191 protein-coding genes, 9 tRNA genes and 3 pseudogenes (1 of these 203 cut by a window edge) are annotated in these 230,686 nt (G+C 40.7%); 66 read left to right on the plus strand and 137 right to left on the minus strand.

The features are described from left to right. Window positions 1–81: 81 nt before the first annotated feature. Both HXT25_RS02065 and HXT25_RS02070 read right to left on the minus strand, forming a co-directional pair. Window positions 82–168: transfer RNA gene (locus tag HXT25_RS02065), tRNA-Ser, on the minus strand. Between the two features lie 119 nt (window positions 169–287). Beyond that, entirely contained in the window at window positions 288–1,226 is a 939-nt protein-coding gene (locus HXT25_RS02070; protein WP_004114330.1) for an EamA family transporter, read from the minus strand. A 112-nt stretch (window positions 1,227–1,338) separates the two neighbouring features. Here HXT25_RS02070 and dinB point away from each other — a divergent pair, with 112 nt between their 5' ends. Next, window positions 1,339–2,673, plus strand: coding sequence for a DNA polymerase IV (dinB, locus tag HXT25_RS02075; RefSeq protein ID WP_422118625.1), 1,335 nt, complete (start codon window positions 1,339–1,341; stop codon window positions 2,671–2,673). Here dinB and fdxA read toward each other — a convergent pair. The 10 genes from fdxA to HXT25_RS02125 form a co-directional block, all read right to left on the minus strand. Further along, a complete protein-coding gene (fdxA, locus tag HXT25_RS02080) occupies window positions 2,670–2,990 on the minus strand; it encodes a ferredoxin (RefSeq protein ID WP_004114327.1) in 321 nt (106 codons plus the stop codon). The two genes, dinB and fdxA, sit on opposite strands and share 4 nt — an antisense overlap. A 181-nt stretch (window positions 2,991–3,171) precedes the next feature. Continuing rightward, on the minus strand, window positions 3,172–4,782 hold the full coding sequence (locus tag HXT25_RS02085; protein WP_004573712.1) for an APC family permease: 1,611 nt from the start codon (window positions 4,780–4,782) through the stop codon (window positions 3,172–3,174). A gap of 213 nt (window positions 4,783–4,995) precedes the next feature. Continuing rightward, window positions 4,996–6,279, minus strand: a complete 1,284-nt coding sequence (locus HXT25_RS02090) for an FAD-binding protein (RefSeq protein ID WP_101886617.1) — start codon at window positions 6,277–6,279, stop codon at window positions 4,996–4,998. Between the two features lie 88 nt (window positions 6,280–6,367). Further along, window positions 6,368–6,538 carry a 50S ribosomal protein L33 gene (rpmG, locus tag HXT25_RS02095; RefSeq protein WP_004114322.1) on the minus strand — a complete coding sequence of 57 codons (171 nt, stop codon included), beginning with the start codon at window positions 6,536–6,538 and terminating at the stop codon, window positions 6,368–6,370. A gap of 50 nt (window positions 6,539–6,588) precedes the next feature. Continuing rightward, window positions 6,589–6,662 (minus strand) — tRNA-Met (locus HXT25_RS02100). 4 nt (window positions 6,663–6,666) lie between these two features. Then, window positions 6,667–6,738, minus strand: a tRNA-Thr gene (locus HXT25_RS02105). 1 nt (window position 6,739) lies between these two features. After that, window positions 6,740–6,821, minus strand: a tRNA-Tyr gene (locus HXT25_RS02110). A gap of 128 nt (window positions 6,822–6,949) precedes the next feature. Next, window positions 6,950–8,044 carry a histidinol-phosphate transaminase gene (gene hisC, locus HXT25_RS02115; protein WP_422118626.1) on the minus strand — a complete coding sequence of 365 codons (1,095 nt, stop codon included), beginning with the start codon at window positions 8,042–8,044 and terminating at the stop codon, window positions 6,950–6,952. Window positions 8,045–8,192: 148 nt separating this feature from the next. Continuing rightward, the gene (gene groES / locus HXT25_RS02120; RefSeq protein WP_004114319.1) at window positions 8,193–8,486 is read right to left on the minus strand and encodes a co-chaperone GroES; all 294 of its coding nucleotides are present in this window, start codon (window positions 8,484–8,486) and stop codon (window positions 8,193–8,195) included. A 192-nt stretch (window positions 8,487–8,678) separates the two neighbouring features. Further along, window positions 8,679–9,722, minus strand: coding sequence for a hypothetical protein (locus HXT25_RS02125; protein WP_014554344.1), 1,044 nt, complete (start codon window positions 9,720–9,722; stop codon window positions 8,679–8,681). A 240-nt stretch (window positions 9,723–9,962) separates the two neighbouring features. On the opposite strand from HXT25_RS02125, the gene HXT25_RS02130 reads away from it, so the two are divergent. Continuing rightward, complete coding sequence (locus HXT25_RS02130; RefSeq protein WP_004114314.1) at window positions 9,963–10,139, plus strand: FmdB family zinc ribbon protein; 177 nt, start codon at window positions 9,963–9,965, stop codon at window positions 10,137–10,139. A gap of 171 nt (window positions 10,140–10,310) precedes the next feature. Further along, on the plus strand, window positions 10,311–10,982 hold the full coding sequence (locus HXT25_RS02135; RefSeq protein WP_014554343.1) for a hypothetical protein: 672 nt from the start codon (window positions 10,311–10,313) through the stop codon (window positions 10,980–10,982). Window positions 10,983–10,989: 7 nt separating this feature from the next. Here HXT25_RS02135 and HXT25_RS02140 read toward each other — a convergent pair whose 3' ends face one another. The 9 genes from HXT25_RS02140 to HXT25_RS02180 form a co-directional block, all read right to left on the minus strand. After that, entirely contained in the window at window positions 10,990–11,193 is a 204-nt protein-coding gene (locus tag HXT25_RS02140) for a hypothetical protein (RefSeq protein WP_004114310.1), read from the minus strand. Window positions 11,194–11,217: 24 nt separating this feature from the next. Continuing rightward, window positions 11,218–15,039 carry a helicase gene (locus HXT25_RS02145; protein WP_422118627.1) on the minus strand — a complete coding sequence of 1,274 codons (3,822 nt, stop codon included), beginning with the start codon at window positions 15,037–15,039 and terminating at the stop codon, window positions 11,218–11,220. 18 nt (window positions 15,040–15,057) lie between these two features. Further along, a complete protein-coding gene (locus HXT25_RS02150) occupies window positions 15,058–16,500 on the minus strand; it encodes an FHA domain-containing protein (RefSeq protein ID WP_004138728.1) in 1,443 nt (480 codons plus the stop codon). Between the two features lie 365 nt (window positions 16,501–16,865). Beyond that, a tRNA-Gln gene (locus HXT25_RS02155) sits at window positions 16,866–16,937 on the minus strand. Window positions 16,938–16,977: 40 nt separating this feature from the next. Next, window positions 16,978–17,050, minus strand: a tRNA-Glu gene (locus tag HXT25_RS02160). 186 nt (window positions 17,051–17,236) lie between these two features. Beyond that, window positions 17,237–18,799 (minus strand): glutamate--tRNA ligase, encoded by a 1,563-nt coding sequence (gene gltX, locus HXT25_RS02165; protein ID WP_422118628.1) that lies wholly within the window; start codon window positions 18,797–18,799, stop codon window positions 17,237–17,239. Between the two features lie 27 nt (window positions 18,800–18,826). Then, window positions 18,827–19,774, minus strand: a complete 948-nt coding sequence (locus tag HXT25_RS02170) for a hypothetical protein (protein ID WP_410311395.1) — start codon at window positions 19,772–19,774, stop codon at window positions 18,827–18,829. A gap of 90 nt (window positions 19,775–19,864) precedes the next feature. Then, window positions 19,865–20,497, minus strand: coding sequence for a histidine phosphatase family protein (locus HXT25_RS02175; protein WP_422118834.1), 633 nt, complete (start codon window positions 20,495–20,497; stop codon window positions 19,865–19,867). A 23-nt stretch (window positions 20,498–20,520) separates the two neighbouring features. Beyond that, window positions 20,521–21,030 carry a GtrA family protein gene (locus HXT25_RS02180; RefSeq protein ID WP_004114300.1) on the minus strand — a complete coding sequence of 170 codons (510 nt, stop codon included), beginning with the start codon at window positions 21,028–21,030 and terminating at the stop codon, window positions 20,521–20,523. A gap of 116 nt (window positions 21,031–21,146) precedes the next feature. Between HXT25_RS02180 and HXT25_RS02185 the strand changes: the two genes are divergently transcribed. Further along, a complete protein-coding gene (locus HXT25_RS02185; RefSeq protein WP_101890006.1) occupies window positions 21,147–21,494 on the plus strand; it encodes a phenylpyruvate tautomerase MIF-related protein in 348 nt (115 codons plus the stop codon). 121 nt (window positions 21,495–21,615) lie between these two features. Here the strand turns inward: HXT25_RS02185 and brnQ are convergent, their stop codons facing one another. From brnQ to HXT25_RS02215, 6 genes are all read right to left on the minus strand, one after another. After that, window positions 21,616–23,172, minus strand: a complete 1,557-nt coding sequence (brnQ, locus tag HXT25_RS02190; RefSeq protein ID WP_020760228.1) for a branched-chain amino acid transport system II carrier protein — start codon at window positions 23,170–23,172, stop codon at window positions 21,616–21,618. 215 nt (window positions 23,173–23,387) lie between these two features. After that, window positions 23,388–25,184 carry an arginine--tRNA ligase gene (gene argS, locus HXT25_RS02195; protein ID WP_004138659.1) on the minus strand — a complete coding sequence of 599 codons (1,797 nt, stop codon included), beginning with the start codon at window positions 25,182–25,184 and terminating at the stop codon, window positions 23,388–23,390. Window positions 25,185–25,351: 167 nt separating this feature from the next. Continuing rightward, entirely contained in the window at window positions 25,352–28,120 is a 2,769-nt protein-coding gene (valS, locus tag HXT25_RS02200; RefSeq protein WP_422118629.1) for a valine--tRNA ligase, read from the minus strand. Between the two features lie 132 nt (window positions 28,121–28,252). After that, window positions 28,253–29,800, minus strand: coding sequence for an ABC transporter substrate-binding protein (locus tag HXT25_RS02205; protein WP_422118630.1), 1,548 nt, complete (start codon window positions 29,798–29,800; stop codon window positions 28,253–28,255). 204 nt (window positions 29,801–30,004) lie between these two features. Next, entirely contained in the window at window positions 30,005–30,706 is a 702-nt protein-coding gene (nth, locus tag HXT25_RS02210; protein WP_415686016.1) for an endonuclease III, read from the minus strand. Window positions 30,707–30,737: 31 nt separating this feature from the next. Further along, a complete protein-coding gene (locus HXT25_RS02215; RefSeq protein ID WP_180947124.1) occupies window positions 30,738–31,511 on the minus strand; it encodes a response regulator transcription factor in 774 nt (257 codons plus the stop codon). Window positions 31,512–31,700: 189 nt separating this feature from the next. Here HXT25_RS02215 and HXT25_RS02220 point away from each other — a divergent pair, with 189 nt between their 5' ends. Next, window positions 31,701–32,426, plus strand: coding sequence for a beta-carotene 15,15'-monooxygenase (locus HXT25_RS02220; RefSeq protein ID WP_415690479.1), 726 nt, complete (start codon window positions 31,701–31,703; stop codon window positions 32,424–32,426). Window positions 32,427–32,526: 100 nt separating this feature from the next. Here the strand turns inward: HXT25_RS02220 and HXT25_RS02225 are convergent, their stop codons facing one another. After that, window positions 32,527–33,021: an inorganic diphosphatase gene (locus tag HXT25_RS02225; protein ID WP_004105658.1), complete on the minus strand. Its 495-nt coding sequence runs from the start codon at window positions 33,019–33,021 to the stop codon at window positions 32,527–32,529. A 440-nt stretch (window positions 33,022–33,461) separates the two neighbouring features. Between HXT25_RS02225 and HXT25_RS02230 the strand changes: the two genes are divergently transcribed. From HXT25_RS02230 to pgl, 4 genes are all read left to right on the plus strand, one after another. After that, window positions 33,462–35,903 carry an acyltransferase family protein gene (locus HXT25_RS02230; protein WP_422118631.1) on the plus strand — a complete coding sequence of 814 codons (2,442 nt, stop codon included), beginning with the start codon at window positions 33,462–33,464 and terminating at the stop codon, window positions 35,901–35,903. A 96-nt stretch (window positions 35,904–35,999) separates the two neighbouring features. Beyond that, window positions 36,000–37,580: a glucose-6-phosphate dehydrogenase gene (gene zwf, locus HXT25_RS02235; protein WP_032836638.1), complete on the plus strand. Its 1,581-nt coding sequence runs from the start codon at window positions 36,000–36,002 to the stop codon at window positions 37,578–37,580. Continuing rightward, a complete protein-coding gene (locus tag HXT25_RS02240) occupies window positions 37,577–38,530 on the plus strand; it encodes a glucose-6-phosphate dehydrogenase assembly protein OpcA (RefSeq protein WP_422118632.1) in 954 nt (317 codons plus the stop codon). Before zwf ends, HXT25_RS02240 begins: the two co-directional genes overlap by 4 nt. A gap of 33 nt (window positions 38,531–38,563) precedes the next feature. Then, the gene (gene pgl, locus HXT25_RS02245) at window positions 38,564–39,385 is read left to right on the plus strand and encodes a 6-phosphogluconolactonase (RefSeq protein WP_422118633.1); all 822 of its coding nucleotides are present in this window, start codon (window positions 38,564–38,566) and stop codon (window positions 39,383–39,385) included. Between the two features lie 247 nt (window positions 39,386–39,632). Here the strand turns inward: pgl and gndA are convergent, their stop codons facing one another. Continuing rightward, the gene (gndA, locus tag HXT25_RS02250) at window positions 39,633–41,087 is read right to left on the minus strand and encodes an NADP-dependent phosphogluconate dehydrogenase (RefSeq protein WP_004114276.1); all 1,455 of its coding nucleotides are present in this window, start codon (window positions 41,085–41,087) and stop codon (window positions 39,633–39,635) included. Window positions 41,088–41,520: 433 nt separating this feature from the next. On the opposite strand from gndA, the gene HXT25_RS02255 reads away from it, so the two are divergent. From HXT25_RS02255 to nrdF, 4 genes are all read left to right on the plus strand, one after another. After that, a complete protein-coding gene (locus tag HXT25_RS02255) occupies window positions 41,521–41,781 on the plus strand; it encodes a glutaredoxin family protein (RefSeq protein ID WP_004124343.1) in 261 nt (86 codons plus the stop codon). A gap of 66 nt (window positions 41,782–41,847) precedes the next feature. Continuing rightward, the gene (nrdI, locus tag HXT25_RS02260) at window positions 41,848–42,348 is read left to right on the plus strand and encodes a class Ib ribonucleoside-diphosphate reductase assembly flavoprotein NrdI (RefSeq protein WP_013399774.1); all 501 of its coding nucleotides are present in this window, start codon (window positions 41,848–41,850) and stop codon (window positions 42,346–42,348) included. 81 nt (window positions 42,349–42,429) lie between these two features. Then, window positions 42,430–44,652 carry a class 1b ribonucleoside-diphosphate reductase subunit alpha gene (nrdE, locus tag HXT25_RS02265; RefSeq protein ID WP_004138562.1) on the plus strand — a complete coding sequence of 741 codons (2,223 nt, stop codon included), beginning with the start codon at window positions 42,430–42,432 and terminating at the stop codon, window positions 44,650–44,652. Window positions 44,653–44,734: 82 nt separating this feature from the next. Then, window positions 44,735–45,829 (plus strand): class 1b ribonucleoside-diphosphate reductase subunit beta, encoded by a 1,095-nt coding sequence (nrdF, locus tag HXT25_RS02270; RefSeq protein ID WP_004114270.1) that lies wholly within the window; start codon window positions 44,735–44,737, stop codon window positions 45,827–45,829. Between the two features lie 177 nt (window positions 45,830–46,006). On the opposite strand, the gene HXT25_RS02275 is transcribed toward nrdF, so the two are convergent. Next, entirely contained in the window at window positions 46,007–46,294 is a 288-nt protein-coding gene (locus HXT25_RS02275) for an addiction module antidote protein (RefSeq protein WP_009994045.1), read from the minus strand. Between the two features lie 221 nt (window positions 46,295–46,515). Here HXT25_RS02275 and HXT25_RS02280 point away from each other — a divergent pair, with 221 nt between their 5' ends. From HXT25_RS02280 to HXT25_RS02295, 4 genes are all read left to right on the plus strand, one after another. Next, the gene (locus HXT25_RS02280; protein WP_004114266.1) at window positions 46,516–46,785 is read left to right on the plus strand and encodes a type II toxin-antitoxin system RelB/DinJ family antitoxin; all 270 of its coding nucleotides are present in this window, start codon (window positions 46,516–46,518) and stop codon (window positions 46,783–46,785) included. Window positions 46,786–47,071: 286 nt separating this feature from the next. Further along, window positions 47,072–48,523 (plus strand): ATP-binding protein, encoded by a 1,452-nt coding sequence (locus HXT25_RS02285; protein WP_246979540.1) that lies wholly within the window; start codon window positions 47,072–47,074, stop codon window positions 48,521–48,523. A gap of 285 nt (window positions 48,524–48,808) precedes the next feature. Further along, on the plus strand, window positions 48,809–49,102 hold the full coding sequence (locus HXT25_RS02290) for a DUF2089 family protein (protein WP_004116156.1): 294 nt from the start codon (window positions 48,809–48,811) through the stop codon (window positions 49,100–49,102). Next, the gene (locus HXT25_RS02295) at window positions 49,099–49,272 is read left to right on the plus strand and encodes a hypothetical protein (protein WP_004110365.1); all 174 of its coding nucleotides are present in this window, start codon (window positions 49,099–49,101) and stop codon (window positions 49,270–49,272) included. The genes HXT25_RS02290 and HXT25_RS02295 overlap by 4 nt, the downstream gene beginning before the upstream one ends. Before the next feature lie 219 nt (window positions 49,273–49,491). On the opposite strand, the gene HXT25_RS02300 is transcribed toward HXT25_RS02295, so the two are convergent. The 5 genes from HXT25_RS02300 to HXT25_RS02320 all read right to left on the minus strand — a co-directional run bounded on the left by HXT25_RS02300 (window position 49,492) and on the right by HXT25_RS02320 (window position 54,085). Next, on the minus strand, window positions 49,492–50,664 hold the full coding sequence (locus HXT25_RS02300; RefSeq protein ID WP_422118634.1) for an exodeoxyribonuclease V: 1,173 nt from the start codon (window positions 50,662–50,664) through the stop codon (window positions 49,492–49,494). Between the two features lie 34 nt (window positions 50,665–50,698). Then, the gene (locus tag HXT25_RS02305) at window positions 50,699–51,352 is read right to left on the minus strand and encodes a response regulator transcription factor (RefSeq protein WP_248912085.1); all 654 of its coding nucleotides are present in this window, start codon (window positions 51,350–51,352) and stop codon (window positions 50,699–50,701) included. Window positions 51,353–51,386: 34 nt separating this feature from the next. Continuing rightward, entirely contained in the window at window positions 51,387–51,848 is a 462-nt protein-coding gene (locus HXT25_RS02310) for a hypothetical protein (RefSeq protein WP_004114257.1), read from the minus strand. Between the two features lie 279 nt (window positions 51,849–52,127). Further along, window positions 52,128–53,351: a histidine kinase gene (locus tag HXT25_RS02315; RefSeq protein WP_116437011.1), complete on the minus strand. Its 1,224-nt coding sequence runs from the start codon at window positions 53,349–53,351 to the stop codon at window positions 52,128–52,130. Further along, window positions 53,345–54,085, minus strand: coding sequence for a response regulator transcription factor (locus HXT25_RS02320; protein WP_174190773.1), 741 nt, complete (start codon window positions 54,083–54,085; stop codon window positions 53,345–53,347). The genes HXT25_RS02315 and HXT25_RS02320 overlap by 7 nt, the downstream gene beginning before the upstream one ends. A gap of 193 nt (window positions 54,086–54,278) precedes the next feature. On the opposite strand from HXT25_RS02320, the gene HXT25_RS02325 reads away from it, so the two are divergent. Beyond that, window positions 54,279–54,782, plus strand: a complete 504-nt coding sequence (locus tag HXT25_RS02325; RefSeq protein ID WP_014554325.1) for a hypothetical protein — start codon at window positions 54,279–54,281, stop codon at window positions 54,780–54,782. A gap of 26 nt (window positions 54,783–54,808) precedes the next feature. Here HXT25_RS02325 and HXT25_RS02330 read toward each other — a convergent pair whose 3' ends face one another. Then, window positions 54,809–55,156, minus strand: a complete 348-nt coding sequence (locus tag HXT25_RS02330; RefSeq protein ID WP_004573685.1) for a hypothetical protein — start codon at window positions 55,154–55,156, stop codon at window positions 54,809–54,811. 247 nt (window positions 55,157–55,403) lie between these two features. Here HXT25_RS02330 and HXT25_RS02335 point away from each other — a divergent pair, with 247 nt between their 5' ends. Further along, entirely contained in the window at window positions 55,404–55,640 is a 237-nt protein-coding gene (locus tag HXT25_RS02335; RefSeq protein WP_180946772.1) for a hypothetical protein, read from the plus strand. 128 nt (window positions 55,641–55,768) lie between these two features. Here the strand turns inward: HXT25_RS02335 and HXT25_RS02340 are convergent, their stop codons facing one another. After that, entirely contained in the window at window positions 55,769–56,539 is a 771-nt protein-coding gene (locus tag HXT25_RS02340) for a DUF3800 domain-containing protein (RefSeq protein WP_016812092.1), read from the minus strand. A 644-nt stretch (window positions 56,540–57,183) separates the two neighbouring features. Here HXT25_RS02340 and HXT25_RS02345 point away from each other — a divergent pair. Next, window positions 57,184–60,099 carry an InlB B-repeat-containing protein gene (locus tag HXT25_RS02345; RefSeq protein ID WP_422118635.1) on the plus strand — a complete coding sequence of 972 codons (2,916 nt, stop codon included), beginning with the start codon at window positions 57,184–57,186 and terminating at the stop codon, window positions 60,097–60,099. A 151-nt stretch (window positions 60,100–60,250) separates the two neighbouring features. Here HXT25_RS02345 and HXT25_RS02350 read toward each other — a convergent pair whose 3' ends face one another. The 14 genes from HXT25_RS02350 to HXT25_RS02415 form a co-directional block, all read right to left on the minus strand. After that, complete coding sequence (locus HXT25_RS02350; protein WP_004114241.1) at window positions 60,251–60,874, minus strand: FMN-binding protein; 624 nt, start codon at window positions 60,872–60,874, stop codon at window positions 60,251–60,253. A gap of 55 nt (window positions 60,875–60,929) precedes the next feature. Then, entirely contained in the window at window positions 60,930–61,775 is an 846-nt protein-coding gene (locus tag HXT25_RS02355) for an ABC transporter ATP-binding protein (protein ID WP_004114240.1), read from the minus strand. A 65-nt stretch (window positions 61,776–61,840) separates the two neighbouring features. Continuing rightward, entirely contained in the window at window positions 61,841–63,142 is a 1,302-nt protein-coding gene (locus tag HXT25_RS02360) for an ABC transporter permease (protein WP_248911438.1), read from the minus strand. Continuing rightward, complete coding sequence (locus tag HXT25_RS02365; RefSeq protein ID WP_004573682.1) at window positions 63,132–64,502, minus strand: ABC transporter permease; 1,371 nt, start codon at window positions 64,500–64,502, stop codon at window positions 63,132–63,134. The genes HXT25_RS02360 and HXT25_RS02365 overlap by 11 nt, the downstream gene beginning before the upstream one ends. A 12-nt stretch (window positions 64,503–64,514) precedes the next feature. Continuing rightward, window positions 64,515–65,786, minus strand: coding sequence for a Fe-S-containing protein (locus HXT25_RS02370; protein ID WP_004116193.1), 1,272 nt, complete (start codon window positions 65,784–65,786; stop codon window positions 64,515–64,517). A gap of 114 nt (window positions 65,787–65,900) precedes the next feature. After that, window positions 65,901–66,533: an iron transporter gene (locus HXT25_RS02375; RefSeq protein WP_004116196.1), complete on the minus strand. Its 633-nt coding sequence runs from the start codon at window positions 66,531–66,533 to the stop codon at window positions 65,901–65,903. A 72-nt stretch (window positions 66,534–66,605) separates the two neighbouring features. Continuing rightward, window positions 66,606–68,342, minus strand: a complete 1,737-nt coding sequence (locus HXT25_RS02380; RefSeq protein WP_422118636.1) for an FTR1 family iron permease — start codon at window positions 68,340–68,342, stop codon at window positions 66,606–66,608. Between the two features lie 247 nt (window positions 68,343–68,589). Next, window positions 68,590–71,889: a type I restriction endonuclease subunit R gene (locus HXT25_RS02385; protein WP_422118637.1), complete on the minus strand. Its 3,300-nt coding sequence runs from the start codon at window positions 71,887–71,889 to the stop codon at window positions 68,590–68,592. Between the two features lie 58 nt (window positions 71,890–71,947). Then, window positions 71,948–72,901 (minus strand): Abi family protein, encoded by a 954-nt coding sequence (locus HXT25_RS02390; protein ID WP_075038442.1) that lies wholly within the window; start codon window positions 72,899–72,901, stop codon window positions 71,948–71,950. A 111-nt stretch (window positions 72,902–73,012) separates the two neighbouring features. Then, entirely contained in the window at window positions 73,013–74,302 is a 1,290-nt protein-coding gene (locus HXT25_RS02395; protein WP_422118638.1) for a restriction endonuclease subunit S, read from the minus strand. Continuing rightward, a complete protein-coding gene (locus HXT25_RS02400; RefSeq protein WP_075038444.1) occupies window positions 74,299–75,903 on the minus strand; it encodes a type I restriction-modification system subunit M in 1,605 nt (534 codons plus the stop codon). Before HXT25_RS02400 ends, HXT25_RS02395 begins: the two co-directional genes overlap by 4 nt. Window positions 75,904–76,319: 416 nt before the next feature. Then, entirely contained in the window at window positions 76,320–77,084 is a 765-nt protein-coding gene (locus HXT25_RS02405) for an ABC transporter permease (RefSeq protein ID WP_004114222.1), read from the minus strand. Window positions 77,085–77,097: 13 nt separating this feature from the next. Further along, window positions 77,098–77,823 carry an ABC transporter permease gene (locus HXT25_RS02410; RefSeq protein WP_004138748.1) on the minus strand — a complete coding sequence of 242 codons (726 nt, stop codon included), beginning with the start codon at window positions 77,821–77,823 and terminating at the stop codon, window positions 77,098–77,100. Further along, entirely contained in the window at window positions 77,820–78,584 is a 765-nt protein-coding gene (locus HXT25_RS02415) for an ABC transporter ATP-binding protein (RefSeq protein ID WP_004116219.1), read from the minus strand. Before HXT25_RS02415 ends, HXT25_RS02410 begins: the two co-directional genes overlap by 4 nt. 139 nt (window positions 78,585–78,723) lie before the next feature. Between HXT25_RS02415 and HXT25_RS02420 the strand changes: the two genes are divergently transcribed. Continuing rightward, window positions 78,724–79,425, plus strand: a complete 702-nt coding sequence (locus HXT25_RS02420; RefSeq protein ID WP_004573677.1) for a response regulator transcription factor — start codon at window positions 78,724–78,726, stop codon at window positions 79,423–79,425. Window positions 79,426–79,431: 6 nt separating this feature from the next. Beyond that, complete coding sequence (locus HXT25_RS02425) at window positions 79,432–80,841, plus strand: sensor histidine kinase (RefSeq protein WP_004138681.1); 1,410 nt, start codon at window positions 79,432–79,434, stop codon at window positions 80,839–80,841. Between the two features lie 317 nt (window positions 80,842–81,158). On the opposite strand, the gene HXT25_RS02430 is transcribed toward HXT25_RS02425, so the two are convergent. Continuing rightward, complete coding sequence (locus HXT25_RS02430) at window positions 81,159–82,199, minus strand: FAD:protein FMN transferase (protein ID WP_415707033.1); 1,041 nt, start codon at window positions 82,197–82,199, stop codon at window positions 81,159–81,161. Window positions 82,200–82,987: 788 nt separating this feature from the next. Between HXT25_RS02430 and HXT25_RS02435 the strand changes: the two genes are divergently transcribed. The 6 genes from HXT25_RS02435 to HXT25_RS02460 all read left to right on the plus strand — a co-directional run bounded on the left by HXT25_RS02435 (window position 82,988) and on the right by HXT25_RS02460 (window position 88,444). Beyond that, entirely contained in the window at window positions 82,988–83,965 is a 978-nt protein-coding gene (locus HXT25_RS02435) for a sugar-binding transcriptional regulator (RefSeq protein ID WP_004138670.1), read from the plus strand. Window positions 83,966–84,070: 105 nt separating this feature from the next. Further along, the gene (gene deoC / locus HXT25_RS02440; RefSeq protein WP_004116226.1) at window positions 84,071–84,727 is read left to right on the plus strand and encodes a deoxyribose-phosphate aldolase; all 657 of its coding nucleotides are present in this window, start codon (window positions 84,071–84,073) and stop codon (window positions 84,725–84,727) included. Then, window positions 84,724–86,100: an L-fucose:H+ symporter permease gene (gene fucP, locus HXT25_RS02445; protein WP_004116227.1), complete on the plus strand. Its 1,377-nt coding sequence runs from the start codon at window positions 84,724–84,726 to the stop codon at window positions 86,098–86,100. The genes deoC and fucP overlap by 4 nt, the downstream gene beginning before the upstream one ends. 5 nt (window positions 86,101–86,105) lie before the next feature. Continuing rightward, window positions 86,106–87,131 carry an aldose 1-epimerase family protein gene (locus tag HXT25_RS02450; protein WP_422118639.1) on the plus strand — a complete coding sequence of 342 codons (1,026 nt, stop codon included), beginning with the start codon at window positions 86,106–86,108 and terminating at the stop codon, window positions 87,129–87,131. Window positions 87,132–87,133: 2 nt separating this feature from the next. Continuing rightward, on the plus strand, window positions 87,134–88,045 hold the full coding sequence (gene rbsK, locus HXT25_RS02455; protein ID WP_422118640.1) for a ribokinase: 912 nt from the start codon (window positions 87,134–87,136) through the stop codon (window positions 88,043–88,045). Between the two features lie 270 nt (window positions 88,046–88,315). Next, complete coding sequence (locus tag HXT25_RS02460; RefSeq protein WP_004138655.1) at window positions 88,316–88,444, plus strand: hypothetical protein; 129 nt, start codon at window positions 88,316–88,318, stop codon at window positions 88,442–88,444. 114 nt (window positions 88,445–88,558) lie between these two features. Here HXT25_RS02460 and HXT25_RS02465 read toward each other — a convergent pair whose 3' ends face one another. Then, window positions 88,559–89,809 (minus strand): Fic family protein, encoded by a 1,251-nt coding sequence (locus HXT25_RS02465; protein ID WP_422118641.1) that lies wholly within the window; start codon window positions 89,807–89,809, stop codon window positions 88,559–88,561. A 426-nt stretch (window positions 89,810–90,235) separates the two neighbouring features. Between HXT25_RS02465 and HXT25_RS02470 the strand changes: the two are divergent. Next, window positions 90,236–90,400 (plus strand): annotated as a pseudogene (locus tag HXT25_RS02470) (ATPase); the annotation flags it as partial. A 255-nt stretch (window positions 90,401–90,655) separates the two neighbouring features. On the opposite strand, the gene HXT25_RS02475 reads toward HXT25_RS02470, so the two are convergent. The 9 genes from HXT25_RS02475 to atpB form a co-directional block, all read right to left on the minus strand. Further along, window positions 90,656–91,426: a hypothetical protein gene (locus HXT25_RS02475; protein WP_415682596.1), complete on the minus strand. Its 771-nt coding sequence runs from the start codon at window positions 91,424–91,426 to the stop codon at window positions 90,656–90,658. Between the two features lie 700 nt (window positions 91,427–92,126). Beyond that, window positions 92,127–92,441 (minus strand): F0F1 ATP synthase subunit epsilon, encoded by a 315-nt coding sequence (locus HXT25_RS02480; RefSeq protein ID WP_004114210.1) that lies wholly within the window; start codon window positions 92,439–92,441, stop codon window positions 92,127–92,129. Between the two features lie 2 nt (window positions 92,442–92,443). After that, entirely contained in the window at window positions 92,444–93,931 is a 1,488-nt protein-coding gene (atpD, locus tag HXT25_RS02485) for a F0F1 ATP synthase subunit beta (protein WP_422118642.1), read from the minus strand. 6 nt (window positions 93,932–93,937) lie between these two features. After that, window positions 93,938–94,942: a F0F1 ATP synthase subunit gamma gene (locus HXT25_RS02490; protein ID WP_004116288.1), complete on the minus strand. Its 1,005-nt coding sequence runs from the start codon at window positions 94,940–94,942 to the stop codon at window positions 93,938–93,940. 3 nt (window positions 94,943–94,945) lie between these two features. Continuing rightward, the gene (gene atpA / locus HXT25_RS02495) at window positions 94,946–96,607 is read right to left on the minus strand and encodes a F0F1 ATP synthase subunit alpha (protein ID WP_246979237.1); all 1,662 of its coding nucleotides are present in this window, start codon (window positions 96,605–96,607) and stop codon (window positions 94,946–94,948) included. A gap of 17 nt (window positions 96,608–96,624) precedes the next feature. Next, the gene (locus HXT25_RS02500) at window positions 96,625–97,206 is read right to left on the minus strand and encodes a F0F1 ATP synthase subunit delta (RefSeq protein WP_004114200.1); all 582 of its coding nucleotides are present in this window, start codon (window positions 97,204–97,206) and stop codon (window positions 96,625–96,627) included. A 75-nt stretch (window positions 97,207–97,281) separates the two neighbouring features. Next, window positions 97,282–97,824: a F0F1 ATP synthase subunit B gene (locus tag HXT25_RS02505; RefSeq protein ID WP_004116293.1), complete on the minus strand. Its 543-nt coding sequence runs from the start codon at window positions 97,822–97,824 to the stop codon at window positions 97,282–97,284. Window positions 97,825–97,884: 60 nt separating this feature from the next. Then, window positions 97,885–98,118 carry an ATP synthase F0 subunit C gene (gene atpE / locus HXT25_RS02510; protein WP_004105752.1) on the minus strand — a complete coding sequence of 78 codons (234 nt, stop codon included), beginning with the start codon at window positions 98,116–98,118 and terminating at the stop codon, window positions 97,885–97,887. Window positions 98,119–98,208: 90 nt separating this feature from the next. After that, window positions 98,209–99,069: a F0F1 ATP synthase subunit A gene (gene atpB / locus HXT25_RS02515; RefSeq protein WP_004116298.1), complete on the minus strand. Its 861-nt coding sequence runs from the start codon at window positions 99,067–99,069 to the stop codon at window positions 98,209–98,211. A 380-nt stretch (window positions 99,070–99,449) separates the two neighbouring features. Between atpB and HXT25_RS02520 the strand changes: the two genes are divergently transcribed. Beyond that, a tRNA-Met gene (locus tag HXT25_RS02520) sits at window positions 99,450–99,523 on the plus strand. Window positions 99,524–99,614: 91 nt separating this feature from the next. On the opposite strand, the gene HXT25_RS02525 is transcribed toward HXT25_RS02520, so the two are convergent. The 3 genes from HXT25_RS02525 to HXT25_RS02535 form a co-directional block, all read right to left on the minus strand. Continuing rightward, entirely contained in the window at window positions 99,615–100,646 is a 1,032-nt protein-coding gene (locus HXT25_RS02525) for a co-chaperone YbbN (protein WP_422118643.1), read from the minus strand. Between the two features lie 66 nt (window positions 100,647–100,712). Further along, on the minus strand, window positions 100,713–101,738 hold the full coding sequence (locus tag HXT25_RS02530) for a hypothetical protein (protein ID WP_004573666.1): 1,026 nt from the start codon (window positions 101,736–101,738) through the stop codon (window positions 100,713–100,715). Between the two features lie 15 nt (window positions 101,739–101,753). Then, entirely contained in the window at window positions 101,754–103,559 is a 1,806-nt protein-coding gene (locus HXT25_RS02535) for a hypothetical protein (protein WP_020760148.1), read from the minus strand. A gap of 247 nt (window positions 103,560–103,806) precedes the next feature. Between HXT25_RS02535 and HXT25_RS02540 the strand changes: the two genes are divergently transcribed. Next, window positions 103,807–104,802 (plus strand): FKBP-type peptidyl-prolyl cis-trans isomerase, encoded by a 996-nt coding sequence (locus HXT25_RS02540; protein WP_004114189.1) that lies wholly within the window; start codon window positions 103,807–103,809, stop codon window positions 104,800–104,802. 146 nt (window positions 104,803–104,948) lie between these two features. Here the strand turns inward: HXT25_RS02540 and nucS are convergent, their stop codons facing one another. From nucS to gatC, 31 genes and pseudogenes are all read right to left on the minus strand, one after another. Next, window positions 104,949–105,737, minus strand: coding sequence for an endonuclease NucS (nucS, locus tag HXT25_RS02545; protein WP_119675958.1), 789 nt, complete (start codon window positions 105,735–105,737; stop codon window positions 104,949–104,951). Window positions 105,738–105,778: 41 nt separating this feature from the next. Next, window positions 105,779–107,251, minus strand: coding sequence for an amino acid permease (locus tag HXT25_RS02550; protein ID WP_101889986.1), 1,473 nt, complete (start codon window positions 107,249–107,251; stop codon window positions 105,779–105,781). Window positions 107,252–107,329: 78 nt separating this feature from the next. After that, window positions 107,330–110,104 (minus strand): FtsX-like permease family protein, encoded by a 2,775-nt coding sequence (locus HXT25_RS02555; protein WP_422118644.1) that lies wholly within the window; start codon window positions 110,102–110,104, stop codon window positions 107,330–107,332. 21 nt (window positions 110,105–110,125) lie between these two features. Next, window positions 110,126–110,827 (minus strand): ABC transporter ATP-binding protein, encoded by a 702-nt coding sequence (locus tag HXT25_RS02560; protein WP_004114181.1) that lies wholly within the window; start codon window positions 110,825–110,827, stop codon window positions 110,126–110,128. 79 nt (window positions 110,828–110,906) lie between these two features. Then, on the minus strand, window positions 110,907–111,527 hold the full coding sequence (locus tag HXT25_RS02565) for a DUF5701 family protein (protein ID WP_004114180.1): 621 nt from the start codon (window positions 111,525–111,527) through the stop codon (window positions 110,907–110,909). Between the two features lie 51 nt (window positions 111,528–111,578). Continuing rightward, a complete protein-coding gene (locus tag HXT25_RS02570; RefSeq protein WP_004114178.1) occupies window positions 111,579–112,646 on the minus strand; it encodes an aspartate-semialdehyde dehydrogenase in 1,068 nt (355 codons plus the stop codon). Window positions 112,647–112,734: 88 nt separating this feature from the next. Next, window positions 112,735–113,316 (minus strand): ACT domain-containing protein, encoded by a 582-nt coding sequence (locus tag HXT25_RS02575; RefSeq protein WP_004114175.1) that lies wholly within the window; start codon window positions 113,314–113,316, stop codon window positions 112,735–112,737. 70 nt (window positions 113,317–113,386) lie between these two features. Further along, window positions 113,387–114,151, minus strand: coding sequence for an aspartate kinase (locus HXT25_RS02580; RefSeq protein WP_004114173.1), 765 nt, complete (start codon window positions 114,149–114,151; stop codon window positions 113,387–113,389). Between the two features lie 202 nt (window positions 114,152–114,353). Next, window positions 114,354–114,962, minus strand: a complete 609-nt coding sequence (gene recR, locus HXT25_RS02585; RefSeq protein WP_004114171.1) for a recombination mediator RecR — start codon at window positions 114,960–114,962, stop codon at window positions 114,354–114,356. A 6-nt stretch (window positions 114,963–114,968) separates the two neighbouring features. Further along, window positions 114,969–117,284: a DNA polymerase III subunit gamma/tau gene (gene dnaX / locus HXT25_RS02590; protein WP_020760441.1), complete on the minus strand. Its 2,316-nt coding sequence runs from the start codon at window positions 117,282–117,284 to the stop codon at window positions 114,969–114,971. A 154-nt stretch (window positions 117,285–117,438) separates the two neighbouring features. Then, window positions 117,439–117,849 carry an Rv3654c family TadE-like protein gene (locus HXT25_RS02595; RefSeq protein ID WP_014554843.1) on the minus strand — a complete coding sequence of 137 codons (411 nt, stop codon included), beginning with the start codon at window positions 117,847–117,849 and terminating at the stop codon, window positions 117,439–117,441. Further along, window positions 117,846–118,251: pseudogene (locus HXT25_RS02600) on the minus strand (TadE/TadG family type IV pilus assembly protein). The gene HXT25_RS02595 and the pseudogene HXT25_RS02600 overlap by 4 nt, the downstream one beginning before the upstream one ends. A 159-nt stretch (window positions 118,252–118,410) precedes the next feature. Further along, window positions 118,411–118,686, minus strand: coding sequence for a DUF4244 domain-containing protein (locus HXT25_RS02605; RefSeq protein ID WP_004114162.1), 276 nt, complete (start codon window positions 118,684–118,686; stop codon window positions 118,411–118,413). A gap of 101 nt (window positions 118,687–118,787) precedes the next feature. Then, window positions 118,788–119,405 (minus strand): type II secretion system F family protein, encoded by a 618-nt coding sequence (locus tag HXT25_RS02610; RefSeq protein WP_004114161.1) that lies wholly within the window; start codon window positions 119,403–119,405, stop codon window positions 118,788–118,790. A 30-nt stretch (window positions 119,406–119,435) separates the two neighbouring features. Beyond that, complete coding sequence (locus HXT25_RS02615; protein ID WP_004114160.1) at window positions 119,436–120,074, minus strand: type II secretion system F family protein; 639 nt, start codon at window positions 120,072–120,074, stop codon at window positions 119,436–119,438. Between the two features lie 30 nt (window positions 120,075–120,104). Continuing rightward, on the minus strand, window positions 120,105–121,163 hold the full coding sequence (locus HXT25_RS02620) for a CpaF family protein (RefSeq protein ID WP_004574825.1): 1,059 nt from the start codon (window positions 121,161–121,163) through the stop codon (window positions 120,105–120,107). Continuing rightward, the gene (locus HXT25_RS02625) at window positions 121,144–122,325 is read right to left on the minus strand and encodes a hypothetical protein (RefSeq protein WP_004114156.1); all 1,182 of its coding nucleotides are present in this window, start codon (window positions 122,323–122,325) and stop codon (window positions 121,144–121,146) included. Before HXT25_RS02625 ends, HXT25_RS02620 begins: the two co-directional genes overlap by 20 nt. 117 nt (window positions 122,326–122,442) lie before the next feature. Beyond that, complete coding sequence (locus HXT25_RS02630) at window positions 122,443–123,801, minus strand: ClC family H(+)/Cl(-) exchange transporter (RefSeq protein ID WP_020760132.1); 1,359 nt, start codon at window positions 123,799–123,801, stop codon at window positions 122,443–122,445. 112 nt (window positions 123,802–123,913) lie between these two features. Then, window positions 123,914–124,333, minus strand: a complete 420-nt coding sequence (locus tag HXT25_RS02635) for a fluoride efflux transporter FluC (RefSeq protein WP_020760131.1) — start codon at window positions 124,331–124,333, stop codon at window positions 123,914–123,916. Further along, entirely contained in the window at window positions 124,330–124,887 is a 558-nt protein-coding gene (locus HXT25_RS02640; protein ID WP_020760130.1) for a fluoride efflux transporter FluC, read from the minus strand. Before HXT25_RS02640 ends, HXT25_RS02635 begins: the two co-directional genes overlap by 4 nt. 47 nt (window positions 124,888–124,934) lie before the next feature. Further along, window positions 124,935–126,236 (minus strand): adenylosuccinate synthase, encoded by a 1,302-nt coding sequence (locus tag HXT25_RS02645; protein WP_004114149.1) that lies wholly within the window; start codon window positions 126,234–126,236, stop codon window positions 124,935–124,937. Between the two features lie 104 nt (window positions 126,237–126,340). Further along, the gene (gene fbaA / locus HXT25_RS02650; protein WP_410309225.1) at window positions 126,341–127,393 is read right to left on the minus strand and encodes a class II fructose-bisphosphate aldolase; all 1,053 of its coding nucleotides are present in this window, start codon (window positions 127,391–127,393) and stop codon (window positions 126,341–126,343) included. Between the two features lie 99 nt (window positions 127,394–127,492). Continuing rightward, window positions 127,493–127,852: a chorismate mutase gene (locus HXT25_RS02655; protein WP_004573640.1), complete on the minus strand. Its 360-nt coding sequence runs from the start codon at window positions 127,850–127,852 to the stop codon at window positions 127,493–127,495. A 7-nt stretch (window positions 127,853–127,859) separates the two neighbouring features. Next, window positions 127,860–128,357, minus strand: coding sequence for an Lrp/AsnC family transcriptional regulator (locus tag HXT25_RS02660; protein WP_004114142.1), 498 nt, complete (start codon window positions 128,355–128,357; stop codon window positions 127,860–127,862). A 432-nt stretch (window positions 128,358–128,789) separates the two neighbouring features. Then, window positions 128,790–130,784, minus strand: coding sequence for a transcription termination factor Rho (gene rho, locus HXT25_RS02665; protein WP_004114140.1), 1,995 nt, complete (start codon window positions 130,782–130,784; stop codon window positions 128,790–128,792). Between the two features lie 179 nt (window positions 130,785–130,963). Continuing rightward, window positions 130,964–132,580, minus strand: coding sequence for an NAD(P)/FAD-dependent oxidoreductase (locus tag HXT25_RS02670; protein WP_004114139.1), 1,617 nt, complete (start codon window positions 132,578–132,580; stop codon window positions 130,964–130,966). Window positions 132,581–132,683: 103 nt separating this feature from the next. Continuing rightward, window positions 132,684–132,998 carry a DUF2469 domain-containing protein gene (locus tag HXT25_RS02675; protein WP_004105898.1) on the minus strand — a complete coding sequence of 105 codons (315 nt, stop codon included), beginning with the start codon at window positions 132,996–132,998 and terminating at the stop codon, window positions 132,684–132,686. Beyond that, complete coding sequence (locus tag HXT25_RS02680; RefSeq protein ID WP_004114137.1) at window positions 132,995–133,918, minus strand: GNAT family N-acetyltransferase; 924 nt, start codon at window positions 133,916–133,918, stop codon at window positions 132,995–132,997. The genes HXT25_RS02675 and HXT25_RS02680 overlap by 4 nt, the downstream gene beginning before the upstream one ends. Window positions 133,919–134,139: 221 nt before the next feature. Next, the gene (gene gatB, locus HXT25_RS02685) at window positions 134,140–135,639 is read right to left on the minus strand and encodes an Asp-tRNA(Asn)/Glu-tRNA(Gln) amidotransferase subunit GatB (RefSeq protein ID WP_004116355.1); all 1,500 of its coding nucleotides are present in this window, start codon (window positions 135,637–135,639) and stop codon (window positions 134,140–134,142) included. A gap of 32 nt (window positions 135,640–135,671) precedes the next feature. Continuing rightward, window positions 135,672–137,213 carry an Asp-tRNA(Asn)/Glu-tRNA(Gln) amidotransferase subunit GatA gene (gatA, locus tag HXT25_RS02690; protein WP_004114132.1) on the minus strand — a complete coding sequence of 514 codons (1,542 nt, stop codon included), beginning with the start codon at window positions 137,211–137,213 and terminating at the stop codon, window positions 135,672–135,674. 3 nt (window positions 137,214–137,216) lie between these two features. Continuing rightward, window positions 137,217–137,513, minus strand: a complete 297-nt coding sequence (gatC, locus tag HXT25_RS02695) for an Asp-tRNA(Asn)/Glu-tRNA(Gln) amidotransferase subunit GatC (RefSeq protein ID WP_004114131.1) — start codon at window positions 137,511–137,513, stop codon at window positions 137,217–137,219. A gap of 500 nt (window positions 137,514–138,013) precedes the next feature. Between gatC and vly the strand changes: the two genes are divergently transcribed. Next, window positions 138,014–139,564: a cholesterol-dependent cytolysin vaginolysin gene (gene vly, locus HXT25_RS02700; protein WP_004573633.1), complete on the plus strand. Its 1,551-nt coding sequence runs from the start codon at window positions 138,014–138,016 to the stop codon at window positions 139,562–139,564. 142 nt (window positions 139,565–139,706) lie between these two features. Here vly and HXT25_RS02705 read toward each other — a convergent pair whose 3' ends face one another. The 10 genes and pseudogenes from HXT25_RS02705 to clpB form a co-directional block, all read right to left on the minus strand. Further along, window positions 139,707–140,696, minus strand: coding sequence for an ABC transporter permease subunit (locus tag HXT25_RS02705; RefSeq protein ID WP_009993690.1), 990 nt, complete (start codon window positions 140,694–140,696; stop codon window positions 139,707–139,709). After that, window positions 140,693–141,712: an ATP-binding cassette domain-containing protein gene (locus HXT25_RS02710; RefSeq protein ID WP_004573631.1), complete on the minus strand. Its 1,020-nt coding sequence runs from the start codon at window positions 141,710–141,712 to the stop codon at window positions 140,693–140,695. The genes HXT25_RS02705 and HXT25_RS02710 overlap by 4 nt, the downstream gene beginning before the upstream one ends. A gap of 131 nt (window positions 141,713–141,843) precedes the next feature. After that, on the minus strand, window positions 141,844–142,650 hold the full coding sequence (locus HXT25_RS02715; protein ID WP_422118645.1) for a TrmH family RNA methyltransferase: 807 nt from the start codon (window positions 142,648–142,650) through the stop codon (window positions 141,844–141,846). A gap of 57 nt (window positions 142,651–142,707) precedes the next feature. Next, a complete protein-coding gene (locus HXT25_RS02720) occupies window positions 142,708–143,556 on the minus strand; it encodes a hypothetical protein (protein ID WP_004573630.1) in 849 nt (282 codons plus the stop codon). A 57-nt stretch (window positions 143,557–143,613) separates the two neighbouring features. Then, entirely contained in the window at window positions 143,614–144,954 is a 1,341-nt protein-coding gene (gene rmuC / locus HXT25_RS02725) for a DNA recombination protein RmuC (RefSeq protein ID WP_004137617.1), read from the minus strand. 54 nt (window positions 144,955–145,008) lie between these two features. After that, the gene (locus HXT25_RS02730; RefSeq protein ID WP_004137763.1) at window positions 145,009–145,740 is read right to left on the minus strand and encodes a hypothetical protein; all 732 of its coding nucleotides are present in this window, start codon (window positions 145,738–145,740) and stop codon (window positions 145,009–145,011) included. Further along, window positions 145,730–146,824 (minus strand): hypothetical protein, encoded by a 1,095-nt coding sequence (locus tag HXT25_RS02735; RefSeq protein WP_013399345.1) that lies wholly within the window; start codon window positions 146,822–146,824, stop codon window positions 145,730–145,732. The genes HXT25_RS02730 and HXT25_RS02735 overlap by 11 nt, the downstream gene beginning before the upstream one ends. A gap of 530 nt (window positions 146,825–147,354) precedes the next feature. Then, window positions 147,355–148,110: pseudogene (locus tag HXT25_RS02740) on the minus strand (ABC transporter ATP-binding protein). Between the two features lie 44 nt (window positions 148,111–148,154). Beyond that, entirely contained in the window at window positions 148,155–148,316 is a 162-nt protein-coding gene (locus HXT25_RS02745) for a hypothetical protein (RefSeq protein WP_004574454.1), read from the minus strand. Window positions 148,317–148,610: 294 nt separating this feature from the next. Continuing rightward, complete coding sequence (gene clpB, locus HXT25_RS02750; RefSeq protein WP_004137632.1) at window positions 148,611–151,205, minus strand: ATP-dependent chaperone ClpB; 2,595 nt, start codon at window positions 151,203–151,205, stop codon at window positions 148,611–148,613. Window positions 151,206–151,573: 368 nt separating this feature from the next. On the opposite strand from clpB, the gene HXT25_RS02755 reads away from it, so the two are divergent. Continuing rightward, entirely contained in the window at window positions 151,574–152,389 is an 816-nt protein-coding gene (locus HXT25_RS02755) for a fumarylacetoacetate hydrolase family protein (protein ID WP_004137642.1), read from the plus strand. Window positions 152,390–152,438: 49 nt separating this feature from the next. Here HXT25_RS02755 and HXT25_RS02760 read toward each other — a convergent pair whose 3' ends face one another. The 3 genes from HXT25_RS02760 to HXT25_RS02770 all read right to left on the minus strand — a co-directional run bounded on the left by HXT25_RS02760 (window position 152,439) and on the right by HXT25_RS02770 (window position 155,217). Beyond that, window positions 152,439–153,239: a YggS family pyridoxal phosphate-dependent enzyme gene (locus HXT25_RS02760; RefSeq protein WP_422118646.1), complete on the minus strand. Its 801-nt coding sequence runs from the start codon at window positions 153,237–153,239 to the stop codon at window positions 152,439–152,441. A gap of 34 nt (window positions 153,240–153,273) precedes the next feature. After that, complete coding sequence (locus tag HXT25_RS02765; protein WP_065189706.1) at window positions 153,274–154,323, minus strand: glutamyl-Q tRNA(Asp) synthetase; 1,050 nt, start codon at window positions 154,321–154,323, stop codon at window positions 153,274–153,276. Between the two features lie 162 nt (window positions 154,324–154,485). After that, window positions 154,486–155,217, minus strand: a complete 732-nt coding sequence (locus tag HXT25_RS02770) for an MIP/aquaporin family protein (protein WP_004573623.1) — start codon at window positions 155,215–155,217, stop codon at window positions 154,486–154,488. A 574-nt stretch (window positions 155,218–155,791) separates the two neighbouring features. Between HXT25_RS02770 and HXT25_RS02775 the strand changes: the two genes are divergently transcribed. After that, window positions 155,792–158,029, plus strand: a complete 2,238-nt coding sequence (locus tag HXT25_RS02775; RefSeq protein WP_004114108.1) for an RNA degradosome polyphosphate kinase — start codon at window positions 155,792–155,794, stop codon at window positions 158,027–158,029. A gap of 89 nt (window positions 158,030–158,118) precedes the next feature. On the opposite strand, the gene HXT25_RS02780 is transcribed toward HXT25_RS02775, so the two are convergent. Further along, window positions 158,119–159,486, minus strand: coding sequence for an ATP-binding protein (locus HXT25_RS02780; RefSeq protein ID WP_009994247.1), 1,368 nt, complete (start codon window positions 159,484–159,486; stop codon window positions 158,119–158,121). 369 nt (window positions 159,487–159,855) lie between these two features. Between HXT25_RS02780 and HXT25_RS02785 the strand changes: the two genes are divergently transcribed. The 5 genes from HXT25_RS02785 to upp all read left to right on the plus strand — a co-directional run bounded on the left by HXT25_RS02785 (window position 159,856) and on the right by upp (window position 165,071). Next, on the plus strand, window positions 159,856–161,181 hold the full coding sequence (locus HXT25_RS02785; RefSeq protein WP_285070286.1) for an AAA family ATPase: 1,326 nt from the start codon (window positions 159,856–159,858) through the stop codon (window positions 161,179–161,181). A 55-nt stretch (window positions 161,182–161,236) separates the two neighbouring features. Further along, window positions 161,237–161,959 (plus strand): RloB family protein, encoded by a 723-nt coding sequence (locus HXT25_RS02790; protein ID WP_048730801.1) that lies wholly within the window; start codon window positions 161,237–161,239, stop codon window positions 161,957–161,959. Between the two features lie 303 nt (window positions 161,960–162,262). Beyond that, window positions 162,263–163,426: an NUDIX hydrolase gene (locus HXT25_RS02795; RefSeq protein WP_285070288.1), complete on the plus strand. Its 1,164-nt coding sequence runs from the start codon at window positions 162,263–162,265 to the stop codon at window positions 163,424–163,426. A 46-nt stretch (window positions 163,427–163,472) separates the two neighbouring features. Continuing rightward, window positions 163,473–164,135 (plus strand): hypothetical protein, encoded by a 663-nt coding sequence (locus HXT25_RS02800; protein WP_004573617.1) that lies wholly within the window; start codon window positions 163,473–163,475, stop codon window positions 164,133–164,135. 297 nt (window positions 164,136–164,432) lie between these two features. Then, window positions 164,433–165,071 carry a uracil phosphoribosyltransferase gene (upp, locus tag HXT25_RS02805; protein WP_004114100.1) on the plus strand — a complete coding sequence of 213 codons (639 nt, stop codon included), beginning with the start codon at window positions 164,433–164,435 and terminating at the stop codon, window positions 165,069–165,071. Window positions 165,072–165,203: 132 nt separating this feature from the next. Here upp and HXT25_RS02810 read toward each other — a convergent pair whose 3' ends face one another. The 10 genes from HXT25_RS02810 to ftsY form a co-directional block, all read right to left on the minus strand. Then, a complete protein-coding gene (locus HXT25_RS02810; protein WP_257994364.1) occupies window positions 165,204–165,635 on the minus strand; it encodes a hypothetical protein in 432 nt (143 codons plus the stop codon). Continuing rightward, window positions 165,622–166,644 (minus strand): amidase domain-containing protein, encoded by a 1,023-nt coding sequence (locus HXT25_RS02815; protein WP_102720873.1) that lies wholly within the window; start codon window positions 166,642–166,644, stop codon window positions 165,622–165,624. The genes HXT25_RS02810 and HXT25_RS02815 overlap by 14 nt, the downstream gene beginning before the upstream one ends. 219 nt (window positions 166,645–166,863) lie before the next feature. Beyond that, a complete protein-coding gene (locus HXT25_RS02820) occupies window positions 166,864–167,283 on the minus strand; it encodes a type II toxin-antitoxin system HicB family antitoxin (protein ID WP_004116411.1) in 420 nt (139 codons plus the stop codon). Then, complete coding sequence (locus HXT25_RS02825; RefSeq protein ID WP_004116413.1) at window positions 167,283–167,480, minus strand: type II toxin-antitoxin system HicA family toxin; 198 nt, start codon at window positions 167,478–167,480, stop codon at window positions 167,283–167,285. The genes HXT25_RS02820 and HXT25_RS02825 overlap by 1 nt, the downstream gene beginning before the upstream one ends. An 80-nt stretch (window positions 167,481–167,560) precedes the next feature. After that, entirely contained in the window at window positions 167,561–168,367 is an 807-nt protein-coding gene (locus HXT25_RS02830) for a type 1 glutamine amidotransferase (protein ID WP_102720874.1), read from the minus strand. Between the two features lie 16 nt (window positions 168,368–168,383). Beyond that, on the minus strand, window positions 168,384–169,712 hold the full coding sequence (locus HXT25_RS02835; protein WP_422118835.1) for a MurT ligase domain-containing protein: 1,329 nt from the start codon (window positions 169,710–169,712) through the stop codon (window positions 168,384–168,386). Window positions 169,713–169,777: 65 nt separating this feature from the next. After that, window positions 169,778–171,253: a replicative DNA helicase gene (dnaB, locus tag HXT25_RS02840; protein WP_422118647.1), complete on the minus strand. Its 1,476-nt coding sequence runs from the start codon at window positions 171,251–171,253 to the stop codon at window positions 169,778–169,780. A 128-nt stretch (window positions 171,254–171,381) separates the two neighbouring features. Then, window positions 171,382–172,773, minus strand: coding sequence for an MATE family efflux transporter (locus tag HXT25_RS02845; protein ID WP_004114095.1), 1,392 nt, complete (start codon window positions 172,771–172,773; stop codon window positions 171,382–171,384). A gap of 375 nt (window positions 172,774–173,148) precedes the next feature. Continuing rightward, window positions 173,149–174,972, minus strand: coding sequence for an ammonium transporter (locus HXT25_RS02850; protein WP_103013263.1), 1,824 nt, complete (start codon window positions 174,970–174,972; stop codon window positions 173,149–173,151). Between the two features lie 114 nt (window positions 174,973–175,086). Beyond that, the gene (ftsY, locus tag HXT25_RS02855; protein ID WP_410313977.1) at window positions 175,087–176,208 is read right to left on the minus strand and encodes a signal recognition particle-docking protein FtsY; all 1,122 of its coding nucleotides are present in this window, start codon (window positions 176,206–176,208) and stop codon (window positions 175,087–175,089) included. 151 nt (window positions 176,209–176,359) lie between these two features. Between ftsY and HXT25_RS02860 the strand changes: the two genes are divergently transcribed. Together HXT25_RS02860 and HXT25_RS02865 are read left to right on the plus strand one after the other, a co-directional pair. Continuing rightward, entirely contained in the window at window positions 176,360–176,623 is a 264-nt protein-coding gene (locus HXT25_RS02860) for a glutaredoxin domain-containing protein (RefSeq protein WP_004114090.1), read from the plus strand. A 99-nt stretch (window positions 176,624–176,722) separates the two neighbouring features. After that, window positions 176,723–176,795: transfer RNA gene (locus tag HXT25_RS02865), tRNA-Lys, on the plus strand. On the opposite strand, the gene HXT25_RS02870 is transcribed toward HXT25_RS02865, so the two are convergent. After that, the gene (locus tag HXT25_RS02870) at window positions 176,757–177,854 is read right to left on the minus strand and encodes an ROK family protein (protein WP_422118836.1); all 1,098 of its coding nucleotides are present in this window, start codon (window positions 177,852–177,854) and stop codon (window positions 176,757–176,759) included. The two genes, HXT25_RS02865 and HXT25_RS02870, sit on opposite strands and share 39 nt — an antisense overlap. Between HXT25_RS02870 and HXT25_RS02875 the strand changes: the two genes are divergently transcribed. From HXT25_RS02875 to HXT25_RS02895, 5 genes are all read left to right on the plus strand, one after another. Beyond that, window positions 177,748–177,993 (plus strand): hypothetical protein, encoded by a 246-nt coding sequence (locus HXT25_RS02875; protein WP_226913180.1) that lies wholly within the window; start codon window positions 177,748–177,750, stop codon window positions 177,991–177,993. The two genes, HXT25_RS02870 and HXT25_RS02875, sit on opposite strands and share 107 nt — an antisense overlap. A 342-nt stretch (window positions 177,994–178,335) precedes the next feature. Next, window positions 178,336–179,655: an ABC transporter substrate-binding protein gene (locus HXT25_RS02880; RefSeq protein WP_004114086.1), complete on the plus strand. Its 1,320-nt coding sequence runs from the start codon at window positions 178,336–178,338 to the stop codon at window positions 179,653–179,655. Window positions 179,656–179,763: 108 nt separating this feature from the next. Continuing rightward, window positions 179,764–180,696, plus strand: coding sequence for a carbohydrate ABC transporter permease (locus HXT25_RS02885; RefSeq protein WP_004114084.1), 933 nt, complete (start codon window positions 179,764–179,766; stop codon window positions 180,694–180,696). Window positions 180,697–180,739: 43 nt separating this feature from the next. After that, a complete protein-coding gene (locus HXT25_RS02890) occupies window positions 180,740–181,657 on the plus strand; it encodes a carbohydrate ABC transporter permease (RefSeq protein ID WP_004114082.1) in 918 nt (305 codons plus the stop codon). A gap of 103 nt (window positions 181,658–181,760) precedes the next feature. After that, entirely contained in the window at window positions 181,761–184,925 is a 3,165-nt protein-coding gene (locus HXT25_RS02895) for a glycoside hydrolase family 2 TIM barrel-domain containing protein (protein WP_422118648.1), read from the plus strand. A 106-nt stretch (window positions 184,926–185,031) separates the two neighbouring features. Here HXT25_RS02895 and HXT25_RS02900 read toward each other — a convergent pair whose 3' ends face one another. The 5 genes from HXT25_RS02900 to HXT25_RS02920 all read right to left on the minus strand — a co-directional run bounded on the left by HXT25_RS02900 (window position 185,032) and on the right by HXT25_RS02920 (window position 194,325). Beyond that, complete coding sequence (locus HXT25_RS02900) at window positions 185,032–186,459, minus strand: alpha-L-fucosidase (protein WP_004137675.1); 1,428 nt, start codon at window positions 186,457–186,459, stop codon at window positions 185,032–185,034. Between the two features lie 230 nt (window positions 186,460–186,689). After that, window positions 186,690–190,571, minus strand: a complete 3,882-nt coding sequence (locus tag HXT25_RS02905; protein WP_004137732.1) for a discoidin domain-containing protein — start codon at window positions 190,569–190,571, stop codon at window positions 186,690–186,692. Window positions 190,572–190,983: 412 nt separating this feature from the next. Next, window positions 190,984–191,430, minus strand: a complete 447-nt coding sequence (locus tag HXT25_RS02910; RefSeq protein WP_422118649.1) for an RbsD/FucU family protein — start codon at window positions 191,428–191,430, stop codon at window positions 190,984–190,986. A 158-nt stretch (window positions 191,431–191,588) separates the two neighbouring features. Continuing rightward, window positions 191,589–193,004: a DUF4032 domain-containing protein gene (locus HXT25_RS02915; RefSeq protein WP_004114068.1), complete on the minus strand. Its 1,416-nt coding sequence runs from the start codon at window positions 193,002–193,004 to the stop codon at window positions 191,589–191,591. A 193-nt stretch (window positions 193,005–193,197) separates the two neighbouring features. Further along, entirely contained in the window at window positions 193,198–194,325 is a 1,128-nt protein-coding gene (locus tag HXT25_RS02920; RefSeq protein WP_004114066.1) for an ABC transporter ATP-binding protein, read from the minus strand. 353 nt (window positions 194,326–194,678) lie between these two features. Between HXT25_RS02920 and HXT25_RS02925 the strand changes: the two genes are divergently transcribed. The 6 genes from HXT25_RS02925 to HXT25_RS02950 all read left to right on the plus strand — a co-directional run bounded on the left by HXT25_RS02925 (window position 194,679) and on the right by HXT25_RS02950 (window position 201,231). Then, the gene (locus HXT25_RS02925; protein WP_020760898.1) at window positions 194,679–196,400 is read left to right on the plus strand and encodes a serine/threonine-protein kinase; all 1,722 of its coding nucleotides are present in this window, start codon (window positions 194,679–194,681) and stop codon (window positions 196,398–196,400) included. A 99-nt stretch (window positions 196,401–196,499) separates the two neighbouring features. Then, a complete protein-coding gene (locus HXT25_RS02930; RefSeq protein WP_004114060.1) occupies window positions 196,500–197,441 on the plus strand; it encodes a DsbA family protein in 942 nt (313 codons plus the stop codon). A 106-nt stretch (window positions 197,442–197,547) separates the two neighbouring features. Next, a tRNA-Thr gene (locus tag HXT25_RS02935) sits at window positions 197,548–197,621 on the plus strand. Window positions 197,622–198,045: 424 nt separating this feature from the next. Further along, entirely contained in the window at window positions 198,046–199,572 is a 1,527-nt protein-coding gene (locus HXT25_RS02940; RefSeq protein WP_004114057.1) for a G5 domain-containing protein, read from the plus strand. Window positions 199,573–199,575: 3 nt separating this feature from the next. Next, window positions 199,576–200,466: a 16S rRNA (adenine(1518)-N(6)/adenine(1519)-N(6))-dimethyltransferase RsmA gene (gene rsmA / locus HXT25_RS02945; RefSeq protein ID WP_004114054.1), complete on the plus strand. Its 891-nt coding sequence runs from the start codon at window positions 199,576–199,578 to the stop codon at window positions 200,464–200,466. Window positions 200,467–200,607: 141 nt separating this feature from the next. Next, window positions 200,608–201,231 (plus strand): LytR C-terminal domain-containing protein, encoded by a 624-nt coding sequence (locus tag HXT25_RS02950; RefSeq protein WP_162860814.1) that lies wholly within the window; start codon window positions 200,608–200,610, stop codon window positions 201,229–201,231. A 70-nt stretch (window positions 201,232–201,301) separates the two neighbouring features. Here HXT25_RS02950 and HXT25_RS02955 read toward each other — a convergent pair whose 3' ends face one another. Next, complete coding sequence (locus tag HXT25_RS02955; RefSeq protein WP_004114050.1) at window positions 201,302–202,771, minus strand: CCA tRNA nucleotidyltransferase; 1,470 nt, start codon at window positions 202,769–202,771, stop codon at window positions 201,302–201,304. A 42-nt stretch (window positions 202,772–202,813) separates the two neighbouring features. On the opposite strand from HXT25_RS02955, the gene HXT25_RS02960 reads away from it, so the two are divergent. The 5 genes from HXT25_RS02960 to trxB all read left to right on the plus strand — a co-directional run bounded on the left by HXT25_RS02960 (window position 202,814) and on the right by trxB (window position 211,366). After that, window positions 202,814–203,578, plus strand: a complete 765-nt coding sequence (locus HXT25_RS02960) for an NUDIX domain-containing protein (RefSeq protein WP_004114048.1) — start codon at window positions 202,814–202,816, stop codon at window positions 203,576–203,578. Beyond that, a complete protein-coding gene (locus HXT25_RS02965) occupies window positions 203,571–205,994 on the plus strand; it encodes a DUF6049 family protein (RefSeq protein ID WP_004114046.1) in 2,424 nt (807 codons plus the stop codon). Before HXT25_RS02960 ends, HXT25_RS02965 begins: the two co-directional genes overlap by 8 nt. Further along, entirely contained in the window at window positions 205,991–207,778 is a 1,788-nt protein-coding gene (gene murJ, locus HXT25_RS02970; protein ID WP_013399360.1) for a murein biosynthesis integral membrane protein MurJ, read from the plus strand. The genes HXT25_RS02965 and murJ overlap by 4 nt, the downstream gene beginning before the upstream one ends. A gap of 125 nt (window positions 207,779–207,903) precedes the next feature. Further along, on the plus strand, window positions 207,904–210,387 hold the full coding sequence (locus HXT25_RS02975) for a hypothetical protein (protein ID WP_004137677.1): 2,484 nt from the start codon (window positions 207,904–207,906) through the stop codon (window positions 210,385–210,387). A gap of 37 nt (window positions 210,388–210,424) precedes the next feature. Next, on the plus strand, window positions 210,425–211,366 hold the full coding sequence (gene trxB, locus HXT25_RS02980; protein ID WP_422118650.1) for a thioredoxin-disulfide reductase: 942 nt from the start codon (window positions 210,425–210,427) through the stop codon (window positions 211,364–211,366). A gap of 95 nt (window positions 211,367–211,461) precedes the next feature. Here the strand turns inward: trxB and HXT25_RS02985 are convergent, their stop codons facing one another. From HXT25_RS02985 to rpmH, 8 genes are all read right to left on the minus strand, one after another. Next, window positions 211,462–212,742: a ParB/RepB/Spo0J family partition protein gene (locus HXT25_RS02985; protein WP_101886667.1), complete on the minus strand. Its 1,281-nt coding sequence runs from the start codon at window positions 212,740–212,742 to the stop codon at window positions 211,462–211,464. Next, window positions 212,742–213,692 (minus strand): ParA family protein, encoded by a 951-nt coding sequence (locus HXT25_RS02990; protein WP_174160350.1) that lies wholly within the window; start codon window positions 213,690–213,692, stop codon window positions 212,742–212,744. Before HXT25_RS02990 ends, HXT25_RS02985 begins: the two co-directional genes overlap by 1 nt. 298 nt (window positions 213,693–213,990) lie before the next feature. Then, window positions 213,991–214,701 carry a 16S rRNA (guanine(527)-N(7))-methyltransferase RsmG gene (gene rsmG, locus HXT25_RS02995; protein WP_004114039.1) on the minus strand — a complete coding sequence of 237 codons (711 nt, stop codon included), beginning with the start codon at window positions 214,699–214,701 and terminating at the stop codon, window positions 213,991–213,993. Window positions 214,702–214,817: 116 nt separating this feature from the next. Beyond that, window positions 214,818–215,375, minus strand: a complete 558-nt coding sequence (locus tag HXT25_RS03000; RefSeq protein ID WP_004114037.1) for a protein jag — start codon at window positions 215,373–215,375, stop codon at window positions 214,818–214,820. A gap of 106 nt (window positions 215,376–215,481) precedes the next feature. Beyond that, complete coding sequence (gene yidC / locus HXT25_RS03005; RefSeq protein ID WP_410312355.1) at window positions 215,482–216,489, minus strand: membrane protein insertase YidC; 1,008 nt, start codon at window positions 216,487–216,489, stop codon at window positions 215,482–215,484. Further along, on the minus strand, window positions 216,489–216,809 hold the full coding sequence (gene yidD, locus HXT25_RS03010; RefSeq protein WP_016827106.1) for a membrane protein insertion efficiency factor YidD: 321 nt from the start codon (window positions 216,807–216,809) through the stop codon (window positions 216,489–216,491). Before yidD ends, yidC begins: the two co-directional genes overlap by 1 nt. A 6-nt stretch (window positions 216,810–216,815) precedes the next feature. Further along, entirely contained in the window at window positions 216,816–217,343 is a 528-nt protein-coding gene (gene rnpA / locus HXT25_RS03015; protein WP_101891691.1) for a ribonuclease P protein component, read from the minus strand. Between the two features lie 20 nt (window positions 217,344–217,363). Continuing rightward, window positions 217,364–217,498 (minus strand): 50S ribosomal protein L34, encoded by a 135-nt coding sequence (gene rpmH / locus HXT25_RS03020; RefSeq protein WP_004114029.1) that lies wholly within the window; start codon window positions 217,496–217,498, stop codon window positions 217,364–217,366. 409 nt (window positions 217,499–217,907) lie between these two features. Between rpmH and dnaA the strand changes: the two genes are divergently transcribed. The 7 genes from dnaA to HXT25_RS03055 all read left to right on the plus strand — a co-directional run bounded on the left by dnaA (window position 217,908) and on the right by HXT25_RS03055 (window position 228,256). After that, the gene (dnaA, locus tag HXT25_RS03025; RefSeq protein WP_004114028.1) at window positions 217,908–219,515 is read left to right on the plus strand and encodes a chromosomal replication initiator protein DnaA; all 1,608 of its coding nucleotides are present in this window, start codon (window positions 217,908–217,910) and stop codon (window positions 219,513–219,515) included. 425 nt (window positions 219,516–219,940) lie between these two features. After that, window positions 219,941–221,059, plus strand: a complete 1,119-nt coding sequence (dnaN, locus tag HXT25_RS03030; RefSeq protein ID WP_004114027.1) for a DNA polymerase III subunit beta — start codon at window positions 219,941–219,943, stop codon at window positions 221,057–221,059. Window positions 221,060–221,069: 10 nt separating this feature from the next. Further along, window positions 221,070–222,338 carry a DNA replication/repair protein RecF gene (gene recF, locus HXT25_RS03035; protein WP_004573603.1) on the plus strand — a complete coding sequence of 423 codons (1,269 nt, stop codon included), beginning with the start codon at window positions 221,070–221,072 and terminating at the stop codon, window positions 222,336–222,338. A gap of 10 nt (window positions 222,339–222,348) precedes the next feature. Continuing rightward, the gene (locus HXT25_RS03040; RefSeq protein WP_020759664.1) at window positions 222,349–222,840 is read left to right on the plus strand and encodes a DciA family protein; all 492 of its coding nucleotides are present in this window, start codon (window positions 222,349–222,351) and stop codon (window positions 222,838–222,840) included. A 150-nt stretch (window positions 222,841–222,990) separates the two neighbouring features. Continuing rightward, complete coding sequence (gene gyrB, locus HXT25_RS03045; RefSeq protein ID WP_004131183.1) at window positions 222,991–225,066, plus strand: DNA topoisomerase (ATP-hydrolyzing) subunit B; 2,076 nt, start codon at window positions 222,991–222,993, stop codon at window positions 225,064–225,066. Window positions 225,067–225,135: 69 nt separating this feature from the next. Next, window positions 225,136–227,772, plus strand: a complete 2,637-nt coding sequence (gyrA, locus tag HXT25_RS03050; RefSeq protein WP_016801861.1) for a DNA gyrase subunit A — start codon at window positions 225,136–225,138, stop codon at window positions 227,770–227,772. Continuing rightward, complete coding sequence (locus tag HXT25_RS03055; RefSeq protein WP_422118651.1) at window positions 227,765–228,256, plus strand: DUF3566 domain-containing protein; 492 nt, start codon at window positions 227,765–227,767, stop codon at window positions 228,254–228,256. The genes gyrA and HXT25_RS03055 overlap by 8 nt, the downstream gene beginning before the upstream one ends. A gap of 91 nt (window positions 228,257–228,347) precedes the next feature. Here HXT25_RS03055 and mscL read toward each other — a convergent pair whose 3' ends face one another. Together mscL and HXT25_RS03065 are read right to left on the minus strand one after the other, a co-directional pair. Continuing rightward, a complete protein-coding gene (gene mscL, locus HXT25_RS03060; protein WP_004114018.1) occupies window positions 228,348–228,755 on the minus strand; it encodes a large conductance mechanosensitive channel protein MscL in 408 nt (135 codons plus the stop codon). Between the two features lie 13 nt (window positions 228,756–228,768). Further along, a complete protein-coding gene (locus tag HXT25_RS03065) occupies window positions 228,769–229,449 on the minus strand; it encodes a phosphatase PAP2 family protein (protein WP_116436968.1) in 681 nt (226 codons plus the stop codon). 201 nt (window positions 229,450–229,650) lie between these two features. Between HXT25_RS03065 and HXT25_RS03070 the strand changes: the two genes are divergently transcribed. After that, complete coding sequence (locus tag HXT25_RS03070; protein ID WP_004114015.1) at window positions 229,651–230,343, plus strand: FhaA domain-containing protein; 693 nt, start codon at window positions 229,651–229,653, stop codon at window positions 230,341–230,343. Window positions 230,344–230,376: 33 nt separating this feature from the next. Further along, window positions 230,377–230,686, plus strand: the 5' portion of a protein-coding gene (locus HXT25_RS03075; protein WP_004114013.1) for an FHA domain-containing protein FhaB/FipA. The gene runs 215 nt beyond the window's last position; only the first 310 of its 525 coding nucleotides appear in the window; the start codon lies at window positions 230,377–230,379; the stop codon falls past the right edge of the window.

Below are 230,686 nucleotides of genomic sequence, written 5' to 3' on the forward strand. Positions count from 1 at the left end.
AAAAATTGTAATTACGGGAATCTACCCAAAACGCAAAAAGCTCTAAATCACTGAAAAATCAACGATTTAGAGCTAAAACCGCGGAGTCAGAGAGATTCGAACTCTCGAGCCGCTTACACGACTAACACCTTAGCAGGGTGCCCCTATCGGCCACTCAGGCATGACTCCACTTTGTAGCTATTCAAGATAGCAACAGATTCAGACTATATCACCTCTTGAGGACGTGCACAATGCTTCAGCGACACACCAAACACACAAAAGTGGATTGAATAGCCAAACAGCAAAATTTATGCAGGATTATGGTCTCCCGAAAATGTAATCGCAACAGCCAACATAACTAGAGCCATTCCACAAACATCAATCCAAGTTGGCACTTCTCCAAATCCCATTCCAACAACTGCAGCAATAGCAGGATATAAAGCCTGCATAACAGAATATCTTGCCGAAGACACGCGCTTTAAAAGAACTTGATCCAACAGCGTAGGAATAAAAGATGCGCATATCGCAATAACAACCATCAAAGCTAAAAGCTTTATAGAACCGCCAGACTGTGCAGCCCAAGTAGCTCCTGGCTTAGGGTATATAACATGAGAAATCGCAGGAACTGCAAGTACGCTAGACTGCAACAACCATCCAATTAAAATAGCTACACTAACTCTGTCTATAGCATTAGAACCTCTAGCCAACATTCGCCCAGAGACAATATACATTCCCCACATGGATCCGCCAATAAGAATTGCAACTAATCCAACAAGAAAATGCGGACTTTCATTAGAACCCATAGAAGCGCTTGCAAGAAGCACGATTCCACACGCGGCAATAACTATACCAATGCGCTCACGCCACGTTTTACCTGTTATAACAGCAACCATAAGCGGTCCTACAAACTCGATAGTAACTGCGACCCCCACAGCCATACAGCTAATAGCTAAATAGAACATGGTGTTCATAAGAACAACGGAAATTCCTACTGCAACAACAATTAACCATTCTTTTAACGTTTTAGGCAAAGAATTGTGCGCGCGTTTTTTGTGCGAAAAAGGTCTTCTCCAAGCAAGTAAAAACAAAGTCATAAATCCAACGCGATACCACACAGAATACAACGGATCGAGCTGACTAAACGCGACTTTCGCTATTGATGTTGCTAAATAAACCATCGCCGCTTCTACAACAACAATCAGCAAAACAGGCATGCGATTTAGCGCGTTCACTATGATTTGTTTCATACAGCATACCCTACACGGCAGTAGTTATATTTGCATATTTTGACTATATTTTTCGTAAAATTTATTGCGACACACTATAGATAAAATCGAACGTTTGTTCTACCATAAATCCATGAGCACAGCACCTCGAGTTACAGCAGCTAAACGCGACTGGGGGCATGACACGTCTGGTTGCACAATACTTCATATCGATATGGATGCGTTTTACGCATCACTCGAGGCGGCGCGTAATCCTAGGTTACTTGGTAAACCTGTGATTATTGGTACAGGCTCGCGCTCCGTAGTTTCGGCAGCCAGCTACGAGGCACGTAAGTATGGCGTGAATTCAGCTATGCCTACAGCGCGAGCACGAAGCTTGTGCCCTAATGGCATTTTCTTGCCGGTAGATATGCCATACTACGTTTCCATTTCATCTAGGATTTTTAAGGAGGTTTTTTCAAAAATCACAGATAGGGTTGAACGAGTCTCTGTAGACGAATGTTATATGGATGTTAACTCCGCACTTTTACGCTGGCATTCGCCTATTGTTATAGGCGAATGGATACGAAGCGAAGTCGCGCGTAAGTTTCATATCACCTGCTCAGTGGGAATAGCATCCAATAAATTAATAGCAAAAATGGCATCAACAAATGCAAAGCCAAATGGAATGCTGGTTGTCCCCCAGAACCGCAACGCTGACTTTGTGTCAATAATGCCATTACGAGCAATACCAGGAATTGGACCAGCTCTGGCAAAAAAGCTAGCAGCATGGGGAATAAATAGTATAGAAACACTAAGAAATATAGATGAAAAGACTCTGGAACGAATTGCTGGCTCTAAGATTATTGCACAAATGCTTTATAACACTTCGCGCGGATTCGACAATCGGCAAGTCATGCCCCATGTTCCAGAAAAATCCATCGGTACAGAACAAACTCTCAATTCTGACACCACAGATATTGCAGCAGTGAAAAACCTGATCAGGCACTGCTGCAATGACGTGGCGCAAGAACTACGCAAACGCAATATGGCAACCAAAACTGTCACGTTAAAGCTACGATTCAGCGATTTGCACTATGTTACTAGATCTAAAACGTTAAGAAACGCAACGGATTCTTCCCATGAATTATATAAGCACGTTGACTCATTGTTAATGGATGCAGACCCTATAGTACGCAATCATAAATTAGGCGGAAATAATATTTGCTTATTAAGCCCAGTTAGGCTGGCAGGAGTAAGCGCTAGTAATCTTGTGAAATGCAGCAAAACTTTCATTCAGCCAACTATTAATGACATTCTTGAAGAAAGCAAAAGAGAAACCGTAATAAACAACGATACATACAAAAATTCAACATCAATTAGAGAAAACGCAGTAAAAAATACTTATGCACGAATAAGTCACGCAGAACATGTTTTAGATGCTGTAAGAGAAAAATATGGAAACAATGCGGCGCAACTAGGTATTTAAGCATCTCTTTTAGGAAGAGCAGCTACACGATCTTCATCCCAGCCAGATGGACCAGCTTCTTGCGCTCCACCTAAATCACCAAGTTTGTTAAAGTACTCTACTGCAGCGTCTTTATACCATTCCCACTCTTCTGGAACATCGTCCTCGTAGAAAATGGCTTCTACAGGACAAGCTGGTTCACAAGCACCACAATCAACACATTCATTAGGGTTTATATAAAGCGTACGATCGCCTTCATAAATGCAATCAACAGGGCACTCGTCAACACAAGCTTTATCCTTAACGTCAACACAAGGTTCTGCAATAACATAAGGCATAACAAACGCCCCCCCCTCTGCATTCTTTTGCTCTAATGAAACAATTTAACTTTTCTATTATAGTGCAAACACGGCGCGCAAAACTAATTGAGTCGACACGCGTAAAACCGCATGCCGACTCAACGTGATTAGAATCAATAAATCTAAAAATAAGATAATATCTTAATTCAAGATTTTATAATCAATTATTACCTGTCTCTTGAGCAGCTTCTGCACGAGCCTGGTCTTCAGATTCTCCCTGAGCCATCTTTTCAGCTGCAACAGCATCTTGAACAAACAAGGTTTCTACTGGAACACCAAGCTTCTTAGCCTTGCGTAACTGCCTTCCAAGCAAAGAATTGCGGTAGGAATAGCCGAAGTACACTGCAAAGCCAATCGCGAGCCAAATCGCAAAACGAATCCATGTAAGCACGGAAAGGTTTAGCATAAGCCAGAATGTAGAAAGCGCAGCGAAAATAGGTAAAACTGGATTCCATGGAACCATAAAGGATCGATGCAAATCTGGTCTACGCATACGCATAATTGGAACACCAGCAGAAACGAGCAAGAATGCAGAAAGCGTACCGATATTCACCATATCAGAAAGAATTCCAATATCTAATGTAGAAGCGATTATAGCAACTACAATGCCAGAAACAATCTGAATACGTGCAGGAATGCCGCGTTTGCTAACCTTAGAGAAGCTACGAGGAAGAAGACCATCGCGGCTCACAGCAAACACGATACGCGTAAGACCAAGAAGAAGAACCATAACAACAGTTGTTAAGCCGATTACAATGCCAAGAGAAATAATCTTTGCTGCCCAAGTTGCGCCTACAAGCTCAAAGCTTGTAGAAAGAGAAGGAGCCTCTTGCTTAGCCAAATCCTTGTACGAAACCATACCAGTTGTAACAACAGCAACAAGAATGTAAAGAACAGTCACAATCAAAAGACCAAGACCAATGCCCTTAGGAATGTTCTTGTGTGGGTCCTTAGTTTCTTCTGCCGTAGTTGCAACAACGTCGAATCCAATAAATGCAAAGAACACAAGTGCTGCGCCAGAAAGAATACCAGTAACACCGTAAACAGCTGGCTGCATGCCAGTAAGCCATTGCCAAAGCGGCTGGCTCATTGTGCCAGAAACGTGGATTCCCTTAACGCTAGCAACATCTGTTGCAGGTGGAACGAATGGAGTGAAGTTAGAAGCCTTAATGTAGAAGAATCCAACAACAACAACGAACAGAACAATACCAATCTTCAAGATTGTTAAAGCGCCATCAAAACGAGCAGAAAGCTTTGTTCCAACAACAAGCATAATCGTAAAGAATGCAACGATAACTACTGGAGCAAGATCGAAAGTAAAATTACCCAGCTTTACAGAAGTAGATACATTAAGACCAAACAAGTGCATTAAATCGTTAAGATAAACGCCCCAATATTTGGCTATAACGGATCCTGCCATAAGCATTTCCAGAATCATATCCCAACCAATAATCCAAGCAATAAGCTCGCCTACTGTAGTATACGTAAAGGTGTATGCAGAACCAGCAACAGGAATCATCGAAGCAAACTCCGCGTAGCACATTGCAGCCGTTCCGCAAACAATACCAGCGATGATAAAGCTAATAATAACTGCAGGACCTGCGTGGAACGCTGCAGCCTGAGCACCAACGGAGAAGATGCCAGCACCAACAGCCACAGCTACTCCCATAACGGCAAGATCCCATGCATTTAACGTACGCTTAAGATGGCGATCACCATCCATTGTTTCTGCAATAGTCTGTTCAACAGACTTTTTTCTCCATATTTGCATAATCCAACCTTCTCTAAAACTACGTCTAAAACATTCCATATAAGGGTATATATGTTATTAATCGCAAAAAATACAGTTCAACACACATTAAGTGCCATCAAACAATAATTTTTACGATATTAAAAGAGCATAGTACTGTGTTCAGCGGAAAATCACAACATAAATCGCGATTTATTATGTTAAATTATGCTAAATTTGTGTTAACAACTTACATTAACAATCTAAGTTAATGCCGATTAGAACAGGCTCTGGAACAAGTTTTACGCCAAAAGAATCATAAACACCATCTATGATTTTGCGCGCTAAATCAACAATATCTTTGCATTTTGCGTTATTGCGATTGGTCAATGCCAAAGTATGCAAAGAAGACAACCCAGCCTCACTTTTTATACCATTGTTTTGCGTAAGCCTAAATCCTTTATGGAATCCTGCATGATCAATAAGCCATGCGGCAGAAGTCTTAACACCCTTAGATCCATCTGGCAAAGTGGCGTCAAATCGCGGAGCGTCTTCTGGAAGCAAATCTGCCTGAGATTCTGTCAAAATCGGATTCATAAAGAAACTTCCACAACTATGACGATCGGCATACTTAGAATCGCCGTCTAACAAATCTCCACAAACATAGTCTTCATTTTGAAGACTAATCGCAGACTCAACACCGCTCTCGCTTTTTGCGTAGCACATCCACTTATTTGCGTAACGCATAGCATCTTCAAGCATGCCCTTAGACGCTCTAACGCGCAAAACTTCGCGACGAATCTTAGATGTTTCCATCCTATCGCCAACTTGCACGCCAAGCGCGTGAGCAAGCTGAGAATGAGCCACAACACCCGTTTTTGAATGCTTTAAGCAAAAAGTAACAGATAAAACAACATATCTAGGCGTTGGGAAGAAGCAATCGGCAGCAACACCAGGCGCCTTATACATGCTTTTTTTAAGAACAGACGTGCGGTATCCAAACTTAAGATCCGCAAGATTCATATAAAAAGTTGTTTTATCTTTACGATCCCAAACTTCTACACATTCAACGCTTTGCGCCACTTCCGCACCATATGCGCCAATGTTTTGCACAACAGATGCCCCAACAGTTCCAGGAATACCAGATAGCGCTTCTACGCCTTCTAAGCCAAGCTGAATCGTATGCGATACAAAATCATCCCAATTGCATCCTGCTTCTGCACTAACGTGAACTAAACAATCTCCACTATCCTTATCAACGCCATCTTCGCTAGGAGCCGCCTCATCTAAAACACAAATTTCACGCCGAGCATCGCGCACAACAACTCCGTTAAACAACTCGTCGCTAACGAGCATATTAGATCCACCACCAATAACACACAATGGCAATCCCGCACAATCGGCATCTTCTACAGCTTCAATAACAGCCACCCTGCTATTAGGCTCTACAAAACGAGCAATACTACCCCCAACCCCAATTGTTGTAAGGTCTGCGAAAGTTGGATTATCAGATTTCGATAAGGATGATTGCATACTCATATGCCTAATCCTAACAGCACTAAATAACAAAAAACCCCGCAAAACGCGGGGTAAATAAAGCTACAAAACTTCGCCGAAGCTCACTCGCTTAGCGAGTCTCGCGATGGAGAGTATGCTTGCCGCAACGTGGGCAGAACTTGCTCAACTCGAGACGATCAGGCGTATTACGACGATTCTTCGTCGTGATGTAATTACGCTCCTTGCACTCCGTGCATGCAAGCGTAATGCCTGGACGGATGTCTGCGCTCTTACTTGCCATTTCGTTCACCTCTAGAATGTTGTGTGTTGACCAACTCCTGCTGGCCATTGTAGCGAGGAAGAGACTCGAACTCTTGACCTTACGATTATGAGTCGTACGCTCTAGCCAGCTGAGCTACCCCGCCAGAGAGCCTCGAGTGAGAATCGGACTCACGACCTCTTCCTTACCAAGGAAGTGCTCTACCACTGAGCTATCGAGGCGTGGCGGGTAGTGGATTTGAACCACTGAAGCACGAAGCAACTGATTTACAGTCAGTCCCATTTGGCCGCTCTGGTAACCCGCCAATGTTTCCGAACGGAGAAGAATATCTCCAAACGGCAACTTTGTTATTTTGCCACGAACGCGAGACTAATGCAAGATTAAGACACGCCGAAAGGCAAAAACCGCATCTAAATGCAGTCAAAAATATGATTATTTAAGCGAAAAACCATCTTTCTTTAAAGACTCGCATATTTTAAGAACACGGTCATTTGCTTCGGTTTCCGCAATTGTTATGCGAATACCTTCTCCAGCAAAAGCTCGCACAGAAAGACCTGCATCAACAAAACGCTGATTAGCTCGCTCTGTGTCTTCACCAAACGGCATCCAGAAGAAATTTGCGTACGGCTCGACAATATTCCACCCTTGTTCACGCAAACCGCTTACAACGCGATTACGCTCCTTAACAAGCGCATCTACGCGATTGCGCATCTCTACGAGTGCTTGAGGTTCTAAAGAGGCAATGGCAGCCACTTGCGCAATTTGACTTACTCCAAACGGAACAGCCACTTTTCTCATGCCGTCTACAACATCTGCAGCGCCAATAGCGTATCCAATGCGCAAGCCAGCTAAACCGTATGCCTTAGAGAATGTTTGAGCAACAACAACGTTTGGATATTCGCGGTAAAGTTGCATGCCATCTGCCGTGCCTTTTGCGTTGTTAAATTGCACATACGCTTCGTCAATAAGCACCAAAACGTCGCTTGGTACAGCATCCAAAACCTTTCTAGCATCCTCATCAGAAAGTTGCGCGGATGTAGGATTGTTTGGATTGTTCAAAATAACAAGACGCGTGCGCTCATTAATTGCATCAATCATTGCGTCCACATCGTGCGACCCATCTGCGCGATTAGGAATTTTAACGCTTGTAGCACCAGCACCCGTAACAATAATTGGATATGCCTCAAAGCTTCTCCAAGGGTATATAACTTCGTCTCCAGGACCAGCGACTAAGTCTACGAGCTGCGTAATAACCTCTGTGGAGCCGCAGCCAAGCACAACTTCATTGGGAGTAACGCTAAACTTTTTAGCTAACTCTTCTACAACTTCTGTTCCACGCATATTTGGGTAACGATTAATAACACCAAGCGCGCGGTTAGAAATAGCGTCTTTTACGCTTTCTAACGGCTCAAATGGGTTTTCGTTGCTCGAAATCTTATATGCGCGAATGCCGTCTAATGCGGACGCTGGTTTGCCTTGCTTGTAATTTGGCAAACTATCTAGAATACTGCGGTGTTTGTAATCCATGATTTTATAATAGTCGCGTCTTAAACAAATTAAGCAAAAACGCTGAAAACAGCGGCGAACCGTTATTTTCAGCGTTAAATAGATTCAAATATTATTTGATTAATTACAAGCGATTAGCAAAGCAATCAACCAAACAATTAATCAAAAATCAGCCAAGGATTGCAAGAACGTCACGAGACGAAACAATTAAATAATCTTCGCCTTCGTAATGAACTTCTGTGCCGCCATACTTGGAGTAAAGAACCTTGTCTCCAACTTTAACGTCCATAGGAATGCGCTCACCCTTGTCGTCGCGACGACCTGGTCCAACAGCCAATACTTCGCCCTGTTGTGGCTTTTCCTTAGCGTTATCTGGAATATACAAGCCAGAAGCAGTTTGAGTTTCTGCCTGAGCTTGCTTAACAATAATCTTATCTTCCAACGGTGTGAGCTTAATCGACACTGTCGCCACCTCTTTCTTAAGAGAAATGTAACTATTCGCACAAATAATATTGACGAGGCTGACGATCACGTCAAAACTATCGCGCACTGTGACTTATAATAGCGCGTTTTTAGCACTCTACCAACTAGAGTGCTAAAATTTTGGAAAATTTTTTAAAAATATGTGTATTTTAATCTACTTTTAAACTTATTTTCATGCGGTGCGACGAGCTAAAACATCTCGCAAATCAGCTTTTCCTAATGAATCTTCAGTAATAACTGGTGGTTCCACATTATTATCGGAAGCTTCTTTAGTAGAAAGCGGTTTTTTAGCTGAAATTGCCTTAGCAACCTGCTTAGTGGACTTTATTTCCAAGCTTAACGGACCATTATTCTTGTCATTTGAAGAAGATTCTGTAGAATCAGACCCAAACGAGAAAGATATTAAATCTTGATGAGATTCAGACGAATCAGACGCGCCAGAAGAATAAGATACATCAGGCAAAGACGATGACTGATTACCAGCAGATACATAACCATTAGCATTCTGCGAATTGACGCGTTCTAAAGCCATACTAATTTCACGCTGCTGCATAACAGAAGTTTCTGTATTGTCTTGAGTATTCGACGAATATTGTGTAACAGAACCTGATGAATAATTTTGATACTCTTCTTCATGAGCTACAACAGAATTGACAATTGCGTCAAAAACTGGTTCCACAATAGATTCACTAGATTCGCCATAACCTTTTTTACCATAGTTTTGCGGCACTCCAGCAGATTTGTTATAAGCAGCAACGCGCGCTTCCCAATCTCGCGCATGCTTTGCCGCAATATAGCCAAAGTAAAGAACTGTTGACACCATAGCGAATGGTATAAGAGCGAACCAAGCAGAATATAATCCAGACAAACCAGCTACAAGAACCACAAGTGTCAAGAAAACAAGCGAAAAAACCAAAATACGGCGACGACGAACCGCAGCGCGACGAAGAGCACGAATACGAGCCACATGTTGCGGAGTAAAATTATCTCTTAACACCTTTGACTTATTGCTCTTATTTTTAGTGTTCTTATTTTTATTCGATCGCTTCTCTGACGGTTGCATTCCAACCCCTTTCGCCATCGCACCACTACACTCATGGAACAGCGAGGCACTACGCTCATCCACAATATGCAGCGAAGGTGAATACCTATCTTCGCTGTGCTCCAACATTGACTTCATGCTGTTAACAGTGCGCTTAGGCAACCAACCAAACATTAAGGCTATGATGATAATTAATACAATTAACGCACTCACCGATTCATAACCCATACGTATAAATATAAAGTGCGTTACGGATGTGAAGAGCCAAAACCAATTCGGCGTGTCGCAATTATAGGAATTATTACATTAAATTTTTACAAATTACTGCATCTTTTTGCATATATTTTAAGTCATCTTTCATGCGGTGCGGGAATGAGCTAGGATATGTGATGGAAATAAAGATCGGAGGAACCGTTGCCTACTTATCATTACCGTTGCAAGCAATGTGGATATGATTTTTCGGAATATCAATCGTTTGAAGATGACCCAATTACAGTGTGTCCAAAATGCGGAAAACCAGAACTTCGTAAGGTGTTTTCTGCGCCACCAATCAATTTTAAAGGTAGCGGATTTTATCGCACTGATAAATAATTTTTCAAGCAGGCACAAACAATTTGTGGAAATGTGCATAAACAATTTCGCTTATTAACCAATTTGTGGAAAAGTGTATAAAAATCGTCTGATTTACAATAGAAAATAACCTTTAACCACATTGACAAAAATATCTTGTAGAAGCATCACCTTTTATTAGATGATGCTTCTATGAGCATGATATCAATATTAAAAAACACATCTAGCACGCATGATGCGCACGAGAATCAAGTGCCAGCCATGCTTTTAAAACGCAGGCAGAAAGCACTTTTGTTAAATGCGCTTACCATATTTTTTATTAGCGTTGCAACACTTATTGCAATAAATATGATTACGAGCTGTCAAGAAACGCAAATCATACCTGTAGCAATTAGAGATATATCTAAAGGCACTCTTATTAAACAAGATGATTTGTCTTATGTTAACGTGCCCAAAAACAGTGTTTTTAATCATGTTATTAACAAAGATTTGATCAAAAATGCTATTATCGCAACCTGCAATATCAAATATGGTATGCCTATCTTTACTAGTCAGATTACGCAACAAGCAAAAATTCCACCAGGATTCACAACGATTTCAATAAAACTGGCAAGCAACAACCAAGATTTAAACATTGGAGAAAATATTTCGATAGCATTTAGCAAAGTTTCAAGAGGAGATCACAACGAGAATGACATTGTTCAAGAAAATAAAAACATTTCTTTTATCCACGACGTAATAGTAGTCAAAACAGGCAATTCATCTCAAAACGCGTTACTAGCCATGCCTGCAGAGTCTGCATTACAGATAATAAATACACAATCTATTATTCCAAACCTTGCGGTTATTGCAATACGAGGATAAAACAGTTTTACCTACCACGTTCACTAAAAACTGCCCAATGAGGCGGAAGCTCTCCAAGAATACGATTATCGTCATCTTTAGAGCGCTGGTCTAAAGTCTGAAAATCCGAAGGCTCCAGCTTAACGCCATCAGCATCAAAAAGCTCAGAGCCTTTACGAACTACTCGATTATGCGTTCTAGAACATCTGCGATTAGGATTATAGTCACTCACTTATAGTCACTCACCTATCACGGCTCACTGATCTTCACCGTAAAGCTCGCCTATTCTAGAAACGACCCGCTCAACCTCTTTTTCAGGATTTACGAATGCTCCAACGCTCCAAACATTCATAACAGACCAGCCAAGATACTCCAAATCTTGAGCAAACATGCGATGACGTTCACGCGTTGATTCTATATTCATGAATCTCATATCATCCGTTAAAACAGCAAGAGCAAAAGGCTTATCTGGCAAACCAACAACAAGAGGAATACTGTGTTCCTTATCAAATCCGTAATTCACCGCTACGCACAATCCGCGAGCGCGAATACGATCCGCCAAATCAGTAAACAAAACATTATTAAAACTGTCTACTGAAGAATCAAAAGCCTCCGCACGCGCACCTGCAGCTTCTTCCTTATCTTCTGCCTTATCTTGATCATATTCAGATTTTGCTTCATCAAAATCAGTTGGATTTACTGGACTATCATCCAACTGCTCAGCCCAAATAAGCAATTCTTTAAGCAGCTTAGGACCATCCTGATGCAAACGTTCATCTTCCATATCACTAGATTTAAACGCGCAAACAATATCTAAATTCCTACGAGCTAATGCTAACGAATCAAGAAGTATACCCTTACCGCCTTCTTCTTCCAAAACACCAAATTGTTGCAAAAGCCTACCGTGAGAAGTTTTTGCATAGCATAAGGAAAGAATAACATCCGTAGCGGCAGCACCAACAGACTCACTAGCATCTACAAGACGAACATGGCGAAGGAATCTATTCATATTTTCATCTTTAATAGCAAGAGCCTTAAGCTCCGCTCCTAAACGATTCCTAAACACACTCGTAAGAGTTACAACTGCAAGAACATAGCTGGAAGGAACTACCGTGAAAGTCGTAGCACGCTGTTTTATCAAGGAAACAACTTCGTCAATTTCCCTCTGACTACTCTCAATCAAACCAGTAGACATAACAGGAACACCAGAAGCCTCAACTTGGTGAAGCTTAACTTTACCTTGCATTCTATCTACAGGAACATCGTGACGAAGCGAACCATACCCATGATTTTCAAGGAAATTGGCAAGACGAAGCGAACGCCTAGTAGCACGAGATTTAACATGTACAGAAGGCAAAACACTAATCAAATCGTTAACGCTCTGTGAACTTACCGTATTCTTATGAGCAATAACTACAACTTGGCGTGCACGAGCGAGAATGCTAAGAAGCTCAATATTGCTCAAATGCTCAACAGAATCAAGGATCACAATGTCTACAATCGGCTTAAATTCAGTCATCATAGTCAAAGTAGAAGGCATAGCAACCATAATTGGCTTAGCAGCAAGAAGAAGATCTGCATGAGAATTCATCAATTTGGTAAAAGTCACGCCAGAACTATTACTTGCCAGAGTTGTGTGAAGCTGATTAGCTTCCTGAGACCTAGAGAAAAGAAGTTCACACAAACGTTTTAAAGTCTCTTGTTGGACCATAGGCCCCACAGAGCGCACATGCTCAGTATCTACCTGAACAAAACGGTCAGAAGCATCTTGCATAGCCGAACCATCTTGGTTAGAAATAATCGCGGAAGAATTAACGATATCTTCAAAAACCGTAGTCCACCAAGCCAAGTGAAGCTCACCATCTAACGCAGAACCAGTAACATTACGCCTACGCAAATCGCAAACAAGGTCTTCTAAACCAACACCGCGTAAATCGCGCTCAATCACACACCTACCAGGTAAAGTATCTAAGGAAGCACGATCGTCATGTAAAGCCTGCAAACGCTCATCAAGTTTAGTAAACTCAACATTTTCAAGATCAGCACCCAAACGCGTGGTGGAAAGAACAGCATCAAGAGCTACAAGATTACGATCCAAAAGCTCCTGAGTACTAACAATCTCATCTAACTTAGGCGGTAACACAGGCCACCCTCCATGAGGAACAAAAGTACGCCACTGAGCAGCTTGCTGAGCAACAATCTTCAAAGCCTCATGAAGATCATCTACTTTAGCTCCTACACGCAAAAGACTACGAGCTTCTTTAATATGACGTCTACGCTCCCAGAAGCCCATTACTGTACCTTCACGCTTGCGAACAGCTTTAGGCTTACTTGCTTCAATCATCGCGCTAAGATCACGTTCAAAAATATCTGCTTGGAAAACATCTAAAACTCGGCGAAGATTCTTTAACACCGTAACCTGTCTACCCCATTCGCGTGCGGTAGCAGGAACAGGAAAACCGCAGTTTTGAACAGTTGATTTAACATGTTCACGTGCTGCAGGAAGAAGCTTTAGTAGAACATCTACAACGCGCTGATATACAGCAACAGCCTCATTCTCATTGAACAAAGACGCGCCAAACCACGGGGTATCTTCAGGCTTTATCGTAAATTCTCCAAGCTCATCTGCTTGATGTAATTTTTGCGCCCATTCATCTAAATGACCAGAAAGCGATCTTGCAGCAGCAACATCTAGTCTTACATGAGTACAAGGATGAGTAGGCAACATTGCAATAGCAGCAAGATTTTGCATTGTCTGATACGCTGACACACCCCAACGCTCATCTACTCCGTGCAAGTCTCCCAAATAACGATTTAAGCGAGTTTTAACACCAACTAACTCGTCACAAACCTGCTCAAAACGGCTAGAAGCAACGCTTTGACGCGCCCCAACTGCAGCTATGAGCTGAGAATCCACATGTTTCGCAAGGTGAGAATCCGAAACGTCTAGCGCAAGCGAAGAAATCTCATTCGCACTAAGAGCATGACGGAATCGACGCTGTTGTTCCATAACATTTGGAACATATAAAATGGACTTTCCAGCAAGAACACAGCGTGAAGAAATCGCAGCCGCGATAGAAGCAGAATCAGATCCAGCATCCACGTCTAAAGCCAGAGAAACGCCATTAGCAGCTAAACCAGATGCATAACGTACAACATTATCTACATCACCGACTTCATATTCACCATGAGGGTCTACATCTAGAGGAGAATACTCTTGCCTATCATTTGCCGCCAACTCTTGAAGCGCACGCTCATCGCCAGCAACCGCATCAATCATAGTGTTTCCAACATTCCCAACTTTAAGCGCCTGCAAAATCTGAGCGCTTTCAGCCAAAAATCTGGATCCCGAATCAGTAAAACATCCAAGAACAATATCTCGTTCAATATCAAAATCTGGGAACACGCTGCGAGCAGATGCACAAATTGCATCAAAAACAGCTGACGTTTCTGGTGTTCCGCTTTCATAGTTTGCGCCGTCAAAAAGCGCATCTTCACTAAGATTCACGCCTCTCTCTTGCAATCTAAGAACAAGAGCATGGTTTAAGCGCACATTGCCAGAAAAGTAGATTGTTGCGTATGTTTCATCCTTGCCAGAGTCTCGAATAACTCTCACTGGGTATGTTAAAACTGGCACATGATTACCGCTCCACGATGCCACTCCAACAACAAGCGAAAGCTCCGAAACACCATTTTCGTGCGCCTTATTATCTCTATCTTCAAAAACCCTGTCTAGTCTGCGCCCTGCCGCGCGCAACATTCCAGAATCGCGGAATAACGCCTGAAGAGTTACTTTTCCACTCGCAAAAAGTTGCGCTATCCCAGATGGGTGAGCATGCGTTAATTCTAATTGTGCGGAAAGTTTCGTTATGTCTTCAAGCGGCGAAGGCGCAAGCTGTGACTTGTATTGTTCGCGCCAAGAGTTTATTCGCCTTAACTTTTCATCTCGCGAAGCTGTAGCCTGCGCACTTTCATGCTTTATTTGCGCATTCTGCTCGTAAGCTTCTTGATAATTTTGTTCACTCGCATTATGCGCTTGATTTACTTGGCTTATAAAATCATTCTGTTCGCCGCTCATACTACTAAACTCCCCTGTTTATAAACCTACTGCGTTGCGGTAAGCGTTATACCCGCTATTTTGCGCTAAAGCTTCATCTACGTCTGCATTGCCTTGAGCTGAAAGCCAAGCGTATAAATCGTCATAAAGACCTGTATTCATGGCTAAAAATGGAAGTAATTCTTGATATTTTGCTATCTCAAACTGCTTAGAGAAATCAGTGGTTTTCTGAGCTTCTTCCGAAGTGAATCCACCTGCTTGTACAATTTCTTTATGCGCGTTGAATTCTCCATTTGACACTTTTTCAAACACAGACCCTGGTTCAAAAGCTGGAGTGTATTGCGAATCTTCTTGAATATTGACTGAATTGGATTGAATGAATTGTTCATGATTTAGTTGAATTTGAGGCTCATCTTGCAATGAATCGTCGGTTGCTGGCGACTCATCTTCTGCCCCATCTTGTAATTCATTCTCATCTTGATAATTGATTTGAATTTCTGCTATCTCTTTTTGTTCAGTATTCTGATCTTGCGTTGTGTGATCCTCGTTTTCAACATCTACATTTTGCGAGTCCGGAATTTTAGAATCGTCTTGAACATTGTGAGAATCAAAAGAATCATTTGCAACAACACTGTTGTCAGAAATAGCAGCGTTACCTGCAACAGCACTGTTATCCACAATATTATCTGGATTTACAGTTTCATCACTATTAGTTTTGTCACTACTAGCTTGTGATGCATTAGCTTGTGCTGCATCATCAAAAAGATTACGAGGTTCTGCAGCAGACTCAAAATCTTCACGCACAACAGGAAGAACAACCTGATTAGCAATCACGGGATCGCTTTGTTTTACAGGATTTACTGAAATATCAGCCTTGCTTGCACTATAAACATCATCAGCTTTACCGGCAGCATTTAATTTGGACTGATTATCCCACACTAAATTAGGGTGTGAAACAGATTGTGCACGGAAAACGCCTGTTGGCTCTCCAGCACGAATATCAAGAATATCATCGACCGACAAATCCGAAGCATCTGGCTCTTTAATGGAACCGTCAGCAGCATAAGAGAACAAGTCGCGTACAGGCTCCGCACTATTTTCAGCCAAAGGAACTGGCTCTTCTATACGCACAAAGTCAATTGGCACATCTCCAAATTGCATGCGAACAATGCTATCTGGCATATGAAAATCAACATCTGGATCTAGTCGCAGCAAATCTCCGCTTTCGTTTACAAGATAAGTTCCGTTTGTAGAATGCAAATCTCGAATAGTCGCCACGCCACTTGTGTCTACTATAAGAAGCGCATGCCTTTTAGACATTGAGCGCTTATTGTCTACAATGTCTACACGCATAAAACCGTCTTCGCGCAAAGGTCGTATAGGCTTTCTGCCGATCTCCACAGACTGACCCGCTCCAACGCGCGCCTGCTCGACACCACCTACTGTAATCATCCAACGCTGCAAGGTTTGTCGACTTCCCACGGAACCTGCTCCCTTCAAAAAACACACTACATACTATTGTGTCATGCTTTGTGTATATTGCGCGAATCGACAACTCCGAGCTGCATAATGCGCGAGATCACCTCGATTCGCTGAGTCTATTAGAGCAGAAGCAATAGCTTGCGTTATATTCGTAGCTCACATGATGCGTTTGTAACGTTTTTACCGCAAAAAACGTTACAAACATCTCATCAATGATACAAAATGTAACGAAAATCAGTAAAAAAACGTTACAAATGCCTCACACGCGATACAAATATAAGAAACAAGAAAAGTACGAGCAACGTAAGCTATATCTTTTATCTTTGAAATACAAAAAAGCCCTCGTAAAATACGAGGGTTATTCGCTGGGGTACCTGGACTCGAACCAAGAATGGATGAACCAGAATCACCTGTGTTGCCAATTACACCATACCCCAATTGGCAGGCTTCGCGGCTCTTGGAACCGTTCCGTCTTTGTACCCCCGACCGGATTTGAACCGGTGTTGGCGCCGTGAGAGGGCGTAGTCCTAGGCCGCTAGACGACGGGGGCTTCATTTATCTGCTACGCCTCTAGACGCAACAAATGTCGACTTTACAACATAACAGCTCAATACGCAACCGCGGCGTGTCGAAAATACGCTAAAACTCCTAAAAAACACAAAAAGCGGAAATGCAGAATTCCACTACATTCCCGCTTTATACAAAATCTACTTAAGATTTAAAAGCTATTTACGATTTACAAATGCTCACGCAATCCAGCCAAACGCGCCAAAGTCACGTCTTTACCAACAATTTCCATGGACTCAAACAATGGCGGAGAAACGCGACGGCCAGAAAGGGCCACTCGCACAGGGCCAAATGCCAAGCGCGGCTTGTAGCCAGCTTCCTCTACAAGCTTCTTGTTCAAAAGCTCGTGCAAAGAATCCGTATGCCAATCAGAAGCATCAACACTTTGCAAAGCAGCGAGCGCAGCGTCAAGCACATCACCAGCAGATTCCTTAAGCTGCTTACGAGCGTCGTCATCTGGCTCAATATAGCCATCTTCGCTCAACAAGCTAGAAACCATTCCAGCAACTTCACCAAGCAAACGCACTCGAGGCTGAACAAGAGGAGCAGCAGCGGTGAGCACTTCACGCTCACGGTCAGTTAAGGCATCCCAATTGTCCGCGCTAACTACGCCATCCTTATGCAAATAAGGCACAGAGCGATTTAAGAAGTCTTGCGAATCAAGCATGCGAATATGCTCAGCGTTAATGGAAATTGCTTTATCCAAGTCAAAGTGTGCAGGGTTTGCCTTAACGTCTCGCACATCAAACTTTTCAATCATCTCGTCCATAGTGAACACGTCGCGATCAGGCGCAATAGACCATCCAAGCAAAGCCAAGTAGTTCAGCAAGCCTTCTGGAATAAAGCCGTTATCTCTATGCAAGAACAAGTTGGACTCAGGGTCTCTCTTAGAAAGCTTCTTCTTGCCTTCGCCCATAACGTAAGGCATGTGGCCGTAAAGCGGAGTTTCCTTCGCAATACCCATTTCCATAAGATAACGGTAAAGCACAATCTGACGAGGTGTGGAGCTAAGAATATCCTCACCGCGCAAAACAACGTTCACATCCATTAACGCGTCATCAACAGGGTTCGTAAGCGTGTAAAGCGGATCACCATTCGGGCGCACAATCACATAATCTGGAACAGATCCAGCTTTAAAGGTGATTTCGCCACGAATTAAATCGTTAAAAGTAATGTCTTCATTTGGCATCTTCAAGCGAAGTGCAGGCTTGCGACCTCCATCGCGGAAAGCTTGCTTCTGCTCCTCAGTAAGGTTGCGATCATAACCATCGTAACCAAACTCAGCTGGGCGCCCTGCAGCAATATTGCGCTCTTTAATCTCTTCTGGAGTAGAGAAGGACTCGTAAGCGTATCCTGCATCAAAAAGCTTTTTCGCTACATCCTTATAAATTTCCATACGCTGAGACTGGCGGTAAGGGCCATTTTCTCCGCCAACATCAATGCCTTCGTCCCAATCAATATTGAGCCAACGAAGAGCCTCAATAATCTGCTGGTAGCTTTCCTCGCTATCTCGCTCATTATCTGTATCTTCAATGCGGAAAAGCAATTTACCATGCGTGTGGCGAGCTTCCGCCCAGTTAAACAGCGCTGTACGAACCATGCCAACGTGAGGCGTGCCGGTTGGCGAAGGGCAAAAACGCACACGAACATTCTTTGGAAGTTCAGGCTTTGTGGATTTTGTTGCATTATTAGCAACTTCTTGAGTTTCCTCTGTATCAGTCATAGGTTCCATTGTGCCGCGCGTTACGGACGTGCCTATCTAGTCAAGCGCTTGCGTTGATTCCTTATTACCTTCCACATGCGCAAACTTTGCGGCCAATGCTTCTCTGGACTTTCTATCGTCTTCTTCTTTTGCAAGCTTCTTAGCCTCTTCTGGATCCCAAAGTACGTCTTCCTTATGCTTTAACCATTCGCTCTCAAGCAATGGGGCTGCAATTTCAAGTAGCGTGCTCATACTATTTTCGCTATTTTCGCCATTTTCGCTAGCTTTACCACTTTTTACGCAATCAACAAGCTCACGCCATTGATTATCCTTAAACATCATTCGCGGAACTCCCGCGCACTCACACACTTCGTTAATATATAGGAATATAGGCAAAGTTTCGTAAATGTTGCTTGTTTTTTCAATAAGACTTTTAAGAATAGACAGTATTGCTGTAATTTTTTGCGATTCTACAGAATTAAGTCCGCAAAAATCACACTCTTGTTTTGCGCATCTAAACGCATCTTGCAAGCTATCAACACTCCAATTACCTGCAACGCTTAAAGAATCCGCAGCACCGTTGATTGCGTTAACATCATTAGAAAGATTTGATTCAAGCTTGCTAAAAATAGCGCTAACATCATTCGTGTTATTTTCTAGCTCTTCTTGCGCTTCGCTGTAGTCTGGTTCGTAGCATAAATCCATATCATCGTAAGCGTTTGCAGCAGCTAAAAGCGCGTCAACTATCTCTTGAGGGCGTCCTGGAATTTCGTCTGCACCTTCATACACAAACTCTGCATCTGGAACAGTAACGTCTAAATCTGTAATAATTCGAGCAATAGTGCGAATTGCCCTAACCTCAAGATTTTCAGCATATTTTGCGTCATTATCTAAATGGCGAGCTTCGCTTAAAGGCCACAATTTAGTTAAATCCGCGGCCGACTTTGCAGCAGACTCAAGCAGACTCAAAGCCTGTGAATCCAGCTTTTCTACAGAATCACCCATAATAACGCTCCTTCGCATTAGCTGTAAAAAACAGTTTCTACGCATCTTTTATGCATATTTTAAAGTCTATTGCTTATTATTCCACACGTTCTATTGCACACGCGCCGCAGGATCCACATATGTGATGGAAAGCACATTCATATTTTCGCAATCATATGTAATTGACGTAATTGACGCCAAAGCCGTTTTGCGTAAAAGCATATTGTGCTCCGCATGACCCGTTTCTAACAAATGACGGTAAGACCATATTGGCGATTCGTGCGTTACAGCTACGATTTGTTCACCTGGGTGATTTTTCACTTGTTCGCACGCAAAATCGCCAACGCGTGCAGCAATACTCTTGTAGGATTCTCCCCAACTCGGCTTCCACAAGTTAGATACAAGCTTCCAATTGTTGTTTTTCCACAAAGCGCCTTCGCCGTAGCCGATTCTTTTCCCTCGAAAATTGTTTTCTGCTTCGATTAGACGATTGTCTAAAATAATCGGGCCAATTTGCAAAGCGTTTGCGATTTGTTGCGCTGTTTCTTGCGTGCGCTCCAAAGGAGACGAGTAAATCGCACTAATTCCGCGCATTTGTGGAACAGTCGCAATGTATTTTGCTGTAGCGCAAGCCATTTTTAAGCCGCGATTAGATAAGTGAAATCCTGGGAGCCTCTCGTAAAGCACGTGATTTGGATTTTCCACTTCCCCGTGGCGCACAAAATGAATAGTCGTAGCTGGCATATTTTCTAAACCTACTTCCAAACCTACTTCCACCCTTTTGGAGTGTGACTTAACGACCATTCACCTAACTTGTGAGCAAAAGTATTGTCTTTAGCGGCATCATAATCAGGTTTTTGCGACTTTGTGTCGTCTAAAAGCCATTTTCTAATAACAAAATTCCACACAGCTACAACAACTGTTGCAATAAGCTTGCCAATGTTTGTGCGAAGCATGTAAATCGCAGTACCACGCAAAGTTTGTGCCATTCCAAGCGTGCTAAGCCAAATAATCGCATCGTTAATAAGCAAACCAATAACTGCAGAAATAATAAAAATCAGCAATTCCATCCAACGAGCCATGTCTTCGCGGTGCTTAAACACGTACTTCATGCTGGCAATATAGTTAAAAATAAGTGAGATTATAAAAGATATTGTTCCAGCAACAACGTTATTAAGATGCACAAGAAGAAGCAGGTTTAGCAATACTACGTCAATAATCAGCGCAATGATTCCTACGATTCCAAACTTAACAACCTGTTCAATAAGTTTTTTCATACATTCAATTAAACACGCGGAGGCTAACAATTCACTATAATTATTGCGTAACGCAAGTTGCGTGATACAAGTTTATAAAACTCAGCAAATTCATAAAACTTAGCAAAGGAGCGATTATGCCAGTTATTCACACTCATGTTTCTGTAAGCACTACGCCAGAACAGCGCGATGCATTAAAAGCAGCATACGGCAAGGCGATTAGCGCAGTTCCAGGCAAAAGCGAACATTGGCTCATGTGCCCGTTTGAAGACAATATGCCAATTTATTTTGCAGGAGACAATTCTAAGCCTGCAGCTTATGTTGAAGTGAACGTGTTTGGTTCTAGCGTACCTGGGTCTGCTTGGGAAAAGTTGACAGAGCAGATTATGGCAGCTTTGAATCGCGAGCTTGGAGTGCCACAAGACCGCACTTACATTCGTTACACTGCAACAACTGACTGGGGTTGGAACGGCGGCAACTTCTAGTCGCAAGTCGCAAGCCTAAAATCTCAACTCGCAAAAATCGCCATATCGCAGCTCATATGAGCATTAATATGGCGATTATTTATTATTACAACTATCTATACAAATAGTTGTGAATTAGTCACTAGGATTGATTGCCAAAATTAGGCTCGTCAACAGTAGACTTAGCAGATACAGCGAACGCATCCGACTCGTCAAAATCAGCATCGCTTGAAGAATAGCCATCGCTATTAGCAACGCTGCCTTCAAGATCTGGGCCAGCAGCTACGCGAGCCACTTCTTCCATACCTTTGTTGTCACATAAAACCATACGAACATAGCCAACAACAAATCCAACAGCAGCAGGGCAAACCCAAGCCATTCCAAATTCCGAGAACGGCAACCAGTTTTGAGCAACCAACAACATATCGTTCATATGCAATGCGTTGCGCAAAGCGGATGGCAAACTATTTAAAAAGTCAAATACAGCTGCAACACCAGTAAAACCAAGTGTCCAAGCGTACACAACTTTGGAATTTCCAAAAAGTCGACCACACAAAGCCAAAAGAATCAGCACGATTGACAGCGGATACAAGAACATTAATACTGGAACCGCATATTCGATGATTGCGCTCAAACCAAAGTTTGCAAGGCCAAACGAAACAAGCGTAATCAATACAGACCAAACACGATAGCTAGGACCTTTAGGGAATAGCTTAGAGAAAGTTTCCGAACAGCTTACGATTAAGCCAACTGCCGTCTTTAAGCATGCAAGAGTTACAGTTGCAGCAAGCACGAATAAGCCAACGTTTCCAAGATGATAGCGTGCAACTTGCGCCAAAGTCACGCCACCATTTTCCGCAGGTGGGAACAGCGCGCGGCTACGCACACCAACAACAACAATCGCAACGTAAATCAACGCCATAAGCAAGCAGCTAAAGAATCCAGAGCGGGCAGTATTAACTGCCACATCTTTAGGATCTTTTACACCAAACTGACGAATGGTGCTAACAACAACAATTCCAAATGCCAAGCTAGCTAAAGCATCCATTGTGTTGTAGCCATCTAAGAATCCTGTAAAGAATGACTTATTAACATAATTTCCTATAGGAGCAGCATCCGAAGAAGCACCGCTTATAGGAGAAAATAGTGCAGTAAATACCAAAACAGCTAGGAACACAAGGAAGATTGGCGTAAGAACTTTACCAACCCACGTAAGTATGCCGCTTGGTTTCATAGCAAAGAAGAATGCGAGCGCAAAGAACACTACAGAGAACAAGAACAAGTATAGTTGTCCGTTTCCGTCTTGCGGAATAATTCGCTCCAATCCAACAGTGTATGAAGTTGTTGCACAGCGCGGAATTGCGAAGAACGGGCCGATTGTTAAATAAAGAACGCATGTAAAGAACATGCCGTATTTTTTGCTAGCTTTGCTAGAAAGCTCAAAAAGACCGTTTGCGCGACTCATTGCAAGAGCCGTAACGCCCAACAATGGCAAGCCAACGCCAGTAACAATAAAACCGATTGCTGCAGGCGCAGAATTGTTTCCTGCGTTAGCACCAAGGAATACTGGGAAAATCAGGTTTCCAGCGCCAAAGAACATGCCGAACAACATGACCGCCACGTATGCGGATTCAATAATTGTCAAGTTCCTTTTTTTCGGGGCACTGTCTGTGCTGACACTTTGTGTTGTGACGCTCATGCTACACCTCCTATATGGTGAAAAATTGTTTAAGCATATTATTTAACGCATTGAATAACAAAACTGAAACCGAAAAATAATATTAGGGGGTATACTAATCAATCGCATGTACTTAATCGACAAAAATTTGCAATTTCGCGCGTGTCTACTAGTCAAAAATAAAAGGACGCTAGCGTAAAAACTAACGTCCTAAATAAAAAAGCAAATGCACTAAATCACATCTTGTCTGGAGCAGAAACTCCAAGCAAATCAAGGCCAGATGCAATAACTGTGCGAACAGCCTCGTTAAGCTTTAAGCGAGCTGCAGCGCGTGCTGGCTCTGGGCACTTTGCAATGCGCTGAGCTTCGCGCTCTGCTTCTGGCAAACGATTTTCTGGGTCGCTCAACTCCATTGGCACTACGCGCTCAAGGTTGTACCACTTGTGGTAGCTTGCTGCCAAATCTTCAAGATAATGCGCAACTCTGTGTGGAGCACGCAAATCGCCAGCTTGTGCAAGAGCTGCAGGCCATTGCGCCAAAGCAGCCAGCACTTCGCCATCTGCCTCGGTATTAAGCAAGCTTAAATCGGCTCCATCTGCACTGATTCCAGCATCCGCAGCGTTACGAGCCACATTACAGCTGCGTGCGTGAGCGTATTGCACGTAATACACAGGATTATCGTTGCTGTGAGAAGCAAGCAAATCCAAATCAATATCAACGCTTGTGTTGTAGTCGGTGCGCGCAAGCGAGTAGCGAGAAGCATCAACGCCAATTGCATCAACTAAATCGTCAATCGTAATAACGTTTCCAGCACGCTTACTCATGCGCACAGGCTTACCATCTTTCATAACGTTTACCATCTGACCAATAAGAATCTGCATGTTTTCGCCTGGCTCATCCCCAAAAGCCGCGCACATTGCCATCATTCTGCCAATATAGCCGTGATGATCCGCGCCAAGCATGTAGATTGCTACGTCCGCAGGATTCTGTTCGCGATGACGCTTGTTGCGATAGTACGCAATATCTGCAGCAAAATAGGCGTAATTGCCGTCAGACTTAATAATTACGCGATCCTTGTCGTCGCCATGCTTAGTAGATTCAAACCAAGTTGCGCCATCTTTTTCAAAAATGTCTCCACGCTCACGCAAATCTGCAATAGCGCGCTCAACTTCGCCATCCTCGTACAAGCTGTTTTCGTGGAACCACACGTCGAAGCCAACGCGAAAATCGCGCATTGACTTGCGAATTTCCGCAAACATCATTGGAACTGCGCGCTTGCGGAACTCTTCACGCTGCTCAGAGTCGCCCTCGCCAAGCGGCAAACCTTCCTCGTCTTTACCAAGATCAATTCGAGGTAAGGAAAGAACATCAACGCCGTCTGCTTGCGCTTCTTTTATAACAGCATCCGCGATTTCGTTAATATACGCGCCTTTGTATCCGTCTGCAGGCGTTTCTTCGCCGTGAGCTGCAGCAACTAAAGACTTAGCAAAACGGTTGATTTGCTCGCCGTGATCGTTGAAATAGTATTCGCGCACAACTTTTGCGCCGTTCGCTTCCAAAACTCGAGCCATAGAATCACCAACTGCCGCCCAGCGAGTGCCACCAATATGAATTGGGCCAGTTGGGTTTGCGGAAACAAACTCAAGGTTTAGGGTTTTTCCGCCCAAGTGCTCATTCTTACCAAAATCCGCGCCCTGCTTTAATACTTCGTCAACAACAGCCGCTGCAGACGCAGAATCAAGCGTTATATTAATAAAGCCAGGGCCTGCCACTTCTACGCGCGCAATACCTTGCGCTTCTTGCAAACGCTCGGCAAAAAGTTCGGCTAAATCATGAGGCTTCATACCAGCTTTTTTAGCGAGTTGCATAGCAACATTCGTGGCCCAATCGCCGTGTGCGCGATCTTTTGGCCTCATAACTGCGAGTTTTTCGGCAGCTGGAATCAAATCTTCTGTTAGATTGCCAGCTTTACCGCTTGCTACTAAATCTTTCGCGATTTTTTCAATTAATTCACTTAAGCTTTCTGGATTCATGGTTTACAGTCTAGCGTTACCGCGCGATGCTTAGTATTTACAATACACAAAAAGCGCTGGAGTCAAAGATTAACTTACAGCGCTTTTGTTTTGCAATTAATCGCGAAGCAGCTTACGATTAGTTACTTCGCGATTAATCATTTTCGATTACTTGCGATTACTGGCGATTACTTCTTTTTTGCAGGAGCTTCACCGAGTTCGCTTTGAGCAACAGAAACGTTTACATTAGTTGCATCAGAATCTGCATCTGCAGACGAAGAATCCGCCGCCGAATCGCCAGCATCCGCAGCCTTAACAGCGTTAAGCTTTACTTCTCCAGTAACGCGTCCAGCTTCAGCAACGTCTCCCAAAGTCTCCTCAACAGCCTTATAAGCATTTTCTGCTACGTTCAAAGTCACTTGCAAAATAGGAGTCTTCATAGAAACCTTTGCTTCAGACTTAATCTTTCGCAAAGTAGCCAAAGCCTCGCCCGCGTAAGCCAAAGTGTCTGCAGAAACACCGTTTGCAGCAGCCTCATATGCCTTAGCACATGGCCAGCTAGAGCGATGCACAGAGCCTTCGCCGTCATGCATCCAACTCCACACTTCTTCCGTAGCATAAGGCAAGTAAGGAGCAAGCAAGCGAGTCAAAGCGTCGAGCGCAAGACCAAGAGTTGTGCGAGCAGACTTTACAGCAGCTTCGCTTGGAGTACGTCCAGTGGATTCCGCAGTACCATAAGCACGATTCTTTGCAAGCTCAATGTAATCGTCACAGAATTCCCAGAAGAATGTTTCGATTGCTTCCAAAGCCTTGGAATGTTCGTAAGATTCAAGCGCATCAGTTGCGGTACGAATAACGGATGCAAGCTTTGCCATAACAGAGCGATCCAAAACTTCCGTAACGTCTGCAAAATCCCAATCCGCGCTAGCAGACTCAAGAACTTGATGTTCATCGTTTTCTCGGCCAATCGCGAGCGCAAACTTAGTAGCGTTTAAAAGCTTAATCGCAAGGCGGCGGCCAATCTTCATTTGACCTTCGTCGTAAGTTGCATCCAAGCCGAGTTTTGCTGAAGTTGCCCAGTAGCGCACAGCATCCGCACCAAACTCTTCGATTGGCTTATTTGGCACAACCACGTTGCCTTTAGATTTAGACATCTTCTTGTGGTCTGGGTCCAAAATCCAGCCAGAAAGCGCAGCATGCTTCCAAGGCAAGCAGCCGTTTTCGAGATGCGCGCGATCAACCGTACTAAACAGCCAAGTACGAATAATATCCTGGCCTTGTGGACGCAAATCCATTGGGAAAGTAGCCTTAAACAGAGCTTGATTTTCCTCACCTGGCTCTTCCCAACGAGTCACAATTTGTGGTGTTAAGGAAGATGTAGCCCAAGTGTCCATAATGTCTTGCTCAGCAGTAAAGCCGTTTGGCTGATCTCGCTGAGATTCATCGAAGCCTTCTGGAACGTCAATAGTTGGGTCGATTGGCAAACGATCTTCGCTAGGCGTCAAAGGATGCTCGTAATCCACTTCACCATTTTCGTTTACTGGGTACCAAAGTGGGAATGGCACGCCGAAGAAGCGCTGGCGAGAAATAAGCCAGTCACCATTCAAGCCGTGAACCCAATTCTCGTAGCGCACGCGCATAAAGTCTGGGTGGAAGTTAAGTTCTTTGCCGCGCTCAATAAGCTCAGCATTCAGCTTTTCGTCCGTGCCGCCGTTCTTTAAGTACCATTGGCGAGAAGTGACGATTTCCAAAGGCTTATCGCCCTTTTCGTAGAAGTTCGTCATACGCTTTGTTGGCTTTGGTTCGCCTTCCATATCTCCAGCTGCTTGCAAAGCTTCAACAACTTCCTTACGGGCAGAGAACGTGGTTTTGCCAGCAATTTTCTCGAACATTTCGCGGCCAGACTCGTCCGTAATCCAATCAGGAGTCGTCATTACAATGCGGCCGTTACGCTGAATAATTGGTCGAGTTGGCAAACTCAAGTCGCGCCACCACTCAACGTCGGTTACGTCACCGAAAGTGCAGCACATTGCAATGCCAGCGCCCTTGTCCATTTGAGCTGCAGGATGCGCCAAAATCGGGACCTTCACCTTAAACAGCGGTGAGTAAACTTCCTGACCAAAGTACTTCTTGTAACGCTCGTCGTCTGGGTGCGCAATCAAAGATGTGCAAGCAGCAAGCAATTCTGGGCGCGTAGTTTCAATATAAATTGGCGTACCATCTTCAAAGCGGAACGCAATCTTATGATAGAAACCAGGGTACTCGCGCGCTTCAAGCTCAGCCTGCGCAACAGCAGTCTGGAATGTAACATCCCACAAGCCTGGAGCGTCTTTCTGATAAGCCTCTCCACGAGCAAGATTGCGCAAGAATGCTTTTTGTGCAACTCGGCGAGGCTGCTCGCCAATAGTGTGATAAGTTTGCGACCAATCAACAGAAAGACCAAGCCTACGCCACAAAGCTTCAAAAAGCTTCTCATCTTGAGAAGTTAGGCGCTCACAAAGCTCAATAAAGTTCTGTCTGCTTACAGGAACCTGATCCTTAGCTTCAATCTTCTTGCCTTCAGTGCCTTCAAAAGGCGGCTTAAAATCAGGGTCATACTTCAACGAAGTATCCACTCGCACACCGTAATAATTCTGCACGCGGCGTTCTGTTGGCAAGCCGTTATCATCCCAACCCATTGGGTAGAAAACGTCAAAACCTTGCATACGCTTATATCGCGCAATCACATCAGTATGCGTGTAAGAAAATACGTGACCAACATGCAAATGACCACTAACTGTTGGAGGTGGAGTATCGATAGAATATACTGCCTTACGATCGCGAGAATTATGGAATGCGTAAGTCTTAGCTTCGTCCCAATTACTACGCCACTTGTCTTCAAGACCATCAACGCCAACTTTGTTAGGAAGCGGCGTTAAATGTGCGTGTTTTACTGTGTTATTATCCTGTTCGCTCATGAACTGAATATTAGAAACTCAGCGCGACAACGTCAATATTTTTACAAATATTTGTAAAAATTATTCAAATCAACGGTTGCTGGCGACTAATCCCAAACCACACGCACTTATATTCCTGAAATAATCTTGGATTTATTTTACGTTTACATCGTGCAATGGTAAAAGTTGATCAGTCATGTTTGTAGGATATCCACTAACATTAGATTTAGCTACCACAATGCTCTTTCGCGCATACATCCAGTTCGAAACAGCGTAATTATTCAACTCTTTAGCATACTGTTTGACATTTGACTCATATCCTTCTGCATTGGTTGATTTCATTGCCTGTGCAAAATATTTCTGCGACTCATGATCTTGGAACAAATAAGTAGACTTTGTATCTGCATACGCTCCAGAATCCAAAGTGTGATTCATCCATGTGAGTGCTAAGTCATATTTACCATCATGAATTCGCTGTTTCATAGTGTTCTCATCTACTTCTTCGACATTCACACGGAAACCGCCGGTAGCGTTTAACTGAGAACCAAGCGCATTACCAATATTGCTCATTCCAAGAGGTACGAGGAATGTAATTTTACCAAGGTAGGCAGCAGAGAAATATGAGAATAGAGATCGAGCTTTTTGAGGATCATGTGGATAAGTGCCACTTAAATCCTCGTATCCTGGCGACAATGGGGAAATTGGTCCACGCACAATTTGACCACCAAATGGATCAGCCGATAAAACAGTGTTTATATCCATTGCGTAACTGCTTGCTCTACGAACATGCTGATCGCAGAAAATAGACGATATTCCAGTGTTATAAGCAATCATTCGTATTCTAGTGCTCTGACCTTCAACAAGTTGAGTATTTGGCATTGACGCCATACGTTTGTTTTCATTGCCATCAAGAGGAACAGCCATTTGAATATCGCCATTCTGCATGGCATTTGCTAAAGATGTATCGTCATTAAAGTATTTAAGAGTTATGCTAGCGCAGCCAGATGCTGTACCCCAATATTTGTCGTTTCTCACAAGAACAAGGTCTGAACCTTTACTATAACCGTTAACTTTAAAAGGTCCTGTTCCCATAGCGTCTGAAGCGTAGTTTAATGAAGCGCGAGTGTCATATACAATTCCAGCTCTACCTGCTAATCTTCGCAGCAGTAATGGATCTGGCATTTTTAATGAAATGTTTAGAATATTAGGTCCTGAGTTAGATACGCTTGTAATATTCGTCAACTTTTCATAGCCTGGATAGCTTTTTGTAATACCTTGCTGAAGTGATTGCAGTACGGAGCCAGAGTCCATTACGTCTCCATTTGCAAACTTCACGCCTGAACGAATCCTAAACTTATAATTCAAACCGTCGGAAGATACGCTCCAAGACTGAGCAAGACCTGGTTTTAAAGCATTATTGCCGTCTCGTTTAATAAGCGTTTCATAAACGTTTTCAATAAGAGCTTGTTGCAGTGAATCACTGTCGTCAGTCCTAATATCTAAAGATGCTGGGGCTGTACGCAAGCCTATTTTTAAAACTGAGCTTGATGCAGGAACAATACTTTCTGGAATTATTGATCTTCCATCTAGAAATCGCCATCCACCCCATGCAACAACGGACATAATGGCAATTAAGACTATAAAAATAACCCATGAGGACACGCCTTTTTTAGCTTTTTTTGCATAACGTGCTTTTCTCATATGTGATCCAGATGAGTATCTTTCAAATTCAGACATAGCCAACAGTGTATATCATCAATTGAATCATACGTAGAATTTATGCAAAAAATAATCTAAAAATACCCTAAGAATATTCTAAAAGTTGATTATATGAGATATTAGAAAAATCCGTTACGACAACCACAACGCAGCTACGACAAAACCTACAACATAGCTACAACATAGTTACAACGAAACAGATGGGCACAGAAATCTTAGAGGGCAGTCAGCACAATGCGGATTCCTAGCTGTACATATTTTTCTACCATGAAGAATAAGGCGGTGAGACAAATTAGTCCATTCTTCTGGCGGAAAATAAGATGTAATTTCACGCTCAACTTTTACAGGATCCGACTTAGCAATTTCCCAATCGCTTCTCCATCTAAGCCTTGACGTCACACGCATAACATGGGTATCTACTGGAAACCCTGGGATACCAAAAGCATTGCCCAATACAACGTTTGCTGTTTTTCTTCCTACACCTGGAAGTTTTGTAAGATCATCCATATTATTTGGAACTACACCATTGAAATCGTCCATAAGTTTTTGCGAAAGCTCTATAATATGCTGCGCTTTTACTCTATAAAATCCAAGTTGATGGATGATCTCTTGTACCTTATATATTGGTGCGCGCGCTAAATCTTTTGGCGTAGGATAAGTTCTAAAAAGTTGCTCCGTTACAATATTTACACGTTTATCAGTGGTTTGTGCGCTAAGAACAGTGGCTATTAGTAGTTCAAATGGATTTGTAAAATTTAATGCACACTTTGGATTCGGTATTTCTTCGCATAAAATCCTATACTCTTCACTCATCCTAGCGATTTTTTTAGATTTTCTAGAATTGGAAGATGATTCTTGACTACTATTCACGTTTTGTAATTTAACCAATATAATAAACCACTAATCCGCTACAGGAATTCTAGTCGGAAGCCGCCGACGAATCACTATTATCAGAATCTGTAGAATCTACAACTTCATCCTGAGACTCTAAAGGATCGAAACGATATCCAACATTCCTAACCGTTCCAATAACATGCTCATATTCAACGCCTAATTTCGCGCGTAACCTACGAATGTGAACATCTACTGTACGAGTTCCACCGTAATAATCGTAACCCCAAACCTCTTGAAGTAAGTGAGCACGAGTGAATACTCGCCGAGGATGCTGAACAAAGTATTTAAGAAGCTCAAATTCTTTATACGCTAAATCAATAGGCTTTCCATGCAAACTAACCGTGTAACTCTGCGTATCTACAACTAAATCCCCAGAGCACATTTGACCGCTACTGTTAATTTCCACGCTACCAGAATCAGCTACATGTTCTTTAGAAGTAGATTCAGCCGACCCACCTCGTTGAGAAGCTAGTCTAAGTCTACCTTCTACTTCGGCTGGAGAAGCGGTTGTCAGCATAACATCACTAACGCCCCAAGATGCATTAACAACCGTGAATCCGCCTTCTGTAAGAATTAAGATAACAGACATTGTTAAATTAGAAGCACGAACAATAGAGCATAAAGATTTCGCCAAAGACAAATCTTCTCTAGCATCTACAAGAAGAATAGTGTTTTCTGGCATCTTAAGCATACTAGACGGTTCCATTGGGAGCACTCGCACTCTATGCGAAAGTAGAGTCAAAGATGGCAAAACTTTTGCAGGCGCGGCACAAGAGGTCATCAATGTAATATCCGTCATATTGATACCTCCAGAACGCATAGAATTGAATAACAAATTCAAAATCAAGCTGTTAAAAGAGAATTGTAATCCATACTTAAGATACTTAATAAGAATCGAAGCATGCAAGTGTACGCTTACATATAAAATAAGTTAATACGGCTAAACAATTTATTAAAATTATCTTATAAAACGCGATAGGAGCGTAATATGAGCAACGATAACATCGCACATAATGCAATGCATAATCACATTACGATTGTTGTAACTCAATTCGTTGCTATAGCCCTTTTAGCAATTGCAGCCATTCTGCCAATAGCCACAGCAAAAGCCGTTATAACCGTTTGCGTGATTATTCTTCTTGCTCTAGTTACTTTCTGGCCGTTACAAGGTTCTACAGCAGATAAAGCTATTCCGCTTTTTGCCGGAATCGCATCCATGTGGTGCGCGGCATTAGCTTTAAAAGGTTGGCTTCCTAGCAGCGTAATAGATAATACAGAAGTTAGTATGGATAAGTTCATTGCAGCTATTCACCCATATGAACGTTGGGCTGTTAGCTTTGCTCTAATTCTTGTCGCTGCAACTTTTGTTAGCTTTGGTCGTCAAATGCTTAGGGAAGAGAGATCTAATCTGGTAAGAAATATTTCACATTCTCTTACCGCAAGTATCGCTTGTGCAGCTCTTCCAGGATGGCTTTTTTTGCCTTCGATTATTCGTTTCACATTCTCCGTGCGTATTTTAGAACTTGGCGTACTGGTAGCAGTATTGGGTTTGCTTGCCATGATTGTTCTAGCTGGGCTTTCTCATCTTTGGGTTAAAGATGCAAAATACAATACTGACATGCTTTTGCCGCAAGTTGGCACTGCTTTGATTCCCGTAATGATGGGCGGAATGGTTGTTTACGCAACTGGTTTAGGAATGCTACTAATAGCTTAAATTTTTTAGAATAAAAAAAGTGTCTAACACATAAAAATGTGTTAGACACTAGTAAATGCGTTTCTAAAACGCTCGGAAGATTCGCGACTAATCTCGAAAACTACTTTTCGCTTTCTTCAAGACGCTTGCGAGCTGCGACAATTTCCTTTTCAGCCTGCTCAACTCCAGCCCAGAAGTCACCAGGAAGAACTTCCTTACCTGGCTCCAAAGCCTTGTACTGCTCGAAGAAGTGCTTGATTTCAGCCTTGTGATACTCATTCACGTCATCAATATCCTTGATGTCGTCGAAACGAACATCTGCTGGAACGCACAAAACCTTATCGTCTCCGCCAGCTTCGTCAACCATGTGATACAAGCCAACAGCGCGGCACTCAACAACGCATCCTGGGAACACAGAGTTTGGAATCATAACAAGAGCATCGAGTGGATCGCCATCTTCGCCCAAAGTTCCATCAATGTAACCGTAATCATCTGGATAACCCATAGCTGTGAAAAGGGTACGATCCAAGAAAACACGACCAGTTTCGTGATCAACTTCATACTTATTCTTGGATCCGCGTGGGATTTCTACCACAACATTGAATGTTTCTGCCATGTTTACTCCTTAATGCGTAAAATAATGCGTAAAACACACTGTTTATCAATCTAACGTTTATACACCTAAATTAGACTGTTCAGTCTAACTCTAGCGCGCAGCAAAGAGCACGTAAAACGCGTTGTATAACATTGGCATTTTAGCAAACAAAAGTCGAAAGCAACCGCACTAAAAAATAGCAGAGAAAAATCTTAATAAAAACGAATAATTACCTTGAAAAATATTTAAATCCGTATTAAAAAATTTCATAAAACTTGCAAAAAACATAAGAAAAATCAAGGAAAAACTAGGGAAAAACTAAGACACGCTATAACTAACTACAGTGTCTTAATACGTAGATAATATGACTACGTTTTGGGCGATGTTAGTCATAAAACAATTCATACCCACATCATGCCCACAACCAAAATTAAACCACGTATTAGCAAGTTGCAGGCAAAATGACAGAGATAAACAACGCAGCTAACACTACAAGCAAACGCAACGCTGCAATAGATGGCATGCGTGCTATTGCTGTTATTGCGATTGTAGCGTTCCACCTACGTCCAATAGTACTTCCAGGAGGATTCTTGGGAGTAACAATGTTTCTTGTTATGGCTGGATACTTCAGCACTATATCTCTGCTAAAAACGTTTGAAACATCAAATGCACAAAAGTCGCCAGCAACCAGCGAACAAACCAAAACACCAGTAAAGTCTAAAATATTCGCCTACTTAAAATACTTGTTTAAACGCGTAAAACGAATTTGGCCGTCTACTATAGGGATTATTGCTCTGAGCGCCCCACTAATGTGGCTATTTTCACCAAGTCTTTTAACAAAACTACAATCTGACGCACTAACAGGCGCTAGCTTTACAAGCAATATGGCGTATATTTTGCGAAAAGTATCTTACTTTGAACAATCAGGACTACCATCCCCAATAAAACACCTTTGGTATTTGGGACTTATTATGCAAATCTTTGTATTTTGGCCGATTATACTATGGGTGATTCTTAAAATTGTGCACTCTAAATTTGTAAGAATGTGCGTTACGGCGATTCTTATGCTTGCATGTTCGTTGGCAAACCTAGCAATTACGCTTTTTTATGGAGATGGACAAACCATTGCGCGCGTGTATTACTCTATTGACACTCGAGCTGGAGAATTCTTAATTGGTGCGTTACTCGCAATGTATTTCACATGGTTTAGTGAACGTTCTATTCTCAAAATTATTGCAGATGCTTGTAAATATATTGTTGGAAACAAAAGCAAAAAAACACAAATCGAAAAAATAGAGGATTCATCAGAGCTAGAAGCGCAAAATACACAAAATACGCAAAATAAAAGCCAATCCTCAGAAGCCTCGATACCAGACGATTTACGAGCAGGATTGCAAGTAAACATGATGGAATCTGATAAAGATGGCGAACCCGATGAATATGACGAACCCGATGAATCTAATAATGAAATTGCAGAGGAAAAGTGGCAACAAACCAACGAATCAGAAAACACTGATAAAGTAAAAACTGATCTAAAAAATAAATCAGAATCTGGTAAATTCGCAAAAATAGCAAAAACTCTTCAAAAACCTCTAAGCACACTACAAAAATCGATTATAGGATTGGCTGCGTTAATTTTTATTCTATGGTGCTTAGTGAAAGAAGACGGTTCAAAAACCTGGATTGTTTACGGCGGATACACGATATTCGCAATAGTTTGCGCGATTTTAATGTGGTCCTGCCTACAGAAAAATAGTATTTGCACTAAAATACTTGAAATTGCTCCACTGAAATATATAGGTCTAAGATCTTTTGCGATTTACATAGTCCACTTCCCTATTCTAGAAATACTAAACCCTGCTACAAGAACCACACAGATAACTCTTTGGGAACAGGCAGGGCAATGCGTAATAGTTATTATTGCAGCAGAGGTTTTTTACAGAATATTCGAGATGCCTCTTGCAAATAAGCATATAACCTTTAGTATTAGCCAGAAAGACGATATTATCTCGGACAATATCGACGCGAAAAACCCTGATTTATCTTCAGATACTTTAAACGTTAAAAGTAAGAATATAAGATTGCCGTTTGTTTTAAGAAGAACGGTAATAGTGATTTGTGCAATAGTTGGACTAGCAATAATTGCAGCGCCAGTTAACTGGAATAGTATTGCGCAAGCGCGAGCTATACAATTAAGACCAGAATTAAACGCGCAAGACGCGAATACTCAAAACAAAACTGCACAAGAAAAAACTGCACAAGAAAAAAATTCCGCTAATACGAAGAAAAAAACAGGCGGAAAGCGCGAGAACATAGAAAAACAAACGCTTCCAACAAAACCATCTGACCATAGGATTCTCAACCCGATTGCAGAAAAAGTGCCAGAAAACATAAATACAAAACCGTGGAAAATAGACTCAAAACGCAATGTTTGCACTGCAGACATAACAATGGTTGGAGATTCCGTAACAGAAGGCGCAAAACCATACCTTATGCAAGCATTACCAAACGCTTGGATTGACGGAAAAGTGAGCAGACAAATATTCCACGGAGCGGAAGATTATCAGCAAGATTTAGTTGGGAAACACCCTGGAAGCGTTGTAATCTATGAGCTTGGAACAAACGGACCTCCTAGAGACGAATCTGTTTTGCAAAATATGGTAAATGTTACAGGCGGCAAACCAGTGTATTTTGTAACAACCCGTGTTCCACAGCCTTGGCAAGACGAAACAAACGCAAGACTGCGCGCTTTTGCAGCGAAACGCAAAAATGTTGGAATAATAGACTGGTATGGTTTAAGCGCAGGACACTCCGAATTCTTAACAGACGATGGAATACATTTGACTCCTATTGGAGGTCCACAATACGCGCAAATGATAAGACTAGCCGTGTGTGGAGGATGATTTACTGGTAAATCCTAGTGAGAATCATGGTAAGTCCTGCGCAAATTTTGGTAAGTCCTGCGCAGCAAATCAAGTCGAAACATTACGATGGTATACATGACTGAATTAAGAACCACAATATGCTCGACTGCGCATAGCGAAGAAACAACAGCTTGGAAAAATCCGCTACGCGATCCACGAGACTTGCGTTTGGCTCGTATTGCAGGACCATGTAGTTTAGTAATATTCGGAATTACTGGCGATTTAGCGCGCAAAAAACTTATGCCAGCCGTATACGATTTGGCGAATCGAGGGCTTTTGCCACCTGGATTTGGTTTAACGGGCTTCGCAAGACGCGACTGGACAGATGAACATTTTGTAAACTTTGTGCGTGAAAATATTCAACAACATTGCCGCACACCATTTCGTGAATCAACATGGATTAACCTTGCTAAAGGCATACGTTTTGTTCGCGGAACATTCGACGACGCAAGCGCATTTGAGCGCTTAAGCAAAACCGTAAGCGAATTAGACAGAGATCGCGGAACTCGCGGAAATCACGCGTTTTACATGTCGGTTCCGCCTTCTAGCTTCCCTGTTGTGGCGCAGCAGTTAGCAGCATCGGGGCTTTCACATTCCTCCGAAAACGCGTGGAGACGAGTGATAATAGAAAAACCTTTTGGCCACGATTTAACAAGCGCACAAGAGCTGGATCGCGTAGTTTCCGAAGTTTTTGACCCTAATTCTGTATTCCGCATAGACCACTATTTAGGCAAAGAAACTGTGCAAAATTTGCTGGCTTTTCGTTTTGCAAATGCAATGTATGAGCCAATTTGGAACGCTAATTATGTTGATCACGTGCAGATTACTATGGCAGAAGATATTGGCATAGGCGGCAGAGCTGGATATTATGATGGGATTGGAGCAGCCAGAGATGTTATTCAAAATCATCTGCTGCAACTAATGGCTCTTACTGCTATGGAAGAGCCAGTAAGTTTTAGTGCTAGTGACTTGACGGCTGAAAAAACTAAGGTCTTGTCTGCTATACGCTTGCCTAAAGATTTAGCAGCAAATACTGCGAGAGGTCAATACGCAGAAGGTTGGCAAGGATCGTATAAAGCCGTTGGATATTTGCAAGAGCAAGGGATTAGCCCGGATAGCACTACAGAAACATACGCTGCCGTGCGTTTAGACGTAGACACTCGTCGCTGGGCTGGAGTTCCGTTCTATTTGCGAACCGGAAAGCGCTTAGGAAAGCGCGTTACAGAGATTGCCGTGATTTTTAAGCGCGCTCCACACTTGCCTTTTGAGTCCACTGCTGTGCGCGAACTTGGTAGTAATGCGATTGTGATTCGCGTGCAGCCAGATGAAGGCGTAACAATGCGATTTGGCGCAAAAGTGCCAGGCGGAACATCTATGGAAGTTCGCGATGTTTCTATGGACTTTAGTTATGGAAGATCTTTTACAGAGAACTCTCCAGAAGCCTACGAGCGCCTTATTCTAGACGTTTTACTTGGCGAGCCACCGCTTTTCCCAACTACACAAGAAGTTGATTTAAGTTGGAAAATCTTAGATCCTATTGAAGATTTTTGGAGTTCGCTTGGTACACAGCCTCAGCCATACCGTGCTGGAACGTGGGGTCCAGCGGAAGCTGACGCTATGCTTGCTCGCGATAATCGCCATTGGAGGCTGCCATGATTATTAATCTTCCTAACACAAACACGTCTAAAATCTCTGCAAAAATCGACGAGCTTCACGAAGAGCGTGGAGAATCTGCAACTGGACGCGTGCTCACTCTTCTTATTGACACCACTCTTAAAGAGCTTGAAAACGCACTGGGAGCAGCAAATTCGGCTAGTCGCGAACACCCTTGTAGAGTTATTGCCATTGTTCGCGAATCACAAGTCAATATAGCAGATTCACAAAGCGAAGAAACGCCAAACTTAGACGCGCAAGTGCGTTTTGGTGCAGATGCTGGAGCTGGGGAAATCATTATTCTCTACCCTCATAATGGCTTAGTTCGACATCCAGATACGCTTGTTATTCCTCTGCTTGTTCCAGACGCGCCGATTGTTGCGTGGTGGCCTACAAATGCACCAGAAAATCCTGCTAAGGACTTGCTTGGAACTATGGCAAGTAGCAGAATCACTGATGCTCAAAATGCGGACAATACTCTTGAAACTGTGAAAAATTTGCGCAAAAACTGGTCTTCTAAAGATGTTGATCTTTCTTGGACTCGTCTTACTCCTTGGCGTGCAATGCTAGCTTCTATGCTTGATCAGCCTCCGCATTTACCTGTTATTAATGCTAAGGTTAGCGGTCCAAAGCATTATGTTCCGATGCATTTGCTCGCACAATGGCTAAAAATATCGCTTAATGTTCCTGTTGAAATTGTTGAGGATTCGAGCGCGCATGCAATTACGGAAGTAAGTCTTAAAAGACAAGATGGCGTGCTTTCTTTGACTCGTCCTTCTGGAGAAGAACAAGCAATGATAAGTCTTCCAGGACAAGCAACACAGCCAATTGCAATGCCAATTAGATCTTTAGAAGATTGCTTGAGTGAGGAGTTGCGTAGAATCGATCCAGATGAGATCTATGCTCAACTTGTTCACGCAGATTGTTGCACAATGCAAGATAACGAACTTTAATACAACGGGTAAAAAATAATAAAAGGATTCATTATGGCTGAAGATTTTAGATTTGCACACAATGCAACAGTGTACGGCTACGATAATCAAGATATTCTAGCTGCTGTTGCTGCGCAAAAACTTGTGACTTTGATTATGCAATGGCAAAACAATGTTAAAAATCTTAATAAGCCATTCCATCTTTTGCTAACAGGTGGAACAGATTCTATTCGCATGTTTCAAATGTTAGCTAGCAACCCATTGCTTCCAGCAATCAACTGGTCCAATGTTCATATTTGGTGGGCAGATGAACGTTTTGTAGCTTATAACAGCGACGATCGCAATGCGCTCAAGGCTCGCGAGCTACTTCTTAACTTACTTACTTCTAACAAAGCTTTGGCAGAATCTCATATTCATGAGATGCCTGCAGATGATCGCAATGCGGAGGAAATTGCAAAAGCCAGCGACGCTGAAAATAATGCGATTTTAGATGCAGCAGCGCGCGATTACGAAGAAGAAATTATAGGCTTACTAGGCAAAGAGCCTGTGTTTGATTTGGCGATTCTTGGCATGGGACCAGACGCACATATGGCTTCACTTTTCCCAGGATTGCCGCAAATTCATAATCGCGATCGCATAGTTTTAGGCGTGAATCACTCCCCTAAGCAGCCGCCAATGCGATTAACTCTTAGCGCACCCGTGCTAGCTCATAGCCGCCGCACTTGGTTCTTAACGGCTGGGGAGCAAAAAGGAAAAGCTTTAATGAACGCGCTTTCTTCGGATAATAACCCAGATTATCCTGCGTCTTTTGCTAACGGCACGGAAGAAATAGCATGGCTAACCACCGCAGAAACTTTGCACGCCGCAATTCAGTAATCTGCATAATATTCAGCAAGTCAAAAATTAAATGCGCTACATAAATTGGCGCAAATGCGAAAATAGCATGTTTAAAACATGGCGCATTTGGGAAAATCTTCATAAAACCATTGAAATATCAAGGAAATCAATCAATTTAAGAATATTAGTAAAATTCAGCAATAAAATATGCTAAAAAAGAGCAGAATAGAGTACATGCCTCTGCATAATAATGCAAAGGCATGTTAGTTATAAATATTATTTTGATTTAATCCTGCTTTACTTCTGGGCGATTAGGCTCTGCCCACAAAGTGTGGAATACTCCTGGCTCGTCAATACGACCGTAAGTGTGAGCGCCGAAGAAATCGCGCTGAGCCTGAATAAGCGAAGCTGGCAAACGCTTGGAACGCAAGCCATCGTAGTATGCAAGCAAGCTAGAGAATGCTGGCACAGGAACCCCGTGCTCAACTGCGCGCGCAATAACACGGCGCCAAGCAGCCTGAGACTTTTCAATAGCATCCTTAAAGTAAGGAGCAAAAATCAAGGAAACACTTGCCTGCCCAGATTCAAAAGCCTCGGAAACGCGGTTTAAGAATTGCGCACGAATAATGCATCCACCTCGCCAAATGCGAGCAACAGCAGCCTGGTCAATCTTCCAATCATGCTCAATTGCAGCAGCTGCAATCTCGTCGAATCCCTGAGCGTAAGAAACAATCTTAGAAGCGTACAAAGCTTGGCGAATATCCTCAATAAACGCCTTGCGCTCAGAATCGCTAAAATCAAAATGCATATCTGGACCAGTCAAACCTTGGCTTTCGGCAGCTTCACGCAAAGCAACTTGGCTTGAAAGTCCGCGAGCAAACACAGCTTCAGCAATACCAGTAACTGGTATTCCGAGAGAAAGCGCAGACTGCACAGTCCAAGTACCCGTGCCCTTCATACCAGCGTGATCCACCATCATCTCAACCAAAGGCTTACCAGTCTTAGCATCCTTCTGTCGCAAAACATCCGCCGTAATCTCAATCAAATAAGAATCAAGCTCGCCCTTATTCCACTCGCTAAACACATCTGCAATGTCTTCAGACTTCATACCCAAGCCGCGAAGCATTAAATCGTAGCTTTCGGCAATAAGTTGCATATCTGAGTACTCAATACCGTTGTGAACCATCTTTACAAAGTGGCCAGCGCCATCAGTGCCAATATGGGTTACGCAAGGCTCACCTTCTGCAACAGCTGCAATCGACTTTAAAATAGGGCCAAGAGTCTTCCAAGACTCCTCCGTGCCACCTGGCATCATAGAAGGACCGCGCAAAGCGCCTTCTTCGCCACCAGAAACACCGCAACCAACGTAGTGAAGACCGCGCGCGCGAATGTTACGCTCTCTGCGAATTGTGTCTTCAAAGTAGGAGTTTCCGCCGTCAACAATAATATCTCCTGGCTCCATAGCGTTTGCAAGCTCTTCAATAACAGCGTCTGTAGGAGCACCAGCTTTTACCATAATGATTGCAGTGCGTGGGCGCTTAAGCGAAGACACAAATTCTTCAACAGTTTTAGCAGGAACGAAAGCACCTTCACTGCCGTGCTCATTCATTAAAGTTTCGGTGCGTGAATAATGACGATTGTAAACAGCAACTGTATTACCGTGATGTGCAAGATTTCTCGCTAAATTCGACCCCATAGCCGCTAAACCAACAACGCCAATATTTGCCTGGGCTTCCGTCATAATGACACCTCTATCTTTTAATATTTATAACCGTAATATTTATAACCGTTTTATTATTTTATGATTGCTTTATTTTTAACACTTAACCAATCAAAACACACTTTTTTAAGTTTATCTACCTATATGCACAAGCGTCATTCATACGATCACAAAACCTACGACATAACCCACGCGTTAATCGCGATTTTGTGATAAAGATTACATTTTTACTTTTATTAGTCGCTATTAAAAAAAACATAAATACCGCTTAAATCTTATAGACACGCGTGATAGCCAAAAATTTGGGCACACTAAATATAGGGATTAGACATACAACACGCCACTATAAATAGTGTTAAGTGGTAGTAGACTGTTAAATCGTGCCAAAAAGCACAAACTTAAATAATCATCAAACAAAAAGATTTAAACACCACATAACGAAGGGAGACGAACCGTGACTATTACAGTTTTCACAAAGCCACATTGCCCGCAGTGCGATGCCACAAAGCGTCAATTCACTAAGCTAGGCGTGAATTTTGAAACAGTAGATTTAACTCAAAGCCCTTCTACTTTAGACCAATTGCGCGCAGCAGGATATCGCCAAGCGCCAGTGGTGATTACTCCAAACTCGTCGTGGAGTGGGTATCGCCCAGATTTGATTGCGCAAATCGCAAGCCAACTAGAAGACGAAAATCAAAGCAATAAAAATAATTAAAGCAATCAACAATCAAGAATAAACAATCAACAATCAAAATAATCAAAGCAATCAAGAAGCATAAAAATGTGTGATCAAGAAAATATGTCACAACCAAGCGAGCCAGAAGCGCGCGCACAAGGCGAATCAATCGGAGCTGTAGTCTATTTTTCTTCCGTCTCCGAAAACACACTACGATTCGTGAAAAATTGCGATTTTCCAAGCAACAATGTGAACGTATATCGCATACCGCTTCGACCAAAAGAGCCAGAATTGCACGTGCGCGAGCCATACGTTTTGATTGTACCGACTTACGGCGGAGGAAACATATCTAAAGCAATACCAATGCAAGTGCGCAAATTCCTAAATAATCGCGAAAATCGTTCGTTTATTCGCGGCGTAATATCTTCTGGAAATACGAATTTTGGAGATGCATATTGCGCTGCAGGCGGTCAAATCGCTGGAAAATGCGCAATCCCAAATATGTATTCGTTTGAACTTACAGGAACTGCAGAAGATATAGAAAAAGTAGCGCAGGGAATACCAAAATTTTTAAGGCAATTAAAAGAAACAGAAGAAACGAAATAAACAAATAAACAAAATCAACAAAATCAACAAAAAACAGCGTTTGAAAAGCAAAACTAACGCACGAGGAAAGGAATAAACACCATGAATAGCACGGATCCGATGAGCGAATCTACTTCGCTTAATCTTGATCACACTGACGACACCAACACTGCTAGCAGCACAGCAGAGCGCATTCGCAACAGCCGCGACTACCACGTTCTTAACGCTATGCTCGGTCTTTTCGACCCAGAAAAAGGTATTCAGTTTGATAAAGATCAGGAAGCAGAAAAGCTTTACGTTTCGGGTTACGTGCAAGAACACAGCATGAAGTTTGCTTCAACTCATGAGCGCTTGAACTATTTGATTAGCAACTACTACTACAACGGAAACGTGTTCGGCAAGTATAGCAGCGAGTTTCTAGATAAGTTCTACGAGCACGCGGAATCTGCTCACCACACTTTTGGCACATTCTTGGGTGCTTTTAAGTTCTACACTTCTTACGCTTTGAAGACTTTCGACGGCAAGCAATATTTGGAAAACTTCGCTCAGCGCGCAGCTGCAGTCGCTTTGGAACTTGCAGACGGAGACGAAAAAGCAGCGCTCAACTATTTGGACGAGATGCTTGCAGGTCGATTCCAGCCAGCCACTCCAACGTTCTTGAATCTTGGTAAAGCTCAGCGCGGAGAGGCTGTGAGCTGCTTCCTCGTGCGTTTGGAAGATAATATGGAGTCTATTGCACGCGGAATTAACTCTGCTTTGCAGCTTTCTAAGCGCGGCGGCGGCGTGGCTCTGCTTCTTACGAATTTGCGCGAGCTTGGTGCTCCTATTAAGCGCATCGAAAATCAGTCGAGTGGCGTTGTGCCTGTTATGAAGCTTTTGGAAGATTCATTCTCTTATGCTAATCAGCTTGGCGCTCGTCAGGGCGCTGGTGCCGTGTATATTAGCGCTCACCACCCAGATATTATGCGTTTCCTTGACACTAAGCGCGAGAACGCGGACGAGAAGATTCGTATTAAGTCGCTTTCTTTGGGTGTTGTGATTCCAGATATTACTTTTGAGCTTGCTAAGCGTAAGGAAAAGATGGCTTTGTTTAGCCCTTACGACGTTGAGCGCGAATATGGCAAGCCTTTTGCAGACATTTCTGTTACTGAGCATTACGATGAGATGGTTGCAAATCCTCGCATTCACAAGAAGTACATTGATGCTCGCGAATTCTTTATGACGCTTGCGGAGATTCAGTTTGAGTCTGGCTACCCTTACATTTTGTTTGAAGATACTGTAAATCGCACAAATCCTATTGAAGGCCGCATTACTATGAGCAACTTGTGCTCCGAGATTTTGCAAACTCAAGAAGCAAGCACTTATAACGCCGACTTGTCTTATAGCCACGTTGGTCGCGATATTTCTTGCAATCTTGGCTCGCTTAATATTGCTAAGGCGATGGACGGTGACTTGGGTACAAGCGTTGATTTGGCTGTGCGCGCGCTCACGTCTGTTTCGGAGCATACTTCGATTGATTCCGTGCCTTCGATTCGTCGCGGAAACGCAGAGGGCCATGCTATTGGCTTGGGTCAAATGAATTTGCACGGTTTCCTTGCTCGCGAGCACATGCAGTACGGAAGCGAGGAAGCTCTTGACTTTACAGACATGTACTTTATGACGGTTGCTTACCACGCTTATAAGGCTTCTCACGCTTTGGCTGTAGAGCGCGGGACTGCTTTTGCAAGCTTTAAGACTAGCGCTTACGCTAAGCCTGCAGGAAAAGGCAACTACTTCGATAAGTACACTGATGGCAGCCGCTCGCTTGAGCCTAAAACTCAAAAGGTTCGCGATTTGTTTGCTCGTTTTAACGTTGCAATTCCAACCGTTTCGGATTGGGAGCAATTGCGCGACGAGATTTTGCGCGATGGCATTTACAACGAGTATTTGCAGGCTGTTCCTCCAACTGGTTCCATATCGTACATAAACCATTCCACGAGTTCAATACACCCGATTGCTTCTCGCATTGAGATTCGCAAAGAGGGCAAAGTTGGCCGCGTCTACTACCCTGCTGCATACATGACGAATGACAATATGCAGTACTTTAAGGATGCTTACGAGATTGGTTGGAAGGCAATTATTGACACTTACGCGGAGGCAACTCAGCATGTAGATCAGGGATTGTCTCTTACTTTGTTCTTCCCAGACACTACGACTACTCGCGATTTGAACAAAGCTCAGATTTACGCGTGGCGTAAGGGTATTAAGACTCTTTACTACATTCGTATTCGCCAGAAGGCTTTGGAAGGTACAGAAATCGAGGGTTGCGTAAGCTGCACGCTGTAAACCTTATGGTTGTAAATCTTTCGCAAATTAAATCAAAAACTTAAAAATTTTATAAAACGTAAACACAGAATCAGGAGTAATTATGACAGAACTCAGCCCAACTGCGCTCGATCCAACAGAACTTCGCAGTAGCTTAGATAAGCCTTTCGGCACGAACCGCGTAATCGCAGACGACGCTATGATGGCAGATTCCATCACCCCAGCTCAATACCGCTATCATCACGGATCTCGCGTGCGCCCAGTTAATTGGAATAATATTGTTGACGACAAGGATTTGGACGTTTGGAATCGTCTTATTGCTAACTTCTGGCTTCCTGAAAAGGTTCCGCTGAGCAACGATATTCCTTCTTGGCGTTCCCTCACCGATCTTGAACGCAAGACAACTACTCGCGTTTTTACAGGCTTAACTTTGCTTGATACCAGCCAGGCAACTATTGGCGAACTTTGCCAGATTGAGCACGCACGCACGGAGCACGAGCAGGCTATTTACACGAATATTGCTTTTATGCAGTCGATTCACGCGCGCTCCTACTCCTCTATTTTCTCCACTCTTTGCTCTAGCGAGGAGATTGACGAGGCTTACCGTTGGGCTGTTGGAAACGACGTTTTGCAGCAGCGAGTTACAACCGTGCTTTGCGAGTATGAGAGCGAAGATCCACTTAAGCGTAAGATTGCTGCAACTATGCTTTCTTCGTTGCTTCTTTACGCAGGTTTCTACCTTCCGCTTTATTTTGCTTCCCGCGGCAAGATGATGAATACTGCCGATATGATTCGCTTGATTTTGCGAGATAAGGCGATTCACGGCTACTATTCTGGCTACAAGTTCCAGCGCGGTTTGGAGCTTAGAAGCGAGAACGACAAGAAGAATCTTGAAAAGTTCACTATGAACTTGCTTGATACTTTGTATGATTTGGAAGTTGAGTATTCTGGTCAGATTTACGAAGGATTTGACTTCCACGATGACGTTTTTGACTTCGTGCGTTACAACGCTAACAAGGCTTTGATGAACCTTGGCTATCCTGCTAAGTACAGCGAAGAAGAAACTCACGTAAGCCCTGAGATTCTTGCGGCTCTTTCTCCTGCAGCCGACGAAAATCACGACTTCTTCTCTGGCTCTGGTTCCAGCTACATTATGGGCAAGTCTGTTGAAACCGACGACGACGATTGGGATTTCTAGTCGCTAGTCGCTTTACTAATTAATTAGGTTGCTTATGCACTTTCATAAGCAACCTTTTTTATTTAATTATTTAAGAATATTTCCGTTTTGGAACTATTTTTAAATATCCGCGTACTTACTGAGTTATCGTGGCAGTTTTTGCTAATTTTGCAATTTTTGCCACGATAACTATGTGCGTCACGCATTTGCTGGTTCTATTGCAATACGTCCACCCAACGCTTGAACAACCTTCGCAATAGTTTGAAAACTAGGATTGCCGTCTCGTCTTAAGCTTTTGTAAAGGCTTTCCCTTCCAACCTCAGCTTTTTGAGCAATCTCTTTCATTCCTCGAGCTTTTGCAATATCACCTATAGCAGCTTGCAACAAGCGAGGATCGTTAAGTTCTGCTGCAGCATTGAGATACGCAATAACATCATCATCGTTCTCAAGATACTCACTCGCATCCCATTTACTTATATTTACCATTTTCTCATCCAATTGCGATACTCATCTGTTTTAAGTATCTCCATAAAAATATTTTATCCTGCAGGATACAATTTTGCAATTTTTGCCATGATAACTTGTTATTTTGTAATAATTGTGTACACAATGGCGCTACTTTGGCATTACGTTGGGTGCTACATGTCTGCTACAATAAAGCAAAGCACGAATAACAAATTTATGATTCTAAGCTTAAAGGAAACGACATGACTTCTACAAAAACGGTTAAAACAGGCAGATTAAGTGTAAGAGTTAATCCAGAAATACGAGATAGTGCATCGCAAGTTCTTGAACATTATGGTCTTGATATGAGTTCAGCAGTCAACCTATTTTTGTATCAGATTGTAAATACGCAACGTTTCCCATTTTCACTTGAAAGTTCTCCATATGAGCACTCTATTGATGAAGCTATGAAAGAAAAACCAATAGCTGCAGGTACTGTTGACGATTTTGCTGAGCTGATGCGCAATGCCTAAACCGCCATTTTATAGTCCAATCTATCTGCGAGATGTTCTACTGTTGTATCAAGTTAAAGAAGATTGCATTATATTCCTACGCTTAGGATCTCATGACGACTTATTCTAGTTAGCAAAAACTGTCACGATAACGCATGATTGCGTTGAGCATATTGAAAAATAATATAATTTAGATTATTATAATTATGATTATAATAATCGCGATTATATTAACTAGAGTGCAGATTCAGCAGCAATAAGATGCGCTGAAAAGTATTGCAATTATTGGCGTAACGGCAGGTGGAATATGGTTTTTGTTGGCAGACAAGACGAGTTACAAGTACTTGAAAAATTATATGAGAACAGCAAACACTCGTTCCAGATGGCAATAGTTTATGGTCGAAGACGAATAGGAAAAACTTCGCTTATTTCACAATTCTGTAAAAATAAGCACGCAATACTTTTTACTGCTCGCGAGCAAACTAATATCGAGAATTTGCGTGATTTCTCGCGCACTGTGTACGACTTCTTCAATCTACCGTCAACTACAGGATCGTTTAATAATTGGAACGACGCTCTCGATTTTGTTGCGCAACAATCTAACGCCGTAGACCAGAATGCTCCTAAATCTCCACTTATTCTAGTTTTCGACGAATTTCCGTACGCAGCTCAAGCAGATAAATCCTTAGCGTCAACATTCCAAGTCGCAATAGATCATAAATTTAAAAACGCGAACATGACTCTTATTTTGTGCGGCAGTAACGAAGGATTCATGGAAAGTGAAGTGCTTGGCAAAAAGAGTCCGCTTTATGGAAGACGTACCGCACAGATTCGCTTGCAACCATTTAATCTTTTTGAAGCATCTGAGCTTATGCCAAATAATGCTACTTGGGAAGATAAAATCAACTATTTTGCATCCCTTGGAGGAACACCATACTATATAGAGCAGTTAGATAATAAGTCTTCGTTTGCGGAAAATCTTGAGCAATTATGCTTTAACATTTCGGGAATTTTGTACGCTGAACCAGACATGCTCATGCGCCAGGAATTGCGCGATCCTTCAACATACAATAGTGTGCTAAATGCTCTTGCTACGGGATGCAATACTCCGACTTTAATATCGGATCGCATTGGATTGCCAGCTACATCAGTGAACGTGTATTTGAAAACATTAGAAGGCCTTGGATTAATTGAAAGAAATATTCCATTTGGCATGAATCCACTTCATTGCAAAAAAGGATTATGGCAGATTTGTGACCCATTCTTTGCGTATTGGTATAGGTTTGTAGCGCCTAATAAAGGATTGATCGAACGCGAACTTTCACACGCTGCCGCAAGTAGTGTTCTTGGCGGTGAGCATGAAGCGTTTAGTACTTTTGTAGGTCAACAGTTTGAGAAAATGTGCGAACAGTGGATTGTGCACCAATGCAAAGTTGACGGAATGGACTTTTTGCCAACTAAGTTAGGTAAATGGTGGGGTGCGGATCCTATTGCTCGTGAGCAAACCGATATTGATATTGTTGCAGAAGACGATATTAACAAGCAGCTTCTTATTGCAGAATGTAAGTGGCGTAATAATCTTAACGAAGCTGAAGCAGTGAGCAAGTTGTTGCAGCGCGCAACTTTAGTTGAGAATGCAAAAAATAGCGATTATAAGAAAATATTTATGTTGTTTACAAAACATCCAACTTCTTACAATCCTCGTCATGCTAAAACAATCATCAACTTCGTTGACGCACAAACAATGTTTTTTAACTGATTGCGCGACAATAGTTACGTACTATATCGCGCAGCCGAAATCACGCGTTATCGCGTCAGTTTTTATAAGATTTGCAATTTTTGTCACGATAACTTCATCTTCTCATATGTTACGTAAATATATATCTTTATTATTTTTGCGACAAAACGACAATTTTGGCGACATAAAAATGTCGCTTTGTGCCATATTTCCCATGTTTATTCTTGACAAACTCATACAGCAACTTTAATATTTTTAATAAAAGTTTAATTTAATTAAAGTTTATAGGCTGAAGAAAGGGGTGATATGGATCATATTCCAAGATGGATGGCTAATCTCACAGACGAAGACATGTCGTTTATAAAGAACTTTGTATTATCGTCTGGATCGTTAAAAGAAATGTCGCAAATGTATCAAGTCTCTTACCCAACGATGAGAATCAGGCTTAACAGGCTCATTGAAAAAATTCAAATAAGCGACAATGAACCAGAAGACCCGTTCGTTCTTTTAGTAAAGAGTCTTGCTATTGACGATAAATACGATGTTGACACAGCTCGAACACTCATAAACGAATATAGAAAAAGAAAGGATGAATCATGAGCTATGCATTATTTGGTCCGATAATTGACATTCTTATCGCACTTGCTATATGTGCTTTAGTGTTCTTTATCGCAAGAAGTCTTATTCGCTATGCGCATTCTCTTAAAAAGGACGATAAGTCATCTAAGCAGTCTGCAGAAGATAAAAGAATTGCGTTACAGGACTTATAAAACACAAAAACCGAGTTATCGTGACAGTTTTTGCTAGATTTGCAATTTTTGCCACGATAACTCGATATAAAATAGCAACGAAACAGCATTCTGCATCACATATTAACCGCTTACTTGCATCTGCTGCACAAAGGCGCGTCCAAATACTCGATTGAAAAGCGTCCAAATACTCGATTAAATCGCAAGAAAGCACAATAATTAATTATTCTTGCATAATGGCTATTTCTCTACATGAAGCGGAACGTGTACATTAATAATCCACGAATCGTCATCTTCAATAACTTTAAAAGTTCCACCAGCCCGTTCCGCAAGCATCTTATGAAAACGCAGTCCATATCCTAATTGCAAGTTAGCAAGAATACCGCGTTGCGCACTATTTATACACGTAATATGACATTCATGGTCATTAAGCATTACATTCATGGCGTATTCTTTAGGCTTTGCAGCATGCTTTTTTACGTTTGCAAGTAGTTCTCGGCAAATATATTCAATTTGAGCACATTCTTCAAAAGGCAAATGCGCTGATCTCGAATCTTCAGCAACTAAATCACTGTTCAAATCAATGGAACCAATATAGCCAAGCTTCTCAAATGACTTTTGCTCACCATCAAATAAAACGCGTAAGCCTGTGCAAAAATCTTTATAACATGTAGTCGATTGCATAGCATCGCCAGTGCTTGCAGTTGTAGCATTGTCAAGAAGAGAAATGATATTACGTGCTCTATGAACAGCTGTAGTAGCACGTTGAAGAATCTCTCGCGAATTTTCATGCTCTTGGTCATGAGTCGTTTGAGGTTCAATAGATTGTTGAGCCATCATCATAATGCTGGAAAGCTCATTAGTTACTTCATCGTGCATGCGAATTGCGGCAATAGTGGCATATTTTTGAAAAACGTTGTAACGCTGTGCAAATAACTGTTCCTGCTGTTGGTGAATAGTAGAAATATAGTATTTTACGATTGCGCTAGAAATAAGAGTGATAAGAAGCCACCACCCCAACACATAAGCGTTTTGAAAATCGCATATAATAAAGAGCCATGAAGATACTCCGCAAGAAGCAAGCACGGTGTACCAAGGTTGAGTAATTACAGCAATTGCCAAACAAATCAATATGGTAAGCATCATAGATGAATAGTTGATATTGGGTGCAACAATTACCAACGGCATCCAAATGAGCACAATAAAAGATGCCTTACGTGGCCATATTGCAATACATAAGCATATTACAATCCATACTATTTCAACTGTAATTGCATGCCAATTAGAGTAGTAATGAAGATTATTATAGGAACAAATTTCAAGAATCAAAGTACAACTTATGATTGCACCAATTCCAATTTTCTGCCAAGCATCATGCGGCAAAAAATTGATCATACGCATTAATAATTTCATAACTACCTACTTTTACACGTTAATTTCTTACACGTTATATGTCATGCGAGTATTTTGCGAGCGCAGCGAGCGCCTGCATGCGACTTTTAACTTGAAGTTTTCCATAAATACGCCGTAAATGCGTGTTGACTGTTGAAACTTTCACATTAAGCTGATCTGCAATCTCTTTCGTAGAAGATCCCTGTTTGCACAAGCGCATAATTTCCGATTCTTGAGGAGACAAAACTGAAGTCTTCGGAAGTTGAGAAATCATATTAAATGATTCTTGCGGAGTGTGAAAATAGTCAATATATTGTGGCAATTCTGGGCAACCGTAGCTTGTTGCGCGCGATTGGATGGCTGCAACTACGTCTGCTAAATTGTCTTTATGTACTAGCGCTTGACCACCCGACTTAGCAACTTGCAATACGTATTCATCTAGCATGTAGGAAGTAATGCCAATTAAAACAATATTGCTATTGCGCTCGCGAATTGCCTTAATTACATCAACACCACTCATTTCTCTCATTGACATATCTACTAAAAGTACGTCAGGAGTATTCTCTGCAACGCAACGATGAATAGCTTGTTTTGTAGAAGAACACATCCATGCACAAACAAAGTTTTCAGGCAAACGACTTTTAAGAAGAAGTTGCATATATCGCAATACAAGCGTGTCATTATCAACAATTGCGTAAGTAGTGTTCATACAATATATGATATCTTGTTTTGGAATCCGCTTATCAAGAGATGTGCGATTGTATTGTTTTTCTCAAATTATCAAGATTGTACACATTAAAGTGCCATACGCTAGCACTTTCCGTTGGCACACTCCATTCTTCGGTTTTGCCATTCGCAGTAAAACGAATTATTTGAGTTGTTGGTTTACTTATAACTTCAAAATTAGTGAGTTGATTCCACGCAATACGACGAAGATACTTATCGTCTAATTTAGCTAGATTACCCGAGCCTAAAATGACATTCGGATTAACAATAATAAACTCATTATTAGTGGCAGCAATAATACGCGCAACAACGCCTTGCGCTACATAGAATAATTTAGGTAACAAAAATAGTTTGATTAAATCTTTCCACCAAGGGTCGTATTTCATTGTAAATACATACGTCTTATCAACTGAAAGATTGTGATCTTTAAAATACTTGACGATATCTTCTTCTCGTATACCGCGCAAAGGATTAGTCATAATAAGCACCTCCTCGTGATTCTCGTTTTGTAAATTACCAACATACTAGCGTGCAGATTTTATCTACACAAATAAGCGTACCTATTTTTAACGATAGTGCTTTTAGAAAACTTTTAAAAAACTTTTACTATTAGCAGTTTGTATGTTCTCAACAATCAACATTTAAGAATATTTCCGTTTTGGAATTATTTTTAAATAGAGGCGTACTTATGGAGTTATCGTGGCAGATTCTGTTAGATTTGCGATTTTTGCCACGATAACGCAAGAGTCTGATTGATACTAGTTTAGCGGAATAACAACATTGACCAGCCAAGTGTCGTCATCTTTTTGCGCGTTTAAAGATCCACCTAAACGTTCCACAGATTTTTTGTGGAATAGTAGACCTTTGCCAAAAACAAGTCTTTCGCCAAACTTATTCAACGTCGAAATCGAATTCATGCACATTATTCTGCATTCGCGCTTATCAACCGTAACGTTCATAGAAAAATCAACGCTAGTATTGCAATGCTTACGAATATTAGTAAGCAGCTCGCTGCACATGCGAATAGCACATTGAGCTTTTTCAGTACTAATAGTTGCAGATGCAGTAAAATCACCACTCCCCGAACTTTTATCATTCACTGTTAGAGAGCCATAGTACCCAAGCTGCTCGCAAATCTTACGTTCAGCCTGTAAGCGTGCGCGAATATTGCATAAGAAATCAGTCAAACTTATGCGATTATTGCTATTAGAACTATAAATAAACTGCGTGCTGGCAATATTTGAATCTAAAGAATCATCATACTTATGCTCAGCTTGTTCAAGTAGATTAATAACAAGTCGCGTTTTAGAAAGCGCATTACGAGAATGCTCAACAATCTGCTCTAGCGACTCTTTTGTATGATCACTTTTCTCGGTATACAAAGCATCAGTCGCAAGCAATGTAATATCCGTAATCTCATTGTTCACATCGTCGTGCAATTGCAATGCAACAGAAGCAATATAAGACTGGAACTCACTGCGCACAATATCCATTTTTGCGCGATTATTTTCCTCCAACATGTTCAAATACTTGCGCAAAGCGTAGCCACAAATCATGGAAATAAGAATAAAACAAGGGAAAGTAAGCGGAATGTACGCAATTTTTGCAAAGTACATAATATTCAGCGAAACTATGTACGCACAAAGCAAATACTTCCACGAATCGTAAAAGCCTGCAACAAACATGCTAGCGATCAATGAAAAAAGAAAGCAAGTTGCATTTACGCCTGGTACTGCTAACGTTACGCAATATAAAATCGGAGTTACGAGGGATATTTGACGAGGAAAAGCAATCAAAAGAAATATTGCGAACATCCAAACGTATTGGCACACAGATTGTAATGGATTATGCCACAAACCAGCTGTATTGCAAGATTGCACATCCATTGACACTACAAGAATCGCCAATATTATGAATAAAGTTCGTTGAATTTTCCAGCTTTTAACCAACTCAATAACGCGCGAAAATGTTTTCATTAACATGCGTTATCCGTTTCTTGCAAAAGATTCGGATGATTCTGCGGCGAATCATTAAAATATTGCATATTGCTATTTTGCTCACGATTTTGCATTGCAGCAAACGCGGATATTGCTTGCACTCGGTTAGAAACATGTAATTTTTTGTAAATTCTATGAATATGCGTGTTAATAGTGTTTGGCATAAGACCAAGTTGAGACGCAATCTGATTCGTTGTGTACCCTTTAGCAAGCAGATCCATAATTTTTAGTTCTTGAGGCGGCAAAACGCTGCGCGATCTTGATTTAGAAAGCCTAATAAAAGATTCTTGCGGAGTAGCAAAATCGTAAACAACGTCTTTAACGCAACGGCAGCCATACACATTCTGCTTATCGCAATATTGCAAAGCTTCTGCTAGCCCTTTGAAATTGTCTTTAGCAACCATCGCTTGCCCGCCAACTTGCGAAACCATAGAAGCGTAGGATCTACAATCGTAAGAAGTCATGCCAATTAAAATAATGCTGTTGTTTTTCTCACGAATTGCGCGTATTACGTCTACTCCAGACATGTCTTTCATTGACATATCTATCAGAATATAATCTGGAGTAGTTTTTGCTACTTGGCAATATTTCAAAGCTTGCACGCCTGATTTTACGCACCATTTGCACTCGTACTCGCTTGGCAAAAGCTTGCTGAGCACGTTTTGCATAACCGCTAAAACTAATGTGTCGTTATCTACTATTGCATACGTTTTTTGCATAATGGCTTTCTTGCAATCTTATGCTACTTTTCTTACATTCTACTTTATAAGCATGCGCAAAATAGAGCAAATCGTGTAGTAATAAATGATTACAAGTAATGCATGTAAATCAAATGTGATTATAATGAGTGACAATATGTGACTTTTGGTTGCGTTGAAAATTTATTTTTAATAATGATTGCAGCAGGATTATATGAAAAAACGACTAGTAGTATTGCACTCCGCAGAAGTAGCTGCGATGGCGTTTGCCTCAGCAGCTGCTTTTATGCGTAGCTTTGACTTTTTCGCTTTGTGGCTTGTTCTAGGACTTCTTTCTGTTGCAATGTATTCTTGTGCATATTTTTTCTTGCTCAAAAGCGTTATTAAAGCAAAAAATGCGTATATAGAAAATAATATATCTAAGCTTAGCGGCGCGGGCGCTAACAGCATAAGTAGTGATGTTGAGAATATAGAAAACAACAAAGATTACATAATGACTCTTGAGCGAGAGCGCAAAAAAGTCGAATCACAAAATAATCAAATACTCAACAATTACTCAAATAATTTAATAAATATTATTACATGCTTTATTTGTGGGCTTATTCACGTTCCTTGGATTTATTACTACGGAATTGCAAATGGCGTTTTAACATTAGTGATTCTGTGGCGAGTAATAAAGCGTCCACAAGGTCACCCTATTGATGAAAGCGATTTTTAAAGATTTAAGACTTTAAGGATTTAAGCTTATTGCTGATCTTCCATTGAAAGATTTAATCCTTTTGCAGCATTGCGAAAATATTCTATGTGATCGCCATAACCGTCTGCAATAATAGCATCCTCTTTTACAACAAAAGAGCCATTTTCTAGCACAATATATTTTGTAAAGAATTCTTCTAATTGCTTAGCTAATTCATCAATTTCATCTTGTGAAAGCCCATCGCTACTATTTTCCGCAAAGTTATCTTCCTGCTTTTGAATTTGATTAATGCTATTTTCACTAACATTTCCTATTTTGTTTACGTTATCTTCTGGCTGCCAAGAGTTTATGCCAAAATCACTCATGCTTACACTACCCATATTTGCGCTACTCATGTTTGTGTCTCCTTGTATTTGTAACATATTCACAACTTATATTCGCAGCACATTTGTGCGTTGCTTTAAGTCTAATTACAAACATTTTCCGCGCAATATTGAGTACTGAGTTTTGAGTACATCATATTGCTGCAAAGAATTGCAATATTTATACTAGAAATACAAAATACATACGAACGAGAAGCAATGTACATGAATTAGCTACAATGCTCACGAACAAAACAGCAAATTGGAAGGGAAACAACTCATGAGCAAGGACTCTATAAAACTTATTAAAAAAACGCTTATTTGGATTCTTAAGTGGGCAATATCTACAGCAGTCGAATTTCTTCTTTTGTACGTTGCAATTATTTCTTGGAATCATGATTTTGCACGGTTCATGCACGAATACAGTAATGCTATTATTCCATTTATGGCAACAACCGGAGCCATGACAGCAACGATGAGTCGAAACGAAGGCACTATTTTTGAAGTCAAAGATTAAGGTGGTTATGGCGCTAAAACACAATATTGCAAACAATAAACAATTTATGATATAATTTTACTACGCCGTGACTGCGCCATATTGTAGGTTTGAGGTTAATCTTCAACACGGCGTCTATTTTTATTATTTCAATTTTCAATAATACGGCTGCCACTAGGTACAGCCACTACTCCAAATCCTTCCGCTTTACCTTGACTATTTCTACGAACGTTATTTCTTATCATATTATAAAAAGTTGAATCTCTTTTAGAACATTTTCTATAAACTGCTCCTGCAACTAAATCTGCAAACTGCACACCTACACTGTGATGAGAAGCTGCTATAAATAATCCTTCAATTAGATTGTTATAATCAGCTCGATGTGAGTCATGATTATTGAGTAGATCAAAATGGAAATCATCAAGTTGCTTATTTTGTTTACTATTACGAGCATCAATAACTATCATTCCATAAACTTTTGTACCAGCATTTTTACTTAAATCTTGAAGATAATACTGAAAACGTTCACATATTTTTTCAAACGCAGTGTGATACATATTTTCAGCATTGCCATCTTTATATTTATCGTAATACTCCTTAGTGTTCACTACAGCAGCAATAATTTTAAAATCTTCATTTTCCGAAATCAGCTTAAACAGATTCTCACGCAATTCATTCAATTCATTAACACTCAAATTAGAAAGAGGCGTGGTCTTGTTGCTTAATGGATGATTAATGAAATAACGCCACTTAACTTCCCCCTCAATCCCATATTTCTTTTTTAATCCATGCAGATTACTTTGTAATGATTTCCATTGCGATTCTGGAATGACTAATCCGCCCAAAACAAAATAAGGATTTTGCTCTACAGCATCACGTTTAGGAGCAGTTCCACTCTCGTCCAAAAAAAGAATTTGCATGAGAATATTTTATATGAAATATTCAACATTCTACAGTTATAAACACAGCGCAGCTACTATTGCACTATTAATTAGATTATGCAAATATTTATAAACTATTGTATTTAATACAAATACGAGTATACTTTTGCCTTCTACAGGTATAGTGTAGAAACTGTATTAATATGATGCATTAACTAGCGCCCAACTTCAGCGGACAATATGGAGCTAACAATGAGAAGAAATAATAAATATAAAGGCATGCGCATACTTACTGCTTCAACTATCATTGCAGCAATGTCGATACTTTCTGTATATCCAATAAGTGCATTAGCTATTACCCCCCCCCATCAACAGAAGTAACCGTAAGTAACCCAGCTCCAAAAACACAACTTGTTGTAGATGGCACAAACGGATCAGACACAAACGATGGATCTGAAAGTAAGCCATTAAAAACTATTCAAAAAGCTCTTGAAAAAGCCACACAAAAACCTGCAAATATCAACATTAAAGGCAATTTTTCACTTAATGCACCTATAGAAATTCCACAAGGCATTACACTTTCTATCGATAAATCCGGCGCCACAATAGCAGGCTCGAATAATACCAACGATGGCATCACGCTGAAATCTGGTTCCACACTTCGCGGTGACGGCGAATTGAAAATGACTGCATTTAAGGTAGCTCTTACAGCAGAAGAAGGCTCTCTTATTACGGACGGCACATACAATTTCAAAGATAACGGAGTAAAAGACAGTAACGGAATCTACCTTGCGGGAACAGTAAAAGGTACAAGCAAAGATAAATTAACAATTACTGCTGACGACAAATGTGATACAGATTTTTATGCTGATGGTATTACTTTCGAAAACGCTACTATTAACGTTAAATCACAAATTCGCACATGGTTTGATGCAAGAGATTTAACTTTGAAGAATTCTTCACTTACCGTAGCAGGCTTTGGAATGTCATACTACGTAAACAAATTAAACATGGATAATTCGGAGTTTGTGATTAATCAAATTGGTTGGCGGCACTCAACTGGTTTAACAATTCAATGCGACTCAACTGTTACCAATAATTCACGAATTGTTGCGAATGCAGGATCTACAGCAGGCATTTCCGTTGGAATATCAAACGGAAAATTAACTGTTATCAACTCTACTCTTGAATTTAATAATGGTGGCACTGGCGGCTTAAATGTAAATACCGGAAAAGTAATTCTCACCAATTCTACAATCAAAGGTGATGGGAAAAATAGTGGAGCGCTTTTTGGAGCTCAGGAAAACGGATCTATTGAACTTAGAGAAGACTGCTTAATAGATAGCCCGGCAATCAAAAATGCAGATGGTGGAGCTGGAACAGAAAATAACTATGTTGTGACTGGAGGCTCGCACATGGTTACATATGCTCCTGATTATCACAGCAACAAGGGAAGCACTGTTCCTGTAAACGGTGAAGAAAACGGTAATGAAAGGCTAAGTCTCTTTACTCTTGCTGATAGTTCTGTAAATGAGATAAAACCAATTAACAAAAATGGAAATGCCTACATATACTCAGTTAAAAAAGCTTCTAAAGATAACGAAAAACACGTATGGGTTCCAGCAGCAAAAGTGACATTCGAGCTCAATGATACAAAAGCTGAGGATTCTAAAAAAGCTAAAGGAGCTATATTCTCTGACTCTTCAACTAAAGCAAAAGAATCCCTTGCTATACGCGGTTACGCATTAAACTTTGCAAAAACAGTGGCAGGAGGAAGTACTGAAGTACCAGCAAATCCAATTGCTCCTGGATATAAGTTCCTCGGGTGGTTCTGCAAAAACGCTCAGCATAGCGAGCAAAAATTTACTGAAAAAATGATAATTAAAAGCGACACAACAGTGTACGCAAAGTGGGAAAAAGATTCCTCATCTTATGCTGTTCGCTACCATAATTGCGCTCAAGATGATGCAACATACATTGTTAGTGAAACTAGTCCAAAACGCACTAGCAAAGTTCTTTCATTCTACGAAGTTGTTAAAAATAATGCAAAATTTGCCCGAAAGGGAATGGTCTTCAAAGGTTGGACTACCGATAAAAACGGCAAAGGCAAGACTGTAAAAGCAGGTAGCAATATTTCTATATCGCAAAGTGAAAACTTAATTGACTTATATGCAAATTGGGAAGAAAAAGAATTTACAGTAAAATTCTCTGCAAATGGCGGAACTTTCTCCAATAACAGTATCTTTAAGACAAATACAAAAGTATTTGAGATTAAAAAAGATAAGCGCGGTGGAGATGTTGCTGTTGTTAAGAAAACAGCAAAATTTAGCGAAAACAGGACGCTAATCAATCTTATTAAAAGTTTGGATGATAATGTCAATATAGACACAACTGGCATTAGTGGCAAAGCAGATTCTGATTCAGACACAACTTATACAAATCTAGCCACGCGCAAATACTACACGCTTAAGAATAAAGATGAATCGTACAGTATATTCGGAATTACGATTGGAAGTTACTACTATTGGTTCAAAGACAAGAATGGAACTGAAAAAGCTAGTATTGATAACAATTTACGAGTGAACGACGATCTTACCTTCTACCTTAAGTGGGAGATTAATCCAAATGTTAAACAGATACAACAGGAGGATATTAATCTTCCTGCAGATTTATTAACTGGCGAGAACACAGCAACTACAGCGTATAAAGTTACTCCAGGACAAACTATTGATTTCACTGGCACAATCACAGCTTCAGTAGTAAAAGACCAAATGAAGACGATAGAAAAGAAATTTAACACAGTAAATGCGAAAGATTATGACAAAATTACTCTCGGAGATATGACATCTTCGTTCATGGCTACATTTACTATCCCAGACGGTTTAACGCTGCCTGAAAATATCACAAAAAATACACTTAAGCTCGATGGGTTCTCAGATACTTTTGCTATCCAGGATGTGCAAGTTAAAGACAAGACTGTAACAGTTACTATTAATTTGAAATCTGGCATTACAACGTATGCAGCATTGCAGACAGCAGTACAAACAAATCTTGGCGACGCAATGAAAATCACTATTCCGGGAATAAAGATAAATCAAGATTTCTCCGGAAAAGCTACAATCGTTGGAACAGTATCTGGCTCATTCCACGCAGCTGCAACATTTAATGGAACAACGAAATTATTTGACTTTACTTGGAACGGCTCACAAACAAACGATGGTAAGAACTCTGACGCAGCAGCAGGCGCTAATGATATTTCTCTCACCGTAGAATATGATCCACAAACTCCTCCGACACCTCCAACGCCACCTACACCGCCTACGCCTGTTCCTGAACCTACGCCTGTTCCTGAACCAACACCAAAACAAACACCAGAAAAAACACCATGGCCAAAATATAAGCCGACTCCAGAAAAAACACCAAACATTACGCCACTACCAAAAGAAAATCCAAATAATAAAATCGTAGAAAAACGCAAAAATGATAATAACCAACTTCCAAAAACAGGAAGCGCAATATCACTAACCGCTTTTTCTACAATTTTAACGTTTGGACTTGCTGAAATCATAGCAAAAATTAAAGCACATAAAAATAAATAAACAATAATTTCATAAGAAAAAACAAACAAAATAGGGGTTAGTATTGTAAACAACTGCACTACTAACCCCTATTAATTACACGCAAATATTCAACAATATAATCACGATTATTATAGTCACGATTATATTAATAAAGTAAGGTAGTTCAAGATTATTTTGCGGATTGAATTGAAGCCTCTTGGCGAGCAACGTCAAGCGCTTTGTTGAAGGCATCACTAGTCCAACTTGCTCCAGCAACAACCGAAATATGCAAATCTTTTAACGGTTTTCCAACGATTTTTCCTGGAATAGCCTCACTGAAAGCGCTCATGTGTTTTTTGGAGATTGGCGTAAACGGATGAGACGTTATTTGCACACTGCTAATATTTCCATTTGCAACGCTTAAATTCACGTCAATGCTATCTTCTGCAACTGGCCCATACTTAGCTTTGATTTTGTAATCGCCATCTTTGTAATTGCCAGTGTCTGTTTTAGGCGAATTTTGCTGATTTTGCTGATTTTGCGAATCCTCACTTTGCGCGGAAGCGTGCGATTGTTGAGCACCAGAATCGTAAGATTTCGAAGCATTGCCACTATCGTTTTCGCTTTGACCAGAGTTTCCTGCAAACTCATCATTCATTGGAACGGCACTCGGCTCGCCGCAAGATGCAAGAAACGCACTTGAGCTAGCCAAAACCGCAATCGCAGCAACCGTTTTTGCAATTTTTTTAGACTTCAAATCATCACGCAAATTAGTGCAGCGTGAAACATTGTGAAACATATTGTCTAAAATCATAAATCATCGCCTTTAAATCTTAAATTAAAACTATGCGCAACTAATCATTTAAAAACTAATCATCTAAATTCGCTAATTTAGGTGACTTAGTAGGCTCATGATTTTGCAAAGCTTCCGCAACGCTTTCATCAACATGTGCACTCGTAAACGCAGGCTTGCCACCAATCGCCTCGTACGCTTTGCGCGCAACCTCATTATTCCAACGTTCACCAACAAGCACACCGTGGTTGAGCATAATTTCACGATCCGCGCATTGAGCAACCAAAGAATCGTGCGTTACAACAATAATCGTAGTTCCCTGGGAATGAAGCTGCTTAAACAAGTCGAGTACAATCTGCTCATTCTTTTCGTCCAAATTACCAGTCGGCTCATCCGCAAGAAGCAACTTCGGGCAGTTAATAAGAGCACGCGCAACGCAAACGCGCTGCTGCTCACCGCCAGAAAGCTGGCTTGGTAAATGATGTGCTCTGTCCTTTAATCCCACGCGTTCCAAGGCTTCCATTGCTTGCGATTCATCTACAACTGAATGATAATATTGCGCAACCATCACATTTTCTACAGCTGTTAAATGTGGCACAAGATAAAACTTTTGAAACACAAGACCGATTACGTTTTTGCGAACGTCTGCAAGCTGGCCCGCGTTCAAATCCTCGAGTTTGCGGCCTTGCAAAGCAACGGAGCCTTTAGACGGCGAATCCATGCACCCAATAATGTTCATTAGCGTAGTTTTGCCAGAGCCGCTCGAGCCAACAATCGAAAGCCACTCGCCTTGCGGCACAGTAAGCGACAAATCGTCAACAGCGCGAAGAGAGCCGTAAATCTTGGAAACATGGTCCAAAGTCAACAGCATTTCTGGCTCAGCTTTTGTGCTCTCCAGCTTAGTTTCTTTATTCTCTGTCATATTAAATCCTTAACTAAAATCCTTAACTAAACACTCTAAAATCACTCTAAAAATCACTATAAAAGCTATTCTTCTCGAAGCACAATCGCAGGGTCTATTTTTGAAGCGCGCAAAACAGGCGGCAACGCAGCAACGCAAGACGCTGCAACGCTAAACACAATAGAAAACACAACCAGCCACCAATTTACGCTCAAATCTCGCGCAAACACCATTGACGCAAGCAATCGCGCAAATCCATACCCCACTGCTGTACCAGCGATTCCGCCAATAAAACCATAAAGCCCAGATTCTGCAGTGAACTCAATGCCAATGCTTTTAGCGCTCGCACCCAAAGCTTTGCGCAAGCCAATCTCATTTCGGCGCTGCTGCACAATCGAAGAAATCGTAGTGCTTACGCCAACCATCATCAACGCAAGAACAACCAGCGAAACAATCCAAAATAGGCTGCGAAGCATAGCAATAATGCCAGTATCTGCCGCCGTAACTTTAGTAACTTGTTGCGCACGAACACGCATAGAAGTCATATCGTTAATGCTGCGCACAACAGCATCTACGTTCGGCGCAGAAGACGAGTAAGCAATCACGTCCGCACCGCGCTTAACGCCTGTAAGCGCACGCAAATCCGCGTTAGTTGCGTAAAGCATGGAATCTTCGGCATCTCCCGTATCTAAAATGCCGCAAACGCGGAAAGTTGTGCCGTGAGTATCCATAATATCTGTGGAAACTCTGCCTTCAACAAGCTTATTTTGAGAAGATTTATCTGTTTGATTATCTGTTTGATTGCCTGCTTGATTATCTTGCGACTTACCTTCCAACTGTTGCGCAGGCTTGTGCGAATCCGAGGAATTATCGCCAGCGCGATACGCGATTGCAATGCGCGAACCAATCTTCAATCCCATAGCCGAAGCAACATCTCGCCCAACCATAACGTTGCCACTGCTAGGCCAAGCGCCGTCCACGTTCCAATGCTTATTAAGCGACTTAACAGCGGAGACATCCACTCCAGCAAGCACGTACGGAGCCGCATTAATGCGCACATTTTCGTAACGGTAGGTAGCAAATCGCATAGCACCTTTTGCAAGAACCATGTCGTTAGTGTGCAAAACCATTGCGCGATCAATGCCATTTTTCCACTCGCCTGCAAGCGGCGTCACAATAATATTCGCTCCGTATGCGCGCATTTCGTCACTCATTTGTTGAGGAACAACAATGCAGATTGCAGCCAAGCAAAATAGCGTAGCGGCACCAACAAGAGTGGCAACTACTGCCATAAGCGCACGCGACTTTCGGCGAAAAACCGCGCCAAAAAGCATAGTCGCAAACATTGCGCCATTAGAAGTCATACCCGAACCAGATTTAACGCCCATGAAGCACCTCCGCAGGACGCACATGCAAAATAGAGCGAATAGAAGAGCCAGCAGCAGCAAGAACAGTAATCGCAAGAAGCACAAACACCAGCACAAATACCATTGGTCGAAGCGAAATCGCAGAACCAAACACGCTAAATCCAATCACTTGCGCAACGCCAAAGCCTGCAATCATGCCAATAAGCGCACCAGCGCACGCAATAACCGCTGTTTCCATAAGCATTAGCCGCGCAACAGCGCCATCGCGCGCACCCAGCGCCTTGAGCAGCGCAAGCTCCCCAGAGCGCTCAGAAATCGCAGCTGCCATAAGATTCGCAACCGCAACAGCCGCCGCAACCAAGCTAAGCGCCGTCATAAGCACCATCACAGCGCGCGTCTTGTTAAGCACGCTGCCTTGCATAGCAGAAACTTGCCGCACTTGCTTTGCAACAGCTCCTGGAATCACTTCTTCAATTTGGTAAGTAATCGAGCTTGGGTAGGCTGTGCAATACCACGTCTCCCACTCTTCTTGGCTAAGAGCCGCTGGATTCTTCGCCGCTTTACGCGCTAAATCGTTTTCTGGCGTAGTCAATGCTTTAACTTCAATCGCCTCAACCATATTTGGCTTATTTGAAAGGCGTTGTGCCTGGCTGGAATCCGCGTAAATCGCGTTATTGTCGCTATCTCCAGAATCGTAGATACCAACAATTTTAAGTGAGATTTGCCTGCTAGAACGATCTAGTTTTATTCGCTGACCAACTTTTAGATTATGACTTTTAGCAAGATTTGTGCCAACAGCAGCCTCGTGCTTAAAATCGCGCGGGAATCTGCCTTCAAGCATCTTCCACCAAGACCGCATTCCTTGTACACCAACAACTGTTGTTTCTCCAGAAGCGAGCGCAAGCTTGCGATTAAACCACGTGCCAACAATTGGGACTACTGAATTAGCAGAATTAGCAGATTCGGCAGAAGAATTTGCTTTAAGATTTGCATAAATCGTTAGTTTTGGCGCAAAATTCGTTATGTTAAACGCCCAAAAAATCATTTTGATTTTTGCAGCATCCGATTCCTTCAAAAAAGCGGTAGATTCTTGACTTTCAGCATCCGCCAAAGTTTGAGAAGTTCGAGAAGTTTGCGAATTACTATAGTTCGACTTTGTGCGAGACGCATACAAGTCGTTCACAACAGCATTCGACTTAGGCTGAACAATAATATTGGATCCGTAAGAGCTAAGCTCCGCGTTAATTTTGTCTCCAACATCGTAAACAACACTAAGCATTGCAACGCTTACACACGCACTCAAGCACACAACAATCGCTATAAGAACTCGCTTTTTAATCTGCCTTGCAAGAGATCGCGCAACCATTCGAATCATAAACATTTGCAAGCGCTCCTACTTAAAGTGCGAGCTAAGCACGTCTAAATCGGCTGTGTGAATGGTAATTTTTCCGCCACCAGCCTTGTATGGGAATGGAATCGGGTTGCATCCGCCCTTAAAACCAATAGTCGCCAAATTTATTGCAACATCGCATTTTCGGCATATTATCTTGCCGTCTTTTTCGTAGTAGCCTGCGTCTCCGCAATTTTCGCAAGCATCCAAGCCCACTCCATACGCTCCACCATTTTTCTTGATGATTATAAAGCGCATAACAGTGCCATCTTTAGCTTTGTATTGGAATCTATGCAAGTGACCATCGCTAATTTGCACAAAGTTGATTGTTGCTACGCCATCATGCAACTCGTACGGTTCTGGCGGCGTAAGCGTTGGCTTAATATTCATAAGAGACACACCAGCAGTAAGCGTAAGTATTACTACAATTGCAGCCATTAGCGCCGCAAGCGCAGACCTTCTAGACTTGCGCTTAAACGCTCGCTTTGCGCGGATTTGTGCAGAATTTTCTCCAACTACAGGCGTCTTAAAACCAATTACAAGAGAGGCGAATGCAGGAATCAAAAACACGCAAATTTGCGCCATAATCATAAGCGGAGCGTTGTTTATAAGCCAAACAAGAATGCTAAACGAAAAATCGTCTATATACAGCAAAATACTTCCTTGCATAATTTGCAGCAGGGATGTTAAATGCTGAATTAGTAAGATTATTATGCTTAGAATAATTGCGATTCTAAAGGCGCCAATACTCGCGGTTGCGCGCAAAGATCGCACCATAAGACTTATGCAAATCGCAGCAGCCGCGCCAAGAATAAATCCTAGCGCGCGAAGAAGCATATCGGAAGTAAACGGAGGTGTGCTGGAGTCAACGAAAATCGTAAGCTGCAAAATCACGTCTGGGAGCGCGTAAAACACTGTAAACGCTAGGCATAGCGCGCCAATCGCATTGCTTATGTGCAAGGGCAGCGGATTTTTGCGCCATTTTGCAACCGTTTTGCCAGATGCGCCAACACAAGCGATTGTGGCAACGTCTAGCGGAACAGCAATGCAGAGCGCTGGAAGATTCACAAAATTGCGCTGATTAATCACCACGCTTGCGCGCAAAAATGCAAAAACAAGCGCCGCAACTGTTCCAAAAATCAAGCCAAAAAGTCGCCAGCGAGAGCTGATTGGCTTATCTCGCCCCTCGCCAACGCTTAGCGTGGCGCTTAATCCCATTGTAAGCAGCGCAAGAGGGAGCAGCCCTGGAAGTACTGTAACGAACAGCCTGAGCATGTCTCCCTCCTTTGCTGTTTATGTGATTATTTGTTATTTATTTATGCATTATGCATTATTTATTTGTTGTTTTTATTTGTAAAAACTACCACTGGAAAAAACACCACTGCAAAACTACCACTGACGTGGAGTGTACTTCCAATCGTCGAATGTAGCGGTAATTGGCTCAGTCCAGAATCGGCCAGTCACACCCGTAGCAGGATCTACGTGAAGCATCCAACCCTTCTTTTCTGGCGATTCAACAGAAAGCACTAACTTGTAGTTTCCAGCCTTATCGAGCTTAACATTTGCGCCGTAGTGAGGACCGTCGGAAGCGTTCATTTGCATAAACGTTCCCTTTACAACAGCTTCACCGCTCGCCTTATCAATAATTTGATAATTCACAGTCAAATCTGGAATAAACTCGCCCTTGCCGTAGCCAAGCTTTGTACCTTCCTTGTTTGCGTGAATATCTGCCTCAAGATGGAAGCTTGCCTCGCTTGCCTTTAAGCCCATGCCTGCTGGGACCATGTCAACTGGCTGGAAGTACACGGCGCCAATCGTAAGTGGGCCAATGTTCTGGTCTTGGTTAGGTCCAACTGGAACCTCTTCAAAGCCTTTGTCTCCGCCCTTATCGTCGGCCTTCTGCTCAGATGCTTGTGGCTTTGCAGCAGATTTTGCCGCGTTTCCGTTTGCACCGCAACCAGTGAGTGTTAGCATTCCTGCCAGCGCTAAGGCTGCAATTGCCATCATCTTTTTGTTCTTCATATCTAACCTTTTCTGTTAGTTAATTATCTGTTTATTATTGCTTGATTTTTAGTTTTGATTTTTAGTTTTGACTTATCCGCGAACGGTTGCTTGCGACTTGTGTGTGCGCAAAATAGACACGCATAACAGTGCAATAACCACGATTGCAGCTACGACTTGCGCCGAAATCGTTTCAACGTACGGATAGAATCCAAGCCAATCGTTAGTTGGCAAGCCTTGAATATAAACTCCAGCGAGCGCATCACCCTCTATGAGCGCATGCACGCCTCCACCAGCAAAAATCACCACTAAAATGCACATAAGCGCGCTGGTTCCTGTAAAGAATGGACGAATTGGTATGCGAACGGATGCAAAGCGAATCAGCAGGAAGATTACAACCAAAACAGCGGCTGCAGCTACAAACCCGCCCCAGATCATGGAGTCTGCTCCACTTGATACAGCAAAAATCGCTTGATAGAAGATTACAGTTTCTGCACCTTCGCGAAACACTGCTAAGAAGCTTAGCAGCGCTAGAGAAATCAGGCTTCCTTTAGAAACTGCTGCTGTCGTTTGGTTGCGAATATACTCGTTCCAAGCTTGCACAGAAGATCTTGAAATCATCCAATTGCTTGTGTACAGCAGCATAAGCATTGCAAACAGGGCTACAACGCCTTCCGTAATCTCTTGCTGCGGACCAGAACCGTTAAACAACAATCCAAAAAGCGCAGCAACAATAAGCGAAGCTATGATTCCTGCAACAAGCCCCATGTAAATGTACTTAACCATGCTCTTGTGCCCAGATTTAATAAGATACGCGATTATTGCAGCCACAACCAGCAGCGCTTCCAACCCTTCGCGCAACAAGATTATAAAAGCCTGCCCAAAGGAGCTTGTTATAAATTGCATAAACGGGTTGGCGTTAGATGCCGCTCCGCCGTCTAGTTTTGCTGCATCTTCAATAAGCATTGACTTAAGATCTGTCACGAACTTTTTTGTTTGCTCAAATGTTTTGCCATTGTTCATAGCCTGCCTGCACTCTTTGAACTGGTATTCAACAGTGCTTACCCGGCTTCCGCTTATTGCGTTCATCACGTTCTTCTCAAAACCGAGCTTTTCGTAATATTGGTAGTAGGCTTCGTTTACTAAATCAACAGCTTTGGCAACTTCTTGCTTGTTTCCTTTTGCTGCTTTGTACGTTGATGCAGATTTGTCGAGTATAACGTTCATTTCTCGCGCAACTTGGCTCCAAGTTCTGCCATTTCGCCCAAGATTCTTCTTTTTTGCTGCATCGAGCTTTTTACGCTCTTTTGCGATTTGCGCGCGCAATTTGGATGCATAAACATTCGGCTTATCTAGCTGCGTGTTTGCATCGAGTTGAGAAGCGGTTTGCGCAATATCTCTTTCCAGAGTAGATGCCACTTCACTAATCTGTGCGCTTTGTTTTTGTTGATATACCAAAGTTTGCAGTTGCTGGAACTGGTCACTTTGCGACTGCACCTTATCTTGCCCAATTGTGTCTCTAACAACGGTTATGAAGTTTGATGCTACGTATACCGAATTGTATGCAGCTTGGAATCTGGTTGCAGCTCCTGCCATATTTGCACTATTGTATTCGTTTTTACCTTGTTCTATTTGGCTTGTAACTGCTGAAGAAACTTCTGACCAACTGTTATAGGTTTTGTCAGCGTCAGTTGCGTAGGCTATTGTTGGCTCTCCAACTAATCCTACTAATCCAACTACTCCCATTGCACAACTTATTAAAATGCATATTGACAACAAAAATGCCGATGCGCTCGCAACTTTTTGGCGCGCTTTTGCACACGCGTGCATAATGTCTCCATATCTCCTTTGGCTCTATCCCCCCATCGAGCGCACACAATTTTTTCTATTTTCGTTTAGTTTTAATCGTTCAAATTTTTTGGCGGCTTTTGCACGGTTTGTATTTCCGTTTTTATTCTGTTTAAAGTCGCTTCGCAAGTAACCCCATGAACATAATATCGATATATCAAGTAGATTGATATAGTTAGACGCAAAAAACACGCAAATATTACAAAAATGATATTGATAATGATAATTATCAATCTTTTTGCGAATCGTATTGAGAAAAGCCAATAAGCCCAACAAACTCATTAAACATGTTTCTCATACTTTCTACAATGCGACTTTTCTTCTCAGCGCGCGCAATCGCCGCAGCGCCAAATCTGCTCATTCTAGGCATTAAATCATTAATGTCTGTACCAAGCTCACTTACTTCGCCAGCGCTAAAAGATTTCTCCATAAACTTGCGAGTCAAAGCATCGTTTAATCCTTCACTTTGCACAAGTTGCGCCAAATCATGATTATACTTTTTCTCAACATACTCGCTCCAGCAATCAACAATACTCAACTTGTTGCCGTTAGAATCGTAAATAGTAATGTTACCTTCAGAATCTACAAGCTTCCCAAGCTCCTTCTCGTTAAGCTGCGCAATAAACCCTTCAATAAGCTTCTTTTTACTACGCAACTGCGGGCTAGCGTCAATCGCCACCCTAATAGAAGCAAGAACATTTTTATCTTTACAATGCTTACTATGGTAACGTTCTACTAACATCAAAATGTAGTCAATATTTACTTCTACTTGGCGCACAAGCTCCATCTCAAACACAACGTCATCCGTAATGTCGGCGATCTCGCCTTTTTGCTCTTTGCGCTTCCACTCTTCATGCAAATCCTGGTAATGCCCCAAGTAATCTTGCATATCGCGCTCTTTGATTATCTCGTTGCCTTCAAATTGATCGAAAGCTTTCAGCAGGTTACGCAAGCGCAGAATATTACCAAAAAGCGATATAAACTTTTTCTGATTCTCTTCTCCAACAATGTCGAAGCCTTGCAGCGGATACTTTTCCATAAGCTCATTTACTAAATCACTGTATCCGCAACGCTCAATTCCTTTAGCGTCAACGTAACCGTTGTAAATCTGCTCAAACGTAGGACAAAGCACAATACCTTGCGCATCTTTATCTCCAAAAAGACTTACCGCTTCGTCAACTCTATAACTCAAATCCCTAAAGCACACAATGTTTCCGAATGTTTTAACGGAATTTAAGATTCGATTTGTGCGCGAAAATGCTTGAATAAGCCCATGCATGCGAAGATTTTTATCTACCCAAAGCGTGTTCAAAGTTGTTGCATCAAAACCAGTTAGAAACATGTTGACTACAATCAAAACGTCAATTTCCTTATTTTTCATGCGAATTGAAACGTCTTTGTAATAGTTTTGGAATTTGTTATTTGACGCATCATACGCAGTATTAAACATTTCGTTATAGTCTTTTATTGCGCTTTCCAAGAATTCTTGCGAATTTGCGTCTAGCTTTGCAGTACTTTCGGAATTTTCTTCTCCAAGAGAACCCATGCCGTTGGCGTACGCCGAAGAATCTGACTCGCCCTCGTTTACTGCATAGCTGAAAATAGTTGCTACTTTTAAGCGTTCGCTTGGAGGCAGATTTTGCTGCTGCTTTTTGAACTCGTTGTAATACGCTTTTGCAAGAGGAATGTCTGCAACAGCAAAGATTGAATTAAAGCCGTTTACGTCAACTGATTCAGAAGATTTTTTAGTCTCTAAAGTATTATGCTTATCTGCAGCAAGTTCTTTAACGTTAATAATGCGCTTGTACTTGTAAGTTTTCTCGTTGCGATACGTTTTTTGAGTAAAATGTTCAATAATATATTGAACAACATTATGCACGCGATCTTTGTGCTTAATTACCTCAGGGCGATTAATATCTTTAACCAATTCGTCGGTTGCTTTTTCAAGCTCGCTCGACGTTTTTACAGTAGCAACGTATTCCACGCGGAATGGCAACACGTTTTTATCGTTAATCGCGTTAATGATTGTGTACGTGTGCAAGCACGGTCCAAAGGTTTGCTCGGTTGTAGAAAGATGCGTAGCGTCGGAGCCAGCAGCGTTCGCTTCAAAAATTGGCGTGCCAGTAAACCCAAAAAGCAGAGCATTTTTAAAGTGTTTTACAATATCCGCGTGCATGCCTCCAAACTGGCTTCTGTGGCATTCGTCAAAAATAAACACTATGCGCTTTTTGTAAATTTCATGACTTGGGTTGTTGTTTATAAACCTACTAAGCTTTTGAATAGTGGTTATAATAAGCCTGCATTCTTCCGTATTGTCTTCTAGCTGTTTTGTAAGTACAGCTGTTGAAGTGTTACTATTTGCGGCTCCTTTTTCAAACCTGTCGTATTCTCTCATTGTTTGATAGTCAAGATCTTTACGGTCTACAACAAACAAAACTTTGTCAACAAGATTATTGCCTTCTGCGTCTTTCAAAGCTTTTACTAGCTGCGATGTTTTGAAGCTGGTTAGCGTTTTGCCAGATCCAGTAGTATGCCAAATATAACCACCCTTTTGACGCTCTGATGCTGGCGTTTTGCTCGCATTAGCAAACATGTATTTTACGCGATTCACTATGTTTTCTGCTGCAGTAATCTGGTATGGACGCATAACCATCAAGCAATCTTCTGCATTAAAAACGCAATATTTTGTAAGAATGTTAAGAATTACGTGCTTTGCAAAGAAGGTTTTAGCAAAATCGCATAAGTCGGAGATTATAGTGTTTTGAGCATCGGACCAATAGTTTGTAAATTCAAAACTGTTACTTGTTGTGCTTTTGCTAGATCCTTTACTTTTCTGCTCTCTGTAAGCATTATTTCGAGTTGAGTTGGAGTAATACTTTGTTTCAGTGCCGTTTGAGATTACGAAAATTTGCACGTATCCAAATAGTCCGCTTCCAGCCCAAAATGAGTCGCGAGCATAACGGTTAATCTGATTGAACGCTTCTCTAATAGGCACACCTCTGCGCTTTAGCTCAGTATGAACCATTGGCAAGCCGTTTACTAGAACAGTCACATCGTAACGATTACTACGCGCAGGGCCATTTGCATCATTATTGTTTGCATTATTGTTTGCGTTGACAGCATACTGGTTGATTACTTGCACAATATTCTTGTGAATATTTTCTTTGTCAATAATAGTAATGTTCTTATCTGTGCCGTCATCTTTTTTGAGTATTTTAACGTTATCTTGCTGAATAGTATCTGTTTTCTTAACTATATCGTCAGTGCCGTTTGCAATATTTTCTTTGAAAAATCTTTCCCACTCGTCATTCGAAAAATGGTAGTCGTTGAGCTTTTCGATTTGCACGCGAAGGTTTGCTATAAGATCTTTCTCGTTGTGAATGTGAGCGTACTCGTAGCCTTGGGATTGCAAAATGTTAATAAACTCTTCTTCGAGTTGTGCTTCGCTTTGATAACTGCCGTCGTTGCGCGCGCTCGGCGTAAACGTAGACATTACAGTGCTATCTTGATTCTCTAACACGATTTTCATTTTGCTTCCTTCTTTCTTACTTACTCACATAACGCATTGCATATTCTACAAATTTAAATTATCTCCAATGTAAATGGTTAAATATCCCATTTTTATATTCTTCATTTTTATTCAGAAAATCTTTTATTTCAGTCTCATAATTATGATTGTTTTCTATTTTTGATACTAAATACATTAAATTTACTAATGCTGCAGCAATAGATTTATCCGTATAACCATTTAATAAAGAAGAATTTTTAACATCACGAATTGAAGGAGTCGATATTACAGTTTCCTTATACCATAATCTACAATGATGAGAACACAAATTACGCAAGTAAACTATTGAATGGATTGCTTCAGAAGATTTACGAATTTCTGTTTTTAACCCCATTGAATCAAAAAGTTTTCGCAACACATTAGTATCTTTATACAAAGAAATCATTCGTGAAATAGTATCAAATGGAAAAGCTTCAACGGCAGCCCATATTGGTATAGGTTGTTTCTTACTCTTGTAATGTTTTATACAAACTTCGTTAGATTTTTCCAGCCATTTATTCATATTAGATAAAAGATTATTTATGCTTATGTTAGATTTTTTAATATACGAATCTGAATTGAGGTATGTATATGCTCCTCCAGAGTTTGCAACGTGATATGCAAATCTAGATCTTAATGTTAACTCTACTTGTGCGGTACCTTTAAGAATAATTGTTCGCAATTCTTCATCCATTTTGTACGGCACAAGAAAATCAACATCTTTGCTGCCTGGCTTAAACTGATTATTGCCAGAAGAAGGATCGACTTGAAACACTCGAAAATACCCAGATAATCTATAGTAGTTGCAGTTATATAGCATACTTTTTAAATTATTTTCATCTGTAACTACTAATTCTCGAGTTTTCATGAGTTGAATCATATCGTCAATAGATTTTGGAGGCTTTGAATCAGCTGAAAAACAAGAAGAACCCCCAGGTTTGAGCACTGTTAGTAGGCTTAGGGGGCTGCTGTTATCAGCAAGTCTATCAGACATTTTTTACCTCCTCAATCTCTTCGGCGAGTCTCACTAGAAATGTAATTTATGTAAATTGTAATACTAAATACGCTTTTATAGTTTACTTTACATAAATTGTGCATAACTACATTACGCACGCTTGAAGGTTAGGAGTTGATCTCGATAGTACTCGTATTGCTTGCGCCTAGCTTCGATTTCTGCAGGCAAACCTTGAGTTAAATCATTGCAAAGTGCGTCAAAGCGATCCAGAATTTGTACTATTTGATGCTGAACTTCTAGAGGTGGAACGGGGATTGTTACTTTACTCATTAATGCTTTAGATACATTAAATCGCGTAACACCGTTAGCAGTTCGCTTTATTTGAGAACGCAACGCGGTTGAACGAAACAGATACTTGGAAAAATCAGGATTCATTACACTTACGTCATTGAACCTAAAAGCAAAACAAAAACTGTTTAAATATACTTCTTCATTTAGGTGACATGTAACAGCAGATGAAAAACCACATTCATCAGGAGTCTCAGAGGAGCCAGTAAAAATTACATCACCATATTGTAAAACATTTTGCTTTTCACCATCAGAAACCTTAACAAAATCATTTGCAGAGAAATCTACAGCCGCATTACAATACACGTTTTTGTAAGTTATATAACGAGCATTTCCATCAACAAAATCATTCTTATTTTTACCAGTTAATCCGCCAAAGAACGAACCTAATTCTTTAAGATTCTTATACTCCACACCATTCGGGCAGTAGCGTGAGATAAGCGAGTGTAGAGGATTATTATCGTCAAATGTAAGCAAGGTATCTCGATAGTATTCGTACTGCTTTTTACGAGCTGTAAGCTCTGCTGTAAGCTCTGCTGTAAGCTCTGCTGTAAGCTCTGTGAATGTGTCTAAAATCCGCACAATCTCCGATTGAACCTCAAGCGGCGGCACTGGGATTTCAAAATCTTTTACTAATGAATCACTTATGGATGGATAACTAGCCCCATTTTGATTATTTTCTATATATGCGAAGAAATCATTAGTACTGATGATATGGTAAATCCATCTAGGCAGAACTACATCAGGGTTAGCACGCAAAACGCAAAAACCCGTACTACAAATTTCATCATTATATAAATCATCAATAATGCAATACCTTCTTAACATAGGACGAGTTGTGCCAAAAAGTACATCATTCTTTTTAATTATCTGTTGAGCCCTACTAGGTGCAGATACTGCATTGATACTTTGATAACAAATTACAATATGTCTATCTATATCTACAGAACTTAAATCTATATAACTTTTATCATTCCCGTTATAATTCTTCCACTTTATATTATCAATTTTAAATACGCACTTCTTGAGTGCCTTATACTCCACACCATTCGGGCAAAGCTCAGCGATTAACTCCTCAAGCCTGCTAGTCATTGAGCCACCTCGCTATTATCAAAGTTAACGCTGCCAGCTTCAATCTCGCTTACAATCTTCTCAATCTGTTCGCGTAGCTCTTGCTCGCGAGCGCAAACCGACGCAATTTGCGCGTTAAGCTCCGTAATATCAATCTTTTCGCGAGTATCTTCTGCTTCAACGTACGTGGAAACGGAAAGATTGTATTTATTGGATTCCACTTCTTCCAAAGATGCCACGTGCGCAATGTGCTCTACATCTTGCCTAGAAGTGTACCACTTAACAATCTGCTCAATATTCTCGTCCGAAAGCTTGTTACTATTCGTTGACTTTACAAACTCTCGGCTCGCATCAACAAACAGTACAGAAGTATCATTCCGCTTGTTTTTACGCAAAACCATAATGCACGTAGCAATCGAAGTACCAAAGAACAAGTTGCTCGGAAGCTGAATCACGCAATCAACAGCATTATGCTCAACTAAATATTGGCGAATCTTTTGCTCGGCTCCGCCTCTATACATAATCCCAGGGAAGCAAACAATAGCAGCAGCACCATCTTCCGCCAGATGCGCTAAACAGTGCAACACAAATGCCATATCTGCCTTGCTTTTTGGAGCAAGAACTCCAGCTGGAGCAAAACGAGGATCGTTAATCATCAACGGATTAGAATCCCCCTCCCAACTCGTGGAATAAGGCGGATTAGAAACCACTAGCTCAAACTTTTTATTAGCATCGATTTGCGGATTTATAAGAGTATCGCCGCAAGTAATCTCAAACTTGTTAAAATTCACGTCGTGCAAAAACATGTTCATTCGGCACAAATTGTAGCTAGTAACGTTCTTTTCTTGACCGTAAAAACCGCCATTAATATTTTCAATGCCTAGCACTTTTTTGGCCTTTAGCAGAAGCGACCCAGATCCGCACGCGGGATCGTACACGCTGGAAATGCTTGATTTTCCAACTGTTCCAAGGCGCGTGAGCAGCATTGAAACTTCTGCAGGCGTAAAGTATTCGCCACCAGACTTTCCAGCGTTAGAAGCGTACAAGCCCATCAAATACTCGTAAGCGTCACCAAAAGCCTCAATCACGTTGTTGTTTACACTGCCAAGCTTCATCTCACTAATCACTTGCAATAACTTAACAAAACGCTTATTTCTGCCTTCAACAGTATCTGCAAGCTTAATATTATTCACATCGTAATCGGAGAATAATCCCTTAAAATCACCAGACGACTTAGTGCCTTGAGACGACGCTTCAATATTGCGGAACACGCGGCTCAACGTTTCGTTTAAATCACTATCTTGAGGAGCGTTCTTAAGCACATTGCAAAACAGCTCGCTAGGAAGTATAAAGAAGCCTTTTTCACTAATCATTTCACTGCGAAGAGGCTCGGCATCTTCATCGCTTATTTTTGCGTAATCAAAGTTTGGATCACCGCCTTCAGATTCGTGCTCATCTTTATTAATATAATCGCATAAATTCTCGGAAATATAGCGATAAAACATTGTGCACAACACGTATGCTTTGAAGTCCCAGCCATCAACAGAACCTCGCAAATCGTCGGCAATCTTCCAAATCGTGCGATGCAATTCCGCGCGTTCTTCTTCTTTGCGAGTGTCCATTCTGCTGCTCCCTATTCGTGCAATTCGTGCAAGCGCATGCGCAATATATAAGCTAATTAAATAAGCGTTCTTTAATATTCTACTGTAAACGCGCACAATCAGCAGCGATAGTATTCGTATTGCTTGCAACGAGATTTTATCTCGGGAAATAACCCCCTTTGGACTATAACCCCGGAATCGTCTTTGTGTTGGCGTTTGTTGTGCGTGTGGGGGTTTTGAGTGTTGAATGTGTTGCTTTCGGTTTTGTTTGCTACTAGGGGCATTCAAAACCGAAAGCTTTTTGTTTTTGTTCTATTTATTTCCATACTGCGTTTTGAACGTTTTACGCGTTTCGTGTATAGCTAAAAACTTATACGCGATTTTGCAAGTCACATCTGCATTTGTTATTTCACTGCATTGTTATTTAGTACCCCTTATTATCTCATCTCTTTTTTGCCAAATTGTGTTATTGCAATCAAAAATACAAACACAGATATTGCAATTGCACATGGCAAAAATGGTATAAGATTAAATCCGTTTCCTAATCCTGTTGATGTAACTGCATGTAGAGAGCGGGAAACCATATATCCGCTGTAACAATAAGGATAAACTACCCAAAGTGGAGTATTTGCTATTAATACGCCAGGAATCACAAGAAGTATATTTAATCCAACGGATAACATTGACTTTTCAAAAAGAACAGTAATCGCCCACATGACTATTACGCTTGGAATCATAGTCAAAAACAGATCTAAACACCATTTTAGTAGATACATAATTGGGAGCGTTTCTGTAACTCCTGTGCTACTGGTTGCAAACAATCCTGCTATAACGAATACGGCAAAAAATACGACCATTTCCATAAGCAAATAAAATAGCAGTACGCAAAATTTTGCAGCAGAAATCGCGTATCTGCTAACAGGCAGTGCCAGCATTTTTAGTATTCCGTTATTGCTTGTTTCTCGTCCGGCAATCATCACACAAATAACAATCATACTAAGAGGAAGCAAATAGTATGAATAGACTAATGCGCTTTGAATAAACATAGCAGCCCATGCGTGTGTATATTCTGGAGTGAAGTATCTATGAAGGCTTGCTACACCAGATCCAACCACAATTAGTGGCGCAATAAAAATCAAAGGAATAATTTTACTACGCTTTACTTTCTTAAATTCGATTCTAAGAAGTTCAAAAAATCTCATTTTCATAATCTCCTTATTCGTAGTGCAGGTTCTTAGCTGTCCACAATCCAGAACATAAAAACAGAAGTGTTTCAACTATTGATACGATTACGACCGTAGTATTAGGTTGCGCGCTCATGGCAACTGCTGGTTTTAGCATAACGATAAAAGGTGATGCCATAAAAAGCACGATGTCTGACGAAGCCAATGCCATGCCGCTTAAAAATCCTGCTACACCAATTCCAAGCGTCACCCACATGTTTTCAAATAGTGATGATACAAAAATCATAAAGGACAATACAGGCATTGACGTAATAAATGAATATGCAGCAAAAGATATAAGAGTACTTACATTAAACGTGCCTTGTGGCAAATCTGTTACACCGATTTTTGCAAGTGCTAAATTTTGTATGCAAATAGCGATTAGTAATAGAACAGTCAGCAGAATAAATTTGCATAGGTACATAGCAGGAACACTCATAGGAAGCATATGCATCTTTTTTACTGCATTTCCCTTAAATTCCATGTTGTAGATAATGCATGCGGCGACTATTATGCCGAACATGTTTAACACCATAATCATGCCGTAAAGCTGTGTAAGGAGAATATCCATAGGAGCTAAAGGCAGGTTTAATAATGTACTTTTTCGTACAATGAAATTCACAAAAGCGTACGCTGCTCCCATAATGCCAATAGCAATCATAAGAGCTATAAAACCAGTTCTCTTGCATTTTTTTAGTTCGATTACAAGCGTTTTCATAGTCTTGCACTCTGCTTCCTGAGTGTATTGTCTTTATCAATCATGGATAGGAACATATCTTCCAAATTGTCGGCAGCAAAACCAGATCGTAATGCGTATTGTCGTAGTTCATCTAAACTACCTTCAAATAGTAAGTGTCCGTGATTAAGTATTCCAATATCATCTGCAATAAGCTCAATTTCGGATAGCATATGAGAAGAAATAAGAATCGTGCAATCGTAAAAATCTGGAAGCGACTTAATTAGATTTCGGATTTCGTGTATACCAGATGGATCGAGTCCATTTGTTGGCTCATCTAAAATCAAAATAGGTGGTCTACCAAGCAATGCTCCAGCAAGACCAAGCCTTTGTTTCATGCCAAGTGAATATTTTTTTGCAAGACGGTCTCCAAACTCAGAAAGACCTACTAATTCTAATGCGTCATCAACTGCACTCTTAGGTAGTTCTAAAATACGACGTATAATGTCAAGATTTTCTCTACCTGTTAGATTTGCATAGAAAGATGGGGATTCAATAAACGAGCCTATTTCTTTCAAAATAGGTATGCGGTCAGCAGGAAACCGCTTTCCGTCGATTGTAAATACGCCTTTTGTTGGAGCTGTAAGTCCTAGGAGCATTTTCATTGTTGTAGATTTTCCAGCTCCATTTGGCCCAAGAAAGCCATAAATGCTACCTTTTCGAATATGAAGTGAAACATCATTAACAGCAGTAAATGATTTATATTTTTTTGTTAAATGTTCTGTTGTAACAATATTGTTCATGGCAATATCTCCTTTCAGGATTTATGATATTGCGTCAACCTTTCTACAACATTCTCTTCACCTTACATCTACCTTACATTTTTATGCGAGGTCAAAAAATGAATATTCACATGGCATAATATATGTTAGGGGGCGCTCCATGAATCAGGATGATTATTTGTTGAACAAGCATATTCTGCTTGTTGATGACGAGCAGGAACTTTTAGATATGGTTGTATCCATATTAAACGAATACGGTTTTCATAATATAACTACTGCAAAAAGCATGAAAGATGCTGTAGAAGCAACACAAACATTACGTCCAGAATTAGCAATACTTGATGTTATGCTCCCTGACGGTAATGGATTTGAGTTAATGGAGAAGATAAAACAATATAGTGATTGTCCTGTTTTGTTTCTTACTGCTTGCGGTGAGGATGAAGATAAGTTTAAGGGATTTGACTTAGGAGCAGATGATTATATTGTAAAGCCGTTTCTTCCAAAAGAGCTAACGTTTCGCATTATGGCAATTTTAAGACGAAGCTACAAGAGCGAAAATCCCATTGTTAAACTGAAAAATAGTCAGATTGATTTTTCTTCTGCAGAAGTAATAAAAAATAACGAACATATTCCACTTACAGCCAAAGAACACGATTTGCTTTCTGCTTTATATAGAAATGCGGGACGTATCGTAACAATTGACGCGTTATGTGAAGCTGCATGGGGTGATAATCCTTTTGGATATGAAAATTCTTTAATGGCGCATATACGTCGTATAAGAGAAAAAATAGAACTCAATCCATCGCAGCCTGTTTCATTGGTAACAGTAAAAGGTTTAGGATACAAGCTGATTGTGGAGTAAAGCAGAATGAAAAGCATACCAAAACTAATACAACGCTTTATAAGTATTTTTCTACTAAGCACTGTGCTCATAGTATTAATGAATATTATTGCGTTTGTTGTACTTATAGGGAGTTACGCACCCGATAAAGAGATGTCTCCCTATAACATAGCAAAAGAGACGGGAGAAGCATTACAATTATCCGCAAGTGGGGATTATGTATTATCAAAAAATATGTCTTCCAAATTGACAAATTCTGGCGCATGGGCAATTTTGATTGATAATAATACGTTAAGAGTCGTATGGAAAACAAAAGACGTTCCTGCAACTATTCCAAACGATTATACTTTGTCTGATGTAGCTAATTTGAGCGTTGGCTACATTGATGGTTATCCAACTTACACTGGTGATAATAAGAATGGAGTTGTCGTAGTCGGATTTCCGCACAAAAGCTTTTGGAAACATACGCAACCAAGTTGGAACTACAGTTTAATCTCAAATTTTCCACAGATTGTTTTAAGCGTATTCTTCATCAACATTTTGCTTATTCTTGGAATTTATTTAATAGCTAATATAAAACTACTAAAATCAATTAATCCGATTACAAAAGGGATACAACGTTTATCTAGTGGAGAAAGCGTGCATATTCCAGAAACAGGAGCGCTTTCAGAAATTTCATCTAACATAAATTCTGCTTCCGATATTTTGCAAATACAAAAAGAACAATTGAGAAAAAAGGAGACTGCAAGAGCGAATTGGATAGCTGGAGTTTCGCATGATATTCGTACTCCGTTATCTATGGTTATGGGATATGCGGGACAGTTAGAAAATTCTCTCCATATTTCGCAAGAAGATCGTAAAAAAGCGACGATGATTATTAAGCAAAGTGCAAGAATGAAGAATTTGATTAATGACCTTAATTTGGCTTCAAAACTTGAATATAATATGCAACCCATTATGAAAAAAGAAGAAAATATTGTTGCTGTTGTTAGGCAAGTTGTTGTGGATTTTATGAATATGGGTATGCAAGATGAGTTTTCGATTAAGTGGGAAACAGATGCTAAATTGACTGTTTGCAATATTAATGTAGACAAAGATTTATTAAAACGAGCAATATCTAATCTTATTCAGAACAGCATATCTCATAATGAAAATGGGTGTACGATTTATGTATCCGTTGCTGCAAATAATAACAATTGTATTATTTGCGTTGAGGATAATGGTATAGGTGCTTCAGATGAAAAAATCGAAAAGCTTAATCATGCACCGCACTATATGATTTGCGATACAAGTACTGTAGAGCAACGGCATGGTTTGGGTCTGCTAATTGTTCAACAGATTATTAGCTCTCATAACGGAACGGTTGATATAAGCAGAAGCAAACATGGTGGGCTTAAGGTTGAGTTAACAGTGCCAAGTAAAAAATTTGGGTTATAGGTCTTTTGGCCTATAACCCAAATATCCAGTACTTATTAGTTGTCTTTTTTGTACACTACCAGAAATAATTAAGCCGCTATCTCTAAGATGTCGCATTAAAGAATCAACTGTTTTATAAGACATTACACACAATCTCCTTCTCTGCAATTTTTTACTTTACAGTAAAATTTATTTTACAATTTTACTATGCACATTTGAAAGTGGAAGCTGATTGCAACGCTACCGTATTGTTTGCGTCTAGCTTCGATTCTTGCAAGCAAGCTAGCTCACATAGTCATTATTGGGCATTAGTTGGAATTATTCAGCATTACTCAGCATCACTCCGCAAAAAAGTGCGCTGGGAAGGCGCGTGTTTTGCGAAGCGCATGCTTTGTCAGCATTACAGCAAACTCAGCACTGGTGGTTTGCACGATTTTTTGCAAATTGTTTTCTTGCGATACAAACAACGCAGTTGCGAGCGCATCAGCGTAAGCAGTTGGAAAATCGCAAGTTTTGCTAGGCACATACGCCCAACTTGCGCATAAATCGCAAGCAGGAATGCCATCAAGCGCATTAATCAAGTGAGTCGCAATTAAATTAGACTCAAAGCCACTTGCATCTTTGCCTAAATAACTTGTGTCTTTTACTTTCCAACGCCTTCTTGCGCTAGACGACGCACACAACGCTCCGCTTGCGATTGATGCCACTGCAACTGCTTGAGTTGTGTCAAACGGATTTTCCAGAGCCACTTTTATTTGATTATTCTCTTCGCTAAAACAAGCGCGCATATCTCCGCCAGCGTTAACCAAAAAATCAAAATCGGCACGCGAATCGCTATTCGAAGGCGAATCGCCACTAAGCTCCTCTTTAATAATCTGTGTTACAAGATCTACAAAATAGCCCTTTCCAGCTGCACCAAAATCAAGCTGCACTGGCTGATTGGTGCGAAGCGTTGCGCTGCCGCAATCTCGCGAAATATTCCCCCACGTAACTGGCAAAGCGCGGCGGTAGTTAGACCAACTGTCACTGCTACTATTCTCATTCTTACCCGCACTAACTGCCGATTGCGGAACGAATTGCACGGAATTATCGTAGCCAAGCGCAAGCAAATCTGCACCAATACACGCGTCGAAAGCACCGTGCGTAGCAGCGTAAAACTCACTATAAAGCGTAAAAAGCGGCTGCGTCCACGTTGGAAACTCAAAATCGCCGCCATCATCCGCACAAGCCATGCGCGAAACAAGCGAATCCGCGCGAAAGCGCGAAAGCACCGATTCGTACTCGTCAACAAAAGCGCGAATCCGCTTCTGCACGCGCTGCGAAATCGGCTTGCTGCTAGAGATAATAATCCCCGTTCCAAGAGCACGCTCAATCGCCATTACGTTCCTAAACATCGCTTGCCTCACTCCCAATATCAAACACTCTATCAATCATCAAAAACCATAACAATATCCCCCCAAAATCCACAAAATAGCAAAATGTCGTCATAGTTTACAGAAAATCGCATTCTATACCGACATTTTTAAAAAATAGCAGCATAGCGAGTAAAAAACATTCATCTATACCGACATCGTGGGAAAAATACTGTATCAACAACTATATTAAGATTGATGGTAAAGTCAGCATAAATCACAAATCCTCACTTATATACATGCCAGATCGCAATTATCTTTAATATTTTCACATCAGCATATTGCCAACGAAAAATATTTACAAAATATATAAATATAATATTTATGTACTTTACCTTGGTAGAATTTGTCTAAAAATTAATCAACTTATTGAATTCTGTCGAATAAGAAAAATTAAAAACAATATTGACATTCGATATAGTAATTGCAAATCATTAAGACTCTTCAGGGAAAAAATCAAATATATTATCATCGCATAAACAAGACTTACTACAACAACCAACATGCTTGCAACATGCCGGTAAAGCTTTTGTATTATTGCAAAAAGATTAATATTCCGACAATGACTTTATTAGCTAAAAATACATTACAACGGTATTCATAATATAAAAATAAACTTACTTTTTGTATTTAGCACTTAATTTATTATTAAATTGTACATATAATTATCCCATATTATTCAGTCGTATATGAAAATCGAAAATTAGTCTACTAACTTATGCAGCTAAAGATGATTATCATGCGTGAATGGGAAAATGATGAAAACAGATCAATTAGGCATGACCCACAAAGATCATCAAGCTTTAGACGTTGCAAAGCTTTATTACAATGGATTATCTCAAGCTGAAGTGAGCGAAGTTTTACATGTTTCAAGGCCGAACGTGTCAAAATTATTATCTCATGCTAAAAAACGTGGATTCGTAAAAATTACAGTAGAAGATCCAAGAGAGAAAGACATACATCTTATAGAAACATTAAAAAAATATTTTCAACTTGATGAAGTTAGACTTGTTTCTCCTATAAGAGGACGCGATATAAATCTCCATAAATCATTAGGAAAAGCTGGTTCACAACTCATAGCTAGCCTTCTGAGAGATGGAGATACAATTGGAATATCTTGGTCAAGGACGATCGATTATGTTGCTTCACAAATGCCAGAGATGCATTTTAATAACATACATGTTGTTCAATTGCGCGGAGACATGTCTTTGCCTTCTATGGATCTTTCTATGATGAACGCATTAAAAGCATTCCATCTCGCTTTAAATGCCACTGTACATACAATTGCTTATCCAATTATTTTTGAATCTGTTGAAGCTAAACAGGCTGTAGAACGTCAAACTGGCATAAGGAATGTGATTTCTCATGCAGAAAAAGCAAGAATTGTCGTCTATAGTGTTGGTTCAAATGAATCTACATCGCCTCTTATGTCTTCTCCACTCATAACAAACAATGAGAAAAAAGAATTAACTGAAAATTCTGTCGGCGATATTTGTTCACATTTCGTAGATAGAAATGGTAGGGTTTGCTTACCAGATTTAAATGCTCGGACTCTTACGATTTCTTTGCCAGAACTACGGCACAAAGAGCAACGCATTTTAATAGCAGGCGGAAATGAAAAATTAGACTCCATTTATGTTGCATTGACTTATAAATATGCAAATCGATTGGTTATAGATGTACCAACTGCGCACAAACTAGCGTCGATATGTAAAAAGAGTAACAATTCTTAAAAATTGCACATATGTTCTGAAATTTTGTTCAAATACGTCTCCTGAACTACTACACTCTATGCCTAGAGAAACTGAGGTAGTTTCTCTAAAGTCAAAGGAGACAAAATGGAAGAAAAAGCTAAATACATAGATCACACATTGTTAGCTCCCGATGCAACAACAGAACAGGTCATAAAAATCTGCAACGAAGCTAAAAAGTATGGATTCTGCTCAGTATGCATAAGCCCATGCAGAGTTAAACTAGCTTCAGAGCTCCTTAAAGATAGTGACGTGAAAGTTTGCACTGTAATTGGATTCCCTTCTGGAACGCATTGTACAGAAGTCAAAAAGTTTGAAACAGAACTTGCAATCAAAGAAGGTGCAAATGAAATCGACATGGTTATTAATATAGGAGCCGCGAAAGAAGGCGACTGGGGATATGTAACCAAGGACATTGAGGCAGTTGTAGAAGGTGCAAATCGCCAAGCTATTGTTAAAGTCATCCTTGAAGTGTGTCTATTAACAGATGAAGAAATAGTAAAGGCCAGCAAATGCGCACAAGAAGCTGGCGCTGATTTTGTTAAAACTTCAACAGGCTTCTCTACTGGAGGAGCGACAGTACACGCTGTTAAACTTATGCGAAAAACTGTTGGACCAGATATGGGCGTTAAAGCTGCTGGGGGAATTCATACATCAAAAGAGATGAACGAAATGATTGAAGCTGGCGCCAACAGGATCGGAGCCTCTGCTGGAGTGAAACTTCTCTCAGGAGAAGAATCATGATTACACAGCAGTCAGATTTAGCAAATGAAGAAACATTTGCTACTAATAACACTTGGGGAATTATAAAAGATAAAACCATACAACTAAAAGATGGATATCTAAATAAAACTCCTATTTTTCAATACATGCTATTATCGATATGCTTCCCAATGTGGGGAATCGCAGCAAGTCTTAATGATGTATTAATCACTCAATTTAAGTCGGTGTTTTCACTGTCCGATTTTGCATCAGCATTTGTACAATCAGCATTCTACGGGGGGTATTTCTTAATCGCTATACCTGCGTCTAGAGTAATTCGGCATTCTAGCTACAAGGTTGGCATACTGATAGGTCTTACCGTATACATAATTGGATGCTCATTGTTCTTCCCAGCATCCACTATGGCAACATATTCTGTGTTCTTAGTGTCTTTATTTGCAATAGCAGTAGGTTTGTCATTCTTAGAGACATCATGCAACACATATTCATCGATGATTGGAGAAAAACGACTTTCCACTTTGAGATTAAACATTTCTCAAACTTTCTACCCTCTAGGGTCTATCGCTGGTATTCTGCTAGGAAAGTATTTAATCTTCACAGAAGGTGAATCTTTACATAATCAAATGGCAAAAATGAGTGTGGCAGAGAGCCAAAAGTTTGCCAGGGAAATGTTACAAAGGACTCTACATCCATATAGGGTTATCATTTTAATCCTGTTAGTAATGCTAATTATTATTGCTATAACACAATTCCCATCTTGCAAACCTACACACACTGATGAGGATGCAAAAGATAATGCATCAATAGTGGAAACACTACGCTATCTAATAAAAAATTCTAGGTTTAGAATCGGCATTCTAACACAATTCTTGTATGTAGGAATGCAGACGGCTGTTTGGTCGTTCACTATTAGACTTGCTCTCAATATAAATCATGGTTTAAATGAACGCACCGCAGCAAACTTCATGATCTTTTCATTCATTGGATTCTTCGCAGGAAAGTTTATTGCAAACTTACTTATGACGAAGATAAATCAAGATCTTGTGCTTATTGGATACTCAGCATGCGGATTTATTGCATTAGTGTATGTAATACTTGTTCCAAATATGACTGCCGTATATGCAGCAGTGTTAGTATCAGCACTATTTGGACCATGTTGGGCAACTATTTACTCGCGTACTCTGGATTCCATAGAAGACAAACGTTTCACAGAGACTGGCGGCGCGGTAATTGTTATGTCAATAATCGGTGGAGCAATTGTTCCCGCAATACAAGGACTTGTATCTGATCACACTGGCTCTATGCAAATCTCATTCATAGTTGATTTAGTCTGCTTTGCAGCGGTATTCATCTATTTCTACTTAACCTACAAAAAATCTAAAAAAGAAAGCTGAATGTCATGTCAGAATTTAATATTAATCTTTTCGAATCACAATTCACTGAATCAGTAAAAGAAATATTACACAATAATGAATGGTCTGTTACCACGAAACAATATCCTCAAGGTATTGCATCCTTGACAATACATAATTCTAGAGGATATGTTGAAGTGCTCCCATTCATGGGACAGATTATTTGGGATGCAAATTTTGATGGTAAAAGTTTGAGAATGGATAACATGTTCTCAAAACCTAAACCAGCAAACCAAATTGTTAACACATACGGGTGCTTTGCATTCCATTCTGGACTTTTAGCTGCAGGGTGCCCTTCTCCGGAAGATACGCATCCTTTACACGGTGAATTCCCATGCTCGCATATGGATAATGCAAAATTAATTGTTACCGAGACATCTATAACAATTGAATCTTCCTACGAATACTTACAGGGCTTTGGTGATCACTATGTTGCAAAACCTTCAGTAACTTTACACGAAGGTTCTTCAATGTTTGATATTCATTTAGAAGTAACCAATAAGTCGCTATATGCGTCAATGCCACTACAGTACATGTGCCACATGAACTATGCATTTGTAAAGGACGCTAAAATAATACAAAACTTTGGCAATGACACATTCAAGTTACGAACATCTATTCCTGCTCACGTAAAGCCAACTCCAAGATGGACACAACTTAATGAAGACATACTAAGTGGTAAAAAAGATGCTAATTCATTAGTAGGAGCAGAAGAATTTGATCCAGAAATTGTCTACTTTGCGGATGGAGTAAACAAAATTACGGACAATGCAATTATTGATATGGTTGCTCCAGACGGTACTACATTCGAAACACAATTCTCCACGCAAGAATTCCCTGTTGTGACCAGATGGATTCTTTACAATGCAGATCAAAAAGTTGCAGCTTTTGCTCTGCCTGGAACATCTAGGCCAGAAGGGCGCGAAGCTGCTAGGAAAGCTGGCACATTGATTCAATTAAATCCTGGCGAAACAAAGAAATTCACTGTTCATACTGGAATTAAGGAGAAGTAACAATGGAAATTGCAGTAGTTGGATCAAATATGGTTGATTTGATTTCTTACATAAACCGTATGCCAACAGATGGAGAAACAGTAGAAGCCCCAGACTTTCACATGGGTTGTGGAGGAAAAGGTGCTAATCAAGCCGTAGCAGCATCTAGAATGGGCTCAAAAGTATTGATGGTAACAAGGGTTGGTAACGATGTTTTCGCGGAAAACACAATTAACAATTTTGAGAAAAATGGTATTGACTCTAAATTCGTAATGAGAACAGACGCTACATCTGGAGTAGCCCCAATCTTTGTAGATCCACAATCGCGAAACTCAATAATTATTGTCAAAGGAGCAAACGCAAAACTTAAGCCAAATGATGTGGAAAAAGCTCGCAGTGAAATCTCAAAATGCAAACTGATAGTTCTACAGTTAGAGATTCCTCTAGAAACTGTATATGAAACAATAAGAATGGGGGCGGAATTGGGTGTACCAGTCCTACTGAATCCAGCTCCAGCAGATCCAGCTTTATCACTAGAGAATATTCGCAATTGCGAATTTATTGTGCCTAACGAAAGCGAGCTTTCTCTCCTTACTGGAATGCCTGTTGACACTAGTGAAGATATCACTAATGCAGCTAGAATGCTATTACAATCTGGCATTCCTAATGTAATTGTTACATTAGGAAGCAAAGGAGCCCTATTGGTAAATAGCGAAGGCGAAAAGATGTTTAAAGCTGATGCACAATCCGCGCAAAATGCAGTTGACACAACTGGCGCTGGCGACGCGTTCATTGGATGTTTCAGCCATACATGGGTAAAGACCCATGACATAGAAGCATCTATAAAGGCAGCCAACATATATGCTGGAGATGCTGTAACCAAACGAGGTACACAGTTATCTTATGCTACGGCAGAAGAAGTTGGATTGGAATAGTTTATTATAAACTCAATATACACTAAAATTAAGCGTATAGCATAAAAGTTGGGTTGATTATACTCTATATAGTTATCAACCCAACTTTTTGTGTTATACAATGGAAAATTGCTATTGTATCTTCCCAGACCAAAATTAGGGTTAATTGATTAATTTGCCTTCTCATACATCTAATAATCAAACAAAAAAGAATGTAAACAACAAAAATGTAGTCAAAAATAATATCAGTTTATTAATGCGTGCTCACGCAAACGCGCAATCAGTGTAGCAATGGCATACAAGCTATATAAAGCTTTTAGAACAATCCCAGACTTTTGGCTCAACCTTCAACGCGACTACGATATTCTGCGATTTGACGAATCCAGCATGGGTAACATCACGCCAATCGTTTCAGCGTAACATGATTTACGCGCTTTAATGCCAAGCAAATCTAATTTCGCAAAACAGAGCAAATCTAATTTCACAAATTTGAAAATTTTTTAATTTTGCGAAATGAAACAAACATCGCTTGCCTCACGCAAACATTTCATTCGCTTTTTTAGAAAGCTCATACCGAAGAGGGCGTTCGCCAATAGAATCAACCATTTCAAGCTCAATCAAACCGTTAAGCGCGCTCACAATCTTTCTCTCACCAATCTTCTCATCAATTGCATTACCAACGTATTCGCTTAGTTGCTTGCGAGTCATTGGAGTTGGATTATACGAAAAAAGCTTATTTTGCAACAAAATAGACAGAGCTTCACGCTGCACTTTAGAAATTTCTTCCTCTGGGAAAAGCTCACGCAGCTTACCCATACAGTAAATAATGTGCTTTAATTGCACACTAATATTCTCAAACACTTCGCTCTGTGCTTTTTTAATATATTCCAATATTGTGCAACAAAACATAGTTAAATCATTGCAATTAAACAGTTCTTGTGATTTAGAAAAAGCAGCATAGTATCCAGATTTTTCTGCGTAAATTATGGAGCTTAAGCTCAAAACCGTTGGCATTGAAAGCTGCTCATGCAATTGCAAAGCAAGCAAAAACCGCCCAGTTCTGCCGTTTCCATCATAAAATGGATGCACGCTCTCAAAAGCATAGTGGCACATGCACGCCTTGATAAGCGTTGGAACTTCGGCACTATTCATCAAATGCAATAACTCAGTTATATGCTTTTGAATTTCCGCTTCCGTTGCATCGCCATCGTGCACTACATTATTTGCACCATCACGAATACTTACTTTTCCACTCCTAAAAATCTCACCATCTGGAATATTATTTGCTTCTAATTCGCCCTGCATAATACTGTCGTAGATTTTTCGTATATCTTGCAAGGTTTGTGGAATCGAAGTGTCACATTCACTTGAATCCGCAAGCTCGAGAAAAAGCTTAGTAAATTCACTAAAACGCGTATGCTTATTCTGCTCGTTTGCAGCATCAAGTGCTTTGGAAAGCTCTTTTCTAGTGCTGTGAACACCTTCAATAATGTTGGTATTTTGCACTTCTTTTGCAATAAGTTGCATTAAATACTCGCGCTGAGCAAACCGCGACAACTCGTTCCACGCTTTTTCAATGATTTTTTCAGCGCGCATAATATCATCTATGTACGTTACAAGATCCGTTACACACATTGCAAAAATCTCATGGCCATCAAATACGATTCCAGAACGATACGTCACAGGATTATCAATGCGCAATCGATATTCTTCTTCCGCAATATCACAAGGTTTTGCATTACTTTTAGACATCGCAACTATTTTGCGTATTGTTTTGTAATCCATAATGCGACTCCATTTACGTTATTGCGTTTACATTATTGAGGATTTTGCAGTAATGTCTTGCAATATTTTGCTTGCGATATTTTTGTTTACAAGCAAATAATGCATTTATTACAAAATGATTGCATAGCTAACGTAAGAATCTATTCTATACCTACATTTTGCCAAAATGAAGGCATAGCTAGTAAAAAACATTCATTTATACCGACATTTTGGCAAAAACGCACTATAGAAACATCGGCAGCGTCGGTAACATCAACATAACGCCACTCGTTTCGGCGTAGACAACACCAATGCTACGCACGCAAAAGTAAAGATTCGGGATTTTACGCAAACATACGCCCCCACTTTCAAAACTTAAAAAATATTAAAGTTTTGAAAGTAAAAATACGTGTTTGCTTTCAAAAGTAAAAATACTACGAGCTTGAAGATAGCATTAGTGACAATGCAACGTTGGAGCGCGAACTTTCGCCACTAAAAGCAATAAAAGACGCTTATCCTAAAATTCTGCTTGCAAACACTCGCCACGATTCTTACGACGTTGAAGGAATCCGCGTAATAGACATAGCACAATGGCTAATTGGCACAAAGTGAGTAAAACACAAAAAGGGTTTGTTAGAAGTAACCTAACAAACCCTTAAAACCAGAAGGAAGAATCCCGTCCCTAGCAGGAAACAACCAACCAGCAACAAGCATCAAGCACAATCAAACAGCAACCCAAACTCCACATGGTAAGAAAAGGAAATTTTCGGCAAACCACACGAAACCCAAGCCACTATTTGAAAGCTCGTGATACGCGTGAAGCAAAAACAACACGCGCATCACACGCTCAACGCAAGCCTTTTTAACTTAGTGACGCATCTTGCGAACAGCAGCACCCATGCCAGCAAGCATAGAAGCAGCCAAAGCAGTCAAAGCAACACCAACACCAGCATTACCAAGCTTCTCGCCAGACTTACCATGACCACCCTTAGCAGCAAGCTCACCCTTAGCAGCAGCCTTAGCCTTATCAGCAGCCTTCACATGAACACCAGGAACAACAGGCTTTGTTTCAGGCTTGGATGGCTGTGAAGTTGTAGTCTTACCACCAACGAGTTTAGCAAGCTCTTCCTTCAAAGCCTTAAGATTAGCAACATCCTGAGTATAACCAGAATTATATGCCGCTACCTTTCCCTTGGCTTCATCAAATGCAGTCTTAGCCTTGTTATAAGCATCTTGCGCAGCAGTAAGTGCTTCATTCAACTCCTTACCACTCTTATTCTTTTCAGTTCCGTAAGCCTTATCAGTATCATCTTTGTCGAAGTCATCAGTCGACTTCTTATCATTGCCTTGCTTTGCTTTATACGCCTTAAATCCAGCGTCATAAGCAGCGTAAGCAGCAGTAAGAGCCTTATCAGTCTCTTCAAACTTAGTCTTAGCCTGATCATATGCGTTCAGAACTTCCTCAGATGGCTTAAGATTGTTATTCTTCATCTTTGTCTCAAGAAGAGCAATAGACGTCTTAAGATCTGCAATCTTAGCATCAGTATCAGCATCAGCCATTGCTGGGGTTGCCATTGCGAAGCCGGCAAGCAAAGTAGCGCCAGCAGCGAAAGCGGCGATAGCCTTCTTATTCATCATTTTAATTTCCTTTCTTCTTCTCCTCTGCGTTAGGGGCGCAGAGAAAAATTTGCTCCACAATCCACAACACGTGAATAGTGGTTTAAACACCAGCCAAAACTAGGAGCAGCTGGCGTTTGCTTATTAACATACCCCCCCCCCGTTTAAAAAAGTCAAGAGGCAGCCACACAGAACAAACAGAAAAAAATAATGTTACGCACAAACTAATCCACAATAAAAACTATTTTCACCATAATATTTGTGGATTAACACTAATAAAACCGTAAAAACACATTGTTTCAAGGTTTTTAAAGAATTTTCCCAGACTTTTCTCAGGAAACTACTCAAACAAGAACACTAACACTATAAAACCATTGAAAAATCAACATTCCACGCAACCCACACACGCAACACGCCGACAACCCACCAACAATCACACCGACACCACACTGGCAATCATGCCGACACCAAACCAACATCAAACTGACACCGCACAAACATCACACCAAACCGAATACCACACCGGCACCACATCAAATGCCACGCTACAAGACAATCGCACCCAATTAAATTCCCACGTTTGTTCCCTTTCTGGGCAAATATAGAAACAAACGCGGGATAAAAGAAACAAAAAAGCAGGAGCCGCGATAAATAATCGCAAACTCCTGCTTATCTAGCGTACCTTATTACAAAAGTCAGCCTTAGATTAACTTAAATCACATTAAATCACTTTAGCGTTAGGCAACACATTGCCGTCTTTATCAACGTTACAACTGTGCTCAACAGCAATAGTAATATTGTCTGAGTCAACAGAAAAGAATCCGTCAGTCACCTTAAAAACATGACGAACGCCATTCAAATCGTCAACCTTTACAAAACCGTGATCAATCAACGCAAGCACAGCCTCATGCCCAGGAAGAACACCCATTGCGCCATTCACAGAAGGAATAACCACAAACTTGGCATCGCCTTCCCAAACAGGATGCCTAGCTGCAACCACACTAACGTGCAGCGTTTTCACTTGCTTCTCTGCCATAATCACGCACCAAACTCTTGCTTCATATCGTGCCAACGACGCTCAAGATCGTCGATGCCACCAATGCCAGAGAACGCCTGCTCAGGAATCTCATCGTAAGTACCATTGCAAATTCGCGTAAACGCCTCAATGGTCTCATCAGCTGGAACATAAGAACCTGGACGACCAGTGAACTTTTCAGCCACATAGAAGTTCTGACCAAGGAACTGCTCAATCTTACGAGCACGGCTCACAGTGGTCTTATCTTCCTCACCAAGCTCATCAATACCAATCAAAGCGATGATGTCCTGAAGCTCCTTATTACGCTGCAAAATAGCCTTCACACGATTAGCGCAATCGTAATGAGCCTGACCAACATAACGCGGATCAAGAATTCGCGAAGTAGAAGTCAAAGGATCCACAGCTGGATAAATACCCTTAGCCGCAATATCACGCGAAAGCTCGGTAGTAGCGTCCAAGTGAGTAAAGGTTGTTGCAGGTGCAGGATCGGTGTAATCATCTGCAGGCACGTAAATAGCCTGAAGCGACGTAATAGAATGACCGCGCGTAGAAGTAATACGCTCCTGCAACGCACCCATTTCATCCGCCAAGTTTGGCTGATAACCAACTGCAGAAGGCATACGACCAAGCAAAGTGGAAACCTCAGAACCTGCCTGAGTAAAGCGGAAGATGTTGTCGATAAACAGCAACACATCCTGATTCTGAACATCACGGAAATACTCAGCCATAGTCAAAGCAGTAAGAGGCACACGAAGACGAGTCCCAGGAGGCTCATCCATCTGACCAAAGACAAGCGCTGTTTTCTCCAAAACGCCAGCCTCAGCCATTTCGCCAATCAAATCGTTACCCTCACGAGTACGTTCGCCAACGCCAGCAAACACAGACACACCACCGTGATTCTGTGCAACGCGCTGAATCATCTCCTGAATCAACACGGTTTTACCAACGCCTGCGCCGCCGAACAGACCGATCTTTCCGCCCTGTACGTAAGGCGTAAGCAAATCGATAACCTTGATACCAGTTTCAAACATTTGAGTCTTAGACTCAAGCTGATCGAAAGCAGGTGGGTTGCGGTGAATTGGCCACCTTTCAGTAACCTCAATGTTCTCGCCTGACTTAGCGTTCAAAATGTTACCAGTTACGTCAAAAACGTGACCTTTTGTAACATCTCCAACAGGCACAGAAATTGGGCCACCAGTATCTCGCACTAAAGCACCACGGACCAAGCCGTCCGTAGGCTTAAGTGCCACTGCTCGCACAGTTGAATCACCAAGGTGCTGCTCAACTTCCAATGTAATCTCGTGGACGGTATCTCCCTCCGTGTTTCCAACGGTGTTGATATCCACTTTGAGAGCATTGTAAATATCTGGAAGATAGCCGACTGGGAATTCAACGTCAATCACGGAACCCTGAACACGGGTTACGCGGCCGGCCGTTGGGTCGCTTTCCTTTGCATCTTCTGGAGGTGCTGTGGCCTGATCTTCAGCCATATGCTCCTATTCCTCCTCATTATTCAGCGCGTCAGCGCTGCCGATAATCTCGGTAAGTTCTTGTGTGATGGAAGCCTGGCGAGAAGCATTAAGCTTTCTTGTCAAATCCTCCACCAAATTGCGGGCGTTATCTGTAGCCGTATGCATAGCATTCTGTCGACTAGCTGTTTCGGAAGCAGCAGAAGTAAGCAAGCATTCGTGTATACGCGATTGAATATACTTTGGCAAAACCGAATCCAACACTTCGCTTGGACTTGGCTCAAAGCAATATTCCACAGCGTCCGGATTACTGCGGCTAACCGCTTCTTCTCGAGCCGAAACCGCACCCGTAGACGAAAGCGAAGCCGAAGGACCAGAAGCTGCCTCGTAATCTGGACGATGCATGGCAAACTCTTCGCCGTCCTTTAAAGGAACCAGCTCAACTGGAAGCATGCGCAGCGTACGAACCTTCTGCCTCACCATGTTTATAAACTCGGTGAATACAATGTAAAGCTCCGAAACTCCTCCATCTTCTTCTGGAGTCATATACGCATCCATTAAAGTATCGGAAATTCGCTCCGCAATAGTCACATCAGGATGATCAGTAGACCCTTCCCAAGTGCCTGCAACATCGCGATTACGATACTTGTAATAGGTTGCGCCACGGCGACCATACACGTACAGCTCAGCGTGCTTTCCTTCCGCATCCAACTTTGCGAGCAACGCCTCGGTTTCTCGAATAATCGATGATGTAAACGCGCCAGCCATGCCACGGTCTGAAGTTAACGCCAACACGGCTACGCGATTACCCGAACGCTCTTTACCAAAAATAGGATGCTTAATATTCGCTTCATGATGAGCTACCAACGCCTGCACGGCATCGAAAATTGCGTCGCTATAAGGCTTAGCATTTAGAGCGATATCACGCGCTTTTGCTATATGAGAAGACGCAATCATTTCCTGAGCCTTAAAGATTTTACCTAAAGACTGTGTGGAAATAATTCTCGATTTCAATGCAAGTTGGGAGGACATACGCTACTTCCCCTCAGATTCACGATTATCCGACTTCGGCTTTGCAACAAGCTGCTCTTTTTCAACTGGAGCAGGGTTTTCAGCTGGAGGCAGAGAATCCTTAACAATCAAAGGCTTACCTGCAGAAGTCTTAAACATCCTACGGAAGTCGTCAATTGCAGCATCAAGCTTCGATTCTGTTTCTTTGGTGAAATCTTCAGTATCGCGAATCACTTGCAAAATGTCGGTTCCCTTATCGAGATAATCCAATAATTCGCTTTCAAAACGCAAAACATCTTTTACAGGAATGTCATCTAACTTTCCGTGTGTACCAGCCCACACAGAAACAACCTCTTGCTCCATGGAACGAGGCGAGAACTGCTTCTGCTTAAGCAACTCGGTTAAGCGAGCGCCACGAGTGAGCTGTGCTTTGGAAGCTGCATCCAAATCGGAAGCGAACATTGCAAATGATTCCAAAGACTTGTATCGAGCCAAAGAAATCTTAAGCATGCCAGAGACCTTCTTCAAAGCCTTGGCCTGAGCTGCGCCACCAACACGAGACACGGAAATACCAACATCGACTGCTGGACGCTGACCTGCGTTGAACAAATCGGACTGCAAGAAGATCTGACCATCGGTAATAGAAATCACGTTGGTTGGAATGTATGCAGAAACGTCATTTGCCTTGGTCTCAATAATTGGCAAGCCAGTCATTGAGCCGCCGCCCATATCGTCGGAAAGCTTTGCGCATCTTTCTAGAAGACGAGAGTGAAGATAGAACACATCACCTGGATATGCTTCACGCCCAGGTGGGCGACGAAGAAGCAAAGAAATCGAACGATATGCTTCTGCTTGCTTAGACAAGTCGTCGAAAACAATCAAAACGTGCTTGCCGTTGTACATCCAATGCTGACCGATTGCAGAACCAGTGTATGGAGCAATGTACTTAAAACCTGCAGAATCCGAAGCTGGGCTTGCAACGATTGTTGTGTACTTCATAGCGCCTGCTTCTTCGAGGCTTTGACGTACAGATGCGATTGTTGAACCTTTTTGCCCGATTGCTACGTAAATGCAACGGACTTGCTTCTTTGGATCTCCACTTTCCCAGTTTGTGCGCTGGTTAATAATCGTATCGATTGCGATTGCTGTTTTACCAGTTTGACGATCGCCAATAATCAACTGACGCTGACCGCGGCCAATTGGCGTCATTGCGTCAATTGCCTTTAAACCAGTAGACAAAGGCTCGTCCACAGGGTGACGATGGATCACGTCTGGAGCCTGGGCTTCAAGAATACGACGCTCCTTGCACTCGATTGCACCTAGACCGTCGATTGGATTACCCAATGGGTCTACTGTACGACCAAGATAGGCGTCTCCCACTGGCACCGATAACACTTCGCCAGTGCGGTAAACTTCCTGCCCTTCTTCAATGCCCGTAAAATCGCCTAGAATAACCACGCCGATTTCGTGAGCATCAAGGTTAAACGCTAAGCCAAGGGTGTCGTTTTCGAAGGTGAGCAGCTCGTTTGCCATGCAGCCAGATAATCCAGCTACGTGCGCAATGCCGTCACCAGCCGTAACAACATAACCAACTTCTTGTGTTGGCATGTCTGTCGGCTTATACGAGTCAACGAACCCGTCAAGTGCCTTGCGTATAAGGGCGGGATCAATAGATAGTTCCGCCATAATTCTCCTTATTTAACTTATTTCACTGCCTGTGTCCAAGCACCATTTCGCGCAGAACGCTGCAACTGCTTAAGCTGCATCAACATTGTGCGGTCTGTTACTTGATCGCCAATACGTATACGCATTCCACCAAGCACGTTTGGATCCACAATTGGGTTTATGTAGGCACGATGACCCAACTTGTTGCTGTAAATCTCAATCAAACGCTTGATTTGCTTATCCGTAAGAGGCTGAGCGGTTGTAACCGTAACCAAAGTTTCGCCTGCTTCGCGCTCAAAACCAGACCATGCGCCTCCAAAGCTGCCCGTCTTGCCACTTTCTGCACCGCCATGCCAAGTACCTACAAGATAGTGCATAATGCGCAATACAACAGGATGCGCCTTACCTCCAATAAGCTCGTCAATCAGTCGTGACTTATCTTCCGAAGACCTATTTGGATCGGTAATAGCGTCAGAAAGCTCTGGGTACTTTTCTAGCGTATCCATCATTGTTGAAAGCTCATCAGATATGCGCTGAGCTTCATCATGAGCATCTGAAATGGCTTGCGCAAGCGAAGAACGCGATAAGTTTTCGCTTACTCGCGATGCCTTTTCTGGCATTCTTACCTCCTAATTCATGCAAAACTTAAGTAGCAATTAAGTAATACTAAAAAATCGTTTTAGCTACTCTCTTAACTACCTGTTTTGACCCGAACTCTTAACGTCTCCCACTTCATCAATAACATGATCAATGATTTTAGAGCCTACAGTATCGTCATCTAGCTTAGACGCAAGAATCTTTCCAGCTAATGCTGCAGCGAGTACCGATACTTCTCCTTGGAGGCTGGACATGGCATGCTTATGCTGAGCCTCAATGGAATACTGAGCTTCACTAATAATCTTCGCAGCATCTTTTTCCGCACGCTGTCTTGCTTCATCAACAATTTTGGAAGCTTGTGCACGAGCCTGTTCGCGAGTCTTTGCAGCATCTGCTTGAGCTTGGGCAAGTTCTTCTTCCATCTGGCTTTTTAACTCATCAGCTTCACGCTGCACGTTTGCTGCTTTAGACATTCCGCCTTCGATTTTCTCTGCACGCTCATCAAGAATTGCCTGGAATTTAGGCATAACGAACTTGTAGAAAAACGCTGCAAGAACAACTAAAATAACCAGCGACCATATAACGTCGTAAGGCTCCGGCAAGAACAACGCCAGTTTATTAGTTTCGGCTGCATATGCCATGGCTTGTCCTTTCTATTCTTTCAACACTTGTATGCGTTGGAACGAGTTGTTTCGTTCGGTTCAGCTTCCCATAATGTATGCAACGAATCCGAGCAAGCCCAGAACCTCGATGAATGCCAAGCCAATAAACATGAACAACTGAATACGGTTGCCGACTTCTGGCTGGCGTGCAGTGGATTCCATAGCCTTGGATACAACCATTGCCATTCCGATAGCAGGAGAAAGAGTAGCAACGGCAAAGCCGAGAATGCTAAGGTTGCCCGTCAATCCTGCGAGAGCGATGATACTATTCATTGGTTTCCTTTCTTTAGGAACAGTAACCAGTTATAAACCCTAAGATTATCAAACCTGACTTATTTGTTTGCTTTAATTAGTTTTACCTATTTACGCAATAGCAACAGCAGATTTTTCTTCTTTCTCAGGGTAACTTTCCGAAATATATACAGATGCAAGAACGGTAAAAATAAACGCCTGCAAGCCTGCGACTATTATTTCGAACACTGTAAACAGAATGCCACCAAGCAGCCATAATGCACCGCCTAAGGCAAGGAGTTTATTGCTGGAATCCACCACAAAGAAGTTGGTGAATACTAGGCAAGTGGCCACCAGCAAATGGCCAGCAATCATATTCGCAAACAAACGTATTGTAAGCGAAAGTGGTCGCACAATCAACAATTCCAGCAGCTGCAACGGCGTAAGAATAAAGTAAATCGGCCATGGCACGCCTGCTGGGAACAAGGATTCGCGGAAGAACGTTAAGAATCCTTTTTCTCTAATTCCAGTGATTAAGTATTGGCATACAACCCAAAGAGCAAACACTAATGGCCCTGTAATAGTTGCTGTTGCAGCCATATTTAAGCCTGGAATAACTGAGCAAAGATTAAAGAAGAATATTGTTATAAAAAGAGTTGTTATCATTGGCACATAACGCTTGCCGCGCTCTTCGCCAATCATTTCGTACACAATATTGAATCGCACAAAGTCCATTAGAATTTCTAGTACGCTTTGGAATCTTCCTGGAACCACTTTTGCGCGTGCTGCGCCAATGCCAAAAATAATCATAACGATTACGGCCATAATAAGACGCACCATAACAATTCGATTCATTGCAAAAGGTGTGCCTTGGAATAAAATCTCTGGCGGCAAAAAGTCATTAATGCTTGGCATCTCTGGCTTTGCTGAAGCTAGCAGCGCCGCAACATTTATATGCGCAGCTTTCGCTAAAACTTCGATAGCTCCACTCATTCGTGCCTCCTTGTAGGACTCTTTTACAATACAGCTGCGTTAAATATAAAGTTATTCACAAGCTAGTTTGTAAAACCGTAAATCCTGTAAATTCATTCGTTGATATATGCGCGAAACGAAAATATATCTCTAAAAAGCTGATTCTACTCTTAGTTTGTACATTTGAGTTATATTTGAGTTATATTGCTGATTATTAACGAGTGTTGCGATTATAGCAAACATGCAAATTCTTAATAACTCGCTTTAGTCACTTGTTTATTATACTCCACATTTGTTTAGAATTAAACTATTTACGCGAGAAATTTACGAGAGAAACACGCCGAGAACTTGACAAATCACAATTTGCACCTATCGTAGATAGAGCTGCTAAAAGTAGCCGACGCGGGGTGGAGCAGCTCGGTAGCTCGCTGGGCTCATAACCCAGAGGTCCATGGTTCAAATCCATGCCCCGCTACTAGAAAGCCAAGAGTCGCATATTTCTCACGAATGCGAATCTTGGCTTTTCTTTTAATCTTTTTAGTTGGCGCAGTCTTTTGCGTGGTATATCAGTACAGGAGAACTGCTAAGCGACGACGCGCACGATTCAAACGCTCATCTCCAGCTGGAAGCATCGCAAAATACTCAAGCATACGTTCTTTAATAACATCTGCACTATCACGATGACCAGCAAGAAAATCAAGAAGCCTACTAAAAGCATCTTCAATATGACCATCAATCATATCTACATCTGCTACAGCAAGCTGAGCGGAAGCATCACCAGGATTATCGCCAGCAGCCTTACGAACTGCATCAACATTTGTATTTGCATTTCTGCCAAGAAGCAATGCTTTAGCGCGTTCGCGAGATGCCAAAGAATCATTCGGGTTAGCCTGCAATACTTTTTCATACTCACTTGCAGCTAAAGCATAATCGCCATTCATAGCCGCCTCATGAGCAATTTTATGTTCTGGCGGAACGTCAGAAGAGTCGCCAGCAACCGCAGAATCATCACCTACACCAACACCTGACGCATCCGTAGAATCACCTGCAGAATCAACTGAATCAACATAAGTAGCCATCCCAGCTACACCAGATTTTTCCGCAACTTTAACCAGCTGAGGCAGAATATCATTACAAATCTGCTGCAACTCATCTGCACTAGGCAATCCCTGACAAATAGGCATTGGTCTGCCTCCAACCAATCCATATACAGCTGGAAGCTGCTGTGCACGTAAAGCTTGAGCAATTGATGGGCTTTCATCCGCATCAATACGAGCAAGCTGCATTCTGCCATCTAACGCAGTAATAGAATCCGCAAGTTTTTGTGCTAAATCGTAAGAAGTTTCATCGCTTTTTTGCCATACAAGCAAAATAATTGGAAAACTTACAGAGGTCTGAACCATCGCCTGAAAAGTTTGTTCATTAACATCAATCACATACCCACCAGCAGACGGCATCTTAGACTGAGGTTTTCCTGACTTTTCAGCCGCTTCTCGTTTTACAAGAGCTTCTGCTTTGCGCTTTACACCTTCCAAGTCCACTGCTCCAGCCAGAGAGAAGCCGCCTGGGTTCATACCCATTGATTGTGAATCAACCATAATTTCCTCTTTTGCTTATATTGCTTACAACTTTGCTTACATTTCTTATATTGCTTATACAACTGCTTACAGGGCTTCTACCTTTATAGGCTGACGCTCCGCTCCCACAGGAACAATCTGCGCATTAGAGCCAGCTGGTGGAACAACCATTGCTACAACATTTACGTAAGTTACACGCATTGTAGAAGTAGCCTTAGCATTTCCAAACAAAGCTTTCTCCTCGTCAGACGCTGGTCTTGATTCTCGACCTTCTCCAGCTCTTCTAGTCCACACGGAGTCAATACGCGCAACCACTAAATCACTACCATCGCTTGCGCGCATAACGCTAATCTGATTTGGAACTGAAGCAAAAACCTGTTCCTGAGAACCTTTGTTTCGCTCCATTCCCGCTTGAACAGTCTTAGATAATTCTGCTAATTTTGCGCGCAAATAATCACTAGCAAAACTCTTTGCAAATTTACTAGATTCTCCTTGCTGCAGAACATCAGCATAAGCCGCTGCTGCCGCATGAGGAGTCATAACAAGACCAGAATCATTTGCTTTACCCATTGAAGCGCCGATTGAAGAAACAGGGAATTTTGGCAGACGCACACCAGGGAACAGTCTTGCAACTGCCCACAATTTATAGTTTGAGCGTGCCCTATCCTGACGGATCACCAACAATCGCTTAGACTGCTGGTCTTTTGTTGTAGTAGTAATCGTCATCAAATCACGAGGCCAGTTTGCATTCGTAGGCACAATAGTCTGAGCAACTTCACGAGGAATTGTTGTTTTTGGATCCAATTTTCCTGTTTTAGCCGCAATCGCAAGCTCACTAGTTCGCACAAGCATTGCAGGACCACTCATATAGCCATCAAGATTACTAGAATTCTTCTCTTCATTCGCGCGCTCTAGAGACCTCAAAACTCTTAAACGTATATCTTTTTCTCTAATAGACGTTACGTTTGGAAGCTCCTTTGTGCTATGCCCCTCAGCGGCTTTAGGAACTTGACCATCGCAAGCGCTAAGAGCAAAACACATAATTAGCGACATTATTGTAGCGAATGTAAATCTTACATAATATTTGATTTTATGCGCATAAAACATAGTCATACTTACTTTCCACACTCACTTTTGCTCATTTCCACGCGCATTATTTTTACGCTTACGATTCTGGTTATAGTTTGAATTCGTGTTGCCACCAGCGTTTCTGTTATTTGCATTATTTTCGCCGCTATTTCTATTACGATTATCTAATTCGTTAGATCGACGATTTTTGCCATATTTTTGCCCGCGCTGACTATGCTGATTATTCTGACTATTCTTACGCTGGTCGCGATGATTACTCAAATCACGATTATTCCCTTGATTTCGCGACTTGCTGCGATTATTTAACTTTTCATTGCTTGAGTCGCAAGCCTCCGCTGATTTACTACGATTATCCCTATATTTGCGATTTTCTACATCTCTACTACTAGAACGACCATCTTGATTGTCATGCGAATCACGATTTCTTCTACCATATCTACTATTGCGGTTGCCGCGATTGCTATGACTCGACTTTCTAGAATTATTATTGCTACTATTCCCTGAATATTCCTTTGAAGATTGCTTTTTATTAGAATCATCATTCAAAGAATCTTTGGAATCACGTATAGCATCTTCATCTTTAAAAGAATCATAGGAAGATTTATCAGAAGAAACATCAGAAACTTCTAAAACAGTAGACGAATCGCTATTATTCTTGGAAACATCCGAGAATGATTCACTAGCAAAACGAGCAAAATAAGACTGCAAATCTTCTTTAGAAATCACAGCAGTTTCATCCAAAGATGGAGTTGGAGAAGAATTTAAACCAGACTTTACGTTTACAGACAAATCCACGGTTGCTTGCGACTTTGCAACACGAGTTTTTGAATGAGAACCATGACGAGCATGAGAAGCTGAAGAACCTTTATGCCTTGACTTCTTATCTTTAGCAAAACTGCCAAAAATACTAGCCATTGTGCCAGCAAAAGCATCTGAGAATTTAACTTCTTCGTCTCTGGATACACTTTCTACAGTAATAAGACCACTTCTACTAGCCACCAAACGCTTATTACGCCTGCGATGTGGAGCCATAGCGAACACAGAAGCAGAAAGGACACAAAGCAGAGCAAACAGTGCTCCAACAAAATACAAAGGAGTTGCAAAATCTGGAAGATTGTGTCTACGCCAACGAAACTCTACGAATGCTTCAGGAGAATTTTTACCTAAGTCAATAATCAGCACGCGTCGAGAAATCCTTGCACGCAATGCGGATGAAACTTTTTGATGATTCGACTGGCTATTTTCTTGATTTGCTTGATTTTCTTGATTTACAGCATTGCCACTGCTCAAATCTCCAGGAACAATGTTCTCAGATTGTTCAAAATCTTCCGCATTAACAAACAATTTAGCCAAACCCATTTGGCAAGTAGCATTAGTCCACAAATCTGAATCTTTAAAATCTACATCTTTAGAAGCCTTAGAATCAGAGTTATTCGCGGAATCTACAGAATTTTTGTTATTCACATCTGACTTTGCAGAATCATCCGCCTTCATAGGGACAGTAGAAAGATTCTCCCAATCTTGCAAACCAGTTATTCTCTGTACAGAGTAGCCACGAGTCCACCCACGAACATCTTTAGCCAAACCAACTGCTACACAAATCGGCTTACGAGTATTAAGAGCCGCAACACTAATTTTTACGCGGTAATCCACAAGATTTAAAACACCTGGATCCGTAACAATGTATCTTGAACCATACACGTTTGTATGAGCCGAAACAATAGAGTTTGGCTTCCAAACTGTGGCATTAAGAACACCAAGAACAATACTAAGCACAGCAAGCAACCCAAAAATAGGTGCCACGATTCCTCGCATAAACTTAGCTCGTTTTGTAGGTCGTTGCATCAAACCTCTTTCTGCATCCTAATCAGCAATAAATCATGCATTATGCTTGTAATCAGAGCATGAATTCTTTTTGATATTCGCCTTAATAATCGTCATATCGTATTTGCTCCTATCTATTCTACAATCTTTCATAATCTTTTATAATTAATCGATTGTTATATTTATTAATCTTTTACAATTCTTCGTAATATTTAATATATTTGCTACTGAATAATTAAAATCAGACTCAAGCGATAGTCTTAAACCTATGAGAAAAACCAGATTATACACAATCAAATCTTTTGCAATACGCGCAATTAGCACAATTAGCGCTGCAGCCTTGTGTTTTACAATGGCATCTTGCAGCGGGAATAGCACGAATGATAACGGAATGGCAGACCCAGCCGCGAATGCTGCTGGAATGCAAGTTTTAGGCGGCGTTAAGGCTAGTGGAACTTTAGGCAAACAACCAAAGGTCGATATAACTACTCCTATAGACGTAAAGCCAAATTCTTACGCCATTTTGCAAAACGGAAACGGTGCTAAAATCCAAGAAAATAGTCGCGTATGCGCTAATGGCATTGTGTACAATGCTAAAAACGGCAAAGAGCTTATGAACACATGGAAACAAGGCAAACCAGATTGCTCAATCGTTGTTAAAAAAGGCGTTACGAGTAAACCTTATTATGCACTGTTTAAGGGAAGAAAAATTAATTCCACGATTGCATTTGGTGTGCCTGCAAATCCGCAAACTAAGCAAGATGCGTACGTAATGGTGTTAACTCTTGTCTCTTCAATGAAATCTCTTGAACGCGCAACAGGCAATAAAGTTAAGGATATCCCTGAAAATCTGCCGAAAGTAACTCTGAGTAAATCTGGAGAACCATCGTTAGATAAGAATAACTACGTGCCAGATGGAAAGTTGGTTTCTCAAACTTTGATTGAAGGAACTGGTAAAGAGGTGACCAAAGAAAGCACTGTAACCGCTCATTACACTGGCTGGACTATCGATAAAGACGGCAAATTGCATCAATTTGATTCGTCATGGAAGCGCGGCACGCCTGCAGACTTCTCTCTTGCAGGTCAAGTGATTCCAGGATGGACTAAAGGCTTAGCTGGGAAGAAAGTCGGATCTCAAGTTCTTTTGGTAATTCCTCCAGAAGATGGCTATGGCAAAGAAGATAAGAAGGATGCACAAGGAAATGTAACAATTCCTGCAAATTCAACGCTTTACTTTGTTGTAGATATTCTCTATGCTTCCTGATCTATTAATCTCTTAATGATTAATTCTCTTAATGATTAATTACCAATCGAATCATGCCGCGCTTGAATAAATCTTGCGCGGCATTTTTATACGTAAATTTACGTAAATTTCGTAATAAATCACAAATAAAACAGAAAATCGTTAAGCTAAAACAGGCGAAGATCGTTAGACTCAGCACCGCGCATTTCATCGTAATCGAGGATTAAGCAAGTAAAGCCACGATCCTCAGCCAAAACTCGCGCTTGTGGGCTAATAGTCTGCGCAGCAAAAATGCCTCGAACTGGTTTAAGCAACGGGTCTCGATTCAATAACTCGCAGTAACGCGTAAGCTGCTCAACACCATCAATACCACCGTGTCGCTTAATCTCAATAGCAACGTGAACACCGTTTGAATCCTGCGCCATAATATCCACTGGACCAATAGCAGTAGGATATTCTCGGCGAACCAATGTAGCACCATCGCCAATACGCTCAATTTGCTCAGCCAAGTAGCGCTGCAAATGATCTTCTACGCCATCTTTAACAAGACCTGGGTCTGTGCCTAAATCATACGAAGAATCGCTATAAACGTGTTGCAGAACAATGCAAAGCAGATCATTACCCTTTTTTGCAGCAATTTTTAAAACAGTTCCGTCGCTAAAAACACGCGAAAAGTCGAAAGCATCCGCGCTACAAGCGCCGACAGAACCATCTGAAGAAACAGAACTCGAATCGTCGCACCCATCAGAACAATCGTTCTCTTTAGAAACATTTCCATCAATAACACGCATAGTGCAAGGAGCAACCATCCAATTAAGAGGTTTATATGACCCTAACTCTGAAAAAATCAGTACACTACCATCAGCCTTAATAAGCAACACGCGCTTAGCTGATGGAAGGCTTGCATTAAGCCTACCCGTATATTCTGCACTACAATCCGCAACAATAATTCGCACACAAAAAGCGTAACATAAATCGCGTAACTAGCTATCCAGAGCTACCTACCCAAAGCCGCCGCTAAATCGCGATTCTGCCAATGCTGATGCAGAGCGCAATAGCCTCCAAAAAGAACAAGCCAAATAAGACCGCCAATAGCAGATCCACGAGTATCCTCGCTAATAAACAGCGTTATGTACACAAACACAAAGAATGCAATAGTAAGAGAATTAAGCAGCTTATAATGCGGCATAACAAAACCATCTGGCATAAAATCAGCAGAAGCACGGTACTTTCTGTGCGTGACCATAATCAAAATGTAAATCATGATTATCACTGCAGAAGAGGCAGAAGCAAACACTATAAACGCTCCGTGAACTCCAGGAATCGAGTTAATAATCGGCGAGAACAGAATTAGTGCAGCAGAAAAAACGATTGCTCGTGCAGGAACTTTAGCGCGCGAAACCTTGCGCAAATGCGAAAGAACAGGCGAATTAGATTCCAACGCAATCTGATACATGTGGCGTCCTGCAGAATAAAGCAGCGAATTAAGAGCAGAAGATGCTGCAGTAATCACCACAAAGAACACAAGTGCAGAAGCCCAATGAAGCCCCGCATATTGGAAAACCATTATGAACGGAGACATATAAACGCCTTTAGAATCGGTAGCTTTAAATTGTTGCCAAGGAACAATTAGCATGATTGAAGCAAGCGCTCCAACGTAGAAAATCAAGATTCGCATAATAATCTCGTTGATTGCCTTTGGCAAAACTTGGCGAGGATTCTTAGTTTCCGAAACTGTAACGCCTACAAACTCAATAAGCTGGTATGCGTAGAACACCATTTGGAAACTCATCAAAAATGCCAACCATCCATTTGGCATAAGCGAGAAGTTGTTGAAAATATTGTCAAAGCCTGCGTGGCCTGCAGGATTTGCAACGCCGCTAATCTGTGTTGCAGGGTAATGGTAGCCAATAATAACCATAACTGCAGCAGTTGCAATAAGAGCCACAATCAACGTGATTTTAATCATTGAGAACCAAAACTCTGTTTCGCCAAATAGCTTAACAGCAACCAGATTTATGCACACTAAAGCAGCTAAAAACGCTATTTCTATAAGCCATTTCCAGCTGCTAACGTCTATGCCAAAAGTTTGGAAAAATGTAACACAATACGTACTTACAGCCGTAATCTCACTCATGCCAATAAGTACAAGCACTATCCAATACGACCATCCTGCAAAATTGCCCCAGCCTTTGCCCAAGTATTTAGTAATAAAACTAATAAACGTATGCTGGTTTGGATCCTTGTACATAAGTTCGCCAATGCCTCGCATAAGCAAAAACATGATTAATCCAACGATTATGTACACAAGCATAATGCTTGGACCCGTAAGACTAATGGATTTGCCCGAGCCTAAGAATAGTCCCGTGCCGATTGTTCCGCCTATAGCAATGAATTGCACGTGTCTTTTTGTAAGGCTGCGCTCCATTTTGTTAGTGTGACCATTGTTAGTTTGGTCAATATCACTCATTGCTATAACTCCATTCTTTTAGCCGTGAGCTTTCAATTTTATAAGAACCCGTAAATATTTGAATTTCATTATTCAACTTTATTCAACACTTTTAAGCGAACTAACAGGGTCAATGCGGTCCAACGCGGGATTAGTTGACCATTGAACAACTAAAGCAAAGACCAGCGTTGCAAAGCCAGCAATAGCGTAGCTTAATGGAGATACTTCAACCTCAAAATACAGAGAAGGCATGCGCAAAGCATTTGTTAACAAGCCTGCAACCAATCTTCCAAGAGGCAGACCAACAAGAATACCAATTACAGTAAGAGTAAGCATCTCCTTATGCACATAAGCATGAACTTCTCTACGATAAAAGCCAAGAACCTTTAAAGTTGCCATCTCTCGCGTGCGTTCCGAAATATTAGTGCTTGCCAATGTAAACAGCACGGCTAACGCCAAGCCTGCTGCAAGAGTTACTATAAGCGCTACAACAGCATTCATTAAATCAAAGCTAAACGAATGTTTCATGCGCGTAATGTTCATAACAGCTAACACGCCATCCCTATCTGACACATGGTCTGCGTAACACATTTTTGCATCATCGTCTCCACGAAGGCGCAATATTAGCGCATTATTCTTAACGTTTTTCCCATTTTTAAAACTGAATATTCTTTCATAGCAGCGAGAAGTCATATAGATATTTGAACCAATAAGATTACGCACGATTGCACGCAACTTCACTTTTGCGCGCTTAAAACTGGAGTTTGTTATTGTAATATAGTTTCCATTCGCAATTCCCAACGACGATGCTGCGCTCTGCGAAAGAAGCGGACCATCATCATTAAGCGAAATATTTTGCAAATTATTGTTAACATCTTGTAGACGAACCATATTAGACAAAGCTTCGGCATCTTTAACAACTACAATTTGCACGCTTTCAGAATCTTCAACGATTTTATTATGCGAATTGTTATTGGAATTGCTATTAGATTTACCATTATCTGCATCGCTTTTTGCGATTTCTCCAGAGCTAATGTAGGCAGGCAAAATGGTATCAACAAGATTGCTGGATTTATCTTTTTGCACACTTTTCTTCATATTTTGAAATGCATCTGGAGTGGAAATAGAAATCATATCGTAGCGGTAAATGCCGTCATATTGGCGGATTCCAAGAGTGGCTACAGTATCGTTTAATGCTAAAGCACACACGATTAATGCCGTGCAACCAGCTACACCGCCAATCGTCATAAATAGTCTGCCTTTAAAACGAGCCAGATTCCTTATAGATACTTTGTTGAGGAAACTTAGACGATTCCAGATAAAAGGTAAATGTTCAAGAAGCACGCGAGCACCAGCTTTTGGAGATTTTGGACGCAATAATGCCGATGGTACTTGCCTTGTCTCCCTCCAGCTTACGATTATTGTGCATATTGCAACTGGTATTACAAACGCGAGTACACAAATCGAACCATAAAGCCAATCGTATCGTAAAACAACTCCTGGAACTGTGTACAATCCGCGCAAAATCTTAAGTAGTAAAGATGGAATTGCTAAGAATCCTAGAATATCGCCAATTCCGCCGCCTACTAGACAGGCAAAAATCGCAAAGAAAGCGTGCCTTGTTATTGCTGCGCAACGTCCATAACCTAAGCTTAAGTATGTTCCAATTAGTCCTCGTTCTTCTTCTACCATTCTTGCCATGGCTGTTAGGCTCATCATCATTGCCACCACAAGAAAAAGCACTGGGAAAGCGTATCCAAGAGATTGAATCGAGGCAACATCAGAACGCAAGCGAGTATAGCTCCCGTTTGATATGCGAGCAAAAATATGCCATCTTGCTTTAGGAACATGCTTTTGCACTTCTGGCTTAATTTTTGCGTAAATTTGTGCGCGAGCCTTAGCTAAAACCGAGTCGGGAGCGTTTTTAAGCATTGGCATATTGGCTATAGTTTGATCTACTTGTTGATCAGTCTGGTCTTTTATAACCTGATTTGTGCGCGCCTCTTGGCAATCACTCTGCACACTGTCTTTAATTTGGCTTGAAGCATTTGCCACAATTGCGCGATACTTTTGCGAAAAATCGTTAACGCGTCGAGCCTCATTTAAGCGCACATATATAGCTGTGTATGGAAGATTATTTGTGCTTTCAGTAATCGCAGAGGTAAAAATAGGGTAGCGTGATATTACGGAATTGCGGAAAGCTTTTGATTGATACCCGTTTGGATTATCCAAATCGTTTACGTCTAACACACTTCCTGTAATTAGAAGCTTATATTTTTGATTTTGAATCGGTTGATTAGACGAATTAGGCTGATTAGTGACTTGTTGCATACTCAAAAACAGTGTGCTACCAATGCGCAATCCGCTATCGTGCAAAAATCGTTCAGTTACCACAGCTTGACGATTGTTTGTTGGCATATTGCCACGCATCAAATGCAGACGATTCAGTTTTTTAACATTGTGATTATATTGAACTACGTTCATTGCATAAGACAAATTGGCATTATTCGAAGGATGAGCAGTAGCTTTAAACGACTTTCCCGCCTCTGCTTCACTAACAAATGGCAATTTTTTGATTGCTTTAACATCTTTGTCAGTCAAACCAAGCGTAGAAACAATTTGTAGGTCGTAAGCTTTGAGCTTAGAGTAAGTGTCATTTGCTCCAAGAAGCATATCGTTGCATCCTGCATAAATGCCAGTCATAACAGCAACGCCAAGCATTGCTATAACTGCTAGTATGCAAAAACGACGCCATTCGTGAAACCACATTCTAATAGCACTAATAAAAACCATTGGAAAAATAGAGCATGAGCGCTTATTACTAATCGCATATTTACGCTTGATTTTCTTAGATTTTACAGTTTCGCTACTCACTACAAACCACCACTCTACAAATCACCATTCAATATCTGCAATTGCCGTAGGATTTTCTTGTACTGTTTCGCTCACGACTTTTCCAGAATGGAATCTCACAACTTTATGAGCCATAGGAGCAATAGCAGCATTATGAGTAATAATAAGAACCGTCATTCCTTCTTTTTGGCAAATATCTTGCAATAATTGCAAAACAGCTTTTCCGGTTTCATAATCTAGCGCACCCGTAGGCTCATCGCATAAAAGCAACTTAGGCTTTTTAGCAAGTGCGCGCGCAATAGAAACTCGCTGCTGTTCGCCTCCAGAAAGTTGCGCTGGGAAATTATTAAGTCTTTTTTCCAAACCTACGTCAATAAGTGTTTGAGCTGGATCAAAATGATCTGAGCAGATTTGTGAAGCAAGCTCCACGTTTTCTAACGCCGTCAAGTTTGGAACAAGATTATAGAATTGAAAAACAAAACCAATATCTTCTCTTCGATACTTTACAAGCCCACGACCATTTAGCTTTGTAATATTTAAATCACCAACAGTTACGCTACCGCTTGTTGCCGTATCCATACCGCCTAAAATATTCAATGCTGTAGTTTTACCTGCGCCCGAAGCCCCTAGTATTACGGTGAGCTTACCGCGCTCGGCTGTAAAACTAGCATCATCTAGAGCGCGCACAACACTTGATCCAGATGGATACTCTTTTACAACATGATCAAAAGTTATGTATGCCACAATACACCTTGCTTACTTACTACCTAATGACGCTTTTTCTATCAACTTCTTAATTTATTAGATTAATATTTAATACTCTTCATTGGAATAGAGATACACCACGACGTGCTGTACAATATGCGTTGCCAAGCCAAGTATGCCTTGAATTTGGCCATACAGCTCCAAGACGAGGAGCACCTTGACTCATCCAAATACTCGGCACTCTTCCATCGGAACTTTTAGACCCAAGAAGATTAAAACCATTTTTTATTTCAAGCCAGTCTGGATGCTGAGTAACAACCGCCAATCCTTCTTCTAAAGTCAAAGGAAGACGCTCGTCTGAATCTATAAGTTTTCTGGCAACATCTGGCTCACGATTCAAATACGATGTACCTGTATGAGGGTCTAATGCCAAGTAAAACGGACCTTCTGGAGGCTCAAAACCATCTTGTGGCAGGAAACTAGCTATATCTCTAGGCGGCATTGTTGTAAAACCAGCCATACGATCAATACTCGTCCTAGAAATTAAGGATTCTGGCGAAACTAGCTCACGAGTAGGCACAAGAAGAATATTAGTACCCAAATCGCTTTGATCAAGAGCGCGAATAAGCGGCAAAGCTAAAGCACGAAACGATGCAGCACTCATATCTGCAACATCTGGGTAGCCAAGAGCAACAATACGATCAAGCTGCTTTTGTATTTCTTGCGAAGCTATAGACATAATTACATTTTACGTAAAATTTTTTATAATAGCGAATTCGCGCAGGTCTAATCAATCCACAAAGTGTCGTTTTTTAGCTACGATTTCCGCCAATTGCACAGCATTAAGAGCAGCACCCTTACGAAGATTGTCATTTGTAATAAACATTGCCAATCCACGCTTTCCATCAACCGCTTGATCTTGGCGAATACGCCCAACATAGCTCGCGGATTTTCCTGCAGCAAGCTGAGGAGTAGGAATATCATCTAGCGCAACGCCAGCGGCCGATTTTAGCACTTCGCGAGCCATATCTGGAGTTACATCGCACTCAAATTCGGCATTAATGCTCATTCCGTGACCTGTAAAAACGCCTACGCGCACGCATGTGCAGCTTGCTGCAAGCTTTGGCAGATGCAGAATCTTACGACTTTCATTGCGGAGCTTTTGCTCCTCGTCGGTTTCTTGCGAACCATCCTCAACAATCGCACCAATGAATGGCACAACGTTAAATGCGATTGTGCGCGCAACTTTTGTTGGTTGCGGAAAATCAATAGCATCCCCATCAAACACAAGCTTATCCGCGCCCTGATCTAAGGCAGCTTGCGCTTCGTTCATAAGCTGCAACGCTCCAGCTCTGCCAGCTCCAGAAACCGCTTGATAAGAAGATACAATAAGTCGCTTTAAGCCAAAAGCATCGGAAAGCGGCTTTAAAACAGGCATGCACGCCATTGTTGTGCAATTAGGGTTGGCAACAATCCCACGCGGAATATCATTTAAATCTTCTGGATTTACTTCTGCAACTACAAGAGGCACATCGTTATGCATACGCCATTGAGAAGAATTATCTATTACTATTGCACCCGCATCTGCAAATCGCGGTGCCCACACTTTGGATGTTCCGCCGCCTGCGGAGAAAATCGCAATGTCAATTCCACTTAAATCTGCTTTTTCTACATCTTCTACAACAACATCTTTGCTGCGATATTTCAAAACAGTTCCAGCGGAGTGTGCGGAAGCCAAAAATCGCAAGTTTTTAATTGGAAAATCGCGCTCGTCTAATACGCGGCGCATAACCATTCCAACTTGGCCAGTGGCGCCTAAAACCGCAAGGTTTACGCCTTTGTTGCTTATAATTGCCATTTTGTCTCCCTTATTTTGCGTGTTTTTGCGATTTTCTTTGATTTTTGCGATTATTTAAGCGTGATTTTTGCGTAATTTTTGCGCGCGATTAGCGTCCGCTTCCTCCATAAACAACAGCTTCGACTTTGCTTGCGTCTAATCCGTAGGCTGTGTGAAGCGCACGAACCGCTTCGTCAAGCTGTTTTACTGGAACAATCGCTGCAATACGAATTTCTGATGTAGAAATCATAAGAATATTAATACCGTGATCGCTTAGCGCTGTAAAGAAGGTTGCTGCGAGACCAGAATAGGTTTTCATTCCAACGCCAACAACTGCGACTTTGCCAACAGAAGGGTCCACGTCCATAGACGTAAATTGCAATTCGCCGCGCGCGCCCTGCAAAACCTTGCAAACGGCGTCTAGGGACGAGCTTGGAGCCGTAAGCGATATGTCAGCCGTTTCGGTGGATGCGCTTGCCTGAGCAATCATGTCTATGTTAACGTCTGCAGCAGCAAGAGTTGTAAACACTTTTGCAGCGTTTCCAGGCTTATCGGGAACGCCTCGAAGAGTAATCATAGATTCGCTTCTATCGTGTGCAACGCCAGAAATCACAGGGGTCTCTGGGCCTAAGTCTGGGAATAAATCGCCCATTGTTGAGCGAATGTCTACATTTGTTATTTTATTTGCCATTTTTGCCGCCTTATGTCTATTGCCTATGCGTTCTGTCTGTTGTTATGCTTGTGTCTTCTTTAATAAATAATTAGTTTAAATTCGGCAAGCTCTTTGGATTTACTCCACTCGGCACAATTAATGTTCCGTTTCTGTGCGAAAACGAGCTGCGAACATGAAGAGGCATACTGAATCTTTGTGCGTATTCAACGCATCTCAAAGCTAACACTCGAGATCCGCAAGATGACATCTCAAGCATTGAATCATAATCGATAACAGGAATTCGCTTTGCGGTTGGAACAATTCGAGGATCTGCCGTAAATACGCCATCAACATCTGTGTAAATCTCGCAAACATCTGCTCCAAGAGCAACAGCAAGCGCCACTGCCGAAGTGTCTGATCCGCCTCTACCAAGCGTTGTGTCGTCACCAATCTCGCTGATTCCTTGGAATCCTGCAACAATAGCAACACTGCCTTTTTTAAGCGCATGCTGAACACGATCTGGCTTAACAGCGCGAATATGAGCTGCTCCAAATTGCGCGTCTGTCATAAATCCAGCTTGAGAACCAGTAAAAGAGTATGCGTGCGAGCCTTGAGCATGAATAGCCATTGCTAGAAGACTCATGGAAATACGCTCTCCTGCAGTCATAAGCATATCCATCTCTCTAGCAGGAGGATGCGCATTTACACTCATTGCTTGGTCAATCAAGTCGTCTGTGGTATCTCCCATAGCGGAAACGACAACAGCAACATCGTTACCAGCAGCTTTTGTATCAAGAATCCTTTTGGCTACACGCTGAATTGCGTCCGTATCTTCTACGGACGATCCACCGTATTTCTGCACTATAAGAGCCACTGTAACCCCTTATGTTCAGCCGTCACTATTATCTAAAGCACGCTAATGCAATAAGAATTAATCCAAATAAGACTAATCTAAAATTAGACTATCAACTGTGCTCTATTTATTTTTAGTTTTAGAGATATTATGAGTGGCGTATATACAACAAGCGGTTTCTTGCGACTTATCAAACGCGTTCGCTTATGAATTCACAAATCTTCTATACTTCTTGTCTTCCTGCAAATGCGCGACCAAGAGTTATCTCGTCTGCATACTCTAAGTCTCCACCAACTGGCAATCCGCTTGCAAGTCGCGTAATACTTATGTCAAGCGGCTCAAGCAAACGTGCTAAATAAGTTACTGTAGCTTCTCCTTCAATATTTGGGTCAAGCGCTAAAATGACTTCTTTTACTTGCGCGTCTTTTAAGCGCTCAAGTAGTTGCGTTATTTTTAAGTCTGCAGGTCCAATGTTTGCCATTGGATTAATGGCACCGCCCAAAACGTGGTAAACGCCAGCGTATTCGTGAGTTCTCTCAATGCTCATAATGTCTTTTGGCTCTTCTACAACGCATATTTTTGTGTGATCTCTTCGCGGATCTTGGCAAATAACACAAGGACTTTGCTCGCAAACATTTCCGCAAATTTCACAAAATCGCACATTCTCGCGCAAGTCACTGATTGCGTCAATTAAATCCTGCGTTTGTACATCAGATGATGAAAGTATATAGAATGCAATTCGCTGCGCGCCTTTTGGTCCTATTCCTGGAAGCTTAGAGAACGCATCAATAACTCTGCCTATTGCACCGTCATACGATGACACGTTATGCACTTTTACTTACTCCTCTTGCTTTCGCTTATGCAATCCTGCATTTTTAGGATTTTTTGGATCACTTGCAGCGAATTCTTTTACAGATTTCACCTCAAACATCTTCTCTAAATCATCTATGCTCAAATTGGTTGCCGACTCTAACGATTCGTCCTGCATTGAACATTCGTCTTCTTGCGCGCCGTTTACACCATCAGAGATTCGTGCTTTTGACTCATTATCTGCCTGTGATTCTGAATTTGCGCGCTGAGGATTTTGCTGGCTTATCTTCGACTTTTGCCCCCATTGCTGCGCGTTAGATGCAGCGTTATCTGCGTTTTCTGAATCGTTTACTACTTCAGCATTAAAATCTGCATTCTGTAATGCAGCAATCGCATCTCCCATTGGAGCAGATCCCATACCTGCCCATGCGTCATCTTTCTCAATATCTAAATCTAAAGCACTTTCTGAAATTGCAGAACCAGATAAATCGCTAGCCTCCGCACCAGCACTTGAATCGTCACTAGAGCCAGCATCATCGCTACTGGAATTCGAATTATTTGAATTTGAATCAGAACTTTTCTCGATTATTTTTCCGAATCCTTTTACGATTCCAGCTTTTCGCATAAGCAAGTCTCGCTTAACTTGTGCTAGTCGTTGCGGAGTCATTCTTGCAACAGACTCCACTTTTTCGCCGTTTGCAGCTACTAAATCTGGCGCTATTGCAACGTTTTTTCCAAATGCGTCTTTTACTTTGTTCATAACCACAACTGGCACTTTTTTACCATCGTAAGGTTCTGTTGTGCAAATCGCGAGCGCAAAAGCATGTTGGCTTATAGGCTGGTCAAAAGTTAATACAAGCCTTCTTTTTGATGCATTTCCATCGTCTAATCTAACTTTTGGAACGCGATCTCTCTCTACGTATTCACGAACATCGTCTGGCAGATTTTTAACCAGATTATCCCAAGTTTCGTCCACGTCAAGCTCTTGTGTTGTCTGTTTTTCAACGGTTGCAGTTGACCAATTCGCTTGCGTGTTATTGTTGATTTCAGATTTATCATCAAGAATTACCGAAGGAGCTTCAGCAATTTTTACTGGATTTACTGGATTAACAGGATTAACTGAATTTACAGCAGAATTTGAACCAATAAAATGCCTTGCAGAAGATGCAGGATGCGAGGAGGACTTTGCAAGAGATTGATTAGTGGCTTTAGAAAATGGTTCCTGCGCAGTAGTACTAGATTGCATATCAGCAAGAAGTCTAGCCATAAGAATCTCAAGATTCATTCTAGGAGAAACCGCATTTGCCATTCCCGCAAAAGCATTATTGACGATTTCTGCCATTTTGGACAAGCTTCTCAAAGTTAGCTGACTTGATTGTCGTTGCAAATCTTGCATGTCTTCTGGCGATAAATCGCCTAACAAGTTTTTAGCACAATTTGGACCAGCAGAAACCAAAAGCAACAAATCACGCAATCGTCCGAGAAGATCTTCCACAAACTTACGAGTGTCAAATCCTCCGACTACCACTTTTTGTACAACTTCATATAATTTTGCACCGTCTTTTTCAATAAGGGCATCAATAACATCTGCAATAAGATTAGAAGGCGTAAAACCAAGCAAAGCAACTGCTGAATCTAACGAGATAACACCATCATCTGAGCCAATCATAAGCTGATCTAAAACAGATAATGTGTCTCGCATGGATCCGCCGCCAGCGCGCATAGCAAGCCGCAAAACGCCCTTTTGCGCTTGAATACCTTCCTTTTTGCAAATGTCTTGCAAATACGGTCCCATTACTTCTGGAGGAACAAGTCTAAACGGATAATGGTGGGTTCTAGAACGTATAGTTCCAATCACCTTATCTGGTTCAGTAGTGGCAAAAATAAACATAACATGCTCAGGTGGCTCTTCCACAATCTTCAGCAAAGCATTGAATCCTTGCGGAGTTACCATGTGCGCTTCATCAAGAATAAAAATCTTATATCGATCGCGCGCTGGAGCGAAACCTGCACGTTCGCGTAATTCTCTAGCATCGTCAACACCATTGTGGCTTGCAGCATCTATTTCTACAACGTCTATTGAACCTGATCCGCCTGTTGCAAGATCTTTACAGCTTTGGCATTTTCCGCATGGTTTAGAAGTAGGACCCTCTTTGCAGTTAATACAACGAGCAAGAATACGCGCAGAGCTTGTTTTTCCACAACCGCGTGGACCCGAAAATAGGTAGGCGTGCGTTATTTTGCCTTGATCTAGCGCTCTCATAAGAGGAACGGTAACTTGATTCTGTCCTATCACTCCTTCAAACGTGTCTGGACGATACCTTCGATACAATGCAAGTGCCATAACTATAACCTACCGTCACCTGAATATTAGCTCAACTCTACTTGAGCAAAGTTTCTGTTCTATTCTAAACATTTAGACATTAACATGCTAATCGCCTATTAACATGCTACATTATGACCAATCGCATGAATACTTGATATTTTCCACACACTTATTAGTCGCAATCTATTAAACCAGCTCTAGCCATTACATTTATCTTATTAACCATAGGAAGTCGTAAAGGCACACTTAGACTGATTAATACATCATCATCTTTTTCAACACAAGATTCTATTTTCCCATTATTTGCCTTTGCTGTGCGCTCTGCAACTTGACATGCATCATCTTGCATATTTCTCATAGCAACTGCACCTGATATAGCCGATGCATTTGCAAGAGCGTAAGCTCGGTGTTTTTGCACCAAAATTGACCCTAAAGTCGCACAAACAACAAGCATAGAGCAGATTGCTATTACCAATCCTATGCCTAGCATAGTTCCAGAACCACAATCTGCTCTACGCAAATGTTTAAAACTGTAATATTGCGTATTTAAAATGCTTAATCGCTTACATATTTTTTGACTCATATTAAAACCTGGCTAATGCGAGCTTCCACAGACAATGGCAATACTTTTAAAGGGTCTGGCACAACTGGGCAGCTTACAACAATATCTGCCATATTCCCAACATATTTGACTTTTACAGAACTATTAACTCCAGATACTTTAGATACTATATTTTGCGCATCTTTAGAATTGTGGTGCGAAGCAACATAGTATGCTACTTGACCTGCTGCATCATGGCAATTCATTGTATTTACTACTGATTTACCAAAAAAAAAATAACGTTAAAGCAAGTACCACAACTGCAGGAAGAATAATCGCAAATTCTGCGGTAACAGCCCCAGAATCTTTTGAATTATTTATCTTATGACAATTATTCTTAGTCGTTCTCTTATCTAAAATGTTCAAAAATACATGATTCTCCATTTTGTCTCGTTTCTTTTCGCATTAGTTAAAATCCCACAACAAATCACATAAACATCACGGTCAAAAAAACTTTATAAATATTTCATATCACGTTTTTCAAAGTATGTTTTAAGTTTCACGCAATGTTTCACAGTTTTACAAATGACTATTTACTTAAAGCTAGCTAACATGTAGAGCTTTTGTAACAAGCTCACTGATAGCTGTACGAACAGCATCTGATTTGGCAATAGCAATAAGCACTGTAGCAAAAGCTGTGGCAGCTATAAGAACAACAGCATATTCTGCCGTAACAGCCCCATCATCACACTGCTTTAAATCTTTGCTCAAACGATTCTGCATGTTATTACATGCTTGTTCAGCTTTAATTAATCCTTCATTCATTCGCATTGAACACATGCAATACCATGTTGACAATGCAGCAGTAATTGATCTCATAATCACTCACCGTTACCTTTCTTTTTGTTATTTTTATTGTTATTTTTCTTTTATTTATGTACCCAATATTGGGATACAAATTTTTTATTTTTAGATTGCGATTAATACATAAATGCAGATACTGTCGGCAAAATTCCTACGAAAATAAACGCTGGCAGAAAACATAACCCAACAGGCAGAAGCAGACGAACAGAAAGCCTAGAGCTTTCTTTTTTTGCCACGTTTCGCATAGATTGCTCATAATTTTGTAAAATCGCTATGAGTACAGGAACTGGAGAACTTCCACAACTCCATGACTCTCTAAGTGACTGTCTAAGCCACATACTTAACACAAAAGATGCAGATGGATTTTTATCTTTTTTATCGAAGCACACATAAGGAGCACTCCAAGCTTCTATCCAAGTATCTCCAGAAAGTAGTGCTTTAGAAACATTCCTTAGCCAAATCCCTTTTCCTCCAGGAATAGATGACCCAACAGCGTCAAGCGCTCTGGTAATTGCGACTCCACTTTTTAAAGCAACTATCATCATTTGCAAACCCAAAATTGGATCTATATCTTCAACTTTGTTACACCTAAAATCGTAATTGCTTCTCATAGAAACCGCAGGCTTGTAGGCGCGCTCATAGCACGGATTAAGAATCATCTGTCTAGTAAAAAATTTGCATAACGTAACTATATAAGCTACTAAAATAATCCAGACGATAATTGCCTTAAACATTTTCCACGATCCTTAATAACCATTAGTTCATCAATCGACATTAGAAACAGCACTCAGCATTGCTTTTTTAGATGACTTCATGATCCATGTAACCCATAAAAGACCGATTACATAAAACAATAAGCCAATACCTAAGAGTGCGTATCCTCTAGAACTTGTAAAAATCATCAATATTGGATTTACACCCAACAATTGTCCAGTAAGAAGAGCCAAAAATGGTAGAGCAGTTAGCAATCTAATAGTTGCTTTAGGCATCGCAAAAACTTCTGAGCTTAAATCATTAACCCTCTTATTGGCATGATAAGAGTCAGAAACAGCTTGAACGCAATCAGTCATAGAGCATCCTATAGAACTGCTCAATTCGTATACAGACATAAGCGATTGTGCAACCTTGCGCATGTCTTTTCTAACTTTACTTCTTTGGCGAGCGCTAAGATTTTTAATCCTATTAGAACAGCGAGAATCAATCCATTTAAACACCGATTCAACGTTTATAACTTGGAAATAGCTTTCGCTGTTATTGCTGTTGTAATTGTTATTGCCATTATCGGTCTCTTCAATAAGTCCATTGCGATTCTCATTATTGCTGTCTCCTCTTATAATCGATTCAAAAGAAGCACCAGAACGCAAAGAAGACACAAGAGCAGCTAGTGATTCTTCAATACCCATTTTCAAAAAATCCTTTACTGTCGGTATCAATTACAGAAACAACCCTGTATTCAACGGTAAATGCCATTTAACAGCAAAATTTTTCCAAGCAGACGTTTCCTCTATCTGAGCAGAAAAATTACTATCATTAGAATTAACGCAATTTTTCAATCTTAAAATTGGCACACCTTCTAACGCGCCAGAATCCGTAGAACGCAATACTCCAAGTTCTTTTACAATTCGCATACCATTTACTCTTTCTACATGTATAACAACATCAAAAGCATCAGCGGCAAGAGCACATAGTGAAGAAGGTTCCAGTCCTGCAAGAAGCCCTAAAGACATTAATCTGGCTGGCACCTTTTGGACTTTATCAGCATGCAAAGTTGTCATTCCACCTTTATGACCACATGTAAAAACGCGTAATAAATCAGCTATTTCTTGACCTCTGCACTCACCTAAAATAATTCTGTCTGGTCTCATCCTCAAAGTTGCCTTTACAAGATCCGACAAGCCAACGCTGCCTACTCCTTCAACGTTTGCTTCTCTTGTAGCTAAAGACACATGATCCTTAGATAATGAACCTAATTCTCTTGTTTCTTCAACAGTCACTATTCTGTCTTTTTCATCACAAGAAGCTAAAAGAGACTTCATTAACGTTGTTTTACCAGAGCCAGTGCTTCCCGTAATCAAAATATTCGCACGTTGAGTTACCAATAAATAAAGTATTCTAGATAATTCAATAGGAAACATTCCTCTACTACTTAACTCTGTTAAGCAATAGCGTTTTAAAGCGGGAAAACGAATCGAAATAGCAGCACCACTTAAAACTATTGGAGCAATAAGAGCGTGTACTCGCACTCCTACTGGGCTAGAAGCATCTGCGATTGGGCATGAATCATCTAATCTTTTGCCTAATTGTGCACAAAGCCAAACTGCATATTCTCGCAAAATCATAGGATTATCAAATGGAATTCTTGGATTGTACTCTTGCAACCCAAAACCTTTATCTACCCAAACGCGACCTGTGTCTGTAACAACAATATCTGTTGTTTGAGGGTTATCCGCAAGCTCTTGCAGAATGCCAAAATCAATATCTTCTAAAACCATGCTTACCCCTTGATATTTTTGAGAATCTTTCAGATTCATATGATTGTGAATTTGATTGTTTATATTGTTGTTCAGATTGTTTTCCAGATATTTTCAAAGAGGAATTAGAGGAATCTCCAAGCAACCATGTTGTTATTTTTTCTATTGGAATTTTGGCGGATTTTGGAATATCTCTTATACCGTAACCAGATATTATGTCTTCGTACATTTTAGGATCGTGACCAATTGGGCCTTCTACATCGCAAAGCAAATAATCACAAGCTTCATTAACATTTACAGGGCAAAACCTTTTAGAAAGACCACGCGGATTTAATCCTGCGACAATAGAAGTTTGTTTTCTAGAGTAATCTTTATGGTCAGATTCTAGGCTTCGCCAATATGCGCGCAATCTGGCAAGACCAAGAACACTAAGCTCTGCAGCAAATATGGTTGGAACTTGCGCTAAAGTTGGAAGATTCTTTAAAAGCCTTCTTGCTGAAAAACCAGATCCAATATCAACAATTACTACATCACAAGCGTTGGAAAGACCTCTAATAGCAGCTTCAATAACCCATGGTTTAGGCTCTTCACTTTTCCAAGGAGCGTAAGCCAAAATATCAACGTTATTCCAGTGCAGAAGTTCACAACGCAATACATATCCGTCTAATCGTCCTAAAGGAGCTTGAACCTCTTGCAATCTTCTACCCTCGTCCTGCTCCAATCCCAACAAAACATCTAATCCGCCGTTAGAAATATCTGCGTCGATTAGTGCAACAACATATTTTTTACTAGATATATGACTTGCCAGAAGAGCAAGAGTAGTGCTTAAACCAACTCCATCATTTGCCGATGAACCGATTACAACATTTTTTGGAAAAGGCTTTAGCGAATAGTTCAAGCTACCAATATTTTTTTGAACACTATGATTATCTAATGCATCAAAATCGCTATGAACTGAAGTAGAAGATACACCAGTCGCGTAATCTACATGATTTGCGTAATCTGCATTATCCACATGATTCGCATGATTCAAAGATGCGATAACAGTCGAATCTTCCAACTTATTACTATCAGATGTACTTTTGCGCATACTTTTTATCGCACTCGCCTGAGGCGGGTACGTTTCTATAATGCGCGGAACGCAAGAAGGAGCATCGTAATTATCAATAGTCATATTGTCCATGTGGCTATTGAATCGCATACTAAACCATTAGGCAATACTATTTAAACAATGTGGTTAAAGGATCAATAAACGTTGCAATTCCGCCAAAAAGTTATCCACATTGCTGTTTTTGTTGTATTAACGCACAAGTTTTGGATTAGAAGCCATATATCTTTCCAGAAGTTCGCCATAGATTGGCTTAGTGTGCAAAATATCGGATACAAGAAGCGCAATAAAAGCAGATGCAGCAACTGGAAGAGTGTGAATCATTGTTCCCGACATTTCTACAGTTAGCAAAATCGAAGTGAGCGGAGCTTTTACAGAAGCCGAAAGCGTGCCAGCCATAACACACACTGTAAAAATTGGCATTAGCTTTGCGTCAATGCCAAGAATCGGAATGCTTATTATTGCGCGAGAAGCAACGCCGCCTGCAAGTGCGCCGACAGCAAGAATTGGCATAAAAATTCCGCCAGGCGCTCCGCATCCAAAACTTGTAGAAGTAAATAGCATTTTTGCAACAAACAGGATGCACAGAAGCGCTATGCTTGCTTTTCCATATTCAGAGAGCTTAACAAGATTCGATCCTCCTCCAAGAACATCTGGCAAATATAAGCCAACAGGAATCGCGATTAAGCATGCTACCGATACGGGAGCCCACTTTGGCAAATACTTATACAGCGTTTGTAATCCAAGCAAGGATCTGTTCATTAAAGAGCCAATAAGCCCTGCAAAAATGCCAAGTGGAATCAGCCAAAAATGAAGTGTCATTGGTAAGTCTGGAATTCTTCCAAAGTCTAAAACAGGTCGAAGTCCAAAGCATGTTTGAGACACAAAGTCCGCGCAAATAGATGCAGCAGCAGCTCCCATAAGAACTGTAGAAGACAATCCGTGTTGAACTTCTTCCATAGCAAACATAAGCCCAGAAAGTGGAGCGCTAAACGCTGCAGATAAGCCAGCTGCCGCTCCAGCGGTTACAACATAATGCTCTTGCGTATCGTTTTTATTGCCTTTTCTGAAGATGCGAGACATCATTTGCGCGCCGCAAGCTCCGATTTGAATCGAAGGGCCTTCGCGCCCAAGAGACAAGCCAAATAGCGAACCCAACAATCCGCCTACAAATCGAACAGGCAAAATAGTGTTCCAACACATTTTTAGACCGCGTTGAACGTATCCAACAACTTGTGGAATGCCGCTTCCAGACGCCATACTTTCTTTGCGACTCATCCAGCCAATAAAAAGCCCAGCAGCAATTGCAAAAACCACGCAAGGCACAATCCAAAGCATGTTTTGCAATATTTGCGCATACATCCATCGCGCAAAATCGGTTCCGTACTCAATCCCAAGTCTATAAGTTGCTACAAGCGCACCAGAAACAAGACCAACAACTACGCCAGCAAGAACCATCTTCCATCTAAGATGCTTAAGCGTTTTAAGAACGCGATCAGAAAAGTCGCGCAAAAAATCGCGTATAAAACCGCCTACGTTCTTTAAAGTCACAATAAACCTATTCTTAAATCAAATCGCAAACAAATACATCAAGCATTTTAACATTTTTAATAACACAATAAATATAAATTAATAAAATACGTCAATTAATAAAATTCAAAACTTAAGACTTTAGAAGCATAAATATTACAAATGACGGTCCAGCGTATGCAATAAATGCGCACAAAAATGGCACTATTAGTTCGCTAATAAAAAGCCATAGTCCAAGCTTGATTTTCTTTAGCTTAAACAGGCTTACGACTTCTAAGATTGCGGTTGAAAACGTTGAAAATCCGCCTAAAAATCCCAATGCGCACGTGTAAATAATAGTCGAAGCAAAAGTTAAATCGTATATAATCGAAGAACTTAAAAATACAACTAAGCCCATTATAAAAGACGCAAAAGCGTTGATTAGCAAAGTCGCGATTGGAAAATCATGGTTATAAACGCGCCCGATTGCGTCAGATATTGCACAACGAAGAACGGCGCCAAGTCCAGCGAAAACAACAGGCAGCCAAAAAAGAACATATGCGTAAGACATCATTTTGCACCGCCCCTGTTAGCGTCTATTTTATTGATGACGTTTGCATCACCAGCATTTTTTACGCTGCCATTGCCTTTAAAAGCAAAAATTTTATCTCCAATTAGACTCCCAACAAGCACTGCTAAAACGCCAAGAACCATAGACAACGCCATAATGGCAATTACTTCTACAATGTTCATTGCAGTAAATGCGGAATGCGCGCCCTCAAAAGCAAAAGTAGACATTGTTGAAAGTCCGCCGCAAAATCCTGTGCAAAAACCGTATTTTATTAAGTCTTTGTTCTTGCAGCTCTTCCCACTTACAACAAGTGAACTTACTAAAGCAAGAATAAAACATGCTAAAACGTTCGACAAAAGAGTTGCAAAAGTAAAGCGGCTAAAAAGCATAGAATATCCCGAGTCCCAATGCATGCCGTGCGTAAAACCACTTATTTCACTACGCACAAAAGCGCCAAGCAATCCGCCAATAAACACAACAAAATATGTTTTTGCACCAAGTGATTTATGCTTATGCTTTTTAGGCAAGTCGTGGCAATTACTGCTTGGAATACTCATAGTTTTTAGCCGCCTTAAATAGCCTTAAATAGCTATTCAAATAGTCACTAATCAATCAACGAATGAACGCTAATAATGTGGTCGCGCTGAGGACCAGTACCAATTGCCGAAATACGGCACTTGGAAAGTTCTTCTAAGCGCTTTACGTAGCTTTGAGTATTTGCTGGCAATTCTTCAAACTTGTGAATTTGCGAAATATCCTCACTCCATCCTGGAAGCATCTCGTAAACTGGCTTAGCGCTAGCAAACAGAGACTGATCTACTGGCATTTCGTTCATTCTCTCAACGCTTCCGTCAGACAAAGTTACATCGTAAGCTACGCAAACTGGAATTTCTTTTAAGCCAGTCAAAACATCTAACTTAGTAAGGACAATATCAGTTAAGCCATTTACGCGAGTAGCATAGCGGCTTACAACGGAATCAAACCATCCGCATCGGCGAGGGCGACCAGTAGTTACGCCATATTCGTGACCCTGCTCACGCAGCCAATCGCCACTTTCATCCAAAAGTTCCGTAGGGAATGGACCTTCACCAACACGAGTGATATAGGCTTTAGCAACTCCAATTACTCGCGTAATACGAGTTGGACCAACGCCAGTTCCCGTGCAAGCACCTCCTGCAGTAGGATTTGAGGATGTTACAAATGGGTAAGTTCCATGATCGACATCCAGCATGGTTGCCTGACCGCCTTCAAAAAGCACGGTTTTGCCATTTTCTATAGCCTGATTCAGTATAAGCGAAGTATCTGCAACATAAGGCTTCAAACGCTTTCCAAGCTCCACAAGCTGTGCTGTAACATCATCAATATCTATTGGATGCTGGTTGTAAAGTTTAACTAACATCTGATTCTTTTGATGCAAGCTAGCTTCAACCTTATCCCTCAAATGCTCTGCATTAAATAAATCATGCACACGAATACCAACGCGATTAATCTTATCTGCATAAGTCGGGCCAATTCCGCGACCTGTTGTACCAATCTTGTGCTTGCCAAGGAACCTCTCCGTAACCTTGTCAATTACGCGATGATAAGGTGTAATCACATGCGCAGACTCGCTCACTTTCAAACGAGAGCAATCAACACCTCTAGATTCAAGTGCGTCAATCTCCTCAAACAGAACTTCTGGGTCTACAACAACACCATTACCAATAACAGGAGTTACATTAGGGCTGATTATACCGCTAGGAAGTAAATGCAAAGCGTAAGACTCGTTTCCCACAACAACAGTATGTCCAGCGTTATTACCGCCATTAAATCTTGCGACAATATCTACCTTAGAACCAATTAAATCAGTCGCTTTGCCTTTACCCTCGTCACCCCATTGAGCGCCAATAAGCACAATTCCAGGCATGCTGAACCTCCATTTTTGGGCTAACGTTGCCCAAATAAACACAATTCCTACGTGTTAAGACTAGCGCAAAGCCAATACCGAATTTAATTTGCAACTTGATGAACTTATAAGGCTTTACCGGCAGAGCCAAGCTGTACACAGGCTTCAACAACACGCTGAGCCATTGCTTTTTCTGCCTCTTTGCCCCAAGACCTTGGGTCGTAGAGTTTTTTGGCTCCAACTTCTCCGTCGATTTTAAGAACTGAGTCGTAGTTGTGGAACATGTGATCTGCTATTGCTCGAGTAAACGCATATTGCGTGTCTGTATCGATGTTCATTTTTACTACGCCGTAGCTTACAGCTTGCGCAATTTCTTCGGGAGTAGATCCAGAACCTCCATGGAATACCAATAAGAATGGTTTTGTTGGCACACCAAACTTGCGATTACATAAATCAAGCTTGTACTTGTTGTATACAGCGCTTTGAATGTTGTCTAGCAACTGTGGTCGCAGCTTAACAACACCAGGCTTGTATGCACCATGCACATTGCCGAACGTAAAAGCAGCCATATATCTTCCGCTCTCTGCCAAACCTAATCGTTCAACTACTCGCATAGCGTCCTGCGGCGTTGAGTATAGTTTTTCATCAATGTCTGCTCTATGACCGTCTTCTTCGCCTCCCACGGCCCCAATTTCAATCTCTAACACCGTATGAGCCTTCGCCGACGCCTCAAGCAATTCTTCCGCAACGTCTAAATTGTGTTCAAGCTTAACTGTGGATCCGTCCCACATATGCGACTGGAAAATCGGCTCTTTGCCGTGCGCAATTTGATCTGCCTCATAGGCTAAAAGTGGCTTAATCCAATCATCTAAATAGCTTTCTGCACAATGATCTGTATGTAAGGCAACGGTAATATTTGGATATTGCGCTGCTACTTGATGCGCGAATTGAGCAAACGCTAGCGAACCGACAACGCGATTATTTACGCACTGTCCCGAAAAATACGCGGCCCCCCCAACGGATACTTGAATAATTCCGTCGCTTTGCGCTTCTGCAAATCCTTGTAGTGCAGCATTTAAAGTCTGCGTGCTAGTAACATTAATTGCAGGGTAGGCGTATCCACCTTTACTGGCGGCATCAAGCATTTGCGCGTAACGTTCAACGGTTGCAATAGTCATATTTTTATTATGACTCTAAGCGCGCATATTTTTTTAGATTTTGCTAGATTTTTTACTAAATTTGACTAGATTTTTGATTAAATTTGTAGCTATTTTTAACTATTTCTGGCTATCTTTTATTTCTTGATGGCGCTTTTTTGCGGCAGCTACAACAAAATGTAAATATTCGAGCGCGATTTCTTCTTTTAATCCAGATTCTTCAGCAATTTTTTTAAGTCGATTTGCTTGGCGATTTTCTCTAGATTTATCTTCCGCAGCAAGATTTGCGCGAGCTTTTATTTCTCCGACTTTTTCCGTAACTTTAAAACGCTCTGCAAGAAGTGAAACAACTGCATTGTCAATATTGTCAATCGATTGACGCAACGCAAAAATCTCGCTTATTGAATCGTTACAATCATTGCAACTCGGTTCAATCTGATGCTTACGCGCGCCAACCGATTCTTTAGGAAATTCACACATATTACTTCTAGTCGAAATAAGTCTGCAAAACCATAGTTGTTTCTGTGCTAACTGGCACAATCCTATGAATCGTGTTAATTAGCTCTTCTAGCTTGCTAGGTGTAGCAACACGAACTACGAGCATGAAACTTGGGCTTCCAGTGATAGAATAGCAGGCTTCAATACCTTCAATATCTTTCAACTTGGCTGGAACAGATGCTTCTTGCTCAAAGTCAAGAGGTGTTACAGCAACAAATGCGCTTACTGGCAAGCCTCTGCGCTCATAGTCAATCAACGCACGGTAACCAGTGATAATTCCTCTGCGCTCAAGCTTTTGTACTCTAGATTGTACGGCAGAAACCGATAATCCAGATGCTTTAGCTAGTCTGGTTAATGTTGCACGACCATCATGTTCAAGAATATCTACAATAATCGCATCTGTAGAATCTATAGGAGCAACTGTGCTCACATTAGCGTTCAAGCCAGAAGGAATATTATTTTCAATCTTATGAGAGTTTCCTGTCATACGACCTCCATCCTCATACAGCGCATCTTCCTGAATACTGTTGTAGATTTCAGATTGCGCTACCCTGCAGTCTCTTCAATCGTATCGTATTTTTTAACGAAAAAGAACAAAATTATATAAAAAATCACGGTTTTTCACATTAAATATCAAATGTTTATAGGAATAAACTTTTGACAAGTAATTATAATTATTTAATTTTTATTATTTGCATACGCATTATCAATAGTAAAAATTACCAAGAATAGTGTATTTTATAGGAAAATAATTATATATAAACGTATATTTTTTTATTTTAAAAAACAAAATGAGTTTGTAATAAAAACAGTATTAAAAAATAAACAATAAAAATTACCCCTCGATTAATCAAACCAAGGGGTAATTAAAGTGTATTTTTTAAAGTTATATTTATAAAATTACACGAACATAACCTACTTAAGCAGCGGTTGCTGGCGACCCGCCATTTGTAGAGTTATTCGCTTGCTGCACAATCGCCGCGAGAAAATCGCGATTCGACGCAGTTTTCTTTAAGCGTGGCACCAAAGTCTGATAAGCCTGCTCTGGCTCAAGTCCGCCAAATAGTCGCCTTAAGCGATAAATAATAGGCAATTCTTGAGCAGGAGTAATCAACTCTTCGCGGCGCGTGCCAGAAGAATTAATATCCACTGCTGGGAACAAGCGCTTATCTGCCAAATCGCGACTCAAGCGAAGCTCCATGTTTCCAGTGCCCTTAAACTCTTCGAAAATAACTTCATCCATCTTTGAACCAGTTTCCACCAAAGCGGAAGAAATAATAGTCAAAGAACCGCCATTTTCAATGTTTCGCGCGGCACCAAAGAACTTCTTAGGAGGGTAAAGCGCCTGAGCATCCACGCCACCAGAAAGAATACGACCAGATGCAGGAGCAGCAATATTGTATGCACGAGCAAGACGAGTCATAGAATCAAGAAGAACAACAACATCTTGGCCAAGCTCTACAAGCCTCTTAGCACGCTCAATCGCAAGCTCCGCAACAGTAGTGTGGTCTGATGCTGGACGGTCAAATGTAGAAGAAATAACCTCACCCTGAACAGTGCGCTCCATGTCGGTAACTTCTTCTGGACGCTCGTCTACAAGAACAACCATCAAATGCACTTCTGGATTATTAACAGCAATCGCGTTCGCAATATTTTGCAAAGTGATTGTTTTACCAGCCTTAGGAGGCGAAACAATCAAACCACGCTGACCCTTACCAATAGGAGCCACAAGATCAATGATTCTGCCAAGCATACGATTTGGCGTAGTCTCCTGCTTTAAGCGCTCTTGCGGATACAAAGGCGTGAGCTTAGCGAATTGTGGACGATTCTGAGCATCTTCTACGCTCATGCCATTAATGCTGTCAACGCTTTGCAAAGGAACAAATTTTTGGCGCTGATTCCTACGATCACCTTCGCGAGGAGCACGAATAGAACCTTGAACCGCATCTCCCTTGCGCAAACCATACTTTTTGATTTGGCTCATAGAAACGTAAACATCATTTGGACCAGGCAAATATCCAGAAGTGCGCACAAACGCATAAGATTCAAGCACATCTACAATACCAGCAACTGGAACAAGCTCTTCTTTTGGTTCCTCTCTACGAGAAGCTGATTCACGAGACTCGTGGTCTTCACGAATATCATTGCGATCAGAACGATCATTCCTCGTAGGTCGATCTTCACGCTCTAAATGATCAGAGCGATCCGAGCGGGAATCGTAATCATCTCTATCGCGTCCACGACCACGCATACGGCGTTGATACCTGTCATTCCTATCTGAATGCGTATCATAATCGTCATCGCCATTAGAACGCGAAGCTCCGCGTTGCCTGCGAGATTCAGAATCACGATTTGCATTAGAATCAGAAGACTTTTCACTTGGCAAAGTAGCAAGAATCTGATCTAAATCATCTTCCGCATCATCTGCATCATCCGAGTTATTTCCGCGATAATTATCTTTAAAATCAGACTGACGACGACGCTGAGATTGATTATCACGCGTAAACTCACGACGACGCCTAGACTTACCGCTTCTATTTGAATCAACAGAATCATCAGAATCAGAAGATTCAACAGAATCAGGCAAGCCGAGATTTTCTAACAAATCCTCATCAGCAGATTTACGAGCAGACTCACCACTATCATCATCAAAATTGCGACGCGACCTAAAAGATGAAGATGAATCGTATTTAGACTCATCCTCATCATTAAGCGACGAACGACTATCCCTAACAATGCTTTTAGGAACATGTACGCTAACTCCTGCTGGCGCATCCCCACCATTGCGCGCAGCGGTAAGCGTAGCAATCAAATCCGGCTTACGCATTGTAGACGTACCGCGCAGGCCCATTTGCTTCGCAAGATCCTTAAGCTCAGAAAGCTTCATATCATCAAGATTTTGGCTTGTTGCCACAGTTATACCTTTCCCTAACCCCAAGAAACAAACTACTTGGAGCTTTACATGGAAGATTTCGGAAAAATCCGTTGTGAATACAACGATAAGCACATAACAATGTGACTTAATCGCTGATAAATGTATGCTACTACACTCATGCGACTCACAACAACACGGCGTGGCAAAAAGAAAAAACGCTACTTCTTTTCGTGATATGACTTTTCTGTATTAACAGACCAAACATTATCTTTAGACTGTTTTCCACTGTTAATATTAGACACGGCTTCAATAGCAGTAGCCATAGAATGATCCTGATTATTGTAACGATGCTGACCATTTCTACCAACACAATACAAGTTACCAAAACCATCCAAATACTTAACAAGCTCAGGCATCTGAGCATAAGTATCGAAGTAAGCTGGATAAGCCTTTGGAACACGCTCACGATGCGCATCCAAAACATCATCTTCGCCATCAATAACCTGCATACGAGTAAGCTCATCAATCGCAGATTTACGAGCCTCTTCGTCGCTCATATTCCAAAAATCATCGCCCTCATTGCAGAAGTATTCAAGACCAATCCACACAGTGTTGTCAACATCCTTAACGAGATATGGGCTCCAGTTGTTAAAGATTTGCAAACGACCAACTTTGTATCCTGGATCCTGCACATAAATCCAGCAATCAGGCACAATAGGAGGGTTACCTAACGTTGGAATATCAGTCGTATTACGCAAACGCATACGCTTAACAAGAAGTCCAACGGTTACGAAATCACGGTAAGGCAAGCCTTTAGCAACTCGTTGTAATTCGGCTGGAACCTGCACAGACTCATTTCCTTCGGCGCCATGCTCAATAGCTGCAACCAAATCTTTTATTGGCATAGAAGAAATAAACTGATCCGCATGAAGTTCTTGCTGCAAACCATCTTGATTTTCAACGACAACACTAGAAATTTTACCGTCGCACTGTTTAATAGCAACAACTTTTGCATCTGTTAAAACAGTAGCGCCATTTTCACGGCAACGACGTTCAACAGTCTCCCAAAGCTGACCAGGACCAAGCTTAGGATACCAGAATTCTTCAATCAGTGAAGTTTCAACTTCCTGATTTGCCTTCTTTTTCGGCATAAGCTTAGAGAAAGCATTCTTTAAAACTTCAACAATGCTCAAACCCTTAACTCGCTGAGCACCCCAATCTGCAGAAATCTGACTTGGATGCCTTCCCCAAAGCTTCTCGGTATAGCCCTCAAAGAACATAGAATACAGCTTTTTGCCAAAGCGATTAATGTAGAAGTTTTCGAGGTTTGTTTCTGGCAACTTGTGAATCATAGACCAAAGGTAGCTAAAACCAACCTTCATAGTAAGAACAAAGCCCATAGAGCGCAAAGTAGACGCAGAAAGAGAGATAGGGTAGTCGAAGAAATGATGATTCCAGAAGATTCTAGAAACGCGATGACGCTTAAGCATAACCTCATCTTCGACTTCTGGGTCTGGGCCGCCATTCTCTAAATCGTGGTGTCTGCCAAGTTTTTTGTCGTCGTAAGAAGGAGCGCCTTGAAGTGGCAGCATATCTCGCCACCATTGCATAATTCGATCATCTTTAGAGAAGAATCGGTGACCGCCAATATCCATGCGGTTTCCGTTGTATTTTACAGTGCGAGAAATTCCGCCAAACTCTTTAGATGCTTCAAGAACAGTTACATCGTAGCGGCTAGCTCCGCCATCTTTTACAAGCTCCCATGCAGCCGTCAACCCTGCCGGACCGCCACCAATAATCACTACAGATTGTTTCTGGGATTGTGTATCAGTCAATTTTCCTCCATACCTAAAAGACGCTTTATAAAGTCAAAATCGCAAAATTGCAAGCACGTATCTATATTAAAATCTAAACATAAGCTTTACTAGCATACTCTTATCATGCGATAGATTCTGGAATATCGATATCTGTTTTCTGCACTTCTTCCACATTTACGTCTTTAAACGTAACAATACGAACGTTTTTCACAAACCGCGAAGGGCGGTAAACGTCCCACACCCAAGCGTCTGTTAATTGCACGTCAAAATACACATCTTGACCTGCAGAACGCACGTTAAAATCCACCTTGTTTGCCAAATAGAATCGTCGCTCAGTTTCTACAACATACGTAAAAAGCTTAATAACGTCACGATACTCCTTGTACAACGCAAGCTCGGCGTCAGTTTCGTAATTGTCGAGATCTTCAGCGCTCATCGCTTCCCTTCCGCATTATTGCCATTAGTGTTACGCTTACGACCGCGTCCTATAATACGCCACCATGCGCGTTTAGAAGAATCTTCTTTGACTGTAGCCGCATTATACGGCCACGATTCGTCGGAATTATCTTTGCTAACAGGTATTGCAATTGAATGCTCATGCGCACTTAGCGCTTCACAAACACCAGGATTATCTTCAATAACGTGCAGACCAAAAGCGTCTAAAGAACGAATGGCATCATATTCATCTACGAGAGTGTCCATAACAACAAAATCTTGATATTTTTGATTTTGTGAATCCCACAAAGCATCTCTAGCTGTTCCAGTTTTTACAAAACCAAGAGACTGATAAACAGAAAGAGAACGCGTATTCGCTGCTGGAACACCAACCCAAATCCTATGCAATGCTAAACCAACTGTGTCTGGAGCAAAACCATACGTCATAACTCTAGGCATTGCATCTCTAGAATACCCACGACCCCTATAATCGCGTCCTAGAATCACCTGAATTCTAGCGGATTTAGACCAACCATCAATGTCGATCAAAAAAATCATTCCAATAATATCGCCATTGGTATTTTTAGCGTCATCAATAAGATCTGGCACAATTGACCATGCGATTGTTGGGCGTGATTGAGCATCTCCAACAACCCCAGCATAATCAGACATACTTTTATCATTATTGCCCAAAGACCACTGCACAGAACGCTCAACCCACGCATGAACCATAGCACGTTCAGATTGTGAATCCTTGCCAGTTATAACAGCCGCACCATCAAAAGCATGTAATGAATCCATCCTCGCTAAATCTTCGATGGTTGCTTGCCTAAGACGAGCCATCTCGCCGCGTATTGACGGAATTACAATACTTTCTGGTAACTCTCGAGAGTTTGTAGAGTCAGCATTGACTTCCTGCATATTCACCTGTTTCCTGTACCTAATTGACCTTGCGTTACAAAAAGTTCTACAAAAAGCATAAGCAAAATACAAATGCGTAAGCAACTACAATATAAGATTACACTTTTTGCACTCTACACAATGCTATAAAACACAAGGTTAAAACGCAAAGCATAAAATGCAAAAAGTGCATCTATAAACTATTCTTTTCTAGCTAAATTTTAATCTAACTAAAATTTAAATCAGCCTTTAATCTTTGCCATCACGATCTTAGTAACAGCCTTAGCATCAGCCTGACCTTTAGTCGCACGCATAACAGCGCCAATAATTGCGCCCATCGGCTTCATATTTCCAGCCTTAAGCTTTTCTGCAACTTCAGGATCAGCAGCAAGAGCAGCGTCAACAGCAGCTTCCAAAGCGCCGTCGTCGTTCATAACCTTGAATCCGTGCTTCTTAACAACTTCATCAGGCTTACCCTCGCCAGCCAAAACGCATGCAACAGTTTGCTTAGCGAGCTTATCGTTAAGATTGCCATCTGCAATTAGCTTTTCAACTTCAGCCACATCTTGCGGAGTAATAGGCAATTCTTCCAAAGTCACGCCACGAGTGTTTGCTTCGCGAGCAAGCTCACCAAGCCACCACTTCTTAGCACCAGCAGCACTTGCACCAGCCTTAACGGTTTCTTCAACCAAATCAAGAGCATCCGCGTTAAGAATATCTCGCATTTCAAGATCGCTAATACCCCATTCGCTTTGCAAACGGTTACGGCGCTCGCGAGGCATTTCCGGCATCTCGGCCTTCATGCGCTCAATATGCTCTTTCGTGATATGAAGCATAACCAAATCAGGATCTGGGAAGTAGCGATAATCGTCAGCATCCGACTTCACACGACCGCCAGCAGTAGTCTGAGTTGCTTCATCCCAGTGACGAGTTTCCTGCAAAATCTCGCCACCTTCGCTCAAAATAGCAGCCTGACGACGAATCTCATATTGCAGCGTCTTTTCAATACCGCGGAATGTGTTCACATTCTTAGTTTCGGAACGCGTACCAAATGGATCAGTCGACTTGCGACGAAGCGAAACGTTCACGTCAGCACGCATATTGCCCTGCTCCATACGAGCGTGGGAAATGTTAAGAGCGCGAACAATATCGCGAATAGCACGCATATAAGCACCAGCAATTTCTGGAGCGCGGCTACCCGCACCTTCGATTGGCTTAGTTACAATCTCAATTAAAGGCACGCCTGCACGATTGTAATCAACCAAAGAATGATTTGCGCCTTCAATACGACCGTCAGCGCCGCCAACGTGAGTATTCTTACCAGCATCATCCTCAATATGAGCACGTTCAATCGGCACGCGGAACACGGTGCCGTCTTCCAGCTCAACGTCCAAGTAACCATTGCCATTAGTAGGCTTATCATACTGGGAAATCTGATAATCGCGAGGCATATCTGGGTAGAAGTAGTTCTTACGAGCGAACTGGCTCCACTCAGCGATTTCGCAATGCAATGCCAAACCGAGTTTAATAGCGTAATCAACTGCAGTCTTGTTTACAACTGGCAAAGAGCCTGGCAAACCAAGGCTTACAGGAGTTAACTGAGTATTTGGCTCGCCACCAAAAGATACCTCCGCTGGGCAGAACAGCTTTGTGCGCGTGCAAAGCTCAACGTGAGTTTCCAAGCCGAAAACTGGGTCAAATTGCTCCACAGCATCGGCGTATTTCATAAGTTTTTCAGCCATGAGAATCCTTCTTACTTAAGCTTTATTTCACTTTACTTAGCCAATGAATCGAGCCAACCAGCTTTAAGCGACTTCCAGATTGGGCCACTCCACTTTTCTTCGAGCGCTGCTTCCAACGCTGCTGCAGGCTTGTACATCTTTTCATCATGGCATTGCGGAGCAATAATCTGAATACCAACAGGCAAACCATCGTCGCTTAAGCCAGCTGGGAGGCTCAAAGCTGGAACGCCAGCCATGTTTGCAGGAATCGTAGCAATATCGTTCATGTACATGGAGAGTGGATCGTTCATCTTCTCGCCAAACTTAAATGCCGTTGTAGGGCTTGTTGGAGAGACTAGAACATCTACCTTATTAAACGCTTCTTCAAAGTCGCGAATAATAAGCGTACGAACCTTTTGTGCAGAGCCATACCAAGCATCGTAGTAGCCGGCGGAAAGTGCGTAAGTGCCAAGAATAATACGGCGCTTTACTTCGTCGCCAAAGCCAGCTTCGCGAGTTGCAGCCATCATGTTTGCAGCAGTTTGAGGCTTGTCTGCTGGTGGCATTACGCGCAAACCGTAGCGCATGCCATCGTAGCGAGCCAAATTAGAGCTAACTTCGGAAGGCATAATAATGTAGTAAGCAGCCAAAGAATAAGGGAAATGAGGGCAGGAGACTTCTGTTACTTCTGCGCCCATATCCTTAAGCAATTGCACAGCCTCATTAAAGCGTGCTTCAACGCCTGGCTGGAAGCCTTCTCCGCTAAGCTCTTTAACAAGACCAACCTTTACGCCCTTCAAATCACGGCGAGCACCCTCGCGCGCAGCCTGAGCCATTGGAGGAACAGGAGCAGGAATCGAAGTTGAATCGCGCTTATCGTTGCCGCCAATGATTTCCTGCAAAAGTGCAGAGTCAAGAACGGTACGAGAAACAGGGCCAATCTGATCAAGCGAGCTTGCCATGGCGATTGCGCCAAAACGGCTAACTCCGCCGTAAGTTGGCTTTGCGCCAACAGTACCAGTTAAAGCGCCTGGCTGACGAATAGAGCCGCCAGTATCTGTACCCAAAGCAATAGGAGTCTCGAATGCAGCAACAGCAGCTGCAGAACCGCCGCCAGAACCGCCAGGAACGCGCTCAGTATCCCAAGGGTTGCAAGTGGTTTGGTAAGCGGAATGCTCGGTAGAAGAACCTTGAGCAAATTCATCTAGGTTAGTCTTGCCAAGAATTGGCATGCCAGCTGCCTTGAGCTTTTCAATAACAGTAGCATCGTAAGGTGGAACCCAGCCTTCAAGAATCTTAGATGCTGCAGTAGTAGGAATGCCCTTAGTAACAATCATGTCTTTAATGGCAATTGGAACGCCTGCAAGCTCAGGTAAGCCTTCGGCTTCGCCATTAGCGTTCTTTTTATCAAAAGCATCTGCTTGTTCAAGTGCAACATCTGCAGAAACATGCAAGAATGCTTTGATTTCTGGCTCGGCTGCTTCGATTACTGCCAAGTGAGCTTCAACAAGCTCGCGGCTAGAGACTTCTTTAGCTTTTACAGCCTTTGCCATATCGGCAGCAGAAAGCTTTACTAAATCTTGAGTATTAGTCATGTTTTATTCCTCCCCCAAAATTCGAGGTGCTACAAACATGCCAGACTCACTTCTAGGAGCGCCAGAAAGCGCTTCTTCTTGAGTCAATGGCGTAGCAGGCTCGTCTGGGCGCAAATACGCTTCAAGAGGTACTGGATTTGCAGTAGGTGGCACATCTTCGCCAGCAACTTCCTGCACTTTGTTAATGGATTCTGCAATGACGTTTAATTCGCCTTGCAAGCGACTGATTTCTTCGTCGCTTAAAGCAATCTGGGACAAAACACCCAAATGCTCAATTTCTTCGCGTGTGAATGTAGGCATAACCTCAACTATATGTGTGATGCGTGACCTTCTTATAGAAGAAAAAAGCAATATTGATAAAAGATTTACACACGTTACTGTAGAAATATTTTCCCAATTTTAGAACATGATTGTCGATCCATATTTTCTAGGGAAAATTATGTGTAATATTAAAAAAATTTTATTAGTGAGACAATAAGCGAAATAACAATTATTGTCACATACAGTTTTCATAAAATTAACGAGTATAAAATATGTGAAAACGAAGGTCTATGCATGTCAACACGCCATGAAATGTAAATAATTCAATAAAAGAATGTTGGCATTCCAACCTTCTTCATACGTTTATTTGCAGAATAAAAAAATTTGTTTTATTTCACTATCCCAGAAATAAAAAAGCATGTAATAATAAGATGCTATGAGATATTAAGCTAATGCAGCGAAGCATGCCATGCATAGAAGCAAATAAGTTACGGTATCTCATAAAAAATAACAGAAAATATCATAATATAAGGATACATATGAAGAGTACAAAGTTCTACCGTAATGCAGCAATGTTGCTCCTCGCGGGCGCAACTATTGTTCCACAATGCTTAGCAGCACCAGCAATGGCCGCTCCTTCCGCTAAGGATTCTGAACCAGCTACATCTTGCGCAGCTAAGAAAGACTCGTTGAATAATTATTTGTGGGATTTGCAATACGATAAAACAAACATTCTCGCCCGTCATGGCGAAACCATTGAGAACAAATTCTCCAGCGACAGCTTCAACAAGAACGGTGAATTCGTTGTTGTTGAGCATCAGAAGAAGAACATCACCAATACAACTTCAAATTTGTCGGTTACTTCCGCCAACGATGATCGCGTATACCCAGGTGCTCTTTTCCGTGCTGATAAGAATTTGATGGACAATATGCCAAGCCTGATTTCTGCAAACCGCGCTCCAATAACGTTGAGCGTTGATTTGCCGGGATTCCACGGCGGCGAAAGTGCTGTAACTGTTCAGCGCCCAACCAAGAGCTCTGTAACTTCCGCAGTGAACGGCTTAGTTTCTAAGTGGAATGCACAATATGGAGCAAGTCATCATGTTGCAGCTCGCATGCAGTACGATTCTGCAAGCGCACAAAGCATGAACCAGCTCAAGGCTAAGTTTGGTGCTGATTTTGCCAAGATTGGTGTTCCGCTGAAGATTGATTTCGATGCAGTACACAAGGGTGAGAAGCAGACTCAAATTGTGAACTTCAAGCAAACTTACTACACCGTAAGCGTTGATGCACCAGATAGCCCAGCAGATTTCTTTGCTCCTTGCACTACGCCAGACAGCTTGAAGAACCGTGGCGTTGACAACAAGCGCCCACCAGTTTACGTGTCAAACGTAGCTTATGGTCGCTCAATGTACGTAAAGTTCGATACCACCAGCAAGAGCACTGATTTCCAGGCTGCGGTAGAAGCAGCAATTAAGGGCGTAGAAATCAAGCCAAACACCGAATTCCATCGCATTCTCCAGAATACTTCTGTTACTGCAGTGATTCTTGGTGGCAGCGCTAATGGTGCAGCTAAAGTTATTACAGGCAATATCGATACGCTTAAGGCTTTGATTCAGGAAGGTGCAAATTTGAGCACCTCTAGCCCAGCGGTTCCAATTGCATACACCACTTCCTTCGTCAAGGATAACGAAGTAGCAACTTTGCAATCCAACAGCGATTATATTGAAACGAAGGTTTCTTCTTATCGCAATGGCTACTTGACTTTGGACCACCGTGGAGCTTATGTAGCTCGCTACTACATCTACTGGGATGAGTACGGCACCGAAATTGACGGCACTCCTTACGTGCGTTCTCGCGCTTGGGAAGGCAATGGTAAGTATCGTACAGCTCACTTCAACACCACTATTCAGTTCAAAGGAAATGTACGCAATCTACGAATCAAGTTGGTTGAAAAGACTGGTTTGGTTTGGGAACCATGGCGCACAGTATATGACCGTTCTGATTTGCCACTAGTTCGTCAGCGTACTATTAGCAACTGGGGCACAACCTTGTGGCCTCGCGTTGCTGAAACTGTAAAGAACGACTGAATTCATAACACATGATTAAATATAGAAAAATAGAAAAGTAAACACAGGAAAGGGCTTTATCTTGTAGTCAGTTACGAGATAAAGCCCTTATTGTTTTTGCAAAATATTATTTGCAGAATATTTAAATATTTTAGATATCGCGCTAAATATCGCGATGCTTTTCCACAACGTGGCCAATTGCATACATGACTACGCCCCAAGCAAGAACCACCAAGCCTGATTGCCACCATGTAAAAACATATGCGTTTGGTGGAAGCTGTGCACCCGAATTAGGGGAGCCGCCCAAGAATTTCTCCACCGCTGTGGCTGGCAAAAGCTGTATAAGTATTGAATTCCACTTCGCGAAATTGCTTGCAAACATAATAATGCTAAGAACACTAGGCAAAATCATCACGGCTCCAATAACGCACATAATTCCGCCAGCAGTTGACTTGCAAATCATGCCAAAGCCGTACGCCATTGCTGCTACAACAACCATAATTGCAGGAGAGCCAAGAAACAGCGTAAGAGGCAATTTCCACGCGTTGCTTCCAGATAATCCAGAAGTGTTGTCTCCTATAAAGGCTAATTCTGCAGCGCCTAGCGAAACTGCCATTGCAATAAGTTGCACTACAAAAACGTAGATTGCAACAGCAATAAATTTAGCCGTAAAGAACATACCCCTTCTAGGTACAGCAGTAAGAGAAGCCTGAATCGAAGTTGTAGAATGCTCCGCGGTTACAGCAAGCACTGCAAAAATCGCTAGAACAATCAAAGATACAGAAGCAAAACTAATAACTAAGTGGAAAATGCTATCTTGAGATGCAATAAGGCTACTTTTATTGCTCGGCCCAACAGTAATTGCAGCGCTTGATTTGCCTTGATTTGCTCCATTCTTAATGTCAACTTTAGACATTGCTTTTTGCACAATCGCTATAATAAAGCTAAAGATTACTGGCAAAACAATTGTTAATGCCATGCACCACCAGGTGGATGCAAGTCCGCGCAACTTAACAATCTCGGATTTAAGCGTGTGCATAAATGTTAGGCGCAAGTGTTGAGCGTTCATGCTGCGGCCTGTTTTGTACGCGTTGGATTGGTGTGCGTTGAACTCAGAAGATTGCACTTGTTGATTTGCTACTTGCTCACTCATTTTGCACTCTCCTCATTATTAGATTGCTCTACGTTTTGTTCACTCGGCTTTTGTTCACTCGGCTTCGAGCCGCTGCTAGGAACAGCCTTCGTTACATACTGCTCTTGACCGTGTGTAAGAGCCAAATATGCTTCCTCAAGTGACGCGTGCTCGTAATTAAGCTGATATACCAAAATTTGATTATCCGCAATTTCTCGCGCAATCTGACTTAGTTCGCAATCTGTTATTCTAAAAAGTTCGCCTTCTTGAACGTCTTGAGGTGTGCGATTATCTGGCAAAATCTTGCACTCAGGATGATTTTGAGCAAGCACTTGCTTTAGCTTTTCGCCTTCTGGAGTTACAAGTCGCACAGCGTGCTGCGAATGTGCGTCAACAAAATCTTGAACCGTTGTGCGCTTCAAAATCTCGCCATGCGCAATAATCACAAGGTTATCTGCAGTAAGCGCAACTTCGCTCATTAAGTGCGAGCTAAGAAGTATTGCACGGCCTTCGCTTGCGTAATACTTGCATAATTCACGAACCCACTTAACGCCTTCTGGATCTAAGCCGTTAATTGGCTCGTCCAAAATAAGATTGTGCGGATCTGCTAAAAGAGCCGCCGCAATGGAAAGACGCTGGCTCATACCAAGCGAGAAAGATCCTGCTTTGCGGGTTTTAACACTTGATAATCCAGTAATATCAATCACTTCGTCAACGCGCTTTTTTGATATTCCGTGAGTTAAAGCCAATGAATACAGGTGATTGTAAGCCGTACGGCCCCTGTGAGCAGACTTTGCGTCAAGAACTGCGCCAACTTCTGTCATTGGGGATACGATTTTTGCGTAAGGTTTTCCGTCAATAAGAGAAGTACCACTATTGGCATGAATAAGATTTAACGCGCAACGCATGGTGGTAGATTTACCAGCGCCGTTAGGTCCTAAAAAGCCTGTGACTTTGCCGTCTTCGGCGACGAAAGAAACGTCGTTAAGCGCTGTTTTTGCGCCGAAACGCTTTGTAATATGTTGAAATTCTAACATAAATTAACAATATCACAAATAAAAAAAATACACCTAAAATGTAAGTGTTTATGAGTACAGGCTAATGCGTTTTAATTAATATTTTTGTTGAGATCTTGCTGATGAAATTTTAATTAATCTCTTATTAAGATTCAGCAATTTGGTGCTGCATGTTGCGCAATCCACGCGTGCATGGAAACAGCTGCGGCTGCTCCTGCGTTTAGCGAGCGAACAGAGCCAAATTGCGAAATGTAAACAACGTCATCCGCCATTTCTAGCGCTTTTTTAGAAAGACCTGGACCTTCCGCACCAAAAAGCATAAGGCAACGTTTAGGGAACTTGTAGGTTTCCATAGCAACTGCGCCTGGAATAATATCGAGCGCTATAACGCGAGCGTTTTTAGCGTCTTGTTCCTTGATATTTGCGATTTTTTCGGCTTCTTTATTGCCATCTGCTTGTGCTTTAAGCAAAAGTTGATGCGCTTCTTCTGCTTCTTTAAGCATATCTTCGCGCCAATTATTCACTAGAGTTTCAATCGTAGGGCAACACTCAACGTATTGGTAAAGCTCAGTCATTAACGAGCCTTTGCGATTCCATTTATGAGGCCCTACGATATACACTTTTTTCGCAGTAAACGCGTTTGCAGTGCGAACCATAGAGCCTATGTTGAAATCGTGAGTCCAATTTTCTACAGCTACTTCAAACTCATGACGGCCTTTAGAATCGAGATCCGCTTTTATGTCTTCCACTTTCCAGTACCGGTAGCAATCTAAGACGTTACGCTGGTCGCCTTCGTCTAGTAATTCAGCGCTAAACCGCGCATCGTAATTTGGCGATTCTGGATTATCTGGACGAGGCTCACCTGGATGTTCTTCTTCCCATGGGCCAACTCCTATAGGTCGGAATTCTGGCTCATCGGAAGCTTTTGCAGCCAAAGTAATTGGATTCGGTTCGTGCATGTATAAGTTTTGCTCCGTTTAATACTTTTGCTTAGTATTGGCAGCTAGTCTTTGCAGCTAGTCTTGGCAGCCGTCTGTTACGCAATCTCCTGTGCAGTCTGACTTGCAGTGACCGCCACAGCAGTTGTCTTCGCAGCACGGCTCAGTGCAACCGTCATGCTTGCAATCGCCAGTGCACTCTACTTTGCAATGGCCACCGCAGCAATTATCTTCACAGCAAGGCTCAGTGCAACCATCATGAGCACAATCACCCGTGCATTTAACCTCGCAATGACCGCCACAGCAATGATCGTTGCAGCAATCTTCGTGTTCTGCATCTGCGCGTAATTCTTCTTCACCGAAAGCTTGAACAAATGCCATTTTAGTACTCTCCTTACTTATTGGATTTACTAATTGAAGATGCCTTGTGCCTTGTTCGTCGGCGTCAACACCACCAATTAATGCAACTATAGCAAGAATTTGCGCGCCTTGCTGATTAACAATGCCAAAATCAAGACTTAATTCATTTCCGTGTCGTAAAGTCACAAGCGAAGAAGTTTGAACATACGATTTTTCAGAAAGCCAAGAGTCAAGTAACAATACTCGCTTGCCTTTAACTGACGGACCTTTTGTTGCAGGGAAAACAAAATCCATAACAAAGCCGTCGAGTGCAATTCCTTTACGTTCTGCAGCATGAATAAGCGCAAAAACCATAGGCACTGCAGCAGCAGTTAACGCTCCAACTGCGTCAACATCGCGTTCTAACGAATACCCAGCTTTCTCAATTGCATCAAAAAGAACATCACCAACCAACTTGGAGCCGCGCTGAGCAAATGTAACAGAAAACAGTTCACTAAATGGTTTCGCACTCATATCCGCACAAAGCATGCGCTTAAGTTCCGCGCGCTCTTCTTGTAATTCTGTCATTTTGCACTCCTTAGCATTTAGAGTTGTTCAATTTTTGATGCTTTAATGTTTTTATGCTTAACGATCTTCTACTGATACTTCCGGAGCGCTCAGCTCTTTAACATCAGCTTTATCAGAATCTATAAGATCTATTGAAGCAATAACTTTACTTTGATCTAACTTCTGAAGTTTACGCGCTGTTACCAACACTCGCGACTCAAGCGAGGAAGCAAACTTATTGTAAGCTGCAACTGTTCTTGCCAAAGATACGCCAAGTTTTGAAGCATTTTCTCCAAGAACCGCAAAGCGATCGTACAATTCTCTAGATAAATCGAAAAGTTCTTTCGCATCATCTGTAAGACTTTGCTGCTGCCATGCGTACGCAACAGACTTAAGCACAGCCCACAAAGTAACTGGGGAAGTGAGTGCTACTTTTTGCGCAAAGGCATCATCCATAAGCGTTGGATCCGCTTCAAGAGCCGCCTGAAGCAACGCTTCGTTTGGAATAAATGCAACTACAAAGTCTGGTGCTGTTTCAAAAGCCTGCCAATACGCTTTAGCTCCTAATACTCTAACATGCTCTCGCAAAGCCTTAGCGTGCGCTTTTAGAAGCTCGCTCCTTCTAGCTAATTCTTCGTCACTTGCGTTATCTGGGATTTCGCAAGCACGCTGATAATCCGCATATGGAACTTTTGCATCAACTGGAATTGTTTTGCCTCCTGGCAGATGCACAACCATATCTGGCCTCTGCTGTTCGCCATTTACTCCAGTTACAACAACCTGCGTATCAAAATCAACGTGCTCAAGCAAACCTGCAGATTCCACAATATTCTTTAGCTGAGCCTCACCCCAAGCTCCGCGAACCTTGTTATTACGCAATGCTGCAGAAAGCGAACTAGTTTCGCGGTCAAGCCTTGTTTGCTGCTCGCTTAAGCCTTTAAGCTGAGTGCTCAGCACACCCATTTCTTGCTTGCGTCCTTCTTCAATCTGCGAAACTTTATTCTTCAGAGCTTCAAGATTGTCTTTTACTGGAGCAAGCGCTTCCAAGACTTTACCTTGCTCTTTCAAAGTTTTTTCACGATTTAATCGTTCGCGTTCTTCTCGCTCTGCACGCAATTGTTCTTCGCGATTCACTCGCAATTGTTCTGCTTGCTGCGCTTTTAGCAGCTCAGACTCCACAAATTTCAATCGCTCAGCAAGCTGCTCTGCTTGAGTGCGATACCGTATAGCTTGATTGCCATTTTCCTGCGCTTGAGCGCGCGCTTGTTCATACTGCGAGCGCAATTCGTTAAATTCGCGTTGGCTTACGCCATTAGAGCCTTGCGTTCCATTGTTGTGCTTAACAATAGCCAGCACAACAATGGCGGTTATTACGACAGCAACCACCATTAAAACAAACATCACAATATTATCGAACATACGTTCTATTAAACACTATTGAGTTGACTTTTGAAACATAATTAGACACGTCTTTTAAGCACGTTCAAAATAAAGCAATCCACGTCCACACGTGCCGCTCCATAGGCAAACTGCAATTACAGTAAGCACAACAATGACGTATAACAATATGGATTGTCCAGGAATTACAGGCAAAGTTCCAGAAGGATACCATCGCAAAATCAATCCAATTTTACTTTGCAAACCTTGTGTAGCAATATTCATCACCACTAAAAAGACACCAAATGCAAGACCGTAAAACCTTCCAAAACAGGCTAATCCAATCATTATGAGCACAATATCAATCCACGCATTACCTAAAATCATCTGCAATGTACTAAATAGCTGCAAGTCAACTATACGAACAATCAACACTGAAGCGCCAAATGAAACAAACAAACACAATAAAGCAGCACTCAATGCATATATTCGCAACCTTTTCATCACGAAACGTTCCCACGATACCATAATCGGAGCAAGACAAACGAATGCCGCGGCAATAAACCCAACTACAATAACTTCATACAGAGGAACAACAAAATTAACAACACTACTACCAGATTGACATTGAAACGTTATACCTCCTACCGCATTATGCACATTAGCAGAATCCGGCAAACAAATATAACCAACATAAACTGGCAACTGCGTTACAAATGATCTGAATATAACAAGCATTAAAGAGGGAAGGACTACGGACAATAAAATTGCAACGATTGCAACAATATAATGCCTACCTTCAAGCCAAGCGCGAAAATTATTTTTCATGCTTATCACCAAGTTCCGATAAGACTTGTTGTGGAGTTATGCGGCATTGATTAAGTTCTTTAACATGATTTTTTACAAATTGTTTCAGCTTAGCATCATCAGCATTATTAATACTCATAGCCACTTTATCGTTTGCTTCACCTGGAATAAATCCATATGACCCATACACATCATTACTTATACGAGAAGGAAGCTGAGCAAGCAAAAATGCTGTAACAGAAGCGTTTGAATCAAGATTCTTTTTTACATATACTTCTTTCATAGCATTTGATGCACATTTTGCAGGCACAAATCTTTGTAACACTTCTTGAGCGATACCAGTCATATCACCATATTTCTCAGAACGCCTAACAAATGTATCTGTTTGTTGTTGAATAACAGTAGCTTTAAGATTACGTAACTTTATTAAACCACTATTAGTAAGATTCCAAGATTTTTCAGTATTTGTTGGAGTAAACGCATTTCCAAGCACAAGCACAATTCCTTTGCCTTGCGAATCTCTCTGATTCTTAGGAAACCAAGAAGCAACAGTTTTCAAATGTTTAACAGCACGAAGTTTACGAATATAAGCTTCTTCAGGATGTACACAAACAGAAAAAGCAGTATCTTTAAACGTCGTACACTGAGGCACAAAAGGTCCAGAGCGAATCCAAGGTTTTGGACCCCACATAGCTATACAACAAGCACATACTATTGGCATAATTAAAGAAATACTTATTGCTTTTATGCACCAATAAGATCCCTTTTGCCAAAAATATCTAATATGCGCGCAACAAAGAATGCATGAAACGATAACAACACACACAAAGAATATGCGCAAAGTCACCAACCATGGGTTCATTCGCAAACCAGGCTCAGCACCAATACCAGCATCCGACACTGGAAGTATTGCGTATAAACTACTACCCCAATATCTAGGAAAAATATCTCCCTGAGGGATAACGCCATTACGCATTATAATGACGCCATAAATACAGCACCAAATTATTGCAAAAGATAATAAAGCTGATAATACAATTGCCCAACGATTGCCAATAATTACTCCTAAAGTAAAACCAATTGCAAAAAATGCACTCGGCGTCACGCCTCCACACAATAGTGGAAAATACGGAAAATTTGTAATATTTACATCACTCTGAATTACTGTTGGCAATATACTTACGCAATATAACAAACTGCACAGTATAGCGCCTTTTAGTATAGGAATAGCGTAACGACTGGCTGATTTTCCTGCACACCACGCAGGATTAACCAAACATCTGGGCGAGCAAGCTTTACATGAACACCATGCGCCAAAAATGCAAGCAACAATATCAGACAAACAATGCATCCACGTGACATCAATTCTTAACCAAAGCGCATAATTATTATTATGCGCTAAAAAATTTGCCACACCCAAAAAAACAGGATATGCAATCAAAAATAAGCTAAAAATACAACTGCTTATTAGAGATAATGGGTACATAATATGTGAAACAATCGTGCACTTCTTATGACTTTTCGTAAAAAATCTGAATTCAGTTAAAAAGTTAGAATATTGACGCATATTTAATCACATCCCTACTCACTACCACATTAACAAAATAAGAAACTATACATATCCAGTTACTGCTACTACTCACTTTTATGAAATTTAGATAGCAAATGCCTATATCCTGATTCCCATGGAGTTACCATAAGATCTTCACGATTAGCATACTGAAGAAGATTATCCATTTTCCCATCAAGCAATATAATTCCTTCATTAAGAACTATAACCCGATCCGCAATTACTGCTAAATCTTCTACTAAATGTGTACTGACAATAACAGTATGCTTTTGCTAATAAGACTTAAGAAAATTACGAATATCAATACGCTGCTCAGGATCTAAACCAACAGTAGGCTCATCAAGTATTAGTACTGCAGGCTGACTAGCAATCACACAAGCAATACCAGCACGCTGACGCTGACCTCCTGATATTTTTGCAACTATGCGATGCGCTTGTTTTTCCAAGCCAACCTGTTTGAGAGCATTCCAAGCAGCTTGATACGCGGCGCTCCACGATAAACCTCGCGCCCATGCGGCATATTGGACATTTTTTAACACACTCGATGCATTCATAAGTTCAAATGATTGTGGCAAATAACCAATATTTGACCGAGCTTTAGCCCTTTCCGCACGACAAGTTACGTCAAAGCCATGAACAAAAAGTTTTCCACTAGAGGGAGCATAAATCGTCGCTATAACGTTAAGCAGAGTAGTTTTCCCAGCACCATTTGGCCCCAAAAGACCACATATGCCAAAAGATAAATCTATAGAAAGATTATGCAAAATTTGTTTTTTCCCATACGAAAAATTCACATTAACAAGTTGCACATCTGAGCCCATAAATGATTCTTGTTGCATATCTCACCACTTAATAACTAGACTACTTACCTACAACTTCGTATATTTTCTCTGTCTATTCCAACTACAGAACCACTCATCTGAGCATAAGCTGAAATTGGCACAGCATAAACAATAGTAGCAAGCGCAACTATTGCAAATCCTTTCTTTGCGAACATATTCGTATCTCCATTTTCAATCTGCTTCATAACGTATTCAGCCTTGAATAAGTACATATATTTTATGATAATTTAATATGAAAAAAAATAGATTTTTATAAAAACCAATTAAAATTTTAAAAGATATGCATATCCTATAATGCCAATTATCAGCAATAACTTGAAAAATTAAGGGGGATTCCACCTTTTTATTTCAAGTTCCTTCTACAAATATTTTTTATTTAGATACAAAAATAGCGTGCTGTCTAATGGAAAATAATCCAATAAACAGCACGCTTTGTTTTATTTGACTACATTATTTGACTACATTAAATAGTGCATATATTACGCAATCTTGAGAGTTACATGGTCGCTAGTATTCTCACAATCCGCAACTACGCGAGCGCCATCATGCACCTTGCCAGAAAGCAGCAATCGCGCAAGTTGATCGCCAATTTCCGTTTGAACCAATCTACGCAACGGACGAGCACCATAAACTGGATCGTAGCCATGCTCCGCAAGCCAAGCGCGAGCAGAATCACTCACATCCAAGCTAATGCGGCGGTCACTCAAGCGTGCAGCCACTTGGCGAACTTGAATATACACAATTCCACCAAGCTCTTCGCGGCTCAACGGATGGAACATAACAAGCTCATCCAAACGGTTAATGAACTCTGGCTTAAACTCAGCGTGAACAGCGTTCATAACAGCCTTGCGTTTAGCAGCATCGTCCAAGCCTTCTTGCACAAGGAATTGCGAACCCAAGTTTGATGTCATAATCAAAATCGTATTCGTAAAATCAACCGTTCTACCTTGTCCGTCAGTCAAACGACCATCATCCAAAACCTGCAACAAAACGTCGAATACTTCTGGATGTGCCTTCTCAACTTCGTCAAAAAGCACTACAGAATACGGACGTCTGCGCACAGCTTCAGTAAGCTGACCGCCTTCCTCGTAGCCAATGTAACCAGGAGCAGCACCGATTAGACGCGAAACGGAAGCCTTTTCCATGTACTCGCTCATGTCAATGCGAACCATTGCGCGCTCGTCGTCAAACAAAAAGTCAGCAAGAGCCTTAGCAAGCTCCGTCTTACCAACGCCAGTAGGACCCAAGAATAGGAACGAACCGGTAGGGCGATTCGGGTCTGCAATTCCAGCACGGCTTCTGCGCACAGCATCCGCTATAGCCTGAATTGCTTCGCTTTGACCAACAACGCGCTTAGAAAGCTCCTTTTCCATGTTAAGCAGCTTCTCATTTTCGCCTTGCATCAAGCGGCCAACAGGAATGCCAGTCCATTCGCTAACGACTCCAGCAATAGAATCAGCATCAACCTGGTCTGGAACCATCGGCTCTTTTGCTTCACTCTTAGCATTAGCAGCCTCGGATTCTGCTTCTTCCAAAGCTTTTTGAATGCTTGGGATTTCGCCATACAAAATACGGCTTGCTTGCTCCAAATTGCCTTCACGCGTGAATTTGTCGGCTTCTACGCGCTTAGCATCGAGTTGCGCTCGCAAATCACCAACCTTGTTGTGACCAGCCTTTTCCGCATCCCAACGCGCTTTCAAACCAGTAAGCTTTTCGCGCGAGTTTGCTAATTCTTCTTGCAACTTTTCTAAGCGTTCGCGTGCAGCAGCATCTTCCGCTTTCTTTAATTGCATTTCTTCCATTTCAAGACGCGTAACTTTGCGCTGCAATTCGTCGATTTCTTCTGGCTGAGAATCAAGCTCCATACGCAAGTGAGCTGCCGCTTCATCAACCAAATCAATCGCCTTATCTGGAAGTTGTCTGCCAGTAATATAGCGGTTTGAAAGCGTTGCTGCAGCTACGATTGCATCGTCACTAATCGTCACCTTGTGGTGTGCTTCGTAACGTTGCTTAAGTCCGCGCAAAATCGTCACCGTATCTTCAACAGATGGCTCGCCAACAAATACTTGCTGGAATCTACGTTCAAGCGCCGAATCCTTTTCAATATGCTCGCGATACTCGTTAAGCGTAGTTGCGCCAACCAAGCGCAGCTCGCCGCGCGCAAGCATTGGCTTAAGCATATTGCCAGCATCCATTGAACCTTCTGCAGATCCTGCGCCAACAACAGTGTGAATTTCGTCAATAAACGTAATAATTTGACCGTCTGATTGTTGAATTTCCTTCAACACTGCCTTTAAGCGTTCCTCAAATTCGCCGCGATACTTCGAACCTGCAACCATCGAAGCCAAGTCGAGACTGATAAGACGCTTGTTTTGCAAAGTTGTAGGCACATCTCCTGCAACGATTCGCTGAGCCAATCCTTCTACAACTGCCGTTTTTCCAACGCCTGGCTCGCCAATTAGCACAGGATTATTCTTCGTGCGGCGAGAAAGAATCTGAATCACGCGACGAATTTCCTGGTCTCGTCCAATTACTGGATCGAGCTTTCCTTCGCGAGCGCGCGCAGTCATATCAACCGAATATTTTTCGAGCGCTTTGTAGTTGCCTTCCGCATCTGGGCTTGTAACTTTCGCGCCTCCGCGTACAGTTGGCACAGCCTTGCGCAACGCGTCTGCGGAAACGTTGTGCTTTTTGAAAATATCCGCAACTGCATTCGGCGCGCTTGCAACTATGCCAATAAGCATGTGCTCTGTAGAAACGTATTCGTCTCCCATTGTGCGCATTTCTTTTTCTGCCTGGCTTAGCGCAGCTAAAAGCTGACGGCTTGCGTCTGGCTTAGTTGTAGTTGAGCCAGTAGATGAAGGCAGTGCCACTAATGCGTTGCGAATTTCAGCGCCGATTTGTTGCGCATCTGCACCAGCCTGTGCAATAAGCGCGCGCACTACGCCTTGCTCTTGTCGAAGTAAAGCATCTGCCAAATGTAACGTATCAACTTGCGCATTGCCAGCTGCCGCCGCGCTTTGCACAGCATCACTTAATGCATCTTGCGCTAAGGTCGTAAATTTTTGTTCCATATTTACCCCCATTTGCACCGCTATCTAGCGGATTTTAGGTGATTTACGTGCACTTTTTGCGATTGCACTCAAACCACATTCTGTCAATTTCTAAAACTTGAGTCTACTACACTCAAGTTTTGTTTTCAAGATGTTTGTGGCGTTTTCTTATACAACGGTTGCTTGCGACTTTTCCATATCAAATTCATCAATTGCAAAGTCGTCAGTCAAAAATTCGTTAATCGTCAATAGTCAATCGCAAAGTAACAAAGTCAAGTATTAAAAATAAATAAGTATTAAAAATAAATAAGTATTAAAAATAAATAAGTATTAAAAATAAATAAGTATTAAAAATAAATAAGTATTAAATATGTCGTAATCTTAAAAATATGAGAATTGCACGTTTTTCCTATAATGAAGTTCCTCAATACGCGTTTGTCCAAAAAGACGAAGCAGACGGCAAGGATTATTTAGTAGCGCTAGAAGGTCATCCACTAAGCCCTCAAGGAGTTAAGCCAACAGGCAAGCGCTACGAGTTAGATGCCGATGGCGTGCGCCTGCTTGCACCAGTGATTCCTTCAAAAGTATACGGATTGGCAAAAAACTACGATACGCGTTCTGCCGAAGAGCGCGCATCTTCTGCTGCGTCGTCAAGCCACACGGCAGCAGACATGGTGATTTTTACAAAGCCGAGCACATCTGTAATTGGCCCAGACGACCCAATTGTTATTCCTGCTTTTTCAAACGATATGAATTTTGAGCCAGAAGTGGCTGTTGTTATGGGCAAAATCGCCAAGAATGTGTCGGTCGATAAGGCAATGGACTACGTTTTTGGCTTTACTTGCGTAAATGACGTGACTTTGCGTGATTGCGCAGGCAGCGATCCAATGTTTACGCGCGCAAAAGGATTCGACACGTCTTGCCCACTTGGTCCATGGATTACAACCGAGCTAAATTGGCGAGACGCGCATATCTCGTTTACGCTTAATGGAAAAGATGTGCCAGAGGCGAGCGGCACCACAGCGCGATTGATTCACAGTATTCCAGAGCAAATCGCTGCGATTTCAAGCTTCTCAACTCTTCTTCCAGGAGATGTGATTTTGACAGGAACGCCGTATCCAGCAGGAACTTTGCACGCTGGCGACGAAGCGATTGTGCATGTAGATGGTATTGGTTCGCTGCGCAATGTGATTATGCATGCGTAACGGTAATAAAAGTAAAAGATAAAAATCAGAAGCTAGACAAAACTTAATACTATACAAATGCGCGCGGGCCAAAGATTGCCGAACCAATTCGAACCATCGTCGAACCTTCGGCAATCGCCCACGCAAAATCACCAGACATTCCCATTGAAAGCTCTAATTTTGTAGAGTTTCCATCATGATCTTGCGCGAGTTGTTCACTCACGCAATCTCTAATTTCTCGCAATTTTGCGAAACCACTTCTCACTATTTTTTCATCATCCACGCGCGCTCCAAGTGTCATAAATCCGTGCAAATTAAGCGCAGGCAGGCTAGATATAGCGAGAGCTTCGTCAATCGCACGTTCTGGCGCGCATCCGGATTTCGTAAATTCTCCCGAAACATTCACTTCCAACATAACGTCTACGCGAAGTCCCAAATTTTGAGCGCGAGCAGATATTTTTTGCGCAAGATCAATGCTATCAACCGACTGAATCCCATTTGCAAGAGGCAAGACTTTGTTTATTTTATTGCTTTGCAACTGACCTATTAAGTAGAGCGGAATTTCGCCGTTTACACCAACGCTTAAATTCTCGCGCGCAGCTTCCTTGCGTAAAATTTCTGCTTTTGCAACAATTTCTTGCGGACGATTTTCCCCAATTACGCGCACTCCAGCTTTAAGCGCTGCCATAATTTCGCCAACATCTCGCGTTTTAGTTGCAGCAAGCAGCGTAACCGACTCAGATTTGCACCCATAATGCGATTCGGCTTGAGCAATGGCGTCTTGCACGCTGTGCACGCCGTCGGCAATTTGACGCGCGCGAACACAATCTACCTCAGTATTCGCTAAATCTTTTTGCGTCATATATGCCATTTATTGCCCCAATCTATCATTCTAAATACATAGTTTAGTCGAGGAAGGGCACGGATTTGTCTGCTAAGTTTGCGCGAACAGAATTCCACGGCGTTTCGTCGCTTTTAAATAACGCGAGCGCATCTGCAGCGCTCATATCTGCTGGGCGAGTTTGCTCAGGATTCTTATATCCCAAAAGATACATGCAGTAACCAATCATGCGCTCGGCGCTCCAGCCAGATTCACGAAGTGCGCCAACATCTAGTGAATGCTTGCTTTTTGCGAGTCGCTCGCCTTGAGCGTTATCAATTAGTGGCAAGTGCGCAAATTGCGGACGCACGTAATGCACGCCGTTAGCCGCAAAAAATCCCGATTTTTCTAACAGCTCACCAATCCAAATTTGAAGAGCCGCCGAACGCAGCAAATCGCGTCCGCGCACAATGTCGTTTACTCCCGAAAGCACATCGTCAACAACAACCGCAAGCTGGTAGGAAAACACGCCATCCGCGCGACGAATCACCATGTCTCCCAAGTCGCGATTAATGTTAAACGATTGCGCACCAAAAATCGCGTCTATAAAACTCACATTCGCTTGGTTTAAATCAGCAGTCGGTACAGCAAGCCGCAAAGAATGTTGTTGATTATTTTGCAAACGCTTTTCGATTTGCGCCAAGCCTTGCGCATTTTTGCGAAGATTTCTGCACGTACCGGGATAGCGTATAAAGCCGTCGCCTTCTTGCGGCGCTGCAATCGCGCGAATATCGGAACGCGAGCAAAAACACGGGTAAATCAGGGAATTCCCGTCTCCGTCTTGCAAAGATTCTAACGCATCAAGAGCTTCTTGGTAGAGTGCAGTGCGCTCATGCTGATAAGTCGGCTCACCAACCCAATCAAGCCCAGCCCACTTCAAATCGTCAATCACTCGCGCGCTTGCATCTTTTGGCATTCTAGCAATATCGAGATCTTCCAGACGCAAAATCATGCTTCCACCTTGCGACTTTGCAGAAAGCCAAGCAGCCAACATTGCTACCATATTGCCAATATGCATACGCCCAGAAGGAGTCGGCGCAAAACGACCAATTGCAATAGGTGACTTAGAAAACATGATTTCGTCTTTCTAATATCTTTCTTAAAATCTTTCTTAATAAGCACAAGTTTGCAAAACATAAACTTGCAAAATAAAAAGCGCGTAACGCATTCATACTAGCATCACGCGCTTCTTACAACCGCAATTAATCACAATCAATAACAGTTAAAAGCAACTGTTTTATGCAAATAGCGACTTAAACATAAGCACGCCCAAGATTGCGCCGGCAATAGGGGCTACGACTGGAATCCACGCCTCGCCCCAACGAGAAGAACCCTTGTGCGGAATAGGCAAAATGGCGTGGAGCAAACGTGGCATAAGGTCTCGAGCAGGATTCAAAGCAGGACCAGTCGGACCGCCCATAGAAGTCACCAATCCCCAAACAACAAAGCCGACTACGATTGATGCTCCAGCCAAATTCTTCTCTCCCCAAGGAGAAGTAAGGCAGCAAAGCGCAGCCAAAACAAGCACGAGCGTGCCAAAGAATTCGTTTAGGAAGTAGTTAAGCTTGTTATTGTAAGCATCCGTAGTGCAGAACGTGCCAAGAATAGCCTCTGGCTCTTCGGTTTCGTTGTAATGTGGCAAATAAGTTACGTACACAATAAGCTGACCGACCAATGCGCCCAAAAGCTGAGCCACAATATACGGAAGTACGTTTGCCCAAGGGAACATTCCGCAAACAGCTTGCGCAATTGTCATAGCAGGATTTATGTGCGCGCCAGAAATTCCACCGAACATTAGCACTGGGAACATAACGCCAAAACCATAGCCCATAGCAATGTTTAGCCAGCCTGCGTGATGACCTTTAGTGTTTTTAAGTTCAACATTGGCAACGGCTCCATTGCCAAAAATCATAAGAATGGCAGTTCCAATAAACTCGGCTGCCAACATTACTGTAAATGAATGTTGCATGGTCCTTCGATCCTTCTTAATTGTTTTGTTGCTTTTGCTTTTGTACCACATCTCATTTTCAAAGAAGCTAAGAAAATGAATCCAGCAATTATTATTCCAACAATTATTCTTTGATAGTTTCCCCTATGAACACGACACTGCGAGTAAATATCAAATAGTCATATATCAAAAGAGGCCCGCCACACTGGCGAGCCTCTTACTTACAAAAACAATCTTCAGCGGTTCTATCTGCACAACATCCTCGTTGCAACGGTAAAGTCTTATGTATCCGTCCAACGTAATTGGAATCTAACATCCATACATTTTCTGTGGTCTACCGCTCTTTTAATTTGTTCTTGTGATTCTTATTATTACTGTTTTTTGTTCTTTAGTAAAGTACAAAATCATCTTTGTTCGCATATTGTAATTAGTGTTCATTCGCACATAAAAAATAGATGGTTTTGCATCATTTTGTGAATATGCAATGGTTGTCATGTTCAGATGCGTTCACATATTGCAATTATCGGCGTGTCGAGCCGCATAGCTGCCGACACTCAGTCGCGCACATCCCTTACAGTGCATACAATTACGGAGTATGGTACAAATTTTTGACGCTCCCTCAAAGGCGATTCTGCGCGGTCAAATTGCAGAGCACATCGCCGAAGACGAAAAGGCAGAAAAGCGTGAAGCTCGTGAGGGCGAGCTACCGTTGCCAAAAGATCGCTTCTTTGACCGAGAATTAAGCTGGTTAAAGTTCAATCGTCGCGTGCTTGAGTTAGCGCAAAATACCGATTTACCACTTCTTGAACGCGCTAATTTTGCAGCCATCTTTGCCTCCAACCTAGACGAGTTCTTTATGGTCCGAGTTGCAGGCTTAAAGCGCAGAATCGACTCAGGAATCGCAGTAACCGCTGCAAGTGGGCTTAGCCCGCGTCAGCAGTTGCGAGCAATTAGCGAGGTTACACATCGTCGTCAAGATGAGCATGCGCATTATGTTATTGACCACATTTTGCCAGAGCTTGCTAAGCAGCGCATTGTTATGCTCAGTTGGGACAAGCTTACGCAATCCGAAAAAGATAGACTTTCAGACTATTATCGCAAGCAGGTTTTCCCAGTATTAACGCCACTTGCAGTGGATCCTGCACACCCGTTCCCATATATTTCTGGCAAGTCAATCAACTTGGCTGTTATTGTAGAAAATCCAAATTCTGGAAAATCGCATTTTGCTCGCGTAAAGATTCCAGATAATTTGAATCGTCTTGTTCCAGTTGACGATTTAACCGACGAAGAGGGTCGCGAAGAGCGCTACGGCTTTATTCCTATGGAAAAGTTGATTGCAGCACATTTGGAATCGCTTTTCCCAGGCATGATTATTAAAGAAGCGCGATCTTTCCGCGTTACGCGTAACGAAGATATTGACGTTGAGGAAGACGATGCAGAAAACTTGCTCAACGCTATGGAAAAGGAGCTTTTGCGTCGTCGTTTTGGGCCGCCTATTCGTCTTGAGATTTCCGACGAAGCTAGCCCATTCTTGTCTCAGTTGCTGGCTAATCAGTTGCGCGTAAGCCCAGAAGAAGTATATCGTTTGCCTTCGCCGCTAGATATGACGGTTCTTTTTGAGTTGCAAGCGCTGGATCGCCCAGATTTGAAGTATCGTCCGTTTATTCCTACTACAAATCGCCAAATTGCAGAAGTTGAAACTAGCCATGCGCAAGATATTTTCGCTTCGATTCGCGAGCATGATATTTTGCTTCATCACCCATATGATTCGTTCTCTACTTCTGTTCAGGCGTTCTTGGCGCAAGCGGCGGCAGATCCAAAGGTGCTTGCAATTAAGCAAACGCTGTACCGCACGTCTAGCAATTCGCCAATTATTGACGCTCTTGTTGACGCAGCTCACGCTGGCAAGCAGGTTCTTGCGCTTGTTGAGATTAAAGCGAGATTCGACGAGGACGCCAACATTGCTTGGGCGCGTAAGCTTGAGCGCGCAGGCGTTCACGTTGTTTACGGCATTGTTGGATTGAAGACGCATTGCAAGCTTTCGCTTGTGGTTCGCCAAGAAGCCGAAGGATTGCGCCGCTATTGCCACGTTGGTACTGGCAACTATAACCCTAAGACGGCTCGCCTTTACACAGATTTGGGCTTGCTTACTTGCGATCCTGTAGTTGGTCAAGATTTGACTCGCTTGTTTAATCAGCTTTCGGGTTACGCTCCAAAGTCTAGTTTCCATCGCTTGCTTGTGGCTCCTCGCACAGTTCGAACGGGCATTATTGAGCGAATTCGCAGGGAAGAGGCAGCGGCTCTTGCTGGAAAAGAAGCGTGGATTAAGATTAAAGTCAATTCTGTTGTTGACGAAAAGACGATTGACGCTTTGTACCGCGCGGCTCAAGCTGGAGTAAAGATTGACATTGTTGAGCGTGGAATTTGCTCGCTAAAGCCTGGCATTGAAGGATTGAGCGAGAATATTCGAGTTCGCTCTATTCTTGGCAGATTCCTTGAGCACAGCCGAATCTATGCTTTTGCTAATTCTTGCGGTCCGCAAATTGGCGATGGTCCTGCAAGTGGCCCAGAAGTGTGGATTGGCTCGGCCGATTTGATGCATCGAAATCTTGATCGCCGCGTTGAAACACTGGTTCGCATAAGCGCTCCAGACCAGGTGGAAGCGTTGATTCAGTACATTGATTTGCAAATGGCTGATTCAACAGTTTCTTGGTGGATGGATGGAGATGGCACATACACGCTGCATTCTCGCGATTCCGAAGGTCGTCCTCTAGTCGACAGTCAGGAATATCTAATTCATACTCACACACGCAAACCTCGAGGTGTGAACTGATTGCGAGTAACTAATAAACAATAGGCAAAGAGCCAGATTCAGCAATATGATTCTGGCTCTTGTTGTATTTATTGCTCCTTCTAATCTGACTAAATCTCAAGCGTTCCCTCAGCCAAATCGCTAGCCACGAACGTCATAAAATAAAATGGCATAGTCGCGATTTTCTGATTTGCATCATAGCCATAATTATTTTTAGAAACTTTTATTGCAAACTCAAACTTGTTGTGCATTGCAAACTTATTTAGAGAATTAAGAGTTCCTCTGCCTTTTTTAACATCAATCGGAAAAAGTTTGTTATTTGATTCAATTATAAATTCCAATTCTGAATCTGATTTTCCGCGCCAATAAAACAGTTTTAAACCATTTGCGCTAAGTTCGTTTGCAACGTAATTTTCGAAGAAAATACCAGATAGCGTATTGTCTCTTTCGTTTGAAATAAAAGATGCTGCATTAACTCCGCTTTGATATGAGAACATGCCAATATCGCACAAAAATAGTCGGAAATTACTTTCGTTTTCTTGCATAAGCGGCGTGGTTATATGCTCTTTGAGTTGGAATGACTGATTAACAATATGAGTCATAAGCAGCCACTGAATGGACGTCGCAAAATCTCTAGTTCTACTGTCTTTTTTAATAAGACCAGCTGAAAAGTTTTTTGATTCCTTGTTAAGCTCTCTGAAAATATTCTCAAATAAAAGTCGAGATCTTAAAATCGATTCGCTACTTGCTTGGTACAACTCCATATCTGCAAGATAATTGTCATAAAGCGAGCGCAAAATCTCACGCGATTCTAGTAAATCTTTACGTTCAATGTATGCCTGTACTGCTTCTGGCATACCCCCAATCAGCAAATATTTATACACTTCATTTAACGCAAGATTGTGAATTTCTGTAGGCAGCGCTTGCTTAGAATCATATGCTTCGCGCACCTTTGAATATAGAAGACTATTATTGTTCAGTAGGAACTCACCAAAAGTCATTGGATATATTGTTATCTGGTCAATTTTGCCTACTGGAAAGAGGAATTGACCAACTGCTGATTTCGACGAATTTTGCTTGTGAGCTTCGCGATGCAATTTAATTCGCACCATTGAACCCGTTGCAATTACGTGAATTTTTCTAAAATCTTGGCAAAAATATTTAAGCGACGAAATAATATTTGGGCATTCTTGGATCTCGTCAAAAATCAGCAAAGTGCCTTCATCTATAGCCTTGGAAAATCGCAAAGACAAGTATTCTATAATCTTTTCTGCGTTTGCTGTGCTTTCGCAAAAGTTACGAACCTCATCTTCTTTTTTAAGATCGATGTAAATATAACTATTTTTATAATATTTTTCCGCAAAAAGTTCTTTTACTAGATACGTTTTGCCAACCTGGCGCGCACCCCATATTATTAGCGGCTTGCGATTCGGCTTGCTATTCCAGGCGATTAATTTTTGTAATGCTAGTCGTTCCATGGCTTACTCTTTTTAATGTTGATATTACAACGATTATAGCATTATTTGCCAGTTTTAGGAGGTTTTTTGAGCAATTATTTGCCAGTTTTGGCATGTTTTTTACGCCATAATTTGCCAGTTTTTGTAAGTTTGGGAATTTAGTGTTGCCAATGTTTTAGTACAAGTCAATTACACGCGCGAGAACAATAATCTTATTCTTTAAATTTTCAACTACTTTTATGTACATTTTATACAAAAAACTATTTGTAGATTGCAAATATGATATTTTACGATATCCTTATATAAGATATATCGCTGTAGATAGTAGATAATAATCAAAAAATTGATGCTATTTTTGATTAAATAGCAAACTTAGCACTGGAGACCACTATGTTGCTTAATTTTAGCGTAGAAAACGCGCTAAGTTTTCGTCAATCGCAACAATTCAGCATGCAAAGAACCGTACATGCAAAAAACAGTTCGTGGCCCCATCCAGATGTATCAACTCTTGCAGCCATTTACGGAGGAAATGCCTCAGGGAAAACAAATCTGCTAAAATGCATAGCATTCTTAAAAAATTTTGTGGAAGGAAGCTTCAAAGGCGGTAACTCAAATTCAAAAATAAATGCACTTCCTTTTCTTTTAAATAAAGAATCTGAAAATGAACCTTCAACATTCTTTATAGAATTTATTGCAAAAGATAACAACAGATATAAATATTGGTTCACTTTCAATAATAATTACATTATTGAAGAAGGACTATGGCTTTTCCGCTCTACAACAAACAGAAAAACTGTGCTGTTTGAACGAGAGCATGGCAAACCAATGCGATTTGGCTCAAATCTAAAAACCATAGGAAAAACTGTAGAAAAAATTACAAGAGACAATGCTTTATTTCTATCTACAGCTGCAGCATCAGGAGTGCAAGCATTGCAAGCTGCATACGAAGAAATAACTTCTACACAGCAATGCAGAACAGTTGACTTTGATAAATATTACAATAATTTGATAAAAGTTTTACAAGAAAATCCAGATTTTGCATCCAACATTAGCAAGTTGCTAAAATATGCAGATTTAGGATTAAAAGGTGTAACAGTCCAATCCGAACAGCTAGATGCTAAACAATCAGAAAAACTAGCGAGACTTGCAAATCTTATCAACGAACTTGACGGAGATAACAATAAATTTACAAATAACACTTCTGAAAACACTGAAAAATTGCAAAAATTCAGTGTTTCACGTTTAATGTTTACACATTCTGGTCAAAAAGATTGCCAACTTCCTGAAGATTTTGAATCTTTAGGAACTAAAACAGCATTATTGCTATTTGCTTTCGTTATAGATGCATTATCAAAACATTCCATACTTCTAATCGATGAAATCGACACAAGTCTAAGCATGCAATTCGTGTCTGAAATACTCAAGCTTTACAGTAATCCAGAAACGAATCCTAACCAATCGCAATTAATTTTTACTACTCACGATTTAAGTCTTATTAGTAATTTTGGAACCGACAAAACTATTCTCGACAGAGATCAAATTTGGTTTATAGAGAAAAACACATTAGGTGAATCTTCATTACATCCACTTACAGAATGGGAAAACCGCAATGTAAACTTTGGTAAAAACTATCAACACAACATATACGCTTCAGCACCACAACCGTCTCTATATGATGTTTTTGCGGAAATACTTACAAATACTAACAGAAGCTAAAACACTACCAATATTCAAAACGATATAAAACACTAGTATTCATGAGGAGCGGGCTATGGTTCATGTTCCATCACACGGCCGTTCAAAGAAACAGTCGAAACGAAATAAAAGATTCCTCATTGTTTGTGGCGGTGTAGTTACAGAGTTTGAGTATTTTAGCTATATAAAATCAGAAGTAAGTAAATATTGTGCTACATCATGGGATATTCATAAATCAATTAACATAGAAAAAGAGGGCGTAGATCCACTCACTTTAACAAATTATGCGATTAAACTTGAGAGATTAGACTGCAAAGAAGCGAAAAAAGAAAACTACGATCCGTTTACACTGGTATGGGTTGTAACAGACGTTGATGAATTTGGAGAAAAAATTCAACAAGCTCAATCTAAGTCGGATTCAACTTGTGGGAAGATAAAATTAGTAATTTCCAACCCTTGCTTCGAAGTATGGCTTATTGACCATATAAAAAGCTGCCCTCTTTCTTGCACAGAAACGCGAGATTGCCAAAAAGAAGCAAAAGAACTTGGGCTACTTCACAACACTACTGGGAATAAAAATAAGCATATCCAATTAGAAAAATTAACTGGAAACTATAAGAATGCTTTTAAAAACGCAAAGCAGCATATGCAAACCGAACAGATAGAAAATCGCAAAAATCACCCTTCAGTAACTCAAAAGTCAAACTACGCTCCTTGGACAGATGTTCCAGAAATAGTAGAAACAATATTAAATGAATGCAAGCGTGTATCAGGAATAGATTTGTCAGAAAAATTGTGAATTAATGATGTAACTACATATGTCTTCATTACTGTTATTAACAGCAATAATCTAGATGTGGGTGAGATGATGGCGCAATATTGATGAGTCATCACGTCTATGGAGTGAATTATCACAGTCACGGAAGTTAAAATGACAGTCACAGCGCTTTTATCACTATCATAACTGTGATAAACGTAAGCAACGTAAATATGCGAAAACCAGCAACTAAATTGACTCTAACCAAATAAGCGAATAAACGAATCGTAATAAATAACCAGGCACAACTAAAAGTTGCGAAAGAAAACCGCTAAAATAGTGAATATGAGTGTAGTAACGACGCGATACGTTGAGGCGGCTGGCGGAATTATTTATCGCAAGCGAAATACAATAGACAGCTCAAACACAAGTGACTTGAAAAAAACAAGCAATCAAGCGAACATGATAAGCGATGACGACTTTGAGCTTTGCCTAGTCTACCGTCCTAAATATGACGATTGGAGCTGGCCAAAAGGAAAGAATGAGCCAAAAGAATCGCATCGTCACACAGCTGTGCGCGAAGTTGGGGAAGAAACAGGCTACGCAGTAACACTAGGACCTCACATTGCACAAATAGAATATCCGCTTGAAAACGAAGGCAAAAAATCAATCTCAAAAAGCGGTGCGAAAAACAGTTCACAAAACAACAACAAAACAGAAGTAGTTAAGCGAATTCACTACTGGATGATGCGCGAAATAGACGAGAATGCCGCAATGAAGCGACTACCAGCATTTGGTCCAATAAAACCAGCAAAACCTACTGAAATTGGCAATGTTATATGGCTTACTCCTTCTAAAGCTCGCAAAAAACTCACACACGATAGCGATAGAAAAGTTTTAGATGCTTTTCTTGAAAAGCTACACGATGGTCAAACTGAATATAAGACATTGATACTAGTACGACATGGAAAAGCTGAATCACGTAAATCATGGCAAGGCAGCGAAGCAACTCGTCCAATCACTCCTCTTGGATCTGCAGCATCCTACGCTCTAGGTCGTGAGCTTGCTTGCTATGCTCCAAATCGAATTGTCTCGTCACCTTGGAAACGTTGCGTGGAAACTGTTGCAACTTTTGCACACGATTCTTCTCTTTCTATAGAACAGATTGCGGAACTTACTGAAGACCATCATGAGGATAAACCAAAATCTACATTATCTGTTCTTATAAGTGAAATACAAAATCTTGATTGCAACGCACAAAATACACAAAACACACAAAACACAGAAGCAAATATTAACAATTCAACAGTTATGTGTTTGCATCGCCCTATTATCGGCACTTTCTTTGACTATTTGCGAGGAATCACAAAACCGCGAGCACATAAACGTATACTTAGCCAAAAATCTCCATACATGCCTACTGGTAGCGCAATAGTTTTGCATATTAGCAATACTTCTAAAGGCGCTCGCATTATTGATATTGAAAAGGTGTTACCAATTGTCTACTAGCCTTAATTCACAATCGAGTTCTATCCATTCGAGCAGATCTGCTTTTATGCCAAGTCCAATAGGTGCAAGTCGCCCAAGCAGACCTGCACAAATGGATCCTGCAATGCTCGCGCAAATTGAAGGCGGCACAGATCCACAAATTGTAAACGAAATCAGCCACACTTCAGCAGCAGTTCTGCTTAACCGCGTGCATAAAACACAATCTCCAGAGATTGTGGAACGCGTACTGAATTTGGTTGAGAATGAGGGTATTGAGGTCATCGCAGACTTGTGGAGTCAAGCGCAACCAGATTCGCTCCCTGGAATGCTTTTTAGGCTATATTTGCTTAGGGAGTCTTTGCGTAAGCAGCGAGAAGCATATGCGGAGTATTGGAATCTTGGAGAACCTTCTGCAACTAGCGCTTCCGCAATTACTGGAATTGACGAAGCTCCTACAGGAGAAGATATTGCGCGACTCGCGGATTCTATTCTTTCTGGTGCTTTTACGGGCGATTTTGCTGTTGCTCTATATCGAGCTTCTGCGTTTACTGCGATTATTTCGTGCGGAATGCGTTCTTACGCGAAAAAATTAACACAGAAGATGAACGATTCCAAAAGAGATGATTCACAGCGTCTTGCTAGCGTTTTGCACAAATCTGCAAACGTGCATGCACTTTCCTTATGCTTCGCTAATGGAGCTAAATTGTGGAGACTTGGAAAACTCGATTAGTTTATTTGTTATCACACTGCGTTTATTTGTTATACAACAGCGCGGCGCGCTGAAATCTAAAAGCATGTATACTCGGGAAGTGACGCTGGCTTGTGTTTAAGCCCCGGGCTCCATTTTTTGCCGCTGCGAGCGGCGTTTGCGCCGACAGGCGCTTTCGCAAGTCAGCGTTTTTAAGTATGTTTTAATTTTCCAGCAATTCACAAAATTCAACCTTCATTAACACTTGTTTATATTTTTTCTAAATAGTCACGGCACGCCGATAGCTTAACATGCCGCACTTGCACTAATCTAGAAGGTATGGATCTTCATGTTTTACATCATCCGCTGGTGGACCACAAGCTCACCGTTTTGCGTGATAAGAATACACCTTCTAACATTTTCCGCGAGTTAGTTTCCGAATTGGTAACTCTCGAAGCATACGAAGCAACCCGCAATTTGGAAGTTAGCGATCGCGAGATTGAAACTCCTATTTGCAAGATGACTGGCAAGCATTTGAACCGCCCACGCCCAATGGTTGTGCCAGTTTTGCGCGCAGGTTTGGGTATGCTTGACGGCATGACTCGCCTTCTTCCAACCGCTGAGGTTGGATTCCTTGGTATGAAGCGCGACGAGCAGACTCTCGACATCGTCACTTATGCTAACCGTTTGCCAGAAGATTTGACTGGTCGTCAGTGCTTCTTACTGGACCCAATGCTTGCCACTGGTGGCACTCTTATTGCGGCTACGCACTATTTGGCTGAGCGCGGCGCTAAGGATGTTACTGCTATTAACATTTTGGCAGCTCCAGAAGGCTTGGAACGCCTGGAGAAGGAGATTGATCCTTCTATTGACTTTAAGGTTGTTGTTTGCGCTGTTGATGAGCACTTAAACGACAAGGCTTATATCGTTCCTGGTCTTGGCGATGCTGGCGATCGCTTGTATGGTTTAATTGATTAATAGTTACTAACCGAATCAAACGAAAACTAGAATCAAAAGCTAGAAATAAAACTACAAAATAGCCTGCTGATTTGCAACACTTTGCAAGCTTCAGCAGGCTTTTGTATTTACATCTTTAATTATTTGCCGGTCTCATATTCGTTTAATTTTATTACTATTAAATTCCAGTTCGTGAATACTCCATAACACCATTGAGACAACTACGATAGATGCAGCTGCAACAGTAGCAACATTAACTTGCGGTCCACGATCCATTGTGTACTTGACCATTCCACGATTCAAAACATGTACAACAATAAATTGGCCAAAGAATATTTCAATAAAGCCAGCAAGTATTAATATGCTATCAATAATAATTAATATTTTCTTACGAATTAATCCTATATTACACAACCCAACAATCATTTGAATTATTGGTGAAATAATTGAAACTAACACAACACCCAAAAGACTTAAATCAAAATCTGCTGGATACTTTCCTGGCATTTTAATAAGCAATAAAACTGCTAAAAATACAAAAGATAATGGTAAAAACCATTCTTTCCAATATTTAACGACGAACACGATAATAAGCTCCTTCACCATTGAATGAATACCAATTCTTATCCCAATCTAAATAATTTTCAGTGTGTTGAGCTATACGCAATCTACCGTTGCTTTTTAGGAATACAAACCCTATGTGATCGACAGTACCATCATTACTTTCATCAACACCAATAAAATCTCCATCCCTAACATTATCTACTAACATTCCCCAATAACTTGTACTAAATCCATACCCCATATAATTTTTAAAAACATTGGCATTAATCCAAGAAACCGAACGATCTCCTCTAGCTTTCCACCACCACCCTTTAAATACATCATTATGCTTATCCATACCAATACCACCAGCATATAGAATTTGCGAAGCGAAATTTGTGCAATCTGCCGGAAATATTAACTTACTTTTTTCTTCACCATATTTTGGATTTATTTTCCACGCCCATTCTCGCGCATATGCTCTGGCCGCTTCAAGATTTATGCCTGAATTTCTCTCAGTAGGTAAAGGTTTGCGAGGTGTAACCTCCTGCTTTGATGGAAGCCACAATTTTGCAATATTAATAGCTTCCTTTTGTGTTAGTTCATTTTTTAATACTTTTAACTCTAATTTATGCAATTCTGATAGAATCTGATTATTTTCATATTTATTCTCATATATATCTAGAAATTGCAATATTTTTGTTACATTATTGTTATCTTTATGCGAGGAATTAAAAAGAGAATTCTTGTAAATAGTAGCTGTTTCTTCACTAAGAGAAGGAAGCATAGCTTCGCTCTGTATTCTTTGTAATTCTGTAAAATATTTTGAAATATAGAACTTTTTTACTAACTCTGGATTTTCATAAGTATCTAGTAAAGAAAAATACATACCCTGAAATTTTGTCTTATGCTGCTTTTTGGGAAAATCTACATAAGTCTCTGATTTATAGTCAGATGATTCAGCTTGAGCAACATTAGCAAATGACAATATTAAAATAATAGAAAATAGCGCAGCTATAAATGCATAATGCAAAACAACTTTGTTTTTCATATATAACTCCATTATTATATAAAATTCCTTTTTACTATTCTATCACAATAAATACCAGTTGTCAAATATACACAGCGGCTATGTAATCATATACTCATCAGTTCTACATTTAAATAGCCTGCTGATTTGCAACACTTTGCAATTTTCAGCAGGTTATTTTGTATTAATTGATTGCTGCAATATTGCATAACAAATCAGATAATATAGCTAATAATACAACTAAGCTTTATTCACAGCTCCTTTAGCATATAAAGCTTCTAAAGCATCTCGCAAAGCTCCACTGTAGCTGATGCCAGCTTTTTGTGCCCAAGTGTCAAGCCAAGCTGGAACAGTAACATTTTTACGAACTGCCTGAGAACCGTATTTTGCAGCATAGGAATCCATATCAAGCGCAACCATAGACAACTTTGAATTAGGATTTTCTACAACAATATCACTAATATCGCTAGCTTTTGGCGCAGTTTTACCACTTTCGAGTTCCGTAAGAACCCATCCACTTGCTGCATCTTCTGCCATAATCAGAGCCTCTGCAAGATTACTACCGCCAGTTACACACCCTGGCAAATCAGGGACTTCTGCAACAAAACCTCCGCTATTATCTTCGTATGGAGTAAGAATAACAGGATACGCTAATTTCATCATTTCACCTTTGCTTCACTAATTCCCGCCTGACGCCAAATTGACTTAACAACAGATGGGTTAATATCACCTGGATGTTTAGGCACTGTGACTTTACCCGCTTTAGTTTTATGTACGAATTGGCAATGACTTCCACGCTGTGCAAAAAGTATCCAGCCGTCCTTCTTAAGACGTTTTTCAATCTCTTTGTATCTCATAAAAAGATTATACACACTATGCGCATAAAATAAAATAATCAATCAAATTTTTACTAAATCGCGCATACGCCTATGTTAATTTACCGCGGACGAGTTACGGCGACTTTTCGAGCGCGCTCGGCTAATTCGTCTAATTTTTCAAGCTCCGCACGCTGAGCATTAGTCTGCTTTGGCGCAAATTCTCCGTAACGATTCTGCGCAGCTGTACGAATTAAAAAGTCAGACAAACGCGGATTTTTTGGCAAAACTGATCCGTGCATATAAGTGCCGATAACATTGTATTTTCTAGCGCCTTCCGTGTGGTCTTCGCCGTTGTTTCCACAATTTTCGCCATCAACCAATCCAAGTGGCTGCGTTCCATCTTGCAAGCTTGTGCGACCAGAATGGTTCTCGTATCCCACAATATCTCCAAAATCGCGGCTATGCTCAACAAGATTTCCAATCATGCGCACGTCTTGACCAACCGTATGCTCGCCGAGTATGCCTATGCCTTTAAGCTTTTGGCCTTCAATAGTCTCAAAGTACTCTCCAAAAAGCTGGTAAAGCCCACAAATCATAAGCATTGGAACGCCATTTTTTGCAAGCTCGCGAATCGCGTCCGCGCGCGCAAATAAATCATCCGTAACTCTACTTTGACCATGATCTTGACCGCCGCCACCAAGAACCATATCTACTCGCTTTGGCCAATCATCGCCAACGTTGTACTCGTGAAGCACAGGCTTGTAACCGTACAATTCCGCTCTACGCATAATCGTAAGCACATTGCCGTAGTCGCCGTAAATATTCATGTCTTTCGGGTACAGCGACACAATATCTAATACACGATTTTCGGCTTTATTAGTAGCATTCGCTTGACTAATATAATTAACATCACTCATATCATTCATGACGACTACTTTCTTGCTACTTTCCAACTCCAACGTCTTTAACGCTTGCGATTTGCCCTAATGCAGCTCGCACGCGAAGCATTGCAGTGTATGTGCAATATATGCATTTTGCGTTTTTAGCATTGCTACTAAAATCGCCATTCACAAAAGCTTTAACGTCTTCTTCTAAATCAGTGTTCACATTTCTAGAGGCAACTTTGTCGTATTGTAAACGCAAAGCCATATCCCACGCGCGCGTGCCAGAAACACAAGTGACTCCAGTGCCACTAAAGCATGTAAAATCAACGTCCCACAGCCAGCTCATGTCTCGCCCATCCGCGTATTCGTCACAAATCGCAATCATTGTGTCATGATTTGCAGGCTTATCCGAAGCGAGCGCAAGTCTAAATCCAATAGGATTTTTCACTAGAACAAGCTCCACAGGAGCGCCGTTAACTTCGATTACTTCGCCTCGACCAAATGCTGGCGTTACACGAGAAATAGCTTCCATAAGCGCATCGTCGTCGAATTTTGCGAGTGTTGCATCTTTTTTAGCAGCATCTGCCAAAATAGCGCGCACAATCGTAGACGCAGCAGCCGCGTTAAAAACGTTATACACGCCTCGCAGCTTAACGCTAGTGGTTTTTCTATGCCCATCAATCAAAAAATCGGCTTTATTATCTGCAACTTTTGCCAAAACAACATCTGCATGCGGAAGATTACGCGAATCGCCATTAAAATCGCAACCCAAATCACTATGCAAATCGTCGTCAGTTGGAAACATGCTTCTTAGCGATTCGTCCAAACCGAAATATTTTACCTTACAAGACGGCAAAACATCTTTAGAAAGCGCAGAAATTCGCGGATCTTCGCGATTTAACACAACTACTCGCTTAGTTGCGTGCGCAACATTGCTCAACAATTTAGCTGTAGTGTCAATCTCGCCAAATCTATCTAACTGATCTCGCATAACGTTTAGAAGAAGCGAATAGCGCGGCTTTATTTGATTTACAAAATGCACCGCATAAGCTTCATCAAGCTCTAAAACAGCTATATCCGCATCTAACTTTGTGCCAAAAACAGGCATTTCTTGCACCAATGCTGCTACAACTCCGCGTGTAAAATTCGATCCCGTAGGATTTGTAAACACGCGCAATCCAGCATCTCTAAGCATAGACGCAACCATGCGAGTTGTAGTGGTTTTACCGTTAGTTCCAGAAATTAACACAACACCATAAGGTAATTTTCCTAGCGTTCTAGCCAAAAACCCAGGGTCTAGTGTTTCCACAACTTTGCCTGGTAAAGCACTTCCTCCGTGGTTTGTCGCGCGCGAAATCATCCTAACCAGTTTCCCTACAGCTGGCATTATGAATCCAAAACAACAGCGTTTTACCACTTTATTTTTGACGATCATCAATCCCCCTATTAACTCTACTGCTGATATGCCTGAGACTGATGCGAATAATAACCTTGAGCATCATTACCTTGCGAATATGATTGCGGCTGGTATCCTTGCGGCATATCTTTAAACTTAGACGTTGCTCCAAGAAAAGCTAGATTGAACGTTTCTGTAGGACCATTACGATGCTTTGCCATAATAATGTCTGCTTCGCCTGGACGATCTTCTTTGTTGTAAAAATCAGGTCTATGCACAAGAAACACAACGTCAGCATCCTGTTCAATAGATCCCGATTCGCGCAAATCTGAAAGCTGAGGCTTTTTATCGTTTCGCATTTCTGGTCCGCGGTTTAGCTGGCTTAGCGCAACAACTGGCACTTCTAGCTCTTTTGCTAAAAGCTTTAATGCACGCGAAAACTCCGAGACCTCTTGCTGCCTCGATTCGACTTTCTTTCCAGAAGTCATAAGTTGCAAATAGTCGATTACAACCAACTTTAGATTGTTCGTTTGCTTTAGTCGCCTGCATTTTGCGCGAATTTCCATAAGACTCATATTTGGGCTATCGTCTATAAAAAGCGGAGCGTCTTTCATTTTTGACCAAAACGCATTTAGCTTAGTCCATCTATCTGTTGTAATGTCTTCTGAAGTTCCGCGATGCATTGCCGTCATTGGAATATCCGTTTCGGCTGCAATTATTCTTTGAGCAAGCTCCAATTTGTTCATTTCTAGCGAGAACACGATTGTTGTCATATTGTGATGCAACGCTGCAGAACGCGCAAAGTCGATTCCAAGAGTTGACTTTCCCATTGCAGGCCTACCAGCTACGACTACCATTTGCCCTGGTTGCAAGCCTTGCGTCATGTCGTCAATATCTCTAAATCCTGTTGGAACGCCTTTTTCAATCTCGTTACTTTGCAACTTGTCTAATTGTTCAAGAGCATCTTGAACAACAGGACCAATAGCAGAATAATCCTGGTGAACTTTGCCAGAACTCATCTCGTAAACTTCGGATTGTGCAAGATTTACAACGTCTTCTGCTTGATCTCCCGTGGCAGAATACCCCATTTGCGCAATCTTTGTTCCAGCAGCAATCACATTTCGCAAAATCGCATTTTTGTGTACAATATCCGCGTAATATAACGCGTTTGCAGCTGTTGGAACTGATGCAACTAGACTATGCAGGTAGTCTGCTCCACCAATTTTCTCCAGGTTTTCGTCTTTTAGAAGCTCGTTTGCGACTAAAACAACATCTACTGGTTGTGAACCAGAAAATAAGCTTATGATCGCGTCGTAAATTGTTTGGTGTTTTGGCACATAAAAATCTGCTGTTTCTAGGATTTGCGAAACTTCGCCAATGGCATCTTTGCTCATTAGCATTCCACCTAAAACGGCCATTTCCGCGTCTTCGTCGTGAGGCGGAACCTTGTCAAACAAAATACTGTTATATGATGCGTTGCCTGACTGGTTTGCGTCATTTCTACTTGACTTCCACATATCATTACCTGCCATAGAATCGAGTATAAACGCCCGCACGGAGCACACCAACAAAAGTTGATATAAACCAACACAAGTCGCAAGTTGAATATTTCACATATTTGAATATTTCACATATTTGAATATTTCACATATTTACATACTTACAGACTTGCAGACTTCATCCAATCATCTGTTTTAACCCTATGAGAATTTCCTAAAGCTCTTCCACCAATGTATACAAGGTTCAGAGCCACCCACAATGACACGGTTCTAATTATGTCAGTAGAGCAGAAAGCTATATTTACAAAGCACATTGCACTAATCGCAAGAAGGTACACAATAGCTGTAATCGAGCACGATTTGGCCAAATACTTGTGGTCTCCAGCTCCGATTAGCACTCCGTCTAAAGCCCACATAAATCCAGATAACGGCAAGAAAATTCCAAGAATCGTCATTCCTATTGAAACTAAAAGTTGTATTTCTACGTTTGGGCTAAATAACGGGGATAGTAGCCATCCTGCAAATATCATTAAAATTCCAACGATTACGCTACTTAATGCGCCTACTTGTGCGCATATTTTTGTGATTATGTTAGCGCGTTTTAATAATCCAGCTCCAAGCGCAGAGGCGACTATTGTTTGAGCAGCAATCCCTATAGCGTCTAATATGTTCATAACAAAATTCCAGCAAGAATTTGCAACTTGGTATGCGGCTAAAGTATTTGTTCCAAGACGAGCAGCCGCTGCAACAGTTGCAACCATGCACGCGCGCAACGCCAATGTGCGTATAAACAGCGGAATACCACTTCCAGCGCTTTTAAGTATGCTATGCGCTTGCGGACGCAAACGTGCTTTTTCGCGAGCTGCCCAAAAAATCGCTGGAAGCGTTAAAACAATACCCATATACCATTGCGCTATCATTGTTGCTATTCCAGATCCAAAAATGCCAAGATTCATTCCAAACACAAATAGAATATCTAAAATAGCGTTTAGCACAGCTCCACTTATTGCAGCAAAAAGTGTGATTTTTACTTTGCTAAGTCCTCTGAATATGCCATTTGCCGCGTAAATTAGTAGCATCGCAGGCAATCCTGGCATAACAGTTTGAGTGTAAATAATCGCGTTTTTAAGCGTATCTCCACTTGCACCAAAGCTTTGACAAAGCGGACCTGCGAACACCATTAAAACAAGCGTTAAAACAACACCTAACCCAAGAGCCAGCCATAGACCGTCCATTCCAACGCTTAGTCCTTGACGATTTTTCCCAGCACCCAATAGTCTCGCGACTTGGCTTGTGGTGTTGTATGCCAAAAACAGGCATAGTCCCGTTGTTGTTAAAAGCACAGTTGATCCTATTGAAAGCCCTGCAAGTTGCGTTTTGCCTAAATGACCTACTATTGCGGTGTCTATTAAAACAAACGCTGGCTCTGCAATAAGCTGTCCAAATGTAGGAATAGCTAGAGAAAATATATGCTTTAGTAAATCTTTTTTGTTTATAGCAGATTCTTTATCTTCTTGTCTATTGGTAGCTGCGTTACTCTTGGCTATTGTCATAATGCACTATTGTACTGTCGAAAAAACTTATTAGATTAAGTATTTAATAAAACTATTATTTTTATTACTTTTATTATTTTTATTACTTATTACATTACTTTTCTAAATCTGATGTTCGGTAGCTTGCGACTTTTCCTTTTTATTTCGCTATCATAAATATTTGCCAATTGCAAATCAAAATTGTTTTTGGAAAAGTTATCCGCAGGATATCCACAATGTTATCCCCCATTTGTGTATAACTTTTTGAGATACACACAGCAACACGCCTAAAATGTGGATAACTCAAAGTTTTTATCCACATCACTTAGCCCGTGTGTGTCATAATCTTGAGATATTCACACCAATGGGGGATTACTTTACACAAACTTTGATATTTTATTGCTTCTTTTGAGATTTCTTAGAATTACTTCTAGATTTATCTGACTTATTTTCCACAGAACTAGAATCAGATTCTTCTGAATTTTCTGACTCTTTTCCATCATTTTCAGTTTCAATCTTCTCTTCGCCCAATTCAACTTCGTCTTGCGATTGAGCAGAAACATTATCATCAGAATGAGCTGAATTATCGCCAGCAACCGTTGAATCACCATCTTCATCTACAGAATCACCATCTGCGTCTACAACTGATTCATCAACAGAAATAGCTACTGGAGTAAGAACTGCCACTTGGGTTTTCCCTTCTTCAGAATCAGCAACTTCTACAACAGCTCCAGCTCTAGCTTGAGCAATACTCGAAAAGTCATATGCGCGCTCACCCTGATCTGCCAAATCAACACCCTTACGCTCCTTAGCTTCCGATATTCTCCAACCAAAAAGCTTCTCTAAACCAAATGCAACTAAAGCAGTAACTGCACCGGAATAAAGAACAGTGATTACAAGTAAACAAATCTGCGCGATAAGCTGATGCCAGTCACCAACGCAAAACAGTCCGCTACTATCAGCAAATAATCCCACTGCAAAAATACCGATAAGAGCAGCGATGCCGTTCACGCTCACAACATGAAGCGCTCCATCATAACGCGCAAAAGTCTTAGAATGCGTTGCAAGGCATGTAACGACACCAACAATAACTCCTAATACCATTGCCCATAAAGGCGCAATCACATCTGCAGCGGCAGAACTAGCGGCCAAACCCGCCATAATTCCAGACGCGGCGCCAACAGCAGTAAAACAACCTGAACGCAAACGCTCTGTAACACCCCAAGCAAGCATAGAAGCAGATGCTGTAATAGTGGATGAAACCCAAGCATATCCAGCAACTCCAGGAAGACCTACAGAAGATCCAATCATTAAGCCAAGCCAGCCAAACCAAATAATAAAAATTCCCAGAACAACAAACGGTACATTATGCGGATGGCGTTTTAGAACATTTACAGAATTATCAGCAACATCACTAACAGCTTCAACAGAACCATTAGAATCTTCTGCCTTAGAAGATGATGAACCCGTATTAGTCTCTAATTTACTAAATCTCGCAACGTCAGCCCACAATGCACGAACCAAATTCCCCTTATGCTCAGAATTATTACTACTGTTACCTTGAACAGTAGAGGATTTGGTATGAAGCACAAATCGCTTTAACGGGAAGTGCGCATGACCACCAATAATTAGCACGATTGCAAGCGCAGAAACTGCTGCAGTCAGATGCAACAACGATCCTCCAGCAAAATCATGTACTTGAATTCCTAAAGCTTGTGATATTGCGCCATTAGGAGAAAGCAATCCCCCTCCGCAAACCATATGCGCTAGAGGAGCAAATACTAAAGTGACCCATACCGCCACGAATATAAGCCAAATTGCGTATTTTACGCGTCCAGCCAACGCACCAGTAATAAGAGCAACCGCTACGACAGCGCACGCTAATCTAAAGGCTGCTGGAATACCTCCGCCCGACAAGCCTGTGTTTGCGTCCATAGAAGTAAAAATTCCATGATCTGCAACCATTGAATCACGTAGAAGCAAACCACTCACAGGATCACCCACAACGCCGCCAATCATGTCTTTACCAGCGAAAGCCATTGACCATCCCCATAGCGTCCAAACTATGGTTGTTACCGCAATAGCTCCAGCAGAAAGCATCATCATGTTGACCATAGATGTTGCTCGTTCGCGACCGCCATAAAATAGAGCAATCCCTGGCGTAATTATAAACACTAAAGCAGCGGCCAATAATGCCCATTGCGGATCCATTGCGGTCATCTTTCACCTCACAATACACAACCCTCGGCGGTTATGTCTTCAATATTCTATTTTATATGTTCTTTTATATTCTACTCAACTGGCGCTGCGTGATTAATAACTAATTACGATAGATTAATCCAATATTCCATCCACAAAACTTTCTGGATCGAATGGAGCTAGATCGTCTGGACCTTCTCCCAATCCGACAAGCTTCACAGGAACGCCTAACTCTTTTTGAACAGAAACCACGATACCGCCTTTCGCGGAACCGTCTAACTTAGTTAAAACCACACCTGTAATTCCAATTGCCTCAGCAAAAACTTTTGCCTGGACCATGCCATTTTGACCAGTTGTAGCATCAAGAACCAAAAGGACTTCATCTACAGGAACAGTTTTTTCAATAACTCGGCGAATTTTGCCAAGCTCGTCCATAAGATTTGCCTTATTTTGCAGCCTTCCAGCCGTGTCTACAATCAAAACATCTGAATTGGATTCCTTAGCTTTGGCGGCACCGTCAAATGCTACAGAAGCCGGATCTGCACCGTCTTTTTCGGATCGAACGATTTTAACACCTACAACATTTGCCCAAGTTTCAAGCTGGTCGGCAGCTGCAGCGCGGAAAGTATCTGCTGCAGCTAATATTACAGAACGATTTTTAGAAACCATTAGTCGCGCAAGCTTTCCAGCAGTAGTGGTTTTACCAGTGCCATTTACACCAACCATCATGATTACACTTGGCTTATGAGCTTTAGAAGAATCCGCATTTAGGCTTCTATCTGTTTTGGCACCAACGATATCCAGCAATTTTGCACGAAGTATTTCACGTACATCTTGTGCGCTTGCTGTTCCAGAAATCCTAGCATCTTTTCTAAGTGATTCAACCAACTCATCACTTGCCTGTGCTCCAACATCTGCCATTAAAAGCGTATCTTCTACATCTTGCCAATCGTCTTCACTAAGATTATCTTTGCTCAATATATTGAACAGAGCACGACCAAAAGGATTCGCACTATTAGCAAGTTTAGAACGCAATCTTGTAACTCGAGAGGCAACGTTTTCGGGCGCAGATTGATCAACATTACTATCACTTTTAGCTACGCTAGGCAGTGGATTATCTTTGCTAGTAGGTATTAAAGGACCTCGCGACTTACTGATAATTCTCAGCACAACTGCCGCAGTCACTAAAAGCACTGCTAAAACAACTGTGCCAACAGTGGACCATATAATCAAATCTAAATCCATAACTATATTCATATAATAAAGACTATGAAATTAAAGGGACAGTTGATTAGAATGTAACGAAGACTGTTGCTACAGTAAGCAAAAATCACGTAAATATTAGCATTTTAATACAATGCTTTTGTAAGTTAATTTTGTAATCAGAAATTGAATTGGGGTATTGCGTATGGAAAACTCGCCATTGATTGATGTTTATGGAGCAGATTGGTGTGGCGATTGCATCAGAGCTAAAGCTGCGCTTAATAAGTTTAATGCTGCTTTTACTTGGCATAACATTGAATCTGAAGAAGGCGCCGAACAAAAGGCTATTGATATTAGTGGGCAGAAGCATATTCCTGTCGTTACTTTTAGCGATGGAAGTTTTATGGTTGAGCCGACTGCAACTCAGATTAAAGAAAAACTTGAAGAATTAGGACAGATCAATTTGTGATTTTTGCCTGCAATTTTGCAGCAACTTGCCACAAAACACACGCTACATGTAGACATGAGTTGGATTAGTCTACAAAATGTAGTACACTAGGCATTTGTTGCCCCTTTAGCTCAATTGGCAGAGCAGAGTCCTTTTAAGTCTTGGGTTGTGGGTTCGAGTCCCACAGGGGGCACTTTTTATACTCATTTGCATTTCGAAGCACTGCCTGCACAACAGCAATGCTCTCACCACGTAAAACTATGTCATCACCGCAAGAACATTGTTGCACACGAATAGAATGGTTTTGTAATGTTGAGGCGGCTTCGGCATTAATTGCATATTCAGTCGCACCTAAAAATATATCGTCAACAATATCTTTTGAACCGTATACAAAAACATCATCTAAATCAAGTAAGCTAACAGACGGAGCAAGCACATGTCCAAGTGAACGACCTGCTTCCTGTAGCATTGTCGTCCTGTCTAAAGGATTCTCATTAATTCTTCTTCGTAAGTTTGCTGCAGATATAAAAGTCTCTAAACAACCACGCTTACCACACGTGCATTGTGGACCATCTGGATCAACAACTACGTGACCGATTTCGCCTGCAGCATGATGACTCCCCAAAACGAGCGAATCATCGATTAACAATGCTGCGCCTACGCCAACAGCGATTTGAACAAAAATGCCAGTTGCTCTGCCAGCTCCACAAAAACGTTCACCGATCAAAGCACTATTCGCATCATTATCTACCGTACAGAACTTACCAAAATGTTGTTGAAACATCTTGCGTAAAGGCACATTCTTCCACCCAAAATTCGCAGTTTCAACTACTACACCATCTTCATCAACAATACCTGGGACAGCAACACCAAAACCAAGTATATGTGAGGCACCATCAAGTAGTGACTCAGCCAAAGCAATTACAGTTTCAGGCGTAATAGCAGTAATTTTATCAAAGGATTTTTCAACTCTAGTTACAATTTCACCGCGTAAATTCATTACAGCAGCTTGCAACAAAAATGGCATTGATAAGTCCAGAACAACCACATTCCAATATTGATCATCTACACTTACTAAAGTTCCTTTTTTACCAGGTCGCGTTGGTTGTTCATATCCATTTTCCATCAGAAAGTGTTTATCTAACATGTCAGACACGACTTCGCACGCAGCAACTCGCGATAATCCAGTTTTCCTACCAATTTGTGCTCTAGACATAGGACATGATGAAAAAATTTGTCCAAAAACCATCATGCGATTATTGATTCGTACATCAGCGGGTTCATGTTTTTTAGTAACTGTCATAGAAGGTGATAGAAAGCAAGACAAGGCATTATCATCAGTTGTTCCAAACATGACACTCCTCAAGTATAGGGCTGTTGCAGCATACTGAAAGTAAGTACTACATCGTACCATCCCACCAATAGGCCAAATCATCAGGAAAAATGTTGTCAGCACATGTACTCACAACAAAATTTCACAATAAACTATATTGTACACTCTCAACCATTGTAGCCAGCTGTAACACATACGCGCTAGGCATAATTACCATAATTATTAACAATAATTTCATCCCAATATACACACAAGTATTTGTATATTTCTTGGACTTTACAACAAATAAATAATTTGTTAAGATAGTTAACATTGAATGTTCCTACGACATAGATGCCGCCGGCAATCAATACACAACTCGTCAAAGTCGACAAGTAAAGCTTCAAAGAAAGGAAGCGCCATGCATAGTGGAAAGAAAATTATTGGCATCATTGCAGCAGCGAGCGCCGCTCTACTATCGCTTGCTGGATGCGGTAACACCAATAACTCGAGTTCATCAGCGCAAGTTGATACTAAAACACCTGTTAACCTCACTGTGTGGACTGGTAATACAACACCAACAAAAGCAGCAGCAGCAATATTTGAAAAGAAATATCCAAACGTAAAAATTAAAGTAGAAACTGTAACAGACGCTTATCAGGCTCTGGATACAGCCATTCAAGCTGGATCGGGAATTCCAGACGTTATGGAATTTGAGTACTTGACGGTTCCTTATTTCGCAATTCAAAATAAACTTGTAGATTTAAGTACTCTTGGCGCAAATAATGATAAAGGCACATTTGTGAAAGGCGCATGGCAGGACATCAGCTTCAACAATAAGCCATACGCAATTCCAATGGATTACGGCCCAAGCGTCATGTTCTACAATAAGGCAATATTAGAAAAAGCAGGAGTAAGCAAAGTACCAGAAACTTGGGAAGAATATTACCAAGCAGCTAAGAAAGTAAAAGCACTCGGAGACAAGTACTACATAACAAATGACGCAAGCGATATCTTCACATTGCTATCCCTTGTATGGCAAGCTGGAGGGCATCCATTTAAGGTTAACGGAACCACTGCTCACATTAACGTAAAAGATCCAAAGATGCAGGAAGCTGTATCTTACTATCAGAAGATGATTCAGGAAGGCTTAATCGCAACTAATATCAAAACTTGGTCCGATGATTGGAACAGAGCTTTAAACGATGGAACTATTGCCACACAAATCATAGGAGGATGGTTCACCTCTAGCATTAAAGATCGCGCTCCAAAACAAGCTGGAAACTTCCGTGTTGCCCCTATGCCTCAATGGAAAGCGGGCGAACAGTTGAGCGCAGAAAACGGCGGCTCTGGCTTTGCTATTCCAGCGAAAGCAAAGAATCATCAATGGGCTTGGAAATTCTTGCACTTCCTTGCCTACGATAAGGAAGGCGTAAAAGCACGCGTTGATGCTGGAGTATTCCCTCCAAATGTTTCCGTACTTAAGAATAACGAATTCCTCTCTTCTACTGACCCTTACTTCGGAGACCAGAAGTACCGTGAGCCTATTGCCGATTCAGCTCAAAAAGTAGGAGAAGGATGGCAGTACCTTCCGTTCATGGAAAAAGTGCGTGATCTATATGGTGACAATATGGATTATGCAAAAGTAGCCAAAGGCGAATCACTGCAAACTCAGCTAGAAAACTGGGCTAAGCTGTGCATCGACTATGGAAACAAACAGGGCTTCACAGTAAGCAAATAATGTTTACTAATAATAGCAAATAAACTCATTACCATTTAAGGTGCTGTTGGTGCTACAACACCAACAGCACCTAATTTAACTGAAAAGTTTTTACATTGGGGGAAAGCAATGATATTGAACACTTCTAAAAATAAACGAGCGAATTTAACACGGCAACGCAATGGAATTAAACGCGAAGGAGCTGCTGGTTGGATGTTCGTGCTTCCATTTTTGCTTCTCTTTACCTTCGTGTTTATTATTCCACTTGTATACTCGATGTACATTAGTTTCTTTGGACACCAATTAATTGGCGGAACCGTGTTTGTCGGCGCAAAAAACTATCTCGAACTTTTGAGAGATCCACTATTGTGGCAGGGTATTGCACGCGTCCTCATATTTACAGCAATCCAAGTCCCTCTAATGTTAATAATTTCCATTTGTCTAGCGCTTGCTATCGATTCGAAACGTCTATATGGTACAAACTGGTGCAGAATCTCAATATTCATTCCATACGCTGTTCCTGGTGTTATCTCCACATTAATGTGGGGGTTCATCCTTGGAACTAGGTATGGTCTGTTCAAGAATTTTAATGAGATATCTCATACTGATATAAATCCATTTTCTCCTTCATTTATCATGATTTCTATCGGAGTAATGATTAGCTGGGCTGCTATTGGATATAACATGCTCATCTTCTATTCTTCATTAAAGGCTATTTCACCAGATCTTTACGAAGCTGCTGTAATTGACGGCGCAAGCTATCGCCAAATAGATCGTTATATCAAGCTTCCAGAGATTAGAGGCTCACTGGCTATAACTACTATCTTCTCAATAATAGGTAGTGTACAGCTTTTCAACGAGCCGCAAATTTTGTCAAAAATGGTTGGAGGCACTGGCATTACAACCAGTTGGACACCAAACTTATACATTTACAATCTAGCTTTTGGTGACTCTTCACAGGGATATGCTGCTGCAGCAGCATTGATTATGGCAATTATTGTCATTGTCGTTACATTTACGATTCAAATTCGCAATATGCGCAAAAATGTCACCGCTGATTAACCATAGACGAAATATGCAACGAAGCATCCAAAAGGAAGAACAAATGATTAATACAACAAAATCATCAAATAATCAGGCAGCGATGCCTCCACTCACGAGGTTCTACACTGTTGAACATCCAAAGAAGAGTCCAATGATGACATTCTGGGTGTATCTATATCTATTATACGCTCTCGTTCCATTTGTTTGGCTATTCATAAATGCTACAAAAACTAAGGCTGATTTTGCTTCTACATTCGGTCTATCATTTGGATCCTCATTCGCTCTATGGGACAACATAGTAGAGGTATTTACATATAACAATGGCATTTTTGCACGATGGATTCTAAATACGGTCCTATACACAATAATTGGCACTATCATTTCTGTATTGTTTGCAACTATGGGAGGATATGCTCTAGCAAAACTCAATTTTAAAGGCAAACACTTTATTTTGCTAACCATCTTAGGATCTATGGCAATTCCAGGAGTACTGCTTGTAGTTCCACAGTTCTTGATTTTCTCGCAGCTTGGTTTAACAAACACTCCTTGGGCTGTAATAATTCCATCTCTACTAAACCCATTTGGTCTATATTTAATGTGGACATTTTCAGGGCAAAGTGTTCCAACTTCTCTTATAGAAGCAGCACGTATCGATGGTGCTGGAGAAGGACGCATTTTCTTCCAAGTTGCATTACCACTTATGAAACCATCATTGGTAACAGTGTCATTGTTCGCATTTGTTTCTATTTGGTACAATTACTTCCTTCCATTGATAATGCTGAAAGACTCTAAATGGTATCCATTGGCATTAGGTCTTGCACAGTGGAATGCTCAAGGCAATGAAGGTGGCAATATGCCTATTATTCCAAACCTAGTCATTACCGCATCTTTGCTAGTCGTATTCCCACTGATTCTGCTCTTCTTGGCATTGCAACGCTACTGGCAATCAGGCTTAGCAATTGGAGCTACAAAAGGGTAACCAGCTAAATCTGCTTTTATTGCTTCTGACAGTTTTATGCTGTCAGAAGCATAATTAATCTATACGTATTCTTAACTTTTACTAACACGATTTGGAGCATGTAATGGCTAGGCCATCTATTTATAATGACAATACTTGTTGGGATGAGCCAACATATACTTGCATATCTTCCAACTATGCAAAAACTGATTGGATAACAAATCCTCAGGTTTTTGCCGTTAACACTATTTCAGCGCATTCACATCATCATTACACAATAAATGACACCACACCAATACAGTCACTTAATGGAACGTGGGAAGTAAAGCTACTTTCTTCCCGCGTATTCAACCCTGAAAACTTAGATGAGGATATTAAAAATTACGAAGATTCTTCATATCAAACAATCTCAGTTCCATCTCACTTACAGATGAACGGTCTATTAAAACCGCAATACGTTAACGTTCAGTACCCTTGGGATGGTCATGAGGACGTTAAAGCACCAAATGTTCCTTCCTTAAATCATGTGGCAATTTATAAGAAACATTTTGTTTTACAAAATAATCTTAAACAGATTTTGAACGAAGAAGGTAAAGCTACTATTACCTTCCATGGAGCACAAACAGCTATTTATGTATGGATTAACGGAAAGTTTGTTGGATATAGTGAAGACTCTTTTACGCCGAGTGAATTTGATATTACTCAATTTTTAAAAGATTCTGAAAATAGTATTGTTGTAGCGTGCTACGAATTTTCTAGCGCATCATGGCTAGAGGATCAAGATTATTGGAGACTACACGGAATTTTCCGTTCCGTTGAACTGTGTGCACATCCTTCCACCCATGTATCAAATCTTCATGTTGATGCAGATTATAGCAATGATACAAATACTGGGAAACTCGCATTCAGAGCAAACATTGAAGGAGACAATTTAAAAGATATTACACTACACGCTTACATTACAAATCATAAATACAGCAACGATAAATTCACAAATAATAATAATAATAATAATGAGATTTTGTGGGACTGCACGCTACCTGCACAAACGATTACTGAACTAAAACAGACTACTATTCCTAAAGCACTACCTTGGAGTGCTGAATACCCTGCGCTATACGACTTACATATTGATGTTGTAAGCAAAGAATCAAATATTATTGAACATGTAGTGCAGCCGATTGGTTTTAGACATTTTGATATTGAAAACGGCATAATGAGATTAAACGGAAAACGCATTATTTTCAAAGGCGTAAACCGTCATGAATTTAATTGCGACAGAGGCCGAGCAATCACATATGATGACATGGTTTCCGATGTGCTTTTTTGTAAGCAACACAATATAAACGCTGTACGAACTTCTCACTATCCTAATCAAGATGCTTGGTACGATTTATGCGACGAATATGGGCTATATATTATTGACGAGACTAATTTAGAGACACATGGAACGTGGTCAGATGGGCACGGAAACATAACTCCAGAATGCGCTATTCCTGGAAGTAGAGACGAATGGCGTGCCGCGTGCGTAAATCGCGTCGATAACATGATTAAACGCGATTACAATCACCCTTGTGTGCTTATTTGGTCTCTCGGAAACGAATCCTTTGGTGGAGACGTATTTCGTTCTATGTATCATCATGCTCATGCTCTAGATGCACATCGCCCAGTGCATTACGAAGGGCAGACTATGGATAAGTCTTGGCGCGATACTAGCGACATTGAAACACGCATGTATGCTCACGCAGATGAAATAGAAAAATACGTGTCAAACAACCCAGATAAACCTTATATATCTTGCGAATACATGCATGCTATGGGGAATTCATTGGGAAACATGAACGAGTATGTTGCTCTTGAAAAGTATCCGCATTACCAAGGTGGTTTTATTTGGGATTTCATCGATCAGGCAATAAGACAAACCCTACCAGACGGAACCACGCATTTGGCATATGGTGGCGACTTTGATGATCGACCTACCGATTATGAATTCTGCGGCAACGGTCTATTATTCGCAGATAGAAAACCAAGTCCTAAGGCCATTGAGGCTAAACAACAATATGCAAATATAAGACTATATCCAAACGAAAATGGTGTTCGCATAGAAAATCATCAGCTTTTCATGAATACTGAAAATTACGTATTCTTGGCAAAATTACGCGTTGACGGCAAAATTATGTGGTCTCAACCATATACGTGTAATGTGGAACCTGAAAATGATTTTGAAATGCCCATAGAGTGGCCATTAGAACAGTATCAAAGCAGTGGGGAAGAAATTACTTTTGAAGTTTCGTGCACGCTTGCAAAATCTACACGTTGGGCACAAAAAGGATACGAATTATCGTTCGGACAATACACAATATTAACTAAAAATTCAGAATCACAAGCTAAGCAAATATCAAATGCACGATTACATAAAGATGGCACTGTTACTATTGGACGCTGGAACGCAGGAACACGTAACTCTTCGATCGAAACGCTTTTTTCATATTCACAATGCGGGCTTATTTCATACCGTCTTGACGAACGAGAATTTGTGATTAAACGTCCTTTGATCACTACATTCCGAGCACTAACAGACAATGACCGCGGTTGCAAGCATGGTTTTGAGCGTGCTCAATGGTATGTAGCAGGTAAATATGCTAAATGCGTAGATCAAACAGCTGAGAAGCTCGACGACAATACGCTACAAATTGTATACAAATATGAACTTGCTAACGCAGATCATACAATAGTGAATTTAACATATGTGTCTAAAACATCAGGAGATTTACACATTGAACTAAATTATGTTCCTTCTGGAAAAGATTTACCTTCCATTCCAGCATTTGGATTGGAATGGATGCTACCAATAGAATACAGAAACCTTGAATTCTACGGTATTGGTCCTGTTGAAACATATGCAGACCGCACCAGTGCGGGACGTTTAGGGATTTGGAAAACAAATGCTTTTGACGATTTTATGCCATATCTTGTTCCACAAGAAACTGGCAATCATGAAAAAGTAAGATGGGCAAACGTAACAGACGATTCTGGGCATGGCATGCGTATTCAGCGGCATAATAGTACTAGCAACTTCTGCGTAAGTTTACTTCCATACAGCAGCACTATGATAGAGGAAGCACAACATATAAGTGATTTAGGTGACTCAAAACATATGTTCTTGCGAATTCTTGCAGCACAAATGGGAGTCGGCGGCGATGATTCGTGGGGCTCGCCTGTGCATCCCGAATATCATTTGCCTGCCAATAAACCATATTCTCTAAATGTGGATTTGCAATTATTCTAACCCTCCCTCCTATAGCCAATACCGCTGATATAGTTACAAAAAAGTTTCTATGTCAGCGGTATTTTATTGCTATTGAAATAAATTTATATCAGAGTTTTCTTTTCTACTACTCGTCTTGTGCAACTAGTGGATAGCATGATTGAAGAGCTACATATTGACGAATACTAGTTATTCTCACAGTTAACGATACTGCACGAATCGCGTCAAAACGTAGAATTTTGCGATATCCTATGGCATGAACATCTGAAACATGATGATTTACTCCACATTCATCAACAACGTGAATTTCAGCTGTTTCAACGTGTTGTCCTTTACTAATATCTTCTTCAATAACTAAGCCATCAATATAAGTAGGTTCAGTAAATACCATACGAAAATCAATCGGCTTAGAAGATGACAATGCTGTACCCTGTTTTCTGTCAACCAAGTACTTTGGATTTCCTTCATATGTATTAGGACTTAAAACTTGTATTGATAATGCTTCATGATCTCGTAATTCGCGCCCATGGAATTTACGAATCTTATCGCCCAATTCTTTTAAAATTTTAACATCAGAATCTGCTAACAAACCATGACGTGTCGGTGGCACATTCAACAAAAGTGTTGAGTTACCCCCTACAGATTTACACCATATATCAAATAATTCATCAGAACTGCGAACATTATTATCCTCATTATCGTGATGGAACCAACCTTTGCGAATAGAGGTATCAACTTCTGCTGGATACCAAGCAAAATCGCCTTCGTAGTGTGCAAGCGCCTTACGAGACCCTAAATCTTCATCAGTAGACGCAAATTTGCGAGAGAACTTACCATCATCTGATTGTTGTGATTTTGAAGAGGTTAATTCAGCACTACGTAATTCTGTAGGTAATACGCTCCACTCATTAGAGCGCGTATGACCAGCTTCATTGCCGCACCAACGCACATCTGGACCGCAAACACTGATAACAGCATCTGGCTGCAGCGCCCGGACTGTATTATAGATTCGTTGCCAGTCATAAGTTTGCGTTTTACCATTCTCACCCTCGCCGCAAGCACCATCAAGCCATACGGAAAAAATAGGACCATAGTGCGTTAGCAATTCAACAAGTTGATTAATATAAAAATCGTTGTAAACTTTGCCAGTGCCATATGATGATTCTGTACGATCCCATGGTGAAAGGTATACGCCAAATCTCATATTATGTCGATAAGCTGATTCACTAACTTCGCGCACAATATCTCCTTTTCCATTTTTATATGGAGAGGACGCAATGGTATGCTTGGTGTACTTTGAAGGCCACAAGCAAAAACCATCATGATGCTTGCAAGTTAGAATCACGCCGGTCATACCTGCCGATTGTAGAGCATCAAGCCACTGGTCAACATCTAAATTATCTGGATTGAATATCTTCGGATCTTCGTGACCAAGCCCCCATTCACGATCTGTCATAGTATTCATTCCAAAATGAATAAAACCATACATTTCCATGCGCTGCCAAGAAATTTGACGTGCTGTAGGCCTTACATTTGCTAAATAATCCTCATTCATGCTGCCACCCTGCTTTAGCAATCAATGCAACTTCACATCGAACAATCAATTGTTTACTATATTAACAAAAAACAAGGATGTGCGCCAGTTAAATCATTATCCGCATATTCAAAAAGCAGTATTCTAAAGTCTTTCAGACATAAAAAATCCCCATGCACAAATAGGCATAAACACTAAATACACATGGGGATACACTAACAGAATAGACTAATTATATACACCTATAATGGCTATTTTTGTCGCACTTTCCTACTATGTCTAACAAGTAAATGAAAAGCAAAAAATGTTAACGAAAGCACCGAGACGCCAGTCACACTACTACCTCCAGCAACCAACATGCCACGAGAGCACTTCTCACGTTTTTGACACAAGCCATTCTTACGAATAGTAGGCTGCTTATTTTCGCTCATTCTCAGTCCACTGACATTCGAATCACTTGAACCATAAGAATTATCCGACTGTCTTGAATCAGTAGAAACACCACCTGAATCATGAACAGACGGACCAGACATAGACTTATTCCGCTTAGCCTTTGACATACCATCATGATTATCACCAGACTCCAACGTCACACTTGGACCATAAGAATTATCCAACTGTCTTGAATCAGTAGAAACACCACCTGAATCAAGAACAGACGAACCATGCTTAGATTTTGGAGTCTTCTTTTGCTCAGTCTTAGAAATCACTTTAATTTCACTAATAGTTGGACTACCCGGATGCCCATTATACATATCAACATTCGGATATACCTCATCTATCTGCACACGCAATTCGCTAGCATATTGAGAATTCTCGAAATTGATATCACTGAGATCTTCCTTTGCAGCATTATCTTTTCCATATATTCTTTTCCATGAGCTCTCACTATACGCTGAACGATCACACTGATTTTTTGTCCATAAGGAGAATTTTTTAATGCGATGGTTCACGTTACCCTCAACAAATTCTTCAATTTGCACAGCATCGAACTTAGCATTGCACCCTAATGTGATATCAAGCGTCACTGGATAATTTGGATTATCTGGAGCTGCCCAACGCGTAGATATGTCACCGTCAGTTAAGGATTTAGCAGCATACTCCGGCTCAGTACGTGATTGACTTGCTATAACATTCTTATCTTTCGCAATGTTCTTTGGTTCTATATCCTCAATTTTTTTACGTTCATAAGCTGCGTTATTTTCCAACCAATACAGCAATCGAGCACGACCTCCGCCAACACGTTCTAGTTTTACATCCTGCTCATCATCACCATCTTTAAGCGGAACTGTCTTAGCTATGTATGTACGCGGATCAACCTGCATGAGTATTGCATTTCTAGAAGGTCTTTTTACAGTAAGCGTGATATCCTGTGCCGTTTCAGCATAAGAACCATTATCATTACGTGTTGATAAATAATATGATGGATAGCGAGTATCACCAGTTAAAGCATTAACTACCAACAATGCCTTTGGTGCATATTTACTTTCACCAAAAATCTTTTTACGAATTTCCTCATTAAGATCTTTTAGTGTTGAGAAATGACCGACAAGCACATCTCCAGGTTTTCCGTTATTAACAGTTCCGACATTCTTTACGGTAATCTTTTGCAACCCAAATTCTGCATTCGCTAGCTTTCCCTCCGTGCTGTCAAAAGCTCCCATACGGAATCCCTGAATATTCGGAGCAGATGCACGATCTGCATATACGCCAGATTTCAATCCTGCATACTCATTATTCATTGCAACCAAGTATTTCCCAAGGCCCTGCACATCTTTGAAAATGCTAGAAAACTCGTAGAAGCTTCGCGTTGGAGCTCCATCTTGGTCAATAATCGAACTGCGATCATAAGCATTATATTCCATACGGAATAGCCCAAACCATTTTTGGCCAGTAGCTAATCCTATCATAGGAACAATCGACTTTTGAGAAGCAGAAACATTAGCATCCCAGTTGTAATCTAAATATTGTCCAAATAGAACTGGCTGACTGCAATCACCTGTCAAACCCTCTAGGGCTGCTTGTCTCTGAGAAGTCCATAGCTTATTCTGCAACATGTTTGCCACAATTTTACTTGGCTTTGGACCTTGACCTGCACCATAATAATATGTATCCCACGAAACAAGATCAGGCTTTGCTGTTTTGACAAAATGACTCATATTGGAATGCGTTTCCCAACCAAGACCAAGAGCTTGATTAGAATGCACTATTGCCCCAGGATACCTATTCTTAGACCAACTGAACCATCGATTAAATTTCTGTACTTCACTTTCGCTATAACCTCCCTCATCACCATATTGAATATCAACAAGACTATTAGCATATGGCTTCATTTCTTCAGTCAAAAAATCTTTAGGTACACTATTTTCACCCATACTATTGCCACCCTTTGGAGCTTTAGCAAGTGACCAAGGCACACCTTTCCCTAATTGCCGCATCAATGGAGCATTAAATAAAGGCTTATCATAGAACATAGGGAACGATCCGCCAGTTAAACGGCGTTCTGCATCGTTATAAACTCCACGCCCATAGCCTTCAGAAGGTACCCAAGTTGGCAATAATACACCGTATTGCAATGCCAATGCTTGTGCACGATTCACACCATATTTATTTTCATTTGCATTAAAACTGGTATATTTAGGTTTTTCATCAGGTACTTTAATTTCTTTTGGATTCTGACCCTCAGGCAACCCCCACACTTCTACTTCTTCCAATCTCATCCCAGTGGCACCTATTCCGTTTTGCTGTGGATCGTGAATTTTGGGCTTGTTAAGCCACACACGTATATCTTGTGTTTTATGATAACCGTTCAAATCCCAATACCATAAGCCATCACTATCACGCGTAAGGCTTGCATTGGTGACAACCGTATTCCAATTGTCACCAGCTTTGACATCAATAGCAACAGAATGCCCTCCTTGCCACCCAGGGGAGCCAGCTGGCATGGTCGGCCAACCATAAGCTTGTATACGTCCTACATAACGAGGGCTATTTAAATGAATTGTAAAACCAGTTGATTTGTTAGACCATTCAGCGCTATCTTTCAAACTCGTAGTATTCCAAGAAGTGGCACGCATACCATCCGTAACAATTAGATTGTCATTATCATTTGCACCATTTATCTTCACAGTTGCATTAATTTTTTCATTGCCACGGAAATCTGTGTCAACCTTTGTCACATTTACAACATATGTACTTGCAGCATTACCAACAACAACTTTTGCAACTATAGCATTAACACCTTTTGTTAACGGAATGCCCGATACTCTTCCATCAGAATCCACCTTGCGGCCATTGATAGTAGCCGTAGCCCCAGTGGGCAACTTAACTCTGGCAGACACAGAGGTTGTATGATAGTATGCAGTAGATTCATAAGTATATTGCGATGGGCTGAAAGTAACTGGCTTACCAGGAGCACCAAATGGCAATTGATCAATGAAGAAATCAATAGGCGCAGCTGTTGCATCACCCCGTCCTTGTTTCTTCATATGTTCAACTGGTAAACATGGAACAAGTTTGATGTCTGAAGCCGACATATCTTTTTTACTACTATCAACTGCTTTAAAACCAACCAACGTCAATATTGGCTTATTGGTAGATTTAAACGAGATAATTTGCGGCTCATTGATACCTTTTAAACCACCAGTTGCAATCAATTCGCCATTATTAAATTTCGTTTGATGAACTTTAGAACGCCAATTAATATCTTTCTTATCAGATGGATTTCCTGGATCTTTATCGAATGCAAAAACACTATAAACACCTGGCGCATTCGAATTACCTTGCACTGATTCATACGATGGCCGCGCAGTATACTGAATTCCACAAACCTCTCTATTAGTATTATTTTTTATAGCGAGAATGTGCGGGAAATTATCGTATCCACCTTGCCATTTTGTTGTCCAAAACGTTTTAGCACTATCCACGCTCCCATCGCTATCAGTAAGCGCAGAAATGGTACCATTTGGCTTTTTCTCACCATTTTTTTCTTCAGAACTTGCCCACAGTATTGAGGGATGGAATGGATCAATTGAATCTTCCTGTGGCACTGAAGCTTGTGCAATCATCGGACTAGCCATACTGATCGACAAAGCAAATATTGCGCCGCCTTGCAACAATCGTCGAAACTTCATGGGATTCCTTTCTTCATTAAGCCAGCCATCCACATCTCTTCATCGAAATGTAAATATGTGTACCTCAAACAAAGATAAAATCGATAAAAACGCACACACATTTGTGCGGTTAATGCACAAATGACTGAATTACATACGGGCTGCCATCGCTGCCAGCCACAGTTATAAATAATCAAGAGCAACAATATGCATCGCATATACGTATTGTTTACACTCATTATAATAACTAGAATTAATTGTATACTAAGTTAACAAAAAACACCATACACTCAAAACCACAAGTTTTATCAATACACAACTAAAAACACTGCAGCGCAAAATAAGAAATTACAAAAATCTTATTTACAACAATGCAGTGTTAAAAAATACTCTAATCAGAATCTCTGGTGGGGTTTATTGGTATAAGGGTTATTTATTCTCCAGCGAAAACCACACCTTTTCGAAGCATAATATTCGCATATTGAGCACGTTCACCAGTAGCAACCACACAATACGCATTCTTCGCTTCATCATAAAATGCAAAACGATCCAAGGTTCCTATGGTATTAGCGCCGCGCTTATCAAAACCAGAAATAATATCTTCATAGTCTTTCCAAATTGGAGTTTCACAAGAATCCCCTGTAACAACTTCCATAAGAGTAACTGGCTTAGATGTGTACTGGTCAAGAGGCATAAGCTTCAATATCGCTTTTAGCAATTCTGAAGTACCATGACCATCACAACGAACAACAATTGCATCTTTTCCTACCGTTTCGGTTGGAAAATTTCCATCTGCCAAAACCAAAACGTCTCCATGTCCCATTTCGCAAAGTACTTTCAATAATTCTGGCGATATAATGGGATCAATGCCCTTTAACATAGAAATCTCCTTTGATTTACACAATAACTATTTCCGTTAGTTGACAATCATTGGCAACTAATAGGTTGAATAATATCACACGATATTAATAAAAAATTCCATAATTATAGCAAAATATTCTTTGCTGATTAAAGAAAAATATGAACTAACTAGTGAATTCAACTAGCCCAAACACTAGCGTCTTGGTCATCTTCATCAATATCGCGAGTCATAGGAGACGAAGTGGAATACGTGTACTCATCATCTACCACACCAGAATCAGCATCCGCATTAATCGCGGCCAAAACACGCTTGTCCATCTTATATTGCGGTAAAACGTTCTTAATATAGCTTGTTACAGCGTCTTGCATAGAAACATCATGCCCAACGCGTTCCGCCATAAACCAACGATGATCTAATACTTCATGGAAGAACTGTGCAGGTTGGATTTGCGATCTAAACTCAGCAGGAATCATGCGTACCGTAGGCTCAAACACCTCACGCATCCAATCAGTAGCAACAATCTCCAACTCTTCGCCCTGGCGCCACGTAGACGTACGATAAGCATCTAAATCATTAAGAAGCCTACGAGCCTGATTCTCCTGAACATCAAGACCAGTCAAACGAAGTAGCTTACGTGAAGCATAACCAGCATCCACAACTCGTGGACGAACCAACACTCTTCGCCCATCCACAGAAGTCTTCATTTCCAACTCGTCAACATAAAAACCAAGCTCATTAAGCCTATTGACTCGTCTTTCAATACGCCACATTTCGTCTGGGCTAAATTTGTCCACATCTGTAAGCGTGCTCCAAAGAGAATGATAACGGTCAACTAGCCTATCTCCAATGCTAATCTCATCAACCTCACCAGGCAAAAGTTGACCAGAACTTAAATCCATTAGTTCGCCAATTATGTTTGTGCGAGCTAAATCAATATCGTATTCACGCTGACCTTCTGTAAGGCTTCCATGCAAATCACCTGTTTCAGCATCAACTAGAAATGCTGTAAAAGCGTCCGCGTCTCTTAAAAATAGAACGTTAGAAAGAGAAACATCTCCCCAATAGAATCCCGAAAGATGCAGACGAACCATAAGCACAGCAAGCGCATCAATCAAACGCTCTGCAGTATCAGGTCTTAAGGTACGAGCAAACAGAGCGCGATATGGAAGAGAGAATTTAAGATGACGAGTTACCAGCATTGCCTCAAGCGGTTCACCGTTCTTATCTTTTCTACCAGCTACAACCGCTATAGGAGTAACGGTTGGAAGCTCCAATTTGCGCAAACGCCTTAAAAGCTCATATTCTCGTTCAGCAACTTGACGAGTAATTTCCTTCATTGCATACACTTCGTCACCTACGTGCACAAAGCGCACAACGTGCCTAGAGATACCGCGCGGCAAGTTTACAAAAAGATTCGTAGGCCATTGAGATAATGGAAGCTCCCACGGAAGCATAAACATTTGAGGATTAGAGCTTGCGGCAGTAATCTTCAAAGCTTGAGGCTCTGCAGAAGATACAGTTTCATCCTGCGCAGATACTGATGTTGCTTGCATAGCACGTGGATCCAATAAAGGAGTATCGTTCCATTCCATAAACTTTAATCTACCCGTTAAGTTCGAACGCCAATAATTGAATAATAAATCGCAATCAAATTATAACTAATCGCATTATAACTAATCGTAAATAATTCAAACGATGCGAAAACGGGGCTCGCGTAGCGAACCCCGCCATACCCTTATACAGAAATCTTGGGCACTTTAGACAAAGCACCCAAGAAAACAGCAATTAGTTCAAACGCAGCTCTGTAGAAGGTGCAAACAGGTGCATCTTGGATGGATCAATCTTGATCTTTACAGTGTCACCGACCTTTGGAAGCGCACGTGGGTTCACGCGAATCGTTGTGAGCTTGTTCTGGTCACTCATCATTGTAGACGCTTCTTCTGGAGAACCATCAGTGATGATGTTTCCGTAAATATAACCGTCAGAGCCAAGATCTTCCACGTTCACAACCTTCAAGGAGAAGGCATTTGGATCATCAGAAGTTGCCAAGCTTGCATCTTCTGGACGGAAGCCGACAATAATCTGACCCTTATCTTCTTCAGTAAGCTTATCAACAGCTTCTGCTGGAAGAGTGATGGAATCTTCGCCAATTTGAGCCTTGCCATCAACAACTGGATGCTGGTTGATGTTCATAGATGGGGAGCCAATGAAGCCTGCAACGAAGACGTTCGCTGGACGATCATAAAGCTCGGTAGGAGCACCAACCTGCTGCAAAACACCAAGCTTGATTACAGCAATACGATCACCCATTGTCAAAGCTTCAGTCTGATCGTGGGTCACGTAAAGGGTAGTGACGCCAAGCTGACGCTGCAATGCTGCAATCTGTGTACGAGTCTGTACACGAAGCTTTGCATCAAGGTTGGAAAGAGGCTCATCCATGAGGAAGACTTTTGGTTCACGAACAATTGCACGACCCATTGCCACGCGCTGACGCTGACCACCAGAAAGTGCCTTAGGCTTACGATCCAAGTACTCAGTCAAATCCAAAACCTCAGCAGCCTTTTCAACACGCTTGCGGATTTCTTCCTTACTTACGCCTGCAATCTTAAGAGCAAATCCCATATTGTCTGCAACAGTCATATGTGGATACAATGCGTAGTTCTGGAACACCATTGCAATATCGCGATCCTTTGGCTGCATTGTAGTAACATCTTGACCACCAATAAGAATGCGACCTTTGTTAACCTCTTCCAAACCAGCTAACATTCTCAATGTAGTTGACTTACCGCAACCAGATGGACCAACGAGTACAAGGAACTCGCCATCCTTAATAGTCATGTTCAAATCATCAACCGATGGCTTGTCATTGCCCGGGTAAATACGGGTGACATGATCAAATACAACTTCTGCCATGATATTTTCCTTTCATCGGCAGGTACGTGCCGAACGATCCGTTGTGAAGGGTGTGCACTCAAGACCCCAAGTCCTACGTCGGCGGCGTCAATCGTCCACATTTACTTACATGGTTCATTGAAGGTTCTCTTCGTTGAGCCATGCTCTAATATATCATGTTTATTTAGTAAAAACAGCAAAATTACAGTATTTTCTAGCATTTCGGCGTGTCGAACAGATAAATCACATATAAACAATGTTTAACAAACACGCATTAATATGCATTAAATATATAAACATTTGTTTATAAAATTTTGTATAAATTTTCCACCAAAACGCATAATTGGCATACTCTCCCATTACCATAATGCATTATGGAAGATGTGAGCATATTTGATTTGCGTTCTGGTCAAAACATTGGCGGATACACGCTAATTGAACGCTTAGGCGGAGGCGCTATGGGGTCTGTCTGGCGCGTTCACGATGATGGTGGCCAACTTTACGCAATGAAAATTCTGCGCGCATCTATGTTAGAAGATCAAAGTGAAGATTTAGATTCATTAGAAAACACTAATCCTCAAGAACAAGCAAGACTTAGACTTAAACGAGAAGCTCTAGCTTTACAAAAAATTCATCACGAAGGCGTGTGCTCAATAGTAGATATGGAGCTTGATGCTTCCATAGCCTTTATAGTTACAGAGCTAATTGATGGGCACAATCTTAAAGAAGATGTCGCTATTAATGGTCCATATGTCGCAGACGATTTAGAACGACTCGCTCATAAGCTAATCGATGCAGTAAAAGCTGTTCATAACGCTGGAATAATACACAGAGACATTAAGCCTACAAACGTTATGATTTCTACAACAGGACCAGTTTTAGTTGATTTTGGTATATCTATGGGTCAGGGCGAATCACATGTAACACGCACTGGTTTAGTTATGGGCACCCCTGGTTTTATTGCTCCAGAAATCATTGAAGGATCAGACTCTGACGAGATTACGGATTGGTGGAGTGTTGCTGCAGTTCTTGCTTTTGCTGCAACAGGAAAGCCTGTTTTTGGAACAAAACCAATAATGGCGGTTTTGGAAAGGGCAGCTTCAGGAAACGCTAATCTTAATGGACTCCCTATAAATACTATGCATGCATTTAGATCTGCATTGAGTCCTAAAAGAAGCGAACGCTGTACTCCCGAACAACTTGAGCAAGCTATTTACCAAGATGCGTTAAATCCCCTGTCTTTACAGGAATCTAACTACCCTTTTGACTATACGGCTGATGGGTTAACCGTACCTAATCAGCTAACACAAACTCGGATTATGTCAGAAAATCCTAGAAAAATGTGGGTTTCTGAAGATACTAAAAGAAGTGATTTTACAACAACTGTTAATACAACACGTTTTAATACAGATTCTGATTACTCTACAAAAATTGTTGATAGACAAAATTTCAATCAACAAGATGTTGATGAGCAGAATAATGTTTATCAAGATGAACAGGAATACGAGAATAAGCAAGAATACGCAAAAAATTCTGAACAGGGTAACATACATCCTAAAATAAGCAAATACATGTTTCGCGGAACATTTTTTTTAATAATATTTGCAATACTTTCCTCATCTATTTCAGTATTCTCTATTATTGACGCACTGTCTGCAAACATTATTCTTATGCTTGTTACAGCCACAATAGGATACAATGTTTGCGCGCAATTACGCAGACAATCCGCAAATGATTCGACTGGTGGAAAAGATTGGCTAATAAGAATCGGGAGTATACCTTGGCATTTTGTACGAGCGTCTATTTACACGATACCTAGATTAGTCACAATGATAATTACAGGTGTTATTGGCGCATACATCTACCCACTTATGATTCATGCAACTCCACAATTAATTAAATTCAAAATATGGTTTATTACCATACATTTTCCAACTTACTCTCCAGAGGTTTTCTCTCAAACATCAATTGGATATCTTATTGGTTTTATAGCAGGATGGATTATTGCTTTTATTTTAGGGAAAACTAAGATCTTCAGAATCGGGGCAGGAGCAATTCTCGGAGCGGGAAAAATCTCAAACGAGCAAGAAATATAGACAGTTGATACCGTCAACTAGACTATTCTGCAGATATTTTTATTCCACGAGAACATCACCAAATTTGCTTGTACAGAAACCTGTGAAGAAAGGAACAACATGCCAAACATTAATCAAAACAGCATGCAGAATCACAATGGTAAGGATCTTAAAGACAAAAAGGCTAAAGAGTTACGCCAGCAAACTATTGTTGGAATCGTTGTTGTGGTTATTTTACTTGGCATGATTGCTGCGATTGGCATTACGGCTCTTAATGCAAACAATATGGAAAATCAAAAGAAAATTGAGCAGGCTCAACAAGCAAGACGCGCTGTTAAAAAACTTACGACTAACCAAAAGCCTAAGTACGCTAACAACGAGGGCGGAATTTTAATCAGCAAAAACGGCTATGGAACAACAGTTGAGAATGCTCCAACCATTGCAGTTTATGCTGATCCACTATGCCCTGGGTGCGGTAATTTTAATCGCGATTCCGATCAAATGCTTATTGCCATGATGAAGGCTGGTCAGATTAACCTTGAGATTCACCCAATGTCATTCTTAGATCGAATTTCTAGCGACCACTATTCAACACGTGTAACTGGCGCAATCGCATACATTTCGTCTAACGACGACAATCCTTTGCATTTGCTTCAATTTATTAACAACATTTTTGCTGAAGATTTCCAGCCAGAAGAAGGCGATGATTATAAACCTGTAAGCAATGAAAAGCTTATTGAACAGGCAGTTAAGGCTGGAGTTAGCAAAGAGGTAGCAAGTAAAGCGTTTGATAGGAATTATCTCGCTTGGCAAGACGCTATTAATTCCGATACTCCAAATCGTAAAGCTTTGTGGAATGTTAGCGGACAAAATAAGGGAGCTATGACAACTCCTACAACTACTATCAACGGGAAACTTCTTGATATGGTTGAAGTTAGCAAGAAGAAGCTTAGTACACCAGATGCAATTCTTAAGTCTATTGGGTTAGACAAATCTAAGGTTGGAGTTGAAGGTGTTATGCCAAAAATAACTGACAAAGATCAGCCAAATCCTATTGACTAGTTCTTGTTGATTAGTGTTTCAGCGCAAACAAGTTGCATTTTGGCATTGGGTGCTGGTACACTAATCAATGTTTTGCGCGCAAGCTAGTTATTGCACGCAGAGACGTGCCTCCTTAGCTCAGATGGCCAGAGCGGCCGCCTTGTAAGCGGCAGGTCGCCGGTTCGATCCCGGCAGGAGGCTCTGTTTTATTCTTCTACTTGTTAAAATACGATCGTTAATAGTGTTAAGTTGAAGGCTTTTGGCAATTTTAGTAAAATTTGCATTAAAGGGTTAGAATTAAAGCAAATACGTTTATAGATTTGTCGTATGATAATTTATAAAAAGTAAGACTTATTCATCATAAAACATAAAATAAAAACTTACAAAAGATTTGCATTGTAGACTTTGCTTGAGTAAGTTCTCGGAAATCTTCCCCCAACTCAGGATTTCCGAGTAAGAGGGTGGAGCGTCCCCCAACCAGCTCCTCCTCTACGGGGGCGGGAACAATCCCCTTCTCTCCCGCCCCCATTTTTATGATAGATTTCATCAACATTTAGAAGCTTTTAGCTCAGTTGCGAGCATTATATATAATTAAAGTTCAGTTTTACTTTGGAAGTGAGGTTGAATGGCACGCAGATGGACGCCTCAGAGGTTTGTTGTAATGAGAAGAATACGCATCCTTGTATGCGTTTTGGCTCTTATTATCTCAAGCACTGGGATTTTTACTCTTTCTGCGCGCAAATCTGTAGCTCTAATTGTCAATGGTAAAACAAGAATTGTCACAACCTATGCGTCTACTGCACAAAGACTTCTGCAGGAACAAAAAATACCCGTTAAAACGCATGATCAAGTTATTAGTACTTCGGGAGAAATTCTTGCAGATCACACAACTGTAACTGTTAGGAGCGCTTACCAAACTTCTGTAACAGTAGATGGCATAACAATACCATTTTGGACTGTTGCAACCAGCGTAGATCAACTAATTGGATTCTTCCAAGCAAATGCAGATCATGCTGCAAAAATCACAGTAAATTTGCAGAATATTTACGACAAACTCACTGGAGGATTGTCTATTAACAAAAAAGGACCTGTAGAGGTTATTTGCGATGGCAAATCTAGGATAGCGCCAGATGGAACACTTCCAGCAAGTTCTATTCTCGATTCTCTAGGAATCGTTTTGGGAAAAGAAGATAGAGTTACCGTAAGCGAAAATGGATCACAAACCGTATTACGCATTCTTCGCGTAACTCATGGAAAAGAATCTAGAAATGTCATCGTTCCTTTTAACACTAGAACGATAAATGATCCAAATTTGCCATCTGGAGTGAGAGTTGTTAGACAATCTGGAATAAATGGCGAGCGAACAGATTTATACAATGTGACTTATGTTGATGGTAAAGCAGAAAGCTCTGTATTAATAAAACAAAACGTGATTACTCCTACAACAGATCAGATTGTTGCTGTAGGTAGCAAACCTAATTATCAAGCCCCTAAGCAGAATAAGCAAAGTAGTAACAACACTAACGGAAAGACTTCACAAAAACCTTCTAGCAATACTAATTTGAATAAAACTAACACTAAACAAGAAATAAAACCACAAGAATCTAAAAAACCTTCTCAAAATAGTCAATCCCAACAAAGTGTGCAAAATTCTCAAAACCATAACAATAGTAATTCACAAAATCAGCATCAATCTAATGCGAATAATCAGCAAAATCCTTCTTCCTCTTCTCAAACACAAGCACCTGCAGCATCACAGCCAGCATCACAAACGCCAGCTCCCGCTCCTGCAGCCCCACCAGCACCTGCTCCACCAGCCAACAATCCCAATGGCATGGTTCACGCCACTCCTGAGCAAGCAAAGCTATATGCTCAAGCTGCATGTGCTCAAATTGGTTGGACTGGTGCAATGTGGGAAGATCTTGTTAATTTGTGGACAAGAGAATCTCACTGGCGTTGGAACGCAGAAAATAAAAGCTCTGGCGCATACGGAATACCACAATCTCTTCCAGCAAACAAAATGGCGAGCGCAGGAGCAAATTGGCACGAAGATGCATCAATACAAATAACGTGGGGAATTAATTACATTAAAAGCAAATACGGGAATCCTAGCGAAGCATGGAAGCATTCAGAAAAGTTTGGATGGTATTAAAGTTTGGATGGTATTAAATTGACACAAAATAATATTAGTGAGCAAGAAGGCTCTCTTCTTGGAGCCGCTGACATTCGTAGGATTGCAGCAGAAGAGGGTATTACTCCTACTAAAAAATTCGGTCAAAATTTCGTTATTGACCCTGGTACGGTTAAGAAAATCGTTACTGCGTCAAAAATTAATTCAAACGATTTTGTTATGGAAGTAGGCCCTGGTCTTGGCTCTCTTACACTTGCGATTCTTCAAGCTGGCGCAAATCTTACGGCTGTAGAAATAGATCCTCCGCTTGCTAAACGTTTGCCGAGTACCGTTAAAGAATTTATGCCTAACGCCTTAGAACGATTTAATGTGATTCTTAAAGACGCGCTCGAATTAAACGCTCAAGACGTTCCCAATTTAGCAAATGCACAACACTTTACTCTTGTTGCCAATCTTCCTTATAACGTTGCAACCCCTATTATTCTTACACTTCTTGAAAAGTTTAATAATCTTACAAGTTTCCTTGTAATGGTTCAAAAAGAGGTGGCAGATCGCCTCTGCGCTCAACCAGGCACAAAAACATATGGAACTCCAAGTGTAAAGTTGGCTTGGTATGGCGAATCTCAAAAAGCTGGTTTAATTGGTAGAAATGTATTCTGGCCTGCTCCAAATGTTGATTCTGCTCTCGTTTATTTTGAAAGAAATAACGAGATAAGAGAAGATGAGCAAGAGCGAGAAAAAGTGTTTAAAATTATTGATGCAGCGTTCCAACAGAGAAGAAAAACACTGCATTCTGCTCTTAAAGGCATTATTTCTAATGAATCGTACGATATTGCCGGAATAGACCCAACTAGGCGTGGAGAGACCCTTACATGCGCAGAATTCTTGGCTCTTTATAAAGCTTCGCAGATATGAATTATTTTTAAAAACACAGTCATACATAGTAAGTAAAATTGCTAGTATTGTTTTGTGTATAAAACATTATGATTTATGCATAATTGCAAGTCTCGTACAATAAGATACGCAACAGAAACATAGTACAGATCGGAAGTTAGCATGACGCAATTTTACGACGAGCGGCTGGCGCGCAGAGAGTTCATGTATCAAAAGAAACGATTTGTACTTACTACTGTTGGAATTTGTGTTGGAGCAGCGTTTCTTCTTGCTGTTCTAGTGCAATGCCATGTATTTGGTATTGCTGCCTCTAAAACTCCAGAAATCGACCCAAATTATGGAGTTCAAGCGCCTTGCCCTACAAAAAATAAAGATGAGAATAAGGCTACTTATATCGATAATCGTGCTGTTCCTATTCGAGTACTAAACGGAACAAAATTCCGTGGATTCGCAAGAGCGGTAGGAGAAGGACTACGAAACCGCGGTTTTAACCTGATTGAAGTTGGAAATAGCGAAAAAAGTGTAAAACGCACAACAATCTACTTTGGTAAGAAATCAATTAATGAAGCTTATACTTTAGCTGCTAACTTTAAAGACGCTATTTTGCGAATGGACGATAGACAAGATAAGCTAATTGACGTGGTTTTAGGCGTAACATTCAACAATCTTAAACCTAAGACTGATGTTCCTGCAGCAGGTGCAACAATAGTTGAAATAAAAGGATGCGCTGATTTTAACTCTATGAAAAATCTTCCAAAATCCGCAAATCATAATCCAGTTCAATAAGTTTTATTCAACAACATGATGTTAAATAAAGCAAAATAAAGTTAGAATAATAAAACTTTACTTATTTAAGCTACTTATTTAAGCTGGAATACCATTTCTTTAATTCCTCAACAGCAATATCGTGATCTACTGGACCGTTATCAAGGCGATAATCCAACATATGCTTATATGCTTTACCAACAATAGGACCAGGTTTCAAATCAAGCAATTGCATAATCTCATTGCCATCTAGGTCTGGACGAATCGCGTTAAAATCTTCCTGCTTTTTAAGCTCTTTAACTCGCTCTTCCATCTCATCCATAGCCTGCTCAAACATCAGCGATTTACGCTTGTTCTGTGTAGTTGCATCCGCGCGGGTTAGACGATTTAATCTCTCATACAAGTGTCCTGAATCCTTAACATATCTGCGTACAGCAGAATCAGTCCAAGGCTCGTCAACATATCCATGGAATCGCAAATGCAGATTCACAAGCTCGCTTACATCATCAATAATATGATGATCAAAATGAAGAGCTTTCATGCGTTTGCGAGTCATTTTAGCTCCAACAACATCATGATGGTGGAAACTTACTTTTCCGCCTTCTTCAAATTTTCTAGTACGAGGTTTGCCAATATCATGCAAAAGAGCAGCAAGTCTCAAAGTCAAATCGGGTCTAGGAACCGCGCCTTCGTTATCTGTTTCTAATGCTATTGCTCGTTCAAGAACCATCATTGTATGCTCAAAAACATCCTTATGCCTGTGATGTTCGTCAATTTCTAAGCGCAATGCAGGAATTTCTGGCAAAACCCTATCTGCAATACCAGACTCGACCATAGCTTCAATACCAGCACGAGGATTAGCAGAAAGCAGCATTTTTGTTATTTCATCGCGGACGCGCTCTGCAGAAACAATATCCAACCTAGAAACCATATCTAAAATAGCTTCTGCAGTATTTGCTTCAATAGTGAAACCAAGTTGAGCAACAAAACGAACAGCACGCATCATTCTTAAAGGATCATCGTCAAAAGATTGACGAGGATCTACTGGAGTACGCAGAATACCTTTTGCTAAATCATTCGCTCCACCGAATGGATCTACAAATTCCAAATCTGGAACACGCAAAGCCATTGCGTTCACAGTAAAATCACGCCTAGAAAGATCACCTTCCAAAGTATCGCCATATTTTACTTCTGGTTTCCTAGAATCTGGCTCATAGTCATCACATCGGTATGTTGTTATCTCGACTTTTACTTCTGTTCCGTCTTTTCTGCGACGCACAGCTCCAAGCGTGCCAAATTTTCGACCCATATCCCAAAAGCCATCGTGCCCCCAACTCCTAAGAATATGCTCAAATTCTTCTGGTTTGGCAGAAGTGCAAAAATCAAGATCGTGCGACGTTCTATGCAACAACATGTCTCGTACAGGACCGCCTACAAGAGCCAGCTCATAATTATGTTTAGCGAATAATCTACCCAACTCCATGGCTTCAGGCCAAACTTCAAAGTTCACAGACACGCTTGGAAACACCCTTTCAACAAAAATCAAACTATATTCCAGCATACCGTTACCCCAATGCACAGCGGATTGAGTAAGGTGGAGTGTATGGTTACCCCAGCAGACTTAAGACGCATGCTCGCCAGAGCCTCGGATAATCATGCCCAAAATACGCCAGATATTCGAGTTACACCACTTGATATCGCTAGAATGAAAAGCAAAATACAGCCTCAACAGGCAGAAGAAGACGAGTCAATTTTCGTTGATATTTCAAGCTTTTCGAGCGATTATCACGTTGAAAATATTCATGTTGATATAACGGAATCTCGCCAACAAATAACATCATTAGAGGCACCTTCTCCAGCTTTAATGCCTCAGAGAAGAGTTAACGACGGTCCTAAAACTTTTGCCTCTTTAGATGCTCAAGACTTACCTATTGTGAGAGAATATTCCGCTGGAGGACTAGTTTTTGACACCCTTGGGCGTGTCGCGATTATAGCTCGTCATTCAAGAAGTGGGCATATGGAATGGTGCTTGCCGAAGGGTCATATAGAAAAAGGCGAAACTCCTCAGCAAACAGCTGTTAGGGAAATTCATGAGGAAACTGGAATTCTTGGAGAAGTAGTGGATTCTATTGCTACTATTGACTACTGGTTTACTGGAACAAGTCAACGTGTGCATAAGCTAGTTCATCATTTTGCTTTGAAATATGTTAGTGGAGAACTATCTGTTCTTGGAGATCCAGACCATGAGGCAGAAGATGCAATTTGGGTGGATTTCAAAGAGCTTAATGATGTTTTAAGCTATCCTAATGAACGCAAGATAGCGTGGATGTACGCTAAAAAGGCAAATAGGCGGTCTAATCGTGATTAATGTGATTGATTTTGCAAACAACCAATTACGGGAGTTACAAAAAGTCACTAATAAAATCGCCCGTAAAATGTTTTATTTTAAAAATCCTACTCAATTTTGTTTTAAATTTAGTATTACTTTAATTCTTGTAGTACTTTTGCTTGCTATTACACCGCTTTATTGTGTTTCAAATACAGCTTTTGCTTACGAATCATCGCAGAATACAAGCCATTTATCTAACGTTAATCAAGCTTCTGTAAAATATTACGAATCTTATAATTCCAAGGATAAGGGTATTTCTTTACAAATAGTTAAATCAACTTCAATTCTTACAGACAAAAGCGGATACCATATAACCATTTTGGTTAAAAATACTGGTTCTCAAGATTTTCCAGATGGAAAAATTCAGGTTGCATTTAACCCTTGGTACACGTTTATGTCTAGGACTGATTTGCAAAAATGGAGTCAAGCCGAGTCCAGAATCCCTACTCCTCAGCTAATTGGCGAAGTTAGCGTTCCAGCTCTTGCTCGTGGCAAATCTTATAACGCGCAAATTGATGTTGACTCAAACAGCCCTAATCTTTCTAACATCCTTTATTGGGGACCAAAGCCTCTTTCTGTAACGTATTCTTCATCGGATTTTAAGCATTATTCTTCTGTAAAATCGTTTGTAACACGAGCAAATATTGGCGTTAAAAACATACAAACACCTCCGATTAATGTCACATTGCTTATTCCTATAGTCGCTAAAGCATCTGACTGGCGTTATGAAATTAACAAGCAGAATATTTCTCCTTCGATGAATATTCCACCTAGCGAATCTAATATTGTTTCTAAAGAGGAATCTAAAGCAGATACTAAAAAAGAAAATTCGGACAAAACTAACACAAAAACGGTTGCTGGCGACTCTTCCCAAGTAAGCAAAGATTTAAACCAATTTAAAGACAATAGAAAAATAAGGTTAAGCAAAAAGAGCATAAAGCATATTGCTTCTTTGATATCTCTTGCACAAAAGCATCCTCGATTACAAACGATAGCAGATTTAAATACTCTTAAATCTTCTGGAATTAGCTTCACTCCTTCTGCATTTATGCAAAATAACGGTTTTGACATAAGTAAATATGCTGAAACAAGTAATTCTTCTTACTACCAATCATCTGGGATTGACGCTGAGTCTTGGAGTGAAGAATCGTCAATTCCAAAAGATCATACAGGTAAAGCGCCAAAATTCGAGTCATACGCTTTTCAAACAGGCGGAAAATGGACCTTAAAGGCACTAGAACAGGCTAAAAGCAATGGTTATAAGACCGTTGTGGCAACAAACGGATTTGATGCTTTAGCGCACCGTTTTGCAGTTAAGAATGGCGTGTATGACGTTCAGACTTCTTTTGGAAACGTAAAAGTGCTTTCCTCGCAAGAAACTCTTAGTGATTTGGCAAACGAAAAACCAACAAGTAGTAGGTCAACTGGCGAAAACACTAATGCTGGAAAACTAAACAGGATTATTGCTCAAAGCGCGTTTTATCAGATGGAACAACCGTATTCTTCAAGACACTTGCTTATAACATTCCACCAAGATACGCCATCTTCTTATATCGATTCTGTTATAAGCAATTTGGAAAAATCTCCGTGGATTTCCCTGCTAGATTTAAGATCTTTATCTAACGCAAAATCTTTTTCTAAAGAATATCTTGGGTACAATCCAGTTCCTAAAGATAGTGCGATATCAAACGAATCTATAATCAATAGAAAGTCAATTCTAAATCAACTATCTTCAGATAGAGAAAACATTAAACAGTTCATAAGTGATATTCTTGACCACGGTGAATTAAATAATCATCACGTTAATGAGTCAGATGTTCAATCTCTTGCAAAACAAAACGCAAAACTGAAAATTAACCAGAACAGCAATATTTGGAGTAAGAATCTTCTTAAACTTTTTGATGCTATGGCTCAACGAGAAGTAAATGATAGTAGACCAAATAATGTTGATTCTAAAGGCACTCATAATCTATCCAAAATTTTAATTTCTGGAATACATATTATTCCTCCAAAAGATGTAACGCTTGTAAGCGAAACAGCAACAATGCCGATTACGATCAGCAATACTAATCCATACCCTGTTAGCGTATATCTTACTTCTTACACTAATTCAATGGAGATAGTAACTCCTAGAAAAACTCCAGTTAAGATTGCTGCAAATAGTGAAACACAAATTATTCTGCCACTTAGATCTACAACTTCTAGTAAAGCTAGAGCAATTTTCGGACTAGAAGATAGAAGCCATCGCGCTTTCTACAATCATAAAGAAACAATGATTACAAGCACGCTGCAAATCAGCGATAAAAGCGGTACGATTATTATAATATTTGCCTTCGCGCTTGGAATTTTAGGGCTTTGGAGGCAGTTCCACCGTAAAAAGGATCCAGACGAATGAATTCAGTAGGCCGCAACTCAATCATAATGGCAAGCGGCACGGCAGCTTCAAGAATAACTGGTCAGGTTAGAACTATATTACTTGCTGCAGCCCTTGGTACTACAGGTCTAGCAGCTAATGCATATCAGGCTGGGTCCATGATTCCTCAGCTTATTTACACTCTTGTGTCTGGTGGCATTTTCAATGCTGTTTTAGTTCCACAAATCGTTAAAACTCTGGAAAAACAAGATGCAAAAGATAGGTTAAATAAGCTTATAACCTTTGCGATTATTCTGCTTTTAGGCGTAACCGCTTTAATGGCAATTGCCACACCTGTTTTAACATGGCTCTATGTTGGCTCAAACCAATCCATGATTGCTCTTACTAACGCTTTTACGTTATGGTGCATGCCTCAAATATTTTTCTATGGACTTTACACCGTGCTCGGTCAAGTTTTAGCCGCAAAAGGCAAGTTTGCAATGTACGCTTGGAGTTCCGTTGCAGCAAATATCGTCAGTTGCGTGGGCTTCGGCGTTTTTATTGCAATTTTTGGCAGAGCAAGCAGGCAGCCAGTGGGTTTTTGGAACAACACTACTATGCTTCTTACTGCAGGATTTTGGACTTTGGGTGTTGCAGCTCAGGCGCTTGTTTTATTTATTCCTCTTAGAAAAATCGGATTAAAATACAAACCAAGTTTCGGCATTAGCGGCATTGGTTTGCGTTCAATGGGCCCTGTTGCAGCATGGAGTTTTGCAATAGTGGCTGTTAGTCAGCTTTCTACAATGGCAACTACTCACATAACTACAAGCGCTCCTTCTGTAGCAGAAAAAACGTTGGGGTTAAGTCAATTTGATGTTGCTGGAAATGCTACTTTTCAAAACGCATACACAATGTTTATTCTTCCTTATTCGCTTATTGCCGTATCGGTTGCTACCGCTGTTTTTCCTAAAATTTCTAGATCAATAACAAACCATGATTTATCAACAGTTCGTGCAGATTTAAGCTCTTGTCTTAGAAATGTAAGCATTTTAATGTGCTTCTTTAGTGTTGCTTTTATTGTGATTCCAATGCCTATATCTTTGGCTCTTTTACCTTCAATCAGCATAAAAGAAGCGTATCTTATGGCAAATCCGCTTATGATGCTTTCGCTTGGATTGCCTTTATCTAGCGCATATTTGATTATTCAACGCACATTCTACGCTTTTGAAGACGGTAAACATCCGTTTATGTTTTGTGCAGCACAATTATTTGTGGAACTTATTATTGTATTTTCTTGCATACAATTCCTTCCGCCAAACTATTGGGTTACCGCTTTAGCTGCAGCCGCATCTTTTAGTTATATTCTCACTTTTCCTTCGCTTGTTAAAATGATTAGATCTCGTTTTAACAACGATTTAGACGATAAGCAGCTTGTTATTACGCATCTAAAGGTGCTTGCAGCTTCTATAGTATCTATTCTTGTTGGAATTTTGTTTAGAGAATTTATTTACAAATGGATTTCTTTAGATTCATCAAACCTCCATGGTGTTAGTCGTTGGTTGCTTGCGATTTTTGTTTGTGCAATTATCACCATTATTTTGGCGATTATTTACATATCTATCTTGTTACTTTTAAGAACGAGTGAACTGGCAGGTCTTATTAATCCAATTCTTAGAAGAATCGGTGTAAAACTGCCATTTTTGTTGAATCTTGAAAACATCAATAAAAGCAAGTTAAATAATAAACAGACTAATCATAGTGAAAATAATAAGAATGCACATACTAGGATTATTAGATCGAAAATAAATCAACACAGTGAGCGATAATTAAATCAAGATAATTAAATGCAGTAACTCAGGGCGTTTCACTAGATTCTACAGTTACAATAATTTGTGGGATTTATTATGTAACGCATTATTATTCATTACTCATGTAGGAAGACGGGGAGTAGATGAAACCTCAGTTGGGAGATATTATACTTGATCGCTACGCTTTAGTATCACCTTTGCGCGAAGAAGCGGGTCTTCAAGCATGGCATGCTAGCGATCGTATACTTGCTCGCGATTGTCAGCTTTTTATAGTACGTGATTCTCGTTTTCTTCCAGAAGTCAACACTATATCTTCTACTCTTGCTCTGTCCAGAATACGCAAATTTACGCCAGTTTTGAAGCTTCATCATATAGATGATGTCGCTATTATTATAACCGAGCTGGATTCTGGAGTAACTTTAAGCGATTATATGAAGCTACATAGTTCAACACTTAGCTATGAAGCAATACGTTCCATAGTTGCAGAAACAGCTAATGCGCTTAGTAAACTGTTAGCAGATGGAATAACACACTATGCTATTTCTACGAATACCGTAAGGCTTACTGATTCTGGAGTAGAACTGGCAGATGCTCCGATAAGCCCTCTTTTAAAAGATGTGACTATTGAAGATGAAAAGCCAAAAAAGTCAGCAGAAGATGGGGAGTCTGCTGTAGAGTCTGCCGACGAAGGTTCAGGTAACGATTTTAACCATCCTAAAGCTCAAAATAAGAGCATAGAAAATATTGCTACGCATCAACTTTCAGCATTGCTATATGCTCTACTAACTAGAACAAATTACACTCAGAATAATTCTGTATTTAATCTTTCTAGGCTTACAGATGGAGTGCCTAGTGAATTTTCTATGATTTGTAGAAGAGGACTTTCTTCTACAGAAGATTCCAATATTATACCTATGGCATCAATAGGAGAGCTATTAGCATTACTTGGATCTTATACTCCTGTTAGAAAACTTTCTGATAAAGATATTATTTTTGATAAAACTACAAGTAAAGCCTCCGTTCAAAATGCGTTATTGCTTCCAGAAGACGATAAAAATCTTCTTGATTTTCCAGAAGGATTAGCCCAAAATGAGGACTTGCTCGAAAATAAATTATCAGAACAGGAGTCCAATAACAGTCTTGACTCTGTTGAGAAACTAGATGATAGTAAACAGGGTAAATCCAATAAAAATGCTGGTTTTACAGGCGGATTGTCTGCAGCAGGAGCTGGTTTAAAAAATGCTGGAAGAACTATAGGAGCATTAAGCGCTCTTCTTAAAAGAAACAATAAGAACGATTTAGATAATAATTCAGATTCTTCTACAGAAACTGACTCTACTGGAACAGATTATGACTTCCATGATATTGCTGCCGCAGAAATGGCTAATATTTTAGCACCTACGGAACTTGATGCAGATGATTCTATATTCCACAACCTATCTTCCACATACACAAGTTTTCCTAGTTATTCAGAAAGCAAGTCTTCTGATGCGTTAAATAATGAAGAAGCAGAAAAATATAACAATATAGAAAACGAATCAGATTCTAAAAACGATTATTCACAAAAAGATAATTTAGCTTCCCCATTAATGCCTAGAAGATTTGATTTTGAAGACCTTCTCACAGATAACACTAAACACACTGAGCTGATGTCTAGACCACAAAGTTTACCTTTGGAAGCAGAATCAACAGGTAGGGTTCCAGTTGTAGATAGTAATGGGCGTTTTATTGCTCCTGGAGAAGAATCTGCACGCGCTTTGCGTGAAGAAGAGTTGGAAAATGGTGACTATGAAGATTATGATGGCGGTTCTTTAAAGTCATCTTATTCTTCAATGCCTCCTAGTTTCCAGCCTCATGAGCGTCAGGAATCTCTGGAGTCCAAAAAGAATTCTGGGCAGAATGGCGTGGATATAGCAGACGCAAAAATTTTTGGCGGTATTTCAACAAAGGTTCTTGCAATCAGTGTTGTTGCAATATTGGTTGTAGTGGTATTCGCATTATCTTTGCATAGTCTTTTTAATTCTCATGATGCTCCTTCTAGTTTTACAAAATCTAACTCGTGGGATTCTCAAAGCGTAGAAAATGTTCCTTTTGGAAGTCAAGGTGTTCTTCCAGAAGATAAAAGTGATTCGTCTAAGAATAAAGCAAAATCTGATTCCAATGCTGTTTCTAAGGCTGATGCAAACGCAAAGAAAGACAAATTAAATAAAGAAAACAAATCAAATAAAAGTAAGCATAAAAAACTTAATAAGAGTAAGAAGGTAAAGCAGGTTCCAAAACCTAAAATGCCTACTAACACTACGCCTTATCCTATAGATGTACAACAATTCTTGGATTACACGGCTAACCAGAGAGGTTATGGCTATTACATGCATTTGGCTCAACCTCAAGAAGCATATCGTTTTGTTGTTTCAATTCGTTCTTCTGGAGGACATGGTTATTTGATTGCGAATTCTAAAAATGATCCTAGTGCTGGAGATAAAGTTGCTGATTTTACCTTTGATGCCAGTGGTGTAACAGATGTAAAGTTCAAAAAACCTATTACGGCACAAGACTTTATTTTGTGGGTTCCAGAGGACTCTATGCCTCAAAACAGCCTATACATTAATTACGTAAAAATTTACTAAATTTTATTAAGATTATTGAGAATATTAGGAATATTTTATGGAAAAACTAAACAAAAAAGTAATAATTATTGGCTCTGGCCCTGCGGGTTATACTGCGGCATTGTATTTAGCACGCGCAGGCTACACTCCTTTGGTCATTGCTGGAGCATTAACTCCTGGTGGACAACTCATGAACACTACAGAGGTTGAAAATTATCCAGGATTTGTAGATGGAATACTTGGACCAAATTTAATGGAAGCTATGCAAAAGCAAGCAGAAAAATTTGGAGCACAAATTATATTAAACGATGTCGTGTCTGTAGATTTTAAGGACGATTTGAAGACAGTTACAACAGACGATGGAGAAACTTATACAGCAAATGCAGTAATCATTTCTACAGGCTCGCAAGTGCGAAAATTGGGGGTTCCTGGAGAGCAAGAATACTCTGGACGAGGTGTTTCTTATTGTGCAACTTGTGATGGATTCTTCTTTAGAGGAAAACCAATCGTTGTAGTTGGCGGAGGCGATTCAGCTTTTGAAGAGGCATTGTTCCTAACTAGATTTGGTTCTTCTGTAACATTGATTCATAGGCGCGATTCATTCCGTGCTTCTAAAATCATGATTGATAGAGCTCGCAAAAATGAGAAGATTAAATTTGTTTTAAACTCTGTTGTTCAATCAATAAATGGTTCCAATGAAGATGCTCAGTCTGTAACTGTAAAAAATGTTGTAACTGGAGAAACTCAAGATATTGAAGCATCTGGTATTTTCGTTGCTATTGGTCATCTACCATCAACCTCATTCTTAAATAACTCTATAGCTCTTAACGAAGATGGAACTATTTCAGTACAGGGTGCATCTACTAAAACATCTATTCCTGGTATTTTTGCTGCAGGAGATGTGGTAGATAGCGTTTATAGGCAAGCAATATCTGCAGCAGGAATGGGCTGCCGCGCTGCTCTTGATGCTCAAGCTTATTTAAATGATTTAAGCGAATAATAAATTATGTTCCACGTGAAACAAAAAGCTTCAATGAATTACTTTTAAAGTAATTCATTGAAGCTTTTCAGTTTGTATTATGTTAATTTATGTTGCTAATCTTTTTTGTTTACTAAAATGTCAAAAATCCTTTGCATTTCTTCTGGAGATGAAAATACAATTTCGATTCTTCCATGGTTTTCTGTGCCCTTAATTGCAACTTTTGTAGAAAATATATTCTCAAGTTGTTTTCTAATAGGAGAATGCGCCCACTTATTATTTCTTTGAACCCTATTTCTCTTAGAAGACTCATCACTATTGTCTACTCTAATAGACACAATCTCTTCAGTACTTCTAACAGATAAGCCTTCTGCAATTATTCGTTTTGCCAATGATTCCATTTCTTCAGATGTAGGCAAAGCAAGAAGTGCGCGAGCATGACCTGCAGAAAGAACACCAGATGCAACATGCTTTTGCACGCTAGCTGGAAGATTTAACAGACGTAAAGTGTTTGCTATTTGCGGACGTGATTTAGACACAGATTTTGAGAGTTGAACCTGTGTTAATCCAAAATCATCAATCATCTGAGCATACGCTGCAGCTTCTTCTAAAGGATTTAAAGCAACTCTGTGCAGATTCTCCAAAAGAGCATCTCTAAGCATATTCTCATCAGAAGTTGTTCTAACAATTGCTGGAACTTTTTTAAGACCAGCTAATTGAGTTGCTCTCCATCTGCGCTCACCCATTATTAATTCATAATGAGCATTATGCGTATCCTCTTGATCTATGTTATTAATTTTTCGCACAACAATAGGCTGCAAAACTCCAACTTCTTTGATTGATGCAGCTAATTCTTGAAGCTCTTCTTCATCAAAAATCGTACGCGGCTGGTGAGCATTTGGAACAATATCAGTTGGATCTAAATATGCTAAATAGCCGCCTTCAACAGGTTTTAATTCTTTATTTTCCGCGTTGTGTTTTTCATCAATTGTTTTATTAAAAATTTTCTTTTCTTCAGTTTTTTGTTTTGAAGACACAAACGTTTTAGACGCAGAATCACCAAAGAAAAAGTCAATTGGTCTAGTTACATCGTCAATTGATGGCATAGAAGATCGCTTTGACGAATGCTTATTTTTATTAGCAATCGGCGGCACTGTTTCACGTGAAACGGTGGTTTTTTGAACATTATTTTGACCTTCATGTGGAGAAATTGCTTTATCAATACTAGGAACTTTAGTTTCACGTGAAACATCGTTAAAAACATCTTTTTGTATTAATGTTTCATGTGAAACATTTTCATTATTTTTTGCCTCAGCATTAACAAGAGCATTTTCCCCAGGTAGTGCAGGAAATAGCGCCCCTAACCCTTTGCCTAAACGAGATTTAGTTGTACTCATTATGCATTACCCTCTCTTTTAGCGTCAATTACAGCTAAAATAGCATCAGACTTATTTGCTATCTCTAACGCAGCTTCCCTATACGACACTGCTCCAGTTCCGTGTGGATCATAAGTTATAACACTTTGATTAAAACTTGGTGCTTCTGGTATTTTGACAGTTCTTGGAATGGTAGTATTTAGAACAATATTTGGATAATGGTTTTTAACTTCTTGAAACACTTCTCTACCAAGAAGAGTTCGCTTATCAAACATCGTTACTAACATTGTTGAAACAACCAGCGTAGGATTGTAATGTTGTTGCACTAATCCAATTGTCCTAATGAGTTGTCCTAATCCTTCTAGTGCATAATATTCAGCTTGAATTGGTATTAGCATTTCATGAGCAGCACACATCGCGTTAATTACCAAAAGACCTAGAGATGGTGGACAATCAATAAACACATAATCGTAGTGCTCATTATTATTGCCAAGAAACTCATTAACAGCATTTTTAAGAAGATTATTTCGATCTTCCATCTGCGCAACTTCTAGTTCTGCTCCACTTAAATCAATAGAAGCAGGAACAACATCAAGTCCTTCAATATCTGGGCAAGTTTTCTTTACTTCAGCAATAGTTTTTCTTCCCTCGATAACATCATAAACAGAGGGATCTGCTGAAGAATGAGGTATATTCATAGCTGTGGAAGCATTACCCTGAGGGTCCATGTCAATCAACAAAACTTTTGAACCACCAATAGCCATAGCTGCAGATAAATTTACAGCCGAACTGGTTTTGCCAACACCACCCTTTTGATTCGCAACAGCAATAAATCGCGTTTCTTTAGGCTTAGGAAAAACTACCCCATCAATGGCATGAAATCGGCTTGATATATTAGCCAATTCACTACCTAAGGAAGATCCAGAATCTCCAAAAATACGCTTAATCGTATCTTCAGCTGACTCCACCATAACTTCATCCACCCCCGACCACCTATGGGAAAATTACCATAATTTAACCAATTTAAACCTTAGTATTTTCAAGTTTCGTTTCTTCTATGGACATAAAACACAGCAAAAAGAGCACAAGTTTCACGTGAAACACGTGCTAAATATAAAGGAAAATGACGAAAGATAGAAAACAAAATAAACTATATTATACGTATTTTATACAAACATTTTTACATAAAAATATTTGTTTCACGTAAAACACTGGAAGATTAAAGTTTCACGTGAAACGAATTATTTTATATGTAATTAATAATATGAATTATGCTTTGTCAACTAATACAACAGTCGTAGATTGAAGACCATTTGCAACAGGAGCATCAACAACCCTAGGATTCACACCCTTCGCTTTTTTGATCATTTTTGCGGCTTTCTCAATTTCAGCCTGGGCAGATTTTCCCTTTAACGCAATCAGTTGACCATGCGTATTTAATAGAGGGATAGTCCACCCTGCTAGTTTTGTCATAGGTGCTACAGCTCTACACGTTACAACGTCAAACGGTGATATATCATGAGATTTTATTTTTTCAATAATTTCATCTGATCTTCCGTGAAAAATAGTGACATTGTCTAATCCCATAAGTTCTACACATTCTTTTAGCCAAAGAACGCGTCTTTCCATAGGTTCAATTAATGTTACATCACAATCAGGCAAACATGCTGCTATAACAATACCAGGGAATCCACCACCACTTCCTACGTCTGCTATAGATTTTTTCTTAGACTTTTTAATAGCTTCCTTAATAAAAGGAACAACAGCTGCAGAATTTAATATATGTCTTTCCCAGAGAATACTCATATCTCTAGGTCCAACTAATCCTCTCAGCAAGCCCTCTTTTTGAAGTTTCACGTGAAACATCTTACATTTATCAAGAGCATCACCTAAAACTTCGCTTAGCAATGGTGAATTTTCTAATTCATCAATTGTCTCTTGAGTATTATCGTTATTATCTTTATTTAAATTTTCTTCCATACTTCCCCGCGCTTATCAAATAAAAAGTAACACAATAAAACATTTTTTGTTTCATTGTGTTACTTTTATAGTGTTTCAACAGCCTCGTGCAATCATGAAAATTGCAAAATCTTAAATCAGTCTTCTATATACTCTTCATCTACGTCAACAGCTATATCATCAAGATCTTCGTCTTCAACTGCACTTACAGGCATATAAACGGTTACATAACGATGTGGTTCTTCTCCATGAGACCTAGAACGCAGACCCTCATCTCGCACAGTGTCATGAATGACTTTACGTTCAAATGAATTCATCGGCTTCAATTCAACTGGATCCCCAGTCTCACGAACCTCATCAACAGCATCCAAAGCAATATCACGCAAATGCTGACGCTTACGCTTAAGGAATCCATCAACATCGACAATTAAATGAGATCTCTCACCAGTTTTTTGTTGAATAGCTAATCGGCTAAGCTGCTGCAATGCGTCAACAACTTCTCCATCCCTGCCAATCAAATGCTTAATATCGGAATCATCATCCGCAACAATCTGAATCATCGGTCTATTGTTACGAACACCCATTTCAATATCGCCCTCATAATCAGCAATATCTAGAAGTCCTTCTAAGTAATCGGCAGCTATATCAGCTTCCTCATTGAGCTGGTCAATGCTTCTAGTTTCGTCTTGCGCCATTTACATACTCCTTAATTGCAATAAATGTCAAGAATCACAATTCTGTTTACAAGTGTAACTGAAGATAAATCCAAAATTACCTACTTGTTTATTCACATATTTTTATCTATTTATTTTTTCGCTTACGCGTAGGCTGCTTACGTTGAAACCCTTCGGCTTCTCTACGCTTAGCTTCTTCGCGAGCTTTTTGAAGCTTTTCTTCTTCAATAGATGGCAATCCTTCGCGCTTTCTGCGCTCTGTTTCTTTTTTGTAATCGCGCTCTTCTTTTTCCTCGGCTGCAGGAGAGCCAGGAGTTGGGAAAGCATATACCTGCCAAATAGAACGAAGCATATTCATAATGTTGTTTACAAGCCAATAAACAAGCATTGCAAATGGAAGAGCGAATGCAGAGAAAACGTAGATTAATGGGAATCCCCACATCATAAGTTTTTGCATCGTATACTGGGGACCCTGCTTCGATTCTGGCGGAAGATTCTTACGAATATTGTTAAATTGCATGTACCACATTGCAGCACACATCAATATAACAAAGATTACAATAACAACTTTTCCGCCCGCTTGAACCGTCATAAACGTGTCGGAAACACCAACGCCAAACACATGAGTTTTAACAAATTGCTGTGCTGTAGCAACATCAAAAGCACCAAGAGCAGTATGCTTGCCTCTAGCAATAAATGGTATAACGGAAAGCGTGTACCAAATACTCATAAACGCTGGACCTTGAATCATCATTGGCAGGCAGCTTCCTGCAGGATTTGCGTTGTTTTCTTGATACAGCTTCATCATTTCTCGCTGCATGGCTTCTTTGCTAGCAGGATCGCTTTTACCCTTATACTTTTGCTGAATTTTCTTCATTTTAGGAGCGATTGCTTGCATATTGCGCATACCTTTAATGCTTTTTATAAAGGCAGGGAATATGCACGCGTGCACAACAAGCACAAGGAAAACGATTGAAAGTACCCAAGAGAATCCAATTTCATTCATCCCAATAAGAACAAATAGCTTGTGGAAAAGTGACATTACTTGAGTCATAAGCCATTCAACTGGCGTAAGGATTTTATAAAACCATCCCCAAATTCCGTTATCAAGTAAGAAATGATCTTGATTAAACATTAGTTATCCTTGTCTTCGTCAGCCAAGGGAGTTAACCGTGGCTCTTCATGCGCTTTAGACCAGGCGCAACGATAAAAAATTGAATATTTTCGTGGTACGTCGTCAATACTGCAGCTAGTCCATGGTCTACAGCGCAACAGACGTAAAACGGCTAGAATACCACCCTTAAACGCCCCATAGCGGCTAACGGCTTCTATAGCGTATCTTGAGCACGTTGGATAATAACGACAGCAAGCAGGTCTTTTGGCAGAAATCACGCGTTGATACCAGCGAATCGCTTTTATAATCAAATTCGCTACAACACTATTTCTACCGCTCATGATTCATCACTGCTCCTGCGAGCTTGCTTTACTATCACTATCTTCGCTAGTTTTTAAGCACATAGTTTGCATGAATTGATTTTGATCTTGAAGATTTTTAGCTATTTTGCCGAAAATCTTTTTGATTTGCTCATTCAACGAATCAAACGAAGATTGTGCAGCAGTAGGTTTTGCACGCAATACTACATCGCAACCATATGGAAGCAACGACTCATGCTCTTTTGCTATTACCCTAAAACGTCGTTTTACCTTATTTCGAATAACAGCTTTTCCAACTGATTTAGATACAGCAAGACCTAACCTTAAAGCAACATCATTTTTTTGAGGTTGCTTTAAGGTATCACAAAATGCCGCGGGAGTGTTTTCAAAACCCGTGGCAATATCATCTGGACTTACTTTTCTGTCTTCGTTAAGCGCGTCTAATACGGTTACACATACACGCATATCATAATGCGCGACTATATCCCGTGAACACACTTTGCGTCGTTTTTTGAGCACCGCAACAAAATCGCGATGGCCTTTCAGCCTATCCATGCTTTACGACGCGTCCCAGCTCAGGCAGAAAGTGTCTTGCGGCCCTTGGCACGACGACGGTTAATCACTGCGCGACCAGCACGCGTACGCATGCGGACGCGGAAGCCGTGCTTCATGTGACGACGACGGTTGTTAGGCTGGAATGTCCTCTTCATAACTAACGCTCCTGTATTTAGCCATGCAAAAGCATGGCTCCGTATGAGTCAAGCTATACCAAATTACTATCACCCCTCACCAAGAGCTAAAATTTTATTAATTATCGTGTTCTAAATAGGACTTTTAGAATAATTCTTATTCTCTAAATAACTTTATAAATCTATTAAAAAACGTAAATAATTCGTCTTAAAATCGTTGGAAAATGTGGATTACTAAGTTTTACATTATCCACAAATTACACACATGTTATTAACATACAAGTATTTTCAACACGCTAGGCTGTGGATAACTTCTTAGGGTCGGAGTAAACATATTCTACTAGCACTCTTTTCACACATAAATGTGTATTAAAAAAATACACTGAGTTGTTAATGCGAAAAGGAAATTACTTTTGATTGGGGGTGTAACATGTCTGAAGCCTTTGAGGATCCTAGTGCTCAAGCCGCCATAGTATGGTCTAATACTCTCGCCGTGTTGCGCCATAATGCACTTCTAAGCAATCGGGATAAAAGTTGGTTTGAGAGTGTAAAACCTGAAGCTATTTTTGGAACAACAATTGTTTTATGCGTTTCTAATATTGAGACTCAGCAAGCTCTGCAAAACGAACTTAGTTCTGCTCTGCTAACTTCTTTGAAAATTTGTACTGGAAAAGACATGTTTCCAGCATTTAAAATTATCCAAAATAGTGAGAAAGAGAATAACAATACTTTACAAAATGTAAGTAATACTTCAAAAACTTCTCAATCGCTAGATAATACTACAAATAATAATTCTGATTCGTCAGATTCTAATGATTCTTCTGATCCTAAAAAAGTTGAATCTTTTTTGGACGATTCTTATGATTCAATTCCTGTACAGAAAGATTTTGATTACGCAACTGGTTTGAAAACCATGCAAAATACAAATCTCAATGTGCAATCTATTAATCAAAAGCAGACAAATATACCTGCATCAGTTAATAGAGATCCAACAACTCATTTGAATACTTATGCCACTTTTGACACGTTTGTTCCTGGCGATTCCAATCGTTTTGCTCGCACAGTAGCATTGGCAGTTGCAGAAGGCTCAGGACGCGATTTTAATCCTTTGTGTATTTACGGTGGATCTGGTCTTGGCAAAACACATTTGCTTAACGCAATTGGAAATTATGCGCTTGTTAAAGATTCTTCCCTTAAAGTTCGATATATTACAAGCGAAGAGTTTACTAATGAATTTATTGAGGCTTTACAAAATACAAGTCAAAATCAAGGTCAGATTGCTAACTTTAATAGAAGATACCGCGAAGTTGACGTTCTACTAATCGATGATATTCAATTTTTAGGTGGTAAAGAAGCAACTCTTGAACAATTTTTCCATACTTTTAACGCTTTATATCAGGCTAATAAAAGAATCGTAATAGCTTCTGATGTTGCTCCTAAAAATCTTAGAGGATTTGAATCTAGACTTATTTCTAGATTTGAATCTGGTTTAACAGTAGATATTAAACCGCCTGATTTAGAAACTCGTATTGCTATTTTACGAATGATGGCTTCTATGAATGGGTCCAATGTTCCTAGTGATGTTTTGGATCTTATTGCGGAACGTTTTACTGAAAATATTCGCGAACTTGAAGGCGCTTTAACTCGTGTTACGGCGGTTGCTTCTCTTAGTAACCAACCAGTTAGTAAGGCTTTAGCTGAGCAAGCTTTACAGGACTTTTTTGCATCCGATATTGAAGTTAGACCAACAGATATTATCGGTCAGGTTGCTCAATATTTCCATATGACTTTTGATGAGATGGTTGGAAGATCAAGAACTAAAAATGTTGCTTTAGCTCGTCAAATTGCAATGTATTTAGCTAGAGAAATGACTAGCATGAGCTTGGTTGATATTGGAGAAGTTTTTGGTGGAAGAGATCATACCACTGTTATGCATGCTTATACCAGAATTAGTGGCGAAATGCAGGAAAAGCAAGAAATTTATAACTATGTTATGGAATTGACTGTTCGTTTGAAACAAAATCCTTCCAAAAAATAGAGTTTTGCACAAGTTTATTCATAATTTGTTTATTAAAGTAAATAAAGTTATCCACATAGTTAGTAACAAATGTGGGCAAAAGCTGCGAATAACTGGTGGAAAACGCCGTTTAAAAAGTGAATAAACTGTTTTTAACTACGGTAAAAATGTTAATAATCTAAAAATTAGAAAATTATGTGGATAACTTCAGCATTTATGCACATACTTCTCTTTGTGTTGTCAACATTTTTAAATTGTGGATAAAGGCTCTAAATCAGCAGTTCTTTAACTTTATCCACATGTTAACAACCTTTATTACTTTTACTATTTTATTTTTATCTAATATTCATATTTAATTACTTACTCAACTAACTTTCATAAAATATGATTTTTAATTGGCAGCATGATATAGAATAAAACACAGATTTAAACAGAAATGAGGAAAAATGAAAGTTGAAGTTAATTCCGCTTCTTTTGCTGATGCAGTAGCTTGGACAACTAGAGTCATAGATTCTAGACCAGCTAATCCTATTCTTGCAGGACTAAAACTAGAAGCAAAAGATGGAATTCTTCAACTTTCTGCTTTTAACTATCAGCTCTCTAGCAGACATCATGTTGAAGCTGGAATAGATGAGCAGGGTAGTGTACTCGTATTAGGCAAATTGATGGCAGATATAACTAAATCTTTACCATCAGAAAAAACCTATTTATCCTCTAATGAAACTACTCTTACTATTTCTTCTGGAAAATCAACTTTCACACTCCAACTAATGCCTGAAGGAGAATATCCTGATTTACCACAAATTCCTGAAAAACTTGGTCAGGTAGATGCTCCTACTTTTGTTCAGGCAGTAGTACAAGCTTCTGTGGCTGTTTCAAGAGAAGAAGATAGACCTGTTTTGACTGGAATTCATGCTCATTTTGAAGATGATTCTGTTACTTTCACTGCTACAGACAGATATCGTCTTGCAAGATCAACTTTTAAGTGGACACCAGAACATTCTGACATAAATACTTCTACTCTAATCAAAGGAAGCATTCTTAGAGATATTTCTCGATCAATAGATGAACATCAAAATGTTATTGTAAACCTAAATGATAAAGAACCATCTATTCTTGGTTTTGAAAATTCTGGTAGAGTAAGTACTTCTCAACTAATTGATGGAGAATTTCCTTCTGTAGATCGACTTTTTGTTGATGAATATCCTATTCATGCAATTATTAATCGAACAATGCTTATTAATGCTATTAAGCGAGTTGCACTTGTTGCAGAAAAAGATGCTCCTATTTACATGTCTTTCTCTGGGGATGAATTAACTTTGAGTGCTGGAAATGATTCAGAATCTCAAGCAAAAGAACTTATAGATATAGACATGGACGGTCAAGATATTATAGTTGCTTTTAATCCTAATTATTTAATTGAAGGTTTAAGCGCTATAAGCGAGCCATTTGTTCATGCAAAAATCACATCTGCAGTTAAGCCTGTTGAATTTAATGGTCAGCAGGAAGCTGATGGCGATGAGTCTATGAATTACAGATATCTTGTTGTTCCAATGCATCCTTAAAGATAAATAAATGTATGTTTCAAGACTTGTACTAGATCATTTTCGTTCTTGGAGTAGTTGTGTATTAGACTTTTCTCCAAAAATTAATGTTCTATTTGGCTCAAATGGTTTAGGTAAAACTAATATTGTTGAAGCTATAGAAGTTATATCTACTGGAACAAGTCATAGAATATCATCTTTGATGCCACTGATAGAGTGCAATAACAGTTGTGCTACCATACGACTTAATACTAAAAATTTTGATAATAATGATTTAGATGAAACTACATATGAGCTTACGATTAATTCAAAAGGAGCTAACAGAGCAAGAATTAATAGTGGAAAATCATTGTATATGAAGGACATAATTGGATTAGTTAAATCCATTTCTTTCACTCCAAGAGATCAAAATTTGATTTTTTCAGATCCTAATATTCGTAGGACTTTTATAGATCAAGCTGGAGCACTATTAATACCAAATTATTTACAAGTTTTACAAGAATATAATCATATTGCAAAACAACGTGCATATCTTCTTAAAAGTCTATCTAATAATAATTTAGCTAGTTCAACAAATGGATATAATCCTATATCTGATTTGGAAATATGGACGGGTAAATTCATTGAATCAGGAATAATTCTTACAAAAAATCGAAAAAAAATAATAAATTTGTTAAATGAAATTTTTCCTAAAATAGTAGATAAACTTTCCCGATCTTCTAATTTTGCTTCGATACAATATAATCCGTCTTTTGAAGAGTTAGAAGTTGAATCAAAAGAAGATTATTTTCCGCAAAAAGCTATAAGCGAGCATTTTCAACGAATTTATGCTGGGGAAGTTGCTAGAGGATACAACCTAATAGGTCCTCATAGAGATGATTTTACAATATTAATAAATAATCATCCTGCAAAAGAATTTGCTTCTAATGGTGAATCATGGACTCTAGCATTAGCTTTAAAAATGGCTTTATTTAAGACTTTAGAAGAAAAAAATAATCAAAAACCAATAGTTATTTTGGATGATGTTTTTTCACAATTAGATGAATCTAGAAGAAAACAAATTTTAGAGTTTGCAAAAGAACAAGAACAAGTTTTTATTACAGTTGCATCCTTAAGTGATATACCAAAAGATGAGAATCTTTCAGAAGAATCATTTATTGATATATCTAAAATAGTAGAAAAAAATAATAATCAAGATGAAAATTTCTTTAATAATAATCTTGACTCTAATCATAAAGATCTACTAAAAGATATTATTAATAATCGAAAAAATAATATCGAGAATAATTCTAATAGTTAAGGGGAAAATAATGAAAATTCCCGTAAATAAATTATTAAAATTAGACACTAGAAAGCTTCCTGAGATTGTTTTTTCTCCTATAGAAAAAAGGGGAGAAAAGAAAACAATAAACGAGCAAAATGCTTATAAATCTTGGGAAAGTTTTGGAAAACCTGGTAGGGATCCACAAAATCTGTATTCGTTGCTAGGTAATTTTGCTAATAAAAAACATTGGAATGAGCCGCTTGCTATAGCAAGAATGCGAGAAGATTGGTGGAAAATAGTTGGTAAAAGTGCATCTTTAAATTGTTATATAGATCAAATAAAAGACGGTATTTTAATAGTTAGAACAAAATCAAACGTTTGGTATACACAACTTAGCTACTGCAAACCTATGCTTGAGAAAAAAATATTTGAATATTCAAAAAATATTAATATTAAAGAAGTCAAAATAGTTGGTCCATCTTTGCAAAAAACAGGCAAAAAATCAATAAATAGTAGGTTTAATATTAAGAATCACTAATAACGGCTCTTAATAAAGAGCGGTCATTATGCATGTGTAGAATGTTATGTAATATAGTTAAATCGCTAGAAACCCCTTTTTTGTGCTTTCTAGCGTGTATCGACCTCGTAAATGCCTCTTGGCATGAGGTAATACGGGAAGGGATCTAAAGTGTTAAACACTGAAGATAATTCAATGGAAAATTCTGTTGAAGAACATAAACTCGATGACGCTCAGCTTGATGATTCACTTTCTCCTGAACATTATGATGCTAGCGATCTTCGCGTTCTCGAAGGATTAGAAGCAGTTCGAATCAGACCAGGTATGTACATTGGTTCAACTGGTCCAAGAGGCTTACACCACCTTGTATACGAGATTGTAGATAATTCGGTTGATGAGGCTTTGGCTGGTTATGCTTCTCACATTGAAGTGACAATATTGCCAGACAATGCAATAAAAGTTGTAGATGATGGTAGAGGCATTCCAGTTGACGAAGTACCAGGAGAAGGCGTTTCTGGTGTTGAAACAGTTATGACTAAGCTTCACGCTGGCGGAAAGTTTGGCGGCGGCGGATACGCTGTTTCTGGCGGCTTGCACGGCGTTGGTATATCTGTTGTTAATGCTCTTTCTACGCGTGTAGAAATTGAAGTTCGTCGTCAAGGATTCCATTGGACTCAAACGTATGTAGATCAACATCCAACTGCTCCTCTTAAAAAAGGTCAGCCAATGGAAGATGGTGAATCTACGGGAACTTCTGTAACGTTCTGGCCAGATGGCGCAATTTTTGAAACAACTACGTACGATTTTGAAACTTTGCGATCTAGATTCCAGCAAATGGCTTTTCTTAACAAGGGATTGAAGATTTCTCTAACTGATTTGCGTAAACCCGATGAAGCAGGGGATGAAGTCACTGGAGAAAATGAATCAATTAGCGAAGAAAAGCATCAAAGCGTTAGCTACAAGTATGATCACGGAATTAAAGATTATGTTGACTACTTGGTTAAATCGCGTAAAGCTGTTCCAGTAGAGCCAGATGTTATTGATTTTGAGGCAGAAGATCTTGAGATTGGTATTTCTGCAGAAATCGCTATGCAATGGACTGTTGCATATTCGGAAGCAGTTCATACTTTTGCAAACACGATTTCTACTACAGAAGGTGGAACTCACGAAGAAGGATTCCGTGCTGCTCTTACATCTCTTGTAAATCGTTATGCTCGAGAAAAGAACATATTAAAAGAAAAAGATACCAATCTTTCTGGTGATGATGTTCGAGAAGGCTTAACAGCAGTTGTTTCGGTAAAGCTTACAACTCCACAGTTTGAAGGTCAGACTAAAACAAAGCTTGGTAATTCCGAAGCTAAGACTTTTGTTCAGCGAGTTATGACCGAAAAGCTTGGAGATTGGTTCGACGCTCATCCAAGTGAAGCAAAGAACATTATTCAAAAAGCAATTGAAGCATCGCGTGCGCGTCTTGCAGCTAAGAAAGCTCGCGAAAATACTCGTCGCAAGTCGATTTTTGAAACTGCTGGAATGCCAGATAAATTGAAGGATTGCCAGTCTAATAATCCAGAAGAATGCGAGCTGTTTATAGTGGAGGGTGATTCCGCAGGTGGCTCAGCAATTCAAGGACGAGACCCTATTACTCAAGCAATTTTGCCATTGCGCGGTAAGATTTTGAATACTGAGCGCGCATCAATCGACAGAATGATGAAGTCGGAAACTATTGAATCATTAATTACTGCTGTTGGTGGCGGTTACGGTGAAGACTTCGACTTAAGCAAAGTTAGATATCACAAAGTCATTATTATGGCTGATGCTGATGTTGATGGTGCTCATATTGCAACATTGAATTTAACACTGTTCTTCCGTTATATGCGTCCAATGATTACAGCAGGCTACGTTTACGTTGCAATGCCTCCGCTTTATCGTTTGAAGTGGAGCAAGGGTGCGCATGATTTTGTTTATACGGATGCAGAACGAGACAGAGTTCTTGCAGAAGGTAAAGCTGCAGGCAGACAACTTCCTAAAGGCGAAGGCATTCAGCGATACAAGGGCTTGGGTGAGATGAGCTATCAGGAATTGTGGGAAACAACAATGGACCCTGAGCACAGAATCCTAAAGCAAATTCATATTGAAGATGCTGCTCGAGCTGATGAAACTTTCTCAATGCTTATGGGAGACGAAGTGGAACCTCGTAGGCTCTTTATTCAACGTAATGCTCACGATGCAAGATTTATTGACGCTTAAAAAGTCAAAAAATTGTCAATAAAAGCATTTAAAGCAAATAAACTTAAAGCTAAATAAAAAGGAATTACAGTGGTAGACGAAATAAATGCCGCTAATAATAGCGAAGAGCCAAATCAGTTGCCTGATGGTTCAATGGAACCACAAAGCCCGCAAGAAGCAGATAGTACTGATTATGGCTTAATGAAAGGTGCTCGCGTAAAGCACATGGATTTGCAACAAGAGATGCGCGAATCCTACCTTGCTTATGCACTTTCTGTTATTGTTGAGCGAGCTTTGCCAGATGTTCGAGATGGCTTAAAACCAGTGCATCGTCGCGTTATTTACGCTATGTATGATGGCGGATATAGGCCAGATCGAGGGTACAACAAGTGCTCTCGCGTTGTTGGCGATGTTATGGGTAAGTACCACCCTCATGGTGATTCTGCTATTTACGACACTTTGGTTCGTATGGCTCAATCTTGGTCAATGCGATACATGCTTGTTGATGGCCAAGGAAACTTTGGTTCCCCAGGTGACGATCCTGCAGCAGCAATGCGTTATACGGAATGCCGCATGGCGCCTCTTGCTATGGAAATGGTTCGAGATATTGACAAAGATACTGTTGATTTCTTACCAAACTACGATGGTAAAACTCAAGAGCCAACAGTTTTACCATCTCGTTTCCCGAATCTTTTAGTTAATGGTTCTGCAGGTATTGCTGTTGGTATGGCAACTAATATTCCGCCTCATAATATGCGTGAGGTTGCCGATGGCGTACATTGGGCTTTAGATCACCCAGATGCTAGTAATTCCGAGCTTCTTGAAGCTTTAATTCAGCGAATTAAAGGTCCTGATTTTCCTACTGGAGCAACAATCTTAGGTCATAAGGGAATTGAGCAAGCGTACCGTACGGGTCGCGGCTTAATTACAATGCGCGCTGTTGTTAATACAGAGGAAATTAAGGGTCGTATGTGCTTGGTTGTTACTGAGCTTCCATACCAAGTTAATCCTGATCGTTTAGCTGCTTCTATTAGAGAAGCTGTGCGAGATGGAAAGATTCAAGGCATTGCAGATATGCGCGATGAAACGTCTGGCCGTACTGGTCAGCGTTTGGTTCTTGTTCTTAAGCGAGATGCTGTTCCAAAAGTTGTTTTGAACAACTTGTATAAGCATTCGCAATTGCAACAAACTTTCGGCGCTAATATGCTTGCGCTTGTTGATGGTGTGCCGCGCACTTTGAGTTTAGACGCGTTTATTCGTCATTGGGTAAGTCATCAGCTTGAAGTTATTGATAGGCGTACACGCTACTTAAAGCGAGAGGCCGAAGAGCGAGATCATATTTTGCAAGGCTATTTGAAAGCTTTGGATATGATTGACGAAGTTGTTGCATTAATCAGATCTTCTAAAGATGTTGAAACAGCTCGCACTGGTTTGATGAATTTGCTTGACGTTGATGAAGTTCAAGCAGATGCTATTCTTGCAATGCAACTTCGTAGACTTGCAGCTTTGGAACGTCAAAAGATTCTCGACGAGCATGAAGAATTAATGCGCAAGATTGAAGATTATAACGATATTCTTGCAAGCCCAGAACGTCAGCGCAAGATTGTTGGCGATGAGCTTGACGAAATCGTAGCAAAATATGGCGATGAGCGCAGAACTAAGATTCTTCCATTCTCGGGAGAAATGAATGTTGAAGATCTTATTGCCGAAGAAAACGTTGTTGTAACAGTTACTCGCGCAGGCTATATTAAGCGTACAAAAGCAGACGAGTATCGCGCTCAGCACCGCGGAGGTAAGGGTATTAAGGGAGCAAAGCTTCGTGAAGATGATGTTGTAGATCACTTCTTCTTAACATCTACTCACAATTGGCTTTTGTTCTTTACTAATCGCGGACGCGTTTACCGCATTAAAGCATATGAGCTTCCAGAAGGATCAAGAGATTCTAAAGGTCAGCATGTTGCAAATCTTCTTCAGTTTACTCCTGGAGAAACAATTCAAGCGGTATTGTCAATTCAAAATTATGATGTAGCAAAGTATTTGGTATTGGCAACTCGTTCTGGAAAAGTTAAGAAAACTGCTTTGCAAGAATATGATTCTCCACGTCAAGGTGGCTTGATTGCTGTTCGACTAATGGCAAACGAAGAAACTGGGGAGCCAACAGACGAGCTGATTGGTGCAGCTTTGTGCAACCCAGAAGACGACATTATTCTTGTTTCTAAACTTGGTATGAGCCTTAAGTTTAGAGCAGATGATGAGCAACTTCGACCAATGGGCCGTCAAACTGCAGGCGTTCAAGGCATGAGATTTAGAGAAGGCGACGAACTGCTGGATATGGATGTTGTGTCGGTAGATACAAGCAAAGATCTTCTTGTTGTTACAAACGAAGGATTTGCTAAGCGTACAGCTATTGAAGAGTATCGTTTGCAAGGAAGAAACGGCTACGGTGTTAAAGCGGTACAGCTTACAGAAGGCCGCGGTTCTTTGGTTGGTGCTTTGATTGTTGAAGAAACAGATCAAGTAATGGCAATTATGAAGTCTGGTAAAGTGATTCGTTCCGACGTTAACGAAGTTAAGCGCACAGGTAGAACCACTCAAGGCGTGACTTTAGCAAAGCCAGATAAGGGTGATGAAATCATCTCGATTGCTCGAAACGAGGAAAGAGATGATGATGAAACTCAAAATGAAGAATCATCAGAAAAAACTATTGGAAGGAACTTAGATGAGTGAAGATTTTGAAGCATCCAATAGCAAAGTTAGTGGAGAATCTAATACTAGTTCTCCAAGAACAGTAGGTGCAACAGCTAGTTTTGAATCTAATGGTTATACCAAGAGAAAAACTAGTCAGCCGCGTGCTAGAAGAATGAGTCTTTCCTTAGTTAGGGTAGATGCGTGGTCTGTTGCAAAAGTTACTTTTCTTCTTAGCGTAGCTGGAGGAATAATTCAAGTAATTGCAGCAGGATTAGTTTGGCTATTTCTAAACATGGTTGGTGTCTTTGATCAAGTAACTCAGATTGTTTCGTCAACAGGTTTGAATAGCAACGGTTTTAATCTTGCTGATGTATTCTCTCTTCCAACAATTTTAAGTGCTGTAACAATTCTTTCTGTTGTGGAAATAGTTATTTTAACACTACTTTCTGCAATTGGTGCTTTGCTATATAACGTTGTTGGTTCATTAGTTGGTGGAATCCATCTAACTCTTGGCGATGATTAAAATAAGTGATTTAAAATAAAATAATCAAAAATTCCCCCGTTAATCTTATTTAGACTAGCGGGGGAATTTTTAAATTAAAATCAAAGCATTTTTACTTAGAAACAGAATCTCTAATATCTTCCAATACTTTAATCATTTTTTCTTCACGTTCCTTGCGTTTTTCTTCATCTGTTTTTTCTTTTTCAATATTTAAGAAATTAACACCCATTTCTCTCAATTTATTAATAGGCAAAACTATGAAAAAGTAAACAGCTACAGCAATAATAAGGAAATTTAATACAGATCCAATAACAGCACCAAACGAAATAGTTGCACCATTTATTGTTATTGTTAGAACACCATCTAAATCTGGTTTTCCACAAATTATTGCTATAAGAGGATTAATAATATTTTTAACTATTGAATTAACAACTGCTGTAACAGCACCGCCCATAACAACACCGACTGCCATGTCGATAACGCTGCCACGAGCAATAAATTTTTTAAAACCATTAAACATTGTTTATTTACCTTTATCTTTTTAATATTTTTCTATTAATAAAACTACTGTTTTTAAAGAAATCAAGATTATACATAACTAATATTGGATACATTATTGCAGAAGTTATAACGTCAGTAGGGAAGTGAGCTGCAACAACAAGCCTAGAAAGAGCCACTATTACAACAACAACAATGCTTATTATCAAGCCAAGTTTTAACAATGATTTATTAGATACATAAAGAATCATAAGAATCATAGCGCAAATCGCAACAGCTGCTGCAGTATGACCACTTGGAAAACTTGGATCTGGTGGAAGTTTAACCTTTACTCCAATAAAAGGCCTAGGTCTATGAACTATGAATTTAATTGCAAAAATATAAACCATAGGCAAAAGAGAAATAACAAGTTGAGTAAGAGTTATACGCCAATTTCTTTTAAGAAAGTAAGAAATAATGCATAAAATAAAAAGTATAACTATGCAACATTTTGTAGAAAAAATTATTGCGAGAATCTTTGAAATAGACATTATGAAAGATGGGGAATAATTGTGGAAAAATGCAACTATGCCTGTTTCTAAAGATCTTTCCTCACTCATAACAAGCAGCCCTTTACCAATGCAAGGGATTAAAATGGCAAGAAGTAAAACAATAGAAGACTTTTTATTATTTACTATTTTTTGCCAAAAGTCATAAAACTGATTTTTTTGATTCATAGTTAAAGATTACACTTAGAAATATATATGATAAATATGTATTATGAGTATACGTGTTTATTTATTTAAATGGATGATTTGATGGATGATTTTGTAATATAAAAGAATATTGATTAAAACAAGTATTAATATACGAATGTAATAAGTTGAACACCGTACGAGGTGACGAGTAATATGAGGAAAAGATAGAAAGGGTTTACAATGAGCATGCTTGACCGACTTGAGAAGAGCGTTGAAGGTGCAATGAACGGGGTCTTCGCAAAATTCGGCTCTAAAGACTTGCAGCCTGTTGATCTTTCCAGTGCATTAGAGCGAGAGATTGATAATCAATCTATGCCAATTGATCGCGATCGTACAGTTGCTCCGAATGAATATCATTTTAAACTTAGTACGCCAGATTTTGATCAGCTTGGTAGTGAAGCTTTAGCTAACGAGCTTGCAGATAATCTTACACAATATGCAAAAAGCCAGCATTATGCATTTGTTGGGCCTGTTGCAGTTATTTTTGAAGAAGACACAGATCTTGCTAAAGGTAATTTCAATTTGATTTCTGACTCTGTTCCAGGAAATGCTGTTCCTGTAACAACTCAAGAGCAGTCAGAAAATCATCCAATGCTTGAAATTAATGGAAATAGATATTTGTTAACAAAGGATCGCACTATATTAGGCAGAGGATCTGGCTGCGATATTGTTATTGACGATCCTGGTATTTCTCGTCGACATCTTGGAATAGATATTACGCCTGATGGTGTTATTGCTAGAGATCTTGGTTCTACTAATGGAACTTATGTTGAAGGACATCAAACTCCAGCAGCAACACTTTTAGATGGAAATACTATAACTATCGGACGTACTCGTATTTTCTATTGGGCTTCATCACAAGATCAGGAGTAATAGACGAATATATAAAGAGATACGAGTACGCGCATGATATTAACCGAGTTAACTTTTGCTATACTTAAGTACAGTTTCTTAGTACTTTTGTGGGTATTCGTGTGGTTTGCTGTTCGTTCTCTTCGTAGAGATATTGAGATTTTTAGTCCTAAAAAGTCTCGTTCTTTTAAGAATAAGTATCGTCGTAAGCCAAGTAATTCAAGTAGCGAAAATAATCAAAATAATATAGTTTCTAGGAATGAAGAATCTAATAAACTTTCAGAAAATCCTACTTTACTTGTTATTATTGATGGTCCTTTGGCTGGATCATCCTTCCCTCTTGAACCATCTGGTGTAACTCTTG

The sequence above is a fragment of the Gardnerella sp. DNF00476 genome (assembly GCF_049262735.1).
GTDB classification, from domain to species: domain Bacteria; phylum Actinomycetota; class Actinomycetes; order Actinomycetales; family Bifidobacteriaceae; genus Bifidobacterium; species Bifidobacterium vaginale.

What these genes read in the sequence shown, in the direction of transcription:
- HXT25_RS02070 (WP_004114330.1), bottom strand. Translation starts at nt 1,226, where the DNA reads ATGAAACAAATCATAGTGAACGCGCTAAATCGCATGCCTGTTTTGCTG.
- dinB (WP_422118625.1), top strand. Translation starts at nt 1,339, where the DNA reads ATGAGCACAGCACCTCGAGTTACAGCAGCTAAACGCGACTGGGGGCAT.
- fdxA (WP_004114327.1), bottom strand. Translation starts at nt 2,990, where the DNA reads ATGCCTTATGTTATTGCAGAACCTTGTGTTGACGTTAAGGATAAAGCT.
- HXT25_RS02085 (WP_004573712.1), bottom strand. Translation starts at nt 4,782, where the DNA reads ATGCAAATATGGAGAAAAAAGTCTGTTGAACAGACTATTGCAGAAACA.
- HXT25_RS02090 (WP_101886617.1), bottom strand. Translation starts at nt 6,279, where the DNA reads ATGAGTATGCAATCATCCTTATCGAAATCTGATAATCCAACTTTCGCA.
- rpmG (WP_004114322.1), bottom strand. Translation starts at nt 6,538, where the DNA reads ATGGCAAGTAAGAGCGCAGACATCCGTCCAGGCATTACGCTTGCATGC.
- hisC (WP_422118626.1), bottom strand. Translation starts at nt 8,044, where the DNA reads ATGGATTACAAACACCGCAGTATTCTAGATAGTTTGCCAAATTACAAG.
- HXT25_RS02125 (WP_014554344.1), bottom strand. Translation starts at nt 9,722, where the DNA reads ATGTTTGGTTGGTTGCCTAAGCGCACTGTTAACAGCATGAAGTCAATG.
- HXT25_RS02135 (WP_014554343.1), top strand. Translation starts at nt 10,311, where the DNA reads ATGAGCATGATATCAATATTAAAAAACACATCTAGCACGCATGATGCG.
- HXT25_RS02145 (WP_422118627.1), bottom strand. Translation starts at nt 15,039, where the DNA reads ATGAGCGGCGAACAGAATGATTTTATAAGCCAAGTAAATCAAGCGCAT.
- gltX (WP_422118628.1), bottom strand. Translation starts at nt 18,799, where the DNA reads ATGGAACCTATGACTGATACAGAGGAAACTCAAGAAGTTGCTAATAAT.
- HXT25_RS02170 (WP_410311395.1), bottom strand. Translation starts at nt 19,774, where the DNA reads ATGGGTGATTCTGTAGAAAAGCTGGATTCACAGGCTTTGAGTCTGCTT.
- HXT25_RS02175 (WP_422118834.1), bottom strand. Translation starts at nt 20,497, where the DNA reads ATGCCAGCTACGACTATTCATTTTGTGCGCCACGGGGAAGTGGAAAAT.
- HXT25_RS02180 (WP_004114300.1), bottom strand. Translation starts at nt 21,030, where the DNA reads ATGAAAAAACTTATTGAACAGGTTGTTAAGTTTGGAATCGTAGGAATC.
- HXT25_RS02185 (WP_101890006.1), top strand. Translation starts at nt 21,147, where the DNA reads ATGCCAGTTATTCACACTCATGTTTCTGTAAGCACTACGCCAGAACAG.
- brnQ (WP_020760228.1), bottom strand. Translation starts at nt 23,172, where the DNA reads ATGAGCGTCACAACACAAAGTGTCAGCACAGACAGTGCCCCGAAAAAA.
- argS (WP_004138659.1), bottom strand. Translation starts at nt 25,184, where the DNA reads ATGAATCCAGAAAGCTTAAGTGAATTAATTGAAAAAATCGCGAAAGAT.
- valS (WP_422118629.1), bottom strand. Translation starts at nt 28,120, where the DNA reads ATGAGCGAACAGGATAATAACACAGTAAAACACGCACATTTAACGCCG.
- HXT25_RS02205 (WP_422118630.1), bottom strand. Translation starts at nt 29,800, where the DNA reads ATGAGAAAAGCACGTTATGCAAAAAAAGCTAAAAAAGGCGTGTCCTCA.
- HXT25_RS02215 (WP_180947124.1), bottom strand. Translation starts at nt 31,511, where the DNA reads ATGACGGATATTACATTGATGACCTCTTGTGCCGCGCCTGCAAAAGTT.
- HXT25_RS02220 (WP_415690479.1), top strand. Translation starts at nt 31,701, where the DNA reads ATGAGCAACGATAACATCGCACATAATGCAATGCATAATCACATTACG.
- HXT25_RS02225 (WP_004105658.1), bottom strand. Translation starts at nt 33,021, where the DNA reads ATGGCAGAAACATTCAATGTTGTGGTAGAAATCCCACGCGGATCCAAG.
- HXT25_RS02230 (WP_422118631.1), top strand. Translation starts at nt 33,462, where the DNA reads ATGACAGAGATAAACAACGCAGCTAACACTACAAGCAAACGCAACGCT.
- zwf (WP_032836638.1), top strand. Translation starts at nt 36,000, where the DNA reads ATGACTGAATTAAGAACCACAATATGCTCGACTGCGCATAGCGAAGAA.
- HXT25_RS02240 (WP_422118632.1), top strand. Translation starts at nt 37,577, where the DNA reads ATGATTATTAATCTTCCTAACACAAACACGTCTAAAATCTCTGCAAAA.
- pgl (WP_422118633.1), top strand. Translation starts at nt 38,564, where the DNA reads ATGGCTGAAGATTTTAGATTTGCACACAATGCAACAGTGTACGGCTAC.
- gndA (WP_004114276.1), bottom strand. Translation starts at nt 41,087, where the DNA reads ATGACGGAAGCCCAGGCAAATATTGGCGTTGTTGGTTTAGCGGCTATG.
- nrdI (WP_013399774.1), top strand. Translation starts at nt 41,848, where the DNA reads ATGTGTGATCAAGAAAATATGTCACAACCAAGCGAGCCAGAAGCGCGC.
- nrdE (WP_004138562.1), top strand. Translation starts at nt 42,430, where the DNA reads ATGAATAGCACGGATCCGATGAGCGAATCTACTTCGCTTAATCTTGAT.
- nrdF (WP_004114270.1), top strand. Translation starts at nt 44,735, where the DNA reads ATGACAGAACTCAGCCCAACTGCGCTCGATCCAACAGAACTTCGCAGT.
- HXT25_RS02275 (WP_009994045.1), bottom strand. Translation starts at nt 46,294, where the DNA reads ATGGTAAATATAAGTAAATGGGATGCGAGTGAGTATCTTGAGAACGAT.
- HXT25_RS02280 (WP_004114266.1), top strand. Translation starts at nt 46,516, where the DNA reads ATGACTTCTACAAAAACGGTTAAAACAGGCAGATTAAGTGTAAGAGTT.
- HXT25_RS02285 (WP_246979540.1), top strand. Translation starts at nt 47,072, where the DNA reads ATGGTTTTTGTTGGCAGACAAGACGAGTTACAAGTACTTGAAAAATTA.
- HXT25_RS02290 (WP_004116156.1), top strand. Translation starts at nt 48,809, where the DNA reads ATGGATCATATTCCAAGATGGATGGCTAATCTCACAGACGAAGACATG.
- HXT25_RS02295 (WP_004110365.1), top strand. Translation starts at nt 49,099, where the DNA reads ATGAGCTATGCATTATTTGGTCCGATAATTGACATTCTTATCGCACTT.
- HXT25_RS02300 (WP_422118634.1), bottom strand. Translation starts at nt 50,664, where the DNA reads ATGAAATTATTAATGCGTATGATCAATTTTTTGCCGCATGATGCTTGG.
- HXT25_RS02305 (WP_248912085.1), bottom strand. Translation starts at nt 51,352, where the DNA reads ATGAACACTACTTACGCAATTGTTGATAATGACACGCTTGTATTGCGA.
- HXT25_RS02310 (WP_004114257.1), bottom strand. Translation starts at nt 51,848, where the DNA reads ATGACTAATCCTTTGCGCGGTATACGAGAAGAAGATATCGTCAAGTAT.
- HXT25_RS02315 (WP_116437011.1), bottom strand. Translation starts at nt 53,351, where the DNA reads ATGTTAATGAAAACATTTTCGCGCGTTATTGAGTTGGTTAAAAGCTGG.
- HXT25_RS02320 (WP_174190773.1), bottom strand. Translation starts at nt 54,085, where the DNA reads ATGCAAAAAACGTATGCAATAGTAGATAACGACACATTAGTTTTAGCG.
- HXT25_RS02325 (WP_014554325.1), top strand. Translation starts at nt 54,279, where the DNA reads ATGAAAAAACGACTAGTAGTATTGCACTCCGCAGAAGTAGCTGCGATG.
- HXT25_RS02330 (WP_004573685.1), bottom strand. Translation starts at nt 55,156, where the DNA reads ATGAGTAGCGCAAATATGGGTAGTGTAAGCATGAGTGATTTTGGCATA.
- HXT25_RS02335 (WP_180946772.1), top strand. Translation starts at nt 55,404, where the DNA reads ATGAGCAAGGACTCTATAAAACTTATTAAAAAAACGCTTATTTGGATT.
- HXT25_RS02340 (WP_016812092.1), bottom strand. Translation starts at nt 56,539, where the DNA reads ATGCAAATTCTTTTTTTGGACGAGAGTGGAACTGCTCCTAAACGTGAT.
- HXT25_RS02345 (WP_422118635.1), top strand. Translation starts at nt 57,184, where the DNA reads ATGACTGCATTTAAGGTAGCTCTTACAGCAGAAGAAGGCTCTCTTATT.
- HXT25_RS02350 (WP_004114241.1), bottom strand. Translation starts at nt 60,874, where the DNA reads ATGATTTTAGACAATATGTTTCACAATGTTTCACGCTGCACTAATTTG.
- HXT25_RS02355 (WP_004114240.1), bottom strand. Translation starts at nt 61,775, where the DNA reads ATGACAGAGAATAAAGAAACTAAGCTGGAGAGCACAAAAGCTGAGCCA.
- HXT25_RS02360 (WP_248911438.1), bottom strand. Translation starts at nt 63,142, where the DNA reads ATGGGCGTTAAATCTGGTTCGGGTATGACTTCTAATGGCGCAATGTTT.
- HXT25_RS02365 (WP_004573682.1), bottom strand. Translation starts at nt 64,502, where the DNA reads ATGTTTATGATTCGAATGGTTGCGCGATCTCTTGCAAGGCAGATTAAA.
- HXT25_RS02370 (WP_004116193.1), bottom strand. Translation starts at nt 65,786, where the DNA reads ATGCTCAGGCTGTTCGTTACAGTACTTCCAGGGCTGCTCCCTCTTGCG.
- HXT25_RS02375 (WP_004116196.1), bottom strand. Translation starts at nt 66,533, where the DNA reads ATGAAGAACAAAAAGATGATGGCAATTGCAGCCTTAGCGCTGGCAGGA.
- HXT25_RS02380 (WP_422118636.1), bottom strand. Translation starts at nt 68,342, where the DNA reads ATGCACGCGTGTGCAAAAGCGCGCCAAAAAGTTGCGAGCGCATCGGCA.
- HXT25_RS02385 (WP_422118637.1), bottom strand. Translation starts at nt 71,889, where the DNA reads ATGAAAATCGTGTTAGAGAATCAAGATAGCACTGTAATGTCTACGTTT.
- HXT25_RS02390 (WP_075038442.1), bottom strand. Translation starts at nt 72,901, where the DNA reads ATGTCTGATAGACTTGCTGATAACAGCAGCCCCCTAAGCCTACTAACA.
- HXT25_RS02395 (WP_422118638.1), bottom strand. Translation starts at nt 74,302, where the DNA reads ATGACTAGCAGGCTTGAGGAGTTAATCGCTGAGCTTTGCCCGAATGGT.
- HXT25_RS02400 (WP_075038444.1), bottom strand. Translation starts at nt 75,903, where the DNA reads ATGGACACTCGCAAAGAAGAAGAACGCGCGGAATTGCATCGCACGATT.
- HXT25_RS02405 (WP_004114222.1), bottom strand. Translation starts at nt 77,084, where the DNA reads ATGAGATTTTTTGAACTTCTTAGAATCGAATTTAAGAAAGTAAAGCGT.
- HXT25_RS02410 (WP_004138748.1), bottom strand. Translation starts at nt 77,823, where the DNA reads ATGAAAACGCTTGTAATCGAACTAAAAAAATGCAAGAGAACTGGTTTT.
- HXT25_RS02415 (WP_004116219.1), bottom strand. Translation starts at nt 78,584, where the DNA reads ATGAACAATATTGTTACAACAGAACATTTAACAAAAAAATATAAATCA.
- HXT25_RS02420 (WP_004573677.1), top strand. Translation starts at nt 78,724, where the DNA reads ATGAATCAGGATGATTATTTGTTGAACAAGCATATTCTGCTTGTTGAT.
- HXT25_RS02425 (WP_004138681.1), top strand. Translation starts at nt 79,432, where the DNA reads ATGAAAAGCATACCAAAACTAATACAACGCTTTATAAGTATTTTTCTA.
- HXT25_RS02430 (WP_415707033.1), bottom strand. Translation starts at nt 82,199, where the DNA reads ATGGCGATTGAGCGTGCTCTTGGAACGGGGATTATTATCTCTAGCAGC.
- HXT25_RS02435 (WP_004138670.1), top strand. Translation starts at nt 82,988, where the DNA reads ATGATGAAAACAGATCAATTAGGCATGACCCACAAAGATCATCAAGCT.
- deoC (WP_004116226.1), top strand. Translation starts at nt 84,071, where the DNA reads ATGGAAGAAAAAGCTAAATACATAGATCACACATTGTTAGCTCCCGAT.
- fucP (WP_004116227.1), top strand. Translation starts at nt 84,724, where the DNA reads ATGATTACACAGCAGTCAGATTTAGCAAATGAAGAAACATTTGCTACT.
- HXT25_RS02450 (WP_422118639.1), top strand. Translation starts at nt 86,106, where the DNA reads ATGTCAGAATTTAATATTAATCTTTTCGAATCACAATTCACTGAATCA.
- rbsK (WP_422118640.1), top strand. Translation starts at nt 87,134, where the DNA reads ATGGAAATTGCAGTAGTTGGATCAAATATGGTTGATTTGATTTCTTAC.
- HXT25_RS02460 (WP_004138655.1), top strand. Translation starts at nt 88,316, where the DNA reads ATGGCATACAAGCTATATAAAGCTTTTAGAACAATCCCAGACTTTTGG.
- HXT25_RS02465 (WP_422118641.1), bottom strand. Translation starts at nt 89,809, where the DNA reads ATGGATTACAAAACAATACGCAAAATAGTTGCGATGTCTAAAAGTAAT.
- HXT25_RS02475 (WP_415682596.1), bottom strand. Translation starts at nt 91,426, where the DNA reads ATGATGAATAAGAAGGCTATCGCCGCTTTCGCTGCTGGCGCTACTTTG.
- HXT25_RS02480 (WP_004114210.1), bottom strand. Translation starts at nt 92,441, where the DNA reads ATGGCAGAGAAGCAAGTGAAAACGCTGCACGTTAGTGTGGTTGCAGCT.
- atpD (WP_422118642.1), bottom strand. Translation starts at nt 93,931, where the DNA reads ATGGCTGAAGATCAGGCCACAGCACCTCCAGAAGATGCAAAGGAAAGC.
- HXT25_RS02490 (WP_004116288.1), bottom strand. Translation starts at nt 94,942, where the DNA reads ATGTCCTCCCAACTTGCATTGAAATCGAGAATTATTTCCACACAGTCT.
- atpA (WP_246979237.1), bottom strand. Translation starts at nt 96,607, where the DNA reads ATGGCGGAACTATCTATTGATCCCGCCCTTATACGCAAGGCACTTGAC.
- HXT25_RS02500 (WP_004114200.1), bottom strand. Translation starts at nt 97,206, where the DNA reads ATGCCAGAAAAGGCATCGCGAGTAAGCGAAAACTTATCGCGTTCTTCG.
- HXT25_RS02505 (WP_004116293.1), bottom strand. Translation starts at nt 97,824, where the DNA reads ATGGCATATGCAGCCGAAACTAATAAACTGGCGTTGTTCTTGCCGGAG.
- atpE (WP_004105752.1), bottom strand. Translation starts at nt 98,118, where the DNA reads ATGAATAGTATCATCGCTCTCGCAGGATTGACGGGCAACCTTAGCATT.
- atpB (WP_004116298.1), bottom strand. Translation starts at nt 99,069, where the DNA reads ATGAGTGGAGCTATCGAAGTTTTAGCGAAAGCTGCGCATATAAATGTT.
- HXT25_RS02525 (WP_422118643.1), bottom strand. Translation starts at nt 100,646, where the DNA reads ATGGTTGATTCACAATCAATGGGTATGAACCCAGGCGGCTTCTCTCTG.
- HXT25_RS02530 (WP_004573666.1), bottom strand. Translation starts at nt 101,738, where the DNA reads ATGACTATGTTTTATGCGCATAAAATCAAATATTATGTAAGATTTACA.
- HXT25_RS02535 (WP_020760148.1), bottom strand. Translation starts at nt 103,559, where the DNA reads ATGCAACGACCTACAAAACGAGCTAAGTTTATGCGAGGAATCGTGGCA.
- HXT25_RS02540 (WP_004114189.1), top strand. Translation starts at nt 103,807, where the DNA reads ATGAGAAAAACCAGATTATACACAATCAAATCTTTTGCAATACGCGCA.
- HXT25_RS02550 (WP_101889986.1), bottom strand. Translation starts at nt 107,251, where the DNA reads ATGAGTGATATTGACCAAACTAACAATGGTCACACTAACAAAATGGAG.
- HXT25_RS02565 (WP_004114180.1), bottom strand. Translation starts at nt 111,527, where the DNA reads ATGTCTATAGCTTCGCAAGAAATACAAAAGCAGCTTGATCGTATTGTT.
- HXT25_RS02570 (WP_004114178.1), bottom strand. Translation starts at nt 112,646, where the DNA reads ATGGCAATTATAAGCAACAAAGGCGTAAACCTTGCGGTTTTAGGCGCC.
- HXT25_RS02575 (WP_004114175.1), bottom strand. Translation starts at nt 113,316, where the DNA reads ATGGCAAATAAAATAACAAATGTAGACATTCGCTCAACAATGGGCGAT.
- dnaX (WP_020760441.1), bottom strand. Translation starts at nt 117,284, where the DNA reads ATGGCACTTGCATTGTATCGAAGGTATCGTCCAGACACGTTTGAAGGA.
- HXT25_RS02595 (WP_014554843.1), bottom strand. Translation starts at nt 117,849, where the DNA reads ATGAGTCAAAAAATATGTAAGCGATTAAGCATTTTAAATACGCAATAT.
- HXT25_RS02605 (WP_004114162.1), bottom strand. Translation starts at nt 118,686, where the DNA reads ATGAGATCAATTACTGCTGCATTGTCAACATGGTATTGCATGTGTTCA.
- HXT25_RS02610 (WP_004114161.1), bottom strand. Translation starts at nt 119,405, where the DNA reads ATGTTTAAGGCAATTATCGTCTGGATTATTTTAGTAGCTTATATAGTT.
- HXT25_RS02615 (WP_004114160.1), bottom strand. Translation starts at nt 120,074, where the DNA reads ATGGGTATTGAAGAATCACTAGCTGCTCTTGTGTCTTCTTTGCGTTCT.
- HXT25_RS02620 (WP_004574825.1), bottom strand. Translation starts at nt 121,163, where the DNA reads ATGGTTTTAGAAGATATTGATTTTGGCATTCTGCAAGAGCTTGCGGAT.
- HXT25_RS02625 (WP_004114156.1), bottom strand. Translation starts at nt 122,325, where the DNA reads ATGGACAATATGACTATTGATAATTACGATGCTCCTTCTTGCGTTCCG.
- HXT25_RS02635 (WP_020760131.1), bottom strand. Translation starts at nt 124,333, where the DNA reads ATGATGTCTTACGCATATGTTCTTTTTTGGCTGCCTGTTGTTTTCGCT.
- HXT25_RS02640 (WP_020760130.1), bottom strand. Translation starts at nt 124,887, where the DNA reads ATGAGTATTCCAAGCAGTAATTGCCACGACTTGCCTAAAAAGCATAAG.
- HXT25_RS02645 (WP_004114149.1), bottom strand. Translation starts at nt 126,236, where the DNA reads ATGCCTGGAATTGTGCTTATTGGCGCTCAATGGGGTGACGAGGGTAAA.
- fbaA (WP_410309225.1), bottom strand. Translation starts at nt 127,393, where the DNA reads ATGACTATTGCAACCGTTGAACGTTACGCGCAAATGCTTGATGCCGCC.
- HXT25_RS02655 (WP_004573640.1), bottom strand. Translation starts at nt 127,852, where the DNA reads ATGTGTGAATTTCCTAAAGAATCGGTTGGCGCGCGTAAGCATCAGATT.
- HXT25_RS02660 (WP_004114142.1), bottom strand. Translation starts at nt 128,357, where the DNA reads ATGACAGGAAACTCTCATAAGATTGAAAATAATATTCCTTCTGGCTTG.
- HXT25_RS02675 (WP_004105898.1), bottom strand. Translation starts at nt 132,998, where the DNA reads ATGAGCGCTGAAGATCTCGACAATTACGAAACTGACGCCGAGCTTGCG.
- HXT25_RS02680 (WP_004114137.1), bottom strand. Translation starts at nt 133,918, where the DNA reads ATGCAGGAAGTCAATGCTGACTCTACAAACTCTCGAGAGTTACCAGAA.
- gatB (WP_004116355.1), bottom strand. Translation starts at nt 135,639, where the DNA reads ATGGCTGAAAAACTTATGAAATACGCCGATGCTGTGGAGCAATTTGAC.
- gatA (WP_004114132.1), bottom strand. Translation starts at nt 137,213, where the DNA reads ATGACTAATACTCAAGATTTAGTAAAGCTTTCTGCTGCCGATATGGCA.
- gatC (WP_004114131.1), bottom strand. Translation starts at nt 137,513, where the DNA reads ATGCCTACATTCACACGCGAAGAAATTGAGCATTTGGGTGTTTTGTCC.
- vly (WP_004573633.1), top strand. Translation starts at nt 138,014, where the DNA reads ATGAAGAGTACAAAGTTCTACCGTAATGCAGCAATGTTGCTCCTCGCG.
- HXT25_RS02705 (WP_009993690.1), bottom strand. Translation starts at nt 140,696, where the DNA reads ATGAGTGAGCAAGTAGCAAATCAACAAGTGCAATCTTCTGAGTTCAAC.
- HXT25_RS02710 (WP_004573631.1), bottom strand. Translation starts at nt 141,712, where the DNA reads ATGTTAGAATTTCAACATATTACAAAGCGTTTCGGCGCAAAAACAGCG.
- HXT25_RS02715 (WP_422118645.1), bottom strand. Translation starts at nt 142,650, where the DNA reads ATGCACGAACCGAATCCAATTACTTTGGCTGCAAAAGCTTCCGATGAG.
- HXT25_RS02720 (WP_004573630.1), bottom strand. Translation starts at nt 143,556, where the DNA reads ATGACAGAATTACAAGAAGAGCGCGCGGAACTTAAGCGCATGCTTTGT.
- rmuC (WP_004137617.1), bottom strand. Translation starts at nt 144,954, where the DNA reads ATGTTCGATAATATTGTGATGTTTGTTTTAATGGTGGTTGCTGTCGTA.
- HXT25_RS02730 (WP_004137763.1), bottom strand. Translation starts at nt 145,740, where the DNA reads ATGAAAAATAATTTTCGCGCTTGGCTTGAAGGTAGGCATTATATTGTT.
- HXT25_RS02745 (WP_004574454.1), bottom strand. Translation starts at nt 148,316, where the DNA reads ATGAAGCAGATTGAAAATGGAGATACGAATATGTTCGCAAAGAAAGGA.
- clpB (WP_004137632.1), bottom strand. Translation starts at nt 151,205, where the DNA reads ATGGAACAAAAATTTACGACCTTAGCGCAAGATGCATTAAGTGATGCT.
- HXT25_RS02755 (WP_004137642.1), top strand. Translation starts at nt 151,574, where the DNA reads ATGAGAATTGCACGTTTTTCCTATAATGAAGTTCCTCAATACGCGTTT.
- HXT25_RS02760 (WP_422118646.1), bottom strand. Translation starts at nt 153,239, where the DNA reads ATGGCATATATGACGCAAAAAGATTTAGCGAATACTGAGGTAGATTGT.
- HXT25_RS02765 (WP_065189706.1), bottom strand. Translation starts at nt 154,323, where the DNA reads ATGTTTTCTAAGTCACCTATTGCAATTGGTCGTTTTGCGCCGACTCCT.
- HXT25_RS02770 (WP_004573623.1), bottom strand. Translation starts at nt 155,217, where the DNA reads ATGCAACATTCATTTACAGTAATGTTGGCAGCCGAGTTTATTGGAACT.
- HXT25_RS02775 (WP_004114108.1), top strand. Translation starts at nt 155,792, where the DNA reads ATGGTACAAATTTTTGACGCTCCCTCAAAGGCGATTCTGCGCGGTCAA.
- HXT25_RS02780 (WP_009994247.1), bottom strand. Translation starts at nt 159,486, where the DNA reads ATGGAACGACTAGCATTACAAAAATTAATCGCCTGGAATAGCAAGCCG.
- HXT25_RS02785 (WP_285070286.1), top strand. Translation starts at nt 159,856, where the DNA reads ATGTTGCTTAATTTTAGCGTAGAAAACGCGCTAAGTTTTCGTCAATCG.
- HXT25_RS02790 (WP_048730801.1), top strand. Translation starts at nt 161,237, where the DNA reads ATGGTTCATGTTCCATCACACGGCCGTTCAAAGAAACAGTCGAAACGA.
- HXT25_RS02795 (WP_285070288.1), top strand. Translation starts at nt 162,263, where the DNA reads ATGAGTGTAGTAACGACGCGATACGTTGAGGCGGCTGGCGGAATTATT.
- HXT25_RS02800 (WP_004573617.1), top strand. Translation starts at nt 163,473, where the DNA reads ATGCCAAGTCCAATAGGTGCAAGTCGCCCAAGCAGACCTGCACAAATG.
- upp (WP_004114100.1), top strand. Translation starts at nt 164,433, where the DNA reads ATGGATCTTCATGTTTTACATCATCCGCTGGTGGACCACAAGCTCACC.
- HXT25_RS02815 (WP_102720873.1), bottom strand. Translation starts at nt 166,644, where the DNA reads ATGAAAAACAAAGTTGTTTTGCATTATGCATTTATAGCTGCGCTATTT.
- HXT25_RS02820 (WP_004116411.1), bottom strand. Translation starts at nt 167,283, where the DNA reads ATGAAATTAGCGTATCCTGTTATTCTTACTCCATACGAAGATAATAGC.
- HXT25_RS02825 (WP_004116413.1), bottom strand. Translation starts at nt 167,480, where the DNA reads ATGAGATACAAAGAGATTGAAAAACGTCTTAAGAAGGACGGCTGGATA.
- HXT25_RS02830 (WP_102720874.1), bottom strand. Translation starts at nt 168,367, where the DNA reads ATGAATGATATGAGTGATGTTAATTATATTAGTCAAGCGAATGCTACT.
- HXT25_RS02835 (WP_422118835.1), bottom strand. Translation starts at nt 169,712, where the DNA reads ATGCCAGCTGTAGGGAAACTGGTTAGGATGATTTCGCGCGCGACAAAC.
- dnaB (WP_422118647.1), bottom strand. Translation starts at nt 171,253, where the DNA reads ATGGCAGGTAATGATATGTGGAAGTCAAGTAGAAATGACGCAAACCAG.
- HXT25_RS02845 (WP_004114095.1), bottom strand. Translation starts at nt 172,773, where the DNA reads ATGACAATAGCCAAGAGTAACGCAGCTACCAATAGACAAGAAGATAAA.
- HXT25_RS02850 (WP_103013263.1), bottom strand. Translation starts at nt 174,972, where the DNA reads ATGACCGCAATGGATCCGCAATGGGCATTATTGGCCGCTGCTTTAGTG.
- ftsY (WP_410313977.1), bottom strand. Translation starts at nt 176,208, where the DNA reads ATGAATATAGTTATGGATTTAGATTTGATTATATGGTCCACTGTTGGC.
- HXT25_RS02860 (WP_004114090.1), top strand. Translation starts at nt 176,360, where the DNA reads ATGGAAAACTCGCCATTGATTGATGTTTATGGAGCAGATTGGTGTGGC.
- HXT25_RS02875 (WP_226913180.1), top strand. Translation starts at nt 177,748, where the DNA reads ATGTCAGACACGACTTCGCACGCAGCAACTCGCGATAATCCAGTTTTC.
- HXT25_RS02870 (WP_422118836.1), bottom strand. Translation starts at nt 177,854, where the DNA reads ATGATGGTTTTTGGACAAATTTTTTCATCATGTCCTATGTCTAGAGCA.
- HXT25_RS02880 (WP_004114086.1), top strand. Translation starts at nt 178,336, where the DNA reads ATGCATAGTGGAAAGAAAATTATTGGCATCATTGCAGCAGCGAGCGCC.
- HXT25_RS02885 (WP_004114084.1), top strand. Translation starts at nt 179,764, where the DNA reads ATGATATTGAACACTTCTAAAAATAAACGAGCGAATTTAACACGGCAA.
- HXT25_RS02890 (WP_004114082.1), top strand. Translation starts at nt 180,740, where the DNA reads ATGATTAATACAACAAAATCATCAAATAATCAGGCAGCGATGCCTCCA.
- HXT25_RS02895 (WP_422118648.1), top strand. Translation starts at nt 181,761, where the DNA reads ATGGCTAGGCCATCTATTTATAATGACAATACTTGTTGGGATGAGCCA.
- HXT25_RS02900 (WP_004137675.1), bottom strand. Translation starts at nt 186,459, where the DNA reads ATGAATGAGGATTATTTAGCAAATGTAAGGCCTACAGCACGTCAAATT.
- HXT25_RS02905 (WP_004137732.1), bottom strand. Translation starts at nt 190,571, where the DNA reads ATGAAGTTTCGACGATTGTTGCAAGGCGGCGCAATATTTGCTTTGTCG.
- HXT25_RS02910 (WP_422118649.1), bottom strand. Translation starts at nt 191,430, where the DNA reads ATGTTAAAGGGCATTGATCCCATTATATCGCCAGAATTATTGAAAGTA.
- HXT25_RS02915 (WP_004114068.1), bottom strand. Translation starts at nt 193,004, where the DNA reads ATGGAATGGAACGATACTCCTTTATTGGATCCACGTGCTATGCAAGCA.
- HXT25_RS02920 (WP_004114066.1), bottom strand. Translation starts at nt 194,325, where the DNA reads ATGGCAGAAGTTGTATTTGATCATGTCACCCGTATTTACCCGGGCAAT.
- HXT25_RS02925 (WP_020760898.1), top strand. Translation starts at nt 194,679, where the DNA reads ATGGAAGATGTGAGCATATTTGATTTGCGTTCTGGTCAAAACATTGGC.
- HXT25_RS02930 (WP_004114060.1), top strand. Translation starts at nt 196,500, where the DNA reads ATGCCAAACATTAATCAAAACAGCATGCAGAATCACAATGGTAAGGAT.
- HXT25_RS02940 (WP_004114057.1), top strand. Translation starts at nt 198,046, where the DNA reads ATGGCACGCAGATGGACGCCTCAGAGGTTTGTTGTAATGAGAAGAATA.
- HXT25_RS02950 (WP_162860814.1), top strand. Translation starts at nt 200,608, where the DNA reads ATGACGCAATTTTACGACGAGCGGCTGGCGCGCAGAGAGTTCATGTAT.
- HXT25_RS02955 (WP_004114050.1), bottom strand. Translation starts at nt 202,771, where the DNA reads ATGCTGGAATATAGTTTGATTTTTGTTGAAAGGGTGTTTCCAAGCGTG.
- HXT25_RS02960 (WP_004114048.1), top strand. Translation starts at nt 202,814, where the DNA reads ATGGTTACCCCAGCAGACTTAAGACGCATGCTCGCCAGAGCCTCGGAT.
- murJ (WP_013399360.1), top strand. Translation starts at nt 205,991, where the DNA reads ATGAATTCAGTAGGCCGCAACTCAATCATAATGGCAAGCGGCACGGCA.
- HXT25_RS02975 (WP_004137677.1), top strand. Translation starts at nt 207,904, where the DNA reads ATGAAACCTCAGTTGGGAGATATTATACTTGATCGCTACGCTTTAGTA.
- trxB (WP_422118650.1), top strand. Translation starts at nt 210,425, where the DNA reads ATGGAAAAACTAAACAAAAAAGTAATAATTATTGGCTCTGGCCCTGCG.
- HXT25_RS02985 (WP_101886667.1), bottom strand. Translation starts at nt 212,742, where the DNA reads ATGAGTACAACTAAATCTCGTTTAGGCAAAGGGTTAGGGGCGCTATTT.
- HXT25_RS02990 (WP_174160350.1), bottom strand. Translation starts at nt 213,692, where the DNA reads ATGGTGGAGTCAGCTGAAGATACGATTAAGCGTATTTTTGGAGATTCT.
- rsmG (WP_004114039.1), bottom strand. Translation starts at nt 214,701, where the DNA reads ATGGAAGAAAATTTAAATAAAGATAATAACGATAATACTCAAGAGACA.
- HXT25_RS03000 (WP_004114037.1), bottom strand. Translation starts at nt 215,375, where the DNA reads ATGGCGCAAGACGAAACTAGAAGCATTGACCAGCTCAATGAGGAAGCT.
- yidC (WP_410312355.1), bottom strand. Translation starts at nt 216,489, where the DNA reads ATGTTTAATCAAGATCATTTCTTACTTGATAACGGAATTTGGGGATGG.
- yidD (WP_016827106.1), bottom strand. Translation starts at nt 216,809, where the DNA reads ATGAGCGGTAGAAATAGTGTTGTAGCGAATTTGATTATAAAAGCGATT.
- rnpA (WP_101891691.1), bottom strand. Translation starts at nt 217,343, where the DNA reads ATGGATAGGCTGAAAGGCCATCGCGATTTTGTTGCGGTGCTCAAAAAA.
- rpmH (WP_004114029.1), bottom strand. Translation starts at nt 217,498, where the DNA reads ATGAAGAGGACATTCCAGCCTAACAACCGTCGTCGTCACATGAAGCAC.
- dnaA (WP_004114028.1), top strand. Translation starts at nt 217,908, where the DNA reads ATGTCTGAAGCCTTTGAGGATCCTAGTGCTCAAGCCGCCATAGTATGG.
- dnaN (WP_004114027.1), top strand. Translation starts at nt 219,941, where the DNA reads ATGAAAGTTGAAGTTAATTCCGCTTCTTTTGCTGATGCAGTAGCTTGG.
- recF (WP_004573603.1), top strand. Translation starts at nt 221,070, where the DNA reads ATGTATGTTTCAAGACTTGTACTAGATCATTTTCGTTCTTGGAGTAGT.
- HXT25_RS03040 (WP_020759664.1), top strand. Translation starts at nt 222,349, where the DNA reads ATGAAAATTCCCGTAAATAAATTATTAAAATTAGACACTAGAAAGCTT.
- HXT25_RS03055 (WP_422118651.1), top strand. Translation starts at nt 227,765, where the DNA reads ATGAGTGAAGATTTTGAAGCATCCAATAGCAAAGTTAGTGGAGAATCT.
- mscL (WP_004114018.1), bottom strand. Translation starts at nt 228,755, where the DNA reads ATGTTTAATGGTTTTAAAAAATTTATTGCTCGTGGCAGCGTTATCGAC.
- HXT25_RS03065 (WP_116436968.1), bottom strand. Translation starts at nt 229,449, where the DNA reads ATGAATCAAAAAAATCAGTTTTATGACTTTTGGCAAAAAATAGTAAAT.
- HXT25_RS03070 (WP_004114015.1), top strand. Translation starts at nt 229,651, where the DNA reads ATGAGCATGCTTGACCGACTTGAGAAGAGCGTTGAAGGTGCAATGAAC.